Origin of the sequence: Lawsonibacter asaccharolyticus (genome assembly GCF_022453915.1) — a bacterium.
In the GTDB taxonomy this organism is placed as follows: domain Bacteria; phylum Bacillota; class Clostridia; order Oscillospirales; family Oscillospiraceae; genus Lawsonibacter; species Lawsonibacter asaccharolyticus.
Genome location: NZ_CP091870.1, coordinates 745132 through 972615, shown reverse-complemented (window position 1 = coordinate 972615; position 227484 = coordinate 745132). Strand labels below are relative to the sequence as shown.

Sequence of the window (227484 nt, the reverse complement as noted above, 5' to 3'; positions counted from 1 at the left end):
CCAGAGCATTTTTCATGTTGTGCGTCACCATCATGGTGGTGATATGATGCTCCGCCACGATCTCCCGGGTCAGGCCCAGCACCTTCTCTGCTGTAGAGGGGTCCAGGGCCGCCGTGTGCTCGTCCAGCAGCAGCAGCTTGGGCGGGACCAGCGTGGCCATCAGCAGGGTAAGCGCCTGACGCTGTCCGCCGGACAGCAGCCCCACGGGCTGCTTCATCCGGTCCTCCAGCCCCATATCCAGCAGGGCCAGCCGGTCCCGGAAGAACTGCTTCTCCGCTTTGCTGGTCCGGCTGAAAAAAGCGTTCTGATTCTTGGCAGTGCGCAGATAGGCCAAGGCCAGGTTCTCCTCGATGGTCATATGAGGCGCCGTCCCCCGCATGGGGTCCTGAAACAGCCGCCCTATTTCCCGGCTGCGCTTGTACTCCGGCTTGAAGGTGATGTCCTCCCCCGCCAGGCGGATGGCGCCCTCATCCACATAGAAGGCCCCCGCGATGGCGTTGAAGAGGGTGGATTTACCCGCGCCGTTGGAGCCCACGATGGTGACGAAGTCCCCCTTCTCCAGACGGAGGGCAACTCCGCTCAGCGCCTTCTTCTCGTTCACCGTTCCGGGGTTGAAGGTCTTGGAGATACACGCAAGTTCCAGCATCTCAGCGTCCCCCCTTTCTCATTTCCGCCTTCCGCTTCTGGAAGGCAGCCCACTGCTTGAGGGTGGGCGCCGCGATGGCCAGCGCCACCAGGATGGCGGTCAGCAGCTTCATAGCCTCGATGATCCTGGAGCTGAGGGCCGCCGCATAGATGATCCGGTAGAGGATGCTGCCCACAAAGACGGAAAGCGCCCCCCGCAGCATGGAGCCACGGCCCAGCACCGTCTCACCGATGATGAGGCAGGCCAGCCCGATGACCACCATTCCGGTGCCGATGTTTACGTTGGCGCTGCGCTGGGACTGGCCCACCAGAGCGCCGGAAAAGGCAGTGAGGGCGTTGGCGATGCACAGCCCCACGGTGATGGTGAAGTTTGGGTTGATGGAGGAGGCCCTGACCATGTCCCGATTGTCCCCCGTGGCTCGGATGGACAGGCCCAGCCGGGTCCCCAGGAAAGCCACCAGCAGCAGGGCCGCCCCCACCGTCAGCACCCCGCCCAGCAGGATCTCGCTCCAGGCTCCGCCGATACCGGTAGCCTGGAACATGCGGAAAATAGTGTCCTGGCGGAGCAGGCTGGCGGTGGAGGTCCACCCCATGGCCATCAGGTTGATGGTGTAGAGCCCCGTGTTGGTGATGATGCCCGCCAGGATGGAGGGCACCCCCATCTTGGTCTGGAGGAAGGCGGTCACAAAGCCTGCCGCCGCCCCGGCAGCCATGGCGGCAGGGACCGCCAAGACGGGGTGGCCTGCGATGCACACTGTCACCGACACGGCCGCCCCCAGGGTGAAAGCCCCATCGGTGGTGAGATCGGCAATGTCCAGGATGCGGTAGCTGAGGAACAGAGCCAGGGCCACCGGTGCGTACAACAGGCCCAGTTCCAGGGCTGTCTGGAGAATATAGAGCATAGCGGGTTCCGTCCTTTCAGGCCAAAGCCCCTCCGGCGTCCTGCCGGGGGGACTGGCGGTATTGTGCGGTCAGGGTGTGCTTAGTCCTCGGTGGTGGCCACTTCCACCACCTGGCCCATGTCGCTGAACATGGAGTAGTCCGCGCCCAGAGTCTGGGCGGTCTCGGTGTTGACGGTGATGATGCCGCCCTCCACCAGATAGTAGTCCTCCATGCCGTCCATGCCCTCCGACGCCACCTGATAGGCCAGGTCGGCGGTCTGAGTGCCCAGGTCGGTATAGTTCACGCCGCAGGTGGTGAAAGCGCCGTTGCGGACAAAGGAGTCAGCGCCTGTGTAGTGGGGGATGCCCGCCTCCGCCAGTTCGGGGGCAATGGCCAGCTCGGCCTCCATGATCTTGTTATCGGTGGGGGTGAAGACTGCGTCCACGCCGTCGGCGATCAGCGTCCCGGCCGCGGCGATGACCTCATCTACGCTGTTTGCGGTGTACTCTTTATAAGCGATGCCCTTGCCGTCCAGATACTCCTTCGCCTCTGCAATGGGCTTGGTGGAGTTGGGCTCAGACAGGGAGTAGAGCAGGCCCACAGTCTGCACCTCCGGGTCCTGGGCCAGCATCATGTCCAGGATGAACTGGGTGTTCAGGGCGTCACTCATACCGGTGACATAGTCCAGGTCCAGCAGATCGGCCTGCTCCGGGTCACTGACGGCGGCGTACACCACTGGGATGCCGGTGCCCTCGGCGGCCACGGTCATCAGCTGGGCGGCGGTGGTGGCCACCGGAATGATGACGTCCACACCATCGGCCACTACCTGGGCGCCGATCTGGTTCAGGATGGTCTCGTCCCCCTGGCCGCTGTACACCTGGCCGTAGTCGATGGTGATGCCCTGCTCGGCGGCGATCTCGTCCAGCCGGGCGGTGATGGCGTTGGCGATCTCATCCAGGGAGGCATGGTCCATCTGCTTCACTACCGCCACCTTGATGGCGGTGCCGCCGGTCTCGGAGCCGGAAACGGCCGGGGCAGGGGCGGCGCCGGAGGAGGCGGAGCTGCTGCCGCCGGAACAGGCGGCCAGGCCGGCCATCATGGTCAGGGACAGGGCGGCAGCGGTAAACTTCTTCATCATGTCATGCTTTTTCATCGTGTTTTCCTCCAAAAAACAAAATTTGTTCGGGTGGGCGATGGAGGGGCCGGTGCCGGCGGCCTTGACTTGGGAGCGCAGCCAATAAAAAAACAGCTCCTCATCCCACATGGGACAAGAGCTGCACTCCTGCGATACCACCCAAATTGACGTAAACGTCCGCTCGCTTCACGCGCCATCACGCGTGCCCGATGGATAACGGGTGGGTCCCCGTCGGCATCTACTGAGCCAAAGCCGTTCAAGCCGCCCTCGGAAGTCCATTCACACAGTTGCGCCCCGCCCTGATCCCACCACCCAGGACTCTCTGAAGGTTTGCCCACTGGCTACTCATCTTCCTCGCAGGTTTCTGCTGATTGATTTGTTGGGCTTATTATAGCCGCCCCTTTCCCACTTGTCAACCCCTTTTTTCTGGACCTCCGTTTTCCACAGGCTGGGAGCGGGCCGCCGGAGCCCTCCCTATCAGCCGCCCCGGTCCGAACACATAAAATTTCCGATTTCACATATGCTGTCCATGGGTGATGAAGATGAAAATGAAGAAGCATCTATGGGGGACCTATGGGACTTGGGTCCTCTTCACCGAGGCGGTGGGCGGCCTGGCCGGCTGGCTGACCAGGGACGGTACACAGCTCTATTCCCAGGTCATTACCAAGCCTCCTCTTTCCCCGCCAAGCATCGTGTTTCCCATCGTATGGGTGATCCTGTTCGCCCTGATGGGCATTGGCGCGGCCCGGGTCTATCTGGCGCCCCCCTCCGGTCTCCGGTCCCGCAGCCTGCTGCTCTTCCTAGTCCAGCTCGCTTTCAACTTCTTTTGGAGCATCATTTTCTTTCAGTTCCAGAATTTCGGCTTTGCCCTTGTCTGGCTGGCAGTGCTTTGGGCCCTGATCCTGTGGATGCTGCTGTCCTTCCTTCAGGTGGACTGCACCGCCGGGTGGCTGCAAGTCCCATATCTCCTCTGGGTGACCTTTGCGGCCTATCTCAATTGGGGTGTTTGGCTGCTCAATCCACGTTGAAAAAGGCTCCGGGCTCATAACCCGGAGATCGCAGGTTCAAATCCTGCCCCCGCAACCACAAAACCGTCTGATTTCTTTTGAAGTCAGACGGTTTTCCCTGTTTATTGCTCAAAAAAGTCGAGACTGATTTTTGGACCTTTGGGGTTGACCCATATTCTGACCCATACGAGCCAAAAGCGAGGTCCGGGTGCGGCTCTGCCGCGCCCGGACCTCGCTTTGTTTTAGGATATTTCCAGAGGGCGTTCGCCAGCACCTTTCCCATGGCTCTCGCCGCCTCTTTCTGGGCCGCTGTGGTCACATGGGCGTAGGTGTCCAGGGTGAAGCCCGCCAAGTAGTGACCCAACATCCCGGACACCGTCTTGATGTCCACTCCGTTCTGCAGGGCCAGGGTGGCGAATGTATGCCGGAGATCATGGAACCTGACTTTGGGCAGTCCCGCCCGTTTCAGCACCCGGTGGAGCATGTGCAGGACGCTGTCCGGGAGATGGGGCCGCCGCTGGGTGACGGAAACACCCATGGGCTGCTACCCGCTTTTTTCTTCTGCTTCAACAGAACGCTTACCGCATCCTCTGCTAATGGAAGGGTGCGGTGGGCATTTTTCGTTTTCAGAGGTGCCTCTACCACCTCACCGTTTATGCAGGAGATCTGCCGCCGTACCCGGAGGTCACCTCGGTCCAAATCAAGGTCCTCCCACTTGAGGCCCAGTAGCTCTCCCCGCCGCAGGCCGGTGGCCAGCTCCACGTAGTAGAGCTCGAATACACCGCTCTCTTTCGCCTCCCGCAGGAAGGAGGCCAACTGCTCCACCGGCAGGGTTTTCATCTCTCTGTGCTCCACCTTAGGCAGAGCGCGGCCCTCCGCCGGGTTGGTGAGGATGATCCGCTGCTCCTGGGCCAGCTTTAGGGCTGAGGAAAGAATCTGGTGGATGTTCCGCACCGTCTTGGCACTAAGGCCCTTGGGCTGCCCTTTAGCCTCCAGCCGGTCTACCCAATCTTTTGTCAGCAGCTTCTTGTAGAGCTTCTGTAAGTCCAGAGATTGTGTCTCCTTAATGGCGGCGTTCAGCTTCTCCTTGGCCTCCTCCTGAGTTCTGCCCAGTACATTCTTGTAGATGGTCTTGCTCGTCTCCGGGTCATGTCCTGCCGTGTACCGTCTCTCCCATCGAAGAATCAGCTTGTACTGTTCTTTGACAAAACCTGTTTCTGCTCTTACCACAGCCCAGAACCATTTTTAAAGGGGCTTGATTAAACGGCTGGCCCCCCCTCCGTCTTCAAGAAAGTATATCGCAGCTAATAAAAGCAAATAGTTTGGAATTCAAAAATCGGTGTTTCATCATGTTACAAGACAGTTATCTTTGTTTACCGGAGAGGGTTGCTTTTATGTAACCATGGACAGCACCGAAACTACCCTCTTGTCCGAGACGCTGAAGATGGGGTCAGTCCTGAAACCACTCGAATCGTAACCGACACAAGGATCACCGCTGCACCCACAATGGTCAATGCCCCCGGTCGCTCATCCAGGAACAGGAATACCCACACTGGGTTCATTACTGGATCAATAATTGGTATTAACACTGTTTCCAATGCGGACAAGCCAGTACTGGCCTTAGCATAGAGGGTATAGCTGACTGCAACCAACAGGCCGGCCAGCAGAAGGAACAGCAAACTAATCGTGTCCGGCATACCGGCGTTCCACATAATAGGCAGTCCTGCCACAGCGGAAATTACATTGCCCAGATACATGGATAGTGCGGGATTCCCGTCCTTCTGCAGCCGCAGAAAGATGGAAATACCAGCAAAGGTGATTCCGTTAAAGATGGAGACGATATTTCCCTTTAAACTCCCACCGCTGTTGCTGTCCAAGAAGAAAAAGATCATCCCTAAAAAGACAAACCCTACACTGATAATATCCGCCCATCCGACCCGTTCCCGCAGAAAGAGCCAGGACAGCAGGGCCACATAGATGGGTGCAGTATACTGCATCATAATAGCAATGGCGGAGGAAGTGAGAGTAGTGGAGGTAATAAAGCAGTAGTTGAAAGCGGCGTAACAGATTGCCCCACCGATGACATACCTGTCGATTTTTTGGAAGCCTTTCCGCAGAACCATGGGGGCCAGAAGGATAACAGCGACTAGGCTACGTCCCGCCGCAATGGCGTACGGGCTCCATTCAATCATTTTAATATTGAATCCTGCCAGACTCCACATCAGAGCAACAAAGCACGTGATGGCGATGGCTTTCTTATGGCTCATGGAATCCATTCCTCCCTCATAAATAGAAGAGCAGGACCGCTACCCTGCTCTTCCTTCTGAATCACTGTTTGGTACGCAACAGACTATAGACGTCAGGCCGACGATTTTCCAAGGTAAAGATCTGTCGGCGAACCTGCTGCAAATAATCCAGATCGATCTCCGCTGTAATCACCTGAGGGTGGTTGGACGCCCGTGCGATCACATTGCCCCAGGGGTCTACCACCAGAGAGTTGGCATAGGCCTGGAACTTGGGCTTCACGCCGTACTGCGCCGGAGCCACTACATAACAGCCGTTTTCAATGGCTCTGGTGCGCAGTATGGTCTCCCAATGATCTTTGCCGGTTGGCATGGTAAAATCAGCAGGCATCAGAAGGATCTGCGCCCCTTCCAGGGCCATAATACGGTACATCTCTGCAAAGCGCATATCATAGCAGATGGACAGACCCAAGTGGCCCACCTCTCCTGTGTCCACGGTGACGATCTCATCGCCCGGGCAAATCCGCTCTGACTCCCGATTCACCGGACCGTTGGGGATGACCACATCAAAAGGGTGGATCTTGTGGTACTTGGCTGCCAGATTACCCCGGGGATCGATGACCATGGTGGAGTTAAAAGGCCGGGGATCATTGGGGTTTTTCTCATAGATACTTCCGCAGTGGAGCCAGACTCCATATTTTTTTGCCTGCTCCGACATGAGCTGGAACGTAGGACCTCCGGGAATTTCCTCCGCATGCCCCGCATTATCCAAACCCACATAGTTCATGCTCTCCGGCATGGTGATCAGCTTGGCGCCACGAGCCGCAGCCTCTTCAATAAAGGAGACTACGGTATCTAAATTCTTCTGTACATCATCTTGGGAATCAAGCTGCAAAACAGCTACGGTAAATTTATTCAAAGGAATACTCCTTTCTTAATTATAATGCAATCAGACAGATGCTTTTTTCCGGTTGCGTCCAAACAAAATCTCGCCGCCAATCAGGAAAAACAGCAGCAGCGCAACAGAAATCACGGTGGTGATCGTAGGCATAGTAAAAATCATTAGAGAACCCACTACCATGTAGGGGATCTGCCAGGCATAACCCAAGGTACTGGAGGTAGAAATGCAGGTGGAAGCAGTCGTCTCGTTGTCAGGATCCACCACCTTGACGAGCATCAAGCCGGTAGCCAGTACGCCGCAGGCCATGCCAAACAGGCCTACGCCAGTCTCAAAGGGGTTATCCTGGAGCCAACGCTTGCCCAGCACGAAGCAGACAAACAGGTTGACCAGCACCATGCAGATGGAGATGAGCACCAGCGGCAGCGCGTAGGAGACAAACACCTGCCGGGAAGTAGTGGCAATCGCAGCGGTGATCATATACTCCAGTGCAGTTCCGGTGATGCGGTTCATCAGCTTGCGGTCGATGCGCTCTCTCAGCGTTGTTTTGTTGATCACAAAACCTATGATCATACTGGATACCAGCACGGCGCCTACCAGAGGAAAGTTGGACATGATGGGATGAATCTTCATCAGCAGTGTCCGGACCACAATGCCGATCACGACTACAACGCCAACGATAGCCAGCTGAAAGGCCAACGGATCCAGGGAGGACACATTGGTCACACCATTGCCAACAGACACCCGGTTTTCCGGACGGATGTAGCCGGTACGCTCTCCCTCATCCATGTCCGCAAAGGACATCTTTACATGGGTCAGGCCCCTCTTGGCTCCCATATTGATAATTACCATACCCAGGATCACGCCGCACAGAATACCGATCGTAGCGAAGGTCACGCCCACGCCCACTGCATCGTTCCACAAGCCGGCATCCTGGATGATGTTACCCACGGTGGTGGCATTGCCGTGGCCCGCATAGAAACCCCAAACGCCCATGTAACCGAACTGATAAGGAAGCGTGCTGCCCAGCACCCCGAACAGCGCCGCGATGCCAAGACCAACTACCATCTGCCCCTGGTGGGCCGCACCGGCCAAAAAGGTGGTGGCCATACCGTCACGGCCCACTTGATTGAGCTCCAGGCTCAAGAACATCGTGGCGCACACAACAATAACCAGTACTCCCGACCACTGCCCAATGCCACTGGAAAACGGAATGTAAACAGGAGACACTTCGCCCAGCCAGCTGGGGCTGAAAAACATACCGATGGTTCCTGCAATCAAAGAGGTGGGGATAAAGTAACGTTGGAAAAGGGTAATCCGCTTACGAAGTTCAAAGCCGATGAGAAGCAAAACGCTGAGGTATGCAAAATCTTTCAATACATCCGTCAATGTCATGCAGGTTCACACCTTTCTCTTTGAATAAGATTTTCAGGGCACCGAATAGTAGGGGGTATATTTCTCTACCAGGGAAACCTGTCCCATCATGCGGTGGATGCGGGTGGGGGGATCTGTCATCTTGTCCCGTACCGAAAGCGTAGAACCCTGGTCGGCCAGTGCACCCAGAACTTCGATCATGCCCTGAGATGCAGCCAGCATGGAAGAGATAGGGAACAGTCCAATTGAGAAATTCAGCTCCTTCACCTGCTCAATGGGTACATTGCCGCCCACAAAGCCTTTCTCATTGAGATTAACCATGAGGGGAATCGCAGCCTGCTGAGAGACCTTTTCCAGCTCCTCCATAGACTTGATCCCATCCACATAGGCGTAATCTGCACCGCACTCCTTGGAGAGATTGATGCGGCGGATGGCTTCATCAATACCATAGCCGTACAAATTTGCACAGGTGCGGAATACAATCACAAAGTCAGGCGAAACATTGTCCCGGACCGCTTGGATCTTGGGACTCATCAAATCCCAATTGATGATTTCGTCTCGGGCGGGGTGGCTGGCGGGGAGAACCTTGTCATCAATCTGCAAGCCAGCTGCTCCCAGCTGCTCATACATGGCACCGGTGTTGGCTGCCTGAATGGCATTGCCAAATCCGTTGTCCGCGTCCGCCAGCAGAGGCGCAGAACAGGTAGAAACGATGTGCTGAATGGCAGTACCAAACTCCGCCAAGCTCAAAAAGCCAAAATCGGGACGGCCCAGCACACTGTAGGCCAGTGCTCCGCCGGACAGAAACAGGGCAGGGAATCCCGCCTCCTCTGCGATCTTGCCCGACAAGCAGTCATATACACCCGGCAGGGTTAAAAATTTGTTCTCCGCCAAAATACGGCGCAGGTCCTGGGCATGATTTTTGCTCATAACAGACTCCTCCTTATTTTCTGTTCTGCACCTTGCATTCTTTCCCGCAATGTGGTCTATCCTTGTTAAGAATTGTACAACATAGCCACTTACAATGTCGAATACCCATTTTGACATGACGATATGATAAAAAGCGCATAGGACAGTGGAAGAAATCTTTTGCGCGATATACAATAGTCTGATATCATTAGATAAAACAATTTCACGATCAAACAGATCTCCGCCCACTCATGTCCGGAAAGGAGCTTACTATGATTGACCAGCGTTTTTGCAAATATATTAAAACCATTGCTCAATATCATAGTTTTTCCAAAGCGGCTCAAGTTCTTTATGTCTCTCAGCCCGCCCTGAGCCGGTTCGTAAAGAAAGTGGAAGATGAGCTTGGGGTAACATTGTTTGACCGGGATACCATTCCCTTGCGCCTTACGTTAGCCGGTCAGCGATATCTGGAATATGTGGAACAGTTTCAGGGTCTGGAGCGGAATATGCGGCAGGAATTTTCCGCCATGGGCAAGCAGTCCTTCAACCGTCTGACCATCGCTACCCTCCCTCTCCTGGGCATCTATGTTCTGCCACGCATCGTACCGGATTTTGCGGAGCAATTTCCTTCTGTGGATCAGAAAATCGTAGAATGCTCCAGTGCTGAAATCTTAAAACAGCTAGACCATGACGATGTAGATTTGGTGCTGACCAATCTTAGGCCGGACAATCCTCATCTGCGCTACGAACGCCTCATGGGCGATCCTGTGGTGCTGGCTACGCAGTATGATGAACAAATGCAGCAGTACTATCCTGACTGCGGCAACAATTTGGAACACCCACTCCAGGTAGACCTGTCCCAATTTGAGCAGCAAACCCTGATTGTTCTTCGTGCCTGGCAGAACATGCGCATCGTTGCTGAGACGATCTGTCGGCATTACTCTTTTGCCCCTCAGCGGGTGGTGGAGGTACCAAGTCTGTCCTCGGCGCTCAGTTTGGTAGGCTGTGGACGGGGAATGACCTTCATCTGCCCCTCCTATGTTCACTGTATCCAGCCCCAAACTCCCTTGATCTACTTCTCCCTTCCGGAAGTCGCTACCCTTACGGATATAGTGGCAGTATCCCACCGTGACAACCAAAACCCTCTCGTAGATGCGTTTTGTCAATGTGCAATGCGTAAGCTGCACAGCTGCAAATAAAGGTCATGCAGAACTTCTGGGCTACATCTGTTTCCGCTGGCCCAAACCGTGATCCATACAGGGTTCAGGCTGGATGGATCCAATGGAGCCAAACCCACATCCAGACCGCAGCTCATATCCCAGAGATCGGAGGTTCAAGTCCTCCTCCCACAACCAAAAATCCGCTGAAATCGTATGATTTCAGCGGATTTCTTTATTACTTTTCTGCCCGGTTTATTTTTGTGTCTGCTGTTTGACCTATACTTTGATCCACGTCGGCACAAGCTCCGGATCTCTCCCCTCGCCGTCCGCGGCAGGGTCCGCTCCCTCCGCTGCGCCTCCTTTCCAAATGTGCCTCGCTGCTCTGGACTCACATTTGGGTTACTTCCCCTCCAGCACTCCCGCCATAGTTTGTGCCGCCTGACACTGGGCAGCCCCCGTCACATAGGTGTAGATGTCTAGGGTGAACCCGGCAGAGAAGCGACCCAGCATCCCGGACCTCGTCTTGATGTCCACTCCGTTTTGCAGGGCCAGGGTGGCGAAGGTGTGCTGGAGGTCATGGAACCTGACTTTAGGCAGTCCCGCCCGCTTCAGCACCCGATGGAGCATATGCAGGACACTGTCCGGGAAGATGGGTCCACCGTTGGGCGACGGGAACACCCACAGGCAGCTGCCCGCTTTTTTCTTCTGCCCTAACAGTACGCTTACCGTATCCTCCGCCAACGGCAGGGTGCGGTAGGCGTTTTTTGTTTTCAGCGGTGCCTCCACTACCTCTCCGTTGATCCGGGATATCTGCCGTAGAGCCCGGAGGTCACCCCGTTTCAAATCAATGTCCCCCCACTTCGGGCCCAGAAGTTCTCCCCTTCTCAGCCCGGTGGCCAGTTCCAGATAGTAGAGCTCAAATACGCCGCTCTCCCTGGTTTCCCGCAGGAAGGACCGGGGTTGCTCCACCGGAAGGGTCTTCATCTCCCGCTGTTCTACTTTAGGCAGGGCACAAACCTCCGCCGGGTTGGTGAGTATGATCCGCTGCTCCTGAGCCAGCTTTAAGGCAGAGGAAAGAATCTGGAGAATGTTCTGCACCGTCTTGGCGCTGAGGCCTTTTAGCTGTCCCTTGGCCTCCAGACTGTCTATCCGGCCTTTGGTCAGCAGCTTCTTGTAGAGCTTCTGCAAGTCTAGAGAGGTGAGCTTTTCCAGCGGAATGGCTCCGATGTTGGGAACTATGTAGTTGTCGATGCACCCCCGGTAGGTCTGGTGAGAGGACGGGCGCACTCTTTTGCATAGTTCTCGAACCACTCGTTCATCCATTCCCCCACTGCGTACTTCTTCGATTTCACCGTGTTAATATCCCTTTCCATTTCTATGGCTTCTTTCAGCTTTGCCTTGGCCTCCGCCTGGGTCCGGCCCAGAACATTTTTGCAAATTGCCTTTTCTGTCTCTGGGGCACGGCCCTCTGTGTACTGTTCCTCCACCAGCCGTCCTTTCGTTTTCGGAGGTTTCCCTCCCCGTTGGCTCTGCGTTTTTCCATGATGCACTACCTCCTTTGCAGCAACACAACATACTGCAGAAAGAGAAAAATATCCAGGGCCATGGCGCAGAGTTATCAAAACATTCATATTTGTCGGTTATCCGGCAAATCGGGCCTAGGTCTATATCCTTGTTTAAGCGGCGCAATTTTTGAGCCTTGAACACTACTTGAAATCGGGTAGATATCACATGTGATACCAGAAGAACCCTTGTGGGCATGGCAGTTTACAGCTTTATGATATCACATCTGATGCCCGCGTGAAAAATGTGATATCACGTAATTTTCTCAAATAGTTTCACATTTTTCCAATTCGTGTCGTTTTCCCGTCCTCGGCCCGCACTGTGGAAAGATGTGCAAAGCGGTGATGTCACCGCTTTATCCTGTACTTTTTTCGGCCACCCGGTCCCCCCTAGTTTCGGGGAAAACTGTTTTTCAGAGCAGCATTCAGTTTTCGACACACGGCCCCGAAACAGGCGTGGATGGTTCCGAAGGGGCACGGACACCCCTCACTCCTTTTCGGGGCACACAGCGGCCTGCACGGTTAAACAGGGTGGCGAACGACCGTCGTTTCAGTACCAGAATCAAAAATTATCCAAAAATATTCAGTCAGCGGATGTGTCAAGGACAACATAACAATGTTTATCCATCTGATAAGTATACATAAATTCAAAACTAATGCCACTATACAAAAAGTGAACACCGACTTATCTGTTAAGCATATCTTCAGGGGTAATTCGAAGCATTTGTGTCACATTTTCAGCAGATATTCCATGCTTTATCAGGACTTGCACAAAACGGGCCATCCCCTCTGCTGGCGTCTCCCTTCCGCTTTGCCCCCGGTCCGTGGACAGAAAGCAGTGCTCCGGTCCCACCGTGCGGATATGGCTGGCCATGCTCTCGGCTGTGCAGTTGCCCTCTGCGATGTTGTACCAGCACTTCTCTACGTACACCCCCAGCTGGGCCAGCTCAGCCTGGGTGTCTGCGTCCATGGTGGTACGGTCCCACTCCGGGTGAGTCAAAACCATCCTTACCCCCATCCGGCGGCCCTCCCGGCAGAGCAGGACGGATTCCAAGGGGCTGATATGGCCGGTAGCCAACAGGGCCCGATAACTCCGGACCACTTCGAAGATCTCGTAGATTTCCCGGCGCAGATTCCCCTGCTTATCCAGTAGGCTGATGCCCTCCCGCTGGAAAAAGTCTCCCGGCATATCCCCGTGGAACAGGCAGTTGGCCGCGTCTCGGGTTGGCATAAAGATCACGTGGGCCCCCATTTTCAAGGCGCTGTGGACTGCGTAGGGATTCAGGCCGCCCAAGGGCCAGTTGAGAACGGCCGCACCGTAGGCTTTAGCCCGGAAGCCCTCTCCCCGTCGGTTGGCCAGAATGGCCCGGGCCCCGGTGGGCTCGTAGTGGTTTTTCAGCAACACACCAGCCATCCCCGCCTCTTCTGCCTGGGCGAGCACCTCAAAGTCGTCCAGTAGACGCGGAACGTGGGAGGGAATTGGGTGTATATGCAGGTCATAGCTGCCCTGAAGCAGGGCGCGAGCCTGATCTAAACTGGACATCATAAGCTCCTTTCTATAAAGACGGGGCGGCTGAGAGTTCAGCCGCCCCGCCTGTGAACAGTATTATTTTGTGGGGGCGGTCTCTTGGCTTCTCTCTAGTGTCTTATGATATTTGTTTTGTTTTTTATCAAAATTGCGGAACAGGCTGTAGTCAATGCCCTGTGCAACCCAGAAATACTCCTTATTTGTGGGGATTTTTATTCGTGAAGAGTGCTGATGATCTCCGCCTCTCCCTGGCGCAGCTCGTTCATCTTCTCTTTGTGTACACCGAATATCTTGGCTCCAATGAGGAACAGCACTAGAGCAATGCCTGTCTCAATGGCGCCTACCGCGAGGCAGCCCATGGAGACTGCCAGGATCGGCGTCAGTGCGATGATAAACACCTCGATCACCGACTGGAGGGTATAGGAGTAACCATAGTCGTTCAAAGTGCCGCTCTTGGCCTCCGGGTCCACGATGCGCAACAGAGTGACACCGATGGCCACCACGCCGGTGGTCCAGCCGAACACGAAAATAGAGCGCTCAAACCAGAAGTTATGGAACAGCTTCCGGCCCACAAAGAACACCAGGGTCAGGGAGGTAAGGGTACCCAGCACGCACAGCAGGAGGATGGGGCCCACGAACTCCATGACCACAGTGATGGAGATGGAGGCCACGCCGAATCCCACCAGATAGTCGGTCACCATGCTGCCGATGCGGCCTTCTACATGTTCATCCACGCTATCCTTAAAGGGGGTGTGGTTCAGGAGGGTCTGGAGGAGCACGCCGGCAATCATGGTCAAACACATGACTGGCAGCTCAATATCAGGAAGATACTGCTTATACCAGTCATAAAAGGTATAGCCGGCCAGGGTGGCGATCAAGGTCAGGGCCAGATGCCAGGCCAGGGGGTCCATGGACATGGGGTTGATGGTCTCCTCGCCCATGGAGATGCGCTTCTCCGCAGGAACAATGCCGGTGCGGCAGTCCTCAGGCAGGGCCTTGGCGCTTTTGACCAGCCGGGTGGCCCCTTTCCGGGTGGCGTAGTTGATGCAGATAATACCCACAAACAGGCCGGTGAGCAGGCCCATGGTGGCAAAGGTCTGGCCGATGACCACGCCGTCCGTGCGGCCCAGGAGGTTATTCAGGGCAGTACCAATGGTGGAGGCGTAGCCGTGCCCGCCGCAGTAGCCGGAGGGCATCAGCAGGGCGATTTCTGTAAAGACGTCCGGGAACAGGAACGTGACCAGCGCGCCGCCCACCAGCAAAGCAATGCCGAAGCAGAAGAACTCCGCACCCATATTGACGCAGAAGGAATCGCCCACCTGGGTGAAAATCTTTTTCAGGCTGGTCTTTTCCTTCTTGCCCAGGAACAGACCGCCGAACAGCACGCACACCAGCATATAGGCGTAGGAGCCGATCTGACCGCTCCAGGGGATCAGATCCAAGAACTGAGGCCCAAGCAGCAGTCCCAGTATCCCGGCCACGAGGGAGGCGGGGATGTAGAACATCTGCAGGAACTTGATCTTGGCCCGCATAAATTGAGCGATCACCAGCAGCAGGGACATAAAACAGAAATCCGTCAAAAACGACATATAATTGTATTCCATGGCCGAGATTCTCCTTTGTTAGTCTCCCTCGCATCAAGAGGGTAAGCCGGATAAAAGGGGCGCTCCCGTCTCAGTATATAAACATGCGGCGGGAGCGCCCTAAACCCCATTTGGACTTGTGTAAAATTATTTCTGCAGACCAAACTCCATGGGTTTCAGATGCTCCTTATAGAAGTCAGCCAGAGCGGCGGCCAAAGCTTGGAACTTGGGATCCTCGTCGAACATCCACTCGTTGTGCTTGCCATCCACATAGTAGAGTTGCTTGGGCTCATTAGCCAGGCGGTAGGCTTCCTCGGCCTCTACCCGCTGGTGGAGCTCATTGTAGTAGCCGTGGCCCACAAAGACGGCCCGGGGCGCGATCTTGGGCAGAAGGTCCTCCACATTGAAGCGGATGAAGCTCTCGCCGATGGCGGTGGACATGGGGGTGGGGAACTCCTCACCGCTGTCCGCATCTACGGAGCTCTGGATGCCGCCATTGATCTCCTTAAGTACGTGGTCGGTATAGAAGTCGCCGCTCTCGGTGATGTTGGGGTAGTCGGTGTAGGGGTGCATCAGCACAGGGTCGTTGGTGGTGATCCGCTTGATGCGGTCCTGACGCAGGCGGGCCACAGACTTACCGAAGGCGTCGTTTCCCATGCCGTCTCGCATCCAGCGCTCGCCGTTGATGAAGGAGTTCAGAGTCGCAACCGCCTTGACCTCCTTGTCCCGGGCCGCCACGGTGATGCACACGGCTCCGCCCACGCCCCATCCCAGCAGGCCGCAGCGCTCGGGATCGACCTCCGGCTGGACCTGCATGAAGGTGAAGGCGTTGGCGATGTCCTCCACCTCGGTCTCCAGGGTGGTATACTTGGGCAGGCAGGGATGGACATCCTCGCTGGGCTTGAAACCGCGGTAGTCAAATCCCATACACACAAAGCCGTAGGCGGTCAGAGCACGGGCGTACAGGGCGGGATAGCACTTGTTCACGCCGGTCCAGCCGGAATTGCACAGCACGGCAGCCCGTTTTTCTCCCTCCTTGTAATCGTCGGGCAGATAGATGGTACCGGCCATCTTGGCACCTTCGCTGTAGAATACGACGTCTCTGGTTTTCATTTCAAATTACCTCCTAAAAAATAATTGTGGTTTTATCAGTCCAAATGTCATTTAAATTGTTTTTTGCTTTTGTGATGCTAATTATATTCCGTTAAAAAGAATATTTCAACCGTTTATTTTGCAAAATAGAATTTTTGTTCCCTTTATAGAAAATATATGCTTCATTTTGTTCTTTTTAACAAAATATTCGGCATATATATTCTATTTTATGATTGATACTATATTTTTTAGAGAAAATAGTAAAGTGGTTCCGTAGTTTGCCATATAAAATTCTCCATTTCTTCTTTTAGACGCCTTCCCCCGCATTCTGCGCCAGAGCCATGCCATAGTTGACCATGCCGCAAAAAAAGGTTATGATAAGAATGAAAAACCGCCGATTTCAAGGGAAGAACTGCAGGTGCTTGTAATGGAAAAAACACTTCTTGATGAGATAATGACATTAAAAGATGTGCTGCCCAAGAAACAGCGCATCCTGTGTCAATACTTAGCTTTGAACTACGAGCGGGTAGGAGTCATGACAGTGGCTGAGTTGGCCCGCGCCGCCGGCGTCGGTACCACCACTGTCATGCGGCTGGTACAAACGCTTGGATATGACAGCTTCAGCGCTTTCAAGCGCACCCTGGCAGATGTGGTTCTGTTGAAGAACACCTCCTCCTACCGGGGGCAGAAACAGAGCTTTGTCAGCACCAAGGAGACAGAGAGCAGCGATACCTTCCGCTCGGTGGCTGCCGACAGCCTGCGCATCGTGGAAAACCTCTGTACTCCCTCAAATATTGAGGAATTTGAGCGTGCCATCCAGCTGATGCTCAAGTCGGACACGATCTATACCATTGGCTTGCGCTCCAGCAAGGCACTGGCCCTCTATTTTGAGTATGCCCTCTCTTGCTTCTACCCTCATGTGCGCCAGCTGAGCCTGGAGGGAGAATTTGTATTTGACAAGGTTTCCGTCCACATGAAACCCACAGATGTGCTTCTGGTCTTCTCAGTATGGCCCTGCACCAAACGGACCATCCAGGTAGGCAAGCTCTGTCATCAGCTGGGTATTCCCATCATTCTGGTCACAAATACCAGCCTTAACCCCCTGGCGAAGGCAGCCGATGTGATGATTGATGCCAATTCAGTCAATCACCCCTGTGGGGACGCCCCCCTGATGGTAGTGATCGAGGCTCTGGTAGCTGAGCTGGGACGCCGCACCGCCCCCCAGTCCACGCTGAATCTGGAACGCATCGAACAAGTCCTGAGCGAGAATAATTTGGTGATTTGGGAAGATTGATTGGGCATTGCTATAGGTGTAAACTTAGGCATTGGATTTGGTGTTGGAACTATTTCTCCTGATCCAAGCCGTGACCCATACGAGGTTTGGACGTTTAAGAGACAACAGAACAAATGATCTCAAGCTGTAAAGCTGTTTCGACAGAAAAGGCACAGAAATTCTCAACAGATTGGGCATCACATCGGAATCGCAGCTCATAACCCGGAGCTCTCAGATTCTTGAAAAGAGCCAAGTTTTTTTCTTCCACTTCTTCTCATAATTTCGCCCTTTCCGCATATCCTGACCTTGTCCAGCGATTCGGCGCCGGCGGGCTCCTGTAATTTTCCGCATTTCAGATATAATTTTTAATACTATATTTAGTAATTTTTATATTGATATTTTGTCTGTTTGGTGTTATACTAATGATACACAAGAACAGATGTGCCTTCCTGGAAAGGAGCCCTCTATGCACGAACCTGCTTATAATCCCTCTGTGGTACCGGATATCACCCGCTCCGCCCCGCTCACCGCCCGCCATCAGCAGGCTCCCAGACCCCGCCGGGACCCCTATGACGGCCTGCGGCCTTGGTCCGCCATCACCCACGGGGCAGGCGCGGTGCTGGCCCTGGTGGGCACGGTATTTCTTCTGGTCCGGGCCGCCGGGCTGGAGGACTGGATCAAATTTTCCGCCTTCCTGGTCTATGGGCTGTCCATGATCGGCCTCTACACCGCCTCTACTCTGTACCACTGCGTCAACACCACAGTCCGGGGCCGGCTGGCCCTGCGGAAATATGACCACTGCTCCATCTACCTGCTGATCGCCGGCAGCTACACCCCTATCTGCATGACCGTCCTCTGGGGCGGCGTGGGCGGCCCCCTGCTGCTGGCCATCTGGCTGTGTGCGGCGGCGGGGATCATCCTCACCATCGCCAAGCTGGACATCCCCCGCTGGCTCACCAGCGTCATTTACCTGGCCATGGGCTGGATGGCTCTGTTCGCCATCGCCCCTCTCTCCCGCGTCCTGCCCGCCGCGGGCATGTTCTGGCTGATCGCCGGCGGAGTGCTCTACACCGTGGGCGGGGTGCTCTACGCGGTCAAGTGGCCCGGCCGGAACAACCCCCGCTTTGGCTGCCACGAGATCTTCCACGTCTTTATCGTCCTGGGCAGCGTGTCTCACTTTATCCTGATGTATTCCGTGGTCGCTCCCCTGTGACCCTCCCTGAAACACCGGATCCTCCCGGCCATGGAATGGCCGGGAGTTTTTTCAGCTTCGCGCCAGGGGGTTGACAGCAGGATCGTTCTGTGCTATTCTACAGATACATACATTATGTATCTATTAGGAGGCACAAACCATGCCGCGGAATAAGTACCCGGAAGTGACGGAAAAGGCCATTTTGGACACCGCTAAGCGGCTGTTTCTGGAGCACGGCTATGAGCATGTCACCTTGCAGGACATCGCAGAAGCCTGCGGCCTGACCAGGGGAGCCATCTACCACCACTTCCACGGTAAGGAGGAGATGCTGGACGCCGTCACCACCTATATGTTCCATGAGACGGTCCCCTGCCGTGAGATCCAGGAGGACACCTCCCGGAACGGGTTGGAGAAATTACAGCGGCTCATCATTGCCTCCGTCTCCAACCGGGAGCAGCTCCAGATGTACCGCATGCTCTCCCGGACCTTTTACCAAAGCCCCAAGCTGGTCTGTGCCTACCTGCTCAGCTGCCGAACCTCCGTCGTCCCTATGACCCGCACCTTTCTGGAGGAAGGGGTGTCGGACGGCTCCATCACTGTGGACTCGCCTCAAATCGCGGCAGAGGTTGTGGCCGTCTTTACCAACCTCCTGCTCAGCCCTCTGGTCTTTTCGTCCACGGGCCCCGATTTTCAGCGCAAGGTTGCCTGTGTGAGCACCATGCTGGAGAGCATCGGCCTCCCCCTGATCAACGACCAGGTCTCCGCTGCTTTCTCCGCCATGGGCGCTGTGCTGTACGGGGAGGAACGGACCTAGCTTCCATCAGATGCCCCCTGGGGCATTTGATTTTGCAAATATACATACAATCAGAACGAATGTATAAGGAGGTATCCCTATGACGGAAGAAAGACTGGAACAGCTGGTGGAAGGGGCTGCCAGCAGATTTGACCGCTCCATGAACCGGGCCTGGGAGCACCGCCCGGTGCGGCTCATGGGCGGGGCCCTCTCCCTGCTCACCGGCGCCGGACTCATCGCCAAGGCCGTGCCCCTGGCTCAGGAGGGCCGTGCCGCGACGGCCAGGGTATGCCTGGCCGCCGGCAGCCTGGTCCTCCTGGCGGAGGCCGCCCGCATCCTGTTCCTCCGCCGGAAATGAGCATCCATTCTCTCGGGGAAAAGCGCCAGCCTGCCGTACTTGGCAGGCTGGCGCTTTTCAGTCACAGGGGGAGCGACGCTGTCTCCCCCGCCAGGCGGGCCCGCAGGCCGCTGTACCGGCGGGTCTGGCGGTTGTTAGCCACCATGCGGGCCACCACGCTCTCCTCCCCCACCACAATGAACAGGCTGCGGGCTCGGGTGATGGCCGTGTACAACACGCCCCGGGTGAGCAGCATGGGGGCCCCATCCAGGGCAACCAGGATCACCGCCCGGTATTCGCTGCCCTGGGCCTTGTGGACCGTGACGGCATAGGCAGGCTCCAGCTCTCCCAGCATGTCCGGGGAATACTCTACGATCCGCCCCTCAAAGTCCACGGTGATGCACTCCCCCCGCGGGTCGATGGACTGGATGCGGCCGATGTCTCCGTTGAACACCCCCATCCCGGAGGCCGCGCCCCCGTCCTCCCTCCAGAGGATGTCGTAGTTGTTTTTCACCTGCATCACCCGGTCCCCCTCCCGGAAGAGGGTGTCGCCGAAGCGCCGCTCCCCCTTCTCCTCCGAGGGCGGATTCAGCGCCGCCTGGAGGGCCTGGTTCAGGGCGGAGGTGCCCGTCCCCCGCCTCCTGGTGGGGGAGAGCACCTGGATCTGGTCCGCCGGGATCCCCATCCGTTCCGGCAGGCGCCGGCGGCACAGGTCCACGATGGTCTCCGCCGCGCTCTGAGGGTCCCGGCGGGAGAGGAAAAAGAAGTCGTTATCGTTCTTCCGCAGGTCGGGCATCTCCCCCGCGTTCACCAGGTGTGCGTTGCGGACGATGGCGCTCTGGGCCGCCTGCCGGAAGATCTGGGTGAGCCGCACGGTGGGCACAGTCCCGCTGCGGATCAGGTCCCCGAACAGATTCCCCGGCCCCACGGAGGGCAGCTGGTCCGGGTCTCCCACCAGTACCAGCCGGCAGTCATTGCGCAGGGCGGCCAGCAGCGCCGCCATCAGAGGCACATCCACCATGGAGGTCTCGTCCACGATGACGGCGTCCGCCTTCAGAGGGTCGTCCTCCCCGTGGCTGAAGACCAGACGCCCGCTGTGGGGGTCAAAGCCGGTCTCCAGCAGGCGGTGGATGGTGGATGCCTCCGTACCGCACAGCTCCCCCAGCCGCTTGGCCGCCCGGCCAGTGGGGGCCGCCAGGGCGGTCTCCAGCCCCAGGGTCTCGAACAGGGCCAGCACCCCCCGCAGGGAGGTGGTCTTACCGGTACCCGGCCCCCCGGTGAGGAGCATGACCTGCCGGCAGGCTGCCAGCTCCACCGCCTCCCGCTGCTGGGGTGCGTAACGGATTCCCTGGTCCCGCTGGATTCGGGCGATCAGCTTGTCCAGGTCGTCCGGCGGGAGCAGCTCGGACCGGCTCATCTCCCCGACGCGCCAGGCCACATAGCACTCCGCATCGTAAAGGGCGGGCAGATATACCCCATCCTCCCCCGCAACTGCCTCGCAGACCACCTCGCCCCGGCCGGCCAGGGCCTCCAGGCAGGGCTCCAGCAGGCCGCCGGACACGTCCAGCAGGATGGCGGTGGCCTCTATCAGCTTGCGCCGGGGCAGGAAGCTGTGTCCATTGTTCAGGTTGTGGGCCAGTTCAAAGAGCAGCCCCGCCTCCAGGCGCTGGGGGTCCTCCCCCCCCACCCCCAGAGACAGGGCCAGCTGATCCGCCTGGGAAAACTCTACACCGAACTCCTCCCCCACGATCAGATAGGGGTTGGAGCGCAGCACCTCCAGCGCCACATCCCCATAGGCCCGGTACAGGGCGGTCCCCAGGGTCAGCGGGAGTTGGTGTTCCCCCAAAAACTCCATCAGCCTCCGCATCCCCATCTGCTGGCGGAAGGACTCGCTGATCTGCCGGGCCCGCTTGGGGGTGATCCCCTTGATGGAGGCCAGCTTCTCCGGCTCCTCCTCCATCACCCGGAGGGCGTCCTCTCCGAACTCCTCCACCAAGCGGCGGGCAGTGGATTTGCCCACCCCCTTCACTGCGCCGGAGGCCAGGTAGTGGAAGACCTCCTTCAGGCTCTGGGGCAGGCGGCGCTCCACGATCTCCGCCTTAAACTGGGCGCCGTAGGTGGCGTGGCGCACCCAGCGCCCCTGCACCGACAGGTACTCCCCGGGGGAGACGCCGGGCATCTCCCCCACCAGGGTGAGCTCCTCGCCCCCCCGCTCCAGCCGGAGGATGGTGTAGCCGTTCTCCTCATTCTGAAAGATCAAAGAGGCCACGGTGCCCTCCACCAGTTCCAGCTCTCTGCCGTCCTCCAATTTTGGGCACCTCCTCTCTTGTATCAATGTGCCTCCGCCCCATCCTCCGGGCGGTACAGGTCCACCACCGGCCAGCGCAGGGCGAGCCGCTGGGCCACCGCCAGGCCCTCCCGGTCCAGACCCAGGTCCACGATGACCACCGGGCAGCGCAGCAGGCCCAGGCTCCTCAGCCACATCAGGGCGCGGACGCTCTGCTCCAGCCCCCCTCCGTCCCCCTGCCCCTCCAGGACGGCCAGGACCTCCTGCCCGGGGACCGGGCACACCAGCCGCCCCATCAGGCACCAGACCAGCAGGCCCAGCCCCATCAGGCACAGGACGGTCAGCACGATCTCCCACACATATTCCATACAGGCTCACCTCCGGCCCATCCTATGCCGGAAGCGCCGCCGGGGTTCAGGCGAACAGATTGATACCCACGTGGGTCAGAGCAGTCATGATGCACCCCGCCGTCATCACCCCCAGCACCACAGCGGGCAGGGCCTGTTTCAGCCGCATGTTCAGAAAGGCGGCCACCAGAGAGCCGGTCCATGCGCCGGTGCCGGGCAGGGGAATTGCCACAAAGATCCAAAGGCCCAGATACTGGTAGCGCCGCACCTTCTGTCCCTTCAGGTGGGCCTTCTCCTCCAGCTTGTCCACCATGCTGTTCAGGCGGGGCAGATGTCTGCGCATCCAGGCGAAGATGCGGCGGATGTACACGATAATGAAGGGGGCGGGGATCACGTTCCCGATCACCGCGGCGGGAAAGGCCAGCCAGTAGGGCAGGCCCAGGGCCACGCCGAAGGGGATGCCCCCTCTCAGCTCGATGATGGGGATCATAGACACCAGGGTGGTGAACAGGCATTTCCCCTCTGTAGTGTCGGTCAGCCACTGAAAAAGATCCATTCTGGTCTCCTGTCAAATCCGTATTTTGCCGCGCCGCGGCAAGCTGATAACCAATTTACACGATACCGGTCCATCCGTCAATCCCGGCCCAGCAAATAATCGGTGGTGACGCCGAAAAAGTCGGCCAGCTCCATCAGCTGGAGGGCAGAGAGATTGATCTTTCCATACTCGATTTTTTGATAATGTCCCTCTGTGCAGTCCAGCAGAGCGGCCATCTCTTTCTGGGTCATCTTTTTTTCGTTTCGCAGCGGCTTCAGCCGGCCCGCCAGCCCCGGAAGGATCACTTTTGTCATTTTTAATTTCCTCTTAACACATTATTAAATGATGTATTATAATAACATCGCAATATGATGTGTTTGAAGGACGCTGATTTGATATGGAAGACTTTCTATCTTGGTTCTATGAGCACTATATCAAAACTACCCTTTCCTCTCAGCCCCCAGATTTCGGGACTTCCTGCCGGGCCGACCTGCTCCGAAGCGTGCTGGACCCCTTTCTCCAGCAACAGCTGGAAGAGCTCAACCGCTTTTACGCCCTCCGCAGCTTCCGTCTGGGACTACGGACAGGACTGGCGCTGGCCCGGGACCTGGAGGATGGACCACTTACGCCCCCGCCACCTTCTGAGGGCGGTCTGCCATGACCATCTCGTCCAGATATCGGGCAAAGCGCCGGTACTGTCCCTCGTCCCAGCCGCCGGGAAAGGTCATCACCTCCAGGGCGTGGCCGGAGAACTCCAGGCGGTAAGGGGGATGGATGTGGGGCCATGGGTTGGAGACAAGGCCCAGCCCCTCGTAAAAGCCCTTCCTGCGCCGGGATACCGGGTCCTCCGGAGGATCGATTTCCAGCACCACCGGGTCTCCCTCCGCCAGGAACTCACGCAGTGCCCGGCTGCCCCAGCTCTGGCCCCGCAGCTGCGGGGCGATGGCGAAATGCTCCACATAGCGGAAGCCGGGCCCGGCCCACCACATCAACAGCCCCACCCGTGTCTCCCCCTGACAGAGCAGGTCGCAGTGGTACTCCGGATGGCCCAGCACCCCCTCCTGCCGCTCCCGAAGGCGCTGCTCGTGGACGGGAAAGCTCTGCATATAGAGGTCATAGAGCCAGTCGAAGCCAGGATCGCCCGGGGCGATGATTCGGATGTGTTCCATAGGATCCTCCTCCTGATTTTCTGCGGCGCTCCGGCAAAGGCCGCCGGAGCGCTCCGCGCGTTATATATTATGATGGGTATATAGGGGGCCGTCCGGCCCGCTGGGGGCATCCGGCTCTGCGGGGGCGCATTTATTTCCGATTCTCACGCAGGGACCCGCGGCCTGTCCGTTCTGTTGGTCTGGCCCAGGCAGAAGGACGCGCCCTCACCGCTCCAGCATCTTTTTCAGATACCGCCCGGTGTAGCTCCGCTCACAGGCGGCCACTTCCTCCGGCGTGCCCGTGCAGACGATGGTGCCGCCGCCGTCGCCCCCCTCGGGGCCCAGGTCGATGACATGGTCGGCGGTCTTGATGACATCCAGGTTGTGCTCGATGACCACCACGGTGTTGCCCGCCTCCACCAGACGCTGGAGCACCTCGATGAGCCGGTGGACGTCATAGCTGTGCAGGCCGGTGGTGGGCTCATCCAGGATATAGATGGTCTGGCCGGTGGAGCGCTTGGACAGCTCGGTGGCCAGCTTGACCCGCTGGGCCTCGCCGCCGGACAGCTCGGTGGAGGGCTGCCCCAGCTTGATATAGCTCAGCCCCACATCCATCAGGGTCTTGAGCCGCCCGTAGATCCGGGGCAGGTTCTCAAAGAAGGGGAGGGCCTCCTCCACTGTCATCTCCAGAACCTCATAGATATTTTTCCCCTTATACCGCACCTCCAGGGTCTCACGGTTGTACCGCTTGCCCTTGCACACCTCGCAGGGGACGTAGATGTCCGGCAGGAAGTGCATCTCGATCTTCAGCAGGCCGTCCCCCTGACATGCCTCGCACCGGCCGCCCCGCACATTGAAGGAGAAGCGGCCCGGGCCGTAGCCCCGGCTTTTAGCGTCCTGGGTGGAGGCGAACAGGTCCCGGATGTCGTTGAACAGCCCGGTGTAGGTGGCCGGATTAGACCGGGGCGTGCGCCCGATGGGGGACTGGTCGATGTTGATGACCTTGTCCAGGAACTCCTCCCCCTCCAGGCCGTCGTGTCTGCCCGGCCGAGTCTTGGCCCGGTTCAGGTCGCAGGCCAGCCGGTTATAGAGGATCTCGTTGACCAGGGAGGACTTTCCGCTGCCCGACACGCCGGTCACCGCAGTGAAGGTCCCCAGAGGGAAGGACACGTCGATGTGGCGCAGATTGTTCTCCGCCGCCCCCAGCACCTTCAGGTACTTTCCGTTCCCCTTCCGGCGCTGCTCCGGCACCGGGATCTTCCGCCGCCCGGAGAGGTAGTCGCCGGTGAGGGAGCCGGGGGTGTTCATGATCTCCTCCGCTGTGCCGCAGGCCACGATCTGTCCGCCGTGGACGCCGGCCCCGGGGCCCACGTCCACGATATAGTCGGCGGCCCGCATGGTGTCCTCATCGTGCTCCACCACCAGCAGGGTGTTGCCCAGGTCCCGCAGGTGCTTCATAGTCTCCAGCAGCATGTCATTGTCCCGCTGGTGCAGGCCGATGGAAGGCTCGTCCAGAATATACAGCACTCCCATCAGAGAGGAGCCGATCTGGGTGGCCAGCCGGATGCGCTGGCTCTCGCCGCCGGACAGGCTGGCGGCGCTGCGGGACAGGGTCAGGTACTGGAGCCCCACCGACCGCAGGAAGCCCAGCCGCTCCCGGATCTCCTTCAGGATCCGCTGGGCGATGCGCATCTGGGTCTCAGTCAGGGTCAGCTGATCCACGAACTCCAGGGCGTCGTCCACTGATTTGTGGGTGAAGGCGTCGATATCGATCCCCCCCACGGTGACCGCCAGAGACTCCTTGCGCAGGCGGCGGCCCTTACAGGTGGGACACGGGCACTCGCTCATGCACTCCTCCAGCTCGCGCTTTACAGAGTCGGACTGAGTTTCCCGGTAGCGGCGCTCCAGGTTGTTGACAATACCCTCAAACGCCTGATACAGGGTCCCCTTCCCCCGGGGCTGGTCGTAGTAGAGGGTCAGCTTCTCCCCGTTGGTGCCGTAGAGGATGGCGTCCAGCGCCTCCGGAGGCAGGTCCTTCACCGGGGTGTTCAGCTTGAATTTGTACCGCTTGGCCAGGGCGTCAAAGTACATCCGGGAGATGCCGTCCGACTTGATGCTACTCCAGCCGGAGGCGGTAATGGCCCCCTCGATGATGGACAGGTTTTTATTGGGGATGATGCGCTCCGGGTCGATCTTCATCTGGCTGCCCAGGCCGGTGCAGGTGGGGCAGGCGCCGAAGGGGTTGTTGAAGGAGAACATGCGGGGGGTGAGCTCCTCGATGGAGACGCCGCAGTCCTCGCAGGCGTAGTTCTGGGAAAACAGGATATCCCGGTCCTCCCCCACCACGTTGACGATCACCAGCCCCCCCGCCAGGGAGGCGGCGGTCTCCACCGAATCTGTAAGACGGCGGGCGATGTCCTCCCGGATCACCAGACGGTCCACAACGATCTCAATGTCGTGCTTCTTGTTCTTTTCCAGCTTGATCTCCTCGCTGAGATCATAGGCGATGCCATCCACCCGGCAGCGGACGTAGCCCGACTTGCGGGCATCCTCGAAGATCTTGGCGTGCTCCCCCTTCTTGCCCCGGATCACCGGGGCCATGATCTGGATGCGGGTGGCCTCGGGCAGCGCCATCACCTGATCGATGATCTGGTCGATGGTCTGCTGTTTGATCTCCTTGCCGCAGATGGGGCAGTGGGGGGTGCCCACCCGGGCCCACAGCAGACGGAGGTAGTCATAGATCTCCGTCACGGTGCCCACAGTGGAGCGGGGGTTCTTGCTGGTGGTCTTCTGGTCGATAGAGATGGCGGGTGAGAGCCCGTCGATATAGTCCACGTCGGGCTTCTCCATCTGGCCCAGGAACATGCGGGCGTAGGAGCTGAGGGACTCCACATACCGCCGCTGTCCCTCGGCATAGATGGTGTCGAAGGCCAGGGAGGATTTTCCCGAACCGGACAGCCCGGTGAGGACCACCAGCTTGTCCCGCGGGATGTCCACATCAATGTTTTTCAGGTTGTTCACCCGGGCGCCCTTGACAAAAATATGACTGTGCATTTTGGTTTCTCCTTTGGTAACGCCTGTATGCGCAGGCAGATGACACTGGGGGCGATGTTTGACTGGGAAATGGCTTGAATGTTCATTCTACAGAGGATCAGGCACACGCCCGCCAAGATCAGCCCCCCGGCTTTTCCCTGCTCTTCCCGCCCGGCGGGGGGCGGGGATCTTTTTTACTGCTCCCGGTCGTCGCTGCGGCCCACCAGGTAGTCCAGGCTGACCTGAAAGAAGTCCGCCAGTTTGATCAGTGTCAGTCCGGGAACGTTAATCTCTCCGTACTCCATTTTCTGATAATTTCGGTCTGTACATTCTAAAAACCGGGCCATTTCCTTTTGTTTGAGTTTTCTTTCTTTCCGCAGTTCTTTCAGCCGCCGCCCCAGGGGCAGCATGATCTTTTCCATCCTGCCAATCTCCCTCTTGACACCAATTCTAAATTCGCCTATAATTTAGTCATAATTAAATTATTACTTTCGGGTGGTACTCTATGTATGACACACTTTCCCTGCTCTATGAGCTGATCATCCAAAAATTCCCCTATGAGCCCCGCTCCCCCACAGAGGACGGGCTTCTGGAGCGGCTGGAGCAGGCCCAGGAGAAGGTCCGCTCCTGTTCCTAGGCCGACCAGGATCTGCTCTTCCATCTCACTGATAGCATGGAGATCTTAGCCTCCTTCCAGGCCTGCCACGCCTTCACGCTGGGCCTGGACCTGGGGCTTTCCCTCTCCCGGGAGCTGTCCCAGTTCCAGGAGGAGCCGTAAGCCGGGAGGCCGGCATTTCTTTCGGCCGCTCCTCCGGCCTGGGCGGTCGGGCGTGGACAACCAGGTCGGGGCGGACCGCGCCCCAGCGCCGGTAGTTCTCCCGGCCCTGTCGGAGGGTCAGGCCGCGGTTCTCATCGCTGGGATCGTCCTCCCCCGGGTCGAACACGTCGTTTTCCCAGAAGCACACCGGGCAGATGCAGGCTATGGCCTCCTCTTTGGGGGCGGGAAAGGTCAGATACCCGCAGCACGGGCAGGGGTAGATACCCGTGGGCTCCTCAGGTCCCGGCCCCGGCTCTGATCCCGGTACGGACGCATCGGGGCGGTCATCCGCCCCGCCGATGATGAAATGGTCATTCTTGACCTCTGGGAGATAGAGAAACTTGGGCGGCTTTTCCTGCTGCTCCATCTTATCCCCTCCTCACAAAGCGGTCACAGCCTGCCGATTGCAGGACGTCTGCGTATATCAGTCCCTTTCCCTCACACCGTCACGTCTTCCGTGCTCCCGCCCACCAGCTCGATCAGGTCCGCAGGGGACAGCTCCACCTGGAAGCCGATCTTTCCGGCGGAGACCATGATGGTATCCAGGATCTCCGCCGTCTCATGGAAGACGGTGGGGAACTGCTTCTTCATGCCGATGGGGGAGCACCCCCCGTGGACATAGCCGGTCAGGGGGAGCAGCTCCCTGCTGTAGAGCATGGCGATGGACTTCTCCCCCACCGCCTTAGCCGCTTTTTTCAGGTCCAGCGTGTCTGTCACCGGGATGTCAAAGACGTAGTATCCCCCGGATGCCCCCCGGGTCACCAGCGTCTTGAAGACCCGCTCCGGGTCCTGCCCCAGGGAGCGGGCCACCGTCACCCCGTCGGGGGCCTCGCCGTCCCCGTGGGGATAGGCGTGGGGGGTGTAGGGAATCTTCTTCTGGTCCAGGACCCGCATGACGTTGGTTTTTTCCTCTTTTGCCTTAGCCATTATGTCCTTCCCCTCTCCTCGCTCAGCACGGCGGTCCAGGCGGACATGCGCCGTCCGTTCTTCATAGACACGCCCGCGTTGTGATAGCTGCCGTCCACCTGGAGGGTCAGTACCTCACAGCCGGAGTACACCCGGTCCCGTGAGACATAGCGGGACAGGATACTCTCTCCCGCCAGCTCGAAAGTACCCTCCAGCACGCCCAGCACCGGGTTGAAGGACTGCCAGGTCAGGGTAAAGGGGCGGTCCGTCTCCCGGATGACATAGCGGTTCGTGAATCGGACCGGAGCAGGCCCGGACACCTCCATCCAGCCGTCCAGATGCCGCTCCGCCCCCTCCTGGACCAGCTCTGTCTCCCCGGCCAGGGGAAAGGAGCGGCCCGCCTCGTCGTAGTAGGTCCCTTCCGCCCGCCAGCGGCCGGGACGGAGCAGATAGGTGTGTTCCACAGTAACTACACTCCCTCATTCTGGCAGTAGTAACAGTCCTCCCGCCACTTGGCAGGATTCGTGTCGATGTAGTTCCAAATGCGGAGATACTCCGCCTCACCGCGGACGATGTGGTCATGGCAGCCCTTTTGCCAGACGGGAGACCTGGCACATTTGGTGACCGTCTCTTTCATTGCTTTGATGATCCGGGGAACCGCTCCGACGGGAGTAGGGGCGCACAGTGTGCGCCCGGTTCCCTCGATACGCAACATAAGGTGGATATGATTGGGCATGACTACATATTTTTCCACAAAAACATACGGATAATGATTTGGAATACTTTGAATTGCCCGTTCCGTAATTTCCCCGATTTCTGTGAGAGGCGGAATTTCCGATGCGGGCGCACACTGTGCGCCCCTACGCAAAATTGGCTGCCGCCCAGCTGTACAAATGGTGATGAAATAACACCCCGGCTGGCTGTAATCGTATCCGGTCAAACGGTTCGGCTTCCGTTTCGGGAGCAGCTCCATAGAATTCTTCTCACTTCCCCCGCAGTTCGATGATCTGGTCTCTCAAAGTTGCCGCCAGCTCGAACTCCAGCATCTTGGCCGCCTCTTTCATGGCCTTCTCCAGGCGGGCGATCTCGGCGGCCTTCTCCTGCCTGGTCATGGCCTTGACCCTGCCCTGGCGCTGGTTGGAGGCCACGTCCTCCGCCGTGGCGGAGATCTCCAGCAGCTCCCGCACCGACTTGATGACCGTTCTGGGGACGATGCCGTGGGCCTTGTTGAAGGCGTCCTGCTTCTCCCGGCGGCGCTCCGTCTCGTCGATGGCCCGGCGCATGGAGGGGGTGATGGTGTCCGCGTACATCACCACCATGCCGTCGGCGTTCCGGGCGGCCCGGCCGATGGTCTGGATGAGGGAAGTCTCGGACCGGAGGAAGCCCTCCTTGTCCGCGTCCAGGATGGCCACCAGGGAGACCTCGGGCAGGTCCAGGCCCTCCCGGAGCAGATTGATGCCCACCAGCACGTCGAAGGTGCCCAGCCGCAGGTCCCGGATGATCTCCATCCGCTCGATGGTGTCGATGTCGTGGTGCATATAGCGCACCTTGATGCCCGCGTTCTGGAGGTAGGCGGTCAGGTCCTCCGCCATCCGCTTGGTCAGGGTTGTGACCAGCACCCGCTCGCTCCGCTGGGTGCGCTGGTTGATCTCCCCGATCAGGTCGTCGATCTGGCCCTCCACCGGCCTGACTTCGATCCTGGGGTCCAGCAGCCCGGTGGGCCGGATCACCTGCTCCACGATCTGGCCCGAGCGGGTGCGCTCATACTCCCCCGGGGTGGCGGAGACATAGACCACCTGGTTGAGCCGCTTTTCAAATTCCTCAAATTTCAGCGGCCGGTTGTCAAAGGCGCAGGGGAGCCGGAAGCCGTAATCCACCAGGGTGGTCTTTCGGGCCCGGTCCCCGTTATACATGGCCCGCACCTGGGGCAGGGTGACGTGGCTCTCGTCGATGAAGAGGACGAAGTCTTTGGGGAAGTAGTCCAGCAGGGTGTGGGGGGGCGAGCCCACGGGCCGCCCCTCAATGACCCGGGAATAGTTCTCGATGCCGGAGCAGTAGCCAAGCTCCTGCATCATCTCTACGTCGTACATGGTGCGCTGCTTCAGCCGCTGGGCCTCCACCAGCTTGCCCTCTCCCTCGAAGAAGGCCACCCGCTCCTCCAGTTCCTTGTAGATCTCCTGGATAGCGGCGTCCATCTTCTCCTTGGGGGTGACATAGTGGGTGGCCGGCCAGATGGGGATGTTGTTCAGCCGGCGGATGGGGGTGCCGGTGACCACGTTGATCTCGCTGATGCGGTCGATCTCGTCCCCGAAAAACTCCACCCGCAGGGCGGTGTCCTTCCAATAGGCGGGCCAGATCTCCACCGTGTCCCCCCGGACCCGGAACATGTTGCGGTCAAAGGCGATATCGTTGCGTTCATAGCGGATGGCCACCAGCTTTTTCAGCAGCTCGTCCCGCTCCAGGGTGGCCCCCACCCGCAGGGAGACCATCATTTTGGCGAAGTCCTCCGGCTCGCCCAGACCGTAGATACAGGAGACGGAGGAGACCACGATCACGTCCCTCCGCTCCATCAGGGAGGCGGTGGCGGACAGCCTCAGCCGGTCGATCTCCTCGTTGATGGCGGAATCCTTTTCGATGAAGGTGTCTGTGTGGGGGATATAGGCCTCCGGCTGGTAGTAGTCGTAGTAGGAGACGAAGTACTCCACCGCGTTGTGGGGAAAGAACTCCCGGAACTCGGCACACAGCTGGGCGGCCAGGGTCTTGTTGTGGGCCAGCACAAGGGTGGGCCGCTGGACCTTTTCGATGATCTTGGCCATGGTGAAGGTCTTGCCCGAGCCGGTGACGCCCAGCAGCGTCTGCTCGTCCAGCCCCATCTCCAGTCCGCTGGCCAGGGCCTCGATGGCCTCCGGCTGATCCCCGCTGGGGGTGTATTCTGAAACCACTTCAAATCTGGGCATAGCCGTCCCTCCTGTTCCTCCCGGGCCGCTCTCCGTCCGCCCTATTATAATAAAACAAATGTTCTAAGTCAAGGCCCTGTCCACAGAGGGACAGGGCCCAGGCATCACTTCATCATCCCGCTGTCCCGCATGGACACCATATCCCCGTCCACAAAGACCAGGTGATCCAGCAGCTCGATGCCCACCCCCGCCAGGGCCGTCCGCATAGTCTGAGTTGTGGAGATGTCCACCGGGGAGGGGAAGGCCAGGTTGCTGATGTGGTTGTGGGCCAGATAGATCTGGGGCGCCCGGAGGGCGACTGCCTCCTCCATAATCCGGCGCAGATTGATGTTGGCGGCGCAGATGCTGCCCTCCGCCACCTTCCGCACCCCCAGAGGCTTGTTCTTCCCATCCAGCGCAAGCAGGTAGATCATCTCGTTCCTGGCCCCGAAGAAGTAGGGCTCCAGCAGTGCGTAGGCGTCTTCCGTCCGGCGCACCGGCTCCCCCAGGTCCGCCCGGCTCTGGAGGTAGCGCGCCCCTGCCGCCGGGATCAGCTTGAGCAGGACAGCGGTGTGCTGCCCCACTCCGGGCACCCGGCACAGCTCCTCCTCCGCGGCGTCCAGCACCCCGGCCAGCGAGCCGAACCTCTCCACCAGCTCGTGGGCCAGCCCGTTCACATCCCCCTGGGGGATGGCGTAGTACAGCAGCAGTTCCAGGACCCGGTGGTCCGGCCAGCCCGCCAGTCCCCGGGCGGAGAATTCATCTTTCACCCGCTGCCGGTGCCCTGTATGGATGGATCTGCGCCTCTCCGCCATCCCTGCTCCCTCTCTTTCTCTGTCCTCTTTTGCCGTGCTCAGGCCCTGGCCCCGTACTCCTCCAGATAGGCTTCCATTCAAAACGCGGGCGGTCCCTGCGGGGACCGCTTTGCGCATTCGCGCGCCGCGTTTTCCGGGGGGCACCAGTTCCCCCCGGAGGCCCCCCTCCGCTCTCCGAGGGGACGGGGAATTTTTTGGCTCAGCCCTTGGCCCCGTACTCCTCCAGATAGGCTTCCATTTTCGCCTTCATCTCGTCGTCGATATAGACCTTGCCGTCGATGGAGTTGTTGTGGAGGAAGGCGATGACCTCCCGCACGGTGACGATGGGGAAGACCTGAATGCCGTAGTCCTGGCGCAGCTCATCCAGGGTGGAGCACTCCCGGGTGCCCCGCTCCATCCGGTCCACCGAGACGAACAGGGCTTTGATGTTCACGTCGGCCACATGCTTGAACAGCTCGATGGACTCGCGCACGGCGGTGCCGGCGGTGACTACGTCCTCCACGATGGCCACGTCGTCCCCGTCCTGGGGCTTGTAGCCCACCATGGAACCGCCCTCGCCGTGGTCCTTGGCCTCCTTGCGGTTGAAGCAGTAGGGCAGATCCCGGTCATAATTGCGGTACAGGGAGGCGGCGGCAGACACCGCCAGGGGGATGCCCTTGTAGGCCGGTCCGAACAGGCAGGTAATGCCGTCTGGCATGTGCTCCTGGATACAGGCAGCGTAGTAGTCCCCCAGCTTGGCCGCCTGGGCACCGGTCTTGTAGTTTCCGGTATTGACAAAATAGGGGGTCTTGCGGCCGGATTTGGTGGTGAAGTCCCCGAAGGTGAGCACGCCGGAGCGCACCATGAACGTGATAAATTCTTCCTTGTAGGTCATACAAAATCCCTCATTCCATTCATTATCCTCCCCTGTCAGGCCCGCCGCCCCGACGGGCCTGATCTCTTGGGGGAAATCGTATTATTATACCACTTTTTTTGCTCAGGTACAAGAACTCCGTCCTGTGGAAGCCCGGAAAGTTTTTTCCGTTCCGCCTGCCTCCCTGTGAAATACTGGTGACAGCATCTGTTCTGTGTGTTATAATTTTCAGACAGCAGGCATATCCGAATCCCCAGGGTCGGGCCTGTCCGTTCCTCATTCTGTTTTCTGCCGGGACGCCTCATACTTTGTGCTGACACCTGAAAGGATACCGTATCATGCAGCTGGAACATCTGATCCGCAGCGTTCTCCCTGTTATCCTGCTCATTATTTTTGGCTTTTGGCTCCAAAAACGCCATTATTTTTCGGAAGAGACCGTTCAGGGTGTGACAAAGCTGGTCTCAGATTATCTGATCCCCTGTACCATCTTCACCACCTTTATTGGGCTGGATCTGCGCCCCGAGCATTTTGGGCTGGCCGCCTGCACCTTTCTGATCCAGCTTCTGCTCCTGGGGCTGGGCTTTCTCACCGCGCGCCTGTTCCATTTCAAACGCCGCTTCGCTCCCCTCTATCCTTGTGCCTTTGCCTTCGGCTTCATGGCCATTCCTCTCTTCTCCACTGTGTTCGGCCTGGAAAATATGGGGTATCTCACCAGCATGGGAGTGGGGCATGAGCTGTTTATCGGTCTAGTCTTCATGCCGGTCGCCCGGATCTATCTAAAGGGAGAGACCGCCGGACCGCGTCAAATCGGAAAAAACCTTTTATCTCCACTGTTTGTCATGATCTTCCTGGCCCTGGCACTTCAGCTTCTGGGCATACGGGACGCCGTTTCCGCCACAGACCTGGGCGGCGGCGTGATCGACACCATCTCCAAGCTGGGCGGCATCAGCTCCACCCTGATCCTGATCACAGTGGGCTACCGGATCCATATGGACAATCCGGACAAGATTCGGGAGAGCCTGCGCCTGGTCGCCTGGCGCTATCTTCTGATCTTCTCCGTCAGCTATGGGGTTAAATTTTTCCTGATGGACCCCATGGTGGGGCAGGATTTCTATTTTAATGCCGCGTTCTTTACCTTGATCTCCCAGCACGGTTCCGTCATCCTCAACGCCTACATCTCGGAGTATGGCTCTTTGGAGGACTCCCAGATCGCCAGCAACGCCTTCGCCATCAACGCAGTCATAGGTATGGCCCTGTTTGTCCTCTATGTGTGCCTCCTTCCCCTCCTCTGGTCCTGAAGGAGGACGCCCTCATTTTCTGCTTGCAGGCCGGGCCGTTCCTTATTATAATGGGACTAAGAATACAAGCGTCGTGTCATCCTCTGACCGGCCGCTGGAAGGGGGGGCTCCTTTTGAAAGAATGGAAAGCCAAGCTCCATGATTTGACCGCCATTGTCCCGCGGGGCGTGATGAATTTTCTGATCACCGCCTTTTTCATGGCCGGGGCATACTACCTCAGCCGGCTACTGTTTCAGTTCGGCGTGGAGAACAACTCCGCCTTGGTCTATGTGCTGGCCGTCACATTCGTATCCTGGCTGACCACTGGATATTTTTATGGTATCCTGGCCTCTCTGTTCAGCTCTTTCTGCATCAACTACTATTTTATGTACCCCTACTCCGCCTTCTCTCTCAGCTATGCCGGATACCCGGTGGCCATGCTGAGCATGACGGCCATCGCCATCATCATCTGCACCCTCACCTCCCGGATCAAGCTCCAGGCCCTGGAGGCGGAACAGCGGGAGCAGAACACCAAGGCCCTGTATGAGCTGAACGAGCGTCTGAACCAGGAAAAGAATGCCATTCAGCTGGAGGCCGCCCGGGAGACCATCCGCAGCAATATCCTTCGCTCCGTCTCCCACGACCTCCGCACCCCTCTGACTGCTATCTCCGGGGCGGCCGCGGTACTGCTGTCCAGCGAGGAGCCCCGCAGTGAGAAGGATGTCTCCCTGCTCAACGACATCAAAAACGACGCCGAAGCTCTCACCACCATGGTGGAGAATCTGCTGTCCATCACCCGTATCCAGGACGCCTCTGTCCCTTTGAAGAAGCGGGAGGAGATGCTGGAGGAGGTGGCGGGGGATGCGGTGCTCACTACCCGCCGCCGTTTCCCGGACGCCAATGTGCAGTTGGACCTCTCAGAGGACATCCTGTTCCTGCCCATGGAGCCCATGCTCATCAAGCAGGTCATCGTCAATCTGCTGGAAAACGCGGTCCGCCACTCCGGGGACACTCAGCACATCCAGCTCCACCTGTTCCGCCAGGAGGAGTGGGCGGTGGTGGAGGTCCGGGACCATGGCATTGGACTGTCTCCTGACATCATGCAGGCAGTCCAGTCCGGCCGTCCCCTCCCCCGGGACCTGTCAGGCGACTCCACCCGAGGCATGGGCATCGGCCTGTCCGTCTGCCAGAGCATCATCAAAGCCCACGGCGGCTTCTTCGCCGCCGGAAATGACCCTGAGGGCGGAGCGGTCTTCCGCTTCGGCCTTCCCATGGAGGAGAAAGCATATGAGTGAAAAACGTTTGATCCTGGTCGTAGAAGATGAGCGCACCATCAGCAACTTCATCTGCCGCGCTCTGACCGCCAACGACTACAAGGCCATGTCCGCCACCACCGGCAAGGAGGCTCTCAGCCTATTCTTTTCCCACCGTCCCGATCTGGTGCTTCTGGACCTGGGCCTGCCCGACATGGACGGACTGGACGTGCTCAAGGAACTCAGCGGACTGCCCCAGGAGGTGCCTGTCATCATCATTTCCGCCCGGGATCGGGAGTCTGAGAAGGTCAAAGCCCTGGACATGGGGGCGGATGACTATGTGGTCAAGCCCTTCGGCGTTCCGGAGCTGCTGGCCCGCATCCGAACCACCCTGCGCCGGGCCGACCGGATCAACCTCAGCCAGGGCGAGCAGAAGGACCGCTATCAGGTCAAAGACCTAGTCGTGGACACTGCCCGCCACCAGGTCTTCGTGGGCAGCGAGGAGATCCACTTCACACAGAACGAGTTCAAGATCCTGGAGCTGCTCTGTCTCCATGCCGGCAAGGTACTCACATATGACTTCATCCTCAAGCATGTCTGGGGCCCCTACGAGGGCAGCAACAACCAGATCCTGCGGGTCAACATGGCCAACATCCGCCGCAAGCTGAAGGAAAACCCCTCCGAGCCCAAATACATCCTGACAGAACTGGGCATCGGATACCGGATGCTGGAGGACAGCTGAGCCTTCCATACACATCAGCACCCCCGGAGGCTAAGGCTCCGGAGGTGCTGTTTTTCTCCCCTGTTTTTTTCTTAACAATTATTTAGCGACCCTCTGTTTCAGTTTAACACCCATTTTATAGCCCAGAGGCTATAATAACAGACAGAAGAGAATTTGAGGAAGTGAGCCCACATCATGGAACAGAGATTACAGGAAGTGCTTCTGGACGGCGAGATTGTCCGCTGGAGCGGCCGTCCCTCTCCTTTCAAATTGATGTCCATCCCCTCCCGTACTTCTCTGCTCCTGACCTGGGTCCTCTGTTCCGCGGCGCTGGCCGTGATCCTGGGCGGTCTGATCCCCTTTTTCCTCCGCACTCATCAGGCCGTCACCGATCTGACCGTGATCCTCATGATCGCTGCCTTCCTCCCCGCCATGATCTCCATCCGCCCCCTGTTGGACAAGTGGAGCTTGGAGCATGACACCATCTACGCCATCACCAACTACCGGGTGCTGGCTCTGGTGAAGAACAACCTGATGTATATTCCCCTGGGCCGCATCCTCACCCACTCCATTGAAGCCCGGGACGGGGAGAGCGGCAACCTCTGCTTCTGTGAAGCGGTGGGCCAGTCCTCCTCCAAAATGCTGGACAACGCCATTTTGGGGGTCCGTTGCGGCAGTCCTGCCCAGTCCGGCGTCCCCGGCCTGCTGTTCTTCCACATCCCTCAGCCAGAATCCCTGCTTGGATATCTCTCCTAAACGGCCGGAGTTTTCTCACTTTTCTCTGGTTCGGTTTTTCTTCTCCGTGTGGTGAGGGAGCGGGCGTTTCTCTCTCCTAAACGTCCGCCCCATACCGGCTCACCGCCCGGCCGATCCGCCGCCTCCCCTTCCGCCAAAGGGGAGGCGGTATTCTTTTATTTTTTACATCATTTATTTGATTCTATTTTTTATTTTTTCGCTTTCTTAACGTCAATATACCCCCTATTTATACCGTTTTTATAAATGTTGTGGTAATCTTTTATCAAGATAAGAATTCATTCTTATTTATGAAAGGAGTAACATATTTATGGAACAGATCCTCCAAAAGACTCTGCGGGACAACGAGAAGGTCCTCTGGTTCGGCCGACCCACCAAGACGAAGCTCCTCCGGTCCCCTGACCGTGTCTCCCAGTATGTGGCCTGGATCATCACCGCCGTCATGACCCTGTTTTCCTTCGGTGTCTTCCTCCCCTTCGCCATCGCGGACAATAAGAGCATCGGGATCATCCTGATCGGCCTGGTGCCCATGATCGGCATCCCGCTGGCGGTGGCCGTCCGTCCCTATCTGGACAAGAAGCTGCTGGAGCAGAAGACCATCTATGCCATCACCGACCAGCGCATCATCGCCGTGGTCAAATCCAACGTGATGACCATGCCCCGTGACCAGAAGGTAACCTGTGCGGTGGAGTGCCGCGACGGCGGTGCCGGCAACGTCTGCTTCAACGCAGCCATCGGCCGTGAGGCCGGCAAGAGCCGCGCCAACGCTGTGATGGGCATCAAGAAGGGCAACGACCGTGTGGTGGGCCTGCTGTTTTTTCACGTCAGCGACCCGGACGCCGTCGTCTCCGCCCTCGCCTGACCCCGGAGCTCCAAACATCATTTCCTAAAATTATTCCGTAAATACTCCGGGCCCGTACCATCTCTGGTACGGGCCCGGAGTATTTACGGCTGCGGAAAAAGTCCTCCAGGGACTTTTTCCGCAGCCTGCATCCCATTATTTTTCTGCCCGGTCTGGGGCAGAGAAGTCTCAGAACACTTCTTCCTCGCACAGGATCTTCCGCAGCCGGTCCACCGCCCGCCGCTCCAACCGTGAGATCTGGACTTGGGAGACCCCCAGGACTCTGGCACACTGGATCTGCGTGAGGTTTTTGTAATAGCGCAGCAGTAGCACTTGCCGTTCCCGCTCCGGCAGCTCCTCCATGGCGGAACGGAGGGTCAGCCGCTCCACCACGTCCTCCTCCATCCCGCCGGTGCCCAGCATCCCCTCCAGGGTCAATCCGCCCTCTCCTGTCTCCGCCTGGAGGGATGCCACTGCGTCAGAGGCGGTCTCCGCCGCTGCGATCTCCTCTGGCGTCAGGCCGGTCTCCGCCGCCAGCTCTGACAGGGTGGGCTCCCGTCCCATCTCGGCCACCAGCCGGCGTCGGGCGCCCCACACTGCGGCCCCCCGCTCCTTCATGCCCCGGCTCACCTTCACAGTGCCGTCATCCCGGAGAAAACGCCGGATCTCCCCCGCGATCTTGGGCACCGCATAGGTGGAGAACTGGGTCCCGAAGGATGGGTCAAAGCCCCGCACCGCCTTCAAAAAGCCCAGACAGCCCAGCTGGTACAGGTCGTCCGGCTCCACGCCCCGTCCGTAATACCGCCGCACAATGCTCCAGATCAGGCCGGCGTTTTCCTCCAACACCTGCTCACAGGCCCGGTTGTCCCCCTGTCTGGCCGCCTCCAGCAGCTCTGGAGCCGTTGGCGTGCCATTCATCGTCCGCCTATGCGGGGGGAGATCCGCTTCCGCATGGTCACCTGGGTCCCCTTCCCCGGGGTAGAGCGCACCTTTACCACGTCCATGAAGCTCTCCATGATGGTAAAGCCCATCCCGGAGCGCTCCTCGCTCCCGGTGGTAAACAGCGGGGTCCGGGCCTGCTCCACGTCCGCGATGCCTACCCCCCAGTCCCGCACCAAGATCTCCAGGATGCCGCCCTCCTTCAGACGCAGCTTCAGGGCCACCTTGCCCAGCCGGTCCGGGTAGGCGTGGACGATGGCGTTGGTCACTGCCTCGCTCACGGCGGTTTTGATGTCGTTGATCTCCTCCAGCGTGGGGTCCAGCTGGGCAGCAAAGCAGGCCGCCGCCGCCCGGGCAAACCCCTCGTTGGCTGACCGGCTGGGAAATTCCAGCGCGGCGTAATTTTCCACCTTCATTTATGTACGTCCTCCTCCCCCGCCGCGGCGGGCTCCTCCTGTTCAAATCGGATCAGCTTGTGCAGGCCGGCCGCCTGAAACACCTTCCACGGCTGCGGAGGCACGCCCCGCACTATCAGCTCGCCCTTGATCTGCTCCATCCGCCGGCTGACCCGGATCAGTACTGCGATGCCCGAGCTGTCCGTAAAGCTCAGGCCTGACAGGTCCAGAGTCAGCCGCCGGGGCAGAGCCATGTCGATCTGCTCATCCAGCTCTGTCATCACCTCCTTGGCCCGGTGGTGATCCAGCTCCCCCCGCACCGCCGCTGTCAGGGTCCGCCCCTCGGACACGCAATCTACGGTCATTCAGACTTCCTCCTTGGCCCGGTCCTCTCTGCCGGGTGATATGAGGAGATTATAGGGCAAGCCCCCTGCAAAACCGGGCACAAGCTGTCGAGGCTGGGAAGAAAATCCATGTTTGTCCTTGACCTCACCCCTCCCATCTGATACCATACAAGAAACAATCACGTTTCACATAGACGGGTTTTATACCATCAGCTATGAGGAGCCTCCTCATTTCCTTCTATTTTGAATTTTGAGAGCCCCTGTTCTGCTTCCCGCAGAACAGGGGCTCTCCTGCATAAAATCTCAAAAAATCTCCATGATAAGCCTTGACAAACTTCTTCCCCCGCGCTATGCTGAAGATACCCCACCCCAGGGGGGTGTATCGCATTTGCTCCGCTCCGAATTTGCGCCGCTTCGGCGGCGGGGCGCTGGGGCGCCCATGGGCGGAGCCCTCCTCTGAAAGGATGTGTTTCCCTTGAAACAGAAATTTGACGTCACCGGTATGACCTGCTCCGCATGCTCCGCCCATGTGGAAAAGGCGGTGAACAAGCTGGAGGGCGTACGCAGGGCGGAGGTCAGCCTGATGACCAACTCCATGAATGTGGAGTACGACGAGGCCGCCCTTGCCCCCGAAAGCATCATCCAGGCGGTGGTCCAGGCAGGATACGGCGCCTCCCTGCCCGCCCAGGCTGGGGTCCCAGCCCGGGGAGCCGCTAAGAGGCCGGAGGCCCAGATGGAAGCGGAGCTCTCCTCTATGAAGCGCCGCCTCATCCTCTCCTTTCTCTTCCTGATCCCCCTGTTCTATATCTCCATGGGGCACATGATGGGCGCCCCCCTCCCCGCTTTCCTGGTGGGTCACGAGAACGCCATATCCTTCGCCTTTACCCAGCTCCTGCTCACCCTGCCTATCCTGTATATCAACGACAAGTACTACAAAAACGGCTTCCGCTCCCTGCTCCACGGCGGCCCCAACATGGACTCTCTCATCGCTGTGGGCTCCATCGCGGCTGTGATCTATGGCGTCTTTGCCATTTACCAGATCGGCTACGGCCTGGGCCACAGGGACATGGCCCGGGTGGAGCAGTACCATATGGACCTGTACTTCGAGTCTGCCGGCATGATCCTCACCCTCATCACCCTGGGCAAGTTCCTGGAGACCCGCTCCAAGGGCAAGACCTCCCAGGCCATCTCCCGCCTGATGGACCTGGCCCCCAAGACGGCTACCGTCCTGCGGGACGGGGCCGAGGCAGAGATCCCGGTGGAGGAGGTCCGGGTGGGCGACCGGGTAGCCGTCCGCCCCGGCCAGTCCATCCCGGTGGACGGTGTCATTGTGGAGGGCAGCTCCGCCGTGGACGAATCCGCCCTCACCGGCGAGTCCCTCCCCGTGGACAAAGGCCCCGGGGACAAGGTGGCCGCCGCTTCCATCAACCGCTCCGGCTACTTCGTTTTTGAGGCCAGCCGGGTGGGCGAGGACACCACCCTGGCCCAGATGATCCGGCTGGTGGAGGAAGCCTCCTCCTCCAAGGCCCCCATCTCCAAGCTGGCCGACAAGGTGGCCGGCGTCTTTGTCCCCACCGTCATGGTCATCGCCGCCATCGCTGCCGGGGCCTGGTGGTTCGCCACTGGCAGCGCCACCTCCGCCCTCACCGCGGGCGTGGCCGTGCTGGTCATTTCCTGCCCCTGCGCCCTGGGTCTGGCCACCCCCGTGGCCATCATGGTGGGCACCGGGAAGGGAGCGGAGCAGGGCATCCTCATCAAATCCGCTGAGGCCCTGGAGACCCTCCATCTGGTGGATACCGTGGTACTGGACAAGACCGGCACCCTGACCCAGGGCAGGCCGGTGGTCACCGACATCCTGCCGGGCGAGGACATGGACGAGGAGGGCCTGCTCATCCTGGCCGCCTGCCTGGAGGGCCCCTCGGAGCACCCCCTGGCCGCCGCTATCGTGGAGGAGAGCAGAAGGCGTGGCCTCCCCATCACCTCAGTGGGCGGGTTCACCGCCGTCCACGGCCGGGGCGTCCGGGCCGCCCTGGGAGACCGCACCTGCATGGGCGGCAACCGCGCCATGATGGAGGAGGCCGGGGTGGAGCTGGGCTCCTTCCCCGCACGGGCCGAGGAGCTGGCCTCCCAGGGCAAGACCCCCCTCTACTTTGCCGACGAGCACAGGGTGCTTGGCCTGGTGGCTGTGGCCGACACCCCCAAGCCTACCAGCGCCCAGGCGGTAGCCGCCTTCCGGCGGCTGGGGATCGACGTCATCATGCTCACCGGCGACAACCAGCGCACCGCCGGCGCCATCGGCGCACAGCTGGGCGTCTCCCAGGTGATGGCGGAGGTGCTCCCCCAGGACAAGGAGCGCAAGGTGAAGCAGCTCCAGGATCAGGGCAAGAAGGTGGCCATGGTGGGGGACGGCATCAACGACGCCCCGGCGCTGGCCCGGGCCGACGTGGGCTTGGCCATCGGTGCTGGCACCGACGTGGCCATCGAGAGCGCCGACATCGTGCTGATGAAGTCGGACCTGCTGGACGCTGCTGCTGCGGTGGAACTGTCCAAGGCCACCATCCGCAACATCAAGCAGAACCTATTCTGGGCCTTTTTCTACAACAGCCTGGGCATCCCCCTGGCCGCCGGCCTGTTCTATGCCCTGGGGTGGACGGATGTCATGCTCAACCCCATGTTCGCCGCTGCCGCTATGAGCCTGAGCTCGGTATGCGTGGTGACCAACGCCCTGCGTCTTCGGTTCTTCAAGCCCAAGAGCGTCCCTGCCTCCCCTGTTCCCTGCCCCAGCGGCACCTGCCCGGTCCAGCCTGTCCCTGACCCCTCGGAGCAGCCCACATATGAACCACAACATCAGGAAGAACGAAAAGGAGCGAATGAAACGATGGAAAAGAAGATCATGATCAACGGCATGATGTGCGCCCACTGCACCGCCCATGTGGAGAAAGCCCTGAGCACCCTGGAGGGGGTGGCCTCCGTCAAAGCCGACCTGGAGGGCAAGTGCGCCACAGTCACCCTCACTGGTGCGGTGAGCGACCAGTCCCTCACCGACGCAGTCACTGAGGCCGGATACGAGGTGGTGTCCATTCAGTGAAAGCGGACCACGCCCAGGTCGCCCGGCTGCTGAAGACGGCCCGTGGCCAGATCGACGGTATCCTGAAGATGGTGGAGGAGGACCGGTACTGTCTGGACGTCTCCAACCAATTGATGGCCACCCAGTCCATTCTGAAAAAAGCCAACCGCCTGGTACTGAAGGCACACATGAACTGCTGCGTGCGGGAGGCCGTGGACAGCGGGGACCCCGCCCCCAAGCTGGAGGAGCTGGCCGCCCTGCTGGATAAGCTGGCCGACTGAGATCCCGCTCCCCCGGCAGGCAAAATGGATAAAACGCCCCCCTGCCTGGCACACTAGACCGGCAAGGGGGCGTTTTTTTGAAGCATAGATCTACCTGGAAGTCCGTGCTTGCCGGGGCGGCAGCCGGGCTGACCAACGGCTTTTTCGGCGGGGGCGGCGGTTCGGTGCTGGTCCCCATGCTCACCCGGGTGTGCGGACTGGATCAGCGGCGGGCCTTTGCCACCTCAGTGGCGGTCATCCTGCCCCTGTGCGCCCTGTCGGCAGCCGTCTATCTCCTCCGGGGCGGACTGGATCTCTCCGCCGCCCTGCCCTATCTCATCGGCGGCACTGTGGGCGGCTGGGCCGGAGGACGGCTGTTCAAAGGCGTCCGGCTCCCGTGGCTGAAGCGGGGCTTCGGGGCCCTGCTCATCTGGGGCGGCCTGAGGTGTCTGTTGTGAGCGGCTGGCTGATCCCCCTGCTGGTGGGGGCGGCTACTGGGGTCCTGTCCGGCTTCGGCGTGGGGGGCGGCACCCTTCTGCTGGTCTATATGACCACCCTGGCCGGACTGGACCAGCACCTGGCTCAGGGCATCAATCTGCTGTACTTTCTCCCCGCCGGACTCACCGCCCTGCCCGCCCACCTGAAAAACGGATATGTGGAAAAGGGGCTTCTGTTCCCTGCCATCTCCGCCGGCCTGCTCTGCGCCGCGCTGGCCTCATGGGCCGCCACAGCCCTGGACGTGGACCTGCTCCGAAAGCTCTTTGGGGGCTTTCTCATCCTCATCGGCCTGTCCGAGCTGTTCGGTCGGGTAAAAGAAGAAACGTGAAGGCCGCGGGGAAGATCCCCGCGGCCTTTGAATCAGTCAAATCCCGATCTGCATCCCGCCGGAGGAGGACAGTCCATCCTTCTGGAGCATCTGCTCCAGAACCGCCACGTCGGTGGTGATGTCCATAGCATCCCCCTGAAAGAGCTGATCCAGCTGCTTCTCGAAGCCTTCCACCACCTTGCCCATCATCCCCTCGATCCGGCTCATGGCGGCGGCAATGTTCTCCCCCTCTACGCCCTGGGACTCCAGCTGGGCATAGGCCCGGAGGATCTTCAGGGTTGTGGGCAGGTAATAGCTCAGAAAGGCATGGAGCTGGGCAGACCTTTCCGGGTGGCTCTTCTGATACTCGAAGATCTTGGCGGTGATGACCCCGATGCGGTCGATCTGCGCCGAGAGGGCCGCGTCTTCGATGGAGTCGTTCACCGCCCGGATCTCGGCCAGCACCGCGTTCTCCTCGTCCACCGGGGCAGCCTTCTTCTCCTCCGTCTTTTCCTCCTGTGCCGGGGCCGGGTCGTTCAGCCCCTCACCGGAGAGGACCAGCCGGTCCCCGCCGTAGTCCAGGAAACCCAGGGGGAACAGCCCGTCATCCAGCATATCCTCCAGGCAGTCCCGCACCTTGGCCGGGGAGGCACCGGTGGCGGACGCCAGCGTCGAGATGGAGATGGTCTGGCGGCGGCCGATCATGGCCAGATAGTTTCGGTAGGTGCGCACCTGCTTCTTTTTCCGCAGGCCGGCCCACAGCACGCCGGCACCGCCGCCCAGGAAGCAGAGCAGGGGGATAGCGTTCAGCAGCTGGTCCCAGAACCAGATCGCGTCGCCGTGGAGGAGCCAGTAGGACGCATCGCCCAGGCAGGCCAGCACCGTGAAGGCGAAGACCGCCGTAATGATCCCGCCCACCTGGATCAGCCTCCGGCCCCGCTTGGCCATCTTCTCCACTACGTCCAGGCACACCGGGGACATATCCTGTTCCGCTTTCCCTTCCTGGCGCTTTTTCTCCCTCCGGCCGGTCTTTTCCTGGCTCCGTGCCGGCTCACTGACAGTGGTCCGGGCCCCCACGGGGGCCTGCCCATCCCGCTGCATATAATAGGGATGGCGCCCCCGGGCCACGCGGCGCTTCCCGCCGCCGAAGAGCCTCAGAGCGATCATCAGCACGCCCACCGGCGGGAAGGCAAACAGAAAGACCAGCGCCAAGATCCAGTACGGCAGGTCACTCATCCCTCCGCCAGAGCTCCTGCGGGGCTCCCATTTTCCGCCGTAGTTCTCATTTCCCTGATCTCCGTAATATGCCATCATTCTGCCTCCCCTGGTGTTCTGCTGTATAGAATACCAGACCCATCCCAAAACAACATTGATTTTTTCTTAAAATTCCTTGAAAATTTCTCTTCTGGGTCTGGCCCTCTCTCTTCCACATACACCATTCTATCATACTGCCGGGAAGGTGAAAAGTAAACCTCCTAAAAATATTTTTCAAAATTGAGGAAATCCGGGGAAATTTGGACGGTCAACTGTAACTGTTCTGTAATTACATTCTGAAACGTAGGATGCTATAATATAGTCTGAAATTATTTGACCTGTCCGTGGGTTCTTGGGCTGAGTGGGACAGGAAGGGGAGTTTTCATGGACGGAGCACGTGTACAGAAAAAAAGCGGCGGAAAGCCCGGCCCAGCCGTCTGGGTCCCGGCCGCCATCCTGGCTGTCCTCCTTGCCGCCTACCTGGGCCTGTGCGGCTGGGTCAGCGCCTCGGACACCATCCTGCCCAACGTCACCGCCGCCGGACTGGACCTGTCCGGCATGACCCAGGCTGAGGCGGAGCAGGCCATCAACGAGAATCTTTCCGTCGCCCAGCAGGCTGGCTCCGGCTGGGCCGTGGGCCTGAGCTGCGACGGCTATATCGGTACGCTGGACGGCTCATCCTTTCAGGTGGACGCCGCCTCCCTGGCCCAGGCTTCCCTGTCTGTGGGACGCGGCAGCTTCTTCACCGGGGGGGCCCAGTACCTGCGCCACCTGTTCGGCGCTGCCCAGGACCTTGGTGCCGATCAGGTCCAACTGACAGAGGCGGGCCGTACAGAGCTGGAGCGCCAGCTCCAGGCCGCTGACAGTGCCCTGGGCAGCGGCGGCAGCGAGGATGGCTACACCGCAGACTTGGAGGCGGGCACCCTGACCCTGGTAAAGGGGCACACCCACCGCTCGGTGGACCGCCAGGGAGCGGAGGAGGCGGTGAAGTCTGCCTACGCTCAACTCCTGGCCCAGGGTCAGGCGGACACGGTCCAGCTCCCCATCCTGGATTCCGCTCCTCAGGAGCCGGACTTCCAGGCCATCCACGGGGAGCTGTACGCGGAGGCGGCCAACGCAGCCATCGATCCGGATACCTGCGAGGTGCTGCCCCACACCGTGGGGGTGGACTTTGACACCGCCCAGGCCCAGCGCCTGTTCCAGCAGGCCCAGGAGGGAGAGACCGTGGAGGTCCCCCTCACCGTCACTCAGCCCGACATCACCCAGGAGATACTGGCCGACCGGCTCTTTGCCGACCTGCTGGGGCAGGGTACCAGCCAGGTGAGCGGCTCCTCCAACCGGAAGTTCAACGTGAAGCTGTCCGCTGAGGCCTGCAACGGCGTGATCCTGATGCCCGGCGAGGAATTCTCCTACAACAACACCACCGGAAGCCGTTCCGCCGACAAGGGCTATCTCCCCGCTCCCGTCTACTCCGGCGGCGCCTCCGTGGACGAGACCGGCGGCGGTATCTGCCAGACCTCCTCCACCATCTACTACGCCGTCCTCCACACCACCCTGGAGATCGTGGAGCGCCACGCCCACATGTACTCCGTGGGCTACGTCCCTGACGGCATGGACGCCACCGTCTACTTCGGCCTGTCCGACTTCCGCTTCAAAAACAACACCGACTACCCGGTGAAGATCGTCACTGAGAGCTACGACAAGAACGGCCTGCGCTACCTCACTGTCAAGCTCTACGGCACCAATGTGGACGGCCGGTACGCCGTGCCGGAGCGCACCCAGTTCGACTTTGTATCCCCCACCACCCAGTACCGCGCCGACGAGTCCATCCCACAGGGCACCACTAAGGTGGATGCCAAGCAGAACGCCTACACCGGCCGCTCTGCCCGCGCCTGGCGCGTCATCTATGAGAAGGACGGCACCTTGGTGGAGAAGCAGGATCTGGGGGTCAGCACCTATAAGATGCGCCCCACCACCATCCTCTACAATCCCGCTGACGGCGATCCCTCCACCTGGGTAGACGGGGTCCCCCCCAAGCCCGGCACCCAGCCCGGGACAGAGACCGGGGCCGGCACCGGCACTGGGACGCAGACCGGAACAGAGTCCGGGGGAGGCACCGGCGGTGAGCCTGCCGTCGGCACAGGAACTGACAGCGAGACGTCTGCCGGGGAGTCCGGCAGCAGCTCCTCCGCTCCCACGGAGGATATCCCCGCGCCCGACACAGGGGACGGGGCGGCTGACGGCCCCGCTCAGTCCTCCCCGGAGGACGACCACTACGGGTATGAGATCCCCGCCGGGGAGCTTCCGCCCGGCTATTGAGCACATATCTTACCATACAGAAGAGGTCCGTTTCCTATGTTTCAAGGTTTTTCTCAGGGCGCCGTGGATTTTCTGTGGGGCGTCCGATTCAATAATGAGCGCAGCTGGTTCGAGGCCCACAAGCAGGAGTATCTGGATCTGGTCATCGCTCCCCTCCAGGAGCTGGGCCGCCAGGTCCATGCCGCCATGACCGCCGCCTATCCCAAGGAGCAGCTGAACCTTCATGTCTCCCGCATCTACCGGGATGCACGGCGGCTCCACGGCCGCGGCCCCTACAAGGACCACCTGTGGTTCACCATCCGGCCCGAGCAGGAGGGGTGGACCCATGTCCCCGCCTTCTATTTTGAGATCGCGCCGGAGTATCACAGCCTGGGGATGGGCTATTACGGCGCCGAGCCCGTCACCATGGCCAAGTTCCGCTCCCGCATCGACCGGGACCCGGCCCCTATGGAGAAGCTGGCCCGCCGGCTCAGCCGGCAGCACCGATTCGCGCTGGAGGGCGAGATGTACAAACGCCCCAAAGGGGACCCCGGCCCCCTGCTCTTTCCCTGGTACAACCGGAAAAACATCGTCCTGACCTGGGACCGCAACTGCGAGGGCTCCCTGTTCACCCCCGAGCTGGCTGGGGAGGCGGAGAAGAGCTTCCGCTTCCTCAAGCCCTACTACGATTACTTTCTCTCCCTCCGTGGCGACCCAGCCCCGGATGCCTCCCGCTGATACCCGCGGCCCCTGGGATAGCCCCCGGGGGCCGCATCCTTTTCGAAAAATTTTATATTTTTTCCACAAAACCTCTTGACACCCCCCCGCCTTTGTGGTACATTATAGCCAGAAAGGATGAGTCCAATGTTTTAAGAAGTCTGATCGATCAGATGTCACTCCCCCAGACAAGGGGATGCGTAACATGCATCAAATCTTTTCCTGATGTAAGCGGTTCCAGGCGATGAAGTCCATGCCGGCAGTGGTCAGCAAAAGAACAGCATCTCAGCGAAGCGCGCGCACGACATCTGAACCCCACGCGTTGCCACAGAAAAAGCATCTCAGCAAGCGAAAAGGAACGTTCCAACAGACAATGCCTCATGTATGAGGGAGCACCGAAGCGTTGGGTGCAAAATGAAACTGGTTGTGCAACAGTGTTCCGGAGACTGCTAAAGAGCAAAAAACGTGGTCGCGCGAATCTGTAGAAAGAGAGGTAAACAATTGATGTTAGATAACAAGAATGGACAGAAATAACCCCTGACTGTGAGTGAACCGAGGGTGCAACAGTCAGGGGTTATTTCTTTTTATTCTTGTATCTCTGAGGAAGGCCGGCGGAGCATTGCTCCGCCGGCCCTGATTTGTCGAAAAAGTGGTGCTGTCACTTTCCGAATAGACTTGATTTTTTGTACCTGCACATGTCAAACTCTGTGAAGCCCTTTTTGCAGGCTGTGCAGCATGACTCACTCACTTGTCCAGCATGGCACTCTTCTGCTCTCCTCTGCTGTCGTCACATCTCAATAAAAATCTCGCTGTCCGCCCGCCGGGCATAGAGCTCCTCCAGCTCGTGCTGATGGTACAGATAGCCCTCGTGGTCAAAGTACTTGGCGCCCTTGGGGCACTTCTTCACGCAGGCACAGCACTTGATGCACTTCCCCACCACACTGGACACGTCGTTGGGGTCGATGGCTGCCATGGGGCAGAGACGGGCACACAGGCCGCACTTGACGCACTTGTCCGAGTCAGTCACCGGCTTGGCCTTCAAAAAGTCCTTGATGGGCTCCCCGTGGCGGTCCCTGGGGGTATAGTAGGGGCGGATGGGGTCACAGCCCGCCACATAGGCAGGGATCTCTGGGGCCCGCTCCAGACCCTTCACCTTCTCCGCCGTCTTGTGAGCCAGCTCCTCTACCAGTGCCATATCCTGGGCGTCGGGCCTGCCCGCCCCCAGGGTCCTGGAGAAAGAGTGCTCCCCCACGAAAGCGCCGCCCGCCACGGTGTGAAAGCCGTCCGCCTCCAGCACGTTGCGCAGTTCGATCAGCCCGTCGTCAAAATTCCGGTTGCCGAACAGAGACACCGGCACAGCCAGGGCCCCGTTTCCCTTCACCTTGTCCCGGATATAGGGCAGCAGCAGATTGGGCACCCGCCCGGCATACACCGGGGTGCCGAAAATCACCAGATCCCCCGGCCCGAAGGACAGCTCCCCCTCCCGGTCCTTAGGCAGGTTGAAGCAGAAGGTCTTATACTCCGCCCCCAGATCCTCCGCCGCGATCTTCGCCATCCGGGTCACTACTTTTTCCGTGGTCCCGGTACCGCTGAAATAGACCGCCCACACGCGTTGCATCTCCATTTTCTGTTCCTCCTTGTCTTTCTCCCTGCGTCATTACCGCGGGTCAGGCATCAAATTTCTCCACCAAGCTGTCTGCCACGCAGCGCTCCTTGATCTCCTTTAGGGGGACCATATGGGGCTGAGTCATATGGACCTCCTGGGCCTTTCGTTCGGTCCACCGCTCCACCAGCAGCAGCTTGTCTGGTTCGTCCACAGCCTCAAAATACTGGTACTGGAGGCAGCCCTCCTCTGCCAGCACCGCCTTCTGGATGCCGTGCTCGGACACCTCCCTCAGGAACTCCGCCCGCAGCCCGGGCTTCATGGTATAGGTCACGTTGAGAATAAATTCCATGGAATCATTCTCCTTTCTTCTGTCCATAATATAGGGGGCTGAGAGGCCTCCTCAGCCCCGCAGCCTTCTGTGATCCAGATATCCCTCCAAAATCAGGGAGGCCGCCACCGCATCCACCGTCTTTTTTCGCTTTCTGGCGTTTTTTCCCGCCTCAAACAGGATACGGTGGGCGTCCACGGTGGTCCGCCGTTCGTCCCAGAGCACGGGCCGGAGCCCCGCGGTGTCCTCCACCAGGGCTGCGAAGTCCCGGTACAGCTCCGCCCGGGGGCCCTCGGTGCCGTCCATGTTCCGGGGATACCCCATCACCAGCTCCTCCACACCGTGCTCCTGGACCAGCCGGGCGATCTCCCCTGCCACTTCCTCCGCCTTTCTGCTGTGGATAGTCGTGGTAGTCCCGGTGAGGAAGCCGGTAGGGTCGGAAATGGCGATGCCGGTATGGGCATCGCCGTAGTCGATGGCCATGATCCGCATAAACTCCCCCCTCTCCCGCTCCGCGTTTTTTTGTCAACTGTACTATACCGCACTCCCCGCAAAAAAACAACCCTGTCCGCCCAATTTCCTCTTGACGCCGCGCTTTCCTTGTGTTATAGTGACACTACCTGTGAAAAGGGGCTTTTTTGTTCTGCGCATTTTTACGGTGTATGCGCAGGCACCCCTCCCCCATCTCTCGGGACACAGGGAGGCAATCGCCGGATCCCACCGTGAGCATGTCAGACACAGCCCTGCTGTGTCTCGTATGGCTGGATTCGGCTTTCAGAGCCTGATCCAGCTTTTTTTGCTGTTGGCTCACATCAGCGGGGCGGCCCGGACCGGCCGTTCTCCGCAATACTTAAAGGAGGTGCCGAACATATGGCAAGCAAGGCCGGTGCTCGCATCAAGATCACCCTGCGGTGCTCTGAGTGCAAGCAGAGAAACTACAACACCATGAAAAACAAGAAGAATACCCCCGACCGTCTGGAGCTGAACAAGTACTGCCCCTTCTGCAGAAAGCATACCGTCCACAACGAGACGAAGTAATGCGTCTCCAGATGGCTGAAAGGAAAGAAGGGTAACTGAATGTCTGAAAACGAAAAGATGGAGCAGGGCCAGGGCTCTGCCTCCGCTTCCGAAAAGGCCGACAAGGCGAAGAAGGACAAGAAGCCTGAAAAGCAGAAGAAGCCCAGTATTTTCGCCCGCATCGGCAAGTGGCTCAAGGACATGAAGAGCGAGCTGAAGAAGGTCCAGTGGCCCAGCTTCAAGCAGACGATGAACAACACCGGAATCGTCATTCTCTGCGTCATCGTGGTGGGCATCTTCATCTGGCTCTTTGACGCGGTGGCCGGCGCTTTGATCGAGTTCCTGCTCGGCCTGTTCCGCTGATAGGTGGCGAATATGTCTGACGGCGCGCAGTGGTATGTGGTCCACACCTATTCCGGATACGAAAATACGGTGAAGGCCACCATTGAGAAGTACGTGGAAAACCGCGGTCTTCAGGATCTGATCCACGAGATCAGCATCCCCCTGGAGACCGTCACCGAGATCACAGACAACGGGCCCAAAGAGGTGGAGCGCAAGGTCTTCCCCGGCTATGTGCTGGTGAAGATGGTCATGACCGACGAGTGCTGGCACATCGTGCGCAACATTCGCGGCGTCACCGGCTTCCTGGGCTCCGGCAACAAGCCCATCCCCCTGTCTGAGAGTGACATCGCCGCCCTGGGCGTGGAGAAGCGCGAGATCGTGGTGGGCTACGAGGTGGGAGACAGCGTCAAGATCACCGATGGCGCCCTGGAGTCCTTCCTGGGCACAGTGGAGGAGATCGACCTGGACCGCAGCAAGGTCCGTGTGGTGGTGTCCATGTTTGGACGGGAGACCCCCGTGGAGCTGGAGCTGGACCAGGTGGAGCCTGTTAAAGCCTGACCCATCGAAACACAATCCTGCCGCGTGCAGACGCGGCCCGTGGGAGGGACGGAACGGTCCGTCCCGCCAGTTGGACCCGCCGGGCACGGCCTGAGCTGGTCCATGTCCAACCACATTTTTCATATGGAGGTGCTCTTTCGTGGCACAGAAAGTAACTGGATACGTAAAACTTCAGATCCCCGCCGGCAAGGCGACGCCGGCCCCCCCTGTTGGCCCCGCTCTGGGCCAGCATGGCGTGAACATCGCCGCTTTCACCAAGGAATTCAATGAGCGGACCAAGAACGACGTGGGCATGATCATCCCCGTCATCATCACCGTCTACGCTGACCGTTCCTTCACTTTCATCACCAAGACCCCCCCCGCCGCCGTGCTCATCAAGAAGGCCTGCAGCATCGAGTCCGGCTCCGGTGTGCCCAACAAGACCAAGGTCGCTACCATCAGCAAGGAAGACGTGCGCAAGATCGCTGAGACCAAGATGCCCGACCTGAATGCCGCCAGCATCGAGGCCGCTATGAGCATGATCGCCGGTACTGCCCGCTCCATGGGCGTCGTCGTGGGCGAGTAAGGAGGGTGTGAACAATGTTTAGAGGCAAGAAATATCAGGAGAGCGCCAAGCAGATCGACCGCGCTGCTCTGTACGATACCAATGAGGCCATGGAGCTGATCGTCAAGACCGCTCCCGCCAAGTTCGACGAGACCGTCGAGCTCCATGTGAAGCTGGGCGTTGACTCCCGTCACGCCGACCAGCAGGTCCGCGGCGCCATCGTGCTGCCCCACGGCACCGGCAAGACCCAGCGCGTGCTGGTCTTCGCCAAGGCCGCCAAGGCGGACGAGGCCAAGGCCGCCGGCGCCGACTATGTGGGCGAGATGGACCTGGTGGAGAAGATCCAGAAGGAAAACTGGTTCGACTTCGACGTGGTGGTCGCCACCCCCGACATGATGGGCGTGGTGGGCCGTCTGGGTAAGGTGCTGGGTCCCAAGGGCCTGATGCCCTCTCCCAAGGCCGGCACTGTCACCATGGATGTGACCAAGGCCGTCAACGAGATCAAGGCCGGTAAGGTGGAGTACCGCCTGGACAAGACCAATATCATCCACTGCCCCATCGGCAAGGTGTCCTTCGGCGCTGAGAAGCTCTCCGAGAACTTCAACGCCATCATGGGCGCTATCGTAAAGGCCAAGCCCGCCGCTGCCAAGGGCCAGTACATCAAGAGCTGCGTGGTGGCTTCCACCATGGGCCCCGGTGTCAAAGTCAACGGCGCGAAGCTGATGTGATCATCTGATTGCCCTCCCCCGCAGTTTCCCGGGGACTGCGGGGGAGGCTTTCTTCCCTGTGCATCAGATTTTTTAAATTTTCGGAAAAGTCCTTGACTTTTCCTCCTTTTTCGGATATACTATCATCTGCGTTCAAAGACAGCAGGCGGCGCAAGCGGAAGTCCTGCCGAGGATGCAGCCAGAAACATGATCCATATTGTGTTTTTACGCTGTTTTCACGCTTTGGGCGCGGAAAACAGCGTTTTTTTCGCGTTTCCCACTATTCTCTGGAGGTGAACCCAAAATGCCTAACGCATCTGTTCTGGAACAGAAGAAAGCCATTGTGGCTGAACTGACCGAAAAGCTGCAGAACGCCGCCAGCGGTGTGCTGGTGGATTACAAGGGCATCACCGTGGCTGAGGATACCGCTCTGCGCAACGAGCTCCGCAAGAACAACGTGGAGTACGCTGTCGTCAAGAACACCCTCACCCGCTTTGCTGCTCAGAATGCCGGCCTGGGCGATCTGTCCGACTCCCTGAATGGCACTACTTCTCTCGCCATCAGCCACGAGGACCCCATCGCTCCCATGCGCGTCATCAACAAGTTCGCCAAGCAGTTCAACGGCGCCAAGTTCGTCATCAAGGCCGGCTTCATGGACGGCAAGATCCTTCCCCTGGATGAGATCAACGCCATGGCCGAGCTGCCCTCCAAGGAGGTCCTGCAGGCCCAGGTCCTGGGCACCATGCTGGCCCCCATCACCAGCCTGGCCATCGTCCTGAAGGCCATTGCCGAGGAGAAGGGCGGCTTCGTAGAGGCCGCTGCCGAGCCCGAGGCCGCCCCCGCCGAGTAAGTATCGGCACCCATAACATTTTGACTGAAAACAACTTTTAGGAGGTACATTCATTATGGCTAGCGAGAAGATTACCGCTCTGATTGAGGAAGTCAAGGGCCTGACCGTTCTGGAGCTGTCCGAGCTGGTGCATGCCCTGGAGGACGAGTTCGGCGTTTCCGCCGCCGCTATGGCCGCTCCCGCTGCTGGTGCCGGCGCTGCCGCTCCCGCTGCTGAGGAGAAGACCGAGTTTGACGTGGTCCTGGCCAGCTTTGACGCCGCCGCTAAGATCAAGGTCATCAAGGCTGTCCGTGAGATCACCGGCCTGGGCCTGGCTGAGGCCAAGGCTATGGTCGAGGGCGCTCCCAAGACTCTGAAGGAGGCTGTCTCCAAGGATGAGGCCGAGGAGCTGAAGAAGAAGCTGGAAGAGGCCGGCGCGAAGGTCGAGCTGAAGTAAGCTTTTCCCCAGACAGAAGTCAACGGGCCCCAGGGCAAAATGCCCCGGGGCCCGTTTTTTCTTTTTCTCCCTCTGTCCTCCGCCGCTGTTTCGTGTTATCCTAGTACCATCACAGCATCCCCGATCTTAATATAATGGGAGGAATCCATCATGCGGAAAAACTTTGGCCCCAAGCCCTACCTCTATCCCCAGCCGGTGCTGATCATCGCCACCTATGGAGATGACGGGACCCCAGATGCCATGAACGCCGCCTGGGGCGGGATCAGCGACAGCAACCGTGTCGCTATGTATCTAAGCGCGGGACACAAGACCGTACAGAACATTCTGTCCCGAAAGGCTTTCACTGTAAGCATGGCGGACGAGGACCATGTGGTGGAGTGTGACTATGTGGGTATCGTGTCCGCCAACCAGGTGCCTGACAAGCTGGCCCGAGCCGGCCTCCACACCACCAGAAGCCAATTTGTGGACGCCCCCCTCATTGACGAACTGCCAATGGCGCTGGAGTGCCAGTTCCTCAGCTTTGACGAGGAGACGGAGCTGCTCCTGGGGGAGATCATCAACGTCAGCGCCGAGGAGTACATCCTGGGGGAAGATGGGAAGATCGATCCCGCCAAGCTGCGCCCCATCTCCTTCGACCCGGTCAATCACGACTATCTGGCCCTGGGAGAGAAGGTGGGCCGCGCTTTCCAGGATGGAAAAAGGCTAAAGTGAGCTCTCCGGGAGGGGTTTGGGGCCCTTTCTGGAGCGGCCGCCCTATTTCCGCAGCCGGAACACCTGGCTGAGATAGACTCCCTGGGCGCTCAGGGCGGCCAGATACAGCACTCCGCCGAAGAGTAGGCTGGCCGCCCCGCCTGCCAGCAGGGAGACGCCGCTGTCCTTCAGCCACCGAAAGAGGAGGTTGGAGGTCAGGGCCGCCAGCAGTGCGGCCAGCCCCGGCGCGGTGACCCACCGGAACAGGCTGGGCCGCAGCCCGGTGTAACGCACCACCAGCCAGCCGTTGAGCAGGGCCCCCGCCGCTGCTGAGACCAGAGTCCCCGCCACGAAGCCGCGGATGCCCACCCCCGGGAGGCCCACGGTGAAGGTGAAGGCCAGCTGTATGCCGTCACAGATCAGGTCCGCCATGGCGTGGCTCCCCGGCCGTCCCACGCCGTTGAGCACGCCCCCAAGGGTGGACTGGTAGCAGCTCAGCGCCATGGCCGCCGCCAGGGGGAGCAGGTGTTCCCCCGCCGAGGGCTGGCCGAACATCATCCGGGCCAGGTCCGGCCCAAGCACCACCATCAGCGCCATGGAGGGAAGAATGAGCACCGACACCGCCAGCATGGCCCGCCCGGCCCGCCGCCTCACCTCTTCCGGGCGGTTCAGTGCCGTGGAGTAGGCCAGCCTGGGGACCAGCACCAGATTCAGCGCCCCCAGAAAGACAGTGGGCAGGGCCAGCATGGGCAGGGTCATCCCGCACACCACGCCGAACTCCGACATGGCCGCCGCCCGGTCCATGCCGCTCTCCACAAGCTTCTGTGGGATAAGGGCGGCGTTCACCGCCGACATCAGATTACCCAGCAGGGCGGTGGCCCCCACAGGGACGGCGATGGAGGTCACCCGCCGGGCCAGAGTCCCGCCCCGCTCCCCCGGCCCCGTCCGGCCGATCCGCGCCATCCGCCGGCGGTAGAGCACTGTCAGCGCCACGGCGGAAAATATCTCACAAATCACCATGCCGGTGACGATCAGCCCCACCGTCCGCTCTGGGTTCTGGGGCAGAAACAGCACCAGCAGCCCCAGCACCGCCGCCGCCCGGATGAACTGCTCCATCAGCTCCACGACAGCAGGCGGGCGGACCACTCCGGTCCCATAGAAAAAGTGCTTGTGGATGTTCTCCACCCCGGTGAGAGCCACGCAGGGCAGCAGCAGGATCAGCCCCAGCTGGGTCCGGGCATCCCCCAGCAGATAGACCGAGATGGGGTCATAGAAGGCCACCACTGCCGCCGATACCGGCAGGAGCCCCACTCCCAGGGCAGTGAGGCACATCCGCCTGGTCTGCGCCACTCCCTTTCCGTTTCCCAGGGCCAGATACTGGGAGCTGAGGTTGGACATGGCTGCGGTCAGCCCCACAGCGGTGAGGGACAGCAGTACCGAGCACACCGGCATCAGCAGCTGATACAGCCCCATCACCTCCGCCCCCACCAGCCGGGACAGGGCCACCCGGTAACAGAACGACAGCCCCTGTGATACCGCCGCCAAGGCGGTCAGAAACAGGGCGCTGCTTCCAGCGGACCATTCATCGTGACGCAGCAAATCCAGTCCCTCCTCCCCGCCCCAGCGGGCGGTCCTCCCTTCACTGTATTCACGCCGCCGCCCCGCCATTCCTGCAAGAAATTCGTTATCTTTTTCACATATTTCTCTCGTTCCAGGGGAGAATCATGCCTGAATTGACCAAAAACTGGCGTATCTTTACCTTTGTCACCAGACGCCTTGCTTCCGCCCGGGAAATCGTTTATAGTACGATTAAGAAAGAGATCCCGCCCCCTTTATCCCCGTGATTTTCTGGAAGAAGAATGAGACACTGTAAAAAGGAGGATACCCCTATGGCTTTTGTAGAATTTGAGCAACGCGGCCACGTGGGCCTCATCACCATCAACCGCCCGGAAGTCCTGAACGCCCTGAACCTGGAGGTCATCGAACAGCTGGACGATATCCTGCTGCGCGCAGAATCCCAGGAGGATGTCCACGTCATCGTTATCACCGGCGCCGGACGCTCCTTCGTGGCCGGTGCCGACATCGGCGAGATGGTCAACTATACCGCCGACGACGCCAAGCGCTTCAGCCATCATGGAAACAATACCATGATGCACATCACCCGCTTCCCCAGCCCGGTGATCGCCGCAGTCAACGGCTTCGCCCTGGGCGGCGGCTGTGAGCTGGCCATGTCCTGCGACATTCGGGTAGCCAGTGAAAAGGCAACCTTCGGCATGCCTGAGGTTGGGCTGGGCATCACTCCCGGTTTCGGCGGCACCCAGCGCCTTCAGCGCATCGTAGGCATGTCCACCGCCATGGAGCTGGTGCTCACCAGCCGCACCATCGACGCCCAAGAGGCCCTTCAGATCGGTTTGGTCAAGCATGTCTACCCTGCCGACGTGATGCTGGACAAGGCTCTGGAGCTGGCCGACCTGATCGCCTCCCGCCCCCAGGTGGCAGTCCGCCAGGCCAAGCAGGCCATCCGCATCGGCAAACAGATCGACATCAACTCCGCCATCGCCTTTGAGTCAGAGGCCTTCGGCCTGTGCTTTTCCACTGAGGACCAGAAGGACGCCATGCACGCCTTCCTGAACAAGGAGAAGATCATCACCTTCAAAAACCGCTGAATCCGTTCCGCCGCCCCAGCGGCAGGGCGCTTTCCCAATATCACTTCTGAAAGACAAGGAGATCGAGATGTCATGAAAAAAATCGTAGTTGTAGGCGGCGGCACCATGGGCCTGGACATCGCCCACACCTTTGCTCGCAGCGGCCATGCCGTCGTGGTCCGGGAGATCAGCGATGAGCTGGCGGAGAAGTCTCACAGCCGGCTGGTGGCCGCGCTGGATAAGCTGGTGGCCAGAGGCAAGATGGACGAGGCCAAGAGGGCCGAGATCCTGGGCAACATGACCTTCACCACTGACCTGGCCGCCGCAGCTGACGCCGACCTGGTGCTGGAGGCCATCGTGGAGAACCTGGACGTGAAGAAGAGCCTGTTCCAGGAGCTGGACGGCATCTGCAAGGCAGACACCATCTTTGCCACCAACACCTCCTCCATCTCCATCACCGCCATCGCCGCCGCCACCCAGCGGGCCGACCGCTTCATCGGGATGCACTTCTTCAATCCCGCCACTGTGATGAAGCTGGTGGAGGTCATCCGGGGCGTCCACACCTCCCAGGAGACCTATGACGCCATCTGCCAGCTGTCCGCCGACATCGGCAAGGAGGCCGTGGAGGTAGCTGAAGCCCCCGGCTTCGTGGTCAACAAGATCCTGATCCCCATGATCAACGAGGCCATCGGTCTGGTGGAGACCGGCGTGGCTACCCCCGAGGGTATCGACACTGCCATGAAGCTGGGTGCCAACCACCCCATGGGCCCCCTGGCCCTGGGCGACCTGGTGGGCCTGGACGTCTGCCTGGCCATCATGGATACCCTGTATGCCGAGACCCACGACCCCAAGTACCGTGCCGCCCTGCTGCTGCGGAAGATGGTCCGTGGAGGCCTGCTGGGCCGTAAGACCGGCAAGGGTTTCTACGATTACTCCAAGTAAGCGGCCTGCTGACAAAAACGTCGGGAAGGAAAGCTTTCCTCCCCGGCGTTTTTCTATTTTCCTTTGTTCTTCTTGTACCCGCTGTGCTCCAGCCTCCACGAGGCGTCCAGCAGCGCCATCCCGGCCAGCATCAGGAGCTGGTCCACCGGGCCCCTCTCAGGCTGTCATACTGGCTCCCCATCGGCGTTGAGGAGACCCCCAGGCACACAAGGCCCAGGGCAATGGAGATATATGTCACGTATCGATTTGCAAAATTAAAAACTTTACCACTTCTGTATTGGAATCCCTTCTTTCTTGTTCAAATTAATAATTCTTTCTTATCCTTTTTATTTTTTTCTTTTTTGAAGGTCAAGAAAAGCATACTTTCAAGCAATATCCGCAAATATCATCATTTTGACCAAAATTTTGTCGCAAAAACTGTACATTTTACCGTATTTGTTTTTCTTGCGCCCATATGGGAAAAACGATATAATTTGAGGGACAGGAAGTTATCTATCGCAGCCTGATTGGCGCCGCAACAACGGGTCCCTATCCGTCGTTGCGCTTTTTCTGGTCTTCTTTTGTTAAAAATCTAACGAAAGAAGGCGGAGCGCCCCGGCTGAGCCCCCATGGGAGGCGGAGATCTGAGGAAAAAACGGCGGACCTCAGATCACCGTCTTGCTTGCATGTCCTGTCTAGGTGGTCCGGCCCTGCTGCTCCGGGACATCGCGCACGGTGGCTGCCGGGCAGCGCAGTCGGAACAGGGCTTCCATGATTGTTCCAAGTAAATAAAATTAGGAGGACGAAAAAATGGATTTTCATCTGTCGAAAGAGCAAGAGATGATCCGCAAGATGTACCGCGAATTCGCGGAAACTGAGGTCAAGCCCCTCGCCGAGGAGTTGGACGAGGAGGAGCGCTTCCCCATGGAGACCGTGGAGAAGATGGCCAAGCTGGGCATGATGGGCATCTACTTCCCCAAGCAGTATGGCGGCGCCGGCGGCGATGTGCTGTCCTATGCCATGTGTGTGGAGGAGTTGGCCAAGGTGTGCGGCACCACCGCCGTCATCGTGTCCGCCCACACCTCCCTGTGCTGCGCCCCCATCTTTGAGCACGGCACCGAGGAGCAGAAGATGAAGTATCTGCCTGACCTGCTCTCCGGCAAGAAGATCGGTGCCTTCGGCCTGACTGAGCCCAATGCCGGCACCGACGCCTCCGGCCAGCAGACCATGGCCGTGCTGGAGGGCGACCACTACGTCCTGAACGGCTCCAAGTGCTTCATCACCAACGGCAACGTGGCCGATACCTTCGTGGTCTTTGCCATGACCGACAAGAGCAAGGGCAACCACGGCATCTCCGCTTTCATCGTGGAGAAGGATTTCCCCGGCTTCTCCACCGGCAAGCACGAGAAGAAGATGGGCATCCGCGGCTCCTCCACCTGCGACCTGATCTTTGAGGACTGCATCGTTCCCAAGGAGAACCTTCTGGGCAAGGAGGGCCAGGGCTTTAAGATCGCCATGATGACCCTGGACGGCGGCCGCATCGGCATCGCTGCGCAGGCCCTTGGCCTGGGCGAGGGCGCCGTGGATGAGGCCGTCAAGTACACCAAGGAGCGCGTCCAGTTCGGCCGCCGCATCTCCCAGTTCCAGAACACCCAGTTCCAGCTGGCTGACATGCACACCCGCATGCAGGCCGCCCAGTATCTGGTCTACTCCGCTGCCATGAAGAAGCAGAACCACGAGCCCTACTCCATGGACGCAGCCATGGCCAAGCTGTTCGCCGCCGAGGCTGCCAGCGATGTGACCCGCCGCGCCGTCCAGCTGTTCGGCGGCTACGGCTACACCCGTGAGTACCCCGTGGAGCGCATGATGCGCGATGCCAAGATCACCGAGATCTATGAGGGCACTTCCGAGGTCCAGCGGATGGTCATTGCCAATCACCTGGGCGTGAAATAAGATAGGAGGCAGTTTCGAAATGAAAATCATTGTTTGTGTCAAGCAGGTCCCCGACACCTCCGGTAAGGTGGCGGTCAATCCCGATGGTACCCTGAATCGTGCCTCCATGGCCACCATCACCAACCCCGACGACCTGAACGCCGTTGAGGCCGCTCTGGCTCTGAAGGATCAGACCGGCGCTGAAGTGGTCGTGATCTCCATGGGCCCCCCTCCCGCAGAGGGCATGCTGCGTGAGATCCTGGCCCGTGGCGCTGACCGCGCGGTACTGGTCTCCGCCCGCGAGTTCGGCGGTTCCGATACCTACGCCACCTCCCAGATCCTGGCCGCTGCCATCAAGAAGATCGGCCTGGAGGACGACGACGTGGTCTTCTGCGGCCGTCAGGCCATCGACGGCGACACCGCTCAGGTCGGTCCCCAGATTGCCGAGAAGCTGGGCATCCCCCAGGTCTCCTACGCCGCCGACATCCAGAAGGAGGGCGAGACCCTCACCATCAAGCGGATGCTGGAGGACGGCTACATGACCATCAAGGTCAACACCCCCTGCCTGATCACCTGCATCAAGGAGCTGAACACCCCCCGCTACATGAGCGTGCCCGGCATCTTTGAGTGCTACAGCAAGCCCTATGAGGTCTTTGGCTATGAGACCCTGAAGGATGATCCCCTCATCGACCCCACCACCATCGGCCTGAAGGGCTCCCCCACGAACATCTTCAAGTCCTTCACTCCTCCCCAGAAGGGTGCCGGCATGATGCTGGAAGGCGCCGACAAGGCCACCTGCGATAAGCTGGCCGGCATTCTGGCCACCAAGCATATCATCTGATAGAAGGGAGAATGAAGAATATGTCTACTTTTAATAGTGCTGATATCGCTGCCTTCACTGGCGGCGTATGGGTCTTCTGCGAGCAGCGCCAGGGCAAGATGATGTCCACCTCCTACGAGCTGATCTCCGAGGGCCGCAAGCTGGCCGACGAGCGCGGCACCAAGCTGTACGGTCTGCTGCTGGGCGACGGCATCGAGGGCATCGCCAAGGAGCTGGGCGGCTACGGCGCTGACGGCGTGTATGTCTGTGACCACCCCCTGCTGAAGGAGTACACCACCGACGCCTACACCAAGGTCATCTGCGACGTGGTGGAGGAGTTCAAGCCCGAGGTGCTGCTGATCGGCGCCACCAACATCGGCCGTGACCTGGGTCCCCGCTGCGCGGCCCGCCTGCACACCGGTCTGACCGCCGACTGCACCCACCTGGACATCGACATGGACACCTATGTGGACTTCCTGCGCAACAGCTCCACCTTGGACGTGGACAAAATCAAGTTTGACATGGAAGACACCAACCTGAAGATGACCCGTCCCGCTTTCGGCGGCCATCTGATGGCGACCATCATCTGCCCCCGCTTCCGTCCCTGCATGGCTACCGTCCGTCCCGGCGTAATGAAGAAGGCCGCTTTCGACCAGGCCAAGGCTGACGCCTGCGAGATCATTAAGCCCAGCTTTGCCCTGTCCGCCGACGACCTGGACACCCAGGTGGTGGAGGTGGTCAAGGCCGCCAAGAAGCTGGTGGACCTGATCGGTGCCGACGTGGTCGTCTCCGTGGGCCGCGGCATCAGCAAGGATGTGGAGGGCGGCATCAAGCTGGCCGAGGAGCTGGCCGAGGTCCTCGGCGGCGTCGTGGGTGCCTCCCGTGCTGTTGTAGACTCCGGCTGGATGTCTGCTGACCACCAGGTCGGCCAGACCGGCAAGACCGTGCACCCCAAGATTTATGTTGCTCTGGGCATCTCCGGCGCCATCCAGCACAAGGCCGGCATGCAGGATTCCGAGTGCATCATTGCCGTCAATAAGAACGACACCGCCCCCATTTTCGAGGTCGCGGACTACGGCATCTGCGGCGACCTGTTCAAGGTCACTCCCCTGCTCATCGATGCCATCAAGGCTGCCAAGGCTGCGAAGTAATATCTTTTCTGGCCGTTCTGCGGGCTGCTCTCTTTGGAGAGCAGCCCGCTTTTTCGATTTCGCCTTATTTTTTTGCATGTTTTGTTTTTTCTTCCGTCATTTTGCACAGCTTTGTGAGACGCCATAGATTTCAAAGAAATTTCCGTTCCAAATGTAACATACTTTATATTCTTTCTCTCCTCTCCCTGTTCCATGACGGCAAATTTGCAGTTTTTCCGCAAAGTGCAGGGCTTTTTTTGAAAAATTTTTTCTTTTTCTTCCTTTTTTTCGCCCCATCACCATTTGAAGCCATCCCATCCGCTCCCCGCCTTGTGTATTTTCCCCATTGACAGTTGTCCTTCCTGCCAATATAATGGGCTCCAAACCTGAAAATTCCCTTATTTTATTCAGGTCTGCGGGCCGCTCCAGACCCGCCTCTGTTTCCATTTGACAGGAGGTTATGAAGATGAAAAAGTTTCTTGCCATGGCCCTGACCGGCGCGATGTGTGTCGGCCTGCTGGCCGGTTGCTCCAACGGCTCTTCCGGCACCACCAGCGCCCCTTCCGGCGGCTCCTCCGCTTCCAGCCCGGCTTCCAGCACCGCCGGTGCGGATGGTGCAATCAAGATCGGCGGCATCGGCCCCCTGACTGGCTCCGCCGCCACCTATGGCATCGCCACCAAGCAGGGGGCTGAGATCGCGGTGGACGAGATCAACGCCCTGGGCGGTATCCAGCTCTCCCTGGAGTTTCAGGATGACGAGGGTGACGCTGAGAAGGCCATCAACGCCTACAACGCCCTGAAGGGCAACGGCATGCAGATCGTCTATGGCTGCACCACCACCACTCCCTGCGTCTCCGTGGCTGCTGAGACCTTCAACGAGCGCTACTTTCAGCTGACTCCCTCCGCTTCCTCCACCGACGTCACTGCCGGCAAGGATAACGTCTTCCAGATGTGCTTCACTGACCCCGACCAGGGCGTCACCGCTGCCAACTATGTGGCGGAAAATGGCCTGGCTACCAAGGTGGCTGTGATCTACAACAACGGCGACGCCTACTCCACCGGCATCGCCCAGGGCTTCATCTCCCAGGCCGCCGAGGTGGGCCTGGAGGTCGTGGCTGAGCAGACCTTCCCCGATGACACCAACACCGACTTCACCGTGCAGCTGAACGCCGCCAAGGACGGGGGCGCTGAGCTGGTGTTCATGCCCATTTACTACACCCCCGCTTCCCTGATCCTGAATCAGGCCAAGAGCATGGGTTATGAGCCGACTTTCATGGGCGGCGACGGCATGGACGGCATCCTAGCCATCGAGGGCTTCGACACCTCCCTGGCGGAGGGCCTGCTGCTGATGACCCCCTTCAACGCCTCCGCCACTGACGAGCGCACTGCCAGCTTCGTCTCCGAGTACCAGACGCGCTACAATGAGATCCCCAACCAGTTCGCCGCTGACGGCTATGACTGCATCTACGCCATCTACGAGGCCTGCCAGAAGGCCGGTGTCACCGCCGACATGAGCCACGAGGATATCTGCGCCGCCCTGATCTCCACCTTCACCTCCTCCGACTTCAGCGTAGACGGACTCACTGGCTCCGGTATGACCTGGGCCGCCACCGGTGAGATCTCCAAGGCTCCCCTGGTCTTCGAGGTGCAGGACGGCGTCTACGTCGCCCGCTGATTTTCCGAACTCCCCTTTTTCCCGGGAAATCCATGGAACGGGCTGCCGGGGTCCCCTCGGCAGCCCGTGTCCCTTATTCTTGCACGCATGGCGAAAACGTCTGCGGCAGACGTTGCCGCAGAGGTTTTCGCCATGCTGTCCAGTTTTTCGCGCGCATCTGCGCAGCAAAAGAAAAAGAGGTGACTGGTCTTGAGTATTCTCAACAATCTCATCAACGGCATCAGTCTGGGCAGCGTGTACGCCATCATTGCCCTGGGCTATACGATGGTCTACGGTATTGCCAAAATGTTGAACTTTGCCCACGGAGACGTCATTATGGTGGGGGCATATATCTGTTTTTTCACCATGAGCGGCCTGTCCGGCAGCTTTGAGGAGGGCTCTCTGGCCGGCGCCGTGGTCCCTGCTCTGGCCGGCGTGCTGCTGGCCATGGTAGTGTGCACCGTCCTGGGCATGGTCATCGAACGGCTGGCCTATAAGCCGCTGCGCCAGGCGCCCTCCCTGGCCGTGCTCATCACCGCTATCGGCGTGAGCTATTTCCTCCAGAACAGCGCTCTGCTGCTCTGGACCTCCAATCCCAAGTCCTTCTCCTCCGTAGTGGGCACCGGCTCTATCAAACTGCTGGACGGCCAGCTCACCATCACCCACGTGGCCCTGGTGACGGTGGCTGCCTGCATCGTCATTATGCTGGGGCTCACCTGGTTCACCGGACATACCCGCATGGGCAAGGCCATGCGGGCCTGTTCGGAAGACAAGGCGGCTGCCCAGCTCATGGGTATCAACGTGAACAGCACCATCTCCATGACCTTTGCCATCGGCTCCGCCCTGGCAGCCATCGCCGGTGTGCTGCTCTGCTCCACCTACCCCTCCCTCATGCCCACCACCGGCGCCCTGCCCGGCATCAAGGCCTTTACCGCCGCCGTCTTCGGCGGCATCGGCTCCATCCCTGGGGCCATGCTGGGCGGCATCCTGCTGGGCATCATCGAGATCTTTGCCAAGGCCTTCAACACCAACATCTCCGACGCGGTGGTCTTTGCCGTCCTGATCGTGGTGCTGCTGGTCAAGCCCTCCGGACTGCTGGGCAAGTATGTGCCCGAGAAAGTGTGAGGTGACCGATATGAAAACACGTTCCCTCCGCCGCAAGCGCCTTTTCGGCAATCTCCTCACCTACTGTATCGTTGCTGCCGCCTTTGTGATCCTTCAGCTTCTCAATGCCGGCGGGATGCTCTCCCCCTCCCTTCAGGGGCAGTTGGTCCCCATCTGTGCCTATGTCACCATGGCCGTGGCACTGAACCTGGTGGTGGGCATCTCCGGCGAGCTGAGCCTGGGCCACGCCGGCTTTATGAGCGTGGGTGCTTTCTCCGGCGTGGTGGCCTCCATCTCCCTCCAGGAGCTGATCCCCATGGGCCCCCTGCGCCTGCTGGTCTCCATGCTCATCGGCGCCTTCTTTGCCGGCATCGCCGGCGTCATCGTGGGCGTCCCCGTCCTGCGCCTGCGGGGCGACTATCTGGCCATCGTCACCCTGGCTTTCGGCGAGATCATCAAGAACATTATCAACATCCTCTATGTGGGCGTAGACGAGAACGGCCTCCACTTCTCCACCTCCAGTGAGGCGGCCCTCAACCTGTCTGAGACCGGCAAGGCCATCCTGAAGGGACCCATGGGAGTCACGGCCAACGTGAAGCTCTCCTCCTTCACCGCAGGCTTTCTGCTGGTGATGGTAGCCCTCATCGTGGTCCTCAACCTGGTGAACAGCCGTTCCGGCCGGGCCATCATGGCCCTGCGGGACAACCGCATCGCCGCCGAGAGCGTGGGCATCAGCGCCACCAAATACAAGCTGATGGCCTTTGTCACCTCCGCCGTGCTGGCTGGAGCCGCCGGCGCCCTCTATGCCATGAACTACTCCTCCATCGCCGCCAAGAAGTTTGACTTCAATACCTCTATCCTGATCCTGGTCTACGTGGTGCTGGGTGGACTGGGCAACATCCGGGGCTCGGTCATTGCTGCCGCCCTGCTCTATGTCCTGCCCGAGCTGCTGCGTGATTTCTATGACTACCGGATGCTGATCTACGCCATCGTGCTCATCTTGGTCATGCTGGCCACCAACAACGAGCGCTCCAAGGAGTTTTTCTCCTCCCTGCGCCGGAAGATATTGGGCCGCGGCACCGAGAAAGGAGGCGCTCAGAATGGCTAAGGAATTTAAGAAAGGCAAGATGGTCCCCGTCCCCAGCCACTCCATCGTTCCTGAGCGGGATGTGAACAAGCTCCCCGTTCTGGAGTGCCAGCACCTGGGCATCGACTTCGGCGGCCTGACCGCTGTCAATGAGTTCAACCTCACCATCGGCCGCACAGAGATTGCCGGCCTTATCGGCCCCAACGGCGCGGGCAAGACCACGGTGTTCAACCTGCTCACCAAGGTGTATCAGCCCACCCGGGGCACCATCCTGCTCAATGGCAAGGACACCCACGGCATGAGCACTGCCCAAGTCAACCGGGCCGGCATCGCCCGCACCTTCCAGAACATCCGCCTGTTTTCCAACCTGAGTGTGGAGGACAACGTGAAGATCGGCCTGCACAACCAGATCCGCTACCCCATGTGGGACGGCGTGCTCCGCCTTCCCAAGTTCTGGAAGCAGGAGAAGCTGGCCCGAGAGAGCGCCATGGAGCTGCTCTCCATCTTCGACATGCAGGACCTGGCCCACCACCAGGCCGGCTCCCTGCCTTACGGCGCACAGCGCCGCCTGGAGATCGTCCGGGCCCTGGCCACCAACCCCTCCCTGCTTCTGCTGGACGAGCCCGCCGCCGGCATGAACCCCTCCGAGACCGCCGAGCTGATGGAGAACATCGTCAAGATCCGGGACACCTTCCAGATCGCCGTTATGCTCATCGAGCACGACATGAACCTGGTCATGGGCATCTGCGAGGGCATCTGTGTCCTCAACTTCGGACAGATCATCGCCAAGGGCACCGCGGAGGACATCCAGGCCAATCCAAAGGTCATCGAGGCCTATCTGGGCAGTCAGAAAAAGAAAGGAGGGGCCTGATATGGACGCCATGCTGAAGGTAGAGGGCATCAACGTCTATTACGGCGCCATCCATGCCATCAAAGACGTCTCCTTTCAGGTAAATGAGGGGGAGGTAGTCACCCTCATCGGCGCCAACGGTGCCGGAAAGTCCACCATCCTGAAGACCATCGCAGGTCTGCTCACCTCCCATACCGGCTCCATCGAGTTCCTGGGCCAGCGCCTGGGGGGCACCCCGGCCCATAAGATCATCACCAAGGGCCTGGCTCTGGTGCCGGAGGGCCGTCAGATCTTCCTCCAGATGTCTGTGGAGGAAAACCTGGAGATGGGAGCCTTCACCCGCCCCTCTTCTGAGTTTGATGACGGCATCGCGGATGTGTACCAGCGCTTCCCCCGGCTGAAGGAGCGCCGCCGACAGGTAGCGGGCACCCTGTCCGGCGGCGAACAGCAGATGCTGGCCATGGGCCGCGCCCTGATGTCCAAGCCCCGCCTGCTGATGCTGGACGAGCCCTCCATGGGTCTGGCCCCCATCCTGGTGGAGCAGATCTTCGACATCATCCAGGAGCTGAACCAGCACGGCACCACTATCCTCCTGGTGGAGCAGAATGCCCAGATGGCCCTGTCTGTGGCCCACCGGGGCTATGTGCTGGAGACAGGCAAGATCGTCACCACCGGCTCCGGCGAGGAGCTGCTGGAGGACGAGGCAGTGAAAAAAGCCTATCTGGGCGGCTGACCGTCCCCTCTTCGCTTTCCGTCCGCGGCAAACGCGGACGGAATTTTTTATGCCGTACCCTTTCTCATAAAATAATACACCAAAATGCAACATCCTGTCCTTGACCTCGTTTTTCTTTCGTGATAGGATCAAAGCACCAGATGCATGCATCTCTTTGACTGGACCACAGCCTTCCATAGGGGATCAGCATCTCAAATCAGGAAAGGAAGGAGAAAAAACATGAAGCTCTTCCGCAAGCTTGCCGCACTGTCTCTGACCGCCGCGCTCTCTGCCGGCATGGTGCTCCCCGCCAGCGCCGCCTCAGCTCCCTCTGTGCAGGTAGATGGAGGCACGGTGGATACCTCCGCCTACATCAACGCAGACTCCCGCACCATGGTCCCTGTCACCATCGCAGAGGCGCTGGGCCTAGACTGCACAGCTGACGGCGACAGCGCTGCCTTCTCGCTGTGCGGCCGTTCTCAGACCTATAGCGCCGGTACCGCGGCAGGGGATACCACAGCTGCCCTTCAGAACGGCCAGCTCTATATCCCCCTCTACCATCTGGCTCAGACTTTCGGGTACCAAGTGAGCTGGGACGGGGCCGCCCGCACCGCATCGCTGGACCGCCAAGCTTATCCTGCCCTCTCGGTGGACACAGAAAACCGCGCCTCCTTTGCTGCCGGTGAGACCGCTCTCCAGTCCGGTTTTGACTGGTACACTTGGACATTCCAGATCGACCCCGCCATAGACACCGTGGGCACCGCCGGCGATGGCCTGGGCCTGCTCCGTTTCCGCCTGTACGTCCCGGAACATATTCAGGAGGGAGAGGACTACCCTCTCGTGGCTACCCTGGGCGGGCTGGGCAGCACCAATTCCTTCGCCAACAATGGCTACGCTTCCCGCGGCTCCGCCTTTGCCTCCGACGCATTTCAGGCAGAGCACCCCTGTTATGTCCTGAATATCACCGTCCCCTATGAGGCCTGCGTCAACTATGAGGCGGAGCTGGCCTATATCTATCAGTTCGGTGAGATCATCCGGACCATTGCGGAAAGCTACGGCAATGTGGACATGGATCGAATCTACGCTACCGGCCACTCGCAAGGCGCAGGCTGGAGCTATGAGCTGGCCTCCGTCCAGCCCGAGCTGCTGGCTGCCATTCTCATCAACGCCGGCACTACCGTCCACACCACCTGGGGAAATCAGTGCGACATGCAGGCCATTGCGGATTCTGGCGTCAATGTCTACATCTGGCACGGCTATGAGGACCCCTACATCCCGGTGAACGAGGCCTACCGCGCCTTCAATACCCTGACCAGTCTGGGCATGACCAATCTTGTCCTGGAGATCCAGCAGGGAGGCCACTGCAAATCGGACATGTTCTCTGATTCGGTCCCTACCTCCTACATGGAGTGGCTCTTCGATCAGGTCAAAGGCGTCCCCTGCACCGCCTCCCCCACTGTCACCACAGAGGGGACTCCTGCGGACTATGACTGGGCCGGCGTTCAGGTCCTTTCCTCTGTGGAGGGCTGGGCTGAGGCCAATCCCTATTCCTCCTGGACCGAGCCCGCCGACAACGCCACCTGGGACCAGGTGATGGCCGGTGCCAACGCTCTGGTCCAGGGAGAGGGCGGCACTGGGAAGACCTGGCTGAGCAAGGTCCGTATCGGGGACGAGACCGCCACCTCCTATGATGATGCCACACAGGACACCCCTGTTGTCACCATTCAGGCGGGTGACTCCGTCGCTGTTACTGTCCAAGGCTACACCGGCGGCTATGGCGATGACTGGGACGCCTTTGATCAGGAGTGGGATGTGGAGTGGGCTGTTTTGGAGGGAAGCGTCACTGACATCCAGCTGACACACGAAGCCAGCGAGACACCTCTCCTCCGCCCCGCCACCGTCTCCCTGGCCAATGGCGGCGGCCCCAATGTAAACAACTCCCTTTATAATGAAAATACCCTGGACGGAAACCAGGTCTACATCAAGATCGATACTGCCCAGGACTTTCAGGGCGATTCCCTGAAGGTGGCGCTGCGGTTTGTCCGCGATCTGGGCCAGGGGGAATACGCCTCCTACTGGCATGTGATCCAGTACCAGGTCCAGTAAATCGCTTCGCCGGTCCTCCTGACCATTGCCCGGCAGGCAGCAAAAAGAGAGGCGCTGAGCGCCTCTCTTTTTGCTGCCTTTTTTCTGGGGGTCCCACTCACCCCAGCTTTTGGAGCATCTGGACCGACATGACCAGGGCGGCCTGGGCCTGGATATCCGCCTGGGGATCGAACCGGTCCCCGCCTACGCCGGTGATGATCCCGTTCTTCTCCATAAAATAGACGCTGTTCTTCGCCCAGTCAGAGATCTCGCCGTCGTCCGCGAACTCCTTGGCCCCCACCGAGCTGATGACAGTATCCAGCTTATGGTAGATACCGGCCAGCATATTCGACGCCTGCTGCTCCGTGAGGTTGGAGTCATCGTTCAGGTCGTTGTCCCTGCCGTACAGCGCCGCCCACAGCAGGAATGCCTTTCTGTTGTCCTCGTTCCGATACTGGTACACCGCAGTCAGCATCACCGCCGCCTGTTCTCGGGTCACCGGCTCCTCGCCGCCGAAAGTGTCCTCCGTCAGCCCCGTCACGAACCCCAGCCCATAGGCCTTCAGCACCTCCGGGTCCTGGGTGTCCCGGAAGGGATTCTGCTTCGGCACCTCCGCCAGCTTCCCGCTCATAGCCTCATACAGCTTCACGGTCAGGGCGGCAAATTCCGCCCGTGTCATCTCCGCCCTCAGGTCCTGTCCCTCCAGGCACTCCGGCATCAGCTCCAGCCGGATGGCGGACTCCACTCGCTCCACCGCCCACTCATCCACGGTCTCGCCTGTAAATACCGACGCCGCGGAGACTGGCGCGGCCGTCAAAGCGGCCGCCAGGGCCCCGCTCAGCAGTGCGGACAACCATTTTCTTTTCATCAGGTCCACTTCCTTCTTCTTGTCGCGCGCCCCGCCGGGGCGGCCCGTTCCCTTCTCCCTCTTGTCCTTGATTTGATTCTACACGCTTTTTTTCAAAAGCGCAATCCTCTTTTCTCGTCTGAAAATGTTGGAAGCCCTTTCCGCCCGTCAGCGGCGTTCTTTCTGCCTCCCGGCGGTCAGGAAAGAGAACTTCGTCTCAGAGCACACCACCGCCACAAAGATGCAGGCAAAGCCCACCGCCATGGGGAGAGTGACCAGATCCCCGTAGAAGAGGACCGAGCTGATGACGCCGAACACCGATTCCAGGGAGAGGATCACCGACGCGGAGGCCGGGTCCGACCACACCTGCCCCACGTTTTGGAAGAGCAGGGCCACAGTGGTGGCCATAACGCACAGGTAGGCCATAGGCAGGCAGACCGCCGGGTCCAGGAACGCCTGAGCGGGGAAGTTCTCGAACAGCGCTCCCCCTGCCCAGGCATACAGCGCCGCAAAGGCAAACTGGAATACGGTGAGCAGGTAGATGTCCTTCTCCGGGGACACTTTGGCCACCGCCACGATGTGGGCAGCGTAAAAGAAAGCGCAGATCAGGGTGAGCACGTCCCCTGCGTTGACAGACAGGTCCCCGTCCAGAGAGACCAGTCCCACTCCGGTGACACAGAGCAGGGCGGCCAGGATGTTGTACCGGTCCGGGCGCCGCTGGGCGGCTGCCCAGTAGAGAAAGGGGACGATCACGCAGTACACCGCCGTCAAAAATGCATTTTTGGAGGGTGTGGTCCGGTCCAGTCCAAAAGTCTGGACCGAATAGGCCAGGAACAGGAAAGCCCCTATCACCGCCCCACGCCATAGATAGTCCCGGGTAAAGCCCGCCCACTTCTTCCAGCAGACCGCCGCCAGCAGGACCGCGCCCGCAGTAAAGCGGATTGCCAGCAGGTAGAACACCGGGATCACGTCCAGGGCGTTCTTCATTACAAAGAAGGAGGTGCCCCAGATGATGGCTGCCGCGAACAGCATGGGCTTGGCCAGTTTTTTCATCACATGCGGAGACATGGCTTCACTTCCCATCTTGAACTAGTCTCCCCCGGCGTGGTATGATAGGAAAGAAGCATGCCGGGCCGGTCTGTCAAAAACGGAGCTATTATACCAGAAAACCGTCCCGGCCGCAACCCGGGGGCTGGCCCCGCCCCAGGCAGGAGGCCCCCATCCTGCACGGAGGTCCCGCCATGTACTTTTTTGATCTGGACGGCACCCTGCTGGACTCCAACGGGATCTGGCTGGACATCGACATTGAATTTCTGGGCCGGCGGGGCATCTCGCCGGTGCCTGAGGACTACACCGACTACGTCACCCACCACAGCGCTCCCGACGCGGCCCGGTACACCAGGGAGCGCTTCTCCCTCCCGGAGACGCCGGAGGAGATCATGGAGGGCTGGATGTCCATGGCCCGCTCCGCCTATGCTCACACTCTGCCCCTGAAGCCCGGCGTGCCCGCCTTTCTGGACGCCTGCCGCCGCCGGGGGACACGGATGGCGGTGCTCACCTCCTGCATGCCTCCCCTGTGCCGCGCCGCCCTGGAGCACCACCGCCTTCTGGACTGCTTTGAGGCCGTCTACACCACCGCTGAGCTGGGAATAGAAAAGCGGGACCTGGCTCTCTACTGTCTGGCGGCGGAACGGTCGGGCGTCCCTCCCCAGTCCTGCCTCCTCTTCGAAGATTCTCCCAGCTACTGTGCTGCGGCCAGGCAGGCTGGCTTCACTGTGGTAGGGGTCTTTGACCCCCTTTTTGCCCCCCGCTGGGGGGAGATGGAGGCCCTGTGCCACCATCGCCTGGAACGATTTGCGGATGCCTCTCCCACCCTCTGGCAGATTCCATAATTTTGCTCTTTCCTGCCCCTGAAAATGTGTTAATGTTTTGTTAAGATGTTTCTTGACTTTTGCCCGATTCCGCACTATATATATAGTTCGGAATCGGGCACTTTCTGTTTTAGACAAAGAAAGACCCTTATTTTTGTGAAAATGCCCGAGGCCGCTCCCTCTTTCTGATCACATCTGCTCCGGTCTTTCGGAGCCTGAGGAGGCCCCTCTCATGATCCAAAGAAATTTCTGGCGCAATGTGCTCCCCTCCGTCATCGCCTTTGCCTTCTCCGGCGTCTACTCCATCGTGGACGGGATGTTCGTGGGCCAGGGCGTGGGCGATGCCGGGCTGGCCGCCATCAATGTGGCCTGGCCGGTCACCGCCCTGGTCCAGGCCCTAGGCACCGGGCTGGGCATGGCCGCCGCCGTGGTGCTGTCCGTGTGCATCGGCCGCCGGGACGCCGCGGAGGAGCACCGCGCCCTGGGCTCCACTGCCGTGCTGCTCCTGCTGGCCGGCGTGCTGTCTACCGCCCTGCTCGCCCTGCTCTACCGCCCCCTGCTCCCTCTGCTGGGCGCGGAGGGCTCCGTCCTGGCCTATGCTGACAGCTACACCCGGGTCATCGTGCTGGGCTCGCTCTTCCAGGTGCTGGGCACCGGGCTGGTCCCCCTGCTGCGCACCTATGATGGGGCGGACGCCGCCATGTGCTCCATGACCGCCGGCTTCCTCACCAATGTGGTGCTGGATGCTCTGTTCATCTCCGTCTTCCGCTGGGGCACCGCCGGGGCCGCCGCTGCCACCGTCATCGCCCAGGGGGTGTCCGCCGCCCTGGGGCTGGTCTATCTGTTCCGGGTGAAGCGGGTGTTCCGGGGGGTGAGCTTCCGTCTGAACCGGAGGACCGTTCTCCGCCTGCTTGCCACCTCCCTGTCCCCCTTCGGCCTGACCATGCTGAACACGGTCACGCTGGTGGTCATCAACCGGGGAGCGCTGGCCTACGGCGGCTCCCTGGCGGTGGCCTGCTATGCGGTCATGAGCTACGCCATCTGCATGGTCCACTTCATCATCCAGGGCATCGGGGACGGGGCGCAGCCCCTTCTCAGCCGGTATTACGGCGCCGGAGAACAGGAGGCGCTGGCTCAGGTCCGTACACTGACCTTCCGTTCCGCCCCCGCCGCCGCCCTGCTCTGCGGCATCGCCCTCTTTCTGGGGCGGTCCGCCATCCCCCACCTGTTCGGGGCATCCAATGCCGCTACCCGGCTGTTCCAGGTAATCCTGCCCCTGTTCCTGCTCTATCTCCCGTTCATGTCGGTAGTGCGCATCCTGACCTCCTACTTCTGCGCCACCGAGCAGATCACCCGGGCCGACCTGCTGATCTACGGCCAGCCCGTCGTGTTGGTGGCCCTCTCCCTGATCCTGCCCCGCACTGGGCTGGGGCTGTCCGGGGTCTGGCTGTCCGTCCCCCTGACCCAGATCCTGCTGGCCGGCGCCGGGGTGCTGCTGCTGCACACCGCTCACGCCGGGACGAAGCCCATCCCCGCCGCCGCGCCCCAGCAGGCCGTCCCCTCCGTCTCTCTGTCTGTGTGACATGGATGCCCACGGGCCCTTATCCAAAAAACGGCTGCGCGCCCTCCTTTCGGGAGGGCGCGCAGCTATTTCTGTTTATTGCAAAGATTTCCACTCTGTCTGGATCAGCTCCGCCAGCTCCCCACTGGTCCCGCTCTCTCCGGCCAGGCGGTCCAAAATCGCGCCAAACGCCTCGGTCCCGCCGTACCAGGACACATCAGCGGAAGCCAAGTGTGTGCACAACAGCTCCCGCTCCTCCCGGCTGTCGATCAAGGCTAGGTAGGACAGCACGGTATCCGGGGCCTCCAGGAACCGGTGGTACAGCTGGTCAAAGCCGTTCTCCCCGTAGACCCCGTCCGCCCCCAGGCAGTAGGCCGTCAGCTGGTCCAGGGGCATGCCGCTCAGATCCTCCAGCTCCTGATAGGTGATGCCGTAGGCGGAGGGATCGGTGGTCACGGTGCTCCATCCCGGGTGCATCTCATCGGCATCCAGGCTCTCCCCGGCCGTTTCCGCGCCGCATCCAGCCAGAAGGGCCAGGCAGAGCGCCGCCGTCAGCGTCCTGGCCGTCCTTTTATTTCGGTCCACAGCCGCTCCTCCTCATATCTTCTCCATGTGGGCGGCAGCGGATTTGAGCATCAGCCGCTTGGTGCCCACGTTGTCAAAGGCGATCTCCACCAGGGCATCGCCCCCCATCTTCTGCACGGACAGGATCATCCCCTGTCCGAATGCCTTGTGGCGCACCATGTCCCCCTTCTGGAAGGTGGGCAGCACCGCTGGTACTGCGGCGGCAGCCGGGCGGCCGCCCAGGGGGCGCTGAGGACGGCCGGCCGCGGGCGCGGCGGGATAGACGCCGCCGGTGCGCCCCCCCATGGCCCGGGTGAAACCGCCGTAGGAAGGCGGAGCGGGCCGCTGGGGCGCCTCGCTCCCCCGGGCCGCGTAGCCGCCGTAGCTCTGCTCCCCCCGCTGGTATCCCCCGTACCCGGAGGTGCGGCTGGGGATGCCCCCCCAGTCCCCCACGCCCGGGTCCAGGAAGGTGCGGCCGGAGCGCTCCAGATGCTCCGTGGGGATCTCGTCCACAAAGCGGCTGGGACGGTTGGAGCTGGTGCGGCCGAACAGCATGCGCTGATTGGCGCAGGTGAGGTACAGCTTCTCCTTGGCACGGGTCATGGCCACGTAGCACAGGCGGCGCTCCTCCTCCATCTCCTCCGTCTCTCCGATGGCCCGGATACCGGGGAAGATGCCCTCCTCGGCCCCCACCACAAAGACCACCGGGAACTCCAGCCCCTTGGCCGAGTGCATGGTCATCATCACCACGCAGTCCTGATCTGGGTCGTGGCTGTCCAGGTCGGTGTACAGGGCGATCTCATCCAGGAAGCCCGCCAGGGAGGGCTCCTCCCCCGCATTCTCCAGATAGCCGTTGATGGAGGTGAGCAGCTCCCGCACGTTTTCCAGACGGGTCCGGTCCTCCACGGTGTTCTTGCTCTCCAGCATCACGGCGTAACCGGTGCGGGCGATGAGCTCCTCATAGAAGTCGGGCAGGGGCATGGTCTGGGCCTGCTGGGCCAGCTCCCCCATCATTCCGGAGAACTGGGCCAGCTTAGCCGCCGCCCGGTCCAGTTCGGGGTACATCCGCGCGTTGTCGATGACGGCAAAGAGGGACACCCCCTCCCGCCGGGCGATCTCCTGGGCGGTCTCCACCGTCTTGGCCCCGATGCCACGGGGAGGGTTGTTGATGATCCTAGTGAGGCGCAGGTCGTCCTCCGGGTTGTTCAGCACCGCCAGATAGGCGATCATGTCCTTGACCTCCGCCCGGTCGAAGAAGCGGGTGCCCCCGATGATGCGGTAGGGGATGCCGTTGCGCTTGAACGCCTGCTCCACCTGGTTGGACTGGGCGTTCATCCGGTAGAGAACGGCGTGGTCCTTCCAGTGCCGGCCCTGGCTGTAATCCTCCAGGATACGGGCGGCCACATACTGGGCCTCGTCATTTTCGTTCATGGCGGTGTAGAGCTGGAGCTTCTCCCCCTCCCCCGCCCGGGTCCACAGTTCCTTGCCCTTGCGGCCCTGGTTGTTGCGGATGACGGCGTTGGATGCCTCCAGGATGTGGCGGGTGGAGCGGTAGTTCTCCTCCAGCCGGATGACCCGGCAGCCCTTGTACTGCTCCTCAAAGGAGAGGATGTTCTCGATGGTGGCTCCCCGGAAGCGGTAGATGGACTGGTCATCGTCCCCTACCACGCAGAAGTTCTCATATCCCCCCGCCAGGGTGGAGGCCAGCAGATACTGGAGATTGTTGGTGTCCTGATACTCGTCGATGAGCACATAGCGGAATTTCCGCTGATAGAAGGCCCGCACGTCCTCGTGCTGCTGGAGCAGGCGGACCGTGTGGAGGATGATGTCGTCAAAGTCCAGGGCGCTGGCCTCCCACAGCCGGCGCTGGTACTCCACGTACACCTTAGCGATCTTGGTCAGGCGGAAATCCCCCGCCCGCTCGCAGTCGGCCAGATACTCCTCCGCCAGCTTCATAGCGTCTTTGGCCCGGGAGATGTAGCCCAGCACGGACCGGGGCGGGAACTGCTTTTCGTCGATATTCAGGTCCTTCAGGCAGTCCTTCACCACCCGCAGGGAGTCGTCGGTGTCATAGATGGTAAAGGAGGAGGAGAAGCCCAGCTTCTCGATGTCCCGGCGCAGGATGCGCACACAGGCGGAGTGGAAGGTGGAGGCCCAGATGTCATTGGCGGCTGGGCCCAGCATCCGCTCCAGCCGCTCCTTCAGCTCACCGGCAGCCTTGTTGGTGAAGGTGATGGCCAGGATGGTCCAGGGGGCGGCGGGCTCCAGGCGGCACAGTGCCTCCTGCCGTGCCCTGTCTCCCGCGCCGGAGGCAGCATACTCCTCCAGGAAGCGCAGGTCATCCTCCGTCACCCGCTCCGGCACCTCCGGGCTGTCGGAGCCCCGGCCGTATTTCATCAGGTTGGCGATGCGGTGGATGAGCACGGTGGTCTTTCCACTGCCAGCCCCGGCCAGCAGCAGCAGCGGCCCCTCGGTGGCCAGCACCGCCCTCTGCTGCTCTGGGTTCAGATGGGCGAACTCCCGGGCGATGGCCCCCCGGCGGGCCTTAGCAAATCTCAGTTCCTGTTCTTGATCCAGCATATCTCTCTGTCCTCGGTTCTTCAGTTTCACAGTTAACTCCTATTGTACCGTAATCCAGGGGGCAGGTCAACCGAAAACCCGGCCTTCCCTGAACCGAAGGGGCGGCATCCGGTGGGATGCCGCCCCCTCTGAAATGGGACTCACTCCTCAGGCGGCTGGAACAGCCGCTCCATGGGCACCTGAAAGATCTGGGAGAGAGCCAGCACCTCCCGGTCACTGGCCTCCCGGCGCTGACCCTCCAGGGCGGAGAGGCTGGACTGCCCGATGTCAATCCCCTTCAGCTGGAGCTGCGCCAACAGTATTTTCTGTTTTATGTTCTTTTCCTTGCGAAGCGAAACCACATTTCTTCCAATACAATTCTTATCTCCATAGTCCCTCCTGACTCTCACGGGGGATACCTCCATTTTTATCTGGTAAACAGATTATATGGAGAATTCCCGTTGTTATTATCGGAAAATCAGATTATAATGGTGACGAGGTGATTTTAATGTCAGATAGTCAAACCAACTTTACCTTGACTGATCCCGCCATCGAGCCGATCGATCTGAACCGGATGGACGAGTTCCTCTTTTCAGCTATGCTGCGGGCCTCCATCCACCTCGGCGGCTCTCACACCCCTCTTCAGCTGTCCAGGATGGTCAGAAAGTCGCTTTTGAAGCTCTCTCTTGAGAAGGATCTGACCTTTGACCTGGCTTATGCCAAAGAATTCACCCCCGTCTCCAAGCTATCCCCCCTGGCGCTCCAGATCTACGAAATGCTTATCGCCTACACCGTCCAGATCGTCCGGAACGGCCGCTGCCCCGCTTCCATCCCAACGCCGATACAGGAAGAGACCCCCTGAACGCGCAGTTTGAAATAGACAGCGATCCCCACAGGGGCCCCGCCGCTCCTGTGGGGATCATTCTATCCTCCGCCTCTTCCAGCAGAGATCGCTCCCAAAAGCCTTCTCCCGGGGAAGGTGATACGGCGCATGCCGCGACGGATGTGGGGGCGGCTTTCCGCCGGGCCGCATCACAGCAGCAGGGGCGCACATGGTGCGCCCCTGCAAACTTCTTTTTCAGTTTCCGGCCGGGCCCTTCTCTTGTCCGGCCAGCAGCAGCTCTCCGGCTCGGAAGATATCTCCCGCTCCCACGGTCAAAATCAGGTCCCCCGGCTGGGCCAGCTGGGCCAGCCGTTCCGCCACCTGCTCCACACCGGGGCAGAACTCCGCGCCGGGGATCTGTTCTGCCAGGTCCCGGGAGGAGATGCCCAGCTCGTTCTGCTCCCGCGCCGCGAAGATCTCCGCCAGGAGCACCTGGTCCGGCAGCTTCAGCACCTCCACAAAATCGGAAAACAGCTCGTGGGTCCTGGAATAGGTATGGGGCTGAAAAGCGCAGATCACCCGCCCATATCCCAGGCTCTGGGCCATGGTCAGCAGGGCCCGCAGCTCCTCAGGGTGGTGGGCGTAGTCGTCATAGACCTGCGCCCCCCGGTATGTCCCCTTGTGCTCAAAGCGGCGGCCCGCTCCCCGGAAGGCGCCCAGCCCCTCCCGGATGCCCCGCACCGGCACCCGCAGGGCCAGCGCGGCGGCGGCGGCGGCCAGGGCGTTGCGCACGTTGTGCTCCCCCGGCACCTGGAGCTCCACCCGGGTCACCTTCTCCCCCCGGAAGACGATGTCAAAGCTGGGGAAGCCGTTCACCCACTCCAGCCCGGCGGCGTGGACGTCCCCCTCCTCCAGGCCGAAGGTGATCAGCGGACGCTCCAGCCCGGCCAGGGTCTCCATGGTGTTCTGGTCGTCCCGGTCGGCCACCACTACGCCGGTGTCTGCCGGCACCAGCTCAGCGAAGCGGCGGAAGGAGTGCTCCACGTCCTCCAGGTCCTTGAAAAAATCCAGGTGGTCCGCATCCACATTCAGGATCACCGCCACGGTGGGGAAGAAGGAGAGGAAGGAGTTGCAGTACTCACAGGACTCCAGGATGATGGTCTCCCCCTTGCCCACCCGGTAGCCGGAGCCGATGGCGGGCAGGGTGCCGCCGATCATCACAGTGGGGTCCAGCCCTGCGGCCAGAAAGATGTGGGTACACATAGAGGTGGTGGTGGTCTTTCCGTGGGTCCCCGCCACACACAGGGCGTTGTGGTAGTGCCGCATGATGGCTCCCCACGCCTGGGCCCGCTCGAAGACGGGGATGCCCAGCCGGCGGGCGGCGGCGATCTCCGGGTTGTCATCATGGACGGCGGCGGTGCGGATGACGCAGTCCGCCCCCTCCACGCTCTCCGGCAGGTGGCCGATGGTCACCGGGACCCCCAGCGCCCGCAGGTGCTCCACCGCCCCGCTCTCGTGGGCGTCGGAGCCGGTGATGCGCACCCCCGCCCCGTGGAGCACCTCTGCCAGCGGGGACATGGACACCCCTCCTATCCCCACCAGATGGGCGGTCCGCCCGGGCTGAATATAGTCATGTATCTCCAGGGTCATGTTTCAAGCACCTCTCCCCAGTTTTTCAAGATCCTGCGGCGTCTCCGCCGCGAACAGGGCCTATTATAATATGCGCTCCCCAAAATAGCAAGGTATCTCTTCCAATATAGGCAGATCCTCCCCATTTCATACCTCCGTCCCGGGAAAAAGCCTGGGGCGGACAGCCAAAAACGCGCCGCAGCTGCGGCGCGTTTCTGGGCTGAGGGGCATATCAGAGGATATCCAATCCGGAGATCGCATAGCCAAACATGCTGTTGTTGCGGACCAGGTCCACCGTGAAGCTGCACAGCACCGACTCATCCTCCAGGCTCACCAGGGCTCCGGCCACCTGGACACGGCCGCCGCCCAGCTCGGTGATCTCACCCAGGCGGGTCTCGGTCAGTCCGGCGTCGCCCCGGGCCAGACGGAAGGTGTCGTTCTGCCAGTCATAGCTCACCCGGCCGTTCATCTCCCGGGGCAGGGCGGGCAGTCCGTCGAAGTTGGAGAACAGAGCGCCGGCGTAGTCGGCCACCGTCTCCGCGGGCAGGATCAGCATGTCATCGGTGAGCTCCGCCCGCTCGTCCATCTGGCCGCACAGGCTGAGCATATAGTACAGGCTGTTCCACAGGAACACGTCATCCTGGTCGTTGTAGGCCAGGCCCTGTTCCACCATGCACATCACCAGGGCGTTGACAGGGGCCACCATGGCATCCATGGTGCCGCTCTGGGCGGGCACGTCGCCGGGTATGAATTCCCCGGCAGCCGGGGCGGCGGGCGCTCCCTCTCCGACGGCATAGGCGATACCGCCCATGGGTACGATCAGGAGTGCGGCCATCATCAGCGCGATCATCCATTTCTTCATTGAGGGAACCTCCCTTCCTTGTTGTGTATTCAGTATAGCATCTTCCGGCGGAGATATCCTATCGAATTCGTTACGAGAAGATGAAAATTTGGTTACAGAATTGCCCCGGCCCATGCCTCCGCCCTCCCTGAGCTTGTCTTTTTCCCCGTTCTGGGATACAATGGTATCCCAAGTCTATGTTCCAGGCCCCTCAAATATACCTGCCGGGAGGTGCCCCATGAAAAAATTTCCGCCCCGCCGCCGGCTCTGGCCGGCCGCCGCTCTGCTGTGCCTCCTGGCGCTCCCCCTGCTCCTCCCCCGCCTGTCCGGCGGCAGGAGCGCCCCCGCCGCCCCCGCCCAGACGGCGGAGGAGGCCGACTTCTTTGTGCACCTTACCCTCTCCTCCACCCCGCCCCCCTGCCTGAACAGCCCGGAGGTCCTGACACAGGTGCGGGAGATCCTGGGCTCTATGGTCCCGCTCTCCCCCGCTCCCCAGGAGCTGCCCGCGCCGGCGTCCTATCTCACCGCCTGGCGGGGGGAGGAGCAGCTGGGCACCTTCACCATCCACGCCCCCTCCGGGGAGGAGGACGTCCGCCCGGTCTCCTTCCAGGGGGCGGACGGCGCCCGCTCCTGCTGGCAGCTGCCCGCCGCCCAAGTCCGGGCCCTGGACGGCCTTCGGGGCGCGCAGCTGGACTATGAAGAGGCCCAGGCCGAACAGATCCGCGCCGCCATCCAGGCCCCCCAGGCGTGGGTCTGCGGCCAGGTCCGGCGGTCAGACCCCGCCTTCGCCCGGGAGATGGAGCGCCTGTTCCAGCGGGACTTTCAGGACTCCTCCCTCTGGCTGTCAGAGTGGCTGGCCTATCAGTCCCAGGGAACGCTGGAGCAGTGGTACGACCTGGAGCGTGCCCGCGCCCTGTCTCTGACCGGCCGGGACGGGGCGGTCTTCCGCTTTTCTCTGATCCCGTATCACGAAAACGCCTACCATGTCCTGGCCCTCGCCGGTGAGGACGGGCAGGTGGTCCGCCTCCTGGCCCTTCTGCCCAACGACACCCTTGAGGAGCTGGACCTGCTCCTCGCCTCCCCGGATGCATGAATAAAAGCGGGCCCCGCACCGGTGGTGCGGGGCCCGCTTTGGCTTTTACAGATTCTCGTCCAGCGCCTGGGTGAACACCGCGCCGGGCATCACGCCCACCTTGCGGTCGATCTCCCTGCCGTTCTTGAAGAGGATCACGGTGGGGATGTTCATCACGCCATAGCGCATGGCCAGCTCCCCCTCCTCGTCCACGTTCACCTTGCCAATGACGGCCCGGCCCTCATACTCGTCGGCCAGTCCCTCGATCACTGGGCCCAGCATACGGCAGGGGCCGCACCACTCCGCCCAGAAATCCACCAGCATCAGCGCGCCGCCGTTCAGTTCCTTCTCAAAGGTCTCTCTGGTAAAATGCTTCAATGACATTTTTGATCCTTCCCTTCTGTCTCATTGGTGTTCATTGCGTTTCCGGTCCACATACTCCGCCGCGCTCAGGCCCGCGGTGTGGCCCTCGCCCACCGCCTTGGCCACCTGGAGAGGGCCGCCGGTGCAGTCCCCCGCAGCGAACACGCCGGGCAGGCTGGTGGCCATCTCCCGGTCCACCGCAATGGCCCCGTTCCTCAGCTCCAGATCAGGGAGCAGATCGGTAGGGGCCAGGGCGTCCCGAAGGATGAACACCCCCTCGCAGGGCAGCTCCGCGCCGTCGGCCACCAGGGCGCTCACTCGGTCGGTCCCCCGCACCTCCAGCTTTCCGGCCCGGACGAATGGGATCTCCCGGTCCAGCCCTTTGGGCTCCTGGGGGGAGACATAGACCACCTGACAGCCCAAGCTTTTCAGGTAGTTGGCCTCCTGGGGGGCGTCCTTGCTCCGGCCCACCACTGTGACCGCCCGGCCCCGGTAGAGCATCCCGTCGCAGGTGGCGCAATAGCTCACCCCCCGGCCCAGCAGCTCCGCCTCCCCCGGGTACTTGGCCAGCCGGGCCACCCCTGGCGCCAGCACCAGAGTGCGCCCCTGGAACACCTCGCTGCCCGCCGTGAGGGCAAACCCCTCCCAGGCCATCACCGCCACCACCCGGCCGGTGTGGAACTCCACCCCCACCCGCTGGGCATGGGCGCTGAAGTGCTCCATCAGTTCCCGTCCGTTGACCCCGGGCAGCCCCAGATAGTTGTCGATCCGCTCCGCCCGGGCCAGGGGGCTCTCCTGCCAGGGATTGCCCACCACCAGGACGCTCTTGTCCCGTCCCCGGGCGGCCACAGCCGCCGCCAGGCCCGCCGGGCCGCTGCCCACTACCAGCACATCGTAGTTCAAGGCCGCGCCTCCTCTCCGCCTCCGGGTGCTCTCCCGGACCTGTGTTCTGGTTTGTTTTATTATACCTGCCTTTTGTCAAAAAGGCAACGCTTTTCCGCGGCGCGCCAGGCCGGTCCCGCCCGCTTTTCTCCGAACTGAACGGAGCTGTCTCCTCTCTTCCCCTCTTTTCTGTATGTTCCCCCGGTTTTCTCCCATTTACGTGGGAATCGGTTGATTATTCCTCTGAAATATGGTATAAAATTAGAGTTAAGTTTACGCAAGAGGAGGACCCGATATGTCCGACGAAACCATTATTTCCACTCAGAGCAGGGAAGGCCCCGCCCCCAGCCAGAATTTCATCCATGAATTTATCGCGGAGGACATCGCCCCCGGCGGCCGCTTTGCCGGGATGCAGGTCCACACCCGTTTCCCGCCCGAGCCCAACGGCTATCTCCACATCGGCCACTGCAAGGCGCTTATCATCGACTTCGGCTCTGCCGAGAAGTTTGGCGGCATCTGCAACCTGCGCATGGATGACACCAACCCGGCCAAGGAGGACACCGAGTACGTGGACGCCATCCAGGAGGATATCCACTGGCTGGGCTTCGACTGGGGCGACCGGTTCTTCTATGGCTCCGATTACTTTGAAAAGACTTACGAGCTGGCTGTGGGCCTAATCAAGAAGGGCCTGGCCTATGTTTGTGAGCTCACCCCCGAGCAGTTCCGGGAGTACCGGGGCGATGTGACCACCCCCGCCCGCTCCCCCTGGCGTGACCGCCCCATCGAGGAGTCTCTGGACCTGTTTGAGCGGATGAAGAACGGCGAGTTCCCCGAGGGCAGGTACACCCTGCGGGCCAAGATCGACCTGGAGAGCGGCAACTTCAACATGCGGGACCCGGTGCTCTACCGCATCCGCTACATCGAGCACCACCGCCAGGGCACCAAGTGGTGCATCTTCCCCATGTACGACTTCGCCCACCCCATCCAGGATGCCCTGGAGGGCATCACCCACTCCCTGTGCTCCCTGGAGTATGAGGCTCACCGCCCCCTGTACGACTGGGTCATCCAAAACACCGACGTCCCCAGCAAGCCCCGGCAGATCGAGTTTGCCCGCCTGGGCATCAACTATACAGTCATGTCCAAGCGGAAGCTGCGCAAGCTGGTGGAGGAGGACTACGTCTCCGGTTGGGACGACCCCCGCATGCCCACCCTGTGCGGCCTGCGCCGACGGGGCTATACCCCCGTCTCCATCCGCAATTTCTGCGACCGCATCGGCGTGGCGAAGGCCACCTCCACCGTGGAGTATGCCTTTTTGGAACACTGCCTGCGGGAGGATCTGAACGAGCATGCCCAGCGGGCCATGGCGGTGCTCCATCCCATCAAGCTGACCATCACAAACTACCCCGAGGGTCAGAGCGAGACCCTGGAGGTGGAGAACAACCCCAACGATCCCGGCGCCGGCACCCGCACAGTCTCCTTCTCCCGTCACCTGTATCTGGAGTCCGATGACTTTCTGGAGACCCCGGTCCCCAAGTACAAGCGTCTCTTCCCCGGCGGGCCTGAGTGCCGCCTGAAGGGGGCCTACCTCATCACCTGCACCGGCTGCGTCAAGGACGAGGCGGGCAACGTGGTGGAAGTGCTGGCGGAGTATGATCCCCTCTCCCGGGGCGGAGACCCCGCCGACGGCCGCAAGGTGAAAGGGGCCACCCTACACTGGGTGGACGCCGCCACCGCCGTGGACGCCCAGGTACGCCTGTACGACAACCTGTTCACCGACCCCGACCCGGACGCCGGGGATAAGAACTTCCTGGACTGCCTGAACCCCAACTCCCTGGAGGTGCTGGAGGGCTGCAAACTGGAGGCCTCTCTGGCCGATGCCCAGGCCCCCGCCCACTACCAGTTCCTCCGGCTGGGTTACTTCTGCGTGGACAGCAAAGATTCCAAGCCCGGCGCTCTGGTGTTCAACCGGGCGGTCTCCCTGAAGGACAGCTTCAAGCCTGGCAAGTGAGCCGGGCGCCTGTCCACCCTGAAACGATAAAACACCGCGCCGCGTACAGCTTTCCTGTACGCGGCGCGGCATTTCTGCGCCTACTCGACGGGACACCGGATCCCGTTCACCTCCACCGCCTCCAGATCCTCCAGATCCGGGGGGGCTTCCCGCAGGAACCAGTTCAGGATCAGCAGACCGTCCTCTCCCGCGTTGGCACAGTAGTCGGGCCGTCCTTCTTTCTGAAAGACATGCTCCTGCTCCAGCTCCCAGGCCGTCCCATCCCGGTAGAGCAGCCGGATCTCCGGGGCCTCCCGGAGCACTTCGAGGTTGACGGGATTTCCCTCGGCAGGCACAGCCGTCTGGGCGGAGATCAGCGCCGGGCTGACTCTCACCTGCCGGATCTCCCCGTCCCCCGGTACCCGGACCACCCGCTCCTCCAGCACCTCCTCCGCCGGGATAGTCAGCAGAGTGCCGCCGGGCACGTCATCGGCAGAGGGGACCCCGTCCACCGCCCTGGAAAAGTAGAGAAGGAGCTTGGGGTCTTCCACCTGACTCATGTCCTCCTCCACGCTGACGGTAAAGACCTGATAGGTGCTCCCCCGCTTCTCTCCCTCCAGCACTTCCTCCCAGCCGAGGTTTCCTCCCAGATCCTGCCCATTCCGGCTGGGCTCCACAAAGGAGGAGAAGGGGGACTCCTTCGGGCCCGCCTCTCCCTGGATCAGCTTCCAGTAGAAGGGAGGCGTTTCCGCCGCCTCTTCTCCGTTTGGGGCGGTCAGCCGGTAGACCACGGTACAGCTGTGGCTGGTAAAGGTGACGCCCTGGATCTCCACCATCCCGTCCTCCAGGCGGACCGTCTCTCCCACCTCCTGATAGAAGGGGATCAACTGTCCCGCGTTTTCCCCCAGCAGCCGGTCCAGCGCGGCGAAACCGCCCATGCCCCAGGCCATGCCGGTCCCCAGGACCAGACACAGGCATACAGCCGCCAGGACCGGTCCTCTTCTCCTCCTCGGCCGCTCCGCCGCCCGGGCCCTGACCCTGGTCTCCAGGCAGGCCAGCTCCGCCGGGACGGGCCGGCCGGCCTCCTCTTCCCGCATTCTCTGGTATTCCTCCATGCGCTCCATCTTCAGACCTCCTCACTCAATTCCAGCTTCAACAGCTTCAGCGCCTTTTTCTCCCGTGTGTGGACCGTGCTCCTCGGCATCCGCAGCAGCTCTGCCGTCTCCCGCAAAGTACAGTCGAAGAAATAGCGCAGAAGGATCACTGCTCTCAGCTGCTCCGGCAGTGCCTGGACCGCCGCCCTCAGAGGCAGGTGGTCCGGGTCCTCCCAGGCCTGCTCCGGCAGCTGGTCCACCGCCTGTTCCCGGTCCTGCCGTTTTTTCTCCCGGCTGCACTCGTTGAGCAGGATGCGGGTGAGCCAGGTGGTGAAATATTCCGGGTGGCGCAGTCTTCCGCAGGCCCTCCAGCCCCGGAACACCGCCTCGTCCACCACGTCCATGGCCGCGCTGTCATCGGACAGCCACATCCGCGCGATGCGCCACAGCCGTTCCCGGCACTGTTCCACCCCCTGCCAGTACTCCTGGTCGTTCACGCTGCTCCCCCCTTTCTGCCTATTAGACCCTCGGGAGCCCCCCTTTGTCCAGGGGAGTACAAAATTTTTTAAAAAAGTCCCGGCCTGACGCATTTGCGCCAGGCCGGGACTTTTTATGCACACTTTTTTCTGTTGGTTCAGCCAACAACAAAGGTCAGGGTGTACGTCGCCTTGGTGCTCCCGTCGGGTCCGGTGACCTCGATGGTGGTCTTGCCGGAGGCGGGCACGCTCACCGGGCAGCGGCTGGAGACCGACTTCCCGTTGACCTTCAGGTCCTTGATCCGGTTGGACATGGCCACGGGCGTAAAGGTAACAGTGCTCTGAAGGGCCCCCACCTTTACCTCGTAGTCATACTCATAGGGCACGAACTTGTTGGGGATGGCGTACTTCAGACGGCCGTCCTCCAGCTTGTCGTCCACAGTGTCGAAGCCGGTCTTGTACTTGAAGTCGTGGCCCACCAGGGTGGCATCCTTGAAAGTGATATTGCTCAGGTGGGCGTTTGTCTTGTAATCCCAGTACATGTTGCTGGACACCAAGGGGTTCTCGGTCCCTCGGTTGTCCACCTCAAGACGGTAATAGGTCTTGCCGTCATAGAGGCCCTTGTACTGAGCGTGGATCATCTTGCCGTCCTCAGCGAAACCGGTCCAGTTCATGGTCTCGTAGGGGTTTCCATCAATGGCCAGAATGGCACCGTCACCGCGGCGGTCATCAGAAACACCGTCAGGGCCGTAGTCCACCAGCTTCTGGAGGCACTGCTCCCAGATAGTCAGGTAGTCGCCACCCATTCCGATGCGGTTGTGGCCGGTGTACAGCTCCTTGACCTGAGCGCCGTCCTTGGTATAGATGTCCATCAGCTGCTGGTGCAGGGACAGGAGCAGGTCCTGCTTCACTCCCTTGGCGGCAAACTGGTCCGCCACCCAGTAGCGGTTGACGGCGTAGATGTCAGAGGAGAAGAGCAGACCGTTGGCCCGGTCATAAATCAGGATGGATGCATCCTCATGGCCGGGGAGATGGACTACCTCGAACTTACAGTTGCCCAAATCGAAGACATAGCCCTCATCAATCAGATGCACCTTGTCCCCAGTGTAGGTACCAGTCTTCTCTGAGTCGATCACCGCATTGGCACTGGTGTACTTCTTGTTGTACACCTGGATGCTCCAATCCCCGCCGGCGGGGCCAACACGGTCACACATGTAGACATCCACGCCGGCGTCGTAGGCATAGGGCATCGCGCCGGAGTGATCGCCGTGGTTGTGACCCAGCACGAAGACGAAGGGCTTGGTCGCCACTTCCTTCACCCGATCGATCAGAGAAATACTGGTGTTGGTGGGCATAAGGCCGTCGAAGAGGATGCCCATCTTGCTGCCCTCGATGTAGTAGGCCGCTGCCTGGAAGTTGTCGAAGTAGCGGTAGACCGCGGGGAAGTTCTCCCCGGCGTCATGCAGCTTGTCAAAGGCAAAGTCGTGCCACGCGGGGCGCTCGATCCGCCACATGAACTTGGTGACAGGGCTGTCCTCCATGCCGGGCTTGGTGGCATAGCACTCCACGTCCACGATAAGCCAAGTCGCGTCGTAAGGCAGGTCCTTGTTGTTGTTCAGGCCAAAGCAGGGGTCGGTGGAGTAGCCGGGGATATAGTCATACCAGTCGCTCCAGCCGGTGCCCACGTACACGCCCACGCCGCGGTCCTGGACAAACAGGCCGTTCAGCTCGGGGTGGGAGTACTTGTCCACCTTACAGCGCCAATGGACCACGGCATCCTGGGTGGAGGTAAACCACTCGGGACGGACACGGACGAACTTCCGGTTGCTCACCGGCATGGCCCACACGGGGCAGACTACACGGCGGTCGATATTGTCGATGATGATGCGTGCCTCGGTGTCGGTGATGCCATCGGTGGGATTCAGGGTGGTGTTGCTGCGGCCCCGCATAAAGTTGCGGCCCACCAAGATATTCAGAGCGTCATAGCAGTTCTTGTCGATCTTGTTGGTGTCATCGAACTTGGAGATGTAATCGGCACCCAGCTTGGACATCTTGAAAGCGCTGACCAGGATCACAGCCGCGTCCTCCCGGGTCATCTCGGACATGGGATAGAAGCAGTCCTCGGGGGAGGTGGCGGTGAGCACGCCCATATCCAGGGCGGACTCGATGGCTTTCACATAGTCATTGTCGCCAGTGACATCATAGAAGTTGCGCACCCGCTCCGTGGTCATGACCTCGCCCTTGTCATTGATGTCCGTGCCGTCGTCCATCACGGCGTTGTAGTGGGGCCAGCCGAAATATTTGGCCAGGCGGATCATAAAGTCGCCCCGGGTCATGGGGTGATCCACCTCGATGGCGTGGGCTCCGGCGGTCTGGCCGGTGTGCAGGGTCACGGCATAGGTGGTGCTCCCCAATGTCCAGGAGATCTCCACATCGTAGCCGCCCACGCCGTCCCGCATGATGGTGGTTCCGTCCGGGTCCACAGAGACCAGGTGCTTATTGGTGGTGCGCCAGGTGCCCTCGCTCTGCACCTTGCCGTCCTTCACCGCCACCAGCTTGATGGGCTGGACAAACTCCAGAGTATAGGTCTTGCTCTTCATGTTCTCAGCCACGCCATCGATATAGATGCCGTCGCCCTGCTTGCCGACCTGCTGCTTGGTGGTGGTGTCCGCCGCGGAAGCCGCGGTGATGATCCCGCCGGGCAGAATGGTGGCAATCCCCAGGCCCGCAGCCCCGATGGCCAGACCCTTTACAAAGTCTCGGCGGGTAATGCCGCTGCTCTGCACGTTCTCCTTTTTACCACTCACTTTGTATTCCTCCTCATTTCTCAATTTGCAATATCACTCCGGGCGGGGCGCGTCCCCTCAATGCTTCACGCTCTGTCTCCGCCGTCCCGGTGGTTGCACACGCTCAATCTAGATCTTCCTCCTGCTCTGCCAGCTTGCGGCGGAACAGGATCTTGCACAGGATGATGCTGGCGTAGAACAGGATCATCAGCGGGATGGCCACCAGGACCTGGGATGTCACGTCAGGCGGCGTGATGACGGCGGCCACGATCAGGATGATCAGCACTACATATTTAAAGTTCTTCTGCAGCGTCTTGGGCTTGACCAGCCCCACGCCGGTGAGGGCCACCAGCACAATGGGGGTCTCGAAGATCACGCCGAAGATCAGCATGGTGGAAATGACATAGCTGACATACTCCTGCACTGACACCATGGCAGTCACAGTCCCGGAGGTATTCAGCCGTGCAAAAAAGCCCAGCAGGATGGGCAGCACGATGGTGAAGGCGAACAGGGCCCCCAGGCAGAACAGCAGCAGCCCCACCGTGATGATCAGGTTGAAGCCCATCTGTTCCGCCCGCTTCAGCCCCGGCTGGAGGAAGCGCCAGATGTGATAGATGATAACAGGGATGATGATCACCACGCCCCCCACCAGGGAGATCCGCACGTAGGTCATCATCAGCTCAGCCGGTGCGATGTACACAAAGGAGAAGTTCTCTCCCCGGGAGAGCAGCAGGTTGGTGAACCACTCCGCCTGGCTCAGGCAGAGTGCCACCCCCACCAGAAAGCAGACCGCGCAGATGGTCAGCCGGCGGCGCAGCTCATTCAGGTGGGCCAGCAGGGACATCCTGCCCCCCTGGGGCACGTCATCCTCCAGCTCGTCCGTCTCCTCTCCGTATTCCTCCCGTTCCTTCCGATCCGTTTCAGCGCCCGGACCGTCCTTCGCTCTGGTTTTCTTCTTGTCCTGCTCTAATGTGGCGCGGCTCATGGATGGGCTCAGGACTCTTTGCTGTCGTGCTTCTCTTCAGCCTTCTCCGCGGCGGCGCTGCTCCGCTTAAAGTTTCCAATGGTCTGCCCAATGGCCTTGCCCAGCTTCGGCAGCTTGGTGGGCCCGAAGATCAGCAGAGCCACCGCCAGGATCAGCAGTATCTCCACAGTACCAAATTTTCCAAACATTACAATCCGCTCTCCTTTATTCTTGACAATTTCTGCCGCCGGAACTGCTCAGCCCTCCTTGGCCTGCTCCGGCTGCTCCACTTCTTCGGCAGGCTCCGCCTGCTCTGCTTCTTCGGCGGGCTCCTCTACAGGCTCCGCCTCCTGCTCAATCTCCGTCTGCTTCTGAGACTTCTCCTCCTGCTTCTTTCCGGACTTTTTCTCCTCTTCCTCTTCCTCCAGCAGTTCATCCCAGTTGTTGCTGTCTGCATAGTGACGCAGCGTTCCCACCGCCTTACCCGCCATCTTGCCCAGCGCGGGCAGCTTCGACGGGCCGAAGATGATCAGCGCCACCACGAGCACGACGATCAGCTCTCCTGTTCCGATATGCATCGTTCAACTTCCTCCCTTTCATCCCGCTCAGCCCATTGTCAGAGCGGCTGATGCGCTTTTAATGCCTAAACCGTCCGACATGGCCATTTTTGAGCTGTTTCACAAAAAACACCCTAGCCGGACAGCGCTCCCTTTATGCATGAGATTCATTTTTGTGAAAGCCTGTCCCATGTGTTCTTGTCAGTTTCAGACAACTTCGTGTCCTCTGAGGCTCTATTTTATCATTCATTCTGCCTGAAGTTAAATCTATTTTTTGCATCTACCCGTTTTACAATTTCATAATATCTAATTTATTCATTATTTATGTTTATTTTTTCATTGTTTTAAAAGGATTTCTGGTAGAGTCATCCAATTTTTCGTTAACAATTTTGTAATAAATATCCGAATCGCTTTTCACTTTCCGCTGGATTGAAAAATATTTTCTCTCCCCCCTCCACCTGTGCCAGCCTTCTGATGGATCTCCCCTCTTTACTCAGCACAAAATTGGCAGTCCTGTACAAAATTCAATTTCAAAATTTGTACATTATAGTCATGCCTATATGACATTCTCCTGTGTCCCTTCATTGTCTGAATCTGAATCAAAACGCCGTGTTCCTCTATTCCGTTCCTTGCCGCTCCGCTCGCTCTCTCTGTGCGGGCATGGGCTGCTGAGCCGATAATATTCTTTAACGCAGATTTCACACTTCAGCTGTTTTGGACTTAACGCAGAGCCGCTAGAATAGCCTTGACCCAGCGGTCACAAACTGTCCAAGAGAAATTGGGAGGAACAAACAAACATGAAAAAAATCGCAACCGCACTTCTGTCCTGTGCCCTGGCCGCCGCCACGCTGGCCGGCTGCGCCGCCAACGCCGCCCAGGTCCCGCAGGAGTCTCAGGAACCGCATACCGCCGCTCTGACTGCCACTGCGGCCGCGTCCGTCAAGTCCCCTAAATACGTCTTCCTGTTCATCGGGGACGGCATGAGCTACCCCCAGATCCAGTCCACCTCCGACTACCTGGGTGCCCTGAAGGATGCTGACTACTGGCAGGCCCAGCCCAGTCTGGATGACAACCAGGGCGCCATCCTCGACGGCCCCGAGTACCTCAACTTTATGAACTTTGAGGCTGCCGGCTCCGCCGTCACCTATGACTCCAACTCCTTCGCCCCCGACTCCGCTTCCACCGCCACCTCCATCTCCACCGGCCACAAGACCTACTCTGGCTCTATCAATGTGGATGAGACCGGCACCATCGAGTATGAGACCATTGCCGAGCAGCTGAAAGCCCAGAAGGGCTGGGAGATCGGCGTCATCACCTCCGTCAACCTGAACCACGCCACCCCTGCCGCCTTCTATGCCCATCAGGCCAGCCGCAGCAGCTACTATGAGATCGGCCTGGAGCTGGTCGAGTCTGGCTTCGACTACTTTGCCGGCGGCGGACTGCTCAAGCCCACCGGCAGCAGCGGAGACCAGACCGACCTGTATGAGTTGGCCCAGGAGGCCGGCTACACCGTGGCCAAGACCCACGCCGAGGCCGACGCCATCGGCACCAATACAGAGAAAGCCATCATCATCGACGAGGACCTGGCCGACTCCGACGCCATGGCCTATGAGCTGGACCGCACCGACGACATGTGGGCTCTGGCTGACTATGTAGCCAAGGGCATCGAAGTGCTGGACAACGACACCGGCTTCTTTATGATGTGCGAGGGCGGCAAGATCGACTGGGCCTGCCACGCCAACGACGCCGCCTCCTCCATCCACGATACCCAGGCCCTGGCCGATGCGGTACAGGTGGCCATCGACTTCGCCAAGGAGCATGCTGACGAGACCCTCATCCTGGTCACCGGCGACCATGAGACCGGCGGCCTGACCATCGGCTTCGCCGGAACCGACTACGACACTTATCTGGATCTGCTGGAGAACCAAAAGATCTCCTTCGCCAAGTACGACAGCGACTATGTGGCCTCCTATAAGGCCAACAAGACCCCCTTTGAGACCGTGCTGGCCGACATTGAGAAGCTCTTTGGCCTGAAGGCCCAGGGCGAGGAGGGCGACAAGCTGGTCCTCACCGCCTATGAGATGGAGCAGCTGCGGGCCGCCTATGAAAAGAGCATCAACGGTACCGCCTCCAGTCAGTACGACCAAGCGGAGTATGTGCTCTACGGCACCTACGAGCCCCTCTCTGTCACCATCACCCACATCATCAACAACAAGTCCGGCATCTCCTTCACCTCTTACAGCCACACCGGTCTGCCCGTGGCAGTCCTGGCCGAGGGCGCAGGCAGCGAGATGTTCAACGGCTACTATGACAACACCGACATCTACAACAAGCTGGCCGACCTGCTGAACATCGCCTGAGCCGGTCCAGGCAGCCCCTCCAGCGCCCCTTCCGGGCCCGCCTCCGGCATATTTGCCGGGGGCGGGCCGCCCCTGTGTTCTGGAATGAGACATTTTCCTGTCCCCCGAAATCATGCGAAAAGGAGTTTTCATCTATGCTCGACCGCCTCAGATCCCATTCTTTTTCCTACCAAGCTCCTGTGCTGGTATGCCTGCTGGCCATCCTGCTCCTTCTGGTCCTGCCCACTGGCTTTGAGGGCGCCCTGATCTACCAGGAGGCGGAGCGCTGCACCGCCCGGGTGCTGGAGACAGACAACTCCGCCATCATCGACACCGGCCTGGTCCGCTCTGGTGAGCAGCGCTGCCAGCTTGAGATCCTGGACGGCAGATTTCAGGGAAGGACGGTCACCGGGATCAACATGCTCAACGGCTCTCTGGAGCAGGACAAGCTCTTCTCTCCCGGGGACAGGGCCCAGGTGGTGGTGAGCCACGACGGGGACACCATCACCAATGTCACCATGAGTGACCACTACCGCCTGGGCTGGGAGGCCCTGATGGCCGCCGGCTTTGCCCTCTTCCTCATCCTGTTCGCTGGGCGCACCGGGGTGCGTGCCATCGCCTCCTTCGTACTGACGGTGCTCTGCCTGTGGAAGCTCCTGGTCCCCCTCTACCTCAAGGGCTGGAACCCCATCTGGGTCGGGCTGGCCATCACCCTCTTTCTCACCATTTTGATCATCGCTCTGGTGTACGGCTTTGACCGGCGGTGCTGGGCGGCGGTATCCGGCTCCTTTCTTGGCATCCTGGTCACCTGTGTGCTGGGCATCCTCTTTACCGACCTGTTCCAGATCCACGGGGCAGTGATGTCCTACTCCGAGAGCCTGCTCTACTCCGGCTACGCCCACCTGAGCCTGACCCAGATCTTTATGGCCTCCATCTTCATCGGGGCCTCCGGAGCGGTGATGGACCTGAGCGTGGACATTACCTCCGCCGTCCACGAGGTGGTGGAGAAGCGTCCCGACCTGAGCTGGCAGGAGGCCGCCCGCTCCGGCCTCAACGTGGGCCGGGCCGCCATGGGCACCATGACCACCACCCTGCTCTTCGCCTACTCCGGCGGCTACATCGCCCTGCTCATGGTCTTCATGGCCCAGGGCACCCCGGTTGACCACATCCTGAACTACAAGTATGTGGCGGCGGAGATCATCCACACCGTCATCGGCTCCTTCGGTCTGGTCACCGTGGCCCCCTTCACCGCCCTGTGCGCCGGACTTTTCCTGGCCCGGCGCGGCGGCCATCCTCAGCCCCAGGAGGAGGCAGATGGATGATCTGCCGGAGCCCCCTGCTCTCCATGGGAGTGCCCTTCTGAAATGCCTACCGATGCTGCCGGGCTTCTGAGTCCCTCCTCTGCGGCCTGAAGATGCTGGTTTCTGCGGTACTTGCACCGGGGCATCCTGCGGGCCCCTGTGCTGTGAAGTGGTGACACAGCCGCTCCGGGCATCTCCAGCTTTGATCACTTTTGTGACGTTCAGAACGTGACCTGCTCTGAGTGGCATGCGGTGTGCGCCGTCGGGAGTCAATGCCCGCGCCCTGATGGTGCCGCTGAGACCTACATAATACGCGCCTCTTCCTTGTGCTCCGGGGCCGGGCGTGGTACACTAGAAGCATCCCAAAATTCAGAAAACAGGAGGGCTTTCCATGGAACTGCGCGCTGTCACAGGGGACATCACCAAATTGCAGGTGGACGCCATCGTCAATGCCGCCAATACCTCCCTGCTGGGAGGCGGCGGGGTGGACGGGGCCATTCACCGGGCGGCCGGGCCGGAGCTGCTGGCCGAGTGCCGCACTCTGCACGGCTGTCCCACCGGCCAGGCCAAGGCTACTGGAGGCTACCGCCTGCCCGCCCGATACGTCATCCACACAGTGGGCCCCGTGTGGCACGGAGGCGGGCATGGGGAGGCAGAACTGCTGGCGGACTGCTATCGAAACTCCATGGCTCTGGCCCTGGAGCTGGGCTGCCGCACCGCGGCCTTCCCTGCCATCAGCACCGGGGTGTACCGCTATCCGCCGGATCAGGCCGCCCGGATCGCGGTGGACACTGTCCGCCGCTTCCTGGAGGAGCATCCGGAAGGGCCCCAGGTCACCTTTGTCTGTTTTGACGCCAGGACCGAGGACCTCTATCAGGCCCAGCTGGCCGAGCTCTGAATCGTTTGGGAGGACCGAAGGGGCCTCCCAAATATTTTTTCATCCTGTTGTTTTGTCGGCGCACGACGAAACACGACGAATAGCGCCGCCGTTTCAGGGCATCATAAGCCCGGGGCCAAGACCTCCATACAGGTTTTACATACTTTTTTCCTCCCTGCGGTGGCGGCACCAGGCGGAGTGTGATAGGCTGAAAAAAACAAACGGGGGGCGTTGATGACGAGGCGAAAATCGGAACTTCCCCGCGCGGTGCTGCTGTGCGTGGGTCTGCTGCTGGGGGCAGCCCTGCTGGGCATGGGACAGAGCCGTGCCGGAGAGACTCCCTACTGCCGCATGGAGCTGCCCCCGGGCTATGCCTTGGTCCAGCCGGAGGACGGCGGCCCTGTCTCGCTCACCAAGGACGGCGCAGTCACTGGCGGGCTGCGGCTTCTAGGGGGCGGCGGGGATCGGGCGCTGGAGCACGACATTCTGTGGTCCTCCTACCGCTACGGGACCGGAGCATACAGCCGCTCCGGAGTGGTGTGTCAGGAAGGGGAGCGGCTGGTCCGCTACTTTGTGGACTGCGGCGACTCCGGGATCTGTGAGCTGTGGCTGGACCGGAGGCGGGTGCTCCCTGTGGAGGAGAAGCAGCTCCTGGACCGGTTCACAGGCATGGCATAAGAGTCGAAAGGCGTCCATCCGCAGTGTGCGGATGGACGCCACAGACTGTCGAAAAAGCGGCAGAGCCGCTTTTTCGAGAAAGTAAGCACGCAAGATAGGCCTTGATTCCTCTCGGAAAAGTCGTCCTATCTTGCGTAAGAGGTGTCATTTCCGAGGTACACGCCCCCGGAAATGACGTGCTCCAATTTGATTCCGGTGCCTGCGGGCGCCGGAACTCCTTGCAGGAGGGCTTTTTGACAAGCTGAGGCGTCCATCCGCAGTGTGCGGATGGACGCCACCTTTTATCATGTCTCCGGCTCTGCCCAATTCAGGCTGCGGCCCACGGCTTTGTGCCATCCAGCCAGCAGAGACCGGCGGACGGGCTCCTCCATCTGGGGCTGATACAGTCTGTCCAGGGTCCACTGGGCGCGAATCTCATCCAGACTGTCCCACACCCCCACCGCAAGGCCCGCCAGATAGGCAGCCCCCAGAGCGGTGGTCTCCCGGATCATGGGGCGGCGGACCGGCTTGTCCAGGATATCCGCCTGGAACTGCATCAAAAACCGGTCCCGGCTGGCCCCGCCGTCCACTCGGAGTTCGGCCAGGGGCAGGCCGGTGTCCTGCTCCATGGCCCGGACCAGATCCCAGCTCTGGTAGGCGATGGACTCCTGGGCCGCTCGGATAATGTGTTCCCGGGTCGTGCCCCGGGTGAGCCCCACCAGGCAGCCCCTGGCATACATATCCCAATAGGGGGCCCCCAGGCCGGTGAAGGCCGGGACCAGATAGACCCCGCCGGTATCCGGCACCTTCTGGGCGTAGTACTCCGCATCCCGGGACTCGCTGAAAAACCGCAGCTCGTCCCGTACCCACTGGATCACCGCTCCGCCCACGAAGACAGAGCCCTCCAGTGCATACTGCACCGAACCGTTGAGGCCCACAGCGATGGTGGTGAGCAGACCGTTCCTGCTCCGGCACAGCTCCCGCCCAGTGTTCATCAGGAGGAAGCAGCCAGTCCCATAGGTGTTTTTGGCCTCCCCTGGAGAGAAGCAGGCCTGCCCGAACAGGGCCGCCTGCTGGTCACCGGCGATGCCGGCGATAGGGACCTCCATTCCCTGGAGGTTCACAGTGCCATACACCGCGCTGGAGTCCCTCACCTGAGGCAGCATCTCCATGGGGATGTCCAGCGTCCGGCAGATGTGCTCATCCCAGCACAGGCGCTGGATGTCGAAGAGCATGGTACGGCTGGCGTTGGTATAGTCGGTGACGTGGACCCGGCCGCCGGTGAGCTTCCAGATGAGCCAGGAGTCCACCGTTCCAAAGAGCAGCTCCCCCCGACGGGCCCGCTCCCTTGCCCCCTCCACGTGGTCCAGGACCCACTTCAGTTTGGTGGCGGAAAAATAGGCATCCGGCAGCAGGCCGGTGTGTTCCCGGATGTAGGAGGTGAGCTCGTCATCCGCCTTCAGCTCCTCGCACAGGGCCGCGGTGCGGCGGCACTGCCAGACGATGGCGTTGTACACCGGCCTGCCTGTCTCCCGGTCCCAAACGATGGTGGTCTCCCGCTGGTTGGTGATCCCGATAGCCGCCACCTGGGCGGGGTCCACCCCGCTCTGGGCCAGCACCTCGGTGAGGACACTGTATTGGCTGGAATAGATCTCCATGGGATCATGCTCCACCCAGCCGGGCTTTGGGTAGTGCTGTCCAAATTCCCGCTGGGCCAGGCCGACAATATTCTGCTGCCGGTCAAACAGGATGCATCGGCTGCTGGTGGTGCCTTGATCCAGGGCGAGAACATAGGGGCGGTCAGACATAACAACACGGCCTTTCCTGGTGAATGGTGGTGGTTTGCCTCCATTATGTCAGAAATGTTCTGGATTGTAAAGGGGCGGCTGCGGGAAAGGACGGCCGGGCGCGGAGGCGCACCGGAAGAACGGCAGTCGCATAGAATGGGCTGTGGCAAAGCCACGCAATCTTGAATGAAGAAAAGGAGACCCAAATGAACCGTTATCTTCCTTCAGACAGAAGTCTGACACGCTGGGACTCCATGTGCTCCCAGGGTACGGGCAGCCGCTGCTCGTGCTCCTGCCCGCCTTCCTGCCAGCCCGTCTGTCCCGGGCCCGGCCCCAGTCCCTGCCCGCCCATCTGCCCCGGGCCTGGGCCTGCTCCCTGCCCGCCTATCTGCCCTGGGCCTGGCCCTGCTCCCTGCCCGCCTATCTGCCCCGGGCCCATCCCGCCCGTCGGGACCGGCCCCACCGGCCCCACCGGCCCACAGGGTATCCCTGGACCTAACGGTGCCACTGGCCCTACCGGCCCTCAGGGTATTCCCGGGCCCTCACCTGTCAAGTAAGCAAAAAGCCACTTCCTCCAATACGACAAATAAATGGCAGGCTTATGATAAATATTATCACAAGTCTGCCATTTATGATTTCAAATTGTCGCGATCGTGTTTTAAGATACTCCAACAAGGGGCTTATCTGATAGGATCACACCGCCTTCCTGTCCGTTTGATCTTTCAAGAGATCCAAGCATTTTTTATAATCATCTAAATATTTCCATTGTATTTCAATTTGGTCCGCCCTGTAGATCCGAATGGAGCGGATCAGGGCATCTACGATCTCCTGGGTCAAAGACTCGACCTGCTCGCAGGGGCGGAACAGCCAAACAAAGCCATTCTCTGTGGCATTTCCCTGCAGCTCCCTCATCTGTTTAGTAAGCTGTCTGTTCTGTGCCTCCAGCTCTTGGATCTGTCTGCTTAAGTGGTCACGTCTTGTCTTATACTGTTCAGTCGAGATCACCCCATCGTTCAGCTGCTCAAACAGCTCTATTCGGGACCGATTTGATGCTTTGATCCGCTTTTCTAAGGCTCTGATCTGCTGTTCCAGTATGGATACACGTGTACCGCGATTTTTCTTTGCCTGCTGAATCAGCTGGCCCGTATCCACAACGATCCTGGCCTGCTGCCGGATCGCAAGCAGGACCGCGTCTATCAGGTCCTGCTCCATCAGTCTGCCTTCCATGCAGTTGGGAGAATCGCGGAATTTCCTGGTATTGCAATAAAAGTATCGGACCGTGGTGTTGCTGCGGCGCATGGCCCTGCCGCATCCCGCACAGTGCAGCTTTTTATAGAACAAGTGCGGCGGTGCTGTCATTTTTCTCTTTTCCAAATGGTCGATACACCGCCGCGCCTCCTGAAACTCGTTTTCGGAGACAATGGCCTCAAAACAGTCGGGAACGATGATCCAGTCCTCCCTTTTTGTTTTCCGGCGCTGCTTGCTGCCGACCCGAAGATTGGGGCGCATACCGCTGATGGCCTTGCCGGTGTATCGTTCCTCATAGAGAATGGACAGCACCACAAAATTGTTCCAAAAACCATCCTCCAGGGCCGCTATCTTTTTGCCCGGATACTTCTGCCTCATGTAGATCAGGGGAGAGGGCACATCTTCCAGATTAAGCGTTCTGGCAATTTCCGTGGTGCAAAAGCCCGCCAGGGTCATATCGAAAATACGCCGGACCACTTTGGCCGCTGGCGGGTCGATCACCAGTCTATGCTTATCTTCACTGCTTTTCACATAGCCGTAGGGAGCAACGCTGCAAAAGTAATCGCCACGCCGCAGGCGGGCATATCGGCTGCTCTTTACCTTTCGGGAAATATCCCGGCTGTAAAGATCGTGAACCAGAGCTTTGCAGGCAATGTCCAGGCCCCCGGTTGAGCCAATGTATTCGTTGCTGTCATAGCCGTCGTTGACAGATATAAAACGGACCCCAAGAAAGGGAAACACCTGTTCCAGATAGCTCCCGACCTCTTTGTAATTCCGGCCAAAACGGGAGAGATCTTTGACAAGAATGGCCGCGACTTTCCGCTGCCGTACCAGCTCCAACACGCGTTTGATGCCTGGACGGTCAAAGTTGGTCCCACTGTGTCCATCATCCACCACTTCCATGACCTTGTAGGCTGTAAATTCCGGATGCTGCTTCAGATAGCAGCCGATCAAATCCCGCTGATTGGAAATGCTCTCCGATTCCCCTGTGTTTTCATCCTCCAAAGACACTCGAAGATAGGAGATCAAAAGGCCGCTTTCCGGGGGAGCAAACAGTTCATTCATCCCGCCACCTTCTCTCTGCTATGAGCTCTCTCCGTCAAATGATCAGTAAGCAGATGGTATCCATCCTGAAATTTCAGCGTGATCCTCACCCGTTTTTCCTCAAATATATCGATCCGCTGCACAAGACCGGCCAGCATTTTTTGAGAAAGCTCCATACCCCTCTCATCGTTCAGGAAGTCTTTCAGCCATCTGTTATTGAGAGTCAGGTGTTCGGCCATGCAGCGTTTCTGACTCAGGAGGGCGTCGATCTGCTGCTGGAATGCCGCCTCCGTCTTTGTGTATTCTTCCTTGGCAGAGAGATACTGGCTCTTGCTTAAGACGCCTTCTATGTAGTTCTCATAGATGCCGCGTTTTAGGGTGCTGCTGCGGGCCAGCTTTTGTCGAAGGGTCCGGATCTCGGCATCCATATCCGCGATTTGGTCTTTGGTTTCCCCCGTATCCCACACCTCCGTTGCTATCCTTTTCAAGTCGGCGGCAATGCGGATCTGAGCCTGGATCGTAGAAAGGGCCGCCTCCCGCAGCTCTTTCTCCGAAACCATATTTCTGGCACACAGACTTTTGGATCGCTTGGTAAAGGTCTGGCAGGTATAGTAATAGACACGGCGTTCTCCTTTCTTGTGTCTGCCGGAGCGATAATAAAGGCGCTCCATAGGACGGCCGCAGCCACCGCAGTACACCACGCCACGCAGAAGATTTTGATGGAAAGTCAGTCCCTTATTTTTCTCGGCCCGCTTTTTAAACAAGTCCGTCCGGTCCTTCAGAAGATTTTGGACCGCATCAAAGGTCTCCCTGCTCACGATCGCTTCATGGGTGTCCTCTACGATATCCCAATCGCTTTCCGGCCTTGGCCCAGGGCGGCTGAAATAGGAGCTGCTCCGTTTCCCTTGTACCATATCTCCAGCATAGACACGGTTCCGGACCAGTCTTTTGATCGCGGTCCGGTTCCAAGGACCGCAGTTCTCATATCGCTCATGCTTTAGAAGGCCCTGCTCATAGCGGTATTGTCCTGGCGATGGGATCCCCTGCTGGTTCAGATGATACACGATCTGGCAGTCGCTCCAGCCATCCAGGAGCCATTGGAAAATATTCCGAATGACCTCTGCTGCAGGAGGGTCCACCACAAGCTGGTGCTTATCCTGGGGGGATTTGTTATACCCATAAGGCGCCAGGGCACCCACAAATTTCCCCGCACTTCGCAGCGTTTTCAGGCCGCTGTTGACCTTTTGGGAAATATCACGGGCATACAGCTCATTGATCAAGTTCGTTGCGGGAATGGCGATTCCTTCCTTATCAGGCTTCGGATCACTGGAATCATAGTGATCGTTGATAGAGATAAAGCGGACTCCCAAAAAGGGAAAGATCTGTTCCAGATAGTGCCCAGCCTCCCGGAAGTCCCTGGCAAAGCGGGAGAGGTCCTTGACGATGATGCAGTTGATCTTCCCGGAACGCACATCCTCCATCATCCTTTGAAAATCCGGCCGGTCAAACTTGGTTCCGGTCTCTCCGTTATCGGTGTAGACCTCCACAAGACGGATATCAGGATGTGTTTTTAAAAAGTCCAGAATAATGTTTTCCTGGTTTTCCAGAGAGTGGCGGTCCCGGTGGCGGTCATCTTCCACAGAAAGGCGGCGATAAGCGCCGCCCAGATAGGTTTTAGGGGCCTGAGCAAGGTCTGTCTGCTGATGTATCTGTTTACGGCTGGTCCTCGCCATCCTTATCCCCCTTCCTGTAATCAGCCGCAGGCTGGCCGTCGGCGGCTGACATGATCCGCTCAGCCAGACAGCGGCATTCGTTTTCTTGGTAGAATTGGATGTGGATGCGCTGATCTTTGTAGACCTTGATCTGCTTTATCAGCATGACAACCACTTTTCTGGTGAGTTTCGTCAGGTTTCGATGTTCCCTGAAGTCTTCGATCCACCGAAAGGTTCCACTGGTTCCCGCTGTTGCCGCCTTGATTTCCCTTTGAAGCGCGCCAGCCGCCCGCTCTGCCTCGTCGCAACGATGGGCATAGACTGCTTTGAACTCTAAAAATTCATTCTGGGTCAAAATGCCTTCTGAAAGCCGTTCATAAAGGGAGCGAAAAAGCCTCTTGTACCGCTCTGCTTCCTCCTGCTTTTGGGCGAGCTGGGCCTGGAGCCTGATGATCTCCCGCTGCTGTAAGGGAAGTGCATCCACATAGCGAACCAAGCTTTCCAGGTCGATCACACTGCGGATGCGCGCCTGAATGGAGACCAGCACACTTTCCTTCAGATACTCCTCCCGGATATTGTGGTTCTCACACTTTTTTCCACATTTGGCCGAGGAACAGACATAGTAGATGTACTCTTTTCCCTTTCTCTGAACCGGATGCCGGATCATCGGCTGACCACAGTCCGCGCAGACCAGGAGCCCGGAAAATAGATAGACCTGCTTACTGTGGGGGGCGGAACGGGTATCCAGGGAAAGGCAGTATTGGACGCGGGCAAAGATCATTGGAGATATGATCGGCTCATGGGCGTTTGCAATACGACTCCACTTTTCCGGAGGCTGGTAAATACGGGTCTTGACCTTGTAATTGGGCGTCGTTTCTCTGCCTTGAACCATTGTCCCCATATAGAGTTCGTTTTTCAGGATGCGGAGCACCGCCACAGCGGTCCATTTCGCCATTTTGTTAAGCTTGAAGCTGGTTTTGAAGTTCAACCCAATGGATTTCTTATACTCCATGGGAGACAGTACGCCCTTGCTGTTGAGCTGGTCCGCGATAGCCTGGGCGCTCATACCATCCAGCTTCCAGCTGAAAATCTGTCGAACAGTTTCGGCGGCTCCTTCGTCAATGATGAGCTGGTTTTTATTCTCCGGGTCCTTACAGTAGCCATAGGCAGCAAAGGGACCGACAAAATCGCCATTTCTGCGCTTTACAGCCTTGCTGCTGCGGACCTTGATGGAGATATCCTTGGCATAGGTGTCGTTCACCAGATTTTTGAAGGGCAGCACCACATCGTCTGCGGCGGAGCGTTCCGCCATGCTGTCGTAATTGTCATTGACAGCAATGAAGCGGACCCCCATAAAGGGAAAAATTTCTTCCAGGTATTTACCGGTTTCGATATAGTCCCGTCCGAACCGGGAGAGGTCCTTGACTACCACACAATTTGCTGCGCCGGAGCGCACATCGTCCATGACTGCATGAAAGCCCGGACGGTCAAAGGTCACACCGGAAATACCGTCATCTTTGCGGATCTCGTGCAGCCGGAGCTCCGGCCTCCCATGGACAAAATCGGTCAGCATAGTGATCTGGTTGCTAATGGTTTCGCTCTGTTCCTTGTCGCCGTCCTCGCGGGATGCGCGCACATAGATATCTACATCCCAGATCTGTCCATGTGATGCAGTTGATGATGCAAAAAAAGCACTCATAAAGGTTTCCTCCCAATGGACCATCCAATTCGCAGAAACCTTTATGAGTGCTGTATTTTCTGATCCGCTCCAGACACATTATAACACCGCCTCGCGGTGTCCAGCTTAAATTTCAGGTTTCGGCAACAGACAGATCCAAAAAAGCTGTACCTCAAGGCGGAGCTGGCTAGATCATAGTAGAGAAGATCGTCTTCAGCTGTTCCTCCAGGGTCGTTCCTTCCTCAAACCCCACCTTCACCACGATCTTTCCGCATTTGTAGCAATAGGGATTTTTAACCTGTCGGATAAAAGATGCGATCCGCTCCTCCTTCGGAAGGGAAGGGTCGATTTGGATATCCTTCAAATCGACCAGATCATCAGGGGATACTGTTTGGACATCCACAGCCTCCAAAGCAGCAAGGTCAATTTGTTGGAGCGCATCCAATTCATATTCACTCAATCTCGGCACAACCTTTCTGTTCGCTTGTGTCTTATAGCTATTCAGAGGCAGCCTGTCCATATTACTTTTTATATCCAACAGCACTATTCCCTCAGGGTGCAGAGGGTATCAAATATCTGTCAAAATGAAGATTGCAGATCCTAAGCGTCAAATGAGGGGCCGTCCAGCCCCTGGAAAGGCTGGGCGGCCCCTCATTTGATGCTTATGCAGGGAAAGCCTGTTCCTAATATGGAAAACAGGAGTGGCTCGCTCACACCGCGCCACTCCGTTTAAACCTTCGTATCATCCTGCCCAAGGTGCCTTTTGTCCTGTCCGTACACTTGCTCCCCGATTCAAACACTCTCTTCCCATCCGTATATCAATTGTTCTTGATCTAGAATCTGCTCGTAGGCTTTCGCAAATAGGAAATCCATATTGGCATAAATAGACCGCATGGTCTCTTTATACAGCTTCCGCAGACACCTGGGATTTCCTTTTCCTTCTGGTATTTTAGCCTCCAGACACATTCTTCGGATACTGTCGGAGATCTGTGTCCTCCGCATCGGTTTTTTCTGTCTGGTCAGGAACAGGGGGCCTGTTGTGATCCCGCTCCGCTTTGCATAGGACAAGAGCTCCTGACACAGGCACTTTGGGAGACGGATGATCTCTCTCCCGCCGCCTCTGTTTATCACCAGTTTTCCCTCTTCTGCGGCCTCCACTGTCAGCTTGGATGCCTGCTGCACCGGAAGATCAACATTAGCAAATACCTTTATCAAAAAATAGACCCGCTCGTTCTTCAACGCCTTTGCCGTCTGCAGCATACGCAAATATTCGTTGCGCGTCAGCTCCGGCAGCACCTCATCCGCATCCACCATCAGGGTCTTGATCTGAAATTCCCTGTGCCCCAGGAAATCCGCCAGGGTATTTCCCACAGAGAGGAATCGGTTTACCGTGCGGACCGCATACGATTCCTTTTGAAGGTTCTCGCTCCATTGCCTCAGTGTATCCCGGTCCATCACTTTCTCTTCCGGCAGCCACTGATACAGCATCTCCACAGCCTGTCTGTAGCTTTTAATGGAGCCCTGATCCATTCCCTTATTTTTCATGTATGCCTCGAAGCTGTCAATGAGCTCTGGTGTCAGTTTGACTGCATCATTTTGCGGCATCAAAGTGCCTTCCGCCATATTCCCCGGATATTGTATCTGATGATCCATATCGTCCCACCCAGTTTTTCCTCTTTTATAAATGCCTGTCCGACAGCCTGCACTTTCTTCTGCCGAAAAATAATTTCCCAGGCAGTCTGAACATCGACCGCCTTGAACAGTGCCCGCCGTCCCCTGCGTCAGTGCCAAAACTGACCAGCATCTTTTCTATCACGCTGTCCATGCATCGAAATTCTTCGCGATCAAATTTTACTGATGTTCTGCGGACCCACTGCGGAAAAAGGGCATCAGCCCAACGCATCACTTTTCTCCTGAACTTCTATCCCGCTTTCAGGCAGTCCTTCCGCCCCCTTATGTCAGCGCTGAGACTGCATCCTCCCCGCGGTCAAGCCGATACAATCCGCTCCCATCCTCTGATACCAGGTAGGTATCCAGGATCTGGTGATCCTCTCTTCCGTAAGCGTTGATGCAGTAGCAGGGCATCCCGTCCACCATCACGATCCCCTCCTCCGGGAACAACAGATAGGAACTCATATCACTGCCGCTCAGTCCCAGCCTCTCCGGAGGCATCTCTTCCAGAAAGTGCACCGCCTCCTCAACTGTAAGGGACTCTGCCTCCTCTTCCGCCCCTTCCAGCAGAACAGGCGTGATAGAACAGGACTGTGTCTGCCATCTGATCTCCAGGGCAAAGATTCCGTCCCCTTCTGCACACTTTGTTCCTACCGTCACCTCCCCCCTCTCCGCCTGAAAGTCAGGCTCCTCCTTTGGGGCGTCTCTGCTGCCCAGAATGGAGCAGTCATAATTGTCCTCCAACATCTGCACATATTCTGCCGCGACCTGGTTTCCGGACTCGAGCCCGGAGTATTCATAGGTCGGCTGTCCCTGGGCCTCATCTATGTCCTGGTCCCCGCCGGCCTGTGTATTCTCCTGCACCGAACAGGTCATTTCGCTGCCCAGGGCCACCAGCTTGGTCAACGCGGGCAGTGCATCTGATCCGATCCCATAATTGTCGGGCGGCTCGGCTCCTCCGCCGCATCCCGTCAGGGTCAGGCACAGCGTCAGTACGCCTCCCGCCAGATTTCTCCAGCTTCCTTGTTCCATCCGATCACTCATATTGGATCTCCACTCTATCCCCATCATTCAGCCGCTGCTGAAAGGTGCAGTCCGCACCGTTCACTGTAAGCCGCACCGGCCGCTCTGCATGTTTGAAGTCGATTCCGGACCGCTCCAGCAGGTCCATCAAATAGTAGGGCGTACCATCCGCCTTCCCTGGAAGGGGGAGCGGTCTGCCATTAAGTTCGATCTGTATTGGCGCCCCAGCTGCCTTCTCCTTCTCCGGCCCCTTTTCAGATACCTGCACGGTTTCCAGGCTGTCGCCCGTGCTGAGAGGAGTGTCCGGCGCCAGCAGTTTTCCCTGGCACGCCAGTCCTCCCACTCCCAGCTGTCGGCTCAGCTGACCCGCGTTCAGTTCCTGATCCTTTCCCGCCTTGGCCGGCTCGAACTGGATCACATCTCCCGCATGGACTATCTGGGAGGGCTTTGCCTCCACTCCATTGATCGCAAGCCTCGCCGGGAGGGCAGGTTCTCCATAAAATACAGTCCGTTTCCCATCCAGGTAGAGCATCAGGCTCTTTCCGCTCCGGCCCAGCAGGTCGCTGTGGGTAAAGCCATTCATCATCAGAAGCTCCAGCACTGTCACCCTCCCGCTCCGGAACAACTTTGCCGGCTTCCCGTTGAGCACGACCCGATAGCTGTCGCTGATCAGTCCCAATCCCGCTGAGACCGCGATGCCCAAAGGTGTGGTATATTCCGGATCGTCCAGGTCCTGGATATCGGAGCAGGCGCTGTTCTGGAAGTACCGTCCGGCCACAGCTACCCGTTTTCGGTCCATCTGCAGCGCATCTGCTACCCGTCCGCTCAGTCCTGCCAGTTTGCTGCCCCCGCCAGCCAGAAACAGCGCGGAAGGCGGTCTCTCATTCAATTCCAGGACCCGGCGGGCGATCTCATCGGCCAGCCGCTGGACCTCCGGCTCTATCATAGAAAAAATTTCCTCGTCCGAACAGCTCTGCTCCACACCTACCACGTCTTCAAAGGAAATGGGTACCCCCTTCCCCAGCTGCATCTTGATCCGCTCCGCAGTGTGGTAGTCCACAAGGCACGCCCGCATCAGCGCCTCTGTGATCTCATCCCCGGCCACCGTAGCCATTGTGTAGCCCACAACGCCTCCATCCCGGCACAGAGCGATATCCGTGGTCCCGGCTCCAATATCCACCAGCGCCAAATTCAGCAGGCGGATGTCCTCCGGGATGGCTGCGTTCAGGGCCGCAATCGGCTCCAGGGTCAGGCTCGCCACCTCAAGTCCCGCCTCCACCATCACTGCGTACAGGCTGTCCACCACTTCGCTGGGCAGAAAGGTAGCCACCACGGCCGCCTCCAGCACCTGCCCTGTGTGTCCTTCCAAGCTGGTCATGGGGTAATGGTCAAGCCGAAGCTGTGTAACAGTGTACCCCACCAGAAACATCCTCTGCTCCTGCTCCTTATCCTGAAGGGTGCGTTCCGCCGCTGCCACCGCCTCCAGCTCCAGTTGGCTGATCCGCTCTCCCTTCACGATCTCCGGAGCGGAGAGCTCCAGACAGTACTCTCCCCGCTCCGTTCTCAGGGCTCGGCCGGCCGCAGCCACACAAGCCCGCTCCAGCTTTCTCCCGCTTCGCTCCTCCAGGCTCTTCGTCACCTCGGAGACTACCTTTGCCACCTGCCGGATATCTTCGATCTGTCCATCCAGCATGGTACGTCTCTCATGCGGCCGCCTCTCCACTTCGAGGACCCGCATTTTATCCTGCTCCTGCCGGGCCAACAGCCCGATCACGCTTCTGGTCCCAATGTCCAGTGCATAGATCAGATCCTGTTCCTGGTCCGAGTGTCTGCTGGTCTCTTCCATGGAATTACCCCCTTACGAAAGCGGGAAGGCTATCTTAAAATTTCTTTTAAGACAACCTCCCCACCCCGCCTGTTTATCTATCTGCCGGATATTCTTTTTCAGGTGCTGGCTGTGCCCCTTTTTTCTTTTCGCACAGCTCCCGGCACTCAGTATTTGCTGAACCGGTTCTCTCCCTGGGACAGCTCCAGCCCACCGACCGGAATGGCGGGCTCACACTGGCCGACAGCGGGCTCCTCAGTTCTGGCACTCCCTTCCTTCAGCCGGAAGCGCTGGATCATCTGCTTCATGACGACCGCCTGGGAGGAGAGCTCTTCACTCGCGGCTGCAGACTCCTCGCTGGTGGCGGAATTGGTCTGGACCACAGCAGAGATCTGATCCACGCCCGTGGTCAGCTGAGCAATCGACTCGGACTGGGCAATGGAATTCTCCGCCAGCTGATCCAGATAGTCAATGGCAGTACCGGAATATTCCACAGTCTCCTCCATGCTTTTTACCACATCTTCCACCAGAGCGTTGCTCCGCTCCACATGAGCAATGGCATTTTCGATCTGCTTCTTTGTCTGCTTGGCCGCCTGGTCCGACTTGGAAGCCAGATTCCGCACCTCATCCGCCACCACGGCAAAGCCCTTTCCGGCAGAGCCGGCCCGTGCGGCTTCCACCGCCGCATTCAGCGCCAGAATATTGGTCTGGAAGGCAATGTTTTCAATGGTCTCAATGATCTTTCCAATGTCTGTCTGGCTCTTCAGCACGTCGCTCATGGCCTGGCGCATCTCCTGCATCTTCTGATTGCAGGCCTGGGTCTTTCCGCCGGCCTGGTCCGCCTTTTCCTTGGCAACTCTGGCAGTCTCCGCATTCTCCTGTGCTTTCTGGTCCAGATCAGAAATGGTAGCGGAGAGCTCCTGGACTGCGCTGGCCTGCTCGGTAGCGCCCTGCGCCAGCGCCTGGGCCCCATTGGACACCTGTTCGGAACCGGCAGACACCTGCTCCGCACTGACACCGATCTGAGACAGGGTATCGCTCAGGTTTCCATTGATGACCCTGACAGACTTGAGAACGGACTGGAGTACGCCAACATACATGTCCACGTTTTTGGAATGTACGTCAAAATTCCCGTTGGCCATCTCTTCCAACAGATAGCACTCATCCGCAATGACTTCTTTTAAAACATGCTGGCTGGTACGCAGGGCCTCACACATATCGCCCAATTCGTTCTTGCTTTTAAATGTGACCGGGATATCCATGTTGCCCTCGCTAAAGCCCACCAGGGCGTTGCGGACCTCCTCTGTGGGGCCGGTCACATTCCGGATCAGCGCAAACGCCAGGACCAGAACACCGATGGTAGCAGCCACCATAGCGGCAATAATCGCAAAGAAAGTTCCCTTCACGCTGTTCTCGATTCTGGTCCGCTCCTCGGCCATGCTCTTTTCCAAAAAAGTATCCAGTTCAGTGGCCGCATCCCCCATCTCTGTCTGAAGCGGGGTATCCTCATTGTAAATGATCTCTTTTGCCTGCTCCAGATAGAGCTCATTCCCGGTGCTGCGATACTGCTGGTAAAGGCCCATGATCTTTTCCGCAACCGCTCTCCACTCGCTGTTAATGCTGTCATACTTTTCCAGCAGCGACTGGTCCTCGATCTGACTGGGCCATGTCTCATACAGGCTTTTGGTATAGGTCTGCATCGCCTCCAGAGCCGCTTCCGCCTGCGCGATCAGGCTTTCGTTGGCACTGCTTTCGGGGACCAGAAGCGCATCACGGTAGTTCCGGCCCGCCGTAATGGCATTGACCCGCGCATTCAGGATGGCCATATTGGTCTCTACATCTTCATTCATAAGCGTCTCATACTGGCCCCTTTGATTGTTCATCATCATGAGGGAGGCAATAATGAGCGCTACAGAAATCACAATAGTGATCCCATATCCCAGGATCAGACTTTTTTTGACCTTCATATTTTTCAGCATGGCAACTACTTCCTTTATCTATTTTATATTTATCTCGATCAGTTCTGCGATACTCTGCTCTTTCTACATCACATCTCCATACCTTCCATTTCTCACATCTCCAAAGATCCTCCCGTCCACCAGAGTGATCACACGCTTTCGCATGAGATTTACAAAGTTTTTGGCGTGCGTGGCCATGATTACCGTTGTACCCAGGCGGTTAAGCTCTCCGATCAAGTGAAACAGATCCCATATAGTGTCCTCGTCCAGACTTGCGGTAAGTTCGTCCAGCACCAGCACGGATGGGCTGTTGATGATGGCCCGGGCCAGCTCCACCCGGCGGCACTCTCCCAGTGACAGTTCCACCGGATACCGTTTCTCCACATCCTTCAGTCCGACCATACACAGCGCCTTCCGAATGCGCTCCTCCATCGGCACCTTTCTCCGCCCCCGCCCTATCATGGATGCCATGGCCAGATTCTCTTCAATGGTCCGCTTTCTCATCAGCTGGGAGATCTGCGGCACATAGCCGATGCAGCCCGCCTTTCTGGGATGCCCGAATCTGCGCTGCTGCCCTATGGGCACATTGTCCAGATAAACCGCTCCGGCAGTGGGAGTGATCTCCCCCGCGATCAGGTTCAGCAGAGTGCTTTTCCCTGCGCCGCTGCTGCCGGTAACAAAGACAAATTCCTGCTGTTCAATGGTAAGGTCGATCTCTCTCACCGCGGGAACCGCTTTCTTTTCCTGCTGATAATATTTACTCACCTGTTCCAAGCGGATCTGTGGCATACTACGCTCCTTTTCGCCCCTTTTTCTCTATACATCAGGGCCCGGATTTGCTATAATCAAATAAAGAGGAGTGGTTTTTTTGTCCCGTCGATCAAAGTCTCATTTCAGGCGCAGGCTGGTCCTCTGGGGCCTGCTGGCCCTGTTGTGCATCGGTCTGACCGAGCTGGCGGTCTGCGCCTATGCCGACCCAGCCCTCTTTCAGAGGATCACAGCCCCTGCCTCCCAGCTCTTTCAAACCGTCCGCACCGCCGGTGCCGGACTTTTGGACCGGCTCACACCGGAAGAGGCCCCTGTCAGCCAGCTTGCCGGTGATCCTGCCATTTCGGAGGCACCGCCGATGGAGGACGCCAACGTTACAGAGTTCGCCGTCCGGGCCGATAGGGAGATCCTGACCGGCGGCACAGTGGCGCTGACTTATTACAATCAGGGTGAGGAGCCTTGGGCGAGCCGGCCTTTTGGACCAGATCCGATCTCCGGCTATGGGTGCGGTCCCACCGCCCTGTCTATGCTGGTCTCCTCTCTGACCGATCAGGACATCAACCCGGAGGAAATGGCAGCGTGGGCCTATGAGCACGGCTACTGTGCGCCCGGAAGCGGCTCTTATCTCTCCATCGTAGAGGGGGTCTCCCAGGCATATGGGCTCAGTGCTGAGTCCGTCCCGGACCTCTCCCCTGGCGAACTGCGTCAGGATCTCTCCTCCGGGCACATCTTTGTAGCTCTGATGGGGAGCGGTCACTTTACCAGCTCCGGGCACTTTATTCTCCTGCGCGGGGTCACGCTGGATGGAAAAATCCTGGTGGCTGATCCAAACAGCCGGGAGCGCAGCCTGGCCGCGTGGGACCCGGAAGTGATCCTTGCGGAGCTATCCCAAAGCCGCTCTTCCGGTGCGCCGCTCTGGCGCTTCTCCACCCTAAAATGACATCAAGCTCCCTCTGCCGGCAAGATGCCGGCAGAGGGCTTTTTTCCACCAAACAGCGGCCTGACTCAGCTTTGGTAAAAAGACTCTCTCCCCGCCAGCCGCCTGCTCAGAGCCTTGTCCGCCTGAAGCGTCCGCTCTAACAGCGCGCGGTTCCGTTCCACCTGGAGGGACAGGGCCTCTCCCTCCACTCCCGCCGGTTTTTTCCCGGACAGGATCTGGCGCAGCAGATCGCCCTCTTCCTTGGGCAGTCCGCCACATTGCTTTTTCAGCAGTTCCTTCTGATCTCTAAGCTGGTTGATCTGCTCCTGACGCATGCTCAAAAACAGCCGCACCGATACCTGATCCTGGCGGTCTACCGCATCCAGCAGCTCCCGGGTGATATCCTGCACCTCGGACAGGGCCCGATACATTGCCCGTTCTGCCGCCAAGGCTGCGTCAAGCTCCTGTTTGCTCAGCATCTTCTGTCTCTCCTTCAGCGGTCCGTCTGACTTTTATCCGCCTGTCGGAAGCTGTCCCTCAGCTCCGCCGCCATTCCTTTGACCCGGGAAAGCTCCTTCTGGTTCCTTCCATTTTTGACCCGGCTGAGCTCATAACAGAAATATTCATACAGGCGGTCCAGGTTCTGGCTGATCGGATACTGGCGGTCCAGCGTGTCATCCAAGTACCGGATGATCTTTACACTTCTGTCTACTGCCGCTTCAAAAGCAGGATAATGCTCCCGCTCCAGTTCGAGCTCTGCCTGGGTCAGCCGCTTCACCAGCTCGTCAAAGAGCAGGAGCAGGAGCTCTCCCTGGGTCATGGTGCTTAACGAGTCCTCCCGGTAGCGTTGGTATCCTCTCATATCCATAGGTGTTGGAATCCTTTCTCTCCTATCCGGCTCAATAGCCTCCCATTAAACCGGAAAGTGTGGAGCTCTGGGAGTTCATCTGCTGGATCAGGACCTCCAACTGAGTGAACTTGTTGGTATAATAGTCCACTTTGTTGGACATCTTATCCTGCCATTTTTCGATCTGTTCATCGATCTCTTTCATCTGATTCAAAAGTGTATTGTCCAGTGCCGCTGTGGGAGAGTACTGCGATCCCGCCTTTTCGATCAGGATGCCCTTTACATCTCCAGTCGTGGCAGCATAGCGGTCCGTCACCTTCTGAATCATCGTCATGAGACCATCTGTGGCCGCTCCGTTGTCCTTGCTCTTGGTGAAGGCATCCCGCACCTGGTCCGGGTTGGTCTCCAGAGCCTCCCGCAGCGCAGTCTCATCCAGGCTGATGGTAGTCAGTCCGTCCTCATAGCTGGTCTTGATCCCGATGGAGCGCAGGAAGGAGCCATCTGCACCGCCTGGCGCAACAGCGCTGCGCAGTGCGTTATACAGAGAGGACAGGTCCCGGTCCATAAAGAGGATCCCGGTCTTGGCCTTTTCCTCATAGGCCTTGATCTCACTCTCCGTCATCCCCTCTTTGTCCTTGTCGGTCAGGGGCTTGTACTTGGAGCCGTCAGACTGTTCCAGCGGCATGTCAGAGTACGCCTTTTTCACCTCGGAGACAATGGCGTTGTAATCTTCCACCATGGATTTGATCGCATCCACAATGGTGTCCGCATTCGTCTTGCTGGTAAAGGTAACGCCCTCACCGTCTGTTTTGAAGAGGTCCTCCGGCTTTTTATTCTTCAGCTCCTCGCTGGTAATGGGGTCCTTTCCCACACCATCTGCGGCATTAAACGTTCCGCTGAAGGTGATATTCATTCCATCCGCCTCAAAGGTGTTGGAACTGCGTGTGAATGTCATGGTCTCACCGTTGATGGTGGCCTGGAATATGGCGTCCTGTCCTTTCACATACCCGGGAGCATTCTCATTTACTGCACCGCCGAACAGGGCGGCCGCCAGATCCGTTGCATTTCCCTGTCCATCCACAGTCCCATATTCGATCTTACCGCCCTCGCCCGTCTCTTTGGCTGTAAAGACGAACTGGTTGGTGAGTTTGGAATAGCTGACGTTGACCCCCGCCTCTGTATTGCTGTTGATGCCGTTGATCACAGTTTCCAGCGCGGTGTCCTTGGTATAGGTCCCAATCTCCACCCCGTTGATTTTCATGGAATAGAGCTTGTTTCCCTCGCTGTCGATCCGGTTGCCATCCTGATCCACCAGATTTCCCGCTGTGTCATAATATTTCCCATCCTTTTCGATGGAAGGCTTGCTTCCATCCTCCAGTCCCTCGCCTCTCAGGGCAGTCAGACCCTTCATATCCTCTCCCAGCAGATCACCCAGCGTCCGGCTGGTATCCAGATATGAGGTCAGGCCATTCTCCCCCAGGCCCAGCAGCTCGTTGACCGAGGAATTGACGGACAGGGTGTTTCCATTGGCCACCTGGAACGTGAGGGCGTTGTTCGCATCTGTCGTTCCCACGGTGATCTTTCCGGCGCCAAAGGCGTCCGCAATGGACTCATTCAGAGTGCGTGCAAATGCCTTGATATAGGTTTCACCATTCTGCGGTGTCACCTCGCCCACTTTGATCTGCTTGGTCTGCCCGTTAAGGGTGATGGTAAGGGGCTTGTCCCGGAGATACTCTGTTGTGGATACGCGTTCGGTCACGGCTTTGTCAGTATCCAGCCGGATGCTGCTTGATTTGCCGCTGATGGTATCCTCCAGCTCCATCACCATGTCCTTGAAGTCCCCGGAAGCTCCGCTGATATAGATGCTGTTCCCGGCACCGGATTTGTCGCTGAACCCGATCCCATGAGGTCCCACTTCTACTCCGATCACCTCAGAGGCAGAGACCACATTTCCACTGGAAGTGGTGATTTTCTGGTCGGCCAGCTTTTTCTCTACCGCTTCCTTAAACTTATCCAAGTCCAGCTTTCCGTCTTTTCCGGAAAAATCCTCCAGCTCCCCGAAGTCCAGGGTGATGTTCTGATTTCCATAAGTCAGCGTGAGCGATCCGCTCATGGTGCTGACCTGTATCTCCTTCCCCAGATCGATCTCCTCACCCGCTACGGTGATCTGACCGTCCTTCGCACTCGCGCCCAGAGAGTTGTTGACCGTATAGCGGGCGGCGGTGGCAAGCTGGGCCACCGCATTGAGCACCACATTGCTGCTGGTCTTTCCAGAGGCAGTCACCAGATTGGAAAACGTCCCATTTGGGGTGGTCACCACCGCATTGTTGAAAAAGCTGGAACTGAGCAGGTTTGTGCTGGAGGTATAAGAGGCATATTTCCGTGCGAATTCCACCAGTTTGTTGGAAATGCTCTGGTACGCCTGCTGCTGCCACTGGAGCACCGTGCGGTTCTGCTCCAGTCCCGAAATTTTCTGCTGGTAGCCCTGGACCATTCCCTCGATCATGGATTCCGTGTCCAGTCCGCTGGCCAGTCCGGAGATGATGTTGGAATTTCTGTTTCCATAAATGCTTCCGCTGGAGGTGCTGCCAGTCAAGCTTCCGATCGATGCCATGTTTCCTTCACTCCTTTGACACGGCTGTCCCCCCAGGACAGCACTGTAATAGATTGACAATCCAGTTTATTTTGAGTAAAATCAATTTGCACATCGTTTTTACTCCTTACTACCTCGCTTTTTATATCGTCCGGAATCGTCAAAAATTAAGAGCTGATACCGCATTTTCTTGCGGCGCCCTTATGCCAGACTGCGCACAGGCTTTTCCGGAACTGACGAAAGGAGAAGTAAAGGGGTATGTCACCAACTATTATCTCGATCACCAATCAGAAAGGCGGCGTCGGAAAGACAACAACTGCCTGCGCCCTTCTGTCCTCCCTGCATAACCGCGGGGCCAAGGTCCTGGGCGTGGATCTGGACCCGCAGGGGAGTCTGAGCTTCAGCCTCGGTCTTGATATTGAGCACTGCGTCACGATCTACGATGTATTCCGCGGGACCGCTTCCCCTGAACAGGCCGTCTCCCCTACAGATACCTGCGATCTTCTTCCAGCCAATATTCTTCTCTCCGCAGCCGAACTGGAATTTCAGAAGCCGGGGCGGGAATTTCTGCTGAAAACCGCCCTGTCAAAGCTCCAGGACCGATATGATTTCATCATCATCGACACTCCTCCCGCCCTTAATATTCTGACCGTCAACGCCTATGTCGCCACTGACGGCCTGATCATTCCCATGGCGCCGGAGGTACTCAGCCTGCTGGGCGTCTCCCAGATCAAAGAGACCATTGACAGTGTGTGGGAGTATTATAATTCCCGCCTGCGGGTCATGGGCATTCTGCTCACTCGTTTTAATCCCCGGCTGAATCTCAATCGGGAAATGCTGGAGCTCTCCCAGCAGATGGCGGAACAGCTGGATACCAGAGTATTCCAGACTAAGATCCGTAACAGCGTCTCGGTGGCGGCGGCCCCGGCTCACGGGATCAGCATCGTAGATTACTCTCCCCACTCCAAGCCCTCCCAGGATTATGAGTGTCTGTGTGATGAGCTGGCCGGCGCCGCCTTTCCCCGCAGGACCCATCAGGATGGGCCCGGGAGGGATGTGTGATGGCGGGCAAAAACAGCCGAAGCAGCAAAACGGCCCATGTGCTGAATCTTCTTTCCGGCGGCACGCCGGAGGTAAAGCCGGACGCGGTGCCGCCCCCCAGGGAAGCACCTCCCCCCGCCCCTTTGGAGCCTGCCCCCCCTGCTTCAGACATGTCCGTGCCGGAGGCTCCGTCCTCTGCTGCGCGCCGTCTCTCCCCGCCCATTTTGGAGGTGGCCCGCAGCAACAATGCTGCGCTGTCAGAGAGCATCCACACTGCGCTGGAATCCGCACTTCAGGAGGAGCTGGCCTCCTCGGAGCAGACTGCCGCCCCCTCTCCGGTCCCTCCTGCATCTCCCGCTTCCGCAGCGGAGGGAGAAGCTTCTCCCCAGGTTTTGGACACTCCGCCCCCCACTCCTTCTGCTCCCGCTCCCTCTCCTTCCGTGCCGGAGCAGGCATCCACAGAGCTGTCAGACGGCGCAGAGCTCTTCAATGTGATGCAGCTCTTGGTGGCGGAAAAGCTGGAACGTTATGTAAAGCTGTTTGGTCTTTGCAGCTGTCCCCGCTGTCTGGCGGACGCCGAGGCACTGGCTCTCACCCGGCTCCCGGCCCAATATGCCGTGTTTCCGCCAGATCTGCTCCCCACCAAGCTCAGTGTGTACCGGGCCCGGTATGACAGCGAGATCACCAGGCAGATCATCTGGGCCTGCAAATCTGTGATGGACTCCCCCCGGCATATCCTGCCCGCCGGCTCTCGCTGACAGAAAATTTTTATTTCCCCCGCGATCCTCGCTTTTTCCGGCCTACAGATCGATCCTCCCTCTAGTCTACAGAGGATATGGATCATGAAAAATATGATCGCTTCTCAAAAGAAGGGGAATGTGGAAATGGGCTTGAATTACCATAATCTGATGGAGGATATCGTGTTGCAGCATGTAGATAGGATCTTGGAGGCGGACGGCTGCTGCTGCTGCGACATCTGTAAATCTGATGTGATCGCCTATGCGCTGAATCACCTGCCTCCGCAGTATGTGGTGACGGATACCGGGCGTATGATGGTCAAGCTGAAGAATTGTGACTCTCAGAACCGCACAGATGTGCTCGCCGCCCTCAGCAATGCAGTCAAGCTGATCCGGGACAACCCGCGTCATTGACGCAGCAGGCCCCGCCATATTGGTGGGGCCTGCGACTGCCTAAAAGTGGCGGAGTCACTTTTAGGGCAGCATCAAACGTTATCCGCCGCCTGTGGGCGCCGGACCTCCGCAGGAGCGCTTTTTTGACAAACTGAGGCCCCCCGCCATATTGGCGGGGGGCCTCAGGCGCTCTCAGCTCTTCCGGTTGATAGACCTTGCCTGCAGGTTGAAGATATCCCTGCACAGCTGGTCCTCCTGCCCCGGACGCAGGTCATAAAAGCTGCACCCATAAGAATACCAGCCCTTTCCGGCATCTATCCGCTCCACCCTCCGCACCAGGCAAAGCAGGGTATAGAGCTCCCCCTCCTGCCTCAACCGAAATCCAGACAGCTCCAGCACTTCCCCCTCTATATACCGGCCCTGACTGTAAAATTTCACCCCGCTGATGCTTATATCGACCAAATTGCAGGGCTGCTTTCTCCCCTCCCGGTCAGTCAAAATGCCGCGGCCTCTCACCATCTGTCGAAAGTTCTCTCGCCTCTCCGGCCCAGATACAACGTTCTCCAGTTCGATCCACCAGTGGTCCGCTGCGTTCCGCTCCACCTGTCCATAGGCGATCATCACCTTGCCCTGCTCCTGTCCCATATAGATGTGTACCTTTACCGGTTCATGGTATAAAACACCCCCGGGAGTTCCCTCCCCTTTACGCAGCTCTGCACAGAGCCGGCCGCCTGCCCTGTCGTATTCCTGTATCCTCCCCACAAAGAGAAGATGATTTTCCCGGGTCAGCACCTCGCATATCGCGCCCAAAGCACTGGAGAGGTCCTCTTCATATTTGGGGCTCATAGCCTCTCACCTTCCATTTTCCTATTTCCAACTCAGAATATCTTCTTTTTTCTGCGACTCCAAAACCTGACGCATTTCTTCCCACTCCAGAGGCTTGTAGAAATAAAATCCCTGGATAAAGTCGCACTCTGTCTGGCGGACGATATCCAGCTCCTTTTTTGTCTCTACGCCCTCTACACAGACTTCCTTTCCGAACTGATGGCAGGCGTAGACCACGCTCATGATAAACCTCATCTTTTCCTTGGAGGTAGTGATCTCCCGCATCAGAGTCCGGTCCAGCTTGATCAGGTCAGCCGGATACTGCAGAAGAAGCTGCAGCCCGGAGTAGGCACTTCCAAAATCGTCCAGAGCAAACCGTATCCCGATCTGCTTGCACTGCCGGATAAAGCGCTGAAGATGCTCCGGCATCTCGTCAAAATGGGTCTCTGTCAGCTCGATCAGCAGATTTTCCGCCGGTATCTGGAAGCGCTCCATGGTATCTTCTAAAAAAGGGAAAAACTTTTGATCCATGATCTGGAGATAGCTGACATTGACCGAGAGCCGGAAATCCGGCTGATACTTCAGGATCTCCTTCCCTTTCCGCATGGTCTCCTCCAGAATCCATTTCCCTACCGGAGCGATCATTCCCGTCTGCTCCAGTATCGGGACAAATTTGGAAGGTGATATCTCTTTCCCCTCGTTCTTCCAGCGCAGCAGCACCTCACCGCCGAACATCCGTCCGTTTTTTGTCTCTACCTGGGGCTGGATCACAATGCGGAAGCCTTGGAACCCATGTTCAATGCATGCATTCAAAGCCATGCTCATGTCGGTATGCTCCTGATAGGTCTTTGTCATATGGGACGAAAATTCAAGATAATCCAAATCTGGGAACGCTTTTGCTGTATGGGCTGCCGTGATCACATTGTCGACCAGCTCCTGGGCCTCTCTCTGTCCCGCTGCGCTGTGGAGCACCCCAATGGCACAGGGGGAAACAACATGGATCTTATATTTTCTGAATATGTCTTTTATGATCTTTTGGATCGATGCCACCGCCCCTTCCGGCTCCAGCACCGTTTGAGAGACTGCCAAAAAACGCGCTCCGTCTATCCGATAAAAATAGAACTGCACGCCCAGATTCCGCTCCAGCTGCCAGCCGATCTCTTTCATCACCGCGTCTCCAATGTCCCGGCCAAAGACGTGGTTAACATCGGAAAATTTTCGGAGCACGATGCACATCAGCATTGTCTCGATCCCAAGCCTGTTGAACTCCGAGATCCGCTTCAGGGCAAGGGAAAGGTTGAGCAGTCCGGTGATCGGATCCACCTCCGACTCATTTTTCAGGCTGACCATGCTCCCGGAGAAAAACAGCGGCTCTGTCTTATCCTCATTCCACTTCATGATCCCCCGGCAGTGCAGCCAGGTCAGCTCTCCATTTTTGTCATAGATTCGATAGCGGACGCTGTGACTCTCCCGCTTTTCCCTGAGCATGGCCCTCGTATCCTCGACATGCATCTGCTGGTCCGGCCCATAGATGCGCTGCTCCAGCAGCGACACAAAATTGGGAACAATATTCCCCGGGAAGCAGAAGTCCTCCTTTAAATTGTCGGAAATATAATATAGATTTTTCCTCATATCTCCGAAATAGATATAGAAGGAAGAGCCCGTCATGGTCAGCGATTTCAAAAAGGAGGTCACATCAAAATAGCAGTCCCTCACAAAGGCATGGAGCGCATCCTGACTCTGCACAAGCTCCCTGTCATCATGCTCCATCCGGTGCTCTTCCAGTCCATCTGTCAGGCCGCACAGGCGGTAATATGTCCGTTTATTCTCGTACATATTTTCGTCCGCCTCATTCATCAGGTCATTGAAGCTTTTTCCGCCGGCCTGACACCAAGCGCTTCCGATGGACAGCCAGCAGCGGCTGGATACCGCCGCCGCTTTCAGCTGCTCCACACTCTCCTGAAACTTCTCCCTGCCTACCCCTTCCCGCACCACCAGAAACTCGTCCCCGCCCATGCGGAAGATCTGGTCCTCAGGAAACATCCCTCCTAAGACCTGATAGGCTTGTATGATCGTTCGGTCCCCGCTGGCATGCCCAAACCGGTCATTGACCCGCTTCAGGCCGATCAGATCACAGTAGATCAGCCCCATGTCCCGCTCCAGATGTGCTCTGGCTAAGTAGGAATTGAGCGCGTACCGATTCATCGCGCCAGTCATCTGATCACGAAAGCTGATCTGCTCCAGATTCCGGATCAGGTCCCTCTGCTGTATGAGAGAGACAATAAAATGAGACAGGATCTTGCACATCTCCGCCACTGCGTTCATCTGTTTCTCTGGTGGGTCGTCTATGCGCACAAAGCCGACTACCTCCGCTTTGGCCAGAAGCGGGATCAGGATCATACGCCGGACCTGCTCCGGAGACAGCACCTTAGACAGCGCCGGCATATCCCGGCACAGCTTTTCCATATCTGTCAGCAGCAGCGGCTCGTTATGAAAAAATGTTTCATACCACTTTGTCACGGGTTCCGCCACACTCAGCTCCAGCAGTTTTTTCTCCGGCGCCTTCCCCGCCCTGCTCCAGCTATAGGTGTTGAGCAGCCATTTTCGCTCCCTGCTCTCGTAGATCATCACTGCATTGCAGGAAATATGGGTCCCGAGATAATGGAGCATGAAGCTTAATGCCTCATCCATGTCTGTGACGGCACGCACCTTCAGAAAGCACTCATTGATCAGCTCTTCATAATGACGCACCGCGGCAAGATCCAGCTTCTGCGCTTCCTGCTTTTCCTTCTCCACATCCATGGCAAATTCCATGCGGTACTGTCTGCCCTCGTACTCAACGATGGTGTCCTTGATCCGATAGGGGGCTTTGAGCAGAGGATTTCGATAGGTCCATTCAATGAATTTGCCTTCCTTCAGCTGTGAATTTGTACAGAATGGACATGGCTCTCTCCTTCCCTGCAAAACCTCATAACACTTTTTCCCTGCGTAGTTGTCCTCATCCTCGATTCTAAATACAGAGCGGCCGTACCGGTTCAGGTACACCAGCTCATAGGTCTCTACATCCGCCACATAGAGGATCTCTTCCAGGTCCTCAAAGTGCTCCCAAACTGGTATCATGTCTCTTCACCCTCACACTCGACTTTCCACTGCAGCAAAAAACCGGGACGGCTGACCCCCCTGTTCTCTGTCAGCCGTCCCGGTCCTGTCAGGTCCCGCGCTCCTCCGCCAGGCCCGCCTCCAGCTGGCTGGGCTCCGGACGTGTGATTTCGTTCCACACCCGGTTTACTTCCTCCATACAGCTGAAATAAAGGCTGGTCAGCAGGTTGGTCGGGATACCCAGCCCCTCCGCGAGTTCGTCAATTCTTGCCCAGTTGGCTCGCTCGTAGGACAGTGCCAGATCATAGAGCATACCGCACCGCCCTGTGTGATGCAAAAGCCCCTCCTTCGCCTCTGCGCACAGGGGGATCTGCTCCAGGATCTCTTCCAGCGGTGCGTCGATCAGATAGTTCAGAGTAGAAAACATCCCCATCAGATATGCCTCCGGCTTGGAGATGGGCATGTCTTTCGCATAGTTCATCAGGTTGCTGCAGAAGCTTGCTCTCATAAAGGACAAGCGCAGGAATTCCTCTGCTCCCTCTTCCATCTGGTTTTCTGCATTGCTTGCGCTCAGCAGATAGACCCACTGCTTCAGTTCGCTCAGTCCCATGGTCATGATGGCCTGACGCACAGTAGCCACCTTGTGTCTCAGGGCAAAATAGCAGGAATTTGCCATCTTCAGCAGGCCATAGGTCAAAGTAGCATCCACCGAAATGATCTGCTCGATCTCCTCCACATCAGGCTCATCCCTGGTCACCGCCACCATCAGGCGGAAGAAATTGCTTTGCAGGTAGCCGCTGCTGTGTGTCTTTGTCCGGAGCTTCTCCGCCACATAAGTGCCCTCCAGCGCATCCACCTTCAGTTTCAGCGCCTTCTGGTAGAGCTCCTCCCGGTCTATTCCCACCGCAATGCACTTTTTCTTCATGCTGCGGGCAATTTCAATGATATTTTTCAGTGTGAGCTCTGGTGTGCTCTGAAAATTCAGCTTGATGTAGTCGATGCCATCCAGAATCCCCAGATACCGCGGCGCAAATTGAAACTCATTGACCGCGATCTGGTACCCTTCCTTCGCGTACTGCTGTACCATCCGCATAGCCAGAGGATGAATGATCACACTGTCATCGATTTGAATGACCAGTTCCGACTTGTCAAACAGCCTGGGTGTCTTTTTCATCAGCAGAGTAGTGGTAAAGGTCATAAAATTCAGGGACCCCCGAAGCAGCTTGTCTGTATTCAGCGTCAGGAAATTGTAGATGGTGTCTGCTGCGGCGAAATCGCTGGCGCCAGGACCATCTCCCCCGCTGAATGCCTGATTCTCACCATAGTACTGGATCTCATAGCCGATGATCCGGTTTTCTGCATCCTTGATCGGCTGGCGGACGATATATTTGCTGTTCATAGACTTCCCTCCTGCTTCCGTCACTCTCCACGGGCGATCAGCTGATCGATGATCCCGATCAGATGCCCAATTTCAGGCTTGCTCAGCTGTTCATCCGCGCCCACCTCTTTTCCCTTCCGGCGCATCTCCTCCGTGATCAGGGAGGAGAAGATCACCACCGGGATACGGCTGAACTCCGGATCGCATTTGATCAGCTTTGTCAGGCGGTGTCCATCCATCTGCGGCATCTCCAAGTCCGTGATGATCAGCGCTACATGTTCTCGCAGATCCGGCGCTCCCTTCCACTGCTGGAGGGCGTCCCATAGTTCACCGCCGTTTGGATACATATTTAGGTTTACATATCCGGCCTTGACCAAAGCGCTGCGGATCATCTGTGTGAGCAGGATAGAGTCCTCAGCCACCCAGATAGGGGTCTCGTTCCGGCTTCTCGGCCCCAGCCGGTCCACCTCAGAGAGCTGGATCCCTGTCTCAGGCGCGATCTCCGCCACGATCTTTTCAAAGTCCAAAATAGTGACCAGTTCCTCACCGCACTGCGCGATACCGGTGGCCACACCCTCTGGTCCCCCAGAGACGGTCTTATCCGGCTTCTGTATATCCTGCCAGGAGATCCTGCTGATCCCAACCACTGTATGAACACGAAACGCGATATGCATCTGATTGAAATTGGTGATGATGAACAGGTCCTTGTTCCCCTTTTCTTCCTCCCGTCCACTCAGATATTTGGGCAAGTCCACCACTGTGATCACTATGTCTCTGGGCTTGAAGATGCCCTCCACTGCGGGATGAGAATGGGGCATGGGATGTACAGGTGCGGACATCAGGATCTCCCGCACCTTTGCCACATTGATCCCATAGAGATTCCCGTCAATGGTAAACTCCATAATTTCGATCTCATTTGTCCCTGTTTCCAGTAATATCTCGTGGTTGCCTCGCTCTGCCATGCTGATCCCCCATTTCTGATCTCATTTAAAATTTTAGCTAGAAAATCAGTTCCGGTCTTCCATAGCTGCGGATGCATGCCTCTCCGGATTCTGCGTCGAACAGCAGCGTCCTTGCCACTGTACCGCCCACATCCTCCCGCAGGAGCTTGATGCCTTCCCTTTTCAACGTCATATGCACGCTTTCAATATTCCGCTGCCCGATATTTCCCAGGCTTCCGCCGCCCGCCACCTCAAACATACGGGCGCCTCCCGCAATTTTGGCCACCATGCGGCTGCGCCTTGCCCCTCTCGCCTCCATCTGCCGCAGGGTCTCCCGAATTCCCGTGTCCGCATACTTCATCGGTGATCTCCGCCCGGTCTCCATGTTCAGCGGCAGCATCACATGGACCAGCGCCGCCAGTCTCAGGCCGGGGTCATAGAGACAGATCCCGATGCACGACCCAAGGGCATATGTCACCAGCATCCCTTCATACTGGGTCATTTTCATATCCGCGATCCCCACCACCAACTTATCACTCATCCAAAACACCCAGCTTCTTCAACAAAAAATTTAGAGAGCGGATATCCGGTGAGAGCAGCAGGCGGCAGGGTACGATCCTGCGATTGCAGATAAAATTTGCGCCGATCGTCATAATGTAATCTGACTGACCGCCAAATTCCGCCATGGGAACGGTCAAAATCGCCCCCTGCATGTCCACCGCAAAGGCGGGCACCGTTACCTGGATGGTGAGGTCCGCTAAACCGGACAGAGCGTTGATGAACGTGGAGATCATGATGTTGCCTACTTCCACCAAGGCGGAACGGTCCAGCTCTGTGAGCTGACTGTAATCTTCGATCTCCCTGCCTACCATATGCCCCAACACCAGATTGACAAACTCTATCTGCTGCACCGAGAGCATGATCCCATTCACTTCGCCTCCCATGCGCACTACAACGCCGGCCGTAATTACCTCAGGGCCGCCGATCCAGTCAATGGCCTCGTTGTAGCCCATGATTCGGACCTCCGGCACGTCGATACGCACCTCGCACCCCAGCATGCTGGACAGTGCGGTAGCTGCGTTTCCCGTGCCGATGCTCCCGATCTCCCGGATGGTGTCCAGTTCCAAAACATTCAGCTCATCAAAATTTTTCAAGACAATTCCCCCGTCTTATCCATTCGCCAGGTTGTTCACAGTCGTCTCCACCTCATCCGCCGTGATCATCATTTTCAGCGCATAGCTGTAGGAGCGCTGTGCCTCGATCACCTTTCCGATCTCAGTGGCCAGATCCGTGTTGGATGTCTCTAAAAATCCCTGCCGGACTGCTGAACTGCCCATCCAAACATTTCCGCTTTTTTCCGTTGCCAGGAAGCGCCCTCCGTCCAGGTGCTGCAGTCCATCCTGGTATTGCACGATAAACACGCCCACAGGCTGCTCTTCCTCAAAATTTTCCATCTGGATTGGGTAGCCGCTGGAGTTCAGGACCTGGCGCCCCGCACCGTCCGTCAGATAGTAGACTTCGTGCCATTCTCCCTCCTCATCCTGCTCCTGAAAGCCTGCGGCCGCAAAGGAGCCGTCCCGGGTGAACGATATCTCGTTTTTGGATGGGTCGAAGAGGGCAAAAAAGCCGTCTCCCGCAATGGCGTAGTCCTGTTTCCTTCCAGTCTCCTCAACAGGTGCCTGACTGAAGTCTGTCGCGGTGGATACCATGCGCGTCCCGCTCCCCTTCGGAAGCTGATCCCCTCCGATCCCATTGACCATGCCGTACATCAGCGCCTGAAAGGCTGGCTTTTCTGCCTTGAACCCGCAGGTATTGACATTGGCGATATTGTTTGCCTGCACGTTCATCTTCTGCATCTGCTGCTGTGCGCCCACCGCAGCGCTGTAAAATGCCTGAATCATAAGCTCTCCCCCTCTCCGTTTACATCCGCGCCAGCTCATTGGCCGCCTTCGTCAGCAGGCCGTCGTAGAGTTTGAGTACTTGGGCCGCGCTCTGTAGCGCCCGCTCCGCAGTCATCATGGTACTCATCTCCCGGATCATATCCACGTTGGAGCTCTCGACCCACCGCCACTGAATGGACGGCTGTACTGGCTCAGCTGCCTGACCGCCGGCCCCGAACAGCCCGCTCTCATTCTTAGTCAGCTGTCCATTATCCGCAAAGGCGAATACGCCGATCTGTCCCAGGTATGCATCTCCATCTTCGGTATAGATCCGGCCGAACTCATCGGCCCGGATATCATCCGTTGTCAGTTGGAGAGGCTGTCCGTCCGGTCCCAGCACCCTGCCATGGGCCGGAAGGGAGAGATAGCCCTCCTGATCCAGCGCAAAGCTCCCTCCCCGGGTATATTCTGTGCCGTTCTCCGTCTGAATGGCAAAAAAAACCCTCTCCCTGGATCGCAAAATCCAGATTGAGCCCCGTCTCCTCCGGAGTCCCCTGGGCAAAGTTTATGTAAAGCTGACTGGGTGCCAGGATATAGCTCTCTTCTCCAATTTCCTGTGCACCGCTTTTGTTCTTGTTGCCTATGCGGCTGATCAGCACTTCCTGAAAGGTGCTGTCCGTGTACTGTTCCGCCTTATAGCCTGGGGTGGTCAAATTTGTCATGTTATTGGAGACCACATCCAGCCTCCGGCTTTGGGAGAGCATGCCGGAGGTCAAATTGTAAAAGCCTTTTGTCATGTTACCGCTCCGCCTTTCCACTTACTGCGCTTCCATGTATTGCTTCATGTACTGCCTCAGATGCTCGATTGCCCGGCTGTGGATCTGTGATATCCTGGGGGCGCTCACATTCAGCACCTGTGCAATTTCCTTCATGCTCAGCTCCTTCTCATAATACAGGGAAAGGACCAGCTGCTCTTTCTCCCGCAGGGATGAGATCCCCTGCTTGAGCGTCTCATGCAGCTCCTGCTCCTCGCACAGCTCTTCGGGCGGGTTCCCGCTTTCCCCCGAGATCCTCTGCCGTGCTCCCCTGCCCTGGGTATCCAGCAGCGCCTCAAAGGAAAGCAGGCCGGACACCGCTGTCTCAGAGAGCATAGCCCCATATTCCTCTCTTGTCACGCCCAGATGGTCCGCCATTTCCGCGCTGCTGGGCGTGCGCCCCATCTGCATGGACAGTTCCTCTCTGGCCCGGTTCAGACGGATAGACTTCTGCCGCACTTGACGCGGCAGCCAGTCCTGGTGTCTGGCCAGGTCTACGATCATGCCCCGCAGGCGCTTGGAGACATAGGTCTCGAATTTCACGTCCTTTGAGGGGTCGAACTTGTCTACCGCGCTGAGCAGCACCAGGATCCCCTCTTCCACAATATCATCCAGCTGGGCAAAGCTGCTGTAGATCCCCCACACCTGGGCGGCAATGGCCCGCACCATGCCTGTCATGCGGAGTACCAGCTTCCATTTCAGTTCCTCATCTCCGCTTTCCCTGTACAGAAACAGCAGCTCTTGGTTGCTCATCTGCTCCACTGCTTCCTCTGAAAGCAATTCAGTCTGCTGGGCGGCAGTCTCAACTTTTTCTCTGCACTTTTCCATCCGTGTCGCCCCTTACCTATGAAGGCTGATTCTGCTGCTGAAGTGTAATGTTGCCGATCGCCTGGATCTGCACGCTGCTGGTTATCTCGTGGAAGGAGAGCACATAGACATCAGGATAAAACTGGGCGATCATTCGGCTGAGGTAGACCCGGATAATCTGGCTGGTCAGGACGATGGGTGTCTGGGACAGGTCGTTGAACTTCTTTCTCAACTCTCCCAGCTGCGCAATGATCTGCTGCATGATATCCGGGCTCAGGGCCAGATACACCCCGTGATCGTTTTTCGTCAGGGCAGCCAGCACTTTCTTTTCCACCTCAGCGTCCAACGTCACCACCCTCAGCTGTCCATTTTCACAGAAGCGCCGGGTAATCGTCCGGCTCAGCGCACTGCGCACCTGTTCCGTGATCATATCAATGTCACGGGTCCCGCCGCTGGCCTCCACCACTGCCTCCAGGATAGTTGCGAGATCTTTGATCGGGATGCCCTCCCGGAGCAGGCTTTTCAGGATCTTCTCCAGATTTGCATAAGAAACCACATTAGGAATGGCGTCCGCCACCAGCTCTGGCTCTGTCTGTTTCAAGTGCTCGACCAGCTGTATGGTCTCCGAACGATTCAACAGCTCGTAAGTATGCTTTTTGATGGTCTCAGACAGGTGGGTCAGCATCACCGTCAGCGGTGTGATCACAGTATAGCCGTAGATTTCCGCCATCTCCTTGTTTTCTGGCAGAATCCAGCGTGAGGGAATACCGTAGGCAGGCTCCACTGTCTCGATCCCGTCGATCTCTCCTGTGGGATTGGAGGGCTCCAGGGCCAGATAGTAGTCCACCAGGATCTCTCCCCGTGCCACTTCCTCTCCCCGGATCTTGATGATGTATTGGTTGGTTCCCAGGGATGCGCCGTCATGGAGCCGGATGGACGGGATCACAAATCCCATGTCCTGAGCATACTGCCGCCGGAAAATGACGATCCGGCTGATCAGCTTTCCGCCGCTGGCTTCGTCCACCAGAGGGATCAGGCTGTATCCGAATTCCATCTCAATGGGCTCCACAGTCAACAGGGAGTAGACATTGTTGATGTCCTTGTAGTAGTCCGCCTCGCTGGCCGCCTGGAGCTCTGGCACCGCCTCACCGGCCCTTGCGCTCTCCGCTTCCTCCATCTGTCTGGCAAGGGCCATTTTGTGATCGCTCCAGTATCCGCCTACGGAAAGGACGGCTCCCACCAACAGAAGGGGCAGGGTCGGAGTCCCTGGAAAAAGCCCCAGCATCAGAAGGATCATGCCGGTCGCCATAATAGCTCTGGGCTGGGCCTTGAACTGGCTGATCACATCGGTGTTCAGGCTCCCGTCCGATACGGAGCGAGTCACGATCATTCCAGTGGCAGTGGAGATCATCAGAGCCGGAAGCTGAGACACCAGGCCGTCGCCAATGGTAGCGATGGAATATACACTTAGGACCGTGCTCAGGTCTCCCCCGCCCTGTACGATTCCAATGATCAGCCCGGCTACGAAGTTGATGACCGTGATGATCAGGGACATTACGGCGTCCCCCTTGACGATCTTGGTGGCGCCATCCATGGCGCCATAAAAGTCCGCCTCCCGCTGGATCTTCTGCCTGCGCAGACGGGCCTCTTTCTCATTGATCAGGCCAGAGCTCAGATCCGCGTCAATAGCCATCTGTTTTCCCGGCATAGCGTCCAGGGTGAACCGGGCAGCTACCTCGGAGACCCGTTCCGCCCCCTTGGTGATGACAATGAACTGGACCAGTACAATGATCAAAAAGATCAGTATCCCGATGACGATATTTCCCTGGGTGATCAGATCCCCGAACGCCTTAATGACCACACCGGCGTTTCCCCCGTTCTTGAGGATCAGACGGGTGGAGGACACATTTAATCCCAGCCGGAATAGAGTCGTAATGAGCAGCAGGGAGGGAAAAATGGAAAATTCCAGCGGCTCGGAAATATTCATGGTGATCATCAGGATCATGATGGACAGCGAGATATTAAGGATCAGCAGCACATCCAGCACACTGGGATGCAGCGGGATCACCAGGAACAGAACGATGACCACCACGATCAGGGATATTGCATTGTTGAGTATTCGTCTCATATCTCTTCCTGGAGCCTACTTTCTCATGGAATCTTCTGATCCATCCGATACAGATAAACCAATACCTCCGCCACTGCGTTATACAGCTCAGGCGGGATCACTTGGTTGAGGTCTGTGGAGGCATACAGCGCCCGGGCCAGCGGCACGTTCTCCACCACGGCCACCTTGTGCTCCTCTGCGGTACGCACGATCCTGGCCGCCAGTTCGTCCTGCCCCTTCGCCAGCACGATGGGCGCCGGGTCCCGATCCGGCTGGTAGCGCAGAGCCACCGCGAAATGGGTGGGGTTCCGGATCACCACGTCCGCCTTTGGCACCTGCTGCATCATTCTGGACTGAGCCATTTTCCGCTGGGTCTCCTTGATCTTTCCCTTGATTTTCGGATCTCCCTCTGTCTGCTTGAACTCCTCCTTGATCTCCTGTTTGGACATCCGGATCTGCCGCTCATAGTCCCACCACTGATAAAAGATATCTGCCGCAGCCAGCACCGCGAAGGCCGCCCCGATCTGCATGGACAGCAGGAAGCTCTCCTCAAACAGATGGGCACAGGCCGCCAAAAGATCGGTGTAAAGATATTTGGTAAACAGGTCCAGCACGTTGGTGATATACCGGAAAATCAGTATCAGAAGAACTGCGATCTTCAGCAGTCCTTTCAGCGCCTCCACAACACTGCGCAGGGAAAACAGCCGTTTCACTCCCTGCAGAGGGCTGATCCGGCTCAGCTTCGGCCTCAGGGACTCCCCTGAAACCAGCAGCTTTGTCTGAAAAAAGGTGGCCACCACCCCTGCTGCTGCAGCCGCAGCCATCAGTGGGACCGCAGCCTTGACAAACGTTCCCAGAAGATGAATGAACAGCCCGCTTCCCTCCGCCGGGACTTCCATGGATGGCTGCGCAATGAGATCCATACAGTACCGCAGGAACTCATATATTTGTGCCGCGATCCAGTTGGCGCTCAGCCTGAGGACAAGGAAGCTGACCAGCAATACGACCACTGAGACTGCGTCATTACTGAAAAATATATTTCCTTTTTTCCGCTCATCACGCCGCTTTTTTGGTGTGGCTTTTTCCGTTTTCTGTCCGTCTGCCAAGCCCCATCACCTCTTCTCTCTTCCAGAGCCCTTCCCACTAACCGGAGCCTGCCATCACGGCCAGCCCCCGTCTCAGGCCAGAAAGCATGTCCGCCTCTGCCCCCAGCAGGAATTCACTAAGGGGAGTCAGGAACAGGAAGAGCAGGATCAGTCCGATGATGACCTTGAGTTCCATGTTGATGACAAAGGCGTTGATCTGTGGGATAGCCTTCATCAAAATTCCCATTCCCAGCTCTCCCAGCAGTTCGGCAGCCAAGATCGGCAGGGCCATCTTTACCGCCAGAAGCATGGAAGAGAAAAACACCTCTGCCACGTAGGAGGCCGCTGCTTCCCCGAGGACAGCGGTGCCAAAGGGCAGGATCTCAGCCGAGCCCAGCAGAATGCGCATCAGGGTGTAGTGGCCGTTCTCTGCAAAGAAGTTCAGAAAAAAGAGGATATTCAGCAGGGATGCCGTCACAGACATGTTGGCCTGACTGCTTGCATCGTAGATCTGCGCCATTGTCAGTCCCATCTGAGCGTCTATGATCTCTCCGCCTGCCTGGACGATAGCTGCGCACAGCTGCATCAGAAAGCCCAGCACGAATCCCACAATAAGTTCCACGCCTAGCCGGACCACCAGTTCCACCACTGTTCCTGGCGGTGCCGGCATCGGCTGTCCAAGCCCGTAGACAAACACGGACAAAACCAGAATCAGGCCCGTCTTTGCGTACCCGGGGATATTGCTGCGGCCTAGGATCGGGCTGAACAGGACAAAACCGCTGATCCTGGCCAACACCATTTCAAATCCAAAGAGCTCTGACCATCCAACCATACTGTCTGTTCCTCACATCAGGGTAAACAGGTAGCGTGTAAAATCCTTCAGAGTCTCCAGCATCCAGCCGCCCGCCGCCAGAAGGATAAGGACGACCACGATCATTTTCAGGATAAAGGAGAGGGACTGCTCATGGATCTGGGTCACAGCCTGAAAAATAGCCACCAAGATCCCCACCAGCATACTCAGCAGCAGCAGCGGTGCCCCCAGCTTCAGCGCTACTCCCACGCCCTCCCGCAGGATATCGACTACGTCCATAACTCCTCCTTACTCATTGGAAGCTCCGCACCAGTGTAGAAAACAGCAGCTGCCAGCCATCCAGCGAAATAAACAGCAGCAATTTAAATGGCATGGAGATCATGGAGGGCGGCAGCATGATCATTCCCATAGACATCAAGGTGGACGCCACCACCACATCGATCAGAACAAAGGGAATATACAGGTAAAATCCGATCAGAAATGCGTGCTTGAGTTCGCTGGTCATAAAGGATGGGACAATGATCCGCAGAGGCAGCCCCTCCGCCTGTGCCCGTGTGGCCGGCATATCCGCTCCGGCGAGCTCACAGAACAGCTCCAGAGAGCTGTCCTCCGTCTGATCCAGCATGAATTCCTTCAGAGGCACCTTAGCTTTTTCATAAAACTCCTCTTGAGTGATCCTCTCTGCTATGTATGGCTCATAAGCGTTTGTCTGGATGTCACTGATCACCGGGGACATGGTAAACAGGGTGAGGAACAGTGCCATTCCCACCAGCACCATGTTGGGCGGATTCTGCTGCAGCCCAATGGCAGAACGCAGAAAGGAGAGGGAGATGATATACCGGGTAAAGGAGGTCATCATCACCACAATAGAGGGGAGGAGTGTGATCAGGGTAGTCAGAAGTAGGATCTGGAGCGTCTGAAAATTCTCTCCATTTACATTGATCAGCGCGTCCAAGCTCCCACCCCCTTATTTCCTTCTCTGCTGAAGCACACTTTTCAGGGCCTCCTGAAAGCTTATCCGTTGGCAGGCACCCTCCGGTGCTCCTTCCTGCTCCCACTGCCCCATCTCTTCCCGGTTCAGTGTCCTCAGACAGGTGATCCCGCCCGGCGCCGCACCCAGCAGACAGATCTGCTCTCCGGCCTGAACCAGCAGCAGCTTTTGATCCTTCCCCACCTGGATCTCTTCTAAGACGGTTACATGCCGCCCTTTCAGCCGCCCTGCTGCCGCCCGCCCCGCCACAACATATCTGGTAAACCAGTAGGACAGCAGCAGTACAGCACAGATCGCGGCCAGAGCCCAAACCAGCTCCAGTATTTCATCCCGCATTTTGCTTTTCTGATCAGGGTGCGCCCAGAATGGAATTGACCGTTTTCATCAGGCGGTCGTCCTTGAAAGGCTTGACGATAAAGTCCTTGATCCCCGCTTGTACCGCCTCCATCACCATAGCCTCCTGGCCCATGGCGGAGCACATCACCACATTGGCGCTGCTGTCCTTGGCCCGGATCGCCTTCAGCGCCTCCAGCCCATCCATATTCGGCATGGTGATGTCCATGAGGACCAGGTTGGGATGGAGCTCAAAGTATTTTTCCACTGCGTCCTTTCCGTCGACCGCCTCGTGGACATCGGTATAGCCGTTCTTCGTCAGGGTGTCGCGAATGACCTTTCTCATAAAAGCTGCATCGTCTACGACCAAAATTTTTGCCATGTCACATCATCCTTTTCTTCTAAATTTGATTGGTTAGTCTGCCCGTGTCAGCTCACTCAGCTCAGGACGCTTCAATACTTCTGTGATTCTGATTCCAAAGTTGTCGTCAATGACCACCACATCGCCCCGGGCCACGCACAGCCCGTTTACAAACAGATCCACCTGATCCCCCGCCAGTTTGTCTAAAACTACCAGGGACCCCTTGGAAAAGGTAAGGATATCTTCCACCTTTCGGCGCGTCCGTCCAATCTCCACTGACACTTCCAGCGGCACTGACATGATCAATTCCAGATTCTGAGCCTGCTCCTGGCCGATCTTATCCGCCACATCCAGGGGCGGCAGCTGGACCGGCTTCGTGTTGATCACCCGCGGTTCCCCAGCGTATGCCGGAGGAGCCGGCATGTACTGCCCCGCTGCCTCATAAGGCCGCGCCGAACTCTGCTGCGGCTCCGGCTGCCGGGGTGGGGCCGCCTGAGCTGCAGAGGGAGCCATTCCGCTCATCAACTGCTCGATCTCCTCCTGACTCAGCTTTCCGCTCCCGGAGGAAGCGGGGGGCGGTGCGGAGGGAGCACCTCCGCTCATCAGCCGCTCGATCTCCTCCTGGCTCAGCTTGCCGCTCCCGGAGGAAGCGGGGGGCGGCGCGGAGGGGGCACCCCCGCTCATCAGCCGCTCGATCTCCTCCTGACTCAGCTTGGCTCCGCCGGTGGAAGGCTCCGGCTTTACCTCTTCTTCCGATTTAGCTCCCTTGCCCTCCCCATCACTCAGATCTACGCCAAATCCGGCGATCAGCTCCCTGGCCAGGTCCACAGACATGACATTGACGAATTCACTTTTCAGCACATTCTCAATGCTCAGCATGAACTTGGCCACTACCACCATCCCGCTGTCATACTGGAAGTGTTCCCGCTCAAACTGATCCAGGTCATCCAGAGTGAAGGACTGGGGCGTAGAGATATTGACGGAGCGGCCTAGGAAGTCAGAGAGAGCGGTGGACGCCGCGCCCATCATCTGGTTCATGACCTCGCATACCGCGCTGATCGTCAGATCATTAAACTCGAACTCCTCATCTGATATCTCCGTTCCCATCAAGATCTCTACGATCGTCTTGACGTCGTGGCGCTTGAGAAGCATGATGTTGCTCCCCTCGAGGCCGGAGACATATTTGATCTCGATCCCGATCGCAGGCTCTAGTTCTCCCAGGGTAAATTCCTCGATCGGCACCACCGACACAGATGGAGTGGTGATATCCACACGGTGATCCAGCATATTGGAGACCGCTGTAGCGGACGACCCCAAGCTGATATTCATGATCTCACCAATGGCATCGATCTCCATTGGGCTGAATATATTTTGTTTCATGTCCCTACTTGTCCCTTCCTCCCTGATTGTGATAGGTCTCCCCTATCTTTACCGCCATATTGCTGCTCAACGTCCCCATTTTTCCGCTGAACCAAGGCTTTCCCCCAATATACAGGTAAATGGGCTGCGCTGTTGGGTGTCCAAGGTCGATCACATCACCGGGATGGAGATAATAGATATCCTGCAGCCTCAGTTCTGTGCGGCCAAGCTCCGCAGATATCTCCAGCTCGGAATCCCTGAGAATATCAAGGATCTCCTCTGAATTGTCCTCCCCGGCCCCTCTTCCCGCCTGATTGGCCGCGGCGATCCGGGCAAAGATGGCGGACAGCATGGAACCGGGCAGGCAGAAGTTCATCTGTCCGGAGCAGTTGGAAAATTGGATGTTGATACCGATGATGACTACTGTCTCATCCAGGCCGATCAGCTGGACCAGTGTCGGGTTGGTTTCCATGCGCCGGACTCCGAAGGACAGGTCAATGTAGTTTTCCCAGCTTCCCCCCAGCACGGAGATGAGATCCTTCACAATACTCTCATAGAGCTTCAACTCCAGATCCGTAAAATTATATCCAGCCGGAAGCGCAGGATCGACATCGCCTTCTCCACCCATCAGGCGATCCATCATACTCAGCATCAGCGAGGTGGAAAAGTGGAGCAGAACGGGCTGTTCCTCCGCCTGCTGGTTGTGCGCAAACTGCACATCTGCCAGCACCAGCACATCCCCCTCTGTCAGTGCGTTGGAAAACTCGTAATAGCGCTGCTCCTCCACCGACTCCACAGAAATTTCGCAGGTGGTATGCAGCAGTCCATTGATCCTGGAGTTAATTACCCTGGTATAATTTTCAAAGATGCCGCTGATCATTTTCATGCGGTCCTTTGTAAATTTCCTCGGGCTGTAAAAGTCATATTTTCGGTACTTTTTCTCTGTCGTTTTCTCTGCCGACGCTGCCAAATCCATCTCGCCGCTGCGAGCAGCATTCAGCAGGGCGTCGATCTGGCTTTGTGATAGAACTTCCGCCATTGTTTTCCCTCCCAGGCAGAGTATGGATCAGGATGCTGCGTTCTGCTCTTCCGGCTGGTACGCCGGGCTCGGCGTGCCGGTACTCTCCCGCATGCTGTAATACTGCTTGATATCATCGCCTGCCAAAGCATCCAGATCCAGTCCGGTGACGATCAGCTCCACCCGGCGGTTCTTTGCCCGTTCTTCCGGAATGGCATTGCTGGAAATCGGCCGCCACTGGCCATATCCCACACTGACCAGCCTTGCTGGGTCAATGATCTCTTTCTCCTGCAAATATACAGTGACCACTGTGGCCCGATTGGACGCCAGGAATCGATCCACTGTATAGTCATTTTCCTCATTGGCTGTCGCCTGCGCCGTATGGCCCAGCACCCTGATCTCATTGATGGAAGGGCCCACTTCCGCAATGGATCGGGCGACCTGGTCCAAAACTTCCTTGCCCTCGTCCAGAAGGGTATATTCATTGGGACGGAAAAACACGGTGTCATTAAAGGAGATGAACACATAGCCGTTTCCCTTCCCAATGCTCACCTTTTCCATCATATTTTCCTGCTGAAAATATTCTGCCATGGCCTGGTAAAGCTGTTCCATATCCCGGTCCACCTGATCCTGTGTCACGACGCTGCCCTCGGGCGGCTCCTCCATGCTCGTCCCGTTGACCACTGCACTGGGATTGAGTGCCTGGACCAGGGCGATCCATTTGGATTCATCCATTTTGGACATGGAGAACAGCATTACAAAAAAGCAGAGCAGAAGCGTGACCATGTCGCCATAGGTGTCCATCCAGTTCGCTCCGCCGCTTCCGCTTTTTTTCTTTCTCTTCATTCTGGGTCCCGCCTCCTTGAAGCCGCCTGAAGCTCATTTCTTTTTTCCCCGGCGTTTTTTGCCTCCGTCATCGGCTCCCTCTGCCGCCTCTCCGCCTTCCCGCTGCTTCTCATTCATAAAGGTCAGCAGCCGCTCCCGCAGGAACTTGGGATTCTCACCAGATTGGATGGCCATGATCCCCTCCATGATGATCTGGCGGCACAGGATCTCCTCCTCATCCCGCGCCGTCAGATTGGCGGCAATGGGGTTGAATACCACATGTGCCAGCAGAGATCCATAAAATGTGGTGATCAGAGCCACGGCCATGTCAGGCCCCAGGGAGTTCATATCCGCTCCATCCAGGTTCTTCAGCATATTGATCAGACCGATCAGAGTTCCGATCATGCCAAAGGCCGGTGCCGCATTGGACCCCCGCTCATACATGGCGATGACTGCCTGGTGCCGCTCGGAGGTCTGCTCGATCTCATTTTCCAGGATACTGCGCACCCGCTCCGGGTCATTGTTGTCCACCACCAGCATGATCGCCTGCTTAAAAAAGGAGTTTTCCTGCTCGTTCCCCTTCTCTTCCAGTGCCAACAGCCCATTTTTTCTGGCGATCTGTGCCAGCTCGGTCAGCTGATCCACATACACCTGCGGATCAAAGGTGTTGGAGTGGAGCATGATCTTAAAGTGCTTTGGCAGGGACCTGATCTGCTTGGGATAGCAGGCGACCACCACCGCCAGTGTGCCGCCGATGACGATCAGAATACTGGACAGGTCCACAAAGTTCGATAGGTTTCCAATACTGAAGCTGAATTGAAGTGTCGACATATCGAAACCGACCACAATTCCAAACACAGTAAAGAAAAAGGCCATCACAATGCCGACGATATACACAATATTCATAGCGCGTATCCCTTCTTTTCTCTATTGGGAGGCAGGATGCGGCCCCGCCTCAGCTCCGCCTGTCCAGAACACTGATCTCCCGGTGGATGTCCTGGACCTTCGCGTTATAGTCGGCAATTTTCTGGATGATCTCTTCTACGGTGTCCTTGACCAGATAATAGTCATGGTTCATCATAACGATTTTGCACTCCGGGATCAGCTCGATGCACTCGATCTGATTGTGATTGACCAAAAAGCGCTCATTATTCATTTTCCGCAATACGATCAAGATTATGCCTCCTCGCTTCCGGCCTTCCCCCGCCGGGAATCCGGCGGGGGAAGGCATCTGTTTACTCCAGCGGCGCTCAGCGCTTCATGTTGACCAGCTCTTCCAGCATGGTGTCGGTCACGGTGACGATCCGGGTGTTGGCCTGATAGCCTCTCTGGTAAACGATCATATTGGCAAACTCAGTGGCCAGATCGGTTCCGGATGCCTCCAGAAAGCCAGGTTGAAGGCTGGTCTTGCTGCCAGCGGCCAGCATGTTTTCAGGATCCAGGTCCGCATTTCCCAGCTTGTCCTGATTGTTCAGGTATCCCGTTACAGAACTGTTGGCCGTTCCGATGGTCAGCGTCCCTGCTGCGTCGCCCGCGGTGAAGTAAGGGCCCTCGGTGTGCTCCAGGCCATTGGGGTTTGTCACCTTTCCCAGTGCAATATAGCCCACAACCACCGGGTCCCCGGTATCATCGTTGACACAGGATACCTGCCCGTTGCTGTCGATCTTCAGGCTGTTATAGGCGATGCAGTCACCGGTGGAGTTCTCTGCGTCCGTTCCTTCCTCCGCCGGAACATTGTGTCCGGTGTCATCCACACCAGGGAACAGGGCGTCCCCCGGCTTGATATCTCCCTGGGCGGCGTCTCCCACCGCCTTCATAGGCAGGCGGATAGGGACCAGCTGGGTACTGATCCCATCTCCGTTCGTACCGGCCTCATCTGCCTGATCAGCTCCATCCATATTGCAGGTCACGAAGCCATATACCACGTTGCCCGCGCCGTCCACCAGGTATCCATCCGAGTCAAATCGGAAATCACCTACCCTTGAGAGGGAGAGAGCTTTGGCGTCCTCCGCGTTGTTCACATCCACATCCTTAGGCCCCACCAGGAAAAAACCATCTCCCTGGATAAAACAGTCGGTGGGCATCCCGGTGGACTCCAGAGAGCTGGTCGTCATATCCAGATCGATGGTGCCGATGCTGCATCCATAGCCGGTCTGGCGCGGATTGGTCCCGCCTACCATGTTTGTGCCGGCGGAACCAGCGGCCTGAGTGGAATAGATGCTTTCCCGAAAGGTGACGCGGCCGGGCTTATAGCCATAAGTATTTACATTGGCCACATTGTTGCCCACTGTATTCAATGCCTCCATGTGTGCCTTCAGCCCGGAAATTCCCGCGCTCATTGCTCCTGTCAATGCCATGCTTCAGATCTCCTTTGCTTTTGGTGTTCTCTGTTTCGCGCCGCCGGGGGCCCGTCAGTCGCACGTCCCCCAGGACATCCAAAAATGGTCCTGTCCTCTGTTTGTCACAGGATCACGGCGCCGTCAATGTTGGTAAATATGTTCTCCTTCATCTCATCCTGGGACATGGTGGTAATGACCCGGCCGTTTGGAACGTTGATGATAAAGGCAAGGCTCTGGTCAAGGGCCAGGATATTCGTCGCCCCCTTGGCCTCCGCCCGCTCCACAGAGTCCGTCAGCCGGTCCAGAAGATTGGGTGTCACCTCGATTCCCCTCTCCTCTGCCCGCTCCATGGCGTGCTTGGAAAAGGCGATCTGTCTTCCGCCCGTCCGTTCCAGCTCCTGGCGCAGAGCTTGTACAAAGCCGTCCCCGCCTCTGGCCTGAACGGCTCGCGGTCGGCCTATCCCGGCTTCCAGACTGGCCCCCGTGATAGATGCTGTACTGTCGATCACTGCGCTCACCTCCTTTGGATCAGCCGCCCCTGCGGCTCAGGTCTCGGGCGTCTGCGTATCTCCGCCCTCACCGCTGCCTCCCTCCGGCTCATCTGGAGTCTCCGGAATATCTGGCAGGGTCCCCACCGCCATGATGTCGCTGAGGGCGTACATCTCTCCGTCTACAAAGATCACTGGTACTCCCTGGTACGTCCCTGTCCCGGTGACGGTTCCCACTACCTCCTGGAGCTTTCCATCCTCGCCGTACTCTCCAACCGTCACGGTCTTTCCCACCAGGGAGGCCGCATAGGTCAGCGTGTTGGCGTCCACCAGCGTGTCAATGCTGGTCTTGACCGTGGTCATCATCTGCACCACCGACATCTGTACCAGCTGATTGAGCATATCCGAAGTATCTGTGGTGTTGTCCATGGTCTGATTCTGCAGCTGCTGGACCATCAGCTGCAGATAGTCGGTAAAATCCAGCCCCATGTCCTCTCCCTTTTGATGGATCTCATAATCCTCCATCCAGGAGTTGTCCGAGGAGCCGGTCTTGCTGCTGCCATAGACGCTGGCCCGCTGACTAGCCAGCAGGCTGTCCAGCGCCTGGGGCATAAAATCGCTGCTCACTGTGCTTTCCTCCTTATTTTCTTACACAGGTGCGGTCTCCTGCTCCAGCAGCCCCAGCTTCAGCTGATGAAGGAAGTTTTCCGACTCCTCCCGCTTCGGGTCCCGGTGCTGCTCCTGGGGCTGTCCATTCTGCCCGCCGCCGTTCTGGTCAGTCTGCTGCCAGCTCCGCCCGCTCTCCTGAGGGTGGGCCACCTCGATCCGGACTTCCTGCTGGCTTCCGTTCTGAAGCATGGAGCCCAAAGTCCCCAGGTGCTCTCGCAGGAGGTTGGCTGTATGTTCGCTCTCCGCCCGCAGCACCACATGGAGTGCGCTGCCCTCACTCCGGGTCAGCTCCACCACCACATTACCCAAGTGCTCCGGTGTCAGCTTCAGCTCTATCTTCTGGATCCCCTGGTCCGCTATGCTGCGAATGGTCCTGCTCAGTCGGGCATCGAACTGTTCTGACGTGGTATCCAGCACTGCGCCGTCCCCTACCTTTACGGGAGCGGCCTCCGTCCCCTGGAACAGCTTCTGATCGCCTCCGGTCTGGAGCTGTGTGACCTCCACATCCATCTTCTGGTCTGTGCCCGGCTGCTTTCCACTCTGCTCCGACTGCCCCTCAGGCTGCTCCATGTGCTGGCCTTCCGCCTTGACCTGGAGCTCCGCTCCTTGTCCTTCACCCTCCGCCTGTCCAGCAGAAGAGATAAGGGACCCAGGTGCAGCCTCCTGTTCCGCTTTTTGCGGCACAGCCGCTTCACCAAAACGCTCAATATTCTGCGGGAGTGCTGGCTCCGCAGCCTTCTCTCCCTCCACAACAGCATCAGCTGCCGGCAAAGCAGGCGCCTGTGCTGTTATCTGTTCTGCCTGCTCCGTTACAACAGCGCAGCCCACGAATGGCACGATCCCTCCGCCGGCCAGGACCGCACTCAAATCCAGCATCAGTGGAACGCCCTGTCCAGCTGCTTGAGCCGCTACATCTTCGTCCTTCTGCTCCGTCTTTCCGGTCTCTGTATCTTGGGACGGATCTGTCTTCTGAGGCTCCTGCTCCGTTCTTTCCCGGTCTGCCTGGGTTCGCTTTTCATTCAAAAGCGCCTGAAAATCCATCTTCTGCTCCGGCCTGCCAGCAGACACCCCGATATCCGGCAGGGTGCTCTGGGTGATCTGTCCGGCCAAATAAGCCATTTGAAGCGTCAAATCACTTGTATTCATCTTTCTCACCTCCTTTCAATGCTGAAAGTCAGAGCAGGCCGGCTTCCACCGCACGAGTATTGGCCACCAGTTCGTCGATCCGCAGTTCTTCCTGCCTCTGGAGTTCTTTCTCATAGCTCTCCAGCTTTTTTTCCCGCAGTTTTTCCAGTGACGAGGTGTCCTGCCTGGCCGCGATCATCCTCTTCCGCCGTTCTTCGGCCTCCGTCTGAAGCTGGTGCAGTCTGCTCTCCTCACGCTGGATCTCTCCCTCCAGCATCCGCAGCCCCATCTCATAGCCCATGGCGTCCGCAATGGTGATCCCCTCTGCCTCTGCCCTGCGAAACTGCTGATTCAGGCTCCGGTGGCGCGCCTCCGCTTCCCGCAGCCGCCGCTCCTGCTGCCGGACCCGCTGGATCGCCTCCGCGTATTCATTTTGAGCACCATCCAGCACCTGGCGCTTATACTGGAGGACCGTATCCAGACCGAATTGAAACCGCTTCATTTCCGTTCCATCCTTTTCACAGCAGCCCGCGCATTGCCTCCAGATCCTCCTCATAGGAGAATGCCTCATTCACCCCTTGGGTCAGGAATTGGTTGATCCCGTCAATCTTGCTGATCGCGTAATCCAGCCGCGGGTTGGTCCCCGCCTTGTAAGCACCGATGGAGACCAGATCTGCATTCTTTTCATAGATCCCCATCACATCCCGTACCCGGGCCGCCAGAGTCAGGTGCTCCGGCGCGACGATGTCATTCATCAGGCGGGAGATGCTTGCGTTGATGTCGATGGCCGGGAAATGGTTGCTGTTGGCCAGCTTTCTGGAGAGCACAATGTGTCCGTCCAAAATACCCCGCACGGTATCCGCGATGGGTTCGTTGGTATCGTCGCCCTCCACCAGCACGGTATAGACGCCGGTAATGGAGCCTTTTTGAAAATTTCCGCTGCGCTCCAGCAGCTTGGGCAGTTCCGCATAGATAGACGGAGTATAGCCGCGCGCCACCGGGGGCTCCCCCACCGCCAGCCCGATCTCCCGCTGTGCCATGGCGAACCGGGTCAGTGAGTCCATCATCAGCAGCACATGACACCCCTGATCCCGAAAGTATTCCGCGATCCCGGTGGCTACTGAGGGGCACTGCTTGCGCAGCATAGCCGGCTGGTCAGAGGTTGCCACTACCAAGATGGAGCGGCGCATCCCCTCCTCTCCCAGGTCCTTTTCCATAAACTCCAGAACCTCGCGTCCCCGCTCCCCCACCAGGGCGATAACATTGATGTCCGCTTTCACATTTTTCGCGATCATCCCCATCAGTGTGCTTTTGCCTACACCAGATCCCGCAAAGATACCGATGCGCTGTCCCTTCCCGATGGTCAGCATGCTGTCTATCGCCTTCACGCCAAACTCCATCCGCTCCCGGATAGGGGGGCGTGACATGGGATTGATATACTGGTTCCGTTCCACACAGAAGGACGTACCTCCATGGAAGGGTCCCTTTCCATCAATGGGCTGTCCCAGTGCGTTAATCACCCGCCCTTTGAGAAAGGCTCCCATCATCAGGCTCAGCCTGCGGCCGGTATTGCGGACAAAATTTCCCGAAGAGATCCCGCTCATGTCGGAGTAGGGCATCAGCAGCATCCTGTCGTTCTTGAAGCCCACTACCTCCGCCAGGACCTGTCCACCGGATTCTCCGTTGTAAATCTGACAGATGTCGCCCACCGCCGCCCGGCCTCCCGATGCCTCGATAGACATGCCCACAATATTTTCAATTTTTCCGGTATAGCTGATGGTCTCCGCCTTTCGGACCTGCTGGATCTTGTCTTCAAACATGGAATCTGTGCCCTTTCCGCTGTCCCGGCTGTCAGCCTCCGCTGAGAACGTCCCGGATGTTGTTCAGCTGCGTGGACGCACTGGCGTCTATGATCTCGTCCGGCATCTCGATGATACAGGCACCCAGCTCATCATCTGACATAGGGATGATCTTGATATGCTCTGAGAGCCCCGCCAGCGCTGTGGTAAGCTCTGGGGTGATCTGGGCCAGATCCCTGGCCTCATATCCCCCCACATAGATATGCACCCACTCCCGGCGCTTCAGCTTTTCTGTCGCCACCTGGATCATACGGGCGATCACATCCCGGCTGGTCCGCAGACTGATGTGGATGACCTTCTCCGCTACTGCCAGGCTCAGCTCACACAGTTCATTCTGGGCCTGCTCCAGCAGCGAATCCCGCGCTGCCGCCGCCTGCTCCAGAAAGCTGCGGATACGCTCTGCCTCCTGTTTCCGATGCTCTTCTATCTGGGCCGCGCCCTCCACCCGGGCCTGCCGCAGTCCCTCTCCGTAGCCCTGCCGGTAGCCGTCCGCTCTGGCCAGCTCCTTCTCGGCCTCCGCCTCCTGCCGGATGTGCTGCCGCTCCTGTTCTAAAAGCTCCTCCGCCTGTTGCCGGGCATCCTCCAAGATCTTCTCCGCCTGGATCTTGGCGTAATTCAGGGCATCCGCCGCCGCAGTATGGGGCGCTTCCGGCTCCTGCTCCTGGAGCGGCGTTTCCTCCGCCTGTTCCCCCTCGGGCTCCGGGCTCTCCTCCACCTGGAGGCTCTCTGCATCCGGAAATACATAGGAGTTGACAGCCGGCTTCAGGAAGCTCTTAAAAATATTAGGCAATGATATCGTCCTTTCCGCCCTTGAGGATGATCAGCTCGCTGCGTTCCTCCAAGTCCCGGATGATCCCAACAATGCGCTGCTGGGCCTCCTCCACGTCCCGGATGCGGACATTGCTGGTAATCTCCAGATCCTCCCGGATGCTCTGCGCCATGCGGGCCGACATATTGGTGAAAATTTTGTTGGCCACATCGCTGTTTGCGCCCTTGAGCGCCAGCACCAGATCTCTGGGATCGCAGTCCCGGACAAACCGCTGCACCGAACGGTCATCCATGGTAACGATGTCCTCAAACACAAACATGCGCTTGCGGATCTCATCCGCCAGAGGCTCGTTGTACTCGGCCAGGCGGTCAAAGATGTTTTTCTCGCTGGAGCGGTCCAGATTGTTCATCACATCCGCCACAAAGTCTACTCCGCCCACCTTTACATTGCTGGCTGTCATCAGGCTGGAGAACTTCTTCTCCATCTCCGCCTCGATGATTTTTACCGCAGTGGGGGAGGCACTCTCCATATTGGCCATATTCTCAATCACCCGGACCTGCCGCTCGTCATCCAGCTCCTCGATCACGGCTGCTGATTTCTCCGCATCCACATAGGACAGCACCAGCGCGATGGTCTGCGGTCTCTCATGCTGCAAAGCCGCATACAGGGACTTCTCATCCGCCTTGTTCAAAAAGGCGAATTCTCGGTTTTTCAGCGACTTGGTCACCTTCTCCAGCAGGCTGGTAGCCGTCTGCTGGCCAAACGCCTTTTCCAGTACAGCCCTGGCGTATTCCAGGCCGCCCTCTGTCACCGCCTTGTTGGTCATGCACATCTGGTAGTACTCAGTCAGTACGTCTTCAGTGGCGCTGGAATCCAGATAACCCAGTTTTGCCACCTCCAGGGTAATCTGTTCCACGTCCTCCGGGTCCATGTACTGATAGAGCTGGGATGCCTTGTCTGTGCCCAGGGAGACGATCACCGCTGCCGCTTTCTGTTGCCTAGTCAGCCTGGGATGGGCGGTGCCTCCCTTGGATATAGGTTCGCTCATCCCGCGTCATCTCCTTCCCGCAGCCAGTTTTTCACCATCTGAGCCGCAATTTCCGGATTTTCCTCCGCAAATTTCCGCACATCCCTCCGCAGCTCCAAGCTCTTTTCCGTCTTCATATCCATGATATCGGCCCCCTCGGGAGCAGGCGCCGGGATCTCCTCCGCCCTCTGGACCGTCTGCACTCCATCCAGCTTCTTTCGGCGCTTTGACCGCCTGCGGATCAGCAGGACTACCATCAGGAGGATCACAAATACACCCAGCCCGGCCAGCGCCGCATAGAGCATCCATGCCGGAACGCCATCCGGCACCGGGATCGGCGCCGTTCCCTCCTGATAGAAGGGTTGGATCAGAATGGATATCTTTTCATTCTGGAGCTCTGTGCCGATTCCGGCCGCCCGGGCCACATGGGGATAGAGGCTGTTTGCGCTGGCACCCCCCGCCGCCGATTGGTTAATGGTGACAGACACCATCACATCCGCCACAGTTCCGGCCAGATGCTCCACCTGGACCTTCTCCGTGTCCACCAGGCTGTGCTCCTCACCGCTGTTAGAGATGAGCACCTCATCCCCGTTGGCATTCAGCTGCTCCTGAACATAGGTATTCAGATCTGCGTTTGAAGGGGTCCCGACCGTACCCCCGGCCGTCTCGTCTCCCCCCCGGATGATCTCCTGCTCGAAGACCCGGTCTCCGATGATGCCCTCTCCATCTTCCTCACCGCTGTAGTTGGTGGAATCGGTATAGGTCCGGTCCATGTTTACGATGCTGTTAACGCTCACCCGGATGTTTTCTTCCCCAAACAAGGGGATCAGAACCTGCATCACCTGGGTGCGGATCTTGTTGTTTGTCTGCTCTTCCAGGCGCATCTTCAGCGCAGAGATGTCCTGTACATCGGTGATCCCGTCCTGGGCAGTATAGTTGTTGCCGAACTGGTCCTCAATGGCCACAGCGTCGATGCTCAGTCCCTGAACCGCATGGCTGACCGCATTACGGATCGCCTTCACCTGCCCGTCTGTGAGGGAGGCCCCTTCCTCCATGGTCACGATCACTGTGGCGCGGGCCTCCACCACATTGCCGCTGTCCAGCACATAGGTATGATCCTCTCCAGGCGTGATAAAGACTGCCGCGTCCCGCACAGAGGAAAAATTGCGGATCACGCCCGCCAGCCTGTCCTGTAAGTCATACAGTGCCAACTGACTGCGCTCTGATTCTGTGGTCAGACTGCTCACGTGGTCCAGATACATGGAATAACCCGACCCGGAGTTTGGATAGCCCTCTATCAGAAGTGCCGCCTTCAGCTGCTCCTCCTGACTTTCCGGAACCAGGACCGTGTCCTCCCCCTGGATCTGGTAATCCGTCACCCCGTTATCAGACAGATAGGAGACGATCGCGGTCAGATCCGTCTGGTTCAGCCCGGTAAAAAGGACTGTATAGGGCTGGTTCAGGCTCACAACCAGTACCAGAGCGATCACCACAAGGACCGCAGCCGCTCCGGCCCCTAAAAGGATCTTTGTTTTTTTTGCCGCAGACAGCCACCACTGTTTGATCTTCTGGAAGAATCCCTTTACCTTCTCTTGCACTGCTTACTCCCTCCGGCTCCTGCTGTGATTACAAACTGATCCGCATGAGCTCGTTGTAAGCATCCAGAGCCTTATTCCTCAGCTGAATCAACAGATTGACAGACATTGACCACTGGCTGCTGGCAATGGACATCTCCGCAGGGTTGTCCATCTGACCGGTCGCCAAACGATATTCTGCATCATTCTTTACCCGCTCTGTCTCTTTCACATTTTCCACTGCCGCCTGAAAAATATCAGCAAACAGCGAGCCCTGCTCCCGGCTGTCCCCGGCTGTCCCGACGCCTCCTGCAGTATCTCCCCGAAAAAGGGGTTGGATGGGGTCTATAGGCCGAAAATCCATCACTGTTTTCTCCTCCGCATCTGCACTACCAGCACCTGCTCAGCAGGTGCTGGTTTCAATCTTTCTCTTATTTCCCGATCTCGAGTCCCTTAGCCGCCACCTGTTTGAGCACATTGAATGCGGTCACATTGGCCGAATAGGCCTGACTGGCCGCCATGGCATCCGCCATCTCCTGCATCAGATCCACGTTGGGCATCTCTACATATCCCTCCGCATTGGCATCAGGGTGCTCAGGATCATAGACGAGCTTAAAGTCAGAGGGGTCCTCCACAATTTCAGTTACCCGAACGCCTCCCGCGGTGCCGGAGGCTCCTCTCCCCAAGGCACGGTCCAGTGCCGCCTGAAACGGGCTGCGCTCTCCCTCCGCCTCAAATACCACCATCTTGCGTCGGTAGGCTCCGCCCCCCTCTGTCCGTGTGGTGGTCCTGTTCGTGATGTTCTCCGATACTACGTCCAGGCGGAGCTGCTGAGCGGTCAGCCCTGATCCCACCACATTCATTGAGCTTAAAAACGCCATATTAGGTCCCTCCCTGTCTCATTAGCCGCGGATGACGGCCTGAAGCGTAGCAATGTCGCTGGAAATGGCCCCAAATACATACTGCATTTGATACCCGTTGCGTGCCAGCTCCACGGACTGTTCTGTGATATTGACACCGTTTCCGTCCATGCGGACACTCTCCTGCGCCTCCCGCACGACTACGGGCGTCTCTTCAATGGCCTTCCGGATGGAAGAAGAGGAGATTCCATTTTGGGCGGAGGAGAGGACGGCATTTTTGAGCGCCTCCTCAAACGTAGCGTATTTCACCTGATAGCCCGGTGTCTCCACATTTGCGATGTTGTCTAAAATGCAGGATTGCTTGCTCCACAGAAATTCCATGGAGCGCTGCATCATCAGGAATGAGTTGCTGCTGAGACCATCCATTTTATCGACCAGCCCTCTCTTCTTTTTCGGTCATTTTCATGGTTTTTCGACAAAATCTGCAAAAAAACAAACCCGTTACCACATAATAATAAGATATGTTGTTTGCGCACAAAAAAGAAACAACATAATAATAAGTTATGTTGTTTACATACGAAAAAAAAGTTCTGAAAAATCTTTTGGCGCTATTATTCTACAGTTTTCTCCATGCTTTTGCAAGTCGAATTTTGCCTCTTTTTATACAAAAAAACAAGAGGCCATTCTTTTTTCTTTTACATTTTCTAAGATATTTTTTGAAAAATCGCATTAAACCACCGAAAAAGTTTACATTTTGCTGGGATAACATCGATAAAACCGTTCAAATACAGGTCGGCATTTTGACCGCTTTCTAATCATGCCCACAATGGAAGAAACAACATAACTTATTATTACGTTGTTTTTTATTGCGAGACGGCTGCTCCGTATTCAGCACCGGAACGAACAGGTTTAAAGATTCGATCTGTGCTCGGTGGACCTCACCTGTTGCCAGAGTATAGATACGCGTTGTATTGACGTTTTTATGTCCAAGGATATCCGCTAAATGCAGGATATCCTTCTCTTTTTCGTAAAAGGTGCTGGCAAACAGATGCCGCAGATTATGGGGATATACTTTTTCCTCTGGCACTCCAGCTTCCCTGCACAGCTTCTGCATCGCTCTCCACACATTGCTCCGGTCCACGGGCCTTCCACCGCGGGTAATAAAAATCGGGCCGTGAGAGATCCCTATCCATGCCGCATAGTCCAGAAGGACATCGCAAAGCTTTTGCGGGATCAGGATCACCCGGCTCTTGCCTTTATTTTTTGCAATAGTGTTTCCACTCACTGCCGCCTCAACTGTAATATATTGCAGCTCACTGATCCGGATCCCAGTAGCGCACAGCGTCAAGATCAGGAAGTACAGACGGATCTGTTTTTTCCGCCGGGCTGTCTCCAAAAGGCGCCTATATTCCTCCCGCCCCAGCTCCTTTCTCTGGTCACAAAAAGTCTGGTACTGCAGCTTGAACAGCTTGACGCAGCATTCCCCTGCCCCGACAAATTTCAGAAACTGATTCACTGCAGTCAGCATGGAATTTGCGCTGCGCACCGCGTACCGCTCTCCCAGCCAATTTTTATATCCAATGATCTGCTCCTTCCGGAAGGAGCCTTTCCCCTTCTGAAAGGTCAGGAACACTTTGACATCATGCATATATTTTCTGATCGTCGCCTCGCTTTTTTCATCCAGCTCCAGATATCGGCGAAAGGCTTCCAGTGCCCCATCTTCTTTCTCAAAAACATTTTTTCCTGCATTTTTTAGACTCATAATTTCTCCTCCAAATCGCTTTTTTCATGTTGAGGTATGCATCTATTGTAGTAGGTGGGACACAAAGTTCCCTTGTTTTAGTGAATGTTTTTACATGTATTATGAGTCCAAGTACGGAAGTCTATTTCACTGCCTGCCCTGCTGCATAGAAAAATCCCTGCCGGACCTCCGTATTCACGGAGGTCCGGCAGGGATCCTATTCTCATATATTCAACGCTCAAAGGGTCAGCGCGTTGGCCAGCATCACAGCCATCTCAGCGCGAGTGATCGCCTTTTGCGGACTTATGGTTTGATCTGCTGTTCCTGACAGGACTCCATACTCCACCATAACTGCCATGGCGCTTCGCGCATAGGCTGAAATGCTGCTTTCGTCCCGGAAGCGGCTGAGCATCTGCTCATTTCCGCTGCCCAGGCTCCATCCATCCGCCTGCATTGCCTTCATCAGGAACACCGCAGCATCCTGGCGGGTAACCGGTGATCCTGGATGGAACCCTCCGTCCGGATAGCCGCCTGTAATGCCCAGCGCTTGGGCAGTCATAACAGCCTGGGCATAGTAGCTGTCCCGGGGAACATCCCAGAATCCAGCCTTTCCCTGCCCAGAGAGCTGAAACGCCTGACAGAGCATCAGTACATAGTCTCCCCGGGTGATCTGCTGTCCGGGGCTGTATGTCCCATTTCCCGTCCCGTGGACCACTCCGTTTTCATACAGGAGATCCACCGCCGGAACCGCCCACTCAAAGGAGCTCATATCCCAAAAATACCGTGAGGCTGTGGCGGGCCTTACCGAGATCTGGATCCGACCGCGGTATTCGTTTCCTTTTGTGTCCCATCCTGTATAGGAGATACTTGCTGTCCCCTGATAGCCCACTTTCGGAACAAAGGTGATCTCCGAAATTCCAGGGGACTTCGCCGGATAATAGCTGGTGGTCATCCGGACCTCTGTATTGCTTTCCCCCGCTCCCTGGTATTGAAAATAGAGTCTTCCCACACTGCTGCTGGGTATATCAAAACGCACATAGGCCAGTCCGCCCATCCCGCGGTCCTCACATGCCTCTTGGAAGTCCCGGGCGTAGAAGGAGAGCGGGCGACCGTCTGTCGCGTAGGTGATCACAGAAGGCCCTTTCGGCTCCTCCACCGTAATTCTCACAGTCCCTTCAAATTTGCCGCCATCTGTGCTCCAGCCGGTAAATTCCAGATCCACCGCTCCGAAAACTCCTTCAGCGGGGACAAAGCACACCCGGTCCAGATAGGGATCTGTCCCACGGTAGTAGCTCTTGGACTCCGTCACCTTACTGTCATAGTCACCATCGTCATATCCGTAATACAGCGTCCCCTTGGAGGAGCTGGGCAGCTCGAAGCGGACATAGCGCAACCGGCTTCCAGTCATCTCCTGACAGAGATCGTCAAAATCTCCATCGTCAAAGGTGACAAAGCTGTTGGGCTTCACCCGGTACTCGATGAGGTCCGATCCAGTATCCACGCCGATCTCCAGCTGGCCCGAGAAGTCCTCTCCATTCGTCCCCCGCCCGGTAAAGGGAATGGAGACCACGCCAGAAAAATTCCGGGCCGGCACGAAGGTCACCTGGTCAAGATAGGGACTCCCGGAGCGGTAATAGCATTTAGAGCTGGTCACCTTGCTGTCATAATCTCCGTTATCATAGCGATAGTACAGGGTCCCCTGGGCTGCGGGGGGAGGGTCAAAGCTGACATGATCGAGCGAGCTCCCCGTCAGTTCACGGCACAGCGCGTTGAAATCGTTGTCATCCAGTGTGACTTTTCCATTTTGATGGACGGAATAGCGGATATCTCCTTTGCCGCCCCGGCCAACGGCCACCTCCACAGTACCGGCAAACCGGTTTCCCTTTGTATCCCAGGCGTTAAAATCGATCTCCGCCGTTCCGGAGAAATCCCTATCTGCCACAAAGGTGACCCGTCTGAGGTAAGGGGAAGACGACCGGTAATAGCTGCGTCCCTCTGTTACCCGGCTGTCATAGGAGCCGTTTCCGGTATAGTTGTAATACAGAGTCCCCTCTGAAGAAGCAGGCAGTTCAAACTGGACATAGTCCAAAGCATATCCCGTGATCCGTTTGGCCAGGTCATTGAAATCACTCTCGTCCAGGTTCAGCCGTCCCCCCTGAGCGATGGAATAATTCAGGTCGCCCCGACCGCTGGCCTCAGAGATCCGGATCGTGATCCTCCCCCGGAAGGAGTCGCCGTAGACGTTGTATCCGGTATAGGAGATCACGACCTGACCGCTGCCTCCCTCAGGTACAAAATAGACATCGGACAGACTGGGAGTTCCGGAACGCTTGTACTCCTTGGAGGGGTCTACCTCGCTGCCCGGATTGGCCGGGGAGATATAACGGTAATACAGAGTTCCCTTTCCACTGTCCGGATGAGAGAATTCCACATAGCTCAGATCCCGGCCTGTCCGGTTCCGGCAGACTCGGTTGAAGTCATCCGGGTCAAACTGGACCGCCTTATCGGCGGAGGCAGCATACTCGATCTCCTCTGTCTCCTCCACCTCTACCTCAATGGTCCCCTGAAAGGAGCCCCCATCCCTTGCATAGCCAGTATAGGAGATCACTGCCGTTCCGCTGAAATCTCCCTTGGGGACAAAAGCCACATCGCCCAGGCCCATCTGGCTGGCTGAGGGATCGGCATAGTAGTTCTCGCTGGTCCCCACCCCGGCTCCAGTATCCCCTTCAGAATTATAGCGATAGTAGAGCGTGCCCTGCCGGGTATTCACCCACAGGCCGCCCACATAGTCCAGCGAGCTTCCCAGCACGCTTCGGCACTCCCGCTCCAACTCTCTCTGGATCTCGTCAAAGCGCAGCGGGTCCCCCGCTCCTGCAGCTGCCGTGATCACATCAGCGGTGTTGGCCTCTACAGTGACCTGGCAGGAAGCCGTATAAAGGCGGCCGCCTGCCCGGATCTCGGCGGTGACCGCGGCCTCTCCCACGGATACAGGATAGAGATACCCATTGTCCACCTTCAAGATCCTCTCATCGCTGCTGGTCCAGGCGGCATCCTCCCGCTCCAGCGCCGCGCCATAGACTTCCGGGATCAGGCGCTGATTTTCATTTTCCCGCATAATAAGGTTCTCCGGCAGAACGATGCCCCGGACGGCAGCCTCACAGGAATCTGTCAGGCCGCTCTGCGACCGGGCCGTAATTTTTGTGCGCCCCGGTTCCCGCCCCGCGGTCACCAGTCCAGTGTCCCTGTCCACCTCCGCGGCATCCGGGTCCGAGCTGGACCAAGTCACAGGCTCAGCCTGATCTGCCGGGGTGATCTCGGCCCGGAGCTGGAGGGTCTCACCCGGCTCCAGCTCCTGATCCCCCTCCGGGGTGATCCGAAGGCCGGCCGGCTGATCCGGAACCACAGTGATCGCGCAGGTGTCCCTCTCCGCGCCGCCCTGACAGGTCACAGTGGCCACCAGGGTCACCGGGTCTGTCTCCGTGGTCTCGGCGGTGTTGACTGCCTCCACCTCCACGGTCCAGCTGTCCCGACCAGAGGCGATCCTGACCCGCTCCGGATCGTTGTTCTCAAGGGACCACTCGATCCGCGCGTCTTCCATCTGGTCCTGGCTCAGCCCGGCGGCCGAAGCCCTCACAGAGGCCCGCTCCCCCACTTTCATGGAGAGGTTGGAGGGTGTGACCGTCACACCGGTCAGCTGTCCGCCGCCCTCCGGCTCCCCCTCTGCCGCCCAGGCCCCGGGCACCAAAGAGCCCGCCAGCACCAGTGCCAATGCCAGGGCGGCGATCCTGTTCGCGATACTTCTTTTCATCATGATCCCTCCCGGATCTTAAGCCATGGGCGGGCAATTCTTTGCCCGCCCATGTCGGCTTTTTCCTTTAGTTTCCCGGATAATTGCCCTGTGTCACCACAAAGCGATAGGTGGTCCCTCCTGTGATCAGCCCGATCCCCTCTGTCGGCTGCAGCTCCAGCGTATAGCTGTCGTTCTGGCGGCTGTTGGCGGATGCGTCCGCCAGATGGCCCGTGTTGCAGAAGCTGAACGTGGCCCCCACCGGTGCATCCCAGAAATCCAGCGTAATGGTGTTGGTGGTATTGCCCGATTCCTTGCTGTACTTCAAATTGCTCTGACTCTGGTTGACCAGATTCAGGAAGCCCACTTCCTTCTGTTTGTCCACATCGCGCTGGATGATGGCCCGGAGGGTGTCCGGATTGCCGGAATCGTTGATGTGGTAGATGGTCTCGCTGAACTGGAGTGTCACAGTTCCGGAGACCCGTACAGGATCTGCAGCATCGTTTACCTTGGTCACCGTGGTCGTCACCTTGAGCAGCACAGGGGCGTCTTCGTCTGGGATGCGCACCCCGTCCACCGCCTTGAAGGTCCACTTCCCGCCCAGCGCATTCTGGGCCGTAGCCAAACAGACATAGGCAGTGGCGCTCTCCGGGTCCATGGCATTGGTAAAGTCATGGGCCTGGGGCTCTTTCTGCGCCATATTGGGGATACTGCCCTTGTCCAGCGCCTCGCTGCTGGTCTGGCTGGTGATGGCCTGACGCACCTGCTCCTTGGTCTCCTCACTGGCATAGCGGTCAAAATAAGATTCGCCTGTCACACCATTGATGGTCTTTTGAATGGCCTCCAGCAGCGTCAGGTCAGTTATCTCTGTTCCAACCTCATCTCGGTACTCTGGGTCCAGATGATTTTCCGCCAGGTTTTGCCCAAACAGGGGGGGCAGCTTGTTGGAGGCAAACAGGGAATAGTACAGGGTGGCATCCTGGGAGGTGGTGAACTCCACCTCCGGGTTGACCGCCCGCATCGTGATGTAGGCCGGAGTCACATCATCTGTGCTGAACCGGTAGGCATAGACCTCCGAATAGACCTGGGAGGAGCTGCCCTGGATCACAAAATAGGCGATGTAGTCCGTTTTGACTTCCAGATCCTGGACGATCTTCTCCACCTCTGTGGCGCCGCCCTGAATGGAGCCGTGCTTGATGCGTGCGTTGGCCTGATTCCCCGCGTTGATGATAGACAAGGGCGTGGGTGCGGTGATGTTAAATGGGTATTCCATTCCGCCGCTGCCCGGATCGTTCTCCCCATTTTTTGGAAGCGCTTCGTAGTCTGTTTTATCGGTACTGAAATGATATTTCTTTGAGCCGTCCCGCTCCTCGCCCTCTGTAGTTACCGTCCCGTATGGAGCCACCATATAATAGATGGTCCCCGGCCGGTCCAGCATCAGGTACATTTTGACGCTGGAATCTCCCGTCTCAAAGTTCGGCCGGTTATCCACAAAGATGGGCGGGGTCTGGTCGCTGAACTGCTTGCGCAGCGTAAAGTCGTCCGGCTGTCCAATGTTGGTCACCCCTTCAGCCAGCGCTTCCTCCAGTGCGGAGCTGTCCAGCCGTCCGTTGGCCAGGCTTCCCAGATCGCTGGTGCTGCCCGCCACTACAGTGACCCCCATCGTTACCCGCTGGCTCCAGGTATCCCGGTCCCCCAGGGTGCCCACCCGGGTAAAGTGGACGGCATACTCATACTGGTTCTCCTCCAGCAGCTGATTCAACTGCTGGAACTGGGGGTTGTTTCCCTTCTGGAGGATTCGAGTCAGGCTGACGCCCCTCCGGTCGTCTCCGTCCGGCACTGTCAGCTCGATCTCCTCGCCGATCCGCTCCCATTTCCCCGGCGTTTCAGCAAGATTGGTCCGGCGGTACAGATCAAAGGCAATGCTGGTGTCTGACCAGATGATCATATCCCAGTCCACGTTGTCCGGCACGCTCTCAGTAGTGGCGGGGGCCAGCAGCCAGCTGATATCTACCAGCTTGTCATCCCCCGTCAGCTGGATCTCCTGCCCCGGGTCATGGTAGTCTGTGATCGTTCCCTCCAGCGTGGACTCATTGGGGTTGCTCAGGTTGACCACTGCGAAAATGGTCTTGAAGGTATCCAGCTTGGTCTTTCCCATGATATTTTTGGCATCTGAGGTGTCGGAAATGGTGTTGGCCTCGATCTCAAAGTGGTACTCTGCACCGCTCTGGAGATTCAGAGCACTCTCCTTCTCGCTGTCCACAGTCCGGAAGATCACCACCGTTTTTCCCTCTTCCATGGTAACCTCGGCATAACGGTAGTCGATCACCCAGCCTCCCTGGGTCTTGTCTGCGGCATCCACACCATCGGCCACCAGCTCCGGGCGCCCGCTCCCTGTGTCCACATAGAGCTTGATGCTGTTTCTCAGCACATTTCCCAGGGCCGTTCTGGCCTGTTCCTTCTCCGTCTCCCCCTTGGCGGCAGTCACCCGGTCGTAATACTCCTTCAGTGTCACATTGGCTGCCGCGTCCTGGACCTCCTCACTGAACACCAGCCGGATATCTGTGTCCGGATAAGGCGTCCCCGATTCGTCCCCGTTGTAGCGGGTAAACTCCTGGACCACGGTGGGGGCGCTGGGGTCTAGGGTATGGATGGTGATCACCTGAACTCTGGCGGAGTAGTTGCCTGCTTTGTCCTGCGCTACATAATACAGGTCATAGGCCTTCTCTGGGTCGAGCCCGCTGACATTGAAGCTCACATCTTTGTCCTGGCTCATGTTCACCTTGCCGCTTTTCAGGGCGTTCATCCCCGCAGAAACCTGCATCTTGGCCGTATCACTGGACAGGTCCACCGGGCCGGACTGCCCCGCCAGAGGCTTGGGGTACTCTGTCCCCTGTTCCACCACCACCCAATACAGGGTTCCCGCCTCATTCAGATTGGCATAGAGGCCCACCGAGGTCCGCTCCACCTTGTTTACTGTGGCGTTGGTGTTGAACTTGGGCGGGGTGCGGTCCACAGTCGTGAAGGACAGCTTCTCCACCCGGGAGCTCTGTCCCCCTTCCACATCAGTGAGCCACAGATACAGATCATAGCTCTCCAGTTCCTCCAGTGCCACGTTGTTCACATCAAAGGAATAGGCGGTGTTTTTGGTCACATCTCTGCTTCCATAGCCAAGATTTCCTGTTACGGCGTTGGCCTTGAAGTCCTGCGCCGTGGGAGCCTGCGCGCCTTTGGGCAGCAGCGCCCAGTAAAGCCGGCAGCTCTTGGTCGCCATCACAGTCACCTGCGCAGACACATTTGTGACCTTGGACATATAGGGGTACCCATCGGCAAAGCCTGGCACCGTATTGTCCGGAGTCGTGAAGGAGAGCACCTTCAACGGACTCTGATCCCCTCTGGCATCCACCAGCACCGCGGAAAGATAGTAGGAGCCGTCGGAGACGAGCTTGCTGATTTTTGCCGTAGACCTCTCTCCCGCTCCGCTCAGAGCGGCAGAGCCATTTGCCACGATCTTCGTGGTATAGGAGGGCGGATCGATCAGCTCATCCGTCCCCACCGAACCATCTGTCACCGAGGTGACAGCCCAGTACACGGTCCCACGCTTATTGCCGCTGAACTGCGCTGTGGCAGAGGATGGGGCCAGGTCAGTGATTTTGGGATACCCTGAGAGCAGACGCGGATCTGCGGAGGACTCTGCCGCTGCCTCACTGTCCATGTTTTCTCCGTCGATGTTGGCCGTATCCCCCGGCCGGATCACGATCTGATCAGGCAGCATGGACACATTGCTCCCCGGTGCGTTCACCACCAGATCTCCGATGTCTCCGTCCCCGGTGACTGTGGTCCCCACATCCAGATTGACATGATCTGCCTCCGCGCCGGAAGAGATCTCCAGTGTGCTGTCCACTGCCTTCTCATCCACTGTAATGGTGTCCACACGTCCGCTAGAGATGCTCAGTGCAGACTCCGGTGTGCGGTTGACCACATTCTTGATGTTGCCTGCCAGCTTCAGCTCCAGGCCGTTTTCTCCGTTGAGCTCGATCTCCCCGATGCCGTGTCCGGCTGGGGTATTGTCCGCCAAAAAGGCGTCTGTCCGGACACTGGCCTGCTGGATCAGGCCATCTCCCTCCACCCGGAGGGAGACCTGCTGGTTTTTGATGTTGTCCACCACCAGCTTGGGGGCGTCCACATTGCGGAGGATCACGCTGTCCTCGCCCGCTTCACTGACGCCGCCGCCGCTGACTACGATCTCCCCCAGCACCTTCACGTTCTCCAGCACCACGTCACCCAGTTCCACCCCCGCAGTGACGTACAGATTTCCCGCCACAACGGTATCTTTCAGAGTAACACCGGAGGATGTGATCGTCACGTTGCCCCAAACATCTCCCAGTGTAGTAGTACCAGGCCTGCTGACCGGGGTGCCAACGGCGTTCAGGAGGATCACCGCAGCCTCCCCCCGGGTGATGCTTTTCTGCGGCCGGAAGGTGCCGTCCGGATAACCGCTGATCAGGTTATTCTCCGCTGCCGCGGAGACCATTCCTCGGCTCCATGTACTGATGCTTCTTCCGTCCGCAAAACTGGTGTTCTCCCCCACTGCCGGTTCCATCATCAGGTTCTTCGCCAGAATGAAAGCCGCCTCCTCCCGGGTGATGCTCAGGTTCGGGGAAAATGCAGTAGGGGAGGTCCCCGTAATATATCCCTCCGTATAGCCGATGTCTACATCTTCCGCATACCATGCGGTGCCCGGAACATCCCGGAAGGGATGTCCCCCCGCAGATCGATAGCCAAATGCCCGGTTGATGATAGTGACAAATTCCGCCCGGGTGATGGGGTCTCCCGGCCTCAGATCCCCGTCTGCATCCCCCTGAAGCAGTCCCAGCTCTTCCATTCTTTTCATATATGGCTCTGTATAGTCCGCATGGACCTGTGCCGGGAGCGCCCATATCAAGGTGCAGGCCATGGCACACAGCAGCAGGAAGACAGCCGCCGTCCTCAGATATTCAAAACGAAACTCTTTCCATCTCTTCATCTCTGTCCACTGCTTCCTTTCTCTTTCAGCTTCACTCAGATCCCGGTCGTCCCGCTCAGCTGCAGACTGAATACTGCCTCCCGGATCATCTTTTCTTCCTCATGGACCAGTTCCTCAAACGCCGCTGCAAACAGTGGGATCGGTTCCCCTGAGGGACGCTGCCGCAGCACTTTTATGTTCAGCAGCAGGGGCTGAGCCGTGATCGGCACGGCGATCTGCACGATCTCTCCCTCCGCCAGCGTCCTTGCGCAGAAAAAAGATATCCCCCCGCAGCTCAGGTCATTGCTCAAAATAGGCAGTCTGCCCTTCCATTCCCCTGAGACCGGGTACAGGTAGCTCTCAAACCGGACCGGCATCCGCAGGTTGCGCCGCACATCTTCTCCCAGCCTTCGGACCGACTCGACTGAGATGATATTTCCATCCCGGCGGATGATCCGTCCCTCCATCGCCGGAACTTTTTCCGATGAGCTCACCAAGCTGACATACTCATGGGACAGCACCCGCTTGATATCCCCGCTGTCCACTTGGATCTCCCAGACCGACTTTTCCAGCCCGTCATCAGATGTTCCGTGGGCCACGGGGTTCCCGCGGCTGTCGATCATCAAATATTGATGTCTCATGTCTTTTCCCCTCCTGCGGCTGGTCCAGTCTGCTTGTTTCGTTCTCTCCGAAATTTCTCAGGGTCCTTTGGGTCGAAATTGAGAAAATACACATAAATCTCCACAATTGCCTGATACAGCTCCTCCGGGATCTCCCGTCCCAGTTCCATCTGGGACAGCACCGTGGCCAGCGAGTTGTCCTCATAGACCGGCACTCCGCTCTCCACCGCCACTTCCACGATCTTCTCTGCCAAGTGGCCCATACCTGACGCCACTATGACCGGTGCCCCATTTCCCGGAGAATACTGCAGGGCTACCGCCCGCTCCCCCTCCCCGGGGATCTGGCCTCTGCTAGACCTTGACATTTACACTCCTCTTTCCCTCAAACAGGTCGGGAAACACCTCCGTCAGAGCCAGTGGTCTTTCCCGTTTCATCACGCGGACGTTTTTTCCAGACAATCCGTGGGAGGCCAGTATCTCCCGAAGGTCCTCTGCGACCACCCCGCCGCACTCCATCACCGCATCCGGACCATAAATATCCAGTTCGATCTCTTCCTGCCAGGCGGCCAGCGTCATCTCCAGATACCCCAGCGACTGGATATCCAGCTTGAAGAGGAACTGAATTTTTTCTTGGCCCGGCTGGCGGCTCCCCTTCTCCCGGTCCTCCGCGTCAGGATCTACCCAAAGCTCAGAATACATCGCTCTTCCGTTCCACTCCAGCGGGATGATCATATGGTTGAGCGGCATAAAAACGCTTTCATTCAGCAGGAACGCCCGCACCAGTTCCTGGAAGCCCTCCCGGACATCAGCCCCATACTTCCCTTGGAGTGCCTGCGCCGCCGTGTGGGCCAGGCGCTGGGCAAATTGGTCCTCCTGAACGGCTCTTGTGAAGCTGTTCTCCCGCAGGAGGCGCAGCAGGGCCGCATCGTCAAGTTCGTTCAGTCCGGCCAGCATCTCTCCATATCCGCTCAGCTGGCGGAAGGCGGCCAGGACCCCCTCCTCCCCGCCGTTTTCATAGCGCGCCACATCCAGCATCAGAAGTCCGATCAGAGTCCTCAGCTTCCCAATATCATGGGTCCGCTCCACATAGGAGCCCAGATATGGAATGATCTCTCCCTGGAGCAGCTTCAGATTTTCCGTCCGGCTGCCTGCCTGAAGTCCGTTTTCCAGCCTTGCTGTTAGCTCCATCAGCTGGCCGCGCCAGCTTTTGGGCAGATAGTCTGCCATCTGCTTCAGCCGAAGCGTCATATTCTCTGCCAGGTGCTGCTCCGCCGAAAAATCTCCATAGCGCTTTGCAAAATTAAGAATAGCCTCCCGCATCCCTTCGCTGGGCATGTTCTGATATGCCTGTCGGAGCAGGGAGAACAGCGGTCCGGAAAATCGGTTCCCCGCCTGCATCTGGTTCAGAAAAAAGCGCTGAAATCCCTCCTGATCCATCCGCAGCATCTCCAGCAGCTGTGCCATCTCCTGGGCGATCCCCTCAGACAGTCCGGGTGCCGATACCAGTCCACGCATCCAAACCACGGTCTTTGCCAGCACTGCGGCCAGATCCGGCGCGTCCCGCAGCTGCTGCAAAAAGGTCTGCAGATTGGAATCATACCGCAGCCTGCCGGCATCCAGATGGTTGCCGGCACCCTGCTGCTCTGTCCGTCCGTCCGCCCGGCTGACCCTGGATAGGTCCGGCACGTTCTGCACCCTGGGGTCCTGGACCTGCGGCAAGGCGGAATGACTTCTGTTTTGGCTGGCGCCATCGTAGCCTGGGACCGGATTGGTCGCACCGAGCAGGTCTGCCATACTTCAAATCACCTTTCTATTCTGCATCTGTCTGGACTTTCCCGCTGCATCAGCGGCAGTTCCGCCATTTCCAGCGCCCAAAGTGTGTCTTTTGGAAATTCAAGCCTTATTTTTTCTCTCTCACGGTCGATAAACAGAGTGAATGTTAAACTGCAAAGGAAGGATACGGCTTTATGAGTACTGGGAACGACAGCATTTTGGACGCCTATCTTTATGAAACAAACACTCTGCTGGAGCAGCTGGACAGTATCGTACTGGCGTCAGAGGAAAAGGACACCTTCTCTGAGGAGGATATCAATACTATCTTCCGTATTATGCACACCATCAAAGGCTCCTCTGCCATGATGGAGTATCGCTCCATCATGACGATCGCCCACCGCGCTGAGGACCTGTTTTCCATCATTCGGGACAAGTCCATGGACATCGTCCCAGAGGCCAACCGCCCTGAGCTGTTCGAGCTGCTTTTCCAGACCATCGACTTCTTCCGTCAGGAGATCGATCATATCGAAAATGGGCAACCCCTTACTGAAAATATCGACAGCTTGCTGCAAAAAGTTAATACCCTGATCCAGCAAATTCAAAACACCGGTGCTCCCCAGCCCCCTTCCCCAGGGCAGGCGGGGGCGGTCGCCCAGGATCAGCCGACAGAATATCCTGATTTCCCCTATGCGCTTCAAATCTTTTTTGATGAGGGCTGCGGCATGGAAAATGCCCGTGCCTTTATGCTGGTCAATGCGGTCCGTGATATCTGCGGGGAGGGGAATTTTCACTTTTCTCCCGCCGACATCTCCACAGATCCCAGCACCGCGGGCCAGATCATCGACTCCGGCTTCATGATGTACTTCCGGGATGCAGAGGACCGTGAAAATGCCGTCCATGCAGTCACGGGCGCGGGCTCTGTCCGGACCTATCAGGCCTTTGACCGCCCGCAGTCCAGCTCCATTCCTGCCCCTGCCCCGCAGGCGCTCCCCGCCGAGCAGAAGGCCTCTGCCCCGGAGCCCCCGGAGCAGAAAACCACCGCCAATGCTAAGCCCGCTGCGCCCTCCCCCTCTTCTCAGTCCTCTTCCGATGCCGGCGCTCACCACCGCGAAAGTCTCATCAGCGTCAATCTGAGCAAGCTGGATCAATTGGCCGCTGTTGTGGGGGAGATCGTCATTACCGAGTCCATGGTCACCTCCTCTCCGGACCTGAAGGGGCTCAAGCTGGATGCCTTCACCAAATCCGCCCGTCAGCTCCGCAAACTTACGGATGAGCTTCAGGATGTTTCCATGTCCCTGCGCATGGTCCCGGTCTCCGGGACGTTCCAAAAAATGCATCGGATCGTGCGCGACATGTGCAAAAAGCTGGGGAAACAGGTCAAGCTCACCCTGGTGGGGGAGGACACTGAGGTGGACAAGACCATCGTAGACAGTATCAGCGACCCCATCATGCATATCGTTCGGAACTCTATGGACCACGGGATCGAGGAGACCCCTCAGGATCGGATCGATGCCGGAAAGGACCCGGTGGGTGAGATCATCCTATCCGCACGGCACACCGGGAGCGAGGTCATCATTGAGATCCGGGATGACGGCCAGGGCGTCAACTATGACGCCGTGCTCAACAAGGCCATCCGAAACGGCATCGCTCTGCCGGACGTGGAATATTCCCACAGGGATATTCTCAACTTTCTGATGGCCCCAGGCTTCTCCACCAACACGGAGGTGACGGAGTATTCCGGCCGCGGCGTTGGCATGGATGTGGTCAAGCGGAATGTGGAGGACGTGGGCGGCACGGTGGTCATCACCAGTGATCCCGGCAGGGGAATGACCACAACGCTGAAGATCCCCCTGACCATGGCGATCATGGACGGCATGGAGGTCTCGGTAGGTTCCTCCATCTTCACCATTCCCATTCAGAATATCCGCCAGTCCTTCAAGGTCAACGACTCCGACCTGATCCATGACGCCTCCGGGGGGGAGCTGTTCAAATGCATGGGCAGTTTTTATCCTGTTATCCGGATGCGGGACCGCTACCAGCTGGAGGGGGGCTGCTCCCAGATCAGCGATGGGATCCTGATCTGGCTGGAATCCGGCGAGCTCTCCTACTGCCTGTTTGTGGATGAGCTTCTGGGAGAGCAGCAGGTCGTGGTGAAGCCTCTGCCCAGCTATCTCTCCCGCTTCAACATCAAGCAGAGCGGCATCGCCGGATGCACGATCCTGGGGGATGGCAATATCAGCATCATCTTGGATATCTCCAACCTTTACACCCCCGCCTGACCCATTTTTATTAGAGGAGGTCTGCCAGCTATGGCACAAGACGCTTTACTTCTGCCCGCAGGGATGGAGGAGGCACCTTCCGCCCCCCTTGACTCCCAGACGGAAAAATATCTTCTCTTTTTGTCCGATCAGCTCCTGTTTGGAGTAAAGGCAGAATATGTGGTGGAGATCATCACGAATCACACCATTACCCTGCTCCCCCTGGTCCCCAGCTATATCCTGGGTATCATCAACCTCCGCGGACAGATCATTCCTATTGTAGACATGCGCATCCTGCTGGGCTGTCCGGCCCAGCAGGACACCTGTATTATCATTCTGAACATCAACGACACCATGGTGGGCATTCTGGTGGATACCGTACAGAAAATGATGGACATTGAGAAGTCCGCCATTCTCCCCGCTCCGGCACAGAACACCCAGGACATGGTCTCCGGCATGTGCTCCCTGGAGGACGGGCAGACCATGCTGGTCTTCGACTGCCCTCAGATCCTGACCCATACCTGATGCCCGGAAAGTAGAAGGTGTTATCTTGGATATATTTTCCCATGACTTTACCATATCGGACGCCGACTTCCACAGACTGGTCCAGTTCATCCAGCAGAATTACGGCATCGACCTGAGCAAAAAGCGCCAGCTGATCAGCAGCCGTCTCTCCCATTCTTTGAGGGAGCTGGGCTATAAGGATTTCCGCACCTTTCTGGAGCATCTGTTTTCCACCCATGATCCTGCGGACCTGGAGCTGGTGCTGAACAAGCTCACCACCAATTACACGTTTTTTCTCCGTGAACAGGATCACTTCGCCTATTTTCAGGATAAGATCCTCCCCGAGCTCTCCGCAAAGCATCAGCAGGACCAGGTGCTCTCCATCTGGAGCGCTGGCTGCTCCAGTGGAGAAGAGCCCTACACACTTTCCATCTGTCTCAAGGAATTTTTTGGCACCCGGGCCTCCCAGTGGGATACCCGGGTGCTGGCCACTGACATCTCTCAGCAGGCCTTGTCCAAGGCCATGGCCGGCGTCTACCAGCCACCCGCTGACATGCCCGACGCCTGGCTCAAGCGATATTTCCAGCGGGAGGGGACAGGGGGGCTCTACCGTGTCTCCCAGCCCATCCGGGACAACGTGATATTCCGTTCCTTCAATCTGATGGAGCCGATCCGCTTCCGTCTCAAATTCGATGTCATTTTCTGCCGCAATGTCATGATCTATTTTGATCAGCCCACCCGAGATGCCCTTGTCCGGCGCTTTTACGATGCCATGAACCCAGGGGCCTATCTGTTCATCAGCCACTCCGAATCCCTGAACCAGAATCCCCTGTTTCAGACAGTTGCCCCTGCAGTCTACCGCAAAAAGTGACAATGGCTTTTTATTCAGGCAAGCCGGAAAGGACGTTACCATGCTCTCGATCAACCGCAAAGTTCGCGTTCTCGTTGTGGACGACTCCGCTGTCGCCCGCACCTTTCTTACTCGCGGGCTTTCTTCCTATCCTAATATCGAAGTCGTTGGCTATGCGGTCAACGCTTTGGACGCCAGGGGAAAGATCTCCAGTCTTGCGCCCGATGTGATGACCCTGGACGTGGAGATGCCAGGCACCAATGGGATCGATTTTCTCAAGGAGCTGCTCCCTGTCACCCCTCTTCCGGTGATCCTGGTCTCGTCTCTGAACCTCAAGGTCTTTGACGCCCTGGCCGCCGGGGCAGTGGATTTTGTCCGGAAGCCGGACGGCACAGAGAGCAAGCAGTCCTTTCTGGACTCCCTCGCCCAAAAGATCGTGGTCGCCTCCTGCGCCAAGGTCCGCCGCCGCGCCGCTGTCTCTCCCGCCGCCCCCTCTCTGTCCTCCGTCTCTCCCGCCGGCGTCGGGGGGCGTTCGGATCTGGATCGCACCATCATCGGCCTGGGCGCTTCCACAGGGGGCACAGAAGCCACCCTGGAAGTCCTGAAGCGCCTCCCTGCCGATATCCCCGGCATGGTGATCGTCCAGCACATGCCGGTGGGTTTTACCAAGATGTATGCGGAGCGGCTCAACCGGCTGTGCCGGATGGAAGTCCGGGAGGCGGTGAACGGAGACGAGATCCGCCGCGGCCTGGCCCTGATCGCCCCCGCCGACCTCCAGGCGCGGGTAGTCCGTATGGGAAGCCGCTACACCCTGTCCTGCCTGCCCGGAGAAAAGGTCAGCGGCCACCGCCCCTCCGTGGACGCCCTGTTCTCCTCCATGGCCTCGGCTGTGAAGTGCCCTATGGTGGGCATCATCATGACCGGCATGGGACGGGATGGCGCCGACGGCCTGCTCCAAATGCGCCGGGCCGGCGCCTATACCATTGGTCAGGACAAGGACTCCTGCGTGGTCTACGGAATGCCCATGGTCGCCTATGATATCGGTGCGGTGGCTGTCCAGGCCTCCTGCGAGAACATTGCCGGTGTTCTGATGGCCCACCTCAAAGGGGACAAATGATTTCTCAGCCTGCCGCGCGCATCATTTGTCTGCTGTCCGCGAAAAGGCCCCGCACTCGCGGGGCGGGGCGTGTTTTCTTCCACGCACACGCGGCCAGAGAAAACGGATCTGGACGCTTTCGCCCATGATGGCACAAAATTCTGCGCGGCTTTTTTAACAGGCAAAAAAAGAGAACGGCCACCGGCCGTTCTCTTTTGCGTATGAACTTTCCTGGGATTACTGAAGCAGCTGCAGCACGCCCTTCGTCGGCACGGACTTCGAACCGCTCGCTTTGCCGCCTGCGGCAAAGCTCCCTCTCTCCGTCGCGCCTCCTCTCCCCACGCGACCCGCTCCGCTGGGCTCGCGCGGGGGCCCCTCCCCCAGGGCGGGGAAAGCCCCTGCTCCTCCCCCGGCAAAAAAGAGAACGGCCACTGGCCGTTCTCTTTTGCGTATGAACTTTCCTGGGATTACTGAAGCAGCTGCAGCACGCCCTGGGGGACCTGGTTCGCCTGGGCCAGCATGGCCTGGGCGGACTGGATCAGGATGTTGTTCTTGGTATAGGCCATCATCTCGTCGGCCACGTCGGTGTCCCGGATGGTGGACTCGGCATCCTGGATGTTCTCCTGCATGACGGACAGGTTGTTGATGGTGTGGTCCAGACGGTTCTGGGTGGCGCCCAGGGTGCCGCGGACGTCGGAAACGTAGTTGATGGCGTCCTTAATGGTCTTCAGCGCATCGGCAGCATCGGTCTGGTTTCCGATGTCCAAGTCAGCAATACCAAGCGCCCCGGTGTGACAGTCATTGATAGTGACATCCAGCTTGTTGTAGCTGGCAGAGGTATCGCCGATCTGCAGGGTCAGGCCACCCTTGCCAGTGCCTGCAGCAAAAGTCAGATCACCTGTGCTATCAGTTCCGCTAGCTGCCAGGTTGATCTTTCCGTCTGCCTTCATGGTAAAGCTGGCCAGCCCGTTTCCAACCTTCTTTTCAGCATCTGTTGCGCCATTTTTCTCTGCCAGCGCCTTCGCGGCATCCCGGACAGCCTGGGTAATCTCATCGGCGGTATAGGAAGCAGCAGCACCCTTGGTGCCCAATTTAATTGTGATTGCACCCTCGTCAGTGATGGTTACATCAATCTTTCCAGAATCTGTATTGCCATCTCCCGATAAGGTAACCTTAGCATCATTTGCACCATCTACTTGCTGACTTTTACTGCCAATAGAGAACGATACATTTGTAGTTCCAATCTTGCCGCTGATGCTGGCGCCGCCAGCCATGGAGCCATCCAGCAGATTGATGCCGTTGAAGTTGGCGGAGTCGGCAATGCGGTTGATCTCGTTCTTGAGCTGGGTGACCTCCTTCTGGAGCTGAACACGGTCGGTGCCGTCCTCATAGGTGCCGTTGGCGGACTGCTCGGCCAGCTCGTACATGCGGTTGAGCATGTCGTGGACCTCGGTGAGGGCGCCCTCGGCGGTCTGCACCAGGGAGATACCGTCCTTGGCGTTGTCCTGGGCCTTGTCCAGGCCGGTGATCTGGGCACGCATCTTCTCGGAAATGGCCAGACCCGCGGCGTCGTCGCCGGCCCGGTTGATCTTATAGCCGGAAGACAGCTTCTCCAGGTTCTTGGACAGGGCGCTGGTGTTGTTGGTGTAGTTGCGGTAGGCGTTCATCGCCATGATGTTGTGCTGAATACGCATGATCTTTATTCCTCCTTGATGTTTTGCGGGCAAGTTCCTTCTTGCCCTGCTCTGATCTCCCAGCCTCCGCAGGCCTTCACGGCGGCCAAAAGATCCTGCTGACGAGCAGGCGGGAGACTCCGGATCTCTCTGCCTCCTCTGTGAGTCTCATCGTCCAGGTTTTGAAAAAAATAAGGGGAGCAGGAAAATTTTCCGCTCCCCTGAGACTGCCCGGGAAAGCGGCTCCGCCGCTTTCCCGGGCAGTCTCACAGTTTTATTCCGCCGCCTCCGGGGGCGCCGTGTCCGTCTCAGGCGCCCTTCACATGGCGGGCCAGCTTCTTGTCCTCGATCCGGATGTGGGACACCAGCACCCCCACGATCCGGTTCAGGTCGCCCAGCGCCTTGACGGTGGGGCCCTCCGCGATCAGCGCCTGAGTCGTCTGGGAAAGCTGGCGCTTATAGCCGTCATGAAACTGCTTGTGGGCCGCATAGCCGGGATACTTGCTCTGGACCTGCAGCTTCTCCTCGTCGCCGAAATGCTTATTGACATAGCTGTTCAGAAACTGGGTGGTGGACATGATCTTCTCCCGCCCCACCCCCTGGGCACAGGCATCCATCAGGTCATTGATGGCGTCGAACAGCTGCTTGTGCTCCGCATCGATCAGACTGTTTCCTGTCATCAGATCACTGGTCAGCTCATATTTCATTGCCATAGCTCTATCTCCCCTCAAAATTATGATCGGTCGGATCTTGTTTTGGCGCCTGGGGAAGGTTTTCCTTTCATGCTCCGCCCATCCGCCAGAGAGGGAGCATCCCAAAAACCGCGGCTTATTTTTTATAGGTCTCCCCTATTTCTATATCGTTCAAATATTTTAAAAAATAACCCCTTGCCCCTGACAAAAATTTTTCTTCACTGCCTGCAAACGGGCATGCTCTCCAAGAAAACTTGCCCCCGCCGCTTAACTTTTAGATTTTCCGGACGATATTTACAGTGTACTGGTCCGGGGCTTTGGAAGGATATCCGCAGCCGTCTCTTATCCCCCCCTCCTATCTTCCCGGCTGTCCGCTCCCCCAAGTCCCCGGACCAGGGTCCCGCTCCATATTTGTTGAGCATCCGCGAAAGGAGACATTTCCATGGAATTCCGTATCGATCGCGGCGGATTCTCTCCCTTGGGAGAGGTCGGCCGGTATTCTTCCTCCCGCACCCAAAAGGTCTCCGGGGGCTTCCGGCAGAGCTTCGATCAGATCCAGTTTTCAGGGCAGCCCGCCGGCATGCAGGGGCGGGTGCGCCAGCTGACCGCGCAGATCTCTCAACAGATCCGGACCCGCCCCACCTGTCACGAGATAGAGGCGCTCCGTCAGCAGGTCCAGGACGGCCTCTATTCCGTGGACCCCGGTCAGATCGCCGCCCGCATGCTGCTGCAGGGAAAGGACTGACATATGGTGGATTTTTCTGAATATCTGAATTTTCTGGAGGAGCTGGAGCACACGCTCCAGCAGCTCGTTGACGTTGAACAGAAGAAGGCAGCCGCTGTCAGCGCCCGGGATCTGGATGCGCTGAACGACTGCATGAAGCGGGAGCAGGCCTTTTCCATGACCCTGAAGGGCTTTGAGCAAAAGCGCGCGCGTCTCCTCGCCGCACTGGGGCTGGAGGATGTCTCCCTCCGGGAGCTTCCCAGCCGCTGTCCTCCAGAGCACCGGGAGGCCGCCAGGCGCATGTCAGAGCGGCTTATCAACCAATACCGCATCCTGAGCAGCGCCCAGGAGCCCTCCCGCATTTTGATGGAGAGTCGGCTCCGGCTGATCGAAGAGGAGCTGCAGCGCAGAGGGCTGGAGGAAGAAGGTCCCTCCACCGCCAGCCGCACCGGCTCCGACACACACACCGATCTCAGAGTCTGAGGAGGCCGATCATGAGCAGTACATTTGGTTCCTTCAATACAGTCCGTCTCGGCATCTATGCCGCCCAAAAGGGGCTGGACGTGACTGGAAACAATATCACCAACATCAATACAGCGGGATATACCCGCCAGCGGCTGGATCAGGTCAGCCTGATCACCTCCGCCTCGGACCGGTATTATTCCCCCTATAAGACCCGGGTGGGGCAGGGCGTTTTGACCACCGGGGTCTCCCAGCTCCGGGACCCCGGGCTGGATATCGCCTACCGCAATGCTTCGGCTGACGTGGGCGCCGCCGACGCCAAGCTGGCCGGTCTGGAAAAGCTGGCCTCCATCCTGGATGAGGTGGGCAAGGGGGACGGTGAGCAGGATGACGGCGTTCTCCTCAACCAGCTCAACGACCTGCGCGATCTGATCAACAAGGCCATCACCAGCGGTCTTGACTCCACCCAGGAGGGACTGATCCGCGCCTCGGCCAAGGCCCTCTGCTCCCTGTTCAACGATGCCGCAGATAAGCTTGCGGACATGACGGAGACCTGGGAGACTCAGCTCAAGGACCAGGTAGACACCGTCAATAACATCCTGACCAGCCTGCGGGACCTGAATATATCCATCCGGGATGCGGACATCCGGGGAGATGCCGCCCTGGAGCTGCGGGACCAGCGCAATCTCCTGCTGGATCAGCTGAGTCAGTACATGGATATCGACGTAAAATATGAGATGGAGGACGTGGGCGCCGGCCTGATGGTGGAAAAAATGACCGTTACGCTGGGCACCGGCGGCAAGGACAAGCTGGTGGATGGGGGATTTTCTGCCAAACTCCTGGCTGGCAGCGCCAAGGACGGCTGTCCGGTCAGCCTGTACGCCCTGCGGGACAAAAACGGGGAGAAGCAGGAGCCCAACGCCACCGATCCGAAGATCTTGGATGATAACGACCTGTACGGCGCACTCCAGTCCACCCGTGAAATGCTGACCGAAGCCGGCGAATACACGATAGACGGCACCACCAATGACCCGAATGCCGCTGTAAAGCGGGGCATCCCCTACTATCAGAAGGCTTTGGATTCCCTGGCCCATGAATTTGCCGCCGCTATGAACGAGCTGAATCATATTTACGATGATAAGGGAAATCTGCTCGCGGGTGGAAATCTGTTCAGCATGGGCAGCGCCACCAACGACGCCAGCGCCATCACCGCAGCGAACATCTCCATCTCCCAGGCCTGGGCAGAGGATAAGGTTTCTCTCCAGGCCTCCACCAAACCGGATGCCCCCAGCGGTGATACCTCCAATCTCTCCAAGTTCCTGGCCCTCTTTGACCAGAAGATAAAATTCGATCCCGACCACGTCGCCGGGGGAGATGCAGTGGGAGAGGCTTATCACGGCACCTTCGAGGACATGCTGCTCCATGTGCAGTCCGTTCTGGCCGAGGACCAGATGACCACCACTGCCCTGCTGACCAACTACTCCGCAACGGCCAGCGAGGTCTATACAGACCGTGAGGGCGTCATGGGGGTGGATCTAAACGATGAAGCCACCAGCCTGATGACCTATCAAAAGGCTTATACCGCCGCCTGCCGGCTGATGACCGTGCTGGAGGAGGCTTTGGACTCCCTCATCAACGGCACTGTGGTCTGACCTTCGGCATTTTTTCATAATGAGGTGAATCAACTATGATCCGCGTGACCACCAACAGCACGCTCCATATGTATCAGTCCAATCTGATGCAGAGTTCCAATCAGCTGTACAGCGCCATGGAAAAGCTCATGACGGGGCGGAATTTTGACTCCTACGCCTCCAATCCCGCCGGGGCCACCCGCGCCTTTAAGCTTCACAGTGCGCTGAACGCCGTCAATGCCCAAGCTGCCAACAACGAAACTGTCCTGAATAAATTTGGCACCGCTTACTCCATTTTGGATGAGGTGACCAACGAGCTCACCCACGACCTGGCGCAGGCTCCCGCACTGGGCGGCCTGGACAACAGCCATCTCAGCTCGCTCAACTCCTACGCCCAGGTCATCCGCTCGGGCGCGGACGCCATTGTTCAAGTGCTCAATGGCAAGTATGAGAACGACTTTATTTTTAACGGCTCCGAAACAGGAGAGGCTCCCTTCGCCATTCAGGAGGATCAGAGCCAGAATCCCCCCGTGGATGTGCTTACCTTCCGGGGCTGGAGGGTGGATGTTCCGAACAACGATGATGTCTATCTGGACCTGAACGGAAAAGAAGTTCTGGAAAATGGAGTGCCGTTGACAAACTCAGACGTCCACGACAAGCTGACGGACATGGCCGGAGAAACTCTGTATGTGGATGTGGGACTCGGCTTCCAGCTGGACAGAAATGGAGCCGTGATCCCCTCCACCGCCTTTGATTCCGCTCTGTCCGGGATGGATATCCTCGGCTTTGGGCTGGATGAAGATGGAGATCCCAAAAACATCGTTTCCATCATGCTGCGCATCTCTGATGTGTTCGGCGGCTATCAGCACAATGACGCGGCCAATACAGAGGGGACATGGGGCCCCGCCGGCAACTATGACGATGCCAGCCGTCTGGTAAGCAAATTTGAAAAAGCCCACAACGGCCTTATTCAGGAGCACGTGGAGCTCAGCTCCCAGGCCGACTATCTGGAGACCAATCAGACCCGCCTGAAAAGCACCTTTGACTCGCTGAACAATGAGCTGGTCGCCATTGAGGACATCGACCGGGTAGACGCGATCCTGCAGCTCTCCTATGCCCAGACCTGCTATAACGCCGCTCTTCAGGTAGGCGCTAATGTCATTCCCCAGTCTTTGATGGATTATCTGCGGTAACGGCTCTAGGGCCGGGCCGGGCCGGAAGGAGACCCGCCCGCCCGTGAGATCGAAATCCCAGCTGCGGATCCGATTAAAAAGGAGTGTGAACATCGATGTATCCGTTGATCGAAATCACCACAGTTCCAATCGAGATCCAGATGAAGGTCACTGACGCTCACCTGGAATATGCCCGAGGAACGGCTCAGATGGAGATCTCCCGTGAACAGGGCGGGCTCAATATCCGCAGCCATCCCATCCGGGTCAATATTGACACCTTTGAGGCTCGCAGCTCCGTTACTCCCACCACGGCCCAGCTGATCCAGCAGCAGGCGCAAAACGGAGTACAGGGTGCTTATCAGGCCACCTCTGTATTGGCCCGGGAGGGGCGTATGATGATGGAAGCCAAAATCGATCAGGATATCATTCCTCAGCTTGCCCGGCAGCAGACTGCGGAAGGACCTTTGAATGTAAACATCGATTTTCTCCCCAGCGCCGCCCCTGACCTCTCCTGGGAGGGAGGTGAGCTGAGCATCCGCTATGAGATGGACAAACTGAACTTCAACTGGCGCATGAATCAGATGAATTTCACCTTTGTACCCGGGGATATTGAATTTACCATGACTCAGCGCCCAGATGTCATCATCAAATATGTGGGCGGTCCGCTGTACGTCCCCCCCTCCTCTGATCCAAATTATGAGCCCATTGATATGCAGGCATAACAGGAGGGATCGATCTTGCATCTCATGACAAAATATTTTGGCCAAATCGACTATGATCCCACCGAGGTGCTCTCGTTTCCGAATGGGATCTTTGGATTTGAAGAGGAGAAGCAGTTTCTGCTTCTCCCCTTTCATGGGGGCGGAGGCAATCTGCTCTGCTTTCAGAGCGTTGGCACCCCTTCACTTGCTTTTGTAGCCATGAATCCTTTTTCTCTGGATCCAAATTATGCTCCTGTTCTGTCAGATGAGGAACTCTACCTTATGGGGGTCTCCTCCAGCCAGGACCTGTGCTATTATGTCCTGTGTGTCGTCCGGGAGCCTGTAGGCGAGAGTACCGTGAATTTGAAATGTCCCATTGTGATCCATGCTGAGGAGAAAAAAGCGGTCCAGGTCATTTTGGATACCGGAACTTATCATATGCGCCACCGGCTTTCTGAGTTTCGATCTGAGGAGGCGGGGTCTGTATGCTGATTTTGCGTCGAAAGGGCGGAGAATCGCTTGTCATAGGCGATCAGATCAGTGTGACCATCCTCTCGGTCGACGCCAGCGGCACCGTCATGCTGGGCATCAATGCCCCAAAAGACGTGCTGATCCTGCGCAGCGAGCTCCAACAGGCGGCCTCTGTCAACCTTGACTCGGCCAATGTGGATTGCGTCAAATTGGTGGAGGATCTGGAAAAATCTCTGCTTCATCCCTGATCCCAGCTCTTGCGTACTGTGCTCCATCCCGGACCTGTGCATGTTCTTGTTGATGAGCACCATGTTAAGATCTGGAATACGTTTGCTGCCGCAGAGGGTGGAGATCTGGGTGATGTATCCCTGCAATCGATACTCTTCAAAGTCCATGTTCACAGGTTTCGTTCCTATCGGAACAGCTTCTTGTCTGGGGGCTCCAAATCCCTACTGATAGTCAAGGATATATTTTTCCGGCTGAGGCAACAGTTCTTCCTGAATGATCTTTCCCGTCAGAGACACCATGGTGTTCTGTAAGGCTTCTGGAAATGGAAGTTCATAAGCTAATGGAATTGCCCTGCCGGGCCAGCCTGTCCAGGCCACCCGCTTCCTGCAGCGCGCCAACAAATAGGGCAGTGTCACAAAATGAAGGACCAGGTCAAATGACCTGGTCCTTTATTTTGTTATCTCGGCAAAAGCGGCCGCATTTTTTGTGAAAAATGGGACTAGACCAGTGAAACCGCGGCAGCACAAGGGTCCCTACTGATTATCCCAATTATATCAGGTTCCCCCAACGGCGCGGCCGGCCCCATTGGACCTACCGGGCCCACGGGAGCCACCGGGGCTACGGGTGCCACGGGCGCAACGGGCGCTACCGGAGCCACGGGTCCCACTGGACCGGCCGGTCCTGCCGGTCCTATCGGCCCCACAGGTCCCACCGGCCCTGCCGGTGAAGGGCTGAATGATGTCACACAGTTCGTTCCCGGGGTACCGTATGACCTGGGCACACTGGTCTACTACAACGGTGCCCTCTACCGCACCAACCGCAGCGGCGCTACCGGGACGCCGGGCTCCTCGGCGGACTTTGATCTGGTCACCGTGACCGGCCCCACCGGAGCCACAGGCCCTGCCGGCGCCACAGGCGCGACAGGTGCCACCGGTCCTACCGGACCTGCCGGCCCTGCTGGTGCGACAGGCGCGACGGGTGCGACGGGTGCCGAGGGCCCCACCGGGCCTGCTGGTCCTGCCGGACCCGCTGGCGCAACGGGTGCCACCGGACCTGCCGGCCCTGCCGGGCCAACCGGTCCTACTGGACCTACTGGGCCTGCCGGTGCAACTGGAGCGGCGGGTGCCGCCGGCGCTGAGGGCCCCACCGGTCCCACCGGCCCTGCCGGCGCAACGGGCGCTACCGGACCTGCCGGCTCTCCTCCCCCGCTGAATGCACTGTATGCCACCAATGTGGGGACTCAGACACTGGCTTCCACCGGCGATGACGCCTCCTTTGACACCAACCAGGTGGAAGAAGGATCTGCCATTACCCATACCGCCAGCACCCCCACCTTTACGCTGGGTGAGTCAGGGATTTACCTGATCTCCTACTCTGCGGTGGCGTCCAACACCACCAGCACCGGGACTGTAGGTGTGGAGCTGGAGAACAACTCGACTCCCGTCCCCGGCAGCGAGAGCCAAGCCACCATTGCCACCACCTCCAATGTCGCCAACCTGGCGGCCACGGTGCTGGTAAATGTGACCGGAACGGCTACCATTACACTGGCCTCTACCGAAAACAATGTGACCCTGACTGAGGCCGCCATCGTGATCCAAAAGCTGAACTGATCAAAAGATACTGCCCGGGCAGAGCCTTGAGGCATAAAGCGGGGTGGATGGTACGATGTGCCGTCCACCCCGCCTCTCAGAAGGAGGAGTGACAGTCATGAGGATCGCGGTCTATGCGATCTGTAAAAACGAATCCCAGTTTGTGGACCGGTGGATGGATTCCATGTCCGAAGCAGATCAGGTGGTGGTGCTGGATACCGGTTCTACGGATGACACAGTGGAACGCCTTAAAAAGCGGGGCGCTCAGGTCACGGTAGAGCTCATCTCTCCTTGGCGGTTCGACGTGGCCCGCAACCGCTCTCTGGACCTAGTATCGGAGGACACAGACATCTGTGTGTGCACCGATCTGGATGAGGTGTTTCACCCCGGATGGCGGGCTGCGCTGGAGCGGGCCTGGCAGCCGGGGGCCGGACAGGCGACCTACCGCTATACTTGGAGTTTCAACCCTGACGGCAGCGAGGGGGTGGTCTTCTGGTATGAAAAGGCCCATGCCAGGTACGGCTATCAGTGGATACACCCGGTCCACGAGGTCCTTAAATGGGTGGGCGAGGGGGTCCCCGGCCCCACCGTGACGGTAGAGGGGATGCAGCTGGACCACCACCCCGACCCCACAAAGTCCCGGGGACAGTACTTGCCTCTGCTGGAACTGTCCGTGGAGGAGGAGCCGGAGGATGACCGGAACACCCACTATTTGGGCCGGGAGTACATGTACCGGGGCCGCTGGGACGACTGCATCCGCACCCTGGAGCACCACCTGTCCATGCCCACCGCCACCTGGAAAGATGAGCGGGCGGCCTCCATGCGGTATATCGCCCTGTCCTGGCTCCGAAAGGGAGACCGGGCCCGAGCACGGGACTGGTATCTCCGTGCCATTGCAGAGGCCCCCCATCTGCGGGAGCCGTATATGGATCTAGCCAGGATGCTGTATGACATGGAGGAATGGGATGGAGTGCTCTACTTTACCGGCTGTGCCCTGTCCATCACTATCCGCCCAAAAACCTATATCTGTGAGGCGGACTCCTGGGGCAGCTTGCCCCACGACCTTCGCTGTCAGGCCCTTTTTCAGACTGGGCGGAGGGCCTTGGCGCTGGATGAGGCCAGGGCTGCCCTCGCCTGTGCTCCATCGGACCCGCGGCTGCGGGGCAATGTAGCGGTGCTGGAACAGCTGCTTGGAGAGACGGAGAGGTCCGCCCCCTAAGGGGCGGACCTCAGCCCGCTTCCGGGCGCTGTTATCCTGGGACATTCTCCCTCTCAGGGGGCAGGCGGCCGTCCTCTCAGTCCACGATCTTGGCGTTGGGGTAGACCCGCTCAATCCGCTGGTCGGGGTAATGGCGGTCCAGGAAGAGCCCCAGAGTAGTCTGGGGGGCGTCCCCGGCGCTGCGCTGGGTGTATCGGTCCAGTGCCAGGGCAGATATGATGATGTTGCACACCATAAAGACGATAAGCACCCAGGTGCCCGCCTTTCCCCAGCGGATGGGGATCCGCTCGATCCACGCTGAGAGTCTGGGATAGAGGCCCTTCAGCCATACCACGGCCGCAATTCCCCAGAAAAAGCAAAACAGCAGATTGATCCGTCCCCCAAGGTTGAAGGGAATATGGCTGTAATCCCAGAAGACGGTACCGAACACCAACTCAGTAAAGACGGAGCAGCTGTACTCGTATGCGCCCCCCAGCACTGTGCCGGCCAGGAAAATATATCGGTCGCTGCGGTCCTTGTATTTGTAGAGCAGCGCAGTGAGCAGGACACAGCCCAGCCCCCAGACAATGGAGAAGGGGCCGTAGAGCACACTGCTGCGGCTCATCAGCTTCCCCAACACTGCCCAGCACCAAATAGTTTCGGTGATATCCCCCAGGAAAGAACCGATGAAGAACAGCGCGGCCAACTTGTAAAAGCCGCATCCCTGGGCAAACCGCTCCGGCTTGACCTTTGGAGCCTGCTTTCCGCTCAGCCGTTCCCGCTCCAGGCTGGGGTATGCCCTTTCCATACGTCTCTGGATGTGTCGGGTCACGGTGGTATCTAGGGTATGGGTAAGCCGGCTCAGGAAGCGGGAGATATGGGTAGGCTCGCTCAGGGCGCCGTGGAGCTGGAGCACAGCGGCCCAGGAGCCAACAAAGTCCACTCCCAGCAGAATATACACCACCAGCAGTACGATCTCTCCCGCCGTCCTGGGGATCAGGCCCACCAATGTAAGGAAGATGGGATTCAGAACAAAGATGGCCAGCAGAGCGGACAAGCCCCAGATAACAGAGTATTTCAGGCAGATATGTCCTTCAAACTGAAACCGCTGGCCGGAATAGTCCCACCATTTCTGATGAAAGATGCGCTCCAGGAATACACCGGTAACAAACTCCAGAAATGTGGCGAGGATCATGCCCAAAAGGAAGAGGAAAAATGGGTCTTCCCGCAGTTCAGGCAGAAAAATGGCAAAAAGCAGCGCCCCCAGGCCATAGGTGGGAGAGAAGGGGGCGCTGAGGAAGCCGCGGTTGAGGAGGCGGCGGCGTTTCAGCGCGGCTAGAACGGTTTCGGCCAGCCAGCCCAGGAAGGAATAGAACAGGAAGAGCCAGAGCAGCTGATAGACAGTATAATCCATAGGATCTCCTTATCAAGATGGTCGAAAGGCAGTATGCCGTTTTTCCCGACCTCTGTGCCGGGAGGCGTACACCATTTGTTTATCTCTGTTTTTCGGCGGACAGGAACTCCTCTATGGCAGTCCTCCCGGCCCGGACCGAACCCTGAACAAAGTCCGGCCTGCCTCCGCCCCGGCCGTCCAGGGCCTGATTCAGTTCCCTCACAAAGGAGCGCAGATCTCCGCCCCGCAGGCCGATGGCGTATTTATACCCCTCCCCATCGCCCCCGGAAAAGCAGGCACAGCGGCCGCCGCAGACTTGGAGGACTGCGTCACACAGGCGGCGCAGTCCGTCGGGAGACAGCCCCTCCTCGAAAAGGATCACATCCCCCGCCCCAGCCAGACCATCGGCCAGCTGGGCAAACCGTGCCTCCTCCATACGGGCGAGGCGGGTCTTCAGGTCCTGATTCTCCCCCAGCAGGCGCTCCACCCCGCCGGCCGTCTCAAAGGGCTTGGCGGAAAGCAGATTAGAGATCCGCCGGTTCTGGCCCAGCACCCGATCCAGATAGCTCAGGGCCCGGCCGCCGCAGAGCAGCTCCACCCGCACGCCCTCCCGGAACTTCTGTACGGAGAGAAGCTTGACCAGCCCCACCTGCCCGGCGGATGCCACATGGGTCCCGCAGCAGGCGCAGGTGTCCGCCCCAGGGAAGGAGACAATGCGGACCTGCCCAGAGATCGCCTTTTTGCTCCGATAGTCCAGCGCAGCCAGCTCCTTCGTCGTGGGGTAGGTGACCGATACGGGGCGGTCCTCCCAGATGTACTGGTTGGCCCGCAGCTCGATGTCCCGCAGGTCTTCCTCCTCCAGCGGCCCGTTGAAATCGATGGTCACCAGGTCGCTGCCCAGATGGAAGCCCACGTTGTCATAGCCGTAGGTACTGTGGATCAGGCCGGAGACGATATGCTCCCCGGAGTGCTGCTGCATCAGGTCGAAGCGCCGCGCCCAGTCTACAGCCCCCTCCACCTGAGTCCCCGGCTCCAGGCGGGCGGCGCAGGTGTGGACCACCGCTCCATCCTGCTCCTGGACCTGGGTGACTGGGATGCCGTTCAGCGTACCGGTGTCCCAGGGCTGCCCTCCCCCTTCAGGATAGAAGGCCGTGCGGTCCAGCACCACAGACCACCCACCCTTGTCAGCAGCACAGGACACCACCTGGGCAGTGAAGCGTGTCAGGAAGGGGTCCTGCTGGTACAGCTTTTCCATATGAAAAACTCCTCTCGGATCGAAATGGCAGAAACAGCATACCACATTCCGTAGGAAAATGCAAAAAAAGAGAGACGGCTGATCTGGGCGGTATCGCCTTCTAAATCCACGACAGCCGGCACTGTCCAAAAGACAGTGCCGGCTGAGCGTTCTCGATATTCCAGAGCTCCTTTTTCAGGGGGCCCCGGCTCACCGGATGGACAGGGCATCGCCCTCCAGGGTGACTGTGCGGCCCAACATCTCAAAGAGCCGGGCAGGAGCCCAGGTGGTGCCGGGGGCGGCAATGTAGGGGGCCATCCCATAGTCCGCAGGGGCGGTCATCCCCACTGCCCCCTTGATCTTCGTCACGCCAATGATCTGGTCCTCTCCCACCGTCATCTGGACAGAGAACTGATCGCTCTCCACGGCGATCCTGTCACCCTCTCCATCTTCGCCGGGGGTGTAGATCACCTGATAGCCAAGCGCCTGGGCCACAGCGGCCACGGGGACCATGGCGGTGCCGTTTTCAACGAGGCCGGTAACGGGCAGGACCATATCTCCCTCCAGCACCAGGTCCAGCGCCGTGCCGTTCTCCGGGAGAACGGAGGACGGTTCCTCCTTCTCACTGGGCAGGAGCATCAGGCCGTCAGCGTGGGTCTGTCCGGGATAGGACAGGGCCACCGCCTGATACCAGGCCATGATCCGGTCTCCTGCCTTCAGGTCCTCCAGTGCGGCAGAGCCGCCCGCATAACGGACAGTCTGGGTATCACCGTCCAGATAGATCAGCAGTCCGCCGTTGTCTGTCGTGACGATCAGGCCGCCGTCCTCCCCCTCTGTGATCTCCTCCACCACATGGTACTGGGCGCAGGAGATATCCTGAGGGATATTCCGGACCACCGCATAGGCTGCGGACTGGGGCGGAAGGGAGCGGGTGGAAATGGGGCTGTGGAACACATAGACGCTCTCCCCCTCCTTCAGGTCCGCGGGATCTGATGCAGTGCGGTTCCCGCTGTCGATCCATACTGTATCAGAAGAAATATTCATGATATACTCACCGTAGCGCTCAGAGGAGAGGACCAGGCGGGTGACTGTGCCCGCTTCATCCCGAACGACCTGGGTCACTTGTCCAAAGTACAGCACGCTGGCCGGGAGAGTCTGGGCCTGAGGTGCAGAGGCGGCGGCGGAAGCTCCAGGCTGACCTTCGGCTTCTGCTGCCATACCGGGGACCGCAAGGGTGCAGAGCAGGGCGCCGCTTATCACAAGAGCAGAGAAGGTTCGTTTCATATCATAACACTCCTTTTTCTTTCAAACGCTCGGAAATTTTTCCTTGCACTGAGATAGACGGTCAAAGGGTAAAAAAGTTCCCCCTCTGGAGAAATTTTTTTGTTCCCTATGAGATATTTTTCCGTGTCCGGGGATATTCCTGGTGAAAAGCTTTTCAAGATCCCGCAAAGGAGGTGAGCTCCCCTGACAGACGAGTCCTTTACCTCGGCCGTTCGGACCTATGGAGACACAGTCTACCGCGTGGCCTATCACGCCCTGAAAAACCGGGCCGACGCCGAGGATGTGATGCAGACCACCCTGCTCCGGCTGCTGGAGCACCGGCAGCCCTTTGAGAGCGAGGAGCACATGAAGCACTGGCTGCTCCGGGTGGCCGTCAACGAGAGCCGGAAGCTGCTGCGCTCCTTCTGGCGCAGGCACGCCGTCCCCCTGGATGAGTGGCGGGATGCCCCCGTGTTCCAGGACCCGGCCCAGTCCGAGCTGTTTCAGGCCGTGATGGCTTTGGACGCCAAATACCGCCTGACCATCTATCTCTACTACTATGAGGGCTGCTCCGTCAGCGAGACGGCAGCCGCCCTCCGCGCAAAGCCATCCACCGTTCAGACCTGGCTGCAGCGGGCCCGGGCCCGCCTGCGCCGCACACTTTCTGAGGAAGAGGAAGGGGAGGGACCTGAGCATGTTCGACCGCAGATCGTACCTTGACACCATTTCGGCCCTGCGGGCCGATCCCGACAAGCTGGAGGAGATCATCAAGATGAAAGAGAATGACCGCAGACATATCCCGCACTCCCTGCGCCCCGTGGCCGCGGTGGCCGCCGCCCTGGCCCTGCTGGGCATCTCCGTGGGCGCTGTCAACACCGAACCGGTCCAGGAGTTCCTGTACCACATCTCCACCGCCGTTCAGGTGGGCGTGTTCCGCCAGGACATCACCACAGAGGAGGGGGTGGACCTCACCATCTACCACATGCCTGAGGTCAGCCTGGAGGACCGGGACGGCCGGGCGATCCTCCTTCTGGACGGGGAGGAGACGGACATCACAGACGCCCTGGCCCAGGATGGGCACTACACCTTTCAGCAGCAGAGTGAGGGCACCGTACTGGACCTGACCGTCACTGGCAGTGTGCAGGACTGGACCCTCATCTGCTCGGTCCACGGCGAGGGCGAGGAGGGACCGGTCTACACCTATACCGGCGGGGAAGCGGATTCCTCCACCGTCACGGTGGACACGGGAGACGAGGTCTCCGGTGTGGTCTCGGCGGAGCCCAAGGAGTCGGGGCTCACCGCCGCCTCGGTCACCCCGGCCGGCTGAGCTCTGAACGCCAGCCGCGTTTCCCCGGAGGTATCCCCAGAGGAGCAGCGGGTCCCCCGGCGCGGCGATGCCGCCCGGGGGACCCGCTCATTCTCTCAGGTGACCGGCTCAAAATCAGAGGCCGGACGGCCGCAGATGGGGCACCGGAAGTCCTCCGGCAGGGTGTCCGACTCGTAGATGAAGCCGCAGATCTTGCAGATAAATCCCTTGGCCTTGGGGGCGTCCGCCACCGCCTGCTCCGGCGCTTCCTGCTCCCCCCTCACGGAGGCGGCCAGGGCATCGGCCAGCGCCTCCAGCTCCTGGTCCTGCCCTGGAGCCAGGGCGGACTTCAACGTCACGGTCTGCTCCAGCAGCTCCATGTTCTTCATCTCCCCCAGTATCTGGGCCATCAGCTTTCCGCTGGCTGGAGCCCAGGAGCCGTTCTGGATCAGAGCCACCGTCCGATCCTGGAGGGCGTGATGGGCGATGTCCCGCAGCAACTCCTCCATGGGGGTGAAAATGCCGTTGTTATAGGTGGCGGAGGCAAAGACGATATGGCTGTACTTAAAGGCGTCAGACAGCACGTAGGAGCAGTGGGTCACCGACACGTCATACAGCTCCACCGGGATGCCCCGCTCCGCCAGGCGGCAGGCCAGGATACCGGCCGCCGTCTCCGTCCCCCCGTAGATGGAAGCGCAGGCAATGAGCACTCCCCGCACTTCCGGCTGGTAGGAGGCCCACTTTTTATATTTGTCCATCAGATAGCCCAGGTCCCTGCGCCAGATCGGACCGTGCAGGGGGCAGACCATCCGGACGTCCAGCCCCTCCACCTTTTTCAGCAGGGCCAGCACCTGAGGGCCGTACTTGCCCACGATGTTGGTGTAGTAGCGGCGGGCCTCGTCCAGCCAGTCCCGGTCAAAATCCACCTCATCGGCAAACAGCACGCCGTTGAGGGCGCCGAAGGTGCCGAAAGCATCGGCGGAGAAAAGGATGTGGTCCGCAGCATCGTAGCTCACCATTACCTCCGGCCAGTGGACCATGGGGGCGGAGTAAAAGGTGAAGGTGTGCCGCCCCGTGCACAGGGTGTCCCCCTCCTTCACCAGCATGGCCCCCTTGGGGGCGCTCCAGTGGAACTGGCGGAGCAGGTTCATCGACTTCCCATTACAGACGATGGTAGTCCCGGGGTAGCGGACCAGCAGGTCGCCCAGGGTAGCGGCGTGGTCGGGCTCCATGTGGTGGACGAATACATAGTCCAGCCTCCGGCCCTGGAGGGCGTGCTCCAGGTTCTCGAAGAACTGGTGCTGGACCGCCCGGTCCACCGTGTCGAAGAGCACCGTCTTCTCATCCAGCAGCAGGTAGGAGTTGTAGGACATCCCCCTGGGGACCGGGTGGTCACTTTCAAAGCGGGGGCTCTGCCGGTCGTTGCCGCCGATCCAGATCAGATCCTCTGTCACGTTCCGCACACAATGCATATCATAAACCTTCTTTCGTATGGAAAATCCTTCTGCTCTTTTATCCTACCACATAGGTTATCCCGGCGCAACCGGCCTCATTATGATTTTCTCGTTTTATTTTGTCTGTGTTCCCGTAACTGGCTGGAAGGACCGACGCCCCAAAGAGAACGGTCCCCGCGGAAAAGGGGTTTCTTTTCCGCGGGGACCGTTTTTATGCCTCTCCGCCCAGGCCGCAGGCCTCGATCACGTGCTGTTCCATCTCCTTGGCGTCGATCCTTACGCCGGCGAAATACTCCAGGGCGAAGACCGCCTGATAGATCAGCATCCCCAGGCCGTTGGCCGCTTTCAGCCCCCGCAGCCGGGCCTGCCGCAGCAGCTCGGTCTCGGCCGGGCTGTAAATGAGGTCGAACACCGCCGCGTGCCCGGGCAGTTCGTCCAGGAAGCTCAGGTCCCGGAACTGGCTGTTCGTCCCTGTCATGCCCAGACTGGTGCAGTTGATGAGGATGTCGCAGTCCCTGGCGCCCCGGCGCAGGTCCTCAAGGGCGAAACCGATGTGCCCCATCCGGCCCTTGGCCAGATTGCACAGGGCCTCCGCCTTCTGGGGGGTCCGGTTGCACACGGTGATGGGGCCCGCCCCCTGCTGCACCAGCTTCAGGGCCACAGCCTTGGCCGCGCCCCCCGCGCCCAGCAGGGTGATGCGGCGGCCCGGCACCTCCACCCCCAGGTCGGTGAGAGCCTGGTAGAAACCCATCCCGTCGGTGTTGTGGCCGATGCACCGCTTTCCCCGGATGCACACGGTGTTGACCGCGCCGTACAGCCGGGCATCCTCCCCCAGCTCATCCATCAGTGGGACCAGGGCCACCTTGTGGGGCATGGTGGCGTTGAAGCCCGCGAAGCCCTCCCGGCGGGCGGTATCCAGCCACTCCTGGGTATCCCCCTGGTGGACCAGGCGCTTGGTGTAGTGATAAGGGATGCCCAGCTTCGCGATCATCGCGTTCTGGATCAGGGGCGATTTGGAGTGCTCCACCGGGTCACCGATGACGCACAGCCTGCCCAGGCCCTGCTCCGTTTTTTCCATCATGATGTCAGCCTCACTTTCCCACGCCGGTCTCCCGCCCCTCTCCGGGCGGCGGGACACGGCGGCGCTCCTTCTCGGTCAGCGCACGTCCTGGCCCCGCCGCACCAGGGCCAGGACGGAGTCCACCGTCTCATCCACCGTGGTGCTGGGGACGGTGTACCGGGCATATTTGCGGTACAGGTTGATGCGCTGATCATACAACAGGAATACCCGGTCCCGCCCCCCGCTGAGCAGGGGCCGGCCGTCCAGCTCCGTGTTGGCGATGTCCCTGGGGTCCCGGTCCAGGAAATAGACGGTGCCGGTGGCGCTGAGGATCTCCATATTCTCCGGCCGGAGGATGATCCCGCCGCCGGTGGAGATGACCGTCCCCTCCATGGCCGCGGCCCGGCGGGCGGCGGCGGTCTCCTCCCGGCGGAAGGCGGCCTCCCCGTCCTGGGCAAAAATGTCCGGGATGGAGCGCCCCGTCTTTTCCACCACCATGGCGTCCGTCTCCACCAGGGGCATCCCCAGCCGCTCCGCCAGGGCCGCCCCCACGCAGGACTTCCCGCTGCCCGGCATGCCGATGAGCACCACATTGGTCTTTCGGACCGTGCCAGTGCCGCTGCGGTCGATCAGCTCCTGCTGCCGGCGGCGGCTGATGGCCATGATGGTCTGGAATAGCTCCTTTACGTCCTCCTCCTGCCGGATGTCCACCGCCAGGCTGGCCCGCTTGGCCAGCACCCGGCGCTCCCGCTCCCGGTCCAGCACCTGCATCCCGTGGGCCAGCTTGTACTCCCCTACCTTGCCAGTGACCTCCATCCGCCGGAGGAAGAGCCGGACCAGCTGTTCGTCCAGCTCGTCGATCTCCTGTCTGTACTGTTCCAAATCGCTCATATCGCGTCCCTCTCTCTGTCCAAATCGGTCATAGGTCCATCAGCTGGCAGGCAGCCAGGGCGGCGGCGGCCTCGATCACGGACAGCGCCCGATGCAGGATACAGGGGTCGTGCCGGCCGGTGATGGTCAGCTCCGCGTCTTTTCGCTGGACCAGATCCACCGTCTGCTGAGGCTGGGCGATGGAGGGGGTGGGCCGGATGCATACCTCGAACTCCACCGGCATCCCGTTGGTGATGCCCCCGTTCACCCCGCCGGAGTGGTTGGTCCGGGTCTTCACTGTGTCTCCATCCATATAAAAGCTGTCGTTGGCCTGGCTCCCCCGCAGGGAGGCAAAGCCCACTCCGTCTCCGAAGCCCACCGCCTTCACCGCGGGCACCGCGAAGAGGTACTGGGAGAAGATGCCCTCCACGTTCTCCCCGTAGTCCGGCGCCCCCAGGCCGGCGGGCAGACCGGTGACGGCACAGCGGATGCACCCGCCTACCGAGTCCATCTGGCTCCTGGCCTCCAGCACCGCCTGCTCATACTGCTCCGGCGTGGGGTCCGGGATGCCCGCCACGTTGGAGATGCGGGCGGCCACCTGGACTCCCTTCTGCTCCAGCAGCTGCTTGGCCACCGCCCCTGCAAAGACCAGCGGCGCAGTCAGCCGGCCGGAGAAATGGCCTCCGCCCCGGTAGTCGTTGCACCCCTGATAGCGCACATAGCCGGCGTAGTCCCCGTGTCCTGGGCGGGGCAGGTCCTTCAGCTTCGCGTAGTCCCTGGAACGGGTGTCGGTATTTGCAATCACCGCGCACAGCGGGGTGCCCGTGGTCCTGCCCTCAAACAGGCCGGAGAGGATCTCCGGCACATCCGCCTCCTTCCGGGCGGTGGACAGGGGACTTCCCCCCGGGGCCCGGCGGGCCATCTCGTCGGATACCCGCTCCAGGTCCAGCTCCAGCCCCGCAGGCACCCCCTCCAGCACCACACCGATGGCGGGGCCGTGGGACTCTCCAAAGATCACATATCGCATGCTTCTCGCTCCTCTCTCTGCCGCAGGACGCGCCCGCCCAGGCTCTCATAGACCTCCCAGAAGTCGGGATAGGACTTGGCCACGCTCTCCGCGCCCCGGATGGTCACTGTCCCTTCCGCCCGGGTGGCGGCCACCGCCAGCATCATGGCGATGCGGTGGTCGTTGTGGCTGTCCGCAACGCCCCCCAGCAGCCGTTCCACGCCGCGGATCTCCAGAAAATCCGCCCCCTCGGTGAGCTGGCCGCCCAGCTTGTTCAGCTCCTCCGGGATAGCCGCCAGGCGGTCACACTCCTTCAGCCGCAGCCGCCCCGCGTTGACCAGCCGGGCCGTCTGCCCGGGCCGGAGGGCGGCCCGCACCGCCAGGGCTGGAGCCAGGTCCGGACACTGGGCAATGTCCAGCTCCACCCGGCCCGGCCCGGCCAGCTGCTGGAAATAGGATACAACACACCGGTCCCCCTGGGTGGAGTCCGGGTCCAGGCCCTCCACCGTCAGCGGGCTCCCCAGCCCGGCGGCAGCCAGCCAGAAGGCGGCCTGGGAGTAGTCCGCCTCCTCCCCCAGAGTGCCGCGGCCGTACTGCTGGCCTCCGGGCACCCGGAAGCCCTCGGGCAGCTCCTCCACCCGGATGCCCCGGTCCCGCAGCACCTGGAGGGTCATGTCCACATACCCTCTGGACTCCAGCGGGGAGGTGAGCCGGATGATGCTCTCCCCCTCCAGCAGCGGCAGGGCAAAGAGCAGGCCCGTGACGAACTGAGAAGACACATCCCCCGGCATGGGATACTCCCCGGGACGCAGCCGGCCCCGGACCGTCAGGGAGTCCCCCTCCCGGCGGTGGGTGATCCCCATCCCGTCAAAGATCCGGAAGTAGGGCTCCTGGGGCCGGTCCATCAGCCTCCCCCGTCCCCGAAACACGCCTCCGCCCTGCAGGGCCAGCGCCACCGGGATCAGGAACCGCAGTGTGGAGCCCGACTCTCCGCACTCCAGCACCGGGAGCTTCCCCTCCCCTTCCCGCAGGCTCTTCAGGCAGTCCCGGGTGGCCCGGATATCCTGGGAATCCGCCCGGTGGGCGGGGTCGTCCAGGTTCTCCCCCGCCAGCGCCCGGGCGATCAGCAGCCGGTGGGCCTGGCTCTTGGAGGGAGGCGGCGTCACCGCCCCGGCCAGCAGCCCAGGCTCGATCATCACTGTCATATGTTTCGCTCCTTTTCTCGCTGTGCTGCAAAAAAACGGGGGACACACCGATGAAATCGATGTGTCCCCCGCATCAGCATCCAGATCTGATCACACGGAGAGGGCCGCCGTCCCACTCTGGGACCGGCACATCCATTCCATCTCTCTGTATTTTCCCAGCACGAAATAGCCGGTGCTCATAAATCGAGCCCAGCTGTTGGTAAAATAGAAAGATGCAGTTGTGAGGATGTGCTGCTTCATGTGGCACCTCACTGAAAATCATTTTTTCTTAGTTTAACCCGATAAAGTGAAAATTGCAATCGCCGTTTCATCCATAATTCCAGATTATAATCACTAAATTTTTGTATGTATTTAACATATTTTAGATGTTTTTTCCCCTTCCGGGGCCAAAAGCCAGGTCTCCAGCACCCGATCCAGAGACGTCCGCACCTGCTCCTCCGTCCCAGACTCCCCCACCGCGCGGATGGTATGATATAGCCGGAGAGAAGAGCTGGGGTCACTGCCCAGACTCCCCCACCGCGCGGATGGTATAGAGCACGCTGCCTCGGGCATGCTCCGCTTGGATGGAGCACCAGCTCGCCCCGCTCTCTGCGGTCACCACCGGCGTCCCCGCCTCCGCCGCCTCCAGATAGGCCTGCCGCGCCAGTTCTGTCCCCCAGCCCTTGTACGAGGGCATGTCCTCCGCCCGGGTCCCGTACAGGGCCGCGGATACCATCACCCGGACTGCTCCGTCCCGCCAGCCCGACTGGACGCTGACCCACTCCACCTGGCCCTCCCGTGTGCCGTACCACTCGGCCTTCACCCGCGGGGCGTCGGAGGCTTCCAGGGGCATGCCCGCATAGGTGGCCTCCTCCAGCCAGCCGCAGTCCGCCGCCGGGTCCGGGATGGACGGCCCCAGAAAATCCGCGCACTGCGCCCAGCTGTCAAACTCCTGGGCGCAGTGGCCCGGAAGTGTGCTGCTCAGCATGCGTTCCAACTCGTCCACCGCCTCCCAGGCCGTCCAGTTCTCCTCCAGTGCGTCGTACACCCCCTGAGAGAAGCCCTCTGCCGGGATGGGCGCCAGAACGCCGCTCTCCCCACCGCATCCAGCCAGTAGGAAGGCGCCCCCCAGTGCCAGGACCGCCGCTCTGATTCCCTTCATCTCCACCGATCCCTTCTTCTCTGTGGTTTGGCTGTATTTTACCATATGAGATACCCCCGCAACAAGCCCGTCTTTCCTGGCGGAGGCCTCCCGGCATCGTGTCCTGCTTAGTGCGCATGGCTCCCGGGCCCCCTCTCTACGCCCTGCAGCACCGATCATACTGGACTGGCGGGCTTTGCGCCGCCGGTCCTCTTGAAAAGCCCCCCCTTCTCCCTTTACAAAACGCCTGCCTCTGGTATATGATAATATGACATCTACCCGTCACACCGGGAGAACAGGAGGACCCTATGGAATACATCATCGTCCCCATGGACCGGGGCCATATCCCCCAGATCGCGGCGCTGGAGCGGGAGTGCTTCTCCACGCCCTGGAGCGAGAACATGCTCTCGGACGCGCTCTTTGACCCCAAGGCCAGCTTCATTGTCGCCGAGGACGGGGAGGGCGGCGTGCTGGGCTACGCCGGTCTCCAGGTGGTGCTGGACGAGGGCTACATCGACAACATCGCCGTGGAGGAGGCCGCCCGCCGTCACGGGGTGGGGGATGCCCTTCTGGACGTGTTCTGCCGCTTCGGGCAGGCCCATCTCTCCTTCCTGACCCTGGAGGTGCGGGCCTCCAACGCCCCCGCCATCGCCCTGTACCGCAAGCATGGCTTTCAGGAGGCGGGCCGCCGGAAAAACTACTACCAGCAGCCCCGGGAGGACGCCATCATCATGACAAGGGAGTTTGAACACCATGAAGCTGAATGAGCTCTCCCCCCAGCAGCTGGCCCAGCTGTACCGTCAGGAGCTGACCTCCGCCTTTCCCCCAGAGGAGCTCAAGCCCCTGCGCTCCATGCTCTCCCTCATGGAGCAGGGACGCTACCAGGCCCTGGGCCTGTACGACGGGGAGGATCTGGTCGCCTACGCCCTGATTTGGCTGGAGCCGGGCTGTCCCTTTGCCCTGCTGGACTACCTGGGCACCATGGCCGGCCTGCGGGACCGGGGCCTGGGCGGCCGGATGCTGGACCTGCTTGCGGAGCACTACGCCCACTTCCGGGGCATCTTCGGGGAGGCGGAGGCCCCTGAAAACGGGGACCCCGCCGGGGAGCCCCTGCGCCGCAGGCGGCTGGCCTTCTATCAGCGCAACGGCTTCCGCTACGGCGGGTACGACTGCGCCCTGTTCGGCGTCCACTACCGGGCCCTGATCCGTGGGGCGGAGGATGTGACGGCTGAGGAACTGCTCCAGGTCCATCAGTCCATCTATCGCCGGCACTTCCCGCCGGCACTCTATCAGCGCTTCATACAGATCCCCCTCCGGCCCGGGGAGCGGCCCAATCCCCCCGGACGCTGGATGGAAGAGGAAAAGGACGGTGTTTCCCAATGAACATTCTGGCCATTGAGTCCTCCTGCGACGAGACCGCCGCTGCGGTGGTGCGGGACGGCAGGACCGTGCTGTCCAACTGTGTGGCCTCTCAGATTGAGATGCACACTATCTACGGCGGCGTGGTGCCCGAGATCGCCTCCCGCAAACATGTGGAGGCAGTGAGCGGTCTGGCCCGGGAGGCCCTGGAGCGGGCCGGCCTGAGCCGGGAGGAGGTGGACGGTGTGGCGGTGACCTATGCCCCGGGCCTGATCGGTGCGGTGCTGGTGGGGGTCAACTTTGCCAAGGGAGCCGCGCTGGCCCTGGACCGGCCCCTGATCCCTGTTCACCATGTGCGGGGCCACATCGCCGCCAACTACCTTACCCACCCGGACCTGGAGCCCCCCTTCGTCTGTCTGTGCGTCTCCGGCGGCACCACCGCCATCGTTGATGTTCGCTCCTATACAGAGATGGAGGTGCTGGGCGGGACCCGGGACGACGCCGCCGGGGAGTGCTTCGACAAGGTGGCCAGGGTGCTGGGCATCGGCTATCCCGGCGGTGCCCCCATGGACCGCCTGGCTGACGGGGGGGACGACGCCAAATATGAGCTGCCCCGGGCCCACGTCCAGGGGGCCGAGCTGGACATGTCCTTCTCCGGCCTGAAGACCGCCTGCCTGAACCTGATCCACAACGCCCAGCAGAAGGGGGATGCCCTGGACCTGCCCTCCTTTGCCGCCTCTTTCGGCCGGGCGGTGAGCGAGAGCCTGGTCCCCCGGGCCATGGAGGCCTCCCGCCGGAAGGGATACGGCAGGCTGGCGGTGGCCGGAGGGGTGGCGGCCAACCGCCGCATCCGGGCCGACCTGGAGGCTGCCTGCCGGCAGAGCGGTGACCGTCTCTTCCTCCCGGAGCTCAAATACTGCGGCGACAACGCTGCCATGATCGGCTGCCAGGGGTACTACGAATTTCTGGCCGGCCGCACTGCGGGCCTGGACCTGAATGCCTATGCCACTCGGGACATCTCCCTGGGATGACACCTTTTTTGTCATTATGTCACCTGCGTTTCGTTTACCGGCCCTCCGCCGCCCGGCCCTCCTTCCCCGCCACAGTCCTACGCTCCCCGGTTGGAGAGCCGGAGTTTTCCACACAGGCTGTGGATAACCCTGTGGAAAATGTGTATAACTTTCCGTAAACAAAAATTCCATGTCTGTATTATGTAAAATAAAAAGCCAGTTGGTGCTCTGCCTTATTTGGCTGGAAACTCCGGATTTTTTAGGCGCCTCAGAGAAGGGTCGGAGCAGGGAGAAGTCCCGCCCTCTCTGCCCGGCCCCTTTTGAAATACACTGGGTAATCTCTGAAAATCACCCTTGACAAGGACGGAACTTTCTGATATAGTAGCTGAGCAAAACAAAGCAGGAACGGTACCCCGTCCTCACCCCAGGCCAGCGCCGAAGGGTCAACATGGATCTGCTCCGCCGGGTCTCCCGGCGGTAGTCTTCACGTGATGCGGGTGCCTGTTCTGGCAGCTGCATTTATTTTTTGTCAGGAGGTGCTTTCCCATCGCTAACACAGGTCATCAAACCAATGAAGAGATCCGGGATAAAGAGGTCCGTCTGATCTCTGAGTCCGGCGAGCAGCTTGGCCTCATGTCCTCTCAGGAGGCGCTGCGCATGGCCGAGGAGCAGGGGCTGGATCTGGTCAAGATCTCTCCCAACGCTGTCCCCCCCGTATGCAAGCTGATGGATTACGGCAAGTTCCGGTTCGAGCAGACCAAGCGCGAGAAGGAAGCCCGCAAGAATCAGCGCGTGGTAGAGATCAAGGAGATCCGGATGTCTCCCAGCATCGACGTCAACGATTTCAACGTCAAGCTCCGCAACGCGCAGAAATTCCTGGCCGACGGCAACCGGTGCAAGATCACCGTGCGCTTCCGCGGCCGGGAGATGGCCCACACCAACATCGGTCAGGACCTGCTTCTGAAGTTTGCCGAGGAGTGCGGCGAGATCGCCGTGATGGACAAGAGCCCCAAGCTGGAGGGGCGGCACATGTCCATTTTCCTCTCCCCCAAACCCGCCAAGGACGCGAAAAAGTAAGTAAAGGAGTTCTCTGTTATGCCGAAGATCAAGATCAAGACCCACAGCGGCGCCAAGAAGCGTTTTTCCCTCACCAAGACCGGCAAGGTCAAGCGCGCCATGACCAAGAAGCGTCACCTGCTCAACGGCCACGGCAAGACCACCAAGCTCAAGCGGGCTCTGCGCGGCACCACCTACGCCGACAAGACCAACGAGGCCGCCATCAAGCGCATGATCCTGTACAAGTAAGATAGAGGGAGGAACAGACAAATGGCACGTGTAAAAGGCGCGATGATGACGCGCAAGAGAAGAAATAAGATCCTCAAGATGGCCAAGGGCTACTGGGGTTCCAAGTCCAAGCACTTCAAGATGGCCAACCAGGCCGTGATGAAGTCCCTGACCTATGCTTATACCGGCCGCCGGCTGAAGAAGCGCGACTTCCGTCAGCTGTGGATCACCCGGATCAACGCCGCCTGTAAGCTGAACGGCATGAATTACTCCACCTTCATGAACGGACTGAAGAAGGCCGGTATCGCCATCAACCGTAAGATGCTGGCTGAGATGGCCGTCAATGACAAGGCCGCGTTCACCCAGCTGACCGAGACCGCCAAGAAGGCCCTCGCCTGATCGGTGCGGCCAGAATCTAAAAGATCCCGGCAGAGACATGGTCTCTGCCGGGATCTCTGCATTTATTTCGCCATCAGGTCCACCAGATTGATCCGATCCTTCACGTCCTGGGAGATGTCCGCATGGTCCTTGATGTGTCGGAGCACCTCCATCGTCAGGCCGTAGGAGTCCTCCAGGCTCCGGTCCAGCTCCATGGGGCCGTTGGTCATGTCAAAGATCACCGGCAGCGCGCTGAGGAAGCTGAAGCGGTTCACCCGCGCTCCCTTGAAGTCCTCCCAGGGATAGAACCGGGCCGTCTGTCCGCGATTCATCCGCAGGCCCTTCTCCGTCACCTCATACCAGTAGTTCTCGTTAAAACGCCGGAGAAACTTATTGGTGCACCAGACAGCCAGGATGCCGATGGAACCGAAGATGGCCAGCAGAGGCCCGCCGGTCAGACTGGGGATCCATTCGCCAAGCAGCCAGTCATAGACAAAGTAGGCGACCACCAGGACCGCGATCTCCGCCAGGATGCCCATGGTCAGCACCTTTTGGAACCGCTTCCCCATCCGATATTTTTTGCTCATGTAAGTGTCCCTCCCGCCCGCCTTCCGCGAGCCTCTTCTCTCCGGTGGCCCGGGCCGCCGGGGGGCGCGGCGGGAAAGCCGTGGACGCGCCCCTTTCATTTGTGATATATCATACCAGCTTCTCCGCCGGAGCGCAACCGTTCTTTTGGAGCTATGTCAAAAAATTCACATTTCATTCACAGGCACGTGCGCTCATCCGCAGGGCTGTTCCGCCGGAGCCGGGGCATCCAGCCGCTCCAGCACCGAGACCGACACCTCAAAGGCCGTCCGCTCCTCGCTGGTCTCCCCCAGGCGCTTGGTATACACCCGGCTCTGGAGGCGGCCCTCCAGCTCCACCCGATTGCCGGGAGCCAGCTCCGCGCATCTTCTGGCCAGGGAGCCCCAGGCGATGCAGGGGAGATAGTCCGTCCGCCCGTACCGCCGGTTCACCGCCAGCATCAGATCACAGATGTCCCGGCCCAGCGGGGTCCTGCGGTACACCGGTACCTTGCACAGAGTGCCCGTCAGCCGCAGGCGGTTCTCCTCCTCCCCCGGTTCCCGGTGCATCTGTCTGGCGTAGACCGAGATCACCAGCCGGCTGCCCACCCCGCTCCTGTTGTTGAAGGAGCGGACCTCCCCCTCTACGGACAGCTCCTCTCCCTCCGTCAGCGGGCAGCGCTCCAGCAGGGCGGCCGAGGCCACCACATTGACCCGGTCCTCCGCTCCGGACAGCCGGCACACCGCCAGGGGGAATTTCAGGTAGGACTCCCCGTGGTTTGTATGGGAGGGCACGGGGGCCTGACACACCCGCCCGTGGAGGACGATCCGATTTTCATTCCATTCAGTCTGCATTGCGGCAACACCCCTATCGTTTGTTGCTCCCAATGTATGCGTCCCTGGCGGCTGGTATGTCCCCTTTTTCTCGTGAGGCCTCTATAGGACGCGAAGGACCTCCCGGCCTGGGCCGGGAGGTCCTTTCAGCTTGCGGAAACGCCTCGCAGAGTTCGCGCCCGCAGGCGGTCAAACCCTGGGCGCGGTTGACTGAAGCTTTCTCAAAAATGTGGCAAAGCCGCTTTTTCGACAGTCTCCTTTTTCCTTCACCGGGGATCGGGGGCCGCCTCCTTCCGAGGGCGGTTCTTTCGATACAGGAGGTCCAGCCCCTTCAGCTGGAGGTCCCGCTCCAGGGCGATCTCATGCCGGCACAGGGGGACCACGAACCGTGCCACTCCCCCGGTGGCCACCACGGTAGTGGGCCGGCCTAGCTCCGCCTCCATCCGGTCAATGAGGCCGTCCACCATGGCCGCGGCGCCGAACATCAGGCCGCTCTGCATGCACTCCACAGTGTTCTTCCCAATGGCCCGCCGGGGCCGTTCCAGCTGGATGCCCGGCAGGAGGGAGGCCCGGCTGGACAGGGCCTCTGCGGAGATGCGCAGGCCTGGCAGCACAGCCCCGCCCAGGAAGGCGTTCCCGTCGTCGATGACCGCGATGGTGGTGGCCGTCCCCATGTCCACCACGGTGAGAGGGGTGGGGTAGGCGTCCACCGCCGCCACCGCCGCCGCGATCAGGTCCGCCCCGGTGGCCCCCGGGTCCTCCAGCAGGATGTTGATCCCGGTCTTGATGCCAGGGCCTACCACCATGGGCTCCTTCCCCGTCAGCTTCACGATGCCGTTGCGGACGGAGTTGAACACCGGCGGCACCACCGATGCCACGATGCAGTCCCGGATCTCCTCCACCCTGGCGCCGAAGAGATCCAGCATGTCCTTGATCTCCACCCCATACTCGTCCGAGGTCTTGGTGGCGTCAGTGGCCAGGCGGGCCTCAAAGAGGATCTCCCCCTCCTGGATCCCCCCCAGGGTGATGTTGCTGTTCCCAATATCAATGGCCAGAAGCATGTCTCCCACTCCATCCCGGCCCCGGACCGGGACCGCAGTTTTCTTGCTCCATTATACCGAAACGGGCCGCGGATTGCAACCCGCGGCCCCTTCCTCAGCCCTCGTGCTCGATCTGCTCCTGGAGCATCTTCAGCTCCCCCAGGGTGGACACCGACAGTCCGCTCTCCAGCAGCCGGAGCTGGACCTTGCCAGACATAGTGTTCCAGTAGGTGAGCAGGTCGCGGTCCTCCCCCACCACGTCCTGGGGTCGGCGGAAATACTGCTTCATAGTCATCCTCCTCCGCCCACAGTGTCCCCCGCCGGCCCCATTCCTATGCGGAAAAGGCCCGGACAGAAGCTGTCCGGGCCTTTGGTCTATGGGGTCATACGTCCTGCTTGGGCTCCTCCGGGGCGGCAGGCGCCTCCTCGGGGGCAGCGGCCTCCTCTGCCGGGGTCTCCGGGACCTCCTGCTCCGGGGCGGGCTCCTCGGGGGGGACATCCTCCACCACCGGCTCAGCGGTGACGCTCTCTGCCTCCTCCTCCACACAGCCCTGGGCCTTCAGCTCCGCAATGCGGGCGTTGTTGGTTTCAATGGCCGCCTTAGCCTGGCTGATCCGTCCGCAGGCGGCGGCATAGGCCCCCTCCGGGGCGGCGCCCCGCTCCGCGTAGTACAGCCGGCCCAGCTCCAGGTACGCCTTCTTGATGGTGTCCTCCTCGCCCATATTACTGGTCTTCAGCTTCGCGATCTCCGCCAGCTGCTTTGACTTCGCCACACCGCTCTGGGCCAGGTCCGTGACCTTCTCCCGCAGATCATCAAAAGAAAATGCCATGGTCAAAACCTCCTTCAAATGCTTCAAACGCGGTCCTTCCGCTTGGTGGCTTCATTTTATACTACTTTCCCGGCCAGCGCAAGGCAGGCAGCCGCGATTTAATCTTTTTTTCATATTCCCTGCATCCCAGTTTAAGATTTCCCCCTGTCCGGGCCCTGAGTTCTCCCCGGCCCAAAACATACCATTTTTCTCCTGCAATTCGGCCAAATTTCGATATTTTTCCAGCGGTTTAAGATTTTAAGCCGTACATTTGCACTAAGATTAAATGACGAAAAAACGGCGCAGGCTATGCTTTGAAGCAGCAGGTGAAAGGAGGCAGTGCGCTTTGAACGTCAAAAAACATCTGAGTATTCGAATGGACGGGGAACTTCACGATAAATTCCAGTACGTGGCGGCCTATGAGGGACGCTCCATGAGCGGTCAGGTCCTCTATCTGCTTCGGAAATGCGTTCAGGAGCATGAAAAGGAGTATGGAAAGATCACCAAAGAGGATCTGGAGGACCCCTCTGTCCAGTCCACCTGACCTCCGCCCTCCTCCGGGGAGGGTGTTTTTAAGAAGCAAGGGTGCCCGCCCACGGGGCGGGCACCCTTGCTTTTTCCCCGGTCTCTGTCATTTTTCTCCGCTTTCACTTGCGTCTTTTTCCGATGCGTATTATCATGAGGGCATGATCCCCGGCTGCCGTGCCCCCGCGGCAGGCCGGACCGGAAAGGGCTGATGTTCCGTGAAGATGGGCAGCGCGCTCCTCGACCTCCTGTTCCCGCCCCTCTGTCCCTTCTGCCGCCGGCTCCTGACGGAGCGGCACGCCCTGCTCTGCCCGGATTGTCAGCGGACGCTGCCTTGGCTGGAGGGGGACTCCGCCCGGCGCACGGGGGAATTTTTCGGGGTGTGCGTCTCTCCCCTGGCCTACCGGGGCCCGGTGCGGGAGGCCGTCCACCGCTACAAATTCTCCGGAAGCCGGAGCTATGCCCGCCCCTTCGGCCAGCTCATGGCCCAGTGCGTCCGGGACCAGCTGGACGGACGGTTCGACTGCGTGACCTGGGCCCCTCTCAGCGCCAGGCGCCTGCGGCAGCGGGGCTATGACCAGGCCCGCCTGCTGGCGGAGGAGGCCGCCCGGGTGCTGGAGGTCCCCGCCCTCCCCCTGCTGAGCAAGACCCGGGATACCCCGCCCCAGTCCGGTCTGGAGGAGGCGGGCCAGCGCCGGGCCAACGTGCTGGGGGTGTACAGAGCGCCTGATGCCGCCGCCGGCCTCCGGGTCCTGCTGGCCGACGACGTGGTCACCACCGGCTCCACCCTGTCCGAATGTGCCAGGACCCTCCTCACCGCCGGAGCGGCGGAGGTGGTGTGCGTCACCCTGGCACAAGCCCGGAAGGACAGGCCGGAAAAGCCGCGAAAAACTGCGAAATAACAGTTGAAATGCAGCCTGCTTGCCGTTATAATAAATAAGAAAGCTCCTGTTTTTGCATATTTTCCAGTTTCAGGGTTATACTCTCCTGGAATACAAGATAAATCGAATGAGGTAATGATATGAATTGGTTTAGCAAGGACATCGGTATCGACCTGGGTACCGCCTCCGTTCTGGTATATGTCAAGGGAAAAGGCGTGGTTCTCCGCGAGCCCTCTGTGGTGGCCATGGACAAGAACACCGGCAAGCTGCTGAAGGTGGGGGCCGAGGCCAACGCCATGCTGGGCCGCACCCCCGGCAACATCATCGCCATGCGCCCCCTGCGGGAGGGCGTCATCTCCGACTACGATATGACGGAGCGGATGTTGAAGGAGTTCATCAAGAAGGTCACCTCCTTCCGCCTGTTCAAGCCCCGTGTGGTCATCTGCGTCCCCTCCGGCATCACGGAGGTGGAGGAGCGCGCCGTCATTGATGCGGGCATCCAGGCGGGCGCCCGCCGGGTCTACCTGATCGAGGAGCCTGTGGCCGCCGCCATCGGCGCGGGCATCGACATCGCCAAGCCCGACGGCCACATGGTAGTGGACATCGGCGGCGGCACCGCCGACATCGCGGTCATCTCCCTGTCCGGCGTGGTGGAGTCCGCCTCCATCAAGATCGCCGGCGACAAGTTCGACGAGGCTGTCATCAAGTACATACGCCGCAAGCACAACGTGCTCATCGGTGAGCGTACTGCTGAGGAGCTGAAGATGACCATCGGCTGTGTCTTCCCCCGCCCGGAGGAGGTCACCATGGACATCAAGGGCCGCTGTCTGATGACCGGCCTGCCCCGGGTGTTCACCGTCTCCTCCAGCGAGATGATCGAGGCCTTTGAAGAGCCCTCCACCCGCATCCTGGAGGCCATCCACGGCGTGCTGGAGCGCACGCCCCCCGAGCTGGTGGCCGACATCTCCACCAACGGCATCGTGATGACTGGCGGCGGCTCCCTGATCTGGGGCTTCGACAAGCTGGTGGAGTCCCACACCGGCATCGAGACCCATGTGGCCGACGACGCCATCTCCTGTGTGGCCTACGGCACGGGCAAGTCCCTGGATGACCTGGACCACATGCAGGACGGGACCATGAACCTGTCCCGCCGCAAGCAGATGAACTATTGATGGACGCAGACAGGCGCGCCGCCCAGCCGGGCGGCGCGCCTTTTTATCCCTTGGGCCGGTCAGCCGCTGATCAGCCGGCCGGACACATAACAGCGGTGGGTGTACAGCATGAGGGAGAGGGTGAGATCACTGGGCTCCGTCCTGGGCCGGCTGGCGGCACAGACATCACACATCCCCAACAGCTCTGCCAGCCGCCGCGTCATATCCCTGGAATAGGCGGAACAGTACAGGTGCAGGGCGGCCTCGATGGAGTCGGGCGTCCGCAGGATGTCCAGGCCCACCTCATAGATCTGGGACAGCTCCCGGGCCAGGGCGGCGAAGCGCCTGCCCTTCTCCTCCCGCCCCGGGATGGGCTCATAAGTCCGCTCCTCCCTCATGCGGCGCAGGAATTCGGTCAGCTTCGCCTCTGCCGCCTGCCTGTCCCCCCGGACCTTGATACGCTCCCCCTCCTCCTGGGCCGAAGGATAGCGCACAGAATACAGGATCGTCTTATCTTCCATCCGGTGTTACCTTCGGTTCCCGGTAGTGCTGGAACGCATATGTAATGCACTGGTTGACTATCTTATTAAATGAGACCCCTGTTTTTTCGCTCTCCTCCATGATGCGCTCAAAGAGCGCCGCATCCAAGCGGATGGTCCGGCTGATGCTGGAAAGTTTCTCCGGGGCCCGCTCGATCCAAAAATCATCCATAAAATCACCCGCTTCGACATGTTCTGCATCCAATTTACCATACTTTTCAAACTAAGGTAATGTACAAAAAAGACTTTTCCGGTGTGCCTGTTCGAGTACATACTTGTACACAGACAGGACTCTGTTATGCATTATATATCGGTACAGGTAGAGAATGGTCCATGTAGCTGGACGGAAAGAAAATTTAAAGCAATATCACGGACAGGGAGCAGGAATGGTACAAACCACGCAGGGTCCGATGCCACGGCCGTCCGAATTTTTTGTAGAGATGGCTCTGGAAGCCGCCCAAAATGAACACCACCGGCTGTATCGGTGGTGTTCAAAATTTTTTAGCGATATCCAGAAAAATATTCTTATCAGCATACATGAGCAAAAGAAGTCATTCGTATGGGACATGATAAGAGCGATTCAGCCCATTCAGTACAAGATTGGAGCGATTTGAATGATTCATGTTACTGAACAAGTGTTTGGGTCAGTCTGCCGGCATGCCATTTTTTAAATCATCCCATGAGGGAAGCCCAGATGCCGCCGAAAATCAGCGCGGGGAGCATATTGGCCACGCGGAACCGATCCCCGAAAGCCAGGTTGACGCCCACGCAGAAGATGAGCAGGGAGCCGATAAAGGAGAGACTGTCGATAACGGTGCCGCTGAGCAGGGGTGCGAGAAGGCCGGCAAAGAGGGTGACGCTCCCCTGAAGGGCCCCTACGGGAAGGGCAGAAAAGATGGCCCCCCTGCCGTAGGTGGAGGAGAATACCATGATAATCATGAAGTCCAGGATGGCCTTTGTGAAAAGGGTGGAGGGATCGTGGTCCAGTGCGTCCTGAAGGGAACCCACGATAGCCATGGCGCCTACACACACCACCAGGGAGGCAGTGACGAAGCCCTCCACAAAGCGGCTGTCCTCCCCGCGGGAGGCCCTGGCCTTGAGCCACTCGCCCAACTGCCCCAGCCGGCCCTCCAAGTTCAAGCGCTCCCCCACCAGGGTGCCCAGCACCAGAGAGAGGATCATCCCCAGGGAGCCGCCGGACTCCAGGCGGGTGCCGGAGACGGACAGCAGGCCGGACAAACCGCCGGCCGCGCCGATGAACAGGGTGCACAGGCCCAGACATCGCAGGACCGCATCCTGGTAGTGCTGCTTCAGGCCGCCTTTAAAAAGCAGGCCCAGGAATCCGCCTAAAATAATGGCGCACACATTGACGAGCGTACCGATGCCGGTCATAAGATCCCTCCCATGCGGCCCCAGACCGGCAGGGCCGGGGCTGTGACCTGACTACTATATCAGATTTCGACGAAAAAAGGAAGCGGCATATGGAAGGAGGCGCGGAACCGCAGGGGCTGTGGGAGTGGGGAACAAAATTTTTGTTGCATTTGGCGCGGGGATGCACTATAATGAGTTCGGACAACTGAATCGAATGTCTTCAGGGCGGGGTGAGATCCCCCACTGGCGGTACAGTCCGCGACCGGGCGCAGCAATGCGCCCGCTGACCCGGTGAAACTCCGGGACCAACGGTTAAAGTCCGGATGGAAGAAGATGTGTGTCAAAACAATGTCGTGCGCCGTCAGGCGCGCGGTCCTGCGCACCTCCTTTATTGTTTTACACCTGGAAGACATGGGCTTTCAGGTGTACCAAAACAAAAAGGAGTGTTTTTTATGTCCGCACCTTCCGCAGTCCAGACCCCCTCCCGTCCCAAGATGGACACCAAGACCATGGTGAGCATCGCCATGCTCACCGGCATCGCCTACATCGTGATGCTCCTGTCCAAGCTGATGCCCAGCGTCATGTTTTTGGACTTCGACTTCAAGGACGTGGTGGTCTGCATCGGCGGCTTCACCTTCGGCCCCTTCGCCGCCGCCATCATCTCTATCCTGGTGGCCTTCATCGAGATGCTCACCATCAGCCACACCGGCCCCATTGGCTTTATCATGAATGTCCTGGCCACCTGCGCCTTCTCCTGCACCGCCTGCTTCATCTACAAGAAGGTCCATTCCAAGAAGGGCGCGGTCCTGGGCCTGGCCTGCGGCGTGGCGTGCCTGGTCGCGGTGATGCTGCTGTGGAACTACCTCATCACCCCCCTGTATATGACCGGCTATTCCCGGGCCGACGTGGCCGGGCTGCTGCCCACCCTGTTCCTCCCCTTCAATCTGGCCAAGGGCGGGATGAACATGGCGGCCACCCTGCTGCTCTACCCCCCGGTGGTGTCCGCCATGCGGAGAGCCGGAGTGGTGCCCTCCTCCCAGAGCACCCAGGAGAAGCGGATCAACGCCGGATTCGTGCTGTTTGCCCTGTCCCTGCTGGCCACCTTCGTGGTCTTTGCCCTGGTGCTGGCGGGCGTGATCTGAATCAAATGAGAAAAACGGCGGACCGCCAGACGGTCCGCCGTTTTTGAGACTGTCGCAAAAGCGGCTGTGCCACGTTTGCGAGAAAACAGCAGTCTGCCGCGCGCAGGGTTTGGCCGCCTGCGGCGGGCAAACCCCACACTTGCAGCCTGAGAAGTGTTTTCCCCGACGCACGTGTCGCCGGGGAAAACAGATCAAAACTGGATTCGCGCCTGCGGGCGCGAACTCTGCGAGGCTTTTTTCACAAGCCGGAAAACGGCGGACCGCCAGACGGTCCGCCGTTTTTCCATACAATGGGGACGCTACCGGGCCCGGAGCTCCCAGAAGGCAACAGCACTGGCCGCCGCCACGTTCAGGGAGTCCACCCCCCGGGCCATGGGGATGCACACGGTGAAGTCGCACTGGGCGATGGTCCGGAGGGCCAGGCCGTCCCCCTCTGTCCCCAGGAGGATGGCCAGCTTCTCCGCCGCGCGGAGCCGGGGGTCCTCGATGCTGAGGGCGGTGCTGTCCAGGGCCATGGCCGCAGTCTGGAAGCCCAGCTCCTTCAGCCTCTCCAGCCCCGGCTGGGGCCACTGGGATGCGTCGGTGCCCAGAAAAGTCCAGGGGATCTGGAACAGGGTGCCCATGCTGACCCGCACCGCCCGGCGGCTGAGGGGGTCACAGCAGGTGGGGGTCACCAGCACGGCGTCCATATGCAGGGCAGCGGCGGAGCGGAAGATAGCCCCCACATTGGTGGGGTCCACGATGCCCTCCAGCACCGCCACCCGGCTGGCCCGGGCGCACAGCTCCTCCACAGAGGGGAGCCTGGGCCGGCGCATGGCGCACAGGATGCCCCGGGTCAGCTCATAGCCGGTCAGCCCGGCCAGAACCGCACGGTCCCCGGTGTAGACCGGCACCTGGCCGCACCGCTCTACGAGGTCTCGGCCCTGTCCCTCCAGCTGCCTGCGCTCCATCAGCAGGGAGAGGGGGACGCAGCCCGCGTCCAGGGCATGTCCGATCACCTTAGGGCTTTCCGCAATAAAAATACCTTTTTCCGGCTCCCGCCGGCTGCGCAGCTGAGCCTGTGTCAGCCGGGCGTACACGTCCAGCTCCGGCGCGTCCAGGTCTGTCACCTCAATGATATCACACATAGGATCTCCCCAAAACTCAATATATCTTAATTATACAGAACAGGAACGGAATACGCAAGAAGCCAGCAGAAAGAGCGCTGCTCCGTCCCCTTCTGCTGTATTTTTTGAAGCAGCGGAAAAAAACGCATTTTCAGGAAGAAAATTGATGACAAATGTTATTTTTTTAAAATAGGGGACGATATAATAAATAAAACATGGGAGAAACAGATCAGTTGCCATGGGGGTCTGTATGGATCATCGATGGCAGCACGAGGGGAGAAGAAAAAATTGTTCAAAAAATTGAAGCTCACGACAAAATTGACTCTGGTCATCAGCGCGGTCGTGATGGTGGTATTCGCGGTCCTCATCACCATAACTGTCGTTACGTCCAGGGCCAGCATTTACACGGGGATCTCCGGCGAGCTTGCCTCAATCGCGGAGTTCAACGGCGGGGAGATCCAGAGCGGGTTTGACACAGTGGAGCGGGCGGCCCTGGGCATCCAGGACTACATAGGACGACTTTACAGCGGCCAGGTCACGGAAGAAGGCGACGCTGACCTGCAGCAGAGCACGCTTTATCCAGGGAGAGCTCTGACGTCCGCCGCCTATAATCTGGAACAATTTGTCGTAGAGACCGCCCGAAATACAGTGAAAAACACCCCCGAGATCAAGATGCTCGGCGTTATGTTTGAGCCCTACCAGCTTCAGAGCGATATGGAAGAATACGGATTTTACATCACCATGGATACAGCGGATACTTCCATTCATATCTATGACGCCTACGAGGGATATGCGAAAGAGGACTCCTACCGCATTCCCGCTGGAGAGGGACATCCCTACATCTCCCAGCCCTATCAGGATGGAGATGGCATGGTGGTGGCCTATGGCACGCCTATCACCTACGGGGGACGGGTCGTAGGTGTGGTGATCACCAGTGTGGACCTGGGCGCCTTTTCTTCTGTAAAAACCACAAGTACGAATTATGATTCCATGTGGGCCACCCTGTTCAATCAGGATGGGATCATTGTCTGGAACAGTAAAAGCGCGGAGTCCACCGGGCTCAATCTGTCTGATATGGTGCCAGACCCTGACCGGCTGGAGGAGCTGAGGTCCCTGATGGCCCAGGGAACTGCTTTTCAGGCAGAGATACCCGCTGAGGAAGGAAAAAATATTTCCTGCTTTTTTAACCCACTTCAGGCCGGGGACGAGACTTGGTGGTCTATGACCGGCCTCTACACCGCCGACGCGGAGAGCACCCTGGTCCAGACGACGCGCCTGCTCCTGCTCCTCTCCCTGGCGAGCCTTTTGCTGATCCTGGCCGTTGTGATCGTAGTTCTCCGGCAAATGCTGCGGCCTGTCCAGAGGGTGGCCAGGGCCGCAGATGAGATCGCCAGCGGTAACTTGGAGATCCAGTTGGATGTCAGCCGTCATGATGAGATCGGACTGCTCGCCGGTTCCTTCCAGACGATGACAGAAAACCTGAGGGCGATCATTCAGGATATCGACTATATGCTGGATGAAATGAGCGTGGGAAATTTCTGCATCAATACCCGGGAGGAAGCGCGCTATGTCGGGGAGTACGGGCGTATCCTGGATTCGATACGGCGTATCAACCGGACACTCAGCCACACATTGAGGCAAATCGATGGCGCGGCCAATCATGTCTTTTCTGGGTCAGAGCAGGCATCTGTAGGCGCTCAGTCTATGGCGCAGGGCGCCACGGAGCAGGCATCCGCCATTCAGGAACTGGCGGCCACAGCCTCTGACATTTTGGAGCATGTACAAAGCAATGCGGAGCATGCGCGGAATGTCAGCGAAAAGGCGGTGACGGTGGGCCGTGAAATCGTGGACAGCAATCAGAAGATGCAGGAGTCGCTGTCCGCAATGACAGAGATCCGGCGCAGCTCCGGCGAAATCGGAAATATCATCAAGACGATCGAGGACATTGCCTTCCAGACTAACATTTTGGCCCTGAATGCAGCGGTGGAGGCTGCCAGAGCCGGCACTGCCGGGAAGGGATTTGCCGTGGTGGCAGAAGAGGTAAGAAATTTGGCGCAGAAGTCCTCTGCTGCATCCCAGGACACAGCAGAGCTGATCCAAAGGTCTCTGTCAGCGATCCAACAGGGCACAACCAGTATGAATGAGACGGCGGAATATATGCAGAGGGTAGTCCAGAGCGCACAGGAGATCACAGAGACGATCCAGCAGATATCCGAGGCGTCCGATCAGCAGGCTGAGGCTCTGGCTCAGATCACCCAGGGCGTGGACCAGATATCCAGTGTGGTCCAAACGAATTCCGCCACAGCAGAGCAGAGCGCCGCAGCAAGCCAGGAGATGGCGAACCAGTCCCGAATTCTGAAAGAGCTGACCGCAAAGTTTCAGTTGAGGGATATAGAGGATGAGGTGGACAATGTAACAGGGGCAGAAGCACAGCACGGACGAGCCTGACCAGGGAGAGGATCGTGTCGTTATGCAGCGCATGCGCTCCTTATAAATGCTGATCTATCTATAAGAAACCGCCCGGCGGAAAGTTCCGCCGGGCGGCTGTGCATAAAACGGGATGAGATCAGCGCTTTTTGCTGAAAATACGCTCCAGGATGTCCCAGTCGTCGTCGCTGACCACGGCCTTCTCCTGGGCGGGGGCAGGCTCCTCCACAGGGGCGGCCGGCTCTCCCGCCTTCTTCTCCTCCACCTTGGCCCCTGCCTGGGTGAAGGGCTTGCTGGGCATGGAGCTCTCCACCTCGTCAAAGCCGGTGGCAATGACAGTGACCCGCAGCTCGTCCTCCAAGGTGTCGTCGAAGGCGGCGCCGAAGATGATGTTGGCCTCGGGGTGGGCGGCCTCCTGTACCAGGTTGGCGGCGGTCTCCACCTCCTCCAGGCCGATATCCATGGAACCGGTGACGTTGATGAGCACGCCCTTGGCGCCGTTGATGGAGGTCTCCAGCAGGGGGCTGGAGATGGCCATCCGGGCGGCCTCCTCCGCCTTGTTCTTGCCCGCGGCGCGGCCCACGCCCATGTGGGCCCGGCCGGCGTCCTTCATGACAGCGGACACGTCAGCAAAGTCCAGGTTGATGAATCCGGTATTCTTGATCAGGTCCGAGATGGACTGGACGGCCTGCTGAAGCACGTCGTCAGCGATCTCGAAAGCGTTGACCATGGTGATCTTCTGATCGGTGGCCAGCTTCAGCCGCTCATTGGGGATGATGACCAGGGAGTCCACCTTGTTGCGCAGCTCCGTAATGCCCCCCTCCGCCTGCTTCATGCGGCGCATACCCTCGAAGCGGAAGGGCTTGGTGACCACGCCTACGGTGAGCACGCCCAGTTCCTTGGCGATGTCGGCTACAATGGGAGCCGCTCCCGTACCGGTGCCGCCGCCCATGCCGGCGGTGATGAACACCATATCCGCGTCCTCCAGGGCCTTGGAGATCTGCGTGCGGTTCTCCTCTGCGGACTTGCGGCCCACTTCGGGGTCAGAGCCCGCCCCCTGGCCATTGGTCAGCTTTTCGCCGATCTGGATCTTATAGGTTGCGCTGGATACGGCCAGCGCCTGCTTGTCCGTATTCACCGCGATGAAATCCACGCCCTTGGTCCCCGTCTTTACCATCCGGTTGACCACGTTGTTTCCGCCGCCGCCGACACCCACTACTTTGATATTTACCACACTGTCGGGACCCATATCCAATCCGAAGGCCATTGATCGCTCCTCCTATGTAAAAAACTAGGGGCCCCACGATCTGACATGTTGTGGGGGAAGCCCTATCGCAGTCTATATTTTGTTACATTGTATCGCTCTTTTTCAGACAGGTCAAGAGAAAACAGGGATTTTTCGCAAACTTTCCAGTAATTCTCTTCATCCGGGGCTGAAGACCACATCATAGTCCTGTCGGGTCAGGTCCATTGTCCCGGTCTCATAGCTCTCCCGCTTCTCCACCACCGCCTCCAGTGCCCGCAGCTTGTGAATAAAATCGCCGCTGATGGGCAGCTTCACATCGAACCGGCCGTCGTAGCGCAGGAGGATCTCCGTCCCCGCAGACAGGTCGATGGAGGACACCTTCTCCAGGGTCCCCCGCTCCTCCAGGGCAGCGAGCAGGGCCATCAGGCCCTGGCGCCGTGTCTCCTCCGCCTGAGGCACCGCCATCTGGGTCCCTGCCTGGGGGGAGAGGACGGTCAGGCCAGTGACGGTCAGCGCTGTGCTGTCCTCCGGAGCGGGTTCCAGCAGACGGCCGCCCACGCTGATGAGCCAAGCTTCCCCGGCCGCCGTCCCGGTCTCTTCGGGCAATTCAGTGTCCTCTGCCTCCTCCGCCGCTGGTGCCTCTGCCGTTGAAGTCCCGCTGGAGGGCAGGATGCTGGCCACCGCGTCCCACTCCCGGATCTCGATGGCAATGGTGCTGGGCAGGTGCCGGACGATGGTCAGCTCCTCCACATAGGGCAGCTTTCGCCGGATATCCTCTGAGATCTGCCCCTTGTTCAGCCGGAACAGGTTGTCGCCCAGCTGGATGCCGGACGCCTCTTCCACCTCCTGGGCGGTGTAGCGGCTGTTCCCAGCGATCAGGATGTGCTCCACCTGGAAGAAGACGGTGGCCCCGAAGGTCAGGGCAGCCACCAGTGCCGCTCCGGCCAGCAGCTTGAACAGCAGGCTGAAGCGGCCCCGGTTTCTCCTTCTCCCTCGTTTGCTTCTGGATGACATGGGTCTCTCCGTTCCTCCGGGCCCTCCGCAGCGGGTGCCCGGCCTTCTCTTACAAAATCGTGGTGATCTCCGCCCCCAGGGCGCGCAGGGCGGTATCCAGTCCGTCATAGCCCCGCCGGATGTACTTCAGCCCCGAGATTCGGGAGGTCCCCTCCGCCCCCAAGGCGGCCACTACCAGCGCAGCGCCGCCCCGCAGGTCACAGCCCCGGACGCGTGCCCCGTGGAGCCTGCGCCCGTTGACCACTGCCACCCGGCCGGCTACCTGGATGTCAGCCCCCATACGGGACAGCTCATCTACGTGGTGGTAACGGCTGGAAAAGATGTTCTCCACAAACATAGTGCTCCCAGTCCCGCCGGCCAGGGCGGCCATGAGGATGGCCTGGGCATCGGTGGGGAAGCCCGGGTGGGGGGCGGTGCGCACTGGGCGGATAGCCCTCAAGGGGCTGTAGCAGGTCAGACGGATCTCCCCCGCCCCGGTCTCCACCCGGCAGCCCGCCTCCTGGAGTGCGCAGAGCACCGCTGTCAGGTGGTCCGGGTCCACTCCCGTGGTCACAATCTCGCCCCCCGCGGCTCCTACTGCGCACAGATAGGTCGCAGCGGCAATTCGGTCTCCGATTACGGTATGTTCCGCGGGGTGGAGGGGCAGTCCGCCCTCTATGGAGATGACCGGCGTCCCCGCCCCCTCCACCTGTGCACCCATGGCCCTCAGGAACTCCTGAAGGTCTACGATCTCCGGCTCCTGGGCGGCCCCCACCAGAGTGGTCCGGCCAGGACAGCCACAGGCGGCCAGCAGGATGTTCTCTGTGGCCCCCACGCTGGGCAGGGAGAGGCACAGCTCCCGCCCCCGCATCTCCTTTCCCCGCCGGCACAGGAGGCTGCCCCCCTCCTCCCGGATCTCCGCCCCCAGCTGGCGCAGCGCGCCCAGATGGAGGTCGATGGGCCGCGGGCCCAGTTCGCAGCCCCCAGGGTAGGACAGCTCCACCTCCCCCATCCGGGTCAGCAGCGCCCCCAGGAAGATCACAGAGGACCGCAGCTCCCCCATCAGGGAAGCGGGGATCACCGTCCCATCCAGCTCCCTCGCGTCCAGCGCGACGGTGTCCCCCTCCCTGCTCACCCCGCAGCCCAGCAGGCGCAGGATGTCCAGGGTAGCGGTCACGTCGGACAGGTCCGGACAGTTGTGGATCACGCTCTCTCCGGGGGCCAGCAGGGCGGCGGCCAGGATGGGCAGCACACTGTTCTTGGCCCCTTGAACAGCGAGCCGCCCCCGCAGGGGGGTTCCGCCGTTGATTTGATAACAGCTCATGGAATGGCCTCCAATCCTTATGGATTCAGGTCATTCTATGGAAAAAAGAGGATCTTGGTTACTTCATCAGGGCCCGGAGGGTCCAGTAGATCTTCTCCCCTGCGTCGGGCACCGCCATAGCCGTCAGTGCCCGGACCATGTCATCCCGGCGGCGGCGGTCCCGCAGCAGATGGTCCGCTGCGTCATAGAGGGTGTTCTCCACACAGTCCCGCTCCAGCAGCAGCACCGCGGCCCCCTGGTCGGCCAGCACCCGGGCGTTCTTCTCCTGGTGGTTGGCGGTGACGTTGGGGGAGGGGACCAGAATCGAGGGCTTGGCGATGGCGGTGAGCTCCGAGATGGTGGAGGCGCCTGCCCGACACAGCACCACATCGGCGGCGGCCATCACCAGGGGCATATCATAGATGTACTCCCGAACCTCGATGCCCGTGCCCTCCAGAGCCAGGCCCCGGCGGCCAATCTCCTCCTGCATCCAGCCATAGTCCCGCCCGGCCCCGTGGATGTGGTGGAAGGGGGCTCCGTCATAGCATTCACGGGCAATGAACTCGCTCATCTTCCGGTTCATCACCTCCGCCCCCAGGGAACCCCAGTAGGACAGCAGAAGAGGCCGCTCATCGGTCAACCCCAGCTTTTCCCTGGCCTCCTGCCGGGTATAGCGGAAAAAGTCGCCCCGCACCGGGGTTCCGGTGACCACCACCTTCTCCGGGTGGTCATAGTGGCTCCGGCTCTCCTCAAAGCCCACCATCACCCGGTCCACCACCTTGGACAATCCCTTGGTGGTCAGGCCGGGCACGGCGTTGGACTCGTGGATGGCGGTGGGGATGTGCCGCCGGGCGGCCTCCTTCACTACGGGGTAGGAGGCGTAGCCCCCGGTGCCCACCACCAGATCCGGCTGAAATTCGTCCAGGATGCGGGCCGCCTGCTGCTTGGATCGGACCATGTTCCGCACCGTGCCCAGGTTGTGGGCGATATCCGCCGGCGCGAAGGAGCGGTGAAAATTGGTGATGGTCACCGAGCGGATCTCATAGCCCTCTTTGGGGACCAGGTGGTTTTCCATCCCGCCATCCGCTCCCACGAACAGGACCTTGCAGTCCGGGTTCCGCTCCTGGAAGATCCGGGCCAGCGCCACCGCCGGATTGACATGTCCCGCCGTGCCGCCGCAGGTAAAAAGGATATTCATGGTATCACTCCACTCTCTCGTTTAGGCCGAAGGCGCGCGCTCCGACGGGGCTGCCCCGCCGCCTGTCTCCCTCCGGATCAGTCATTTTTGGGTGCAGGGATCTGTCTGGATATGCTCAATACGATCCCCATCTCCGCCAGCTGGATCATCAGCGCTGTTCCTCCGTAGCTGAAGAAGGGGAGGGAGATTCCGGTGTTGGGGATCAGATTGGTGACCACGCCCACGTTCAGGAAAACTTGGACCGCCAGCAGGGTGATAATGCCCACGATGGTCAGTGCTCCGAATTTGTCCCGTGCGTGGAGTGCCAGCCAGTACCCCCGCATGATCAGCAGGGAGAACAGGAGCAGCACCACCACCGCCCCGATGAATCCCAGCTCTTCCGCCACGATGGGGAATACAAAGTCGTTTTCCGGCTCGGGGACATAGAGGAATTTCTGTCGGCTCTTGCCCAGCCCCAGGCCCAGCAGGCCGCCGGAGCCGATGGCCAGCAGGGACTGCACCGTCTGAAAGCCGTCCCCCTGCCGCTGGGCCCATGGGTCCAGCCACAGATTGATGCGGGCCGTCATATAGGGGGTCTGGGTGATGATGAACCACATGGCTCCCGCCACCAGGGTCCCGCCGGCGGCGAACCAGCCCAGGCTGATCCCGGCGGCGAAGAGGACCGAGGCTCCCCCCGCCAGCACCAGGATGGTGCCCGACATGTGGGGCTCCATCAGCATCAGCAGGGCGATCACCATCAGGATGGCCCCATAGGGCACCAGCTCCAGAAAGCCGATGCGGTCCAGCCGCTCCAGCGTCCGACCGGTGAGGGTGCGGCGGCTCCACTTCTTCTTTTTCTCTGTGTCCCGCTTGGACAGGCGGGTGGCAAAAAACAGGATCACCGCCACCTTGGCCACCTCCGAGGGCTGGAACTGGATAGGGCCGATGCGCACCCAGCGCTTCACCTCATTGAGCTCCACTCCCAGGGGACTGAGGGCCAGCACCAGCAGAAGGATAGCGGCCACGATGCCAGGTACGGACAGCAGTCGGAAAGTCTGGTAGTTGATCTTGGAGACAAGGAACATGACCACTACCCCAGCCGCGGCATAGACCGCCTGGTTTTTGATATATACCAGCGGGTCGCCGTCGTTGTAATAGGCCGTGGCAAAGGAGGCGGAGAACATCATGATGAGTCCCACGCCCAATAGAAGCATGGTCAGCATGAGAAAGGGCAGATCCAGCGGCCCCCGGGCCAGCTGTTCCTCCACCGTGAGGTCGCGCTTTGGTTTTCGGGCCACGAGGACCACCCCCTGTTCTGAGATACTGTGACAGTGACCCGCCGGAGAGAAAAGCGCTCCGCCCCGCCCGTCACATGGGATATCGGTTCATGACGCCCAGGAAGGCCAGCACGCAGAGGACCAGGGTGGCGCCGGAGAAAACGCAGAACAGCTTGGTCTCGCTCCAGCCCCCCAGCTCCAGGTGGTGATGAAGGGGCGCCATCCGGAAAAAGCGTTTGCCGTGGGTCGCTTTGAAGTAGATCACCTGGATGATATCAGAGAGAGTCTCCAGCACATAGATCAGTCCCACCAGAGGGATAACCAGGGGGACGTCCAGGGCAAAGGCCAGACCGCACACCGCCCCCCCCAGGAACAGGGAGCCGGTGTCCCCCATGAACACCTTGGCTGGATGGAAGTTATAGATCAGAAAGGCGGACAGGCCGCCCGCCAGGGCCGCAGACACCACCGTCAGGTCGCTGCGGTTGAACCAGGCAGACACCGCCACATAGAAGAGGGCGACGGGGATGGTGACCCCGGTGGCCAGCCCGTCGATGCCGTCCGTCAGGTTCACTGCGTTGACGGTAGCCACCATGACGAAGGCGGCGAAGATCATATAGACCACCCATGGCATGGCCAGCTCCACATTAAAAAAGGGGATGTACAGACTCGGGGTCAGATATCCGTAGTTGCGCAGCAGCACGGTGAACGCCACCGCCGCCGCCAGCTGGAGGAGAAATTTCTGCAGGGCCGTCAGCCCCTCGTTGGCGTGATGGCGCAGCTTTTGAAAGTCATCCACAAAGCCAATGGCTCCAAACACCAGAGCGAAGAGGTACACGAAGAGATAGATAAAGTTCCCCCGCTGGATCTCTTCCCAGCCCGCGGTCACAATGGCCACCCCGATCCCCAGGATAAACATCAGTCCGCCCATGGTGGGCGTTCCCTGCTTGGACATGTGCCAGGTGGGTCCGTCCTCCCGGATGCTCTGCCCCGCTTTCCACTTGCGCAGCAGGGGGACCAAGATCTGTCCCGCAATAAAGGTCACTCCAAAGGCCACGATAAAGCTGAGAATATATGACATAGCTGCCACCCTCCAGGCATTCTTTCTCTTGGGTATCACACACAGGTCTGTGCTCAATGGCGTATTATTTTACCACATACGCAGGGACTTTTCCACCGTTTTCTGTCCCCTGTCCCTGCTTTTTTCCCGCGCCTTCCCGCTGGCCGCGGAAATAGCCGGCCACGACTTCCCGCTCGTCCAGGTGGTACTGGACGCCGTTGATCTCCTGATAGGTCTCATGCCCCTTTCCAGCCAGCACGACCACGTCCCCCGGGCGCGCCTGGGACAGGGCCCAGCAGATGGCCTCCGGACGGTCGGGCTCCACGTGGCACTGGGTGTCCATCCCCTCCATGCCCGGCAGGATATCCTCGATGATATCCTCCGGCCCCTCGGTGCGTGGGTTGTCAGAGGTGACCACCACCAGGTCAGCCAGCTCGGCGGCCACTGCCCCCATGAGGGGGCGCTTGCCCCGGTCCCGGTCTCCGCCGCAGCCGAACACACAGATCAGCCGGCCCGCAGTGAAGTCCCGGGCGGTGGTAAGGATGTTCTCCAGGGCATCCGGCGTGTGGGCATAGTCGATGATGACGGTGTAGGCCGTGGGGACAGGCACCACCTCCACCCGGCCCTTCACCCCCCGCACCGCACGCAGGGGGGCGGCCGCCTTGTCCAGCGGGATGTCCAGGCAGAGCCCGCATGCCAGCGCCGCCAGGGCGTTGTAGATGGTAAAGCCGCCGGGGATGGGCAGATGGACCCGGGTGATCTGCCCCCGGGCCACCGCCTCGAACTCCACGTGGCCGGGAAAGAGGCGGATGTTCTTAGCGGTCAGGTCCGCCGTGTCCTTGTTCTCAGAGTAGGTCAGGGAGGGGCAGGCGATCCGCTCCCGGTACCACCGGCCCGCCTCGTCGTCCAGGTTGAGCACCGCACGCTCCGACTGGCGGAACAGCCTCCCCTTAGCCCGCCGGTAGGCCTCCATGGTCCCGTGGTAGTCCAGATGGTCCTGGGTCAGGTTGGTGAACACCCCCGCCTGGAAGGTCAGTCCCTCCACCCGGCTCTGGGCCAGGGCGTGGGAGGAGACCTCCATCACCACATGGGTGCATCCCGCGTCTGCCATGCGCCGCAGCAGCGCCTGGAGCTCATAGGGCTCCGGTGTAGTGCGGTGGGCGGGCAGCTCCAGGGCACCGATCAGATTCCGGTTGGTGCCGATCAGGCCCACACGGGTCTTCAGCGCCCCTTCCAGCATGGCCTTGATAAGATAGGTGGTGGTGGTCTTCCCGTTGGTGCCGGTGACCCCGATCAGGGTCATCTCCTCCCCCGGGTATCCGAACCAAGCGGCGGACACCCGGGCCAGGGCGGCCCTGGGGTCTGGAGTGGAGAGCCAGCTCCCTGTCCGGGGCGGCTCCCGGCACAGGATGGCGGCGGCGCCCTTTTCCAGCGCCTGGGCCACATACCGGTGTCCGTCTGTCTTGGACCCTGAGAGCGTCACAAACAGGGCGCCCGGCTCCAGGGTCCGGCTGTCATACGATATGGAATTTATTTCCATATTCAGGTCGGCGTTGCCCCCCGTGAGGGGGACGCCGGCGAGCAGATCTCGCAGCTTCATGGTGTCACCCCTCAAGGGTGGGTTTCATTTTCTTTAAGAGGTGCGAAATAAGGAAAGACCGCCGCAAAAAATCAGGTCTTTCTCCGCCTGTGTCTTCTTATCCGTCGTAGAGGTATCCGTCTTCCACCTGAGGTGTGCTGAACGTGACGTCTACGATGGTGCCGATGGCCGCAGTCTCTCCGCCGGCCACGCTCTGGCCCTGAGCCTTGCTGGAGGAGCCCAGATAGGTGGCCGCTCCTGCTGCCCGCATGAAGAACCCGGCGGACTCCAGCTTAGAGCGGGCCGCTGCGAAGCTCATCCCGGTGACGTCGGGCACGGTGCCCGTCTCCTCCGGCTCTGCGCCGCCCAGATAGAGGATCACAGTGCTCTCACCGGGGATGACGGAGCCGGCCGCGGGCACCTGGGCGGTGACTGTCTCGCCCTCACCCACGGTGCGGGAGTCCAGCCCCTTCTTTTCCAGGGCAGCCTCCGCGTCGGCGGGGGTCATCCCGGTGACCTTGGGAGTCTGGAGGTCGGCCAGGGCCGCCTCGTCGGCGGTGTACTCCTTCTCCACTCCCAGATAGTCCAGGATCTCGCCGATCAGCTTGCCCGCCATGGGGGCACCCATGTTGCCGCCGCTGATCCAGGTGCCGGTGGTGCCGATGCTGCTCCCCTCCGCGGACCGGGCTGGGGTGTTGTAGGCCAGCAGGACCAGGATCTGGGGGTCGTCGGCGGGGGCGAAGCCCATGAAGGACACCACCACCTCGCCGGGGACGGTGGTCTCCGAGGTGCCCGTCTTGCCGCCGATGGTGTAGCCCGCCTGGCGGGCATTCTTGCCGGTGCCCTTCTCGGCCATCACCACGCTGGTGAGGATCTCCCGGCACTTGTCGCTGGTCTCCTGGCTGACCACCTGCCGCACCACAGTGGGCTCCGTGTTCTCCACCACCGTGCCGTCGGCGGCCGTCACCGTTTGGACCACATAGGGCTGGAGCAGCTTGCCGCCGTTGATGGTAGCGGCGAAAGCTGTGATCATCTGGATGGGGGTGACGGTGAATCGCTGGCCGAAGGAGCCTACCGCCAGGTCCACGCCGGTCATCGTGTTCAGGGGCCAGACCGTACTCACGCCCTCCCCGTTCAGATCGATATTGGTGGGCTCTGTCAGACCGAAGGCTTGGAAATATTCATAAAACTTCTCGATGCCCAGCCGCTGGCCGATCTGCATAAAGGCCGGGTTGCAGGAGTTCTGCACCGCCTCCGCCAGGGTCTGGGTGCCGTGGCCCGGCGCCTTTTTGGAGCAGCTGATAGGCTTTGGCCAGCCCTCCACCATGTAATAACCGGGGCAGTAGAAGGTATCGCTCTCTGACACCACGCCTTCCTCCAGTGCTGCGGCCAGCACCAGGGCCTTGAAGGTGGAGCCCGGCTCGTAGGTGTCGTTCACCGCCTGGCTCCTCCACTGCTTGTTCTGGGCCGTGCCTGTGGCGGCGTTCACCGCCTCCTGGTAGATCTCCTCGTCGGTCTTGCCCTCCGCCTTTTCGCCCTGCCGCTTCTCCAGCTCGGCCTGCACATCAGCCTCCACCTGGGCCCGCAGGCTCTCATCCCGGATGGTCCCGTACTGGTTGGGGTCGTAGTCCGGGGAGCTGGCCATGGCCAGCACTGCCCCGGTCTGGGGGTCCAGCACGACGCACCAGCCGCCCCGCTGGACGTCATAGGCCTTGATTCCCTCCTCCAGGATGCGCTCGGCATAGGACTGGATGGTGGTGTCGATGGTCAGGGTCAGATCGCAGCCGTCCTCTGCGTCCACATACTCGGAGTAGCTGTCGTACATCTCCACGCCGGTCCCGGTGCGGGTGGTGACTACCCGGCCCACCGTGCCCTCCAGCACATCGTTGTAGATGGCCTCTACACCGTAGGCGCCTCCCTCGCTGTTGCAGAAGCCCAGCACATGGGCCGCCAAGTCGCCGTAGGGGTAATACCGCTTGGTGGTGGGGGTGAGGTACAGGAAATGAGACAGCTTGTTTTCCGTGATAAAGGCGCGCAGCTGTTCCGCCTGCTCCTTCTCGATGTTGGTCTTCAGGACCTCATACTGGGAGTAGGTCCGCTCCAATCGGTCCGCCAGAGCCTCCCGGTCCAGGTCCAGCACGGCCAGCACGCCGTCCAGCACCAGGTCCTTCTTGGCCTGGAGGGCCGCCTGATAGGCCGTCAGGTCCGCATTGCCCTCCTCATCCTTGTATTTGGACTCGTCCACGCTGGCCTCCAGGTCCCTGGGAGACAGGATCAGGTTGTAGACGGTGGCTGACATGGCCAGCACGTCTCCGCTGCTGTCGTAGATGCTCCCCCGGAAAGCAGCTACCTCCACATCCCGTGTCTGCTGCTCCACCGCCTCAGCCTGATACTCCTCATGGTGGACGATGGCGATGTTCCACAGCTGGCCGATCAGCGGGATGAACAGACCCACGCCGCACACCAGCATCAGAAAGACCGTGCGACGGAATATCTTGCGCTTGGAGCCGCTCTCCCGTCCACTGCGGCCGGTATTTCGTTCTCTGCGATCGTCCATCCTGGGGTCTCCTCCTCTGGGTCCGTTTCCCTGCTTTGCCGTGCGTTCCGCTCTGCCTTGATAATCTGAGGCGCAAGAAAAGCTCTCTTTTCTTGCGCCCCCTTGCTCCGGGCGCGGGGGGAGCCCCTTCCGCCCGGTCTATCTCTTTCGTCCACCCATGGATCACTATATGCGGCGGGTCACCGGAAATATTCGATCAGACTGGAGATGATCTCCTCCAGCCCCGCCAGCAGGCCCGGGATGCCGGTCTTGGCGTCCTCCTGCCCGTACACCACCACGCTGTCAGGCTCGGACAGATCGATATACTCCACCTGGTCACCGGTGGGCCGGATCATGGTATCTCCCACAGCCGCCTGGATCCGCTCCATGTCAAATACCTTCTCATACTCTGCGCTGAGCGTAGCGTTCTCCGTCTGGAGGGTGGTCAGTTCACTGCGCAGGGTCACCACCTGGTCAGTCAGCACGGCGTACTGGGTGTAGCTCAGCAGCAGCAGGGCGGCGAACACCCCCACTGCCAAAAAGCCGATCACCGCGAATACCGAGGCCTGCCCCGCCTCTCGGACCTGGACCTGGGTACGGGTGAGGACCCGCTCCCTGGGGCGGACCCGGGGCTTGGGACGGAGCACCTCCTCCCGCCTCGGCGCCCGGACAGCGGTGCCGTCATAGGCGGGGGCGTAGGCCACACTGCCATAGGTTCGGTATGAGCTTAGCTGACTGCGCCGGCGGGTGGCCATGGCATTCACTCCATTTCTCTTCAGTATCCTTTATAACACACATATCACAGACGACCGCAGAGTCGTTTTTTACAGCTTTTCCGCTGCCCGGAGCTTGGCGCTGCGGGCCCGGGGATTGTCCCGGACCTCCTCCTCCGAGGGCAGGATCGGCTTGCGGCTCACCAACCGGATCTGGGGTTTTTTCCCGCATACGCATACCGGAAAATCGGGCGGGCAGGTACAGCCCCGGGCAAACTCCGCCAGGCCGGTCTTGACGATCCGATCCTCCAGGGAGTGGAAGGTGATAACGGCCAGCCGTCCCCCCGGATTCAGCCGGGGCACAGCCGCCTGGAGCATCCGGTCCACCGAGGCGAGCTCGTCGTTGACCGCGATGCGGATGGCCTGGAAAGACCGCTTGGCCGGGTGCTGCTTCTCCTTCAGTGCCCGGGCAGGCATGGCCTCCCGGACAATCTGCGCCAGCTCCATGGTGGTCTGGATGGGCCTGTCCTGCCGACGCCGGACGATAGCGGCGGCGATCTGGGGGGCATACCGCTCCTCTCCATACTGGTACAGGATGCGCCGCAGCTCCTCCTGCGGCCACTGGTTGACCACCTCTGCGGCGGTCATCCCGCCGCTCTGGTCCATCCGCATGTCCAGGGGCGCGTCCGCCATGTAGGAGAATCCTCTCGTGCTGTCATCCAGCTGGGGCGAGGACACCCCCAGGTCAAAGAGCATCCCATCCGCGCCGGACAGGGACAGCTCGTTCAAGATCCTATCGATCTGGTCGAAATTGCTGTGGACCAGGGTCACCCGGTCCCGCCATTGGGCCAGCCGCTCCTCCGCTGCCTCCAGGGCGGCCTGGTCCCGGTCCACGCAGATCAGCCGTCCGGTGGTCAGCCGCCGGGCGATCTCCCGGCTGTGTCCTGCCCGGCCCAGGGTCCCGTCCAGATAGACGCCCTCCGGGCGGATGTTCAGCGCCTGGATGCACTCATTCAGCAGCACCGGGCGGTGGGTAAAGGTCTCACTCATTTCGTCAGAACCCCAGTGCGGCCAGACAGGCCTTCATCTTCTCCGGGGTCATCTCCTCCTCTTCCCGGGCATTCCAAGTCTCAGCGCTCCATATCTCGGCCCGGTCGTTGACGCCGATGATGACGGCGTCCTTCTCCAAGCCCGCGTATTTTCTCAGCTTCTGGGGGATGACGATGCGGCCCTGGCTGTCCAGCTCGCATTTCGAGGCGTTGGCAAACAGGGGGCGCATGGCGGCCGACTGGCTCATGGGCAGGGAGGCAAATTTTTCCGTAAAGCGGTTCCAGGTCTCCTGGGGGTAGATGGCCAGACACTCGTCCACCCCCATGGCCAGGTAGAAGGTCACGCCCAGCTCCTCACGGAGCTTGGCAGGGATAAAGAGACGGCCCTTGGCATCGATGCTGTGTTCATAGGTGCCGGTCATCGCTCTCCCTCCCCACTTTGATGGATCTCAGCGGGATTTTACTCCACTTTGCCCCACTCTGCCTTTTAGTATAAAAGCACTTTACATAAAATGCAAGACTTTTTTTCAATTTGCCACAGAAAAAAAACCGCTGATTTTTCAGAAAATCAGCGGTTTTTTCGGCACGGAAACTGTGTTTCCGCCGCCCGATTTTGGTTTACATCTTTTGACCCATGCAAGGCGTTGTATAGACCGGTTTTCAGCGCACAATATGTGGCACCGCCCCTCCGTTCAGGATACACCGGGCTTTTTTCCCTTTCCGGGGCACTCTTTTATCCCCCCTCCGATCCTCCTGTCTCCAGGCGGCTCTTCAGCAGAGCGTTCACCGCCCCCGGGTCCGCCTTGCCCTTCAGCTCCTTCATCACCCGGCCCATGAGAAAACCAAGGGCCTTCTCCTTGCCCGCCCGATAATCCGCCGCAGACTGGGGATGCTCCTCCAGGACCCGGGCCACCGCGCCGGCAATGACCCTTTCGTCCCGGATCTGCTCCAGGCCGTGGACCGTCACCCACTCCTCCGGGTCCAGGTCCTCCGCGAAAATGCCCCGGAACACCTTGGATGCGGTGTTTCGGTTGATCCGTCCCGCTTGGACCATCCCGATCAGCTTAACCAGGGTGGCGGGGGTCAGCCTCATGTCCTTTGGCTCCAGCTCCTCCTCCTTCAGGCGGCGCATCATGTCCCCCAGCATCCAGTTGGCCGCCTCCTTGGCCGGCACCCCCAGGGCCGTCACCTCCTCGAAGAAGTCCACCAGGGCCTTCTGCCCGGTGATGATGCCGGCGTCGTACTCCGGCAGGCCCAGCTGGGTCTGATACCGCCGCTTCCGCTCCTCCGCCATCTCGGGCTGTTCCGCCCGCAGCCCCTCCAGGTACTCCTCCGACAGCTCCAGAGGCGGGATGTCCGGTTCCGGGAAGTAGCGGTAGTCCTGGGCGTCCTCCTTGGAGCGCATGGAGAAGGTGGCGTCCTTGTTGTCATCCCAGCGCCGGGTCTCCTGGACCACGCGCCCGCCCTCCTCCAGCAGCTCCGCCTGGCGGCGGGCCTCGTAGGCGATGGCCCGGGCAATGGCCTTGAAGGAGTTCAGGTTCTTCATCTCCGTCCGGGTCCCAAGCTCCCGGGAGCCCGCCGGCCGGACGGAGAGGTTCACGTCACAGCGCAGGGAGCCCTCCTGCATCTTGCAGTCCGAGATCCCCAGATACTCCAGGATGGACTTCAGCTTCTCCAGATAGGCGATCACCTCCTCAGCGGAGCGGAAGTCGGGCTCGGTGACGATCTCGACCAGCGGCACGCCGCAGCGGTTGTAGTCCGCCCGGGTCTGGTCCAGCCAGGGGTCGTGGACCAGCTTGCCCGCGTCCTCCTCCATGTGCAGCTCGTGGATGCGGACCACCTTCTCCCCCGCCGCCGTGGCGATGCTCACACGCCCGTTCCGGGCAATGGGGAGGTAGAGCTGGGACACTTGGTACGCCTTGGGCAGGTCGGGATAGAAGTAGTTTTTCCGGTCGAACCGGCTGCGCCGGGTGATCTCGCAGTTCAGCGCCAGCCCGGCACGGCAGGCGTACTCCACCACCTTTCGGTTCACCATGGGCAGGGTCCCAGGCATTCCAGTGCAGATGGGGCAGCAGTGGGTGTTGGGCTCTCCCCCGAACCGGGTGGTGCAGGAGCAGAATATCTTGGTGCGGGTGGCCAGCTCCGCGTGGGTCTCCAGCCCGATCACAGTTTCCCAGGTCATGTCATCCAACCTCCTTTTCCGCCGGAGCCCGCGTATGCCAGTCTGTCTCCAGCTGGAAGGCGTGGGCGGCGTTCAGCACGTTCTTCTCCCCCAGCGGAGGGCCGATGAGCTGGGCGCCCACCGGCAGCCCCGTCTCGTCAAAGCCGCAGGGCATAGACAGCCCCGGCAGCCCCGCCAGGTTCACCGGCACGGTGTCGATGTCGCTCAGGTACATCCGCAAGGGGTCGGACAGGCTCTCCCCCAGCCGGGGGGCCGCGGCAGGCGCGGTGGGAGTGAGCATCACATCACACTGACAGAATGCCTCGTCGAAGGCCCTCTTGATCATCCCCTTTGCCCGCAGAGCCTTCAGGTAGTAGGCGTCGTAGTAGCCGGAGGAGAGCACGAAGGTGCCCAGCAGGATCCGCCGCCGGACCTCGGGGCCGAAGCCCTCGGTGCGGGTCTGCTGATACAGCTCCCGCAGGTCCCCGTACCCCTCCGCCCGCCAGCCATACTTCACCCCGTCGAACCGTGACAGGTTTGAGGACGCCTCCGCGCAGGCAATGATATAATAGGTCGGGATGACATACTCCATCATGGGGAAGGACAGGGGCACCAGCTCTGCCCCCCGGTCCCGCAGCACGTCCGCCGCCGCCAGGACGCAGGCCCGCACCGCACTGTCCAGCCCCTCCCCGAAGCACTCCCGGGGCAGCCCGATCCGCAGGCCTCTCACGTCTCCGGTCAGGGAGGCCAGCAGCCCCCCAGCGGGCACATCCAGAGAGGTGCCGTCCCTCGGGTCGCGGCCCATCACCAGGTCCAGCACGGCAGCACAGTCGGCCGCGTCCCGGGCCAGGGGACCCATCTGGTCCAGGGAGGAGGCGTAGGCGATCAGCCCGTACCGGGACACGGTCCCGTAGGTGGGCTTGATCCCGGTGACGCCGCAGAATGCGGCTGGCTGGCGGATGGAGCCGCCGGTGTCCGACCCGATGGCGTACCAGCTGGAGCGGGCGGCCACCGCCGCCGCGGCACCGCCAGAGGAGCCGCCGGGAACCCGCTCCCGGTCCCAGGGGTTGCGCACCGGCCCCAGGAAAGAGGTCTCGCTGGTGGACCCCATGGCGAACTCGTCCATGTTCAGCTTGCCCAGGGAGACGGCCCCCGCCCCCTCCAGCCGCTCTACCAGGGTGGCGTCATAAGGGGGGCGGAACCCGGCCAGGATCCGGGAGGCGCAGGTGGTGGACACCCCTCTGGTGCAGATGTTGTCCTTGAGGGCCATGGGGACCCCCGCCAGGGGGCCCGCCAGCCGCCCCGCCGCCAGCTCCTTTTCCGCCCAGGCGGCCCGCTCCAGGGCCCGCTCCGCCGTAATTTCAGTAAAGGCGTTGTCCCCCGCCGTCTCCTCAATGCGCTCCAGCGCCGCCTTCACCGCCTCCGTGGGGCTGACCTCGCCCCGCCTGATGGCCGCCCCCAGCTGGAGCGCGGTGAGTTTCATGATCTCCTGCATCGTCCTTCCCTCCTATTCCACGGCCTTGGGGACCAGGAAGGTCCCTCCGTCGGTGGCCGGCGCGTTCTTCAGCAGCTCCCCCCGGTCCATGGAGGGGGCTGTCTCATCCTCCCGCAGCACGTTCTTCAGGGGGACGATGTGGCTCATGGGCTCCGCCCCGCTGGTGTCCAGGCCGTCCAGCACATCCATATAGGAGAGGATCTGTTCCAGCTCCCCCGCCATCCGCCCGGCCTCCTCCTCCGACAGCTTCAGCCGGGAGAGGGCGGCGATATGGGCCGCCATTTCCGTTGTGATCTTCATTCTGTTTCACCTCTCTGCATGTTTTCAAACTCACGGCTCCAGGCGGCTCTGGTCCCGGGGGAACAGGCTGGCCTCCCGCACGTTCTCCAGGCCGCACAGCTTCATGGTCAGCCGCTCCAGGCCGATGCCCAGGCCGCCGTGGGGCGGCATGCCGTGCTGGTGGATGGTGAGGAAGTCCCGGAACTTCTCCGGGTGCATCCCCCGGGCCTCCATCTTGGCCACCTGGGCCTGGTAGTCGTGGACCCGCTGGCCGCCGGTGGTCACCTCCATCCCCCGGAACAGCAGGTCGAAGGACAGGGTGCAGCGTGGGTCCTCCGGGTCGTCCATGGCGTAGAAGGGGCGCTTCTTGCTGGGGTAGTGGGTGACAAAGACAAAGTCCGCTCCATACTCCTCCTGGAAATAGCGTCCGATGTTGGCCTCCTCCTCCGGCTCCAGGTCAAAGGGGTCCCGGATAGGGCGGCCATACTTCTCCGCGGCCAGCCGCTTGGCCTCATCGAACCGCACGCAGGGGATACGGTCCACCCGGGGCAGCTCCGCCTCCAGCCGCTTCAGGTCCTCGCTGTACTCCCGCGCCAGCAGCTCCATGCAGTATTTCAAAAACCCGGCCTCCACCTCCATCACATCGTAGAAGGAGTCGATGAAGCCCATCTCCAGGTCCAGGCCGGTGTACTCATTCAGGTGCCGGGGGGTGGAGTGCTTCTCCGCCCGGAAGACGGGACCGATCTCAAAGACCCGCTGGAAGGAGCCCACCATAGTCTGCTTATAGAACTGGGGGGACTGGGCGAGAAATGCCTTGCGCCCGAAGTAGTCCAGCCGGAAGATGTTGCTGCCCCCCTCGGCCCCGGCGTGGACGATCTTGGGGGTGTGGATCTCGGTGAAGCCCTGGGCGGTGAGGTACTCCCGGAAGGCCCGGCTGATTCCCTCCTGCACCTTGAAGACGGAGCGGGTGCGCAGGCTGCGCAGCACAAGGGGCCTCAGGGACAGCTCCGTGTCCAGGTTCAGCCTCAGCCGCCGCTTGGAGACGGCCACCGGCATGGGCGCGGCGGGCCGGGACAGCACCCGCACCTCCTCCGCCGCCAGCTCCCGGCCCCCGGGGGCCCGTTCCTCCCGCCGCACCGTCCCGGTGACCACCGCGGCACACTCCTCACACAGCCCCTCCGGCAGCTCCTCCGGCCGGCACACGCACTGGACCGCCCCGTCCCGCACCCGCAGGGCAAGGAAGGTGATCCCGCCCATGGCCCGCAGGCTGTGGACCGCCCCCTTCAGGGTGACGGCCTGCCCGTCCAGCGCTCCTCCCGCGATTTCCCCGAACCCCAGGGGGACGTGCTTTGTTTCCGTGACATACTTCATGCTGATCTCATCCTTTCCTGATCGATCTTTCCGGAGGAACGCAAAAATCCCGGGCCGTATCTAAAAATGATACGACCCGGGACGGAATTTCAAATCATTCCGCGGTGCCACCCGCGTTGCTCCTCCAACAAGGAACCTCTTTCGAGCCCCGCTAACGTGGGGAATACGTGCGGCCCTCAGCCGGATCTCTCCGGTTCGAACCGCCAGCTCAGAAGTGTTGCGCAGCTCCGTCTTTCCCAACCAGGCTTTCAGTCGGTGACCCGGTCTCTCTGTTGGACGCCTTGGAGCGCGGTCTTCATCAGCGCTTTTGCCATATGGATTTTTTATGGTCGGATTATACGCTTCTTCACTTTTCCCTGTCAATGGTCATTTTATACAGAATCCGTGTCCGATTTTTGGTTGCACACGAGGAAATTTTATGCTAGACTGGCACAAAGGAGGGGGCCGCGCCCCCGGACCCGGATCATTTGGAGTGAGGTTTTTCATGATGCTGAATTGGAACGAGCTGGAGGCCCAGTGCCTCTCCTGTCAGAAGTGCGCCCTGGCGGATAAACGCACCAATGTGGTGTTCGGCGTAGGCCCCCGGGACGCCGAGGTCATGTTCATCGGTGAGGGCCCCGGCGAGAACGAGGACCTTCAGGGCGAGCCCTTTGTGGGCCGGGGGGGCAAGCTGCTGGACGACATGCTGGAGCTCATCGACCTGGACCGGCATAAGAACGTCTACATTGCCAACATCGTCAAGTGCCGTCCGCCTCAGAACCGGGACCCCCTGAATACGGAGCAGGATGCCTGCATCGGCTATCTCCGCAATCAGGCGGCCCTGATCCGCCCCAAGATCATCGTATGTCTGGGCCGCATCGCCGCCATGCGCATCATCAAGGAGGATTTCAAAATCACCAAGGAGCACGGCCAGTGGTTCGAGAAGTCCGGCGTCCAGATGATGGCCCTGTTCCACCCCGCCGCCATCCTCCGGGACCCCCGGCGCAGGCCCGAGACCTTTGAGGACCTGAAAAAGCTCCAGGCCAAGATCCAGGAGCTGTGCACCCACACCTATTGAGAACGCCCCGCCGGCGGGCGCGGACTCTGCGAGGTTTTTCCAAAAGCTGGAGTGGGCGCCGGAAACTGTCGAAAAAGCGGCTTTGCCGCTTTTTCGAGAAAGATGCAGTCTGCCGCGCGCAGGGTTTGTCCGCCGCAGGCGGACAAACCCCACACCTGTAGCCTGAGAAGTGTTTTCCCTGACGCACATGCCGCCGGGGAAAACACTTCTCAACTTGATCCGCGCCTGCGGGCGCGAATTTTGGCAAATTGAAGCGGGCGCCGGAGATCCCGGCGCCCGCTGTTTTATGTCTCTCTTTCCTGCTCTGACTCCTGCTCCTTCAGGCAGTATTCGATCATGCTGACCACCACGTTGCTGAAGCTGGTGTCGTTCTCTGCCGCAATTTTCAACACCTTGTCATGGACTTCTTTGCTCAAATAAATAGAACGGTTTACGGATTCCTTTTTCCTCTTTGTTGGTTTTATCGTAAAGGCCATTGCACTTTCTCCTCACTATTCTATGAGGAAATTATATTTTGTTCTTTTGATGTTTAATATAATCAAAATTACAACTTGTTTTTTCTAATTGTTTTTGGTATGTTAGGAGTTGAGGTGAGTGTTATGACATTGGAAGAATTCCAAACATATCTGAAACGACCCGCCACAATGGAGGAGGCGGGGGAGATCGTGGACATTTTGGGCTCCACCATCCTGTCCGCCGTCAAGATGCTCCCGAATACCGAGGAGAACAAAGAGGTCAGTCTTTTTCTGTCCATGGGGTTCGGCGTGGCCTTCTACCGCCGCTTTAAATCCATCATGCCTCCAGAGGAATTTTTCCGCCACCTGCAGGAGATGATGGACAGCCAAAATGCTGAAAACGCCCAGGACCTCGCCTGAGCGTTTCAATGACCCCGAATCCGCTCTACACCAAAACCAGGAGAAATGCCCGCCATGCAGGGCCCGATGCCCCCATCGGGCCCTGCACCTCAAGGATCACGCAAAGGGCGGAGATACCCCGCAGGGGCGGCCCCCAGAGCCGCCCCCAAAGCCTTCCCCCCTCTGGGGGGAAGGTGGCACGGCGAAGCCGTGACGGATGAGGGGTGTCCTTCCGCCGGCATCGACGGAAGGGGCGGGTCTGGGACTCGCCCCTACGCTACGCCGCAAATCCAGGAACTGCGGGCGGGGGCAGGCCCCGCCCCTGCAAAGGACTGAGGGAGAACTGTGCGCCATACAGGGCCCCATCCCCCATCGGGCCGCACACCCAGACGGGGCAGGGCACCGTTCCCCATGTAGTACAGAGACCCGGCCCCGCTCCCCATCATATCCATCCCCTCAAAACTGCCAGCAGGCGGAGGGCTCACGCCCTCCGCCCGCCTCTCTTTTTCCCATCACATGGGCATGTCGGTGCACCGCCGGTCACAGCACCACTGATGGATCAGCTTGACTACCTTCTGGTGCTCCGGGTGGTCCCGGTAGACCACCAGATTTTCCTCCTTGTCGATCTCCGTGTACATGCACAGGTCGCAGTTGCTCAGACCGATGGGGGGCTGAAACACCTCCAGCCTCTCCACGCAGGGCACCAGATCCCGCAGTGCGGTCATCCGGGCCACCAGGGTCTCCGCCGCCGCCCTGCGCTCCTCCTCACTCAGCTCGGGCTTGAAATTCCAGGACACGATATGACGTACCATTGGGGCCGCCTCCTCACAGTTGTTGTACCCCAATTTTACTCCCTGGCCCCCCTGCCGTCAATTCCGAATTCCCAGCTCCCCCGCCGCGTCCAGCACCTCAGGCAGCGCCGCCACCGCCGAAGTGATGCCCAGCTCTTGGGCAACCTCCAGCTTCTTGCGCAGGGTGTCCCTGTCGTCAAAGAGGACGAAGTGGGCCCCGCTCTCCCGGCTCATGTAGGTGAAGTAGCGGGCGCACAGCTCATGGGAGAAGAACACCGAGGGGTGCAGCTGCTCCAGCTTCTCCTCCAGCTCCCGCCGGCTCAGGGGCACCCCGCTCCCTGTGGGGGAGGGCAGAAAAAAGTCCTCCGCCACCCGCTGCACCGCCAGGGTCACCCGCTCCCGGCCGAAGCGCTCCGCCGCCTCCTCCAGACGCCGGGACAGCGAGCCTCCGGACAGGGCCGACGGGATCATCACCCGGGCCCGGGGAGAACTGTGTCCATAGGGCTCCGTCACATACAACGTCCAGCCCCGGCGGGCGAAGCCCTCCCCCAGCCGCCGCACCACCTGATCCAGCAGCGGCACCCCGCCCTGCTCAAAGTCGCACACCGCACCCCGGAAGCCCCTGGCGGCGCACTCCCGCACCACCTCATCACACAGGGGAGCGGCCTCCCCTCTGCCGTCAAAGCCCACGCAGTCCAGGGCCATCAGTCCGCCCTGAGGGACCGGCCCCGCCGCCGCCCGGAAGAGGTGGGGCCCCCGGCCGATCCGGTAGCCCTGGTGGGCCGGCACGGCCCGCAGCCCCCTCAGCTCCCCGATCCGGGCCGGCGGGACGGTGACGATCAGCGGTTCCATGCTCATATCTAGCTCCCCCTTGTCCATTTTCTTTGGAAATGATATAATGATACGATCTCAACCTCAACGGAGCGGTCCGGCCCGGGCTTCCGCCCGGCCCCGCCGCCTCACACCCCCACTCTATGCCGTCCCGCTCCATCCTAGAACACCGACAGGAGGACGACCTTCATTGCGATTCTCACCCATTCCCCGGGGGGTCTACCCCGGTTTTTCCGCCCTGGACCCAGGGGCCCTGGCCGCCAGGGGCATCCGGCTGGTGCTGGCTGACCTGGACAACACTCTGGTCCCCTACCGGGTCGCCCAGCCCTCCCCCCAGCTGACCGCCTGGCGGGACGCCCTGGCCGCCCAGGGCATCGCCCTGTTCATCCTCTCCAACAGCCGCAAGCCGGGCCGGGCCCAGAACTTCGCCCAGGCCCTGGGTGTGCCCTTTCAGGGCCGCTCAGGCAAGCCCCGCCGCCGGGGGTATCTTCAGGCCATGGAGCGCATGGGCTGCACCCCCGCTCAGACGGTGATGGTGGGCGACCAGATCTTCACCGACACTCTGGGGGCCAACAACGCCGGAGTTACCCCTTTGCTGGTGGAACCCATCCAGCTGGCGGGCAACCCGGGGCGCTATCTCCGCTACGCGGCGGAGACCCCCTTCCGCCTGCTGGGCAAAAGGAGGCCCTTCCTATGAGCGCCAAATTCGGGCCCGCCGGCAACAGCGACGCTTTCTCCGCCGTCCACAAGTCCTCCCTGGCCGCCCCCCAGTGGATCGCGGAGCAGGGGCTGGACTGCTACGAATATCAATGCGGCAAGGGGGTCCATGTGGGGGAGGACACCGCCCGGAGGGTAGGGGAGAACGCCCGGAAGCACGGGATCTCCCTCTCTCTCCATGCCCCTTATTTCATCAATCTGGCCAACCCGGACCCGGACAGCCTGCAAAAGGCCATCGGCTATATCACCTCCGCCTGCCTGGTGGCCAGTCAGATGGGGGCCTCCCGGGTTGTGATCCACTCCGGCGCCCTGATGAAGCGCACCCGTCGGGAGGCGCTGGACACTGCCCTCCGCTCCCTGAGGGAGGTGATCCGGACCTGCGACGGCCAGGGCTTCGGCCACATCGCCCTGTGTCCCGAGACCATGGGCAAGATCAACCAACTGGGAGATCTGGAGGAGGTGCTGGAGCTGTGCACCCTGGACGAGCGCTTGATCCCCTGCATCGACTTCGGCCACCTGTACGCCCGCTCCCTTGGGGCGGATGACGGAGCGGAGGCCTTCGGGCGGATGCTGGACCGGGTGGAGTCCGTTCTGGGGCAGTCCAGGGCCAGCGTCTTTCACAGCCATTTCTCCCACATCCAGTTCACCCCCGGCGGGGGAGAAAAGTGCCACCGCACCTTTGACGACGACGACGGATACGGCCCTGACTGGGCTCCGCTGGCCCGGGCGATCGCCCGCCGGGGCTGGTCCCCCACTTTCATCTGCGAGAGCGCCGGCACGCAGGCCAAAGATGCCCTTACCATGAAGCGCATCTACCAGGAGGTCCTGACTGCACAGGGATAAGGACGCTCCCGGGACCCCGATCTCAAAAATCTTTATATTTTCAGGAGAGACCCATATGCACCATACGCAGGAACGGGAACAAAAGATCCGCCTCTGGCTGGACATGTGGCTGCGGCGGGAAGACCTGGGTATTCTGGAGCTCTTTGCTCCTGATGCCGTTTATCTTGAAAGCTGGGGCCCCGAGTACCACGGCGCCGCCGCCATCCGTCACTGGTTCCAGGAGTGGAACACCCGGGGCCGGGTGGAGGTCTGGGACAGCGGCCGCTTCTTCCACCGGGAGGACGCCACCATTGTGGAGTGGCGCTTCCGCTGTGTGATGAACGACGGCGCGGTCCAGACCTTTGACGGCCTCTCTCTGGTGGAGTGGACCCAGGAGGGCACCATCCGCCGTCTCCAGGAGTTCGGCTGCAACCTGGACACCTATGACCCCTACCGGAACGGAGATCCGCCCATGTTCCGGGAGGAAAGGGCCCTCTGGTTCTGAGGGACCCATGCCTGATCACACTGAGAAACGAGGTTCACCATGGAACTTGACCGCGATCTTTTTCTCCCGGTCTCCCGGGAGGACATGGCCCGCCGGGGCTGGGACTTTTACGACTTTCTCCTCATCACCGGGGATGCCTATGTGGATCACCCCTCCTTCGGCCCCGCCATCATCGGCCGGGTACTGGAGGCGGAGGGCTACCGGGTGGCCGTTCTCTCCCAGCCCGACTGGCGGCGGCCGGAGGCCTTCTCCGCCCTGGGACGCCCCCGGCTGGGGGTGCTGATCTCCGGCGGGA

Annotated in this window: 224 protein-coding genes, 2 pseudogenes and 1 riboswitch (2 of these 227 cut by a window edge); of the genes and pseudogenes, 84 read left to right on the top strand and 142 right to left on the bottom strand. The window is 59.5% G+C overall.

The genetic code is table 11. From position 1 onward, the window contains the following. From L9O85_RS04520 to L9O85_RS04510, 3 genes are all read right to left on the bottom strand, one after another. Positions 1-646, bottom strand: partial view of an ABC transporter ATP-binding protein gene (locus L9O85_RS04520; RefSeq protein WP_050625087.1) — the 5' portion only. It extends 158 nt beyond the left edge of the window; only the first 646 of its 804 coding nucleotides appear in the window; it begins with the start codon at positions 644-646; its stop codon lies beyond the left edge, outside the window. 1 nt (position 647) lies between these two features. Beyond that, positions 648-1547 (bottom strand): ABC transporter permease, encoded by a 900-nt coding sequence (locus L9O85_RS04515; RefSeq protein ID WP_050625088.1) that lies wholly within the window; start codon positions 1545-1547, stop codon positions 648-650. 80 nt (positions 1548-1627) lie between these two features. Next, the gene (locus L9O85_RS04510) at positions 1628-2680 is read right to left on the bottom strand and encodes an ABC transporter substrate-binding protein (protein WP_050625504.1); all 1053 of its coding nucleotides are present in this window, start codon (positions 2678-2680) and stop codon (positions 1628-1630) included. A gap of 530 nt (positions 2681-3210) precedes the next feature. Here L9O85_RS04510 and L9O85_RS04505 point away from each other — a divergent pair. Further along, entirely contained in the window at positions 3211-3690 is a 480-nt protein-coding gene (locus L9O85_RS04505; RefSeq protein ID WP_077138784.1) for a TspO/MBR family protein, read from the top strand. On the opposite strand, the pseudogene L9O85_RS04500 reads toward L9O85_RS04505, so the two are convergent. From L9O85_RS04500 to L9O85_RS04480, 5 genes and pseudogenes are all read right to left on the bottom strand, one after another. After that, a pseudogene (locus L9O85_RS04500) lies at positions 3677-4509 on the bottom strand (site-specific integrase). The gene L9O85_RS04505 and the pseudogene L9O85_RS04500 overlap by 14 nt on opposite strands. A 578-nt stretch (positions 4510-5087) precedes the next feature. After that, entirely contained in the window at positions 5088-5936 is an 849-nt protein-coding gene (locus tag L9O85_RS04495) for a DMT family transporter (protein ID WP_050625089.1), read from the bottom strand. Between the two features lie 61 nt (positions 5937-5997). After that, positions 5998-6831, bottom strand: a complete 834-nt coding sequence (locus tag L9O85_RS04490) for a carbon-nitrogen hydrolase family protein (RefSeq protein ID WP_050625090.1) — start codon at positions 6829-6831, stop codon at positions 5998-6000. Positions 6832-6861: 30 nt separating this feature from the next. Beyond that, positions 6862-8205, bottom strand: coding sequence for a sodium/glutamate symporter (locus L9O85_RS04485; RefSeq protein ID WP_276852308.1), 1344 nt, complete (start codon positions 8203-8205; stop codon positions 6862-6864). Between the two features lie 33 nt (positions 8206-8238). Then, entirely contained in the window at positions 8239-9114 is an 876-nt protein-coding gene (locus L9O85_RS04480) for an isocitrate lyase/PEP mutase family protein (RefSeq protein ID WP_050625092.1), read from the bottom strand. Between the two features lie 251 nt (positions 9115-9365). Here L9O85_RS04480 and L9O85_RS04475 point away from each other — a divergent pair, with 251 nt between their 5' ends. Then, positions 9366-10292: a LysR family transcriptional regulator gene (locus tag L9O85_RS04475; RefSeq protein WP_050625093.1), complete on the top strand. Its 927-nt coding sequence runs from the start codon at positions 9366-9368 to the stop codon at positions 10290-10292. A 360-nt stretch (positions 10293-10652) separates the two neighbouring features. Here L9O85_RS04475 and L9O85_RS04470 read toward each other — a convergent pair whose 3' ends face one another. From L9O85_RS04470 to L9O85_RS04455, 4 genes are all read right to left on the bottom strand, one after another. Continuing rightward, positions 10653-11564: a tyrosine-type recombinase/integrase gene (locus L9O85_RS04470; protein ID WP_301579710.1), complete on the bottom strand. Its 912-nt coding sequence runs from the start codon at positions 11562-11564 to the stop codon at positions 10653-10655. Positions 11565-12500: 936 nt separating this feature from the next. Further along, entirely contained in the window at positions 12501-13361 is an 861-nt protein-coding gene (locus tag L9O85_RS04465) for a DUF6282 family protein (protein ID WP_050625094.1), read from the bottom strand. A 194-nt stretch (positions 13362-13555) separates the two neighbouring features. Then, complete coding sequence (locus tag L9O85_RS04460; protein ID WP_277102551.1) at positions 13556-14947, bottom strand: sodium/glutamate symporter; 1392 nt, start codon at positions 14945-14947, stop codon at positions 13556-13558. A gap of 126 nt (positions 14948-15073) precedes the next feature. Further along, positions 15074-16039, bottom strand: a complete 966-nt coding sequence (locus L9O85_RS04455) for an alpha/beta hydrolase (protein ID WP_050625096.1) — start codon at positions 16037-16039, stop codon at positions 15074-15076. A 433-nt stretch (positions 16040-16472) separates the two neighbouring features. On the opposite strand from L9O85_RS04455, the gene L9O85_RS04450 reads away from it, so the two are divergent. The 4 genes from L9O85_RS04450 to L9O85_RS04435 all read left to right on the top strand — a co-directional run bounded on the left by L9O85_RS04450 (position 16473) and on the right by L9O85_RS04435 (position 19634). Beyond that, positions 16473-17312 (top strand): MurR/RpiR family transcriptional regulator, encoded by an 840-nt coding sequence (locus L9O85_RS04450; RefSeq protein WP_187120355.1) that lies wholly within the window; start codon positions 16473-16475, stop codon positions 17310-17312. A gap of 445 nt (positions 17313-17757) precedes the next feature. Then, positions 17758-18504 (top strand): PAQR family membrane homeostasis protein TrhA, encoded by a 747-nt coding sequence (gene trhA / locus L9O85_RS04445; protein WP_256182690.1) that lies wholly within the window; start codon positions 17758-17760, stop codon positions 18502-18504. Positions 18505-18643: 139 nt separating this feature from the next. Beyond that, the gene (locus L9O85_RS04440; protein WP_050625098.1) at positions 18644-19297 is read left to right on the top strand and encodes a TetR/AcrR family transcriptional regulator; all 654 of its coding nucleotides are present in this window, start codon (positions 18644-18646) and stop codon (positions 19295-19297) included. 79 nt (positions 19298-19376) lie between these two features. Further along, positions 19377-19634, top strand: coding sequence for a hypothetical protein (locus L9O85_RS04435; RefSeq protein WP_301579707.1), 258 nt, complete (start codon positions 19377-19379; stop codon positions 19632-19634). A 61-nt stretch (positions 19635-19695) separates the two neighbouring features. On the opposite strand, the gene recD2 is transcribed toward L9O85_RS04435, so the two are convergent. The 4 genes from recD2 to L9O85_RS04415 form a co-directional block, all read right to left on the bottom strand. After that, complete coding sequence (recD2, locus tag L9O85_RS04430) at positions 19696-21921, bottom strand: SF1B family DNA helicase RecD2 (protein ID WP_301579706.1); 2226 nt, start codon at positions 21919-21921, stop codon at positions 19696-19698. A 23-nt stretch (positions 21922-21944) separates the two neighbouring features. After that, the gene (locus tag L9O85_RS04425; RefSeq protein ID WP_276757011.1) at positions 21945-22268 is read right to left on the bottom strand and encodes a hypothetical protein; all 324 of its coding nucleotides are present in this window, start codon (positions 22266-22268) and stop codon (positions 21945-21947) included. 46 nt (positions 22269-22314) lie between these two features. Then, positions 22315-22803 (bottom strand): COG2426 family protein, encoded by a 489-nt coding sequence (locus L9O85_RS04420; protein WP_077138786.1) that lies wholly within the window; start codon positions 22801-22803, stop codon positions 22315-22317. A gap of 77 nt (positions 22804-22880) precedes the next feature. Beyond that, positions 22881-23096, bottom strand: coding sequence for a helix-turn-helix domain-containing protein (locus L9O85_RS04415; protein WP_277102550.1), 216 nt, complete (start codon positions 23094-23096; stop codon positions 22881-22883). A gap of 83 nt (positions 23097-23179) precedes the next feature. Between L9O85_RS04415 and L9O85_RS04410 the strand changes: the two genes are divergently transcribed. After that, positions 23180-23443, top strand: coding sequence for a hypothetical protein (locus tag L9O85_RS04410; protein WP_277102549.1), 264 nt, complete (start codon positions 23180-23182; stop codon positions 23441-23443). Here L9O85_RS04410 and L9O85_RS04405 read toward each other — a convergent pair. From L9O85_RS04405 to L9O85_RS04395, 3 genes are all read right to left on the bottom strand, one after another. Further along, a complete protein-coding gene (locus L9O85_RS04405) occupies positions 23406-23951 on the bottom strand; it encodes a GNAT family N-acetyltransferase (protein ID WP_277117758.1) in 546 nt (181 codons plus the stop codon). The two genes, L9O85_RS04410 and L9O85_RS04405, sit on opposite strands and share 38 nt — an antisense overlap. Positions 23952-24155: 204 nt before the next feature. Further along, the gene (gene uvrA, locus L9O85_RS04400; protein ID WP_050625104.1) at positions 24156-26984 is read right to left on the bottom strand and encodes an excinuclease ABC subunit UvrA; all 2829 of its coding nucleotides are present in this window, start codon (positions 26982-26984) and stop codon (positions 24156-24158) included. 173 nt (positions 26985-27157) lie between these two features. Further along, positions 27158-27385, bottom strand: coding sequence for a helix-turn-helix domain-containing protein (locus L9O85_RS04395; protein ID WP_187120356.1), 228 nt, complete (start codon positions 27383-27385; stop codon positions 27158-27160). 83 nt (positions 27386-27468) lie between these two features. Between L9O85_RS04395 and L9O85_RS04390 the strand changes: the two genes are divergently transcribed. Beyond that, positions 27469-27600, top strand: coding sequence for a hypothetical protein (locus L9O85_RS04390; protein ID WP_277102548.1), 132 nt, complete (start codon positions 27469-27471; stop codon positions 27598-27600). A 73-nt stretch (positions 27601-27673) separates the two neighbouring features. On the opposite strand, the gene L9O85_RS04385 is transcribed toward L9O85_RS04390, so the two are convergent. The 7 genes from L9O85_RS04385 to pyrE form a co-directional block, all read right to left on the bottom strand. Beyond that, entirely contained in the window at positions 27674-28147 is a 474-nt protein-coding gene (locus L9O85_RS04385; RefSeq protein WP_301579704.1) for a CPCC family cysteine-rich protein, read from the bottom strand. A 71-nt stretch (positions 28148-28218) separates the two neighbouring features. After that, positions 28219-28707: a Cys-tRNA(Pro) deacylase gene (ybaK, locus tag L9O85_RS04380; RefSeq protein WP_301579702.1), complete on the bottom strand. Its 489-nt coding sequence runs from the start codon at positions 28705-28707 to the stop codon at positions 28219-28221. Beyond that, positions 28707-29150 (bottom strand): hypothetical protein, encoded by a 444-nt coding sequence (locus L9O85_RS04375; RefSeq protein ID WP_301579701.1) that lies wholly within the window; start codon positions 29148-29150, stop codon positions 28707-28709. The genes ybaK and L9O85_RS04375 overlap by 1 nt, the downstream gene beginning before the upstream one ends. A gap of 5 nt (positions 29151-29155) precedes the next feature. Continuing rightward, entirely contained in the window at positions 29156-29323 is a 168-nt protein-coding gene (locus L9O85_RS04370) for a hypothetical protein (protein ID WP_301579700.1), read from the bottom strand. A gap of 346 nt (positions 29324-29669) precedes the next feature. Then, positions 29670-31643 carry an excinuclease ABC subunit UvrB gene (uvrB, locus tag L9O85_RS04365; protein ID WP_301579699.1) on the bottom strand — a complete coding sequence of 658 codons (1974 nt, stop codon included), beginning with the start codon at positions 31641-31643 and terminating at the stop codon, positions 29670-29672. Between the two features lie 104 nt (positions 31644-31747). Continuing rightward, entirely contained in the window at positions 31748-32437 is a 690-nt protein-coding gene (locus L9O85_RS04360; RefSeq protein WP_301579698.1) for a JAB domain-containing protein, read from the bottom strand. A gap of 199 nt (positions 32438-32636) precedes the next feature. Beyond that, entirely contained in the window at positions 32637-33311 is a 675-nt protein-coding gene (pyrE, locus tag L9O85_RS04355; RefSeq protein WP_050625110.1) for an orotate phosphoribosyltransferase, read from the bottom strand. Between the two features lie 317 nt (positions 33312-33628). On the opposite strand from pyrE, the gene L9O85_RS04350 reads away from it, so the two are divergent. From L9O85_RS04350 to L9O85_RS04330, 5 genes are all read left to right on the top strand, one after another. Next, positions 33629-34588, top strand: coding sequence for an AEC family transporter (locus tag L9O85_RS04350; protein WP_108979467.1), 960 nt, complete (start codon positions 33629-33631; stop codon positions 34586-34588). A gap of 113 nt (positions 34589-34701) precedes the next feature. Continuing rightward, positions 34702-35862: a sensor histidine kinase gene (locus L9O85_RS04345; protein WP_050625112.1), complete on the top strand. Its 1161-nt coding sequence runs from the start codon at positions 34702-34704 to the stop codon at positions 35860-35862. Beyond that, a complete protein-coding gene (locus tag L9O85_RS04340; protein WP_050625113.1) occupies positions 35855-36562 on the top strand; it encodes a response regulator transcription factor in 708 nt (235 codons plus the stop codon). Before L9O85_RS04345 ends, L9O85_RS04340 begins: the two co-directional genes overlap by 8 nt. Positions 36563-36736: 174 nt before the next feature. Then, positions 36737-37297: a hypothetical protein gene (locus tag L9O85_RS04335; protein ID WP_050625114.1), complete on the top strand. Its 561-nt coding sequence runs from the start codon at positions 36737-36739 to the stop codon at positions 37295-37297. A gap of 307 nt (positions 37298-37604) precedes the next feature. Next, positions 37605-38156, top strand: a complete 552-nt coding sequence (locus L9O85_RS04330) for a hypothetical protein (RefSeq protein ID WP_050625115.1) — start codon at positions 37605-37607, stop codon at positions 38154-38156. 168 nt (positions 38157-38324) lie between these two features. Here L9O85_RS04330 and L9O85_RS04325 read toward each other — a convergent pair whose 3' ends face one another. Genes L9O85_RS04325 through L9O85_RS04315 form a run of 3 tightly spaced genes read right to left on the bottom strand, consistent with a single transcriptional unit; the run spans position 38325 to position 39834 of the window. Continuing rightward, positions 38325-39053, bottom strand: coding sequence for a sigma-70 family RNA polymerase sigma factor (locus tag L9O85_RS04325; protein WP_050625116.1), 729 nt, complete (start codon positions 39051-39053; stop codon positions 38325-38327). Next, positions 39050-39490, bottom strand: coding sequence for an anti-sigma F factor (gene spoIIAB, locus L9O85_RS04320; RefSeq protein ID WP_050625117.1), 441 nt, complete (start codon positions 39488-39490; stop codon positions 39050-39052). The genes L9O85_RS04325 and spoIIAB overlap by 4 nt, the downstream gene beginning before the upstream one ends. Next, positions 39487-39834 carry an STAS domain-containing protein gene (locus tag L9O85_RS04315; protein WP_050625118.1) on the bottom strand — a complete coding sequence of 116 codons (348 nt, stop codon included), beginning with the start codon at positions 39832-39834 and terminating at the stop codon, positions 39487-39489. The genes spoIIAB and L9O85_RS04315 overlap by 4 nt, the downstream gene beginning before the upstream one ends. Before the next feature lie 454 nt (positions 39835-40288). On the opposite strand from L9O85_RS04315, the gene L9O85_RS04310 reads away from it, so the two are divergent. From L9O85_RS04310 to L9O85_RS04295, 4 genes are all read left to right on the top strand, one after another. Further along, complete coding sequence (locus tag L9O85_RS04310; protein WP_346015886.1) at positions 40289-42901, top strand: heavy metal translocating P-type ATPase; 2613 nt, start codon at positions 40289-40291, stop codon at positions 42899-42901. Continuing rightward, the gene (locus tag L9O85_RS04305) at positions 42898-43161 is read left to right on the top strand and encodes a metal-sensing transcriptional repressor (protein ID WP_050625120.1); all 264 of its coding nucleotides are present in this window, start codon (positions 42898-42900) and stop codon (positions 43159-43161) included. The genes L9O85_RS04310 and L9O85_RS04305 overlap by 4 nt, the downstream gene beginning before the upstream one ends. 77 nt (positions 43162-43238) lie before the next feature. Then, positions 43239-43598 (top strand): sulfite exporter TauE/SafE family protein, encoded by a 360-nt coding sequence (locus tag L9O85_RS04300; RefSeq protein WP_108979471.1) that lies wholly within the window; start codon positions 43239-43241, stop codon positions 43596-43598. Beyond that, entirely contained in the window at positions 43586-43966 is a 381-nt protein-coding gene (locus tag L9O85_RS04295) for a sulfite exporter TauE/SafE family protein (RefSeq protein ID WP_256182706.1), read from the top strand. The genes L9O85_RS04300 and L9O85_RS04295 overlap by 13 nt, the downstream gene beginning before the upstream one ends. A gap of 36 nt (positions 43967-44002) precedes the next feature. Here the strand turns inward: L9O85_RS04295 and L9O85_RS04290 are convergent, their stop codons facing one another. After that, positions 44003-45181: a 5-bromo-4-chloroindolyl phosphate hydrolysis family protein gene (locus tag L9O85_RS04290; RefSeq protein WP_077138854.1), complete on the bottom strand. Its 1179-nt coding sequence runs from the start codon at positions 45179-45181 to the stop codon at positions 44003-44005. A gap of 402 nt (positions 45182-45583) precedes the next feature. Between L9O85_RS04290 and L9O85_RS04285 the strand changes: the two genes are divergently transcribed. Then, positions 45584-47518 (top strand): VanW family protein, encoded by a 1935-nt coding sequence (locus L9O85_RS04285; RefSeq protein WP_301579696.1) that lies wholly within the window; start codon positions 45584-45586, stop codon positions 47516-47518. 36 nt (positions 47519-47554) lie between these two features. Continuing rightward, entirely contained in the window at positions 47555-48235 is a 681-nt protein-coding gene (locus L9O85_RS04280; protein ID WP_301579695.1) for a DUF2461 domain-containing protein, read from the top strand. Positions 48236-49001: 766 nt separating this feature from the next. On the opposite strand, the gene L9O85_RS04275 is transcribed toward L9O85_RS04280, so the two are convergent. Genes L9O85_RS04275 through ruvX form a run of 3 tightly spaced genes read right to left on the bottom strand, consistent with a single transcriptional unit; the run spans position 49002 to position 50640 of the window. Further along, positions 49002-49838: an EFR1 family ferrodoxin gene (locus L9O85_RS04275; protein WP_108979474.1), complete on the bottom strand. Its 837-nt coding sequence runs from the start codon at positions 49836-49838 to the stop codon at positions 49002-49004. 43 nt (positions 49839-49881) lie between these two features. Next, complete coding sequence (locus L9O85_RS04270; protein ID WP_301579693.1) at positions 49882-50169, bottom strand: putative quinol monooxygenase; 288 nt, start codon at positions 50167-50169, stop codon at positions 49882-49884. A gap of 51 nt (positions 50170-50220) precedes the next feature. After that, the gene (gene ruvX, locus L9O85_RS04265) at positions 50221-50640 is read right to left on the bottom strand and encodes a Holliday junction resolvase RuvX (RefSeq protein WP_050625128.1); all 420 of its coding nucleotides are present in this window, start codon (positions 50638-50640) and stop codon (positions 50221-50223) included. A gap of 378 nt (positions 50641-51018) precedes the next feature. On the opposite strand from ruvX, the gene rpmG reads away from it, so the two are divergent. The 8 genes from rpmG to L9O85_RS04225 all read left to right on the top strand — a co-directional run bounded on the left by rpmG (position 51019) and on the right by L9O85_RS04225 (position 55313). Next, positions 51019-51186: a 50S ribosomal protein L33 gene (gene rpmG / locus L9O85_RS04260; RefSeq protein WP_008980220.1), complete on the top strand. Its 168-nt coding sequence runs from the start codon at positions 51019-51021 to the stop codon at positions 51184-51186. Positions 51187-51225: 39 nt separating this feature from the next. Next, positions 51226-51528, top strand: a complete 303-nt coding sequence (secE, locus tag L9O85_RS04255; RefSeq protein WP_050625129.1) for a preprotein translocase subunit SecE — start codon at positions 51226-51228, stop codon at positions 51526-51528. Positions 51529-51540: 12 nt separating this feature from the next. Then, on the top strand, positions 51541-52065 hold the full coding sequence (gene nusG, locus L9O85_RS04250; protein ID WP_050625130.1) for a transcription termination/antitermination protein NusG: 525 nt from the start codon (positions 51541-51543) through the stop codon (positions 52063-52065). A 139-nt stretch (positions 52066-52204) separates the two neighbouring features. Beyond that, entirely contained in the window at positions 52205-52630 is a 426-nt protein-coding gene (gene rplK / locus L9O85_RS04245) for a 50S ribosomal protein L11 (RefSeq protein WP_050625131.1), read from the top strand. A gap of 14 nt (positions 52631-52644) precedes the next feature. Beyond that, complete coding sequence (gene rplA, locus L9O85_RS04240) at positions 52645-53337, top strand: 50S ribosomal protein L1 (protein WP_050625132.1); 693 nt, start codon at positions 52645-52647, stop codon at positions 53335-53337. A gap of 283 nt (positions 53338-53620) precedes the next feature. Next, positions 53621-54166, top strand: a complete 546-nt coding sequence (gene rplJ, locus L9O85_RS04235) for a 50S ribosomal protein L10 (RefSeq protein WP_050625133.1) — start codon at positions 53621-53623, stop codon at positions 54164-54166. 55 nt (positions 54167-54221) lie between these two features. Continuing rightward, the gene (rplL, locus tag L9O85_RS04230) at positions 54222-54602 is read left to right on the top strand and encodes a 50S ribosomal protein L7/L12 (protein WP_050625134.1); all 381 of its coding nucleotides are present in this window, start codon (positions 54222-54224) and stop codon (positions 54600-54602) included. Between the two features lie 150 nt (positions 54603-54752). Further along, positions 54753-55313, top strand: coding sequence for a flavin reductase family protein (locus tag L9O85_RS04225; RefSeq protein WP_276852279.1), 561 nt, complete (start codon positions 54753-54755; stop codon positions 55311-55313). 42 nt (positions 55314-55355) lie between these two features. Here the strand turns inward: L9O85_RS04225 and L9O85_RS04220 are convergent, their stop codons facing one another. Further along, on the bottom strand, positions 55356-56891 hold the full coding sequence (locus L9O85_RS04220) for a polysaccharide biosynthesis C-terminal domain-containing protein (RefSeq protein ID WP_077138788.1): 1536 nt from the start codon (positions 56889-56891) through the stop codon (positions 55356-55358). Between the two features lie 290 nt (positions 56892-57181). On the opposite strand from L9O85_RS04220, the gene L9O85_RS04215 reads away from it, so the two are divergent. The 5 genes from L9O85_RS04215 to acrA all read left to right on the top strand — a co-directional run bounded on the left by L9O85_RS04215 (position 57182) and on the right by acrA (position 62761). Continuing rightward, the gene (locus L9O85_RS04215) at positions 57182-57958 is read left to right on the top strand and encodes an enoyl-CoA hydratase-related protein (protein WP_277103008.1); all 777 of its coding nucleotides are present in this window, start codon (positions 57182-57184) and stop codon (positions 57956-57958) included. A gap of 72 nt (positions 57959-58030) precedes the next feature. Next, positions 58031-58879, top strand: coding sequence for a 3-hydroxybutyryl-CoA dehydrogenase (locus tag L9O85_RS04210; protein WP_050625137.1), 849 nt, complete (start codon positions 58031-58033; stop codon positions 58877-58879). Between the two features lie 789 nt (positions 58880-59668). After that, the gene (locus tag L9O85_RS04205) at positions 59669-60811 is read left to right on the top strand and encodes an acyl-CoA dehydrogenase (protein ID WP_050625138.1); all 1143 of its coding nucleotides are present in this window, start codon (positions 59669-59671) and stop codon (positions 60809-60811) included. A gap of 19 nt (positions 60812-60830) precedes the next feature. Continuing rightward, complete coding sequence (acrB, locus tag L9O85_RS04200; RefSeq protein WP_050625139.1) at positions 60831-61631, top strand: acryloyl-CoA reductase electron transfer subunit gamma; 801 nt, start codon at positions 60831-60833, stop codon at positions 61629-61631. A gap of 20 nt (positions 61632-61651) precedes the next feature. Then, entirely contained in the window at positions 61652-62761 is a 1110-nt protein-coding gene (acrA, locus tag L9O85_RS04195) for an acryloyl-CoA reductase electron transfer subunit beta (RefSeq protein WP_050625140.1), read from the top strand. A gap of 96 nt (positions 62762-62857) precedes the next feature. On the opposite strand, the gene L9O85_RS04190 is transcribed toward acrA, so the two are convergent. Further along, entirely contained in the window at positions 62858-63109 is a 252-nt protein-coding gene (locus L9O85_RS04190) for a hypothetical protein (RefSeq protein WP_133248247.1), read from the bottom strand. A gap of 97 nt (positions 63110-63206) precedes the next feature. Between L9O85_RS04190 and L9O85_RS04185 the strand changes: the two genes are divergently transcribed. The 6 genes from L9O85_RS04185 (at position 63207) to L9O85_RS04160 (ending at position 70253) form a co-directional block, all read left to right on the top strand. Next, positions 63207-64415 (top strand): ABC transporter substrate-binding protein, encoded by a 1209-nt coding sequence (locus L9O85_RS04185; protein ID WP_050625141.1) that lies wholly within the window; start codon positions 63207-63209, stop codon positions 64413-64415. 189 nt (positions 64416-64604) lie between these two features. Next, positions 64605-65519 carry a branched-chain amino acid ABC transporter permease gene (locus L9O85_RS04180; protein WP_050625142.1) on the top strand — a complete coding sequence of 305 codons (915 nt, stop codon included), beginning with the start codon at positions 64605-64607 and terminating at the stop codon, positions 65517-65519. Positions 65520-65529: 10 nt separating this feature from the next. Continuing rightward, positions 65530-66606: a branched-chain amino acid ABC transporter permease gene (locus L9O85_RS04175; protein ID WP_108981485.1), complete on the top strand. Its 1077-nt coding sequence runs from the start codon at positions 65530-65532 to the stop codon at positions 66604-66606. Between the two features lie 19 nt (positions 66607-66625). Then, positions 66626-67456: an ABC transporter ATP-binding protein gene (locus L9O85_RS04170; RefSeq protein WP_413464664.1), complete on the top strand. Its 831-nt coding sequence runs from the start codon at positions 66626-66628 to the stop codon at positions 67454-67456. A 10-nt stretch (positions 67457-67466) separates the two neighbouring features. Next, positions 67467-68168, top strand: coding sequence for an ABC transporter ATP-binding protein (locus L9O85_RS04165; protein WP_050625509.1), 702 nt, complete (start codon positions 67467-67469; stop codon positions 68166-68168). Between the two features lie 219 nt (positions 68169-68387). Further along, positions 68388-70253, top strand: a complete 1866-nt coding sequence (locus L9O85_RS04160) for a stalk domain-containing protein (protein WP_256182711.1) — start codon at positions 68388-68390, stop codon at positions 70251-70253. Positions 70254-70350: 97 nt separating this feature from the next. Here the strand turns inward: L9O85_RS04160 and L9O85_RS04155 are convergent, their stop codons facing one another. Both L9O85_RS04155 and L9O85_RS04150 read right to left on the bottom strand, forming a co-directional pair. After that, on the bottom strand, positions 70351-71100 hold the full coding sequence (locus L9O85_RS04155; RefSeq protein WP_301579687.1) for an S-layer homology domain-containing protein: 750 nt from the start codon (positions 71098-71100) through the stop codon (positions 70351-70353). 147 nt (positions 71101-71247) lie between these two features. Further along, positions 71248-72162, bottom strand: coding sequence for a DMT family transporter (locus L9O85_RS04150; RefSeq protein WP_301579685.1), 915 nt, complete (start codon positions 72160-72162; stop codon positions 71248-71250). Positions 72163-72320: 158 nt separating this feature from the next. Here L9O85_RS04150 and L9O85_RS04145 point away from each other — a divergent pair, with 158 nt between their 5' ends. Both L9O85_RS04145 and L9O85_RS04140 read left to right on the top strand, forming a co-directional pair. Next, positions 72321-72971 (top strand): HAD family hydrolase, encoded by a 651-nt coding sequence (locus L9O85_RS04145; protein WP_301579683.1) that lies wholly within the window; start codon positions 72321-72323, stop codon positions 72969-72971. A gap of 211 nt (positions 72972-73182) precedes the next feature. Then, positions 73183-74532 carry an MATE family efflux transporter gene (locus L9O85_RS04140; RefSeq protein ID WP_108979482.1) on the top strand — a complete coding sequence of 450 codons (1350 nt, stop codon included), beginning with the start codon at positions 73183-73185 and terminating at the stop codon, positions 74530-74532. Between the two features lie 75 nt (positions 74533-74607). Here the strand turns inward: L9O85_RS04140 and L9O85_RS04135 are convergent, their stop codons facing one another. The 3 genes from L9O85_RS04135 to L9O85_RS04125 all read right to left on the bottom strand — a co-directional run bounded on the left by L9O85_RS04135 (position 74608) and on the right by L9O85_RS04125 (position 77951). Beyond that, entirely contained in the window at positions 74608-75096 is a 489-nt protein-coding gene (locus L9O85_RS04135) for a hypothetical protein (protein ID WP_276758155.1), read from the bottom strand. A gap of 12 nt (positions 75097-75108) precedes the next feature. After that, on the bottom strand, positions 75109-77655 hold the full coding sequence (locus tag L9O85_RS04130; protein WP_301579682.1) for an ATP-dependent helicase: 2547 nt from the start codon (positions 77653-77655) through the stop codon (positions 75109-75111). 140 nt (positions 77656-77795) lie between these two features. Continuing rightward, positions 77796-77951, bottom strand: coding sequence for a hypothetical protein (locus L9O85_RS04125; protein ID WP_276853550.1), 156 nt, complete (start codon positions 77949-77951; stop codon positions 77796-77798). A 191-nt stretch (positions 77952-78142) separates the two neighbouring features. Between L9O85_RS04125 and L9O85_RS04120 the strand changes: the two genes are divergently transcribed. Beyond that, on the top strand, positions 78143-78496 hold the full coding sequence (locus L9O85_RS04120; RefSeq protein ID WP_050625152.1) for a hypothetical protein: 354 nt from the start codon (positions 78143-78145) through the stop codon (positions 78494-78496). 216 nt (positions 78497-78712) lie between these two features. Here L9O85_RS04120 and murC read toward each other — a convergent pair whose 3' ends face one another. Together murC and L9O85_RS04110 are read right to left on the bottom strand one after the other, a co-directional pair. Further along, entirely contained in the window at positions 78713-80107 is a 1395-nt protein-coding gene (gene murC, locus L9O85_RS04115; RefSeq protein WP_256183529.1) for a UDP-N-acetylmuramate--L-alanine ligase, read from the bottom strand. Positions 80108-80318: 211 nt separating this feature from the next. Continuing rightward, positions 80319-80948 (bottom strand): hypothetical protein, encoded by a 630-nt coding sequence (locus tag L9O85_RS04110; RefSeq protein ID WP_050625153.1) that lies wholly within the window; start codon positions 80946-80948, stop codon positions 80319-80321. Positions 80949-81165: 217 nt separating this feature from the next. Here L9O85_RS04110 and L9O85_RS04105 point away from each other — a divergent pair, with 217 nt between their 5' ends. Continuing rightward, positions 81166-82020 carry a hypothetical protein gene (locus L9O85_RS04105; RefSeq protein ID WP_301579679.1) on the top strand — a complete coding sequence of 285 codons (855 nt, stop codon included), beginning with the start codon at positions 81166-81168 and terminating at the stop codon, positions 82018-82020. Between the two features lie 45 nt (positions 82021-82065). Here the strand turns inward: L9O85_RS04105 and trxA are convergent, their stop codons facing one another. Together trxA and L9O85_RS04095 are read right to left on the bottom strand one after the other, a co-directional pair. Beyond that, positions 82066-82383: a thioredoxin gene (gene trxA, locus L9O85_RS04100; protein ID WP_050625155.1), complete on the bottom strand. Its 318-nt coding sequence runs from the start codon at positions 82381-82383 to the stop codon at positions 82066-82068. Positions 82384-82404: 21 nt separating this feature from the next. Further along, the gene (locus L9O85_RS04095; RefSeq protein WP_108979487.1) at positions 82405-83265 is read right to left on the bottom strand and encodes an NAD(P)/FAD-dependent oxidoreductase; all 861 of its coding nucleotides are present in this window, start codon (positions 83263-83265) and stop codon (positions 82405-82407) included. A 274-nt stretch (positions 83266-83539) separates the two neighbouring features. Here L9O85_RS04095 and L9O85_RS04090 point away from each other — a divergent pair, with 274 nt between their 5' ends. Beyond that, positions 83540-85252, top strand: a complete 1713-nt coding sequence (locus L9O85_RS04090) for a glutamine--tRNA ligase/YqeY domain fusion protein (RefSeq protein WP_108979488.1) — start codon at positions 83540-83542, stop codon at positions 85250-85252. Positions 85253-85332: 80 nt separating this feature from the next. On the opposite strand, the gene L9O85_RS04085 is transcribed toward L9O85_RS04090, so the two are convergent. From L9O85_RS04085 to L9O85_RS04060, 6 genes are all read right to left on the bottom strand, one after another. Continuing rightward, positions 85333-86355, bottom strand: coding sequence for a hypothetical protein (locus L9O85_RS04085; protein ID WP_256182594.1), 1023 nt, complete (start codon positions 86353-86355; stop codon positions 85333-85335). Positions 86356-86357: 2 nt separating this feature from the next. Next, entirely contained in the window at positions 86358-86822 is a 465-nt protein-coding gene (locus L9O85_RS04080) for a sigma-70 family RNA polymerase sigma factor (protein ID WP_050625158.1), read from the bottom strand. 137 nt (positions 86823-86959) lie between these two features. Next, positions 86960-89608: a cadherin-like beta sandwich domain-containing protein gene (locus L9O85_RS04075; RefSeq protein WP_301579675.1), complete on the bottom strand. Its 2649-nt coding sequence runs from the start codon at positions 89606-89608 to the stop codon at positions 86960-86962. 103 nt (positions 89609-89711) lie between these two features. Further along, positions 89712-90572, bottom strand: a complete 861-nt coding sequence (gene tatC / locus L9O85_RS04070) for a twin-arginine translocase subunit TatC (RefSeq protein WP_108979491.1) — start codon at positions 90570-90572, stop codon at positions 89712-89714. Between the two features lie 8 nt (positions 90573-90580). Next, on the bottom strand, positions 90581-90760 hold the full coding sequence (gene tatA, locus L9O85_RS04065; protein WP_050625160.1) for a twin-arginine translocase TatA/TatE family subunit: 180 nt from the start codon (positions 90758-90760) through the stop codon (positions 90581-90583). A gap of 48 nt (positions 90761-90808) precedes the next feature. Beyond that, on the bottom strand, positions 90809-91129 hold the full coding sequence (locus L9O85_RS04060; RefSeq protein ID WP_301579671.1) for a twin-arginine translocase TatA/TatE family subunit: 321 nt from the start codon (positions 91127-91129) through the stop codon (positions 90809-90811). A 776-nt stretch (positions 91130-91905) separates the two neighbouring features. On the opposite strand from L9O85_RS04060, the gene L9O85_RS04055 reads away from it, so the two are divergent. The 4 genes from L9O85_RS04055 (at position 91906) to L9O85_RS04040 (ending at position 96303) form a co-directional block, all read left to right on the top strand. Next, the gene (locus L9O85_RS04055; protein WP_108979492.1) at positions 91906-93468 is read left to right on the top strand and encodes an alkaline phosphatase; all 1563 of its coding nucleotides are present in this window, start codon (positions 91906-91908) and stop codon (positions 93466-93468) included. Between the two features lie 134 nt (positions 93469-93602). Continuing rightward, positions 93603-94769 carry a YibE/F family protein gene (locus L9O85_RS04050; RefSeq protein WP_050625163.1) on the top strand — a complete coding sequence of 389 codons (1167 nt, stop codon included), beginning with the start codon at positions 93603-93605 and terminating at the stop codon, positions 94767-94769. Positions 94770-95139: 370 nt separating this feature from the next. Next, positions 95140-95646, top strand: a complete 507-nt coding sequence (locus L9O85_RS04045) for an O-acetyl-ADP-ribose deacetylase (RefSeq protein WP_276758717.1) — start codon at positions 95140-95142, stop codon at positions 95644-95646. 213 nt (positions 95647-95859) lie between these two features. Next, entirely contained in the window at positions 95860-96303 is a 444-nt protein-coding gene (locus tag L9O85_RS04040) for a hypothetical protein (protein WP_301579668.1), read from the top strand. Between the two features lie 284 nt (positions 96304-96587). On the opposite strand, the gene glpK is transcribed toward L9O85_RS04040, so the two are convergent. After that, positions 96588-98090 (bottom strand): glycerol kinase GlpK, encoded by a 1503-nt coding sequence (gene glpK, locus L9O85_RS04035; protein WP_108979496.1) that lies wholly within the window; start codon positions 98088-98090, stop codon positions 96588-96590. Between the two features lie 235 nt (positions 98091-98325). Between glpK and L9O85_RS04030 the strand changes: the two genes are divergently transcribed. Continuing rightward, complete coding sequence (locus L9O85_RS04030; RefSeq protein ID WP_301579666.1) at positions 98326-98568, top strand: hypothetical protein; 243 nt, start codon at positions 98326-98328, stop codon at positions 98566-98568. Between the two features lie 194 nt (positions 98569-98762). Here L9O85_RS04030 and L9O85_RS04025 read toward each other — a convergent pair whose 3' ends face one another. The 9 genes from L9O85_RS04025 to L9O85_RS03985 form a co-directional block, all read right to left on the bottom strand. Next, positions 98763-100382 (bottom strand): recombinase family protein, encoded by a 1620-nt coding sequence (locus L9O85_RS04025; RefSeq protein WP_108979502.1) that lies wholly within the window; start codon positions 100380-100382, stop codon positions 98763-98765. Then, positions 100379-102094: a recombinase family protein gene (locus L9O85_RS04020; RefSeq protein ID WP_276757920.1), complete on the bottom strand. Its 1716-nt coding sequence runs from the start codon at positions 102092-102094 to the stop codon at positions 100379-100381. The genes L9O85_RS04025 and L9O85_RS04020 overlap by 4 nt, the downstream gene beginning before the upstream one ends. After that, positions 102075-103772, bottom strand: coding sequence for a recombinase family protein (locus L9O85_RS04015; RefSeq protein WP_301579665.1), 1698 nt, complete (start codon positions 103770-103772; stop codon positions 102075-102077). Before L9O85_RS04015 ends, L9O85_RS04020 begins: the two co-directional genes overlap by 20 nt. Positions 103773-103938: 166 nt before the next feature. Continuing rightward, positions 103939-104211, bottom strand: a complete 273-nt coding sequence (locus tag L9O85_RS04010; protein WP_276757926.1) for a DUF6870 family protein — start codon at positions 104209-104211, stop codon at positions 103939-103941. A 332-nt stretch (positions 104212-104543) separates the two neighbouring features. Further along, positions 104544-105404: a tyrosine-type recombinase/integrase gene (locus L9O85_RS04005; RefSeq protein WP_108979505.1), complete on the bottom strand. Its 861-nt coding sequence runs from the start codon at positions 105402-105404 to the stop codon at positions 104544-104546. Positions 105405-105704: 300 nt separating this feature from the next. Next, positions 105705-106466 (bottom strand): hypothetical protein, encoded by a 762-nt coding sequence (locus tag L9O85_RS04000; protein ID WP_301579662.1) that lies wholly within the window; start codon positions 106464-106466, stop codon positions 105705-105707. Further along, on the bottom strand, positions 106459-108291 hold the full coding sequence (locus tag L9O85_RS03995; RefSeq protein ID WP_301579661.1) for a cell division FtsA domain-containing protein: 1833 nt from the start codon (positions 108289-108291) through the stop codon (positions 106459-106461). The genes L9O85_RS04000 and L9O85_RS03995 overlap by 8 nt, the downstream gene beginning before the upstream one ends. A gap of 146 nt (positions 108292-108437) precedes the next feature. Next, positions 108438-110249, bottom strand: a complete 1812-nt coding sequence (locus L9O85_RS03990) for a methyl-accepting chemotaxis protein (protein ID WP_077138792.1) — start codon at positions 110247-110249, stop codon at positions 108438-108440. Between the two features lie 63 nt (positions 110250-110312). Continuing rightward, positions 110313-111017, bottom strand: a complete 705-nt coding sequence (locus tag L9O85_RS03985) for a cell division ATP-binding protein FtsE (RefSeq protein ID WP_050625216.1) — start codon at positions 111015-111017, stop codon at positions 110313-110315. 79 nt (positions 111018-111096) lie between these two features. Between L9O85_RS03985 and L9O85_RS03980 the strand changes: the two genes are divergently transcribed. Then, positions 111097-111936 carry a C39 family peptidase gene (locus tag L9O85_RS03980; protein WP_301579660.1) on the top strand — a complete coding sequence of 280 codons (840 nt, stop codon included), beginning with the start codon at positions 111097-111099 and terminating at the stop codon, positions 111934-111936. Between the two features lie 65 nt (positions 111937-112001). Here the strand turns inward: L9O85_RS03980 and L9O85_RS03975 are convergent, their stop codons facing one another. Genes L9O85_RS03975 through fliD form a run of 3 tightly spaced genes read right to left on the bottom strand, consistent with a single transcriptional unit; the run spans position 112002 to position 115376 of the window. Further along, entirely contained in the window at positions 112002-112394 is a 393-nt protein-coding gene (locus L9O85_RS03975) for a hypothetical protein (protein ID WP_050625217.1), read from the bottom strand. Positions 112395-112408: 14 nt separating this feature from the next. Continuing rightward, a complete protein-coding gene (gene fliS, locus L9O85_RS03970) occupies positions 112409-112783 on the bottom strand; it encodes a flagellar export chaperone FliS (protein ID WP_050625218.1) in 375 nt (124 codons plus the stop codon). 31 nt (positions 112784-112814) lie between these two features. Next, positions 112815-115376: a flagellar filament capping protein FliD gene (gene fliD / locus L9O85_RS03965; protein WP_301579659.1), complete on the bottom strand. Its 2562-nt coding sequence runs from the start codon at positions 115374-115376 to the stop codon at positions 112815-112817. 237 nt (positions 115377-115613) lie between these two features. Here fliD and L9O85_RS03960 point away from each other — a divergent pair, with 237 nt between their 5' ends. The 3 genes from L9O85_RS03960 (at position 115614) to L9O85_RS03950 (ending at position 117547) form a co-directional block, all read left to right on the top strand. Further along, on the top strand, positions 115614-116417 hold the full coding sequence (locus L9O85_RS03960) for a ParA family protein (RefSeq protein ID WP_301579657.1): 804 nt from the start codon (positions 115614-115616) through the stop codon (positions 116415-116417). Next, entirely contained in the window at positions 116417-117154 is a 738-nt protein-coding gene (locus tag L9O85_RS03955; protein ID WP_256182581.1) for a late competence development ComFB family protein, read from the top strand. Before L9O85_RS03960 ends, L9O85_RS03955 begins: the two co-directional genes overlap by 1 nt. Positions 117155-117238: 84 nt before the next feature. Further along, positions 117239-117547, top strand: a complete 309-nt coding sequence (locus L9O85_RS03950; RefSeq protein ID WP_256182580.1) for a late competence development ComFB family protein — start codon at positions 117239-117241, stop codon at positions 117545-117547. Between the two features lie 171 nt (positions 117548-117718). Here the strand turns inward: L9O85_RS03950 and L9O85_RS03945 are convergent, their stop codons facing one another. The 40 genes and pseudogenes from L9O85_RS03945 to L9O85_RS03750 form a co-directional block, all read right to left on the bottom strand. After that, on the bottom strand, positions 117719-118171 hold the full coding sequence (locus tag L9O85_RS03945) for a PilZ domain-containing protein (RefSeq protein WP_157954627.1): 453 nt from the start codon (positions 118169-118171) through the stop codon (positions 117719-117721). Between the two features lie 222 nt (positions 118172-118393). Beyond that, the gene (locus L9O85_RS03940; RefSeq protein ID WP_301579653.1) at positions 118394-121471 is read right to left on the bottom strand and encodes an EAL domain-containing protein; all 3078 of its coding nucleotides are present in this window, start codon (positions 121469-121471) and stop codon (positions 118394-118396) included. An 88-nt stretch (positions 121472-121559) separates the two neighbouring features. Then, positions 121560-122849: an EAL and HDOD domain-containing protein gene (locus L9O85_RS03935; protein WP_108979513.1), complete on the bottom strand. Its 1290-nt coding sequence runs from the start codon at positions 122847-122849 to the stop codon at positions 121560-121562. 20 nt (positions 122850-122869) lie between these two features. Next, on the bottom strand, positions 122870-123790 hold the full coding sequence (locus tag L9O85_RS03930; protein WP_050625226.1) for a chemotaxis protein: 921 nt from the start codon (positions 123788-123790) through the stop codon (positions 122870-122872). A gap of 37 nt (positions 123791-123827) precedes the next feature. Next, positions 123828-124310: a chemotaxis protein CheD gene (locus L9O85_RS03925; RefSeq protein ID WP_301579651.1), complete on the bottom strand. Its 483-nt coding sequence runs from the start codon at positions 124308-124310 to the stop codon at positions 123828-123830. Continuing rightward, positions 124303-124923, bottom strand: coding sequence for a chemotaxis protein CheC (locus L9O85_RS03920; protein WP_050625228.1), 621 nt, complete (start codon positions 124921-124923; stop codon positions 124303-124305). The genes L9O85_RS03925 and L9O85_RS03920 overlap by 8 nt, the downstream gene beginning before the upstream one ends. A gap of 15 nt (positions 124924-124938) precedes the next feature. Continuing rightward, complete coding sequence (locus L9O85_RS03915; protein WP_108979514.1) at positions 124939-125670, bottom strand: flagellar hook-basal body protein; 732 nt, start codon at positions 125668-125670, stop codon at positions 124939-124941. Positions 125671-125689: 19 nt separating this feature from the next. Beyond that, positions 125690-126169: a flagellar basal body rod C-terminal domain-containing protein gene (locus tag L9O85_RS03910; RefSeq protein ID WP_301579650.1), complete on the bottom strand. Its 480-nt coding sequence runs from the start codon at positions 126167-126169 to the stop codon at positions 125690-125692. Positions 126170-126191: 22 nt separating this feature from the next. Further along, positions 126192-126413 (bottom strand): annotated as a pseudogene (locus L9O85_RS03905) (flagellar basal body protein); the annotation flags it as partial. Positions 126414-126467: 54 nt separating this feature from the next. Then, entirely contained in the window at positions 126468-127292 is an 825-nt protein-coding gene (locus tag L9O85_RS03900) for a FliA/WhiG family RNA polymerase sigma factor (RefSeq protein WP_050625231.1), read from the bottom strand. Positions 127293-127308: 16 nt separating this feature from the next. Next, positions 127309-129399, bottom strand: a complete 2091-nt coding sequence (gene flhA, locus L9O85_RS03895) for a flagellar biosynthesis protein FlhA (protein ID WP_108979516.1) — start codon at positions 129397-129399, stop codon at positions 127309-127311. A gap of 23 nt (positions 129400-129422) precedes the next feature. After that, positions 129423-130484 (bottom strand): flagellar biosynthesis protein FlhB, encoded by a 1062-nt coding sequence (flhB, locus tag L9O85_RS03890; RefSeq protein ID WP_276757960.1) that lies wholly within the window; start codon positions 130482-130484, stop codon positions 129423-129425. Between the two features lie 37 nt (positions 130485-130521). Then, positions 130522-131295 carry a flagellar biosynthetic protein FliR gene (locus L9O85_RS03885; protein WP_276757963.1) on the bottom strand — a complete coding sequence of 258 codons (774 nt, stop codon included), beginning with the start codon at positions 131293-131295 and terminating at the stop codon, positions 130522-130524. A gap of 12 nt (positions 131296-131307) precedes the next feature. After that, positions 131308-131553 (bottom strand): flagellar biosynthetic protein FliQ, encoded by a 246-nt coding sequence (locus tag L9O85_RS03880; protein WP_050625235.1) that lies wholly within the window; start codon positions 131551-131553, stop codon positions 131308-131310. Between the two features lie 13 nt (positions 131554-131566). After that, positions 131567-132229: a flagellar type III secretion system pore protein FliP gene (fliP, locus tag L9O85_RS03875; RefSeq protein WP_050625236.1), complete on the bottom strand. Its 663-nt coding sequence runs from the start codon at positions 132227-132229 to the stop codon at positions 131567-131569. Positions 132230-132241: 12 nt separating this feature from the next. Further along, positions 132242-132601, bottom strand: coding sequence for a FliO/MopB family protein (locus L9O85_RS03870; RefSeq protein WP_050625237.1), 360 nt, complete (start codon positions 132599-132601; stop codon positions 132242-132244). Positions 132602-132614: 13 nt separating this feature from the next. Continuing rightward, positions 132615-132980, bottom strand: coding sequence for a response regulator (locus L9O85_RS03865; RefSeq protein WP_050625238.1), 366 nt, complete (start codon positions 132978-132980; stop codon positions 132615-132617). A 33-nt stretch (positions 132981-133013) separates the two neighbouring features. Further along, positions 133014-134339 carry a flagellar motor switch protein FliN gene (gene fliN / locus L9O85_RS03860; RefSeq protein WP_050625239.1) on the bottom strand — a complete coding sequence of 442 codons (1326 nt, stop codon included), beginning with the start codon at positions 134337-134339 and terminating at the stop codon, positions 133014-133016. Positions 134340-134343: 4 nt separating this feature from the next. Next, positions 134344-135357 carry a flagellar motor switch protein FliM gene (locus L9O85_RS03855; protein ID WP_050625240.1) on the bottom strand — a complete coding sequence of 338 codons (1014 nt, stop codon included), beginning with the start codon at positions 135355-135357 and terminating at the stop codon, positions 134344-134346. A 27-nt stretch (positions 135358-135384) separates the two neighbouring features. Then, complete coding sequence (locus L9O85_RS03850; RefSeq protein ID WP_050625241.1) at positions 135385-136182, bottom strand: OmpA/MotB family protein; 798 nt, start codon at positions 136180-136182, stop codon at positions 135385-135387. 33 nt (positions 136183-136215) lie between these two features. Further along, on the bottom strand, positions 136216-137067 hold the full coding sequence (locus L9O85_RS03845; RefSeq protein ID WP_108979520.1) for a motility protein A: 852 nt from the start codon (positions 137065-137067) through the stop codon (positions 136216-136218). 49 nt (positions 137068-137116) lie between these two features. Continuing rightward, positions 137117-137335, bottom strand: a complete 219-nt coding sequence (locus L9O85_RS03840) for a flagellar FlbD family protein (RefSeq protein ID WP_050625243.1) — start codon at positions 137333-137335, stop codon at positions 137117-137119. 76 nt (positions 137336-137411) lie between these two features. Then, on the bottom strand, positions 137412-138518 hold the full coding sequence (locus L9O85_RS03835) for a flagellar hook-basal body complex protein (protein ID WP_050625244.1): 1107 nt from the start codon (positions 138516-138518) through the stop codon (positions 137412-137414). 104 nt (positions 138519-138622) lie between these two features. Continuing rightward, positions 138623-139009 carry a TIGR02530 family flagellar biosynthesis protein gene (locus L9O85_RS03830; protein WP_242850369.1) on the bottom strand — a complete coding sequence of 129 codons (387 nt, stop codon included), beginning with the start codon at positions 139007-139009 and terminating at the stop codon, positions 138623-138625. A 36-nt stretch (positions 139010-139045) separates the two neighbouring features. Continuing rightward, a complete protein-coding gene (locus L9O85_RS03825) occupies positions 139046-139615 on the bottom strand; it encodes a flagellar hook capping FlgD N-terminal domain-containing protein (protein WP_050625245.1) in 570 nt (189 codons plus the stop codon). A 21-nt stretch (positions 139616-139636) separates the two neighbouring features. Continuing rightward, positions 139637-140803, bottom strand: coding sequence for a flagellar hook-length control protein FliK (locus L9O85_RS03820; RefSeq protein ID WP_256182576.1), 1167 nt, complete (start codon positions 140801-140803; stop codon positions 139637-139639). Positions 140804-140831: 28 nt separating this feature from the next. After that, positions 140832-141284: a flagellar export protein FliJ gene (gene fliJ, locus L9O85_RS03815; RefSeq protein ID WP_050625247.1), complete on the bottom strand. Its 453-nt coding sequence runs from the start codon at positions 141282-141284 to the stop codon at positions 140832-140834. A gap of 16 nt (positions 141285-141300) precedes the next feature. Then, positions 141301-142602: a FliI/YscN family ATPase gene (locus L9O85_RS03810; RefSeq protein WP_050625248.1), complete on the bottom strand. Its 1302-nt coding sequence runs from the start codon at positions 142600-142602 to the stop codon at positions 141301-141303. Between the two features lie 31 nt (positions 142603-142633). Further along, positions 142634-143431, bottom strand: a complete 798-nt coding sequence (locus L9O85_RS03805; protein WP_108979522.1) for a FliH/SctL family protein — start codon at positions 143429-143431, stop codon at positions 142634-142636. After that, a complete protein-coding gene (gene fliG / locus L9O85_RS03800; RefSeq protein ID WP_050625250.1) occupies positions 143424-144458 on the bottom strand; it encodes a flagellar motor switch protein FliG in 1035 nt (344 codons plus the stop codon). Before fliG ends, L9O85_RS03805 begins: the two co-directional genes overlap by 8 nt. Then, the gene (locus L9O85_RS03795; protein WP_301579642.1) at positions 144455-146035 is read right to left on the bottom strand and encodes a flagellar M-ring protein FliF C-terminal domain-containing protein; all 1581 of its coding nucleotides are present in this window, start codon (positions 146033-146035) and stop codon (positions 144455-144457) included. The genes fliG and L9O85_RS03795 overlap by 4 nt, the downstream gene beginning before the upstream one ends. A 28-nt stretch (positions 146036-146063) precedes the next feature. Beyond that, positions 146064-146375, bottom strand: a complete 312-nt coding sequence (locus tag L9O85_RS03790; protein WP_050625252.1) for a flagellar hook-basal body complex protein FliE — start codon at positions 146373-146375, stop codon at positions 146064-146066. Between the two features lie 67 nt (positions 146376-146442). Next, complete coding sequence (flgC, locus tag L9O85_RS03785) at positions 146443-146892, bottom strand: flagellar basal body rod protein FlgC (RefSeq protein ID WP_108979524.1); 450 nt, start codon at positions 146890-146892, stop codon at positions 146443-146445. A gap of 21 nt (positions 146893-146913) precedes the next feature. Continuing rightward, positions 146914-147252, bottom strand: coding sequence for a flagellar basal body rod protein FlgB (flgB, locus tag L9O85_RS03780; protein WP_242850370.1), 339 nt, complete (start codon positions 147250-147252; stop codon positions 146914-146916). Positions 147253-147682: 430 nt separating this feature from the next. After that, complete coding sequence (locus tag L9O85_RS03775) at positions 147683-148633, bottom strand: tyrosine-type recombinase/integrase (RefSeq protein ID WP_276852811.1); 951 nt, start codon at positions 148631-148633, stop codon at positions 147683-147685. 217 nt (positions 148634-148850) lie between these two features. Beyond that, entirely contained in the window at positions 148851-152423 is a 3573-nt protein-coding gene (locus L9O85_RS03770; RefSeq protein ID WP_301579639.1) for an S-layer homology domain-containing protein, read from the bottom strand. 64 nt (positions 152424-152487) lie between these two features. Then, positions 152488-157425: an S-layer homology domain-containing protein gene (locus L9O85_RS03765; protein ID WP_301579637.1), complete on the bottom strand. Its 4938-nt coding sequence runs from the start codon at positions 157423-157425 to the stop codon at positions 152488-152490. 35 nt (positions 157426-157460) lie between these two features. Further along, on the bottom strand, positions 157461-158045 hold the full coding sequence (locus tag L9O85_RS03760; protein WP_050625257.1) for a PilZ domain-containing protein: 585 nt from the start codon (positions 158043-158045) through the stop codon (positions 157461-157463). Then, positions 158042-158389 (bottom strand): EscU/YscU/HrcU family type III secretion system export apparatus switch protein, encoded by a 348-nt coding sequence (locus L9O85_RS03755; protein WP_050625258.1) that lies wholly within the window; start codon positions 158387-158389, stop codon positions 158042-158044. The genes L9O85_RS03760 and L9O85_RS03755 overlap by 4 nt, the downstream gene beginning before the upstream one ends. Continuing rightward, entirely contained in the window at positions 158376-159818 is a 1443-nt protein-coding gene (locus tag L9O85_RS03750) for a hypothetical protein (protein WP_301579635.1), read from the bottom strand. The genes L9O85_RS03755 and L9O85_RS03750 overlap by 14 nt, the downstream gene beginning before the upstream one ends. 173 nt (positions 159819-159991) lie before the next feature. On the opposite strand from L9O85_RS03750, the gene L9O85_RS03745 reads away from it, so the two are divergent. From L9O85_RS03745 to L9O85_RS03730, 4 genes are read left to right on the top strand one after another with little or no spacing between them, the layout of a single operon-like run. Next, positions 159992-162076 (top strand): chemotaxis protein CheA, encoded by a 2085-nt coding sequence (locus tag L9O85_RS03745; protein ID WP_256182570.1) that lies wholly within the window; start codon positions 159992-159994, stop codon positions 162074-162076. Positions 162077-162106: 30 nt separating this feature from the next. Beyond that, complete coding sequence (locus L9O85_RS03740; protein WP_050625261.1) at positions 162107-162580, top strand: chemotaxis protein CheW; 474 nt, start codon at positions 162107-162109, stop codon at positions 162578-162580. Between the two features lie 25 nt (positions 162581-162605). After that, entirely contained in the window at positions 162606-163430 is an 825-nt protein-coding gene (locus L9O85_RS03735) for a CheR family methyltransferase (protein ID WP_346015883.1), read from the top strand. A gap of 40 nt (positions 163431-163470) precedes the next feature. Next, positions 163471-164526, top strand: coding sequence for a protein-glutamate methylesterase/protein-glutamine glutaminase (locus tag L9O85_RS03730; RefSeq protein WP_050625262.1), 1056 nt, complete (start codon positions 163471-163473; stop codon positions 164524-164526). Positions 164527-164972: 446 nt separating this feature from the next. Here the strand turns inward: L9O85_RS03730 and L9O85_RS03725 are convergent, their stop codons facing one another. Next, positions 164973-166199, bottom strand: coding sequence for a flagellin (locus L9O85_RS03725; RefSeq protein ID WP_301579631.1), 1227 nt, complete (start codon positions 166197-166199; stop codon positions 164973-164975). A gap of 287 nt (positions 166200-166486) precedes the next feature. Continuing rightward, positions 166487-166891, bottom strand: coding sequence for a bacteriohemerythrin (locus L9O85_RS03720; protein ID WP_242850372.1), 405 nt, complete (start codon positions 166889-166891; stop codon positions 166487-166489). A gap of 421 nt (positions 166892-167312) precedes the next feature. On the opposite strand from L9O85_RS03720, the gene L9O85_RS03715 reads away from it, so the two are divergent. The 9 genes from L9O85_RS03715 to L9O85_RS03675 all read left to right on the top strand — a co-directional run bounded on the left by L9O85_RS03715 (position 167313) and on the right by L9O85_RS03675 (position 175067). Beyond that, positions 167313-167615: a flagellar biosynthesis anti-sigma factor FlgM gene (locus tag L9O85_RS03715; RefSeq protein ID WP_108979531.1), complete on the top strand. Its 303-nt coding sequence runs from the start codon at positions 167313-167315 to the stop codon at positions 167613-167615. 3 nt (positions 167616-167618) lie between these two features. Then, on the top strand, positions 167619-168077 hold the full coding sequence (gene flgN, locus L9O85_RS03710; protein WP_276853778.1) for a flagellar export chaperone FlgN: 459 nt from the start codon (positions 167619-167621) through the stop codon (positions 168075-168077). 11 nt (positions 168078-168088) lie between these two features. Next, a complete protein-coding gene (gene flgK, locus L9O85_RS03705) occupies positions 168089-169708 on the top strand; it encodes a flagellar hook-associated protein FlgK (protein ID WP_050625268.1) in 1620 nt (539 codons plus the stop codon). A gap of 35 nt (positions 169709-169743) precedes the next feature. After that, on the top strand, positions 169744-170880 hold the full coding sequence (locus L9O85_RS03700) for a flagellin (RefSeq protein WP_301579628.1): 1137 nt from the start codon (positions 169744-169746) through the stop codon (positions 170878-170880). Between the two features lie 95 nt (positions 170881-170975). Further along, positions 170976-171581: a DUF6470 family protein gene (locus L9O85_RS03695; RefSeq protein WP_050625270.1), complete on the top strand. Its 606-nt coding sequence runs from the start codon at positions 170976-170978 to the stop codon at positions 171579-171581. Positions 171582-171605: 24 nt separating this feature from the next. After that, entirely contained in the window at positions 171606-172052 is a 447-nt protein-coding gene (gene fliW / locus L9O85_RS03690; protein ID WP_050625522.1) for a flagellar assembly protein FliW, read from the top strand. Beyond that, positions 172046-172279, top strand: coding sequence for a carbon storage regulator (locus tag L9O85_RS03685; protein WP_050625271.1), 234 nt, complete (start codon positions 172046-172048; stop codon positions 172277-172279). The genes fliW and L9O85_RS03685 overlap by 7 nt, the downstream gene beginning before the upstream one ends. A gap of 1212 nt (positions 172280-173491) precedes the next feature. After that, on the top strand, positions 173492-173869 hold the full coding sequence (locus L9O85_RS03680) for a BclA C-terminal domain-containing protein (RefSeq protein ID WP_050625272.1): 378 nt from the start codon (positions 173492-173494) through the stop codon (positions 173867-173869). Between the two features lie 97 nt (positions 173870-173966). After that, positions 173967-175067 (top strand): tetratricopeptide repeat-containing glycosyltransferase, encoded by a 1101-nt coding sequence (locus tag L9O85_RS03675; RefSeq protein ID WP_050625273.1) that lies wholly within the window; start codon positions 173967-173969, stop codon positions 175065-175067. A gap of 76 nt (positions 175068-175143) precedes the next feature. Here the strand turns inward: L9O85_RS03675 and L9O85_RS03670 are convergent, their stop codons facing one another. The 3 genes from L9O85_RS03670 to L9O85_RS03660 all read right to left on the bottom strand — a co-directional run bounded on the left by L9O85_RS03670 (position 175144) and on the right by L9O85_RS03660 (position 178957). Next, positions 175144-176460 (bottom strand): putative ABC transporter permease, encoded by a 1317-nt coding sequence (locus L9O85_RS03670; protein ID WP_256183222.1) that lies wholly within the window; start codon positions 176458-176460, stop codon positions 175144-175146. 79 nt (positions 176461-176539) lie between these two features. Continuing rightward, on the bottom strand, positions 176540-177694 hold the full coding sequence (locus tag L9O85_RS03665; protein ID WP_050625275.1) for a serine-tRNA(Ala) deacylase AlaX: 1155 nt from the start codon (positions 177692-177694) through the stop codon (positions 176540-176542). Positions 177695-177883: 189 nt separating this feature from the next. After that, on the bottom strand, positions 177884-178957 hold the full coding sequence (locus tag L9O85_RS03660) for a stalk domain-containing protein (protein WP_256183221.1): 1074 nt from the start codon (positions 178955-178957) through the stop codon (positions 177884-177886). 240 nt (positions 178958-179197) lie between these two features. On the opposite strand from L9O85_RS03660, the gene L9O85_RS03655 reads away from it, so the two are divergent. Next, entirely contained in the window at positions 179198-179656 is a 459-nt protein-coding gene (locus L9O85_RS03655) for an RNA polymerase sigma factor (RefSeq protein WP_242850373.1), read from the top strand. Further along, on the top strand, positions 179631-180263 hold the full coding sequence (locus tag L9O85_RS03650; RefSeq protein ID WP_256183220.1) for a hypothetical protein: 633 nt from the start codon (positions 179631-179633) through the stop codon (positions 180261-180263). The genes L9O85_RS03655 and L9O85_RS03650 overlap by 26 nt, the downstream gene beginning before the upstream one ends. A 95-nt stretch (positions 180264-180358) precedes the next feature. Here the strand turns inward: L9O85_RS03650 and L9O85_RS03645 are convergent, their stop codons facing one another. From L9O85_RS03645 to L9O85_RS03615, 7 genes are all read right to left on the bottom strand, one after another. Beyond that, positions 180359-181714: an MBL fold metallo-hydrolase gene (locus tag L9O85_RS03645; RefSeq protein ID WP_108979539.1), complete on the bottom strand. Its 1356-nt coding sequence runs from the start codon at positions 181712-181714 to the stop codon at positions 180359-180361. Between the two features lie 193 nt (positions 181715-181907). After that, on the bottom strand, positions 181908-182777 hold the full coding sequence (gene aroE, locus L9O85_RS03640) for a shikimate dehydrogenase (RefSeq protein ID WP_301579626.1): 870 nt from the start codon (positions 182775-182777) through the stop codon (positions 181908-181910). A gap of 75 nt (positions 182778-182852) precedes the next feature. Beyond that, positions 182853-183647: a shikimate kinase gene (locus L9O85_RS03635; RefSeq protein WP_050625281.1), complete on the bottom strand. Its 795-nt coding sequence runs from the start codon at positions 183645-183647 to the stop codon at positions 182853-182855. Between the two features lie 28 nt (positions 183648-183675). Next, positions 183676-184653 (bottom strand): chorismate synthase, encoded by a 978-nt coding sequence (locus L9O85_RS03630; protein ID WP_301579625.1) that lies wholly within the window; start codon positions 184651-184653, stop codon positions 183676-183678. Continuing rightward, a complete protein-coding gene (locus tag L9O85_RS03625) occupies positions 184641-185837 on the bottom strand; it encodes a 3-phosphoshikimate 1-carboxyvinyltransferase (RefSeq protein ID WP_301579624.1) in 1197 nt (398 codons plus the stop codon). The genes L9O85_RS03630 and L9O85_RS03625 overlap by 13 nt, the downstream gene beginning before the upstream one ends. 90 nt (positions 185838-185927) lie before the next feature. Then, positions 185928-186077: a hypothetical protein gene (locus L9O85_RS03620; protein ID WP_154669740.1), complete on the bottom strand. Its 150-nt coding sequence runs from the start codon at positions 186075-186077 to the stop codon at positions 185928-185930. Positions 186078-186333: 256 nt separating this feature from the next. After that, positions 186334-187023 (bottom strand): hypothetical protein, encoded by a 690-nt coding sequence (locus L9O85_RS03615; protein WP_301579623.1) that lies wholly within the window; start codon positions 187021-187023, stop codon positions 186334-186336. Positions 187024-187265: 242 nt separating this feature from the next. On the opposite strand from L9O85_RS03615, the gene rimI reads away from it, so the two are divergent. The 6 genes from rimI to rplT all read left to right on the top strand — a co-directional run bounded on the left by rimI (position 187266) and on the right by rplT (position 191009). Next, positions 187266-187724 carry a ribosomal protein S18-alanine N-acetyltransferase gene (rimI, locus tag L9O85_RS03610; protein WP_050625285.1) on the top strand — a complete coding sequence of 153 codons (459 nt, stop codon included), beginning with the start codon at positions 187266-187268 and terminating at the stop codon, positions 187722-187724. Next, entirely contained in the window at positions 187711-188340 is a 630-nt protein-coding gene (locus tag L9O85_RS03605; RefSeq protein ID WP_301579622.1) for a GNAT family N-acetyltransferase, read from the top strand. Before rimI ends, L9O85_RS03605 begins: the two co-directional genes overlap by 14 nt. After that, positions 188337-189347, top strand: a complete 1011-nt coding sequence (tsaD, locus tag L9O85_RS03600; RefSeq protein ID WP_108979544.1) for a tRNA (adenosine(37)-N6)-threonylcarbamoyltransferase complex transferase subunit TsaD — start codon at positions 188337-188339, stop codon at positions 189345-189347. Before L9O85_RS03605 ends, tsaD begins: the two co-directional genes overlap by 4 nt. Before the next feature lie 492 nt (positions 189348-189839). Beyond that, positions 189840-190403, top strand: coding sequence for a translation initiation factor IF-3 (infC, locus tag L9O85_RS03595; RefSeq protein WP_108979545.1), 564 nt, complete (start codon positions 189840-189842; stop codon positions 190401-190403). An 18-nt stretch (positions 190404-190421) separates the two neighbouring features. Further along, positions 190422-190631, top strand: a complete 210-nt coding sequence (gene rpmI, locus L9O85_RS03590; protein WP_050625289.1) for a 50S ribosomal protein L35 — start codon at positions 190422-190424, stop codon at positions 190629-190631. A 21-nt stretch (positions 190632-190652) separates the two neighbouring features. Further along, positions 190653-191009, top strand: coding sequence for a 50S ribosomal protein L20 (rplT, locus tag L9O85_RS03585; protein WP_050625290.1), 357 nt, complete (start codon positions 190653-190655; stop codon positions 191007-191009). Between the two features lie 62 nt (positions 191010-191071). On the opposite strand, the gene L9O85_RS03580 is transcribed toward rplT, so the two are convergent. The 5 genes from L9O85_RS03580 to L9O85_RS03560 all read right to left on the bottom strand — a co-directional run bounded on the left by L9O85_RS03580 (position 191072) and on the right by L9O85_RS03560 (position 194255). Further along, complete coding sequence (locus tag L9O85_RS03580) at positions 191072-191575, bottom strand: hypothetical protein (RefSeq protein ID WP_050625291.1); 504 nt, start codon at positions 191573-191575, stop codon at positions 191072-191074. 192 nt (positions 191576-191767) lie between these two features. Next, positions 191768-192406 carry a single-stranded DNA-binding protein gene (locus L9O85_RS03575; protein ID WP_050625292.1) on the bottom strand — a complete coding sequence of 213 codons (639 nt, stop codon included), beginning with the start codon at positions 192404-192406 and terminating at the stop codon, positions 191768-191770. A 245-nt stretch (positions 192407-192651) separates the two neighbouring features. Further along, complete coding sequence (locus L9O85_RS03570) at positions 192652-193446, bottom strand: type III pantothenate kinase (protein WP_256183212.1); 795 nt, start codon at positions 193444-193446, stop codon at positions 192652-192654. Positions 193447-193540: 94 nt separating this feature from the next. Beyond that, positions 193541-193714, bottom strand: a complete 174-nt coding sequence (locus L9O85_RS03565) for a hypothetical protein (protein ID WP_154669741.1) — start codon at positions 193712-193714, stop codon at positions 193541-193543. 94 nt (positions 193715-193808) lie between these two features. Next, positions 193809-194255 carry a serine proteinase gene (locus L9O85_RS03560; protein ID WP_256183211.1) on the bottom strand — a complete coding sequence of 149 codons (447 nt, stop codon included), beginning with the start codon at positions 194253-194255 and terminating at the stop codon, positions 193809-193811. Between the two features lie 325 nt (positions 194256-194580). Between L9O85_RS03560 and L9O85_RS03555 the strand changes: the two genes are divergently transcribed. The 3 genes from L9O85_RS03555 (at position 194581) to L9O85_RS03545 (ending at position 196812) form a co-directional block, all read left to right on the top strand. Then, a complete protein-coding gene (locus tag L9O85_RS03555; protein ID WP_050625294.1) occupies positions 194581-194778 on the top strand; it encodes a hypothetical protein in 198 nt (65 codons plus the stop codon). Positions 194779-194983: 205 nt separating this feature from the next. Then, positions 194984-195661, top strand: a complete 678-nt coding sequence (locus L9O85_RS03550; protein WP_301580101.1) for a ComF family protein — start codon at positions 194984-194986, stop codon at positions 195659-195661. Between the two features lie 119 nt (positions 195662-195780). Then, the gene (locus L9O85_RS03545; RefSeq protein ID WP_050625295.1) at positions 195781-196812 is read left to right on the top strand and encodes a rod shape-determining protein; all 1032 of its coding nucleotides are present in this window, start codon (positions 195781-195783) and stop codon (positions 196810-196812) included. Between the two features lie 59 nt (positions 196813-196871). Here L9O85_RS03545 and L9O85_RS03540 read toward each other — a convergent pair whose 3' ends face one another. The 3 genes from L9O85_RS03540 to L9O85_RS03530 form a co-directional block, all read right to left on the bottom strand. Further along, positions 196872-197312, bottom strand: coding sequence for a hypothetical protein (locus L9O85_RS03540; RefSeq protein WP_050625296.1), 441 nt, complete (start codon positions 197310-197312; stop codon positions 196872-196874). Beyond that, positions 197302-197502 (bottom strand): hypothetical protein, encoded by a 201-nt coding sequence (locus L9O85_RS03535; RefSeq protein WP_050625297.1) that lies wholly within the window; start codon positions 197500-197502, stop codon positions 197302-197304. The genes L9O85_RS03540 and L9O85_RS03535 overlap by 11 nt, the downstream gene beginning before the upstream one ends. A 500-nt stretch (positions 197503-198002) precedes the next feature. Then, positions 198003-198722: a DUF554 domain-containing protein gene (locus L9O85_RS03530; protein ID WP_301579618.1), complete on the bottom strand. Its 720-nt coding sequence runs from the start codon at positions 198720-198722 to the stop codon at positions 198003-198005. Between the two features lie 191 nt (positions 198723-198913). After that, positions 198914-199040: riboswitch (FMN riboswitch) on the top strand. Between the two features lie 113 nt (positions 199041-199153). Between L9O85_RS03530 and L9O85_RS03525 the strand changes: the two genes are divergently transcribed. Further along, positions 199154-199843 carry an ECF transporter S component gene (locus tag L9O85_RS03525; RefSeq protein ID WP_050625299.1) on the top strand — a complete coding sequence of 230 codons (690 nt, stop codon included), beginning with the start codon at positions 199154-199156 and terminating at the stop codon, positions 199841-199843. A 299-nt stretch (positions 199844-200142) separates the two neighbouring features. Here L9O85_RS03525 and L9O85_RS03520 read toward each other — a convergent pair whose 3' ends face one another. Further along, positions 200143-200970: a TrmH family RNA methyltransferase gene (locus tag L9O85_RS03520; protein WP_256182080.1), complete on the bottom strand. Its 828-nt coding sequence runs from the start codon at positions 200968-200970 to the stop codon at positions 200143-200145. A 267-nt stretch (positions 200971-201237) separates the two neighbouring features. On the opposite strand from L9O85_RS03520, the gene L9O85_RS03515 reads away from it, so the two are divergent. Continuing rightward, positions 201238-203397, top strand: a complete 2160-nt coding sequence (locus tag L9O85_RS03515) for a methyl-accepting chemotaxis protein (protein WP_301579617.1) — start codon at positions 201238-201240, stop codon at positions 203395-203397. A 118-nt stretch (positions 203398-203515) separates the two neighbouring features. Here L9O85_RS03515 and ftsZ read toward each other — a convergent pair whose 3' ends face one another. From ftsZ to aspS, 15 genes are all read right to left on the bottom strand, one after another. Next, positions 203516-204643 (bottom strand): cell division protein FtsZ, encoded by a 1128-nt coding sequence (gene ftsZ / locus L9O85_RS03510; RefSeq protein WP_050625302.1) that lies wholly within the window; start codon positions 204641-204643, stop codon positions 203516-203518. A gap of 156 nt (positions 204644-204799) precedes the next feature. After that, positions 204800-205636, bottom strand: coding sequence for a cell division protein FtsQ/DivIB (locus L9O85_RS03505; protein WP_050625303.1), 837 nt, complete (start codon positions 205634-205636; stop codon positions 204800-204802). Between the two features lie 49 nt (positions 205637-205685). Continuing rightward, the gene (gene murA, locus L9O85_RS03500) at positions 205686-206939 is read right to left on the bottom strand and encodes a UDP-N-acetylglucosamine 1-carboxyvinyltransferase (RefSeq protein WP_108979600.1); all 1254 of its coding nucleotides are present in this window, start codon (positions 206937-206939) and stop codon (positions 205686-205688) included. 58 nt (positions 206940-206997) lie between these two features. Then, positions 206998-208116, bottom strand: coding sequence for a UDP-N-acetylglucosamine--N-acetylmuramyl-(pentapeptide) pyrophosphoryl-undecaprenol N-acetylglucosamine transferase (locus L9O85_RS03495; RefSeq protein ID WP_108979601.1), 1119 nt, complete (start codon positions 208114-208116; stop codon positions 206998-207000). Between the two features lie 77 nt (positions 208117-208193). Beyond that, positions 208194-209393 (bottom strand): putative lipid II flippase FtsW, encoded by a 1200-nt coding sequence (gene ftsW, locus L9O85_RS03490; RefSeq protein WP_242850375.1) that lies wholly within the window; start codon positions 209391-209393, stop codon positions 208194-208196. A 70-nt stretch (positions 209394-209463) separates the two neighbouring features. Further along, positions 209464-210450 (bottom strand): phospho-N-acetylmuramoyl-pentapeptide-transferase, encoded by a 987-nt coding sequence (gene mraY, locus L9O85_RS03485; protein ID WP_050625306.1) that lies wholly within the window; start codon positions 210448-210450, stop codon positions 209464-209466. A 64-nt stretch (positions 210451-210514) separates the two neighbouring features. Beyond that, positions 210515-212029, bottom strand: a complete 1515-nt coding sequence (locus tag L9O85_RS03480; RefSeq protein WP_082203634.1) for a UDP-N-acetylmuramoyl-L-alanyl-D-glutamate--2,6-diaminopimelate ligase — start codon at positions 212027-212029, stop codon at positions 210515-210517. Positions 212030-212126: 97 nt separating this feature from the next. Next, entirely contained in the window at positions 212127-214565 is a 2439-nt protein-coding gene (locus tag L9O85_RS03475; protein ID WP_277117712.1) for a penicillin-binding transpeptidase domain-containing protein, read from the bottom strand. A 179-nt stretch (positions 214566-214744) separates the two neighbouring features. Beyond that, positions 214745-215299 (bottom strand): hypothetical protein, encoded by a 555-nt coding sequence (locus L9O85_RS03470; RefSeq protein ID WP_256182089.1) that lies wholly within the window; start codon positions 215297-215299, stop codon positions 214745-214747. Between the two features lie 69 nt (positions 215300-215368). Continuing rightward, on the bottom strand, positions 215369-216307 hold the full coding sequence (rsmH, locus tag L9O85_RS03465) for a 16S rRNA (cytosine(1402)-N(4))-methyltransferase RsmH (protein WP_276853645.1): 939 nt from the start codon (positions 216305-216307) through the stop codon (positions 215369-215371). A 4-nt stretch (positions 216308-216311) separates the two neighbouring features. Next, positions 216312-216728 carry a division/cell wall cluster transcriptional repressor MraZ gene (gene mraZ / locus L9O85_RS03460; RefSeq protein WP_050625310.1) on the bottom strand — a complete coding sequence of 139 codons (417 nt, stop codon included), beginning with the start codon at positions 216726-216728 and terminating at the stop codon, positions 216312-216314. A 311-nt stretch (positions 216729-217039) separates the two neighbouring features. Further along, positions 217040-218488: an Asp-tRNA(Asn)/Glu-tRNA(Gln) amidotransferase subunit GatB gene (gene gatB / locus L9O85_RS03455; protein ID WP_276853647.1), complete on the bottom strand. Its 1449-nt coding sequence runs from the start codon at positions 218486-218488 to the stop codon at positions 217040-217042. 1 nt (position 218489) lies between these two features. Then, complete coding sequence (gene gatA / locus L9O85_RS03450) at positions 218490-219962, bottom strand: Asp-tRNA(Asn)/Glu-tRNA(Gln) amidotransferase subunit GatA (protein ID WP_276757706.1); 1473 nt, start codon at positions 219960-219962, stop codon at positions 218490-218492. 12 nt (positions 219963-219974) lie between these two features. Continuing rightward, complete coding sequence (gene gatC, locus L9O85_RS03445; protein WP_050625313.1) at positions 219975-220262, bottom strand: Asp-tRNA(Asn)/Glu-tRNA(Gln) amidotransferase subunit GatC; 288 nt, start codon at positions 220260-220262, stop codon at positions 219975-219977. A gap of 30 nt (positions 220263-220292) precedes the next feature. Next, complete coding sequence (gene aspS / locus L9O85_RS03440; RefSeq protein ID WP_301579616.1) at positions 220293-221612, bottom strand: aspartate--tRNA(Asn) ligase; 1320 nt, start codon at positions 221610-221612, stop codon at positions 220293-220295. A gap of 484 nt (positions 221613-222096) precedes the next feature. On the opposite strand from aspS, the gene L9O85_RS03435 reads away from it, so the two are divergent. Beyond that, positions 222097-222669 carry a uracil-DNA glycosylase gene (locus L9O85_RS03435; protein WP_367981554.1) on the top strand — a complete coding sequence of 191 codons (573 nt, stop codon included), beginning with the start codon at positions 222097-222099 and terminating at the stop codon, positions 222667-222669. A 284-nt stretch (positions 222670-222953) separates the two neighbouring features. Here L9O85_RS03435 and L9O85_RS03430 read toward each other — a convergent pair whose 3' ends face one another. Then, positions 222954-223145: a hypothetical protein gene (locus L9O85_RS03430; protein WP_050625315.1), complete on the bottom strand. Its 192-nt coding sequence runs from the start codon at positions 223143-223145 to the stop codon at positions 222954-222956. A 123-nt stretch (positions 223146-223268) separates the two neighbouring features. Here L9O85_RS03430 and L9O85_RS03425 point away from each other — a divergent pair, with 123 nt between their 5' ends. Beyond that, a complete protein-coding gene (locus L9O85_RS03425; RefSeq protein ID WP_301579615.1) occupies positions 223269-223544 on the top strand; it encodes a hypothetical protein in 276 nt (91 codons plus the stop codon). A 491-nt stretch (positions 223545-224035) separates the two neighbouring features. On the opposite strand, the gene L9O85_RS03420 is transcribed toward L9O85_RS03425, so the two are convergent. Both L9O85_RS03420 and L9O85_RS03415 read right to left on the bottom strand, forming a co-directional pair. Then, positions 224036-224335, bottom strand: coding sequence for a Dabb family protein (locus tag L9O85_RS03420; protein WP_050625317.1), 300 nt, complete (start codon positions 224333-224335; stop codon positions 224036-224038). Between the two features lie 57 nt (positions 224336-224392). After that, a complete protein-coding gene (locus tag L9O85_RS03415) occupies positions 224393-225172 on the bottom strand; it encodes a hypothetical protein (RefSeq protein WP_050625318.1) in 780 nt (259 codons plus the stop codon). A gap of 163 nt (positions 225173-225335) precedes the next feature. Between L9O85_RS03415 and L9O85_RS03410 the strand changes: the two genes are divergently transcribed. The 4 genes in view from L9O85_RS03410 to L9O85_RS03395 are tightly spaced (at most 55 nt apart) and all read left to right on the top strand, a layout consistent with a single transcriptional unit that may run on beyond the window. Then, positions 225336-225842 carry a YqeG family HAD IIIA-type phosphatase gene (locus L9O85_RS03410; protein WP_301579614.1) on the top strand — a complete coding sequence of 169 codons (507 nt, stop codon included), beginning with the start codon at positions 225336-225338 and terminating at the stop codon, positions 225840-225842. Beyond that, on the top strand, positions 225839-226705 hold the full coding sequence (locus L9O85_RS03405) for a TIM barrel protein (RefSeq protein ID WP_301579613.1): 867 nt from the start codon (positions 225839-225841) through the stop codon (positions 226703-226705). The genes L9O85_RS03410 and L9O85_RS03405 overlap by 4 nt, the downstream gene beginning before the upstream one ends. 55 nt (positions 226706-226760) lie before the next feature. Then, complete coding sequence (locus tag L9O85_RS03400) at positions 226761-227189, top strand: nuclear transport factor 2 family protein (RefSeq protein WP_050625320.1); 429 nt, start codon at positions 226761-226763, stop codon at positions 227187-227189. A gap of 39 nt (positions 227190-227228) precedes the next feature. Beyond that, positions 227229-227484, top strand: the 5' portion of a protein-coding gene (locus L9O85_RS03395; RefSeq protein ID WP_301579612.1) for a YgiQ family radical SAM protein. Its footprint extends 1757 nt past the window's final position; only the first 256 of its 2013 coding nucleotides appear in the window; its start codon is at positions 227229-227231; its stop codon lies beyond the right edge, outside the window.

Bases quoted from the DNA above. Each gene is read 5' to 3' on its own strand.
- L9O85_RS04515 (WP_050625088.1), bottom strand. From the start codon at position 1,547: ATGCTCTATATTCTCCAGACAGCCCTGGAACTGGGCCTGTTGTACGCA.
- L9O85_RS04510 (WP_050625504.1), bottom strand. From the start codon at position 2,680: ATGAAAAAGCATGACATGATGAAGAAGTTTACCGCTGCCGCCCTGTCC.
- L9O85_RS04505 (WP_077138784.1), top strand. From the start codon at position 3,211: ATGAAGAAGCATCTATGGGGGACCTATGGGACTTGGGTCCTCTTCACC.
- L9O85_RS04495 (WP_050625089.1), bottom strand. From the start codon at position 5,936: ATGAGCCATAAGAAAGCCATCGCCATCACGTGCTTTGTTGCTCTGATG.
- L9O85_RS04485 (WP_276852308.1), bottom strand. From the start codon at position 8,205: ATGACATTGACGGATGTATTGAAAGATTTTGCATACCTCAGCGTTTTG.
- L9O85_RS04480 (WP_050625092.1), bottom strand. From the start codon at position 9,114: ATGAGCAAAAATCATGCCCAGGACCTGCGCCGTATTTTGGCGGAGAAC.
- L9O85_RS04475 (WP_050625093.1), top strand. From the start codon at position 9,366: ATGATTGACCAGCGTTTTTGCAAATATATTAAAACCATTGCTCAATAT.
- L9O85_RS04465 (WP_050625094.1), bottom strand. From the start codon at position 13,361: ATGATGTCCAGTTTAGATCAGGCTCGCGCCCTGCTTCAGGGCAGCTAT.
- L9O85_RS04460 (WP_277102551.1), bottom strand. From the start codon at position 14,947: ATGGAATACAATTATATGTCGTTTTTGACGGATTTCTGTTTTATGTCC.
- L9O85_RS04455 (WP_050625096.1), bottom strand. From the start codon at position 16,039: ATGAAAACCAGAGACGTCGTATTCTACAGCGAAGGTGCCAAGATGGCC.
- L9O85_RS04450 (WP_187120355.1), top strand. From the start codon at position 16,473: ATGACATTAAAAGATGTGCTGCCCAAGAAACAGCGCATCCTGTGTCAA.
- trhA (WP_256182690.1), top strand. From the start codon at position 17,758: ATGCACGAACCTGCTTATAATCCCTCTGTGGTACCGGATATCACCCGC.
- L9O85_RS04440 (WP_050625098.1), top strand. From the start codon at position 18,644: ATGCCGCGGAATAAGTACCCGGAAGTGACGGAAAAGGCCATTTTGGAC.
- L9O85_RS04435 (WP_301579707.1), top strand. From the start codon at position 19,377: ATGACGGAAGAAAGACTGGAACAGCTGGTGGAAGGGGCTGCCAGCAGA.
- L9O85_RS04425 (WP_276757011.1), bottom strand. From the start codon at position 22,268: ATGGAATATGTGTGGGAGATCGTGCTGACCGTCCTGTGCCTGATGGGG.
- L9O85_RS04420 (WP_077138786.1), bottom strand. From the start codon at position 22,803: ATGGATCTTTTTCAGTGGCTGACCGACACTACAGAGGGGAAATGCCTG.
- L9O85_RS04415 (WP_277102550.1), bottom strand. From the start codon at position 23,096: ATGACAAAAGTGATCCTTCCGGGGCTGGCGGGCCGGCTGAAGCCGCTG.
- L9O85_RS04410 (WP_277102549.1), top strand. From the start codon at position 23,180: ATGGAAGACTTTCTATCTTGGTTCTATGAGCACTATATCAAAACTACC.
- L9O85_RS04405 (WP_277117758.1), bottom strand. From the start codon at position 23,951: ATGGAACACATCCGAATCATCGCCCCGGGCGATCCTGGCTTCGACTGG.
- uvrA (WP_050625104.1), bottom strand. From the start codon at position 26,984: ATGCACAGTCATATTTTTGTCAAGGGCGCCCGGGTGAACAACCTGAAA.
- L9O85_RS04395 (WP_187120356.1), bottom strand. From the start codon at position 27,385: ATGGAAAAGATCATGCTGCCCCTGGGGCGGCGGCTGAAAGAACTGCGG.
- L9O85_RS04390 (WP_277102548.1), top strand. From the start codon at position 27,469: ATGTATGACACACTTTCCCTGCTCTATGAGCTGATCATCCAAAAATTC.
- L9O85_RS04385 (WP_301579704.1), bottom strand. From the start codon at position 28,147: ATGGAGCAGCAGGAAAAGCCGCCCAAGTTTCTCTATCTCCCAGAGGTC.
- ybaK (WP_301579702.1), bottom strand. From the start codon at position 28,707: ATGGCTAAGGCAAAAGAGGAAAAAACCAACGTCATGCGGGTCCTGGAC.
- L9O85_RS04370 (WP_301579700.1), bottom strand. From the start codon at position 29,323: ATGAAAGAGACGGTCACCAAATGTGCCAGGTCTCCCGTCTGGCAAAAG.
- uvrB (WP_301579699.1), bottom strand. From the start codon at position 31,643: ATGCCCAGATTTGAAGTGGTTTCAGAATACACCCCCAGCGGGGATCAG.
- L9O85_RS04360 (WP_301579698.1), bottom strand. From the start codon at position 32,437: ATGGCGGAGAGGCGCAGATCCATCCATACAGGGCACCGGCAGCGGGTG.
- pyrE (WP_050625110.1), bottom strand. From the start codon at position 33,311: ATGACCTACAAGGAAGAATTTATCACGTTCATGGTGCGCTCCGGCGTG.
- L9O85_RS04350 (WP_108979467.1), top strand. From the start codon at position 33,629: ATGCAGCTGGAACATCTGATCCGCAGCGTTCTCCCTGTTATCCTGCTC.
- L9O85_RS04340 (WP_050625113.1), top strand. From the start codon at position 35,855: ATGAGTGAAAAACGTTTGATCCTGGTCGTAGAAGATGAGCGCACCATC.
- L9O85_RS04335 (WP_050625114.1), top strand. From the start codon at position 36,737: ATGGAACAGAGATTACAGGAAGTGCTTCTGGACGGCGAGATTGTCCGC.
- L9O85_RS04330 (WP_050625115.1), top strand. From the start codon at position 37,605: ATGGAACAGATCCTCCAAAAGACTCTGCGGGACAACGAGAAGGTCCTC.
- L9O85_RS04325 (WP_050625116.1), bottom strand. From the start codon at position 39,053: ATGAATGGCACGCCAACGGCTCCAGAGCTGCTGGAGGCGGCCAGACAG.
- spoIIAB (WP_050625117.1), bottom strand. From the start codon at position 39,490: ATGAAGGTGGAAAATTACGCCGCGCTGGAATTTCCCAGCCGGTCAGCC.
- L9O85_RS04315 (WP_050625118.1), bottom strand. From the start codon at position 39,834: ATGACCGTAGATTGCGTGTCCGAGGGGCGGACCCTGACAGCGGCGGTG.
- L9O85_RS04290 (WP_077138854.1), bottom strand. From the start codon at position 45,181: ATGAGTGACCTGCCGTACTGGATCTTGGCGCTGGTCTTTCTGTTTGCC.
- L9O85_RS04285 (WP_301579696.1), top strand. From the start codon at position 45,584: ATGGACGGAGCACGTGTACAGAAAAAAAGCGGCGGAAAGCCCGGCCCA.
- L9O85_RS04280 (WP_301579695.1), top strand. From the start codon at position 47,555: ATGTTTCAAGGTTTTTCTCAGGGCGCCGTGGATTTTCTGTGGGGCGTC.
- L9O85_RS04275 (WP_108979474.1), bottom strand. From the start codon at position 49,838: ATGGAGATGCAACGCGTGTGGGCGGTCTATTTCAGCGGTACCGGGACC.
- L9O85_RS04270 (WP_301579693.1), bottom strand. From the start codon at position 50,169: ATGGAATTTATTCTCAACGTGACCTATACCATGAAGCCCGGGCTGCGG.
- ruvX (WP_050625128.1), bottom strand. From the start codon at position 50,640: ATGCGGATCATGGCCATCGACTACGGCGATGCCCATACCGGCATCGCC.
- rpmG (WP_008980220.1), top strand. From the start codon at position 51,019: ATGGCAAGCAAGGCCGGTGCTCGCATCAAGATCACCCTGCGGTGCTCT.
- secE (WP_050625129.1), top strand. From the start codon at position 51,226: ATGTCTGAAAACGAAAAGATGGAGCAGGGCCAGGGCTCTGCCTCCGCT.
- nusG (WP_050625130.1), top strand. From the start codon at position 51,541: ATGTCTGACGGCGCGCAGTGGTATGTGGTCCACACCTATTCCGGATAC.
- rplA (WP_050625132.1), top strand. From the start codon at position 52,645: ATGTTTAGAGGCAAGAAATATCAGGAGAGCGCCAAGCAGATCGACCGC.
- rplJ (WP_050625133.1), top strand. From the start codon at position 53,621: ATGCCTAACGCATCTGTTCTGGAACAGAAGAAAGCCATTGTGGCTGAA.
- rplL (WP_050625134.1), top strand. From the start codon at position 54,222: ATGGCTAGCGAGAAGATTACCGCTCTGATTGAGGAAGTCAAGGGCCTG.
- L9O85_RS04225 (WP_276852279.1), top strand. From the start codon at position 54,753: ATGCGGAAAAACTTTGGCCCCAAGCCCTACCTCTATCCCCAGCCGGTG.
- L9O85_RS04215 (WP_277103008.1), top strand. From the start codon at position 57,182: ATGGCTTTTGTAGAATTTGAGCAACGCGGCCACGTGGGCCTCATCACC.
- L9O85_RS04210 (WP_050625137.1), top strand. From the start codon at position 58,031: ATGAAAAAAATCGTAGTTGTAGGCGGCGGCACCATGGGCCTGGACATC.
- L9O85_RS04205 (WP_050625138.1), top strand. From the start codon at position 59,669: ATGGATTTTCATCTGTCGAAAGAGCAAGAGATGATCCGCAAGATGTAC.
- acrB (WP_050625139.1), top strand. From the start codon at position 60,831: ATGAAAATCATTGTTTGTGTCAAGCAGGTCCCCGACACCTCCGGTAAG.
- acrA (WP_050625140.1), top strand. From the start codon at position 61,652: ATGTCTACTTTTAATAGTGCTGATATCGCTGCCTTCACTGGCGGCGTA.
- L9O85_RS04185 (WP_050625141.1), top strand. From the start codon at position 63,207: ATGAAAAAGTTTCTTGCCATGGCCCTGACCGGCGCGATGTGTGTCGGC.
- L9O85_RS04175 (WP_108981485.1), top strand. From the start codon at position 65,530: ATGAAAACACGTTCCCTCCGCCGCAAGCGCCTTTTCGGCAATCTCCTC.
- L9O85_RS04170 (WP_413464664.1), top strand. From the start codon at position 66,626: ATGGTCCCCGTCCCCAGCCACTCCATCGTTCCTGAGCGGGATGTGAAC.
- L9O85_RS04165 (WP_050625509.1), top strand. From the start codon at position 67,467: ATGCTGAAGGTAGAGGGCATCAACGTCTATTACGGCGCCATCCATGCC.
- L9O85_RS04160 (WP_256182711.1), top strand. From the start codon at position 68,388: ATGAAGCTCTTCCGCAAGCTTGCCGCACTGTCTCTGACCGCCGCGCTC.
- L9O85_RS04155 (WP_301579687.1), bottom strand. From the start codon at position 71,100: ATGAAAAGAAAATGGTTGTCCGCACTGCTGAGCGGGGCCCTGGCGGCC.
- L9O85_RS04150 (WP_301579685.1), bottom strand. From the start codon at position 72,162: ATGGGAAGTGAAGCCATGTCTCCGCATGTGATGAAAAAACTGGCCAAG.
- L9O85_RS04145 (WP_301579683.1), top strand. From the start codon at position 72,321: ATGTACTTTTTTGATCTGGACGGCACCCTGCTGGACTCCAACGGGATC.
- L9O85_RS04140 (WP_108979482.1), top strand. From the start codon at position 73,183: ATGATCCAAAGAAATTTCTGGCGCAATGTGCTCCCCTCCGTCATCGCC.
- L9O85_RS04130 (WP_301579682.1), bottom strand. From the start codon at position 77,655: ATGCTGGATCAAGAACAGGAACTGAGATTTGCTAAGGCCCGCCGGGGG.
- L9O85_RS04120 (WP_050625152.1), top strand. From the start codon at position 78,143: ATGTCAGATAGTCAAACCAACTTTACCTTGACTGATCCCGCCATCGAG.
- murC (WP_256183529.1), bottom strand. From the start codon at position 80,107: ATGACCCTGGAGATACATGACTATATTCAGCCCGGGCGGACCGCCCAT.
- L9O85_RS04110 (WP_050625153.1), bottom strand. From the start codon at position 80,948: ATGAAGAAATGGATGATCGCGCTGATGATGGCCGCACTCCTGATCGTA.
- L9O85_RS04105 (WP_301579679.1), top strand. From the start codon at position 81,166: ATGAAAAAATTTCCGCCCCGCCGCCGGCTCTGGCCGGCCGCCGCTCTG.
- trxA (WP_050625155.1), bottom strand. From the start codon at position 82,383: ATGTCATTGAAGCATTTTACCAGAGAGACCTTTGAGAAGGAACTGAAC.
- L9O85_RS04090 (WP_108979488.1), top strand. From the start codon at position 83,540: ATGTCCGACGAAACCATTATTTCCACTCAGAGCAGGGAAGGCCCCGCC.
- L9O85_RS04085 (WP_256182594.1), bottom strand. From the start codon at position 86,355: ATGGAGCGCATGGAGGAATACCAGAGAATGCGGGAAGAGGAGGCCGGC.
- tatC (WP_108979491.1), bottom strand. From the start codon at position 90,572: ATGAGCCGCGCCACATTAGAGCAGGACAAGAAGAAAACCAGAGCGAAG.
- tatA (WP_050625160.1), bottom strand. From the start codon at position 90,760: ATGTTTGGAAAATTTGGTACTGTGGAGATACTGCTGATCCTGGCGGTG.
- L9O85_RS04060 (WP_301579671.1), bottom strand. From the start codon at position 91,129: ATGCATATCGGAACAGGAGAGCTGATCGTCGTGCTCGTGGTGGCGCTG.
- L9O85_RS04055 (WP_108979492.1), top strand. From the start codon at position 91,906: ATGAAAAAAATCGCAACCGCACTTCTGTCCTGTGCCCTGGCCGCCGCC.
- L9O85_RS04050 (WP_050625163.1), top strand. From the start codon at position 93,603: ATGCTCGACCGCCTCAGATCCCATTCTTTTTCCTACCAAGCTCCTGTG.
- L9O85_RS04045 (WP_276758717.1), top strand. From the start codon at position 95,140: ATGGAACTGCGCGCTGTCACAGGGGACATCACCAAATTGCAGGTGGAC.
- L9O85_RS04040 (WP_301579668.1), top strand. From the start codon at position 95,860: ATGACGAGGCGAAAATCGGAACTTCCCCGCGCGGTGCTGCTGTGCGTG.
- glpK (WP_108979496.1), bottom strand. From the start codon at position 98,090: ATGTCTGACCGCCCCTATGTTCTCGCCCTGGATCAAGGCACCACCAGC.
- L9O85_RS04025 (WP_108979502.1), bottom strand. From the start codon at position 100,382: ATGAATGAACTGTTTGCTCCCCCGGAAAGCGGCCTTTTGATCTCCTAT.
- L9O85_RS04020 (WP_276757920.1), bottom strand. From the start codon at position 102,094: ATGGCGAGGACCAGCCGTAAACAGATACATCAGCAGACAGACCTTGCT.
- L9O85_RS04015 (WP_301579665.1), bottom strand. From the start codon at position 103,772: ATGAGTGCTTTTTTTGCATCATCAACTGCATCACATGGACAGATCTGG.
- L9O85_RS04005 (WP_108979505.1), bottom strand. From the start codon at position 105,404: ATGGATCATCAGATACAATATCCGGGGAATATGGCGGAAGGCACTTTG.
- L9O85_RS04000 (WP_301579662.1), bottom strand. From the start codon at position 106,466: ATGAGTGATCGGATGGAACAAGGAAGCTGGAGAAATCTGGCGGGAGGC.
- L9O85_RS03995 (WP_301579661.1), bottom strand. From the start codon at position 108,291: ATGGAAGAGACCAGCAGACACTCGGACCAGGAACAGGATCTGATCTAT.
- L9O85_RS03990 (WP_077138792.1), bottom strand. From the start codon at position 110,249: ATGCTGAAAAATATGAAGGTCAAAAAAAGTCTGATCCTGGGATATGGG.
- L9O85_RS03985 (WP_050625216.1), bottom strand. From the start codon at position 111,017: ATGCCACAGATCCGCTTGGAACAGGTGAGTAAATATTATCAGCAGGAA.
- L9O85_RS03975 (WP_050625217.1), bottom strand. From the start codon at position 112,394: ATGCTGAGCAAACAGGAGCTTGACGCAGCCTTGGCGGCAGAACGGGCA.
- fliS (WP_050625218.1), bottom strand. From the start codon at position 112,783: ATGGATATGAGAGGATACCAACGCTACCGGGAGGACTCGTTAAGCACC.
- fliD (WP_301579659.1), bottom strand. From the start codon at position 115,376: ATGGCATCGATCGGAAGCTTGACTGGCAGCACCTCCAGCGGAAGCATT.
- L9O85_RS03960 (WP_301579657.1), top strand. From the start codon at position 115,614: ATGTCACCAACTATTATCTCGATCACCAATCAGAAAGGCGGCGTCGGA.
- L9O85_RS03955 (WP_256182581.1), top strand. From the start codon at position 116,417: ATGGCGGGCAAAAACAGCCGAAGCAGCAAAACGGCCCATGTGCTGAAT.
- L9O85_RS03950 (WP_256182580.1), top strand. From the start codon at position 117,239: ATGAAAAATATGATCGCTTCTCAAAAGAAGGGGAATGTGGAAATGGGC.
- L9O85_RS03945 (WP_157954627.1), bottom strand. From the start codon at position 118,171: ATGGGACAGGAGCAGGGCAAGGTGATGATCGCCTATGGACAGGTGGAG.
- L9O85_RS03940 (WP_301579653.1), bottom strand. From the start codon at position 121,471: ATGATACCAGTTTGGGAGCACTTTGAGGACCTGGAAGAGATCCTCTAT.
- L9O85_RS03935 (WP_108979513.1), bottom strand. From the start codon at position 122,849: ATGAACAGCAAATATATCGTCCGCCAGCCGATCAAGGATGCAGAAAAC.
- L9O85_RS03930 (WP_050625226.1), bottom strand. From the start codon at position 123,790: ATGGCAGAGCGAGGCAACCACGAGATATTACTGGAAACAGGGACAAAT.
- L9O85_RS03925 (WP_301579651.1), bottom strand. From the start codon at position 124,310: ATGAGTGATAAGTTGGTGGTGGGGATCGCGGATATGAAAATGACCCAG.
- L9O85_RS03915 (WP_108979514.1), bottom strand. From the start codon at position 125,670: ATGATTCAGGCATTTTACAGCGCTGCGGTGGGCGCACAGCAGCAGATG.
- L9O85_RS03900 (WP_050625231.1), bottom strand. From the start codon at position 127,292: ATGGAAAAGTGCAGAGAAAAAGTTGAGACTGCCGCCCAGCAGACTGAA.
- flhA (WP_108979516.1), bottom strand. From the start codon at position 129,399: ATGAGACGAATACTCAACAATGCAATATCCCTGATCGTGGTGGTCATC.
- L9O85_RS03885 (WP_276757963.1), bottom strand. From the start codon at position 131,295: ATGGTTGGATGGTCAGAGCTCTTTGGATTTGAAATGGTGTTGGCCAGG.
- L9O85_RS03880 (WP_050625235.1), bottom strand. From the start codon at position 131,553: ATGGACGTAGTCGATATCCTGCGGGAGGGCGTGGGAGTAGCGCTGAAG.
- L9O85_RS03870 (WP_050625237.1), bottom strand. From the start codon at position 132,601: ATGCGGGATGAAATACTGGAGCTGGTTTGGGCTCTGGCCGCGATCTGT.
- L9O85_RS03865 (WP_050625238.1), bottom strand. From the start codon at position 132,980: ATGGCAAAAATTTTGGTCGTAGACGATGCAGCTTTTATGAGAAAGGTC.
- fliN (WP_050625239.1), bottom strand. From the start codon at position 134,339: ATGAAACAAAATATATTCAGCCCAATGGAGATCGATGCCATTGGTGAG.
- L9O85_RS03855 (WP_050625240.1), bottom strand. From the start codon at position 135,357: ATGGCGGAAGTTCTATCACAAAGCCAGATCGACGCCCTGCTGAATGCT.
- L9O85_RS03850 (WP_050625241.1), bottom strand. From the start codon at position 136,182: ATGAAGAGAAAGAAAAAAAGCGGAAGCGGCGGAGCGAACTGGATGGAC.
- L9O85_RS03845 (WP_108979520.1), bottom strand. From the start codon at position 137,067: ATGAATATTGTGTATATCGTCGGCATTGTGATGGCCTTTTTCTTTACT.
- L9O85_RS03835 (WP_050625244.1), bottom strand. From the start codon at position 138,518: ATGGCATTGACAGGAGCAATGAGCGCGGGAATTTCCGGGCTGAAGGCA.
- L9O85_RS03820 (WP_256182576.1), bottom strand. From the start codon at position 140,803: ATGAATACAAGTGATTTGACGCTTCAAATGGCTTATTTGGCCGGACAG.
- fliJ (WP_050625247.1), bottom strand. From the start codon at position 141,284: ATGAAGCGGTTTCAATTCGGTCTGGATACGGTCCTCCAGTATAAGCGC.
- L9O85_RS03810 (WP_050625248.1), bottom strand. From the start codon at position 142,602: ATGTTTGAAGACAAGATCCAGCAGGTCCGAAAGGCGGAGACCATCAGC.
- fliG (WP_050625250.1), bottom strand. From the start codon at position 144,458: ATGAGCGAACCTATATCCAAGGGAGGCACCGCCCATCCCAGGCTGACT.
- L9O85_RS03790 (WP_050625252.1), bottom strand. From the start codon at position 146,375: ATGGATTTTCGGCCTATAGACCCCATCCAACCCCTTTTTCGGGGAGAT.
- flgC (WP_108979524.1), bottom strand. From the start codon at position 146,892: ATGGCGTTTTTAAGCTCAATGAATGTGGTGGGATCAGGGCTGACCGCT.
- flgB (WP_242850370.1), bottom strand. From the start codon at position 147,252: ATGGAATTTCTGTGGAGCAAGCAATCCTGCATTTTAGACAACATCGCA.
- L9O85_RS03775 (WP_276852811.1), bottom strand. From the start codon at position 148,633: ATGAGTCTAAAAAATGCAGGAAAAAATGTTTTTGAGAAAGAAGATGGG.
- L9O85_RS03770 (WP_301579639.1), bottom strand. From the start codon at position 152,423: ATGATGAAAAGAAGTATCGCGAACAGGATCGCCGCCCTGGCATTGGCA.
- L9O85_RS03765 (WP_301579637.1), bottom strand. From the start codon at position 157,425: ATGAAGAGATGGAAAGAGTTTCGTTTTGAATATCTGAGGACGGCGGCT.
- L9O85_RS03760 (WP_050625257.1), bottom strand. From the start codon at position 158,045: ATGAGACATCAATATTTGATGATCGACAGCCGCGGGAACCCCGTGGCC.
- L9O85_RS03755 (WP_050625258.1), bottom strand. From the start codon at position 158,389: ATGTCAAGGTCTAGCAGAGGCCAGATCCCCGGGGAGGGGGAGCGGGCG.
- L9O85_RS03750 (WP_301579635.1), bottom strand. From the start codon at position 159,818: ATGGCAGACCTGCTCGGTGCGACCAATCCGGTCCCAGGCTACGATGGC.
- L9O85_RS03745 (WP_256182570.1), top strand. From the start codon at position 159,992: ATGAGTACTGGGAACGACAGCATTTTGGACGCCTATCTTTATGAAACA.
- L9O85_RS03740 (WP_050625261.1), top strand. From the start codon at position 162,107: ATGGCACAAGACGCTTTACTTCTGCCCGCAGGGATGGAGGAGGCACCT.
- L9O85_RS03730 (WP_050625262.1), top strand. From the start codon at position 163,471: ATGCTCTCGATCAACCGCAAAGTTCGCGTTCTCGTTGTGGACGACTCC.
- L9O85_RS03725 (WP_301579631.1), bottom strand. From the start codon at position 166,199: ATGCGTATTCAGCACAACATCATGGCGATGAACGCCTACCGCAACTAC.
- L9O85_RS03720 (WP_242850372.1), bottom strand. From the start codon at position 166,891: ATGGCAATGAAATATGAGCTGACCAGTGATCTGATGACAGGAAACAGT.
- L9O85_RS03715 (WP_108979531.1), top strand. From the start codon at position 167,313: ATGGAATTCCGTATCGATCGCGGCGGATTCTCTCCCTTGGGAGAGGTC.
- flgN (WP_276853778.1), top strand. From the start codon at position 167,619: ATGGTGGATTTTTCTGAATATCTGAATTTTCTGGAGGAGCTGGAGCAC.
- flgK (WP_050625268.1), top strand. From the start codon at position 168,089: ATGAGCAGTACATTTGGTTCCTTCAATACAGTCCGTCTCGGCATCTAT.
- L9O85_RS03700 (WP_301579628.1), top strand. From the start codon at position 169,744: ATGATCCGCGTGACCACCAACAGCACGCTCCATATGTATCAGTCCAAT.
- L9O85_RS03695 (WP_050625270.1), top strand. From the start codon at position 170,976: ATGTATCCGTTGATCGAAATCACCACAGTTCCAATCGAGATCCAGATG.
- fliW (WP_050625522.1), top strand. From the start codon at position 171,606: ATGACAAAATATTTTGGCCAAATCGACTATGATCCCACCGAGGTGCTC.
- L9O85_RS03685 (WP_050625271.1), top strand. From the start codon at position 172,046: ATGCTGATTTTGCGTCGAAAGGGCGGAGAATCGCTTGTCATAGGCGAT.
- L9O85_RS03675 (WP_050625273.1), top strand. From the start codon at position 173,967: ATGAGGATCGCGGTCTATGCGATCTGTAAAAACGAATCCCAGTTTGTG.
- L9O85_RS03670 (WP_256183222.1), bottom strand. From the start codon at position 176,460: ATGGATTATACTGTCTATCAGCTGCTCTGGCTCTTCCTGTTCTATTCC.
- L9O85_RS03665 (WP_050625275.1), bottom strand. From the start codon at position 177,694: ATGGAAAAGCTGTACCAGCAGGACCCCTTCCTGACACGCTTCACTGCC.
- L9O85_RS03660 (WP_256183221.1), bottom strand. From the start codon at position 178,957: ATGAAACGAACCTTCTCTGCTCTTGTGATAAGCGGCGCCCTGCTCTGC.
- L9O85_RS03650 (WP_256183220.1), top strand. From the start codon at position 179,631: ATGTTCGACCGCAGATCGTACCTTGACACCATTTCGGCCCTGCGGGCC.
- L9O85_RS03645 (WP_108979539.1), bottom strand. From the start codon at position 181,714: ATGCATTGTGTGCGGAACGTGACAGAGGATCTGATCTGGATCGGCGGC.
- aroE (WP_301579626.1), bottom strand. From the start codon at position 182,777: ATGATGGAAAAAACGGAGCAGGGCCTGGGCAGGCTGTGCGTCATCGGT.
- L9O85_RS03635 (WP_050625281.1), bottom strand. From the start codon at position 183,647: ATGAGCGATTTGGAACAGTACAGACAGGAGATCGACGAGCTGGACGAA.
- L9O85_RS03630 (WP_301579625.1), bottom strand. From the start codon at position 184,653: ATGCGATATGTGATCTTTGGAGAGTCCCACGGCCCCGCCATCGGTGTG.
- L9O85_RS03625 (WP_301579624.1), bottom strand. From the start codon at position 185,837: ATGACAGTGATGATCGAGCCTGGGCTGCTGGCCGGGGCGGTGACGCCG.
- L9O85_RS03620 (WP_154669740.1), bottom strand. From the start codon at position 186,077: ATGAAGCAGCACATCCTCACAACTGCATCTTTCTATTTTACCAACAGC.
- L9O85_RS03615 (WP_301579623.1), bottom strand. From the start codon at position 187,023: ATGGTAAAATACAGCCAAACCACAGAGAAGAAGGGATCGGTGGAGATG.
- rimI (WP_050625285.1), top strand. From the start codon at position 187,266: ATGGAATACATCATCGTCCCCATGGACCGGGGCCATATCCCCCAGATC.
- L9O85_RS03605 (WP_301579622.1), top strand. From the start codon at position 187,711: ATGAAGCTGAATGAGCTCTCCCCCCAGCAGCTGGCCCAGCTGTACCGT.
- tsaD (WP_108979544.1), top strand. From the start codon at position 188,337: ATGAACATTCTGGCCATTGAGTCCTCCTGCGACGAGACCGCCGCTGCG.
- rpmI (WP_050625289.1), top strand. From the start codon at position 190,422: ATGCCGAAGATCAAGATCAAGACCCACAGCGGCGCCAAGAAGCGTTTT.
- rplT (WP_050625290.1), top strand. From the start codon at position 190,653: ATGGCACGTGTAAAAGGCGCGATGATGACGCGCAAGAGAAGAAATAAG.
- L9O85_RS03580 (WP_050625291.1), bottom strand. From the start codon at position 191,575: ATGAGCAAAAAATATCGGATGGGGAAGCGGTTCCAAAAGGTGCTGACC.
- L9O85_RS03575 (WP_050625292.1), bottom strand. From the start codon at position 192,406: ATGCAGACTGAATGGAATGAAAATCGGATCGTCCTCCACGGGCGGGTG.
- L9O85_RS03570 (WP_256183212.1), bottom strand. From the start codon at position 193,446: ATGCTTCTGGCCATTGATATTGGGAACAGCAACATCACCCTGGGGGGG.
- L9O85_RS03565 (WP_154669741.1), bottom strand. From the start codon at position 193,714: ATGAAGCAGTATTTCCGCCGACCCCAGGACGTGGTGGGGGAGGACCGC.
- L9O85_RS03560 (WP_256183211.1), bottom strand. From the start codon at position 194,255: ATGGCATTTTCTTTTGATGATCTGCGGGAGAAGGTCACGGACCTGGCC.
- L9O85_RS03550 (WP_301580101.1), top strand. From the start codon at position 194,984: ATGGGCAGCGCGCTCCTCGACCTCCTGTTCCCGCCCCTCTGTCCCTTC.
- L9O85_RS03545 (WP_050625295.1), top strand. From the start codon at position 195,781: ATGAATTGGTTTAGCAAGGACATCGGTATCGACCTGGGTACCGCCTCC.
- L9O85_RS03540 (WP_050625296.1), bottom strand. From the start codon at position 197,312: ATGGAAGATAAGACGATCCTGTATTCTGTGCGCTATCCTTCGGCCCAG.
- L9O85_RS03535 (WP_050625297.1), bottom strand. From the start codon at position 197,502: ATGGATGATTTTTGGATCGAGCGGGCCCCGGAGAAACTTTCCAGCATC.
- L9O85_RS03530 (WP_301579618.1), bottom strand. From the start codon at position 198,722: ATGACCGGCATCGGTACGCTCGTCAATGTGTGCGCCATTATTTTAGGC.
- L9O85_RS03525 (WP_050625299.1), top strand. From the start codon at position 199,154: ATGTCCGCACCTTCCGCAGTCCAGACCCCCTCCCGTCCCAAGATGGAC.
- L9O85_RS03520 (WP_256182080.1), bottom strand. From the start codon at position 200,970: ATGTGTGATATCATTGAGGTGACAGACCTGGACGCGCCGGAGCTGGAC.
- ftsZ (WP_050625302.1), bottom strand. From the start codon at position 204,643: ATGGCCTTCGGATTGGATATGGGTCCCGACAGTGTGGTAAATATCAAA.
- L9O85_RS03505 (WP_050625303.1), bottom strand. From the start codon at position 205,636: ATGTCATCCAGAAGCAAACGAGGGAGAAGGAGAAACCGGGGCCGCTTC.
- murA (WP_108979600.1), bottom strand. From the start codon at position 206,939: ATGAGCTGTTATCAAATCAACGGCGGAACCCCCCTGCGGGGGCGGCTC.
- L9O85_RS03495 (WP_108979601.1), bottom strand. From the start codon at position 208,116: ATGAATATCCTTTTTACCTGCGGCGGCACGGCGGGACATGTCAATCCG.
- mraY (WP_050625306.1), bottom strand. From the start codon at position 210,450: ATGTCATATATTCTCAGCTTTATCGTGGCCTTTGGAGTGACCTTTATT.
- L9O85_RS03480 (WP_082203634.1), bottom strand. From the start codon at position 212,029: ATGAAGCTGCGAGATCTGCTCGCCGGCGTCCCCCTCACGGGGGGCAAC.
- L9O85_RS03475 (WP_277117712.1), bottom strand. From the start codon at position 214,565: ATGGACGATCGCAGAGAACGAAATACCGGCCGCAGTGGACGGGAGAGC.
- L9O85_RS03470 (WP_256182089.1), bottom strand. From the start codon at position 215,299: ATGGCCACCCGCCGGCGCAGTCAGCTAAGCTCATACCGAACCTATGGC.
- rsmH (WP_276853645.1), bottom strand. From the start codon at position 216,307: ATGAGTGAGACCTTTACCCACCGCCCGGTGCTGCTGAATGAGTGCATC.
- mraZ (WP_050625310.1), bottom strand. From the start codon at position 216,728: ATGACCGGCACCTATGAACACAGCATCGATGCCAAGGGCCGTCTCTTT.
- gatB (WP_276853647.1), bottom strand. From the start codon at position 218,488: ATGACCTGGGAAACTGTGATCGGGCTGGAGACCCACGCGGAGCTGGCC.
- gatA (WP_276757706.1), bottom strand. From the start codon at position 219,962: ATGCAGGAGATCATGAAACTCACCGCGCTCCAGCTGGGGGCGGCCATC.
- gatC (WP_050625313.1), bottom strand. From the start codon at position 220,262: ATGAAGATCACAACGGAAATGGCGGCCCATATCGCCGCCCTCTCCCGG.
- aspS (WP_301579616.1), bottom strand. From the start codon at position 221,612: ATGAAGTATGTCACGGAAACAAAGCACGTCCCCCTGGGGTTCGGGGAA.
- L9O85_RS03435 (WP_367981554.1), top strand. From the start codon at position 222,097: ATGATGCTGAATTGGAACGAGCTGGAGGCCCAGTGCCTCTCCTGTCAG.
- L9O85_RS03430 (WP_050625315.1), bottom strand. From the start codon at position 223,145: ATGGCCTTTACGATAAAACCAACAAAGAGGAAAAAGGAATCCGTAAAC.
- L9O85_RS03425 (WP_301579615.1), top strand. From the start codon at position 223,269: ATGACATTGGAAGAATTCCAAACATATCTGAAACGACCCGCCACAATG.
- L9O85_RS03420 (WP_050625317.1), bottom strand. From the start codon at position 224,335: ATGGTACGTCATATCGTGTCCTGGAATTTCAAGCCCGAGCTGAGTGAG.
- L9O85_RS03415 (WP_050625318.1), bottom strand. From the start codon at position 225,172: ATGAGCATGGAACCGCTGATCGTCACCGTCCCGCCGGCCCGGATCGGG.
- L9O85_RS03405 (WP_301579613.1), top strand. From the start codon at position 225,839: ATGAGCGCCAAATTCGGGCCCGCCGGCAACAGCGACGCTTTCTCCGCC.
- L9O85_RS03400 (WP_050625320.1), top strand. From the start codon at position 226,761: ATGCACCATACGCAGGAACGGGAACAAAAGATCCGCCTCTGGCTGGAC.